The sequence below is a fragment of the Paenibacillus sp. ALE2 genome (assembly GCF_054113385.1).
This window is the reverse complement of the sequence record NZ_CM134213.1, coordinates 5,301,200-5,531,885: the sequence shown is the minus strand read 5'-3', so window position 1 is coordinate 5,531,885 and position 230,686 is coordinate 5,301,200. Positions and strand designations below refer to the sequence as shown.

The 230,686-nt window shown below is 44.4% G+C and carries 226 protein-coding genes, 4 tRNA genes, 1 other RNA gene and 4 pseudogenes (2 of these 235 cut by a window edge); 172 read left to right on the top strand and 63 right to left on the bottom strand.

Going from position 1 to position 230,686, the window contains the following annotated elements; translation table 11 throughout:
• From ACXHJ1_RS23920 to ACXHJ1_RS23900, 5 genes are all read left to right on the top strand, one after another.
• A protein-coding gene (locus ACXHJ1_RS23920; protein WP_230681843.1) for a hypothetical protein crosses the window boundary here: on the top strand, nt 1-697 show its 3' portion. It extends 83 nt beyond the left edge of the window; only the last 697 of its 780 coding nucleotides appear in the window; the start codon falls outside the window, past its left edge; the stop codon is at nt 695-697.
• Nucleotides 698-826: 129 nt separating this feature from the next.
• Nucleotides 827-952 carry a hypothetical protein gene (locus tag ACXHJ1_RS23915; protein ID WP_016820444.1) on the top strand — a complete coding sequence of 42 codons (126 nt, stop codon included), beginning with the start codon at nt 827-829 and terminating at the stop codon, nt 950-952.
• 641 nt (nt 953-1,593) lie between these two features.
• Nucleotides 1,594-2,142, top strand: coding sequence for an RNA 2'-phosphotransferase (locus tag ACXHJ1_RS23910; RefSeq protein ID WP_457905326.1), 549 nt, complete (start codon nt 1,594-1,596; stop codon nt 2,140-2,142).
• Between the two features lie 817 nt (nt 2,143-2,959).
• Nucleotides 2,960-3,274 (top strand): hypothetical protein, encoded by a 315-nt coding sequence (locus ACXHJ1_RS23905; RefSeq protein ID WP_243208126.1) that lies wholly within the window; start codon nt 2,960-2,962, stop codon nt 3,272-3,274.
• 946 nt (nt 3,275-4,220) lie between these two features.
• Complete coding sequence (locus ACXHJ1_RS23900) at nt 4,221-4,727, top strand: PdaC/SigV domain-containing protein (RefSeq protein ID WP_107735299.1); 507 nt, start codon at nt 4,221-4,223, stop codon at nt 4,725-4,727.
• Nucleotides 4,728-5,545: 818 nt separating this feature from the next.
• Here ACXHJ1_RS23900 and ACXHJ1_RS23895 read toward each other — a convergent pair.
• From ACXHJ1_RS23895 to ACXHJ1_RS23885, 3 genes are all read right to left on the bottom strand, one after another.
• Nucleotides 5,546-5,863 carry a hypothetical protein gene (locus ACXHJ1_RS23895; protein WP_107735297.1) on the bottom strand — a complete coding sequence of 106 codons (318 nt, stop codon included), beginning with the start codon at nt 5,861-5,863 and terminating at the stop codon, nt 5,546-5,548.
• A 294-nt stretch (nt 5,864-6,157) separates the two neighbouring features.
• Nucleotides 6,158-6,517 carry a hypothetical protein gene (locus tag ACXHJ1_RS23890; protein ID WP_254628512.1) on the bottom strand — a complete coding sequence of 120 codons (360 nt, stop codon included), beginning with the start codon at nt 6,515-6,517 and terminating at the stop codon, nt 6,158-6,160.
• A gap of 17 nt (nt 6,518-6,534) precedes the next feature.
• Entirely contained in the window at nt 6,535-6,882 is a 348-nt protein-coding gene (locus ACXHJ1_RS23885) for a hypothetical protein (RefSeq protein ID WP_243208128.1), read from the bottom strand.
• 275 nt (nt 6,883-7,157) lie between these two features.
• Between ACXHJ1_RS23885 and ACXHJ1_RS23880 the strand changes: the two are divergent.
• The 9 genes and pseudogenes from ACXHJ1_RS23880 to ACXHJ1_RS23840 all read left to right on the top strand — a co-directional run bounded on the left by ACXHJ1_RS23880 (nt 7,158) and on the right by ACXHJ1_RS23840 (nt 16,227).
• Nucleotides 7,158-7,822, top strand: a pseudogene (locus ACXHJ1_RS23880) (restriction endonuclease).
• Between the two features lie 63 nt (nt 7,823-7,885).
• On the top strand, nt 7,886-9,157 hold the full coding sequence (locus ACXHJ1_RS23875) for a flagellin N-terminal helical domain-containing protein (RefSeq protein ID WP_181955911.1): 1,272 nt from the start codon (nt 7,886-7,888) through the stop codon (nt 9,155-9,157).
• A gap of 171 nt (nt 9,158-9,328) precedes the next feature.
• Entirely contained in the window at nt 9,329-9,625 is a 297-nt protein-coding gene (locus ACXHJ1_RS23870; protein WP_243208129.1) for a recombinase family protein, read from the top strand.
• 681 nt (nt 9,626-10,306) lie between these two features.
• Nucleotides 10,307-11,668 (top strand): helix-turn-helix transcriptional regulator, encoded by a 1,362-nt coding sequence (locus ACXHJ1_RS23865; RefSeq protein WP_107735295.1) that lies wholly within the window; start codon nt 10,307-10,309, stop codon nt 11,666-11,668.
• Nucleotides 11,669-12,008: 340 nt separating this feature from the next.
• Complete coding sequence (locus ACXHJ1_RS23860; RefSeq protein WP_107735294.1) at nt 12,009-13,151, top strand: hypothetical protein; 1,143 nt, start codon at nt 12,009-12,011, stop codon at nt 13,149-13,151.
• Nucleotides 13,152-13,252: 101 nt separating this feature from the next.
• Nucleotides 13,253-13,807, top strand: coding sequence for a hypothetical protein (locus tag ACXHJ1_RS23855; protein ID WP_017426704.1), 555 nt, complete (start codon nt 13,253-13,255; stop codon nt 13,805-13,807).
• A gap of 322 nt (nt 13,808-14,129) precedes the next feature.
• The gene (locus ACXHJ1_RS23850; protein ID WP_167438187.1) at nt 14,130-14,384 is read left to right on the top strand and encodes a DUF1871 family protein; all 255 of its coding nucleotides are present in this window, start codon (nt 14,130-14,132) and stop codon (nt 14,382-14,384) included.
• A gap of 507 nt (nt 14,385-14,891) precedes the next feature.
• Nucleotides 14,892-15,437 carry a hypothetical protein gene (locus ACXHJ1_RS23845; protein WP_457905325.1) on the top strand — a complete coding sequence of 182 codons (546 nt, stop codon included), beginning with the start codon at nt 14,892-14,894 and terminating at the stop codon, nt 15,435-15,437.
• A 161-nt stretch (nt 15,438-15,598) separates the two neighbouring features.
• A pseudogene (locus ACXHJ1_RS23840) lies at nt 15,599-16,227 on the top strand (restriction endonuclease).
• Nucleotides 16,228-16,264: 37 nt separating this feature from the next.
• On the opposite strand, the gene ACXHJ1_RS23835 reads toward ACXHJ1_RS23840, so the two are convergent.
• Nucleotides 16,265-16,735, bottom strand: coding sequence for a hypothetical protein (locus ACXHJ1_RS23835; RefSeq protein WP_107734386.1), 471 nt, complete (start codon nt 16,733-16,735; stop codon nt 16,265-16,267).
• 401 nt (nt 16,736-17,136) lie between these two features.
• Here ACXHJ1_RS23835 and ACXHJ1_RS23830 point away from each other — a divergent pair, with 401 nt between their 5' ends.
• From ACXHJ1_RS23830 to ACXHJ1_RS23790, 9 genes and pseudogenes are all read left to right on the top strand, one after another.
• Nucleotides 17,137-17,187, top strand: a complete 51-nt coding sequence (locus ACXHJ1_RS23830) for a hypothetical protein (RefSeq protein ID WP_308810692.1) — start codon at nt 17,137-17,139, stop codon at nt 17,185-17,187.
• Nucleotides 17,188-17,202: 15 nt separating this feature from the next.
• Nucleotides 17,203-17,334, top strand: a complete 132-nt coding sequence (locus tag ACXHJ1_RS23825) for a hypothetical protein (RefSeq protein WP_258196279.1) — start codon at nt 17,203-17,205, stop codon at nt 17,332-17,334.
• 652 nt (nt 17,335-17,986) lie between these two features.
• Complete coding sequence (locus ACXHJ1_RS23820) at nt 17,987-18,322, top strand: hypothetical protein (protein WP_457905324.1); 336 nt, start codon at nt 17,987-17,989, stop codon at nt 18,320-18,322.
• A gap of 98 nt (nt 18,323-18,420) precedes the next feature.
• Nucleotides 18,421-19,222: pseudogene (locus ACXHJ1_RS23815) on the top strand (WXG100 family type VII secretion target); the annotation flags it as partial.
• Between the two features lie 26 nt (nt 19,223-19,248).
• Nucleotides 19,249-19,524, top strand: coding sequence for a hypothetical protein (locus ACXHJ1_RS23810; protein ID WP_243208141.1), 276 nt, complete (start codon nt 19,249-19,251; stop codon nt 19,522-19,524).
• A 283-nt stretch (nt 19,525-19,807) separates the two neighbouring features.
• Entirely contained in the window at nt 19,808-20,356 is a 549-nt protein-coding gene (locus ACXHJ1_RS23805) for an RNA 2'-phosphotransferase (RefSeq protein ID WP_457905323.1), read from the top strand.
• 195 nt (nt 20,357-20,551) lie between these two features.
• Nucleotides 20,552-20,667 (top strand): annotated as a pseudogene (locus tag ACXHJ1_RS23800) (DUF1805 domain-containing protein); the annotation flags it as partial.
• Nucleotides 20,668-21,553: 886 nt separating this feature from the next.
• Nucleotides 21,554-22,390, top strand: coding sequence for a beta-1,6-N-acetylglucosaminyltransferase (locus tag ACXHJ1_RS23795; protein ID WP_107734382.1), 837 nt, complete (start codon nt 21,554-21,556; stop codon nt 22,388-22,390).
• Between the two features lie 437 nt (nt 22,391-22,827).
• Nucleotides 22,828-23,130, top strand: a complete 303-nt coding sequence (locus tag ACXHJ1_RS23790; protein ID WP_017425931.1) for a YunC family protein — start codon at nt 22,828-22,830, stop codon at nt 23,128-23,130.
• Nucleotides 23,131-23,277: 147 nt separating this feature from the next.
• On the opposite strand, the gene mtnA is transcribed toward ACXHJ1_RS23790, so the two are convergent.
• The gene (mtnA, locus tag ACXHJ1_RS23785) at nt 23,278-24,387 is read right to left on the bottom strand and encodes an S-methyl-5-thioribose-1-phosphate isomerase (RefSeq protein ID WP_457905322.1); all 1,110 of its coding nucleotides are present in this window, start codon (nt 24,385-24,387) and stop codon (nt 23,278-23,280) included.
• Nucleotides 24,384-25,616: an S-methyl-5-thioribose kinase gene (mtnK, locus tag ACXHJ1_RS23780; RefSeq protein ID WP_016819586.1), complete on the bottom strand. Its 1,233-nt coding sequence runs from the start codon at nt 25,614-25,616 to the stop codon at nt 24,384-24,386. Before mtnK ends, mtnA begins: the two co-directional genes overlap by 4 nt.
• 310 nt (nt 25,617-25,926) lie before the next feature.
• Here mtnK and ACXHJ1_RS23775 point away from each other — a divergent pair, with 310 nt between their 5' ends.
• From ACXHJ1_RS23775 to ACXHJ1_RS23745, 7 genes are all read left to right on the top strand, one after another.
• Nucleotides 25,927-26,397, top strand: coding sequence for a Dps family protein (locus ACXHJ1_RS23775; protein WP_013309551.1), 471 nt, complete (start codon nt 25,927-25,929; stop codon nt 26,395-26,397).
• A 392-nt stretch (nt 26,398-26,789) separates the two neighbouring features.
• Nucleotides 26,790-27,572: a Fe-S cluster assembly ATPase SufC gene (gene sufC, locus ACXHJ1_RS23770; protein WP_017425928.1), complete on the top strand. Its 783-nt coding sequence runs from the start codon at nt 26,790-26,792 to the stop codon at nt 27,570-27,572.
• 23 nt (nt 27,573-27,595) lie between these two features.
• Entirely contained in the window at nt 27,596-28,900 is a 1,305-nt protein-coding gene (gene sufD, locus ACXHJ1_RS23765) for a Fe-S cluster assembly protein SufD (protein ID WP_107734381.1), read from the top strand.
• Nucleotides 28,897-30,120 (top strand): cysteine desulfurase, encoded by a 1,224-nt coding sequence (locus ACXHJ1_RS23760; RefSeq protein WP_107734380.1) that lies wholly within the window; start codon nt 28,897-28,899, stop codon nt 30,118-30,120. The genes sufD and ACXHJ1_RS23760 overlap by 4 nt, the downstream gene beginning before the upstream one ends.
• A complete protein-coding gene (gene sufU / locus ACXHJ1_RS23755; protein ID WP_013309555.1) occupies nt 30,110-30,532 on the top strand; it encodes a Fe-S cluster assembly sulfur transfer protein SufU in 423 nt (140 codons plus the stop codon). Before ACXHJ1_RS23760 ends, sufU begins: the two co-directional genes overlap by 11 nt.
• 30 nt (nt 30,533-30,562) lie before the next feature.
• Entirely contained in the window at nt 30,563-31,960 is a 1,398-nt protein-coding gene (gene sufB, locus ACXHJ1_RS23750) for a Fe-S cluster assembly protein SufB (protein WP_016819590.1), read from the top strand.
• A gap of 257 nt (nt 31,961-32,217) precedes the next feature.
• Entirely contained in the window at nt 32,218-32,580 is a 363-nt protein-coding gene (locus ACXHJ1_RS23745) for a YmaF family protein (protein WP_016819591.1), read from the top strand.
• 212 nt (nt 32,581-32,792) lie between these two features.
• On the opposite strand, the gene ACXHJ1_RS23740 is transcribed toward ACXHJ1_RS23745, so the two are convergent.
• Nucleotides 32,793-33,632, bottom strand: a complete 840-nt coding sequence (locus tag ACXHJ1_RS23740) for a manganese catalase (RefSeq protein WP_016819592.1) — start codon at nt 33,630-33,632, stop codon at nt 32,793-32,795.
• A gap of 227 nt (nt 33,633-33,859) precedes the next feature.
• Here ACXHJ1_RS23740 and ACXHJ1_RS23735 point away from each other — a divergent pair, with 227 nt between their 5' ends.
• Nucleotides 33,860-34,714, top strand: a complete 855-nt coding sequence (locus ACXHJ1_RS23735; protein ID WP_457905321.1) for a manganese catalase family protein — start codon at nt 33,860-33,862, stop codon at nt 34,712-34,714.
• A gap of 143 nt (nt 34,715-34,857) precedes the next feature.
• On the opposite strand, the gene ACXHJ1_RS23730 is transcribed toward ACXHJ1_RS23735, so the two are convergent.
• Nucleotides 34,858-35,922, bottom strand: a complete 1,065-nt coding sequence (locus ACXHJ1_RS23730) for an HD-GYP domain-containing protein (protein WP_019686830.1) — start codon at nt 35,920-35,922, stop codon at nt 34,858-34,860.
• Between the two features lie 273 nt (nt 35,923-36,195).
• Between ACXHJ1_RS23730 and ACXHJ1_RS23725 the strand changes: the two genes are divergently transcribed.
• The 7 genes from ACXHJ1_RS23725 to ACXHJ1_RS23695 all read left to right on the top strand — a co-directional run bounded on the left by ACXHJ1_RS23725 (nt 36,196) and on the right by ACXHJ1_RS23695 (nt 43,069).
• Nucleotides 36,196-37,650: a bifunctional metallophosphatase/5'-nucleotidase gene (locus ACXHJ1_RS23725; RefSeq protein ID WP_107734377.1), complete on the top strand. Its 1,455-nt coding sequence runs from the start codon at nt 36,196-36,198 to the stop codon at nt 37,648-37,650.
• Nucleotides 37,604-38,764 (top strand): HD-GYP domain-containing protein, encoded by a 1,161-nt coding sequence (locus ACXHJ1_RS23720; RefSeq protein ID WP_019686832.1) that lies wholly within the window; start codon nt 37,604-37,606, stop codon nt 38,762-38,764. The genes ACXHJ1_RS23725 and ACXHJ1_RS23720 overlap by 47 nt, the downstream gene beginning before the upstream one ends.
• Before the next feature lie 97 nt (nt 38,765-38,861).
• A complete protein-coding gene (yfkAB, locus tag ACXHJ1_RS23715; protein WP_107734376.1) occupies nt 38,862-39,992 on the top strand; it encodes a radical SAM/CxCxxxxC motif protein YfkAB in 1,131 nt (376 codons plus the stop codon).
• Nucleotides 39,993-40,098: 106 nt separating this feature from the next.
• Entirely contained in the window at nt 40,099-41,457 is a 1,359-nt protein-coding gene (locus ACXHJ1_RS23710; RefSeq protein WP_107734375.1) for a hemolysin family protein, read from the top strand.
• Nucleotides 41,458-41,750: 293 nt separating this feature from the next.
• A complete protein-coding gene (locus ACXHJ1_RS23705; RefSeq protein WP_016819599.1) occupies nt 41,751-41,975 on the top strand; it encodes a spore coat associated protein CotJA in 225 nt (74 codons plus the stop codon).
• Between the two features lies 1 nt (nt 41,976).
• Nucleotides 41,977-42,459, top strand: a complete 483-nt coding sequence (locus ACXHJ1_RS23700; RefSeq protein ID WP_107734374.1) for a spore coat protein CotJB — start codon at nt 41,977-41,979, stop codon at nt 42,457-42,459.
• A 40-nt stretch (nt 42,460-42,499) separates the two neighbouring features.
• Nucleotides 42,500-43,069, top strand: coding sequence for a manganese catalase family protein (locus ACXHJ1_RS23695; RefSeq protein ID WP_016819601.1), 570 nt, complete (start codon nt 42,500-42,502; stop codon nt 43,067-43,069).
• A gap of 161 nt (nt 43,070-43,230) precedes the next feature.
• On the opposite strand, the gene ACXHJ1_RS23690 is transcribed toward ACXHJ1_RS23695, so the two are convergent.
• On the bottom strand, nt 43,231-44,304 hold the full coding sequence (locus ACXHJ1_RS23690; protein ID WP_107734373.1) for a glycosyltransferase family 2 protein: 1,074 nt from the start codon (nt 44,302-44,304) through the stop codon (nt 43,231-43,233).
• Between the two features lie 394 nt (nt 44,305-44,698).
• Between ACXHJ1_RS23690 and ACXHJ1_RS23685 the strand changes: the two genes are divergently transcribed.
• The 3 genes from ACXHJ1_RS23685 to ACXHJ1_RS23675 all read left to right on the top strand — a co-directional run bounded on the left by ACXHJ1_RS23685 (nt 44,699) and on the right by ACXHJ1_RS23675 (nt 49,014).
• Nucleotides 44,699-47,542 (top strand): bifunctional glycosyltransferase/class I SAM-dependent methyltransferase, encoded by a 2,844-nt coding sequence (locus tag ACXHJ1_RS23685; RefSeq protein WP_107734372.1) that lies wholly within the window; start codon nt 44,699-44,701, stop codon nt 47,540-47,542.
• A gap of 24 nt (nt 47,543-47,566) precedes the next feature.
• Complete coding sequence (locus tag ACXHJ1_RS23680; protein ID WP_103042351.1) at nt 47,567-48,229, top strand: class I SAM-dependent methyltransferase; 663 nt, start codon at nt 47,567-47,569, stop codon at nt 48,227-48,229.
• An 83-nt stretch (nt 48,230-48,312) separates the two neighbouring features.
• Nucleotides 48,313-49,014 (top strand): HAD family hydrolase, encoded by a 702-nt coding sequence (locus tag ACXHJ1_RS23675; RefSeq protein WP_016819605.1) that lies wholly within the window; start codon nt 48,313-48,315, stop codon nt 49,012-49,014.
• A 101-nt stretch (nt 49,015-49,115) separates the two neighbouring features.
• On the opposite strand, the gene ACXHJ1_RS23670 is transcribed toward ACXHJ1_RS23675, so the two are convergent.
• The 6 genes from ACXHJ1_RS23670 to ACXHJ1_RS23645 are packed head-to-tail and all read right to left on the bottom strand — an operon-like array spanning nt 49,116 to nt 55,873.
• Nucleotides 49,116-50,294 (bottom strand): YheC/YheD family endospore coat-associated protein, encoded by a 1,179-nt coding sequence (locus ACXHJ1_RS23670; RefSeq protein WP_019686837.1) that lies wholly within the window; start codon nt 50,292-50,294, stop codon nt 49,116-49,118.
• On the bottom strand, nt 50,276-50,791 hold the full coding sequence (locus ACXHJ1_RS23665) for a GNAT family protein (protein ID WP_016819607.1): 516 nt from the start codon (nt 50,789-50,791) through the stop codon (nt 50,276-50,278). The genes ACXHJ1_RS23670 and ACXHJ1_RS23665 overlap by 19 nt, the downstream gene beginning before the upstream one ends.
• 18 nt (nt 50,792-50,809) lie before the next feature.
• Complete coding sequence (locus ACXHJ1_RS23660; RefSeq protein ID WP_107734371.1) at nt 50,810-51,916, bottom strand: YheC/YheD family endospore coat-associated protein; 1,107 nt, start codon at nt 51,914-51,916, stop codon at nt 50,810-50,812.
• Entirely contained in the window at nt 51,913-53,283 is a 1,371-nt protein-coding gene (locus ACXHJ1_RS23655) for a YheC/YheD family endospore coat-associated protein (RefSeq protein WP_016819609.1), read from the bottom strand. The genes ACXHJ1_RS23660 and ACXHJ1_RS23655 overlap by 4 nt, the downstream gene beginning before the upstream one ends.
• A 12-nt stretch (nt 53,284-53,295) precedes the next feature.
• Nucleotides 53,296-54,450: a YheC/YheD family endospore coat-associated protein gene (locus ACXHJ1_RS23650; RefSeq protein WP_016819610.1), complete on the bottom strand. Its 1,155-nt coding sequence runs from the start codon at nt 54,448-54,450 to the stop codon at nt 53,296-53,298.
• Nucleotides 54,451-54,493: 43 nt separating this feature from the next.
• Nucleotides 54,494-55,873: a YheC/YheD family endospore coat-associated protein gene (locus ACXHJ1_RS23645; protein ID WP_016819611.1), complete on the bottom strand. Its 1,380-nt coding sequence runs from the start codon at nt 55,871-55,873 to the stop codon at nt 54,494-54,496.
• 162 nt (nt 55,874-56,035) lie between these two features.
• Here ACXHJ1_RS23645 and ACXHJ1_RS23640 point away from each other — a divergent pair, with 162 nt between their 5' ends.
• The 3 genes from ACXHJ1_RS23640 (at nt 56,036) to ACXHJ1_RS23630 (ending at nt 58,227) form a co-directional block, all read left to right on the top strand.
• Nucleotides 56,036-56,380 (top strand): YlbF family regulator, encoded by a 345-nt coding sequence (locus tag ACXHJ1_RS23640; protein WP_016819612.1) that lies wholly within the window; start codon nt 56,036-56,038, stop codon nt 56,378-56,380.
• Between the two features lie 72 nt (nt 56,381-56,452).
• Nucleotides 56,453-56,737, top strand: coding sequence for a hypothetical protein (locus tag ACXHJ1_RS23635; RefSeq protein WP_113050469.1), 285 nt, complete (start codon nt 56,453-56,455; stop codon nt 56,735-56,737).
• A gap of 155 nt (nt 56,738-56,892) precedes the next feature.
• Nucleotides 56,893-58,227 (top strand): DRTGG domain-containing protein, encoded by a 1,335-nt coding sequence (locus tag ACXHJ1_RS23630; protein ID WP_013370334.1) that lies wholly within the window; start codon nt 56,893-56,895, stop codon nt 58,225-58,227.
• A gap of 44 nt (nt 58,228-58,271) precedes the next feature.
• Here ACXHJ1_RS23630 and ACXHJ1_RS23625 read toward each other — a convergent pair whose 3' ends face one another.
• Nucleotides 58,272-58,769, bottom strand: a complete 498-nt coding sequence (locus ACXHJ1_RS23625) for a hypothetical protein (RefSeq protein ID WP_016819615.1) — start codon at nt 58,767-58,769, stop codon at nt 58,272-58,274.
• 12 nt (nt 58,770-58,781) lie between these two features.
• Nucleotides 58,782-59,111, bottom strand: coding sequence for a YtrH family sporulation protein (locus ACXHJ1_RS23620; protein ID WP_013309582.1), 330 nt, complete (start codon nt 59,109-59,111; stop codon nt 58,782-58,784).
• Between the two features lie 137 nt (nt 59,112-59,248).
• Between ACXHJ1_RS23620 and ACXHJ1_RS23615 the strand changes: the two genes are divergently transcribed.
• The 6 genes from ACXHJ1_RS23615 to pyk all read left to right on the top strand — a co-directional run bounded on the left by ACXHJ1_RS23615 (nt 59,249) and on the right by pyk (nt 67,463).
• Complete coding sequence (locus ACXHJ1_RS23615; RefSeq protein ID WP_457905320.1) at nt 59,249-62,842, top strand: DNA polymerase III subunit alpha; 3,594 nt, start codon at nt 59,249-59,251, stop codon at nt 62,840-62,842.
• A gap of 167 nt (nt 62,843-63,009) precedes the next feature.
• A complete protein-coding gene (locus ACXHJ1_RS23610) occupies nt 63,010-63,507 on the top strand; it encodes a phosphatidylglycerophosphatase A family protein (RefSeq protein ID WP_025364511.1) in 498 nt (165 codons plus the stop codon).
• A gap of 153 nt (nt 63,508-63,660) precedes the next feature.
• On the top strand, nt 63,661-63,849 hold the full coding sequence (locus ACXHJ1_RS23605; RefSeq protein ID WP_007429680.1) for a hypothetical protein: 189 nt from the start codon (nt 63,661-63,663) through the stop codon (nt 63,847-63,849).
• A gap of 180 nt (nt 63,850-64,029) precedes the next feature.
• The gene (gene accD, locus ACXHJ1_RS23600) at nt 64,030-64,923 is read left to right on the top strand and encodes an acetyl-CoA carboxylase, carboxyltransferase subunit beta (protein ID WP_016819618.1); all 894 of its coding nucleotides are present in this window, start codon (nt 64,030-64,032) and stop codon (nt 64,921-64,923) included.
• Nucleotides 64,924-65,907: an acetyl-CoA carboxylase carboxyltransferase subunit alpha gene (locus ACXHJ1_RS23595; RefSeq protein ID WP_016819619.1), complete on the top strand. Its 984-nt coding sequence runs from the start codon at nt 64,924-64,926 to the stop codon at nt 65,905-65,907.
• A gap of 125 nt (nt 65,908-66,032) precedes the next feature.
• Nucleotides 66,033-67,463, top strand: a complete 1,431-nt coding sequence (gene pyk / locus ACXHJ1_RS23590; protein ID WP_016819620.1) for a pyruvate kinase — start codon at nt 66,033-66,035, stop codon at nt 67,461-67,463.
• A 95-nt stretch (nt 67,464-67,558) separates the two neighbouring features.
• On the opposite strand, the gene ACXHJ1_RS23585 is transcribed toward pyk, so the two are convergent.
• A complete protein-coding gene (locus ACXHJ1_RS23585; protein ID WP_457905319.1) occupies nt 67,559-68,446 on the bottom strand; it encodes a LysR family transcriptional regulator in 888 nt (295 codons plus the stop codon).
• A gap of 206 nt (nt 68,447-68,652) precedes the next feature.
• On the opposite strand from ACXHJ1_RS23585, the gene ACXHJ1_RS23580 reads away from it, so the two are divergent.
• From ACXHJ1_RS23580 to ACXHJ1_RS23550, 7 genes are all read left to right on the top strand, one after another.
• Entirely contained in the window at nt 68,653-69,576 is a 924-nt protein-coding gene (locus ACXHJ1_RS23580; protein ID WP_457905318.1) for a phosphate ABC transporter substrate-binding protein PstS family protein, read from the top strand.
• Between the two features lie 105 nt (nt 69,577-69,681).
• Nucleotides 69,682-70,614 (top strand): phosphate ABC transporter permease subunit PstC, encoded by a 933-nt coding sequence (pstC, locus tag ACXHJ1_RS23575; protein ID WP_013370343.1) that lies wholly within the window; start codon nt 69,682-69,684, stop codon nt 70,612-70,614.
• Nucleotides 70,614-71,510 carry a phosphate ABC transporter permease PstA gene (pstA, locus tag ACXHJ1_RS23570; RefSeq protein WP_016819623.1) on the top strand — a complete coding sequence of 299 codons (897 nt, stop codon included), beginning with the start codon at nt 70,614-70,616 and terminating at the stop codon, nt 71,508-71,510. The genes pstC and pstA overlap by 1 nt, the downstream gene beginning before the upstream one ends.
• Nucleotides 71,511-71,526: 16 nt before the next feature.
• Nucleotides 71,527-72,369: a phosphate ABC transporter ATP-binding protein PstB gene (pstB, locus tag ACXHJ1_RS23565; RefSeq protein ID WP_457905317.1), complete on the top strand. Its 843-nt coding sequence runs from the start codon at nt 71,527-71,529 to the stop codon at nt 72,367-72,369.
• Nucleotides 72,370-72,575: 206 nt separating this feature from the next.
• On the top strand, nt 72,576-73,784 hold the full coding sequence (gene pelA, locus ACXHJ1_RS23560) for a pectate lyase (RefSeq protein WP_016819625.1): 1,209 nt from the start codon (nt 72,576-72,578) through the stop codon (nt 73,782-73,784).
• Nucleotides 73,785-73,919: 135 nt separating this feature from the next.
• Nucleotides 73,920-74,447: an acyl-CoA thioesterase gene (locus ACXHJ1_RS23555; RefSeq protein WP_457905316.1), complete on the top strand. Its 528-nt coding sequence runs from the start codon at nt 73,920-73,922 to the stop codon at nt 74,445-74,447.
• Complete coding sequence (locus tag ACXHJ1_RS23550; protein ID WP_013370347.1) at nt 74,434-74,832, top strand: FxsA family protein; 399 nt, start codon at nt 74,434-74,436, stop codon at nt 74,830-74,832. The genes ACXHJ1_RS23555 and ACXHJ1_RS23550 overlap by 14 nt, the downstream gene beginning before the upstream one ends.
• 29 nt (nt 74,833-74,861) lie before the next feature.
• On the opposite strand, the gene ytvI is transcribed toward ACXHJ1_RS23550, so the two are convergent.
• Nucleotides 74,862-75,980, bottom strand: coding sequence for a sporulation integral membrane protein YtvI (gene ytvI, locus ACXHJ1_RS23545; protein WP_016819627.1), 1,119 nt, complete (start codon nt 75,978-75,980; stop codon nt 74,862-74,864).
• A gap of 344 nt (nt 75,981-76,324) precedes the next feature.
• Here ytvI and citZ point away from each other — a divergent pair, with 344 nt between their 5' ends.
• From citZ to ACXHJ1_RS23470, 15 genes are all read left to right on the top strand, one after another.
• Nucleotides 76,325-77,437 carry a citrate synthase gene (gene citZ / locus ACXHJ1_RS23540; RefSeq protein WP_016819628.1) on the top strand — a complete coding sequence of 371 codons (1,113 nt, stop codon included), beginning with the start codon at nt 76,325-76,327 and terminating at the stop codon, nt 77,435-77,437.
• Between the two features lie 147 nt (nt 77,438-77,584).
• Nucleotides 77,585-78,880, top strand: a complete 1,296-nt coding sequence (icd, locus tag ACXHJ1_RS23535; RefSeq protein WP_457905315.1) for an NADP-dependent isocitrate dehydrogenase — start codon at nt 77,585-77,587, stop codon at nt 78,878-78,880.
• A 16-nt stretch (nt 78,881-78,896) separates the two neighbouring features.
• On the top strand, nt 78,897-79,838 hold the full coding sequence (mdh, locus tag ACXHJ1_RS23530) for a malate dehydrogenase (protein WP_016819630.1): 942 nt from the start codon (nt 78,897-78,899) through the stop codon (nt 79,836-79,838).
• A gap of 387 nt (nt 79,839-80,225) precedes the next feature.
• Nucleotides 80,226-80,642 (top strand): hypothetical protein, encoded by a 417-nt coding sequence (locus ACXHJ1_RS23525; protein ID WP_017425909.1) that lies wholly within the window; start codon nt 80,226-80,228, stop codon nt 80,640-80,642.
• 216 nt (nt 80,643-80,858) lie between these two features.
• A complete protein-coding gene (locus ACXHJ1_RS23520) occupies nt 80,859-81,728 on the top strand; it encodes an SDR family oxidoreductase (RefSeq protein ID WP_025364514.1) in 870 nt (289 codons plus the stop codon).
• Nucleotides 81,729-81,848: 120 nt separating this feature from the next.
• Nucleotides 81,849-83,651: a two-component system histidine kinase PnpS gene (pnpS, locus tag ACXHJ1_RS23515; RefSeq protein ID WP_457905314.1), complete on the top strand. Its 1,803-nt coding sequence runs from the start codon at nt 81,849-81,851 to the stop codon at nt 83,649-83,651.
• A 124-nt stretch (nt 83,652-83,775) separates the two neighbouring features.
• Nucleotides 83,776-84,507, top strand: a complete 732-nt coding sequence (locus ACXHJ1_RS23510) for a response regulator transcription factor (RefSeq protein ID WP_013370356.1) — start codon at nt 83,776-83,778, stop codon at nt 84,505-84,507.
• A 157-nt stretch (nt 84,508-84,664) separates the two neighbouring features.
• On the top strand, nt 84,665-85,789 hold the full coding sequence (locus ACXHJ1_RS23505; RefSeq protein WP_107734367.1) for a methyl-accepting chemotaxis protein: 1,125 nt from the start codon (nt 84,665-84,667) through the stop codon (nt 85,787-85,789).
• A 127-nt stretch (nt 85,790-85,916) separates the two neighbouring features.
• On the top strand, nt 85,917-86,675 hold the full coding sequence (gene pstB / locus ACXHJ1_RS23500; protein ID WP_016819635.1) for a phosphate ABC transporter ATP-binding protein PstB: 759 nt from the start codon (nt 85,917-85,919) through the stop codon (nt 86,673-86,675).
• 40 nt (nt 86,676-86,715) lie between these two features.
• Nucleotides 86,716-87,375: a phosphate signaling complex protein PhoU gene (gene phoU, locus ACXHJ1_RS23495; RefSeq protein WP_016819636.1), complete on the top strand. Its 660-nt coding sequence runs from the start codon at nt 86,716-86,718 to the stop codon at nt 87,373-87,375.
• 175 nt (nt 87,376-87,550) lie between these two features.
• A complete protein-coding gene (polA, locus tag ACXHJ1_RS23490) occupies nt 87,551-90,205 on the top strand; it encodes a DNA polymerase I (RefSeq protein ID WP_107734366.1) in 2,655 nt (884 codons plus the stop codon).
• 71 nt (nt 90,206-90,276) lie between these two features.
• Nucleotides 90,277-91,107, top strand: a complete 831-nt coding sequence (mutM, locus tag ACXHJ1_RS23485) for a DNA-formamidopyrimidine glycosylase (RefSeq protein WP_016819638.1) — start codon at nt 90,277-90,279, stop codon at nt 91,105-91,107.
• A gap of 111 nt (nt 91,108-91,218) precedes the next feature.
• Nucleotides 91,219-92,022: an MntP/YtaF family protein gene (locus tag ACXHJ1_RS23480; RefSeq protein ID WP_457905313.1), complete on the top strand. Its 804-nt coding sequence runs from the start codon at nt 91,219-91,221 to the stop codon at nt 92,020-92,022.
• A gap of 10 nt (nt 92,023-92,032) precedes the next feature.
• A complete protein-coding gene (coaE, locus tag ACXHJ1_RS23475; protein WP_107734365.1) occupies nt 92,033-92,629 on the top strand; it encodes a dephospho-CoA kinase in 597 nt (198 codons plus the stop codon).
• Entirely contained in the window at nt 92,626-93,189 is a 564-nt protein-coding gene (locus ACXHJ1_RS23470) for a lytic transglycosylase domain-containing protein (RefSeq protein ID WP_016819641.1), read from the top strand. Before coaE ends, ACXHJ1_RS23470 begins: the two co-directional genes overlap by 4 nt.
• 119 nt (nt 93,190-93,308) lie before the next feature.
• Here the strand turns inward: ACXHJ1_RS23470 and ACXHJ1_RS23465 are convergent, their stop codons facing one another.
• Nucleotides 93,309-93,533, bottom strand: coding sequence for an alpha/beta-type small acid-soluble spore protein (locus tag ACXHJ1_RS23465; protein WP_013309613.1), 225 nt, complete (start codon nt 93,531-93,533; stop codon nt 93,309-93,311).
• Nucleotides 93,534-93,638: 105 nt separating this feature from the next.
• On the opposite strand from ACXHJ1_RS23465, the gene nrdR reads away from it, so the two are divergent.
• From nrdR to ACXHJ1_RS23450, 3 genes are all read left to right on the top strand, one after another.
• Complete coding sequence (nrdR, locus tag ACXHJ1_RS23460; protein WP_013370366.1) at nt 93,639-94,106, top strand: transcriptional regulator NrdR; 468 nt, start codon at nt 93,639-93,641, stop codon at nt 94,104-94,106.
• 130 nt (nt 94,107-94,236) lie between these two features.
• A tRNA-Ala gene (locus tag ACXHJ1_RS23455) sits at nt 94,237-94,312 on the top strand.
• Between the two features lie 11 nt (nt 94,313-94,323).
• Nucleotides 94,324-94,396 (top strand) — tRNA-Lys (locus tag ACXHJ1_RS23450).
• Nucleotides 94,397-94,481: 85 nt separating this feature from the next.
• On the opposite strand, the gene ACXHJ1_RS23445 is transcribed toward ACXHJ1_RS23450, so the two are convergent.
• From ACXHJ1_RS23445 to ACXHJ1_RS23435, 3 genes are read right to left on the bottom strand one after another with little or no spacing between them, the layout of a single operon-like run.
• Entirely contained in the window at nt 94,482-95,486 is a 1,005-nt protein-coding gene (locus ACXHJ1_RS23445; RefSeq protein ID WP_107734364.1) for an alpha/beta hydrolase family protein, read from the bottom strand.
• Nucleotides 95,470-96,135 carry a GNAT family N-acetyltransferase gene (locus ACXHJ1_RS23440; RefSeq protein WP_153795033.1) on the bottom strand — a complete coding sequence of 222 codons (666 nt, stop codon included), beginning with the start codon at nt 96,133-96,135 and terminating at the stop codon, nt 95,470-95,472. Before ACXHJ1_RS23440 ends, ACXHJ1_RS23445 begins: the two co-directional genes overlap by 17 nt.
• Nucleotides 96,132-96,911 (bottom strand): helix-turn-helix domain-containing protein, encoded by a 780-nt coding sequence (locus ACXHJ1_RS23435; protein ID WP_457905312.1) that lies wholly within the window; start codon nt 96,909-96,911, stop codon nt 96,132-96,134. The genes ACXHJ1_RS23440 and ACXHJ1_RS23435 overlap by 4 nt, the downstream gene beginning before the upstream one ends.
• A 176-nt stretch (nt 96,912-97,087) precedes the next feature.
• Between ACXHJ1_RS23435 and ACXHJ1_RS23430 the strand changes: the two genes are divergently transcribed.
• The 4 genes from ACXHJ1_RS23430 to ACXHJ1_RS23415 all read left to right on the top strand — a co-directional run bounded on the left by ACXHJ1_RS23430 (nt 97,088) and on the right by ACXHJ1_RS23415 (nt 100,050).
• Nucleotides 97,088-97,966, top strand: coding sequence for a radical SAM/SPASM domain-containing protein (locus tag ACXHJ1_RS23430; RefSeq protein WP_016819646.1), 879 nt, complete (start codon nt 97,088-97,090; stop codon nt 97,964-97,966).
• 101 nt (nt 97,967-98,067) lie between these two features.
• The gene (locus tag ACXHJ1_RS23425; protein ID WP_457905311.1) at nt 98,068-98,484 is read left to right on the top strand and encodes a hypothetical protein; all 417 of its coding nucleotides are present in this window, start codon (nt 98,068-98,070) and stop codon (nt 98,482-98,484) included.
• A gap of 66 nt (nt 98,485-98,550) precedes the next feature.
• The gene (locus ACXHJ1_RS23420) at nt 98,551-99,828 is read left to right on the top strand and encodes an AraC family transcriptional regulator (protein ID WP_457905310.1); all 1,278 of its coding nucleotides are present in this window, start codon (nt 98,551-98,553) and stop codon (nt 99,826-99,828) included.
• A gap of 3 nt (nt 99,829-99,831) precedes the next feature.
• A complete protein-coding gene (locus ACXHJ1_RS23415; RefSeq protein WP_457905309.1) occupies nt 99,832-100,050 on the top strand; it encodes a hypothetical protein in 219 nt (72 codons plus the stop codon).
• Nucleotides 100,051-100,174: 124 nt separating this feature from the next.
• Here the strand turns inward: ACXHJ1_RS23415 and ACXHJ1_RS23410 are convergent, their stop codons facing one another.
• The 4 genes from ACXHJ1_RS23410 to ACXHJ1_RS23395 all read right to left on the bottom strand — a co-directional run bounded on the left by ACXHJ1_RS23410 (nt 100,175) and on the right by ACXHJ1_RS23395 (nt 103,465).
• A complete protein-coding gene (locus ACXHJ1_RS23410) occupies nt 100,175-101,311 on the bottom strand; it encodes a hypothetical protein (RefSeq protein ID WP_107734360.1) in 1,137 nt (378 codons plus the stop codon).
• 91 nt (nt 101,312-101,402) lie between these two features.
• Nucleotides 101,403-101,813, bottom strand: coding sequence for a DUF4183 domain-containing protein (locus ACXHJ1_RS23405; protein ID WP_044785449.1), 411 nt, complete (start codon nt 101,811-101,813; stop codon nt 101,403-101,405).
• A gap of 89 nt (nt 101,814-101,902) precedes the next feature.
• Complete coding sequence (locus tag ACXHJ1_RS23400; RefSeq protein WP_044785451.1) at nt 101,903-102,715, bottom strand: DNA alkylation repair protein; 813 nt, start codon at nt 102,713-102,715, stop codon at nt 101,903-101,905.
• A gap of 75 nt (nt 102,716-102,790) precedes the next feature.
• Nucleotides 102,791-103,465, bottom strand: a complete 675-nt coding sequence (locus ACXHJ1_RS23395) for a Crp/Fnr family transcriptional regulator (RefSeq protein WP_457905308.1) — start codon at nt 103,463-103,465, stop codon at nt 102,791-102,793.
• Between the two features lie 198 nt (nt 103,466-103,663).
• Here ACXHJ1_RS23395 and ACXHJ1_RS23390 point away from each other — a divergent pair, with 198 nt between their 5' ends.
• From ACXHJ1_RS23390 to ACXHJ1_RS23375, 4 genes are all read left to right on the top strand, one after another.
• Nucleotides 103,664-104,746 (top strand): ankyrin repeat domain-containing protein, encoded by a 1,083-nt coding sequence (locus ACXHJ1_RS23390; RefSeq protein ID WP_457905307.1) that lies wholly within the window; start codon nt 103,664-103,666, stop codon nt 104,744-104,746.
• Nucleotides 104,747-105,163: 417 nt separating this feature from the next.
• Nucleotides 105,164-105,910, top strand: coding sequence for a DeoR/GlpR family DNA-binding transcription regulator (locus tag ACXHJ1_RS23385; protein WP_016819655.1), 747 nt, complete (start codon nt 105,164-105,166; stop codon nt 105,908-105,910).
• Between the two features lie 2 nt (nt 105,911-105,912).
• Complete coding sequence (gene pfkB / locus ACXHJ1_RS23380) at nt 105,913-106,824, top strand: 1-phosphofructokinase (RefSeq protein ID WP_044785455.1); 912 nt, start codon at nt 105,913-105,915, stop codon at nt 106,822-106,824.
• Between the two features lie 67 nt (nt 106,825-106,891).
• On the top strand, nt 106,892-108,802 hold the full coding sequence (locus tag ACXHJ1_RS23375; RefSeq protein WP_457905306.1) for a PTS fructose transporter subunit IIABC: 1,911 nt from the start codon (nt 106,892-106,894) through the stop codon (nt 108,800-108,802).
• Between the two features lie 124 nt (nt 108,803-108,926).
• Here ACXHJ1_RS23375 and ACXHJ1_RS23370 read toward each other — a convergent pair whose 3' ends face one another.
• Nucleotides 108,927-109,817 (bottom strand): LysR family transcriptional regulator, encoded by an 891-nt coding sequence (locus ACXHJ1_RS23370; RefSeq protein WP_457905305.1) that lies wholly within the window; start codon nt 109,815-109,817, stop codon nt 108,927-108,929.
• 112 nt (nt 109,818-109,929) lie between these two features.
• On the opposite strand from ACXHJ1_RS23370, the gene ACXHJ1_RS23365 reads away from it, so the two are divergent.
• From ACXHJ1_RS23365 to ACXHJ1_RS23330, 8 genes are all read left to right on the top strand, one after another.
• Nucleotides 109,930-110,316 carry a tautomerase family protein gene (locus ACXHJ1_RS23365; RefSeq protein ID WP_457905304.1) on the top strand — a complete coding sequence of 129 codons (387 nt, stop codon included), beginning with the start codon at nt 109,930-109,932 and terminating at the stop codon, nt 110,314-110,316.
• Nucleotides 110,313-110,648, top strand: a complete 336-nt coding sequence (locus tag ACXHJ1_RS23360; RefSeq protein WP_457905303.1) for a carboxymuconolactone decarboxylase family protein — start codon at nt 110,313-110,315, stop codon at nt 110,646-110,648. The genes ACXHJ1_RS23365 and ACXHJ1_RS23360 overlap by 4 nt, the downstream gene beginning before the upstream one ends.
• 244 nt (nt 110,649-110,892) lie before the next feature.
• Nucleotides 110,893-111,750 carry a BglG family transcription antiterminator LicT gene (licT, locus tag ACXHJ1_RS23355; protein ID WP_019686863.1) on the top strand — a complete coding sequence of 286 codons (858 nt, stop codon included), beginning with the start codon at nt 110,893-110,895 and terminating at the stop codon, nt 111,748-111,750.
• Between the two features lie 183 nt (nt 111,751-111,933).
• Nucleotides 111,934-113,814, top strand: coding sequence for a beta-glucoside-specific PTS transporter subunit IIABC (locus ACXHJ1_RS23350; RefSeq protein ID WP_457905302.1), 1,881 nt, complete (start codon nt 111,934-111,936; stop codon nt 113,812-113,814).
• A 74-nt stretch (nt 113,815-113,888) separates the two neighbouring features.
• The gene (locus tag ACXHJ1_RS23345; RefSeq protein WP_045243929.1) at nt 113,889-115,298 is read left to right on the top strand and encodes a glycoside hydrolase family 1 protein; all 1,410 of its coding nucleotides are present in this window, start codon (nt 113,889-113,891) and stop codon (nt 115,296-115,298) included.
• Between the two features lie 136 nt (nt 115,299-115,434).
• Nucleotides 115,435-116,337 (top strand): LysR family transcriptional regulator, encoded by a 903-nt coding sequence (locus ACXHJ1_RS23340; protein ID WP_457905301.1) that lies wholly within the window; start codon nt 115,435-115,437, stop codon nt 116,335-116,337.
• 124 nt (nt 116,338-116,461) lie between these two features.
• On the top strand, nt 116,462-117,601 hold the full coding sequence (locus ACXHJ1_RS23335; protein WP_457905300.1) for a 5-methyltetrahydropteroyltriglutamate--homocysteine S-methyltransferase: 1,140 nt from the start codon (nt 116,462-116,464) through the stop codon (nt 117,599-117,601).
• Between the two features lie 213 nt (nt 117,602-117,814).
• Nucleotides 117,815-118,069, top strand: a complete 255-nt coding sequence (locus tag ACXHJ1_RS23330) for a YciI family protein (protein WP_107734351.1) — start codon at nt 117,815-117,817, stop codon at nt 118,067-118,069.
• A gap of 166 nt (nt 118,070-118,235) precedes the next feature.
• Here the strand turns inward: ACXHJ1_RS23330 and ACXHJ1_RS23325 are convergent, their stop codons facing one another.
• A complete protein-coding gene (locus ACXHJ1_RS23325) occupies nt 118,236-118,574 on the bottom strand; it encodes a helix-turn-helix domain-containing protein (protein ID WP_058712638.1) in 339 nt (112 codons plus the stop codon).
• Between the two features lie 354 nt (nt 118,575-118,928).
• Between ACXHJ1_RS23325 and ACXHJ1_RS23320 the strand changes: the two genes are divergently transcribed.
• The 3 genes from ACXHJ1_RS23320 to ACXHJ1_RS23310 all read left to right on the top strand — a co-directional run bounded on the left by ACXHJ1_RS23320 (nt 118,929) and on the right by ACXHJ1_RS23310 (nt 120,072).
• On the top strand, nt 118,929-119,198 hold the full coding sequence (locus ACXHJ1_RS23320) for a hypothetical protein (protein ID WP_225683746.1): 270 nt from the start codon (nt 118,929-118,931) through the stop codon (nt 119,196-119,198).
• Nucleotides 119,199-119,297: 99 nt separating this feature from the next.
• Nucleotides 119,298-119,396 (top strand): hypothetical protein, encoded by a 99-nt coding sequence (locus ACXHJ1_RS23315; RefSeq protein WP_014599622.1) that lies wholly within the window; start codon nt 119,298-119,300, stop codon nt 119,394-119,396.
• Between the two features lie 226 nt (nt 119,397-119,622).
• On the top strand, nt 119,623-120,072 hold the full coding sequence (locus ACXHJ1_RS23310; protein WP_102997801.1) for a DUF6386 family protein: 450 nt from the start codon (nt 119,623-119,625) through the stop codon (nt 120,070-120,072).
• Between the two features lie 129 nt (nt 120,073-120,201).
• Here ACXHJ1_RS23310 and ACXHJ1_RS23305 read toward each other — a convergent pair whose 3' ends face one another.
• Nucleotides 120,202-121,335: a phosphodiester glycosidase family protein gene (locus tag ACXHJ1_RS23305; RefSeq protein ID WP_457905299.1), complete on the bottom strand. Its 1,134-nt coding sequence runs from the start codon at nt 121,333-121,335 to the stop codon at nt 120,202-120,204.
• Between the two features lie 132 nt (nt 121,336-121,467).
• Between ACXHJ1_RS23305 and ACXHJ1_RS23300 the strand changes: the two genes are divergently transcribed.
• The 7 genes from ACXHJ1_RS23300 to nspC all read left to right on the top strand — a co-directional run bounded on the left by ACXHJ1_RS23300 (nt 121,468) and on the right by nspC (nt 129,232).
• Nucleotides 121,468-121,941, top strand: a complete 474-nt coding sequence (locus ACXHJ1_RS23300) for a hypothetical protein (protein WP_249507374.1) — start codon at nt 121,468-121,470, stop codon at nt 121,939-121,941.
• Nucleotides 121,942-121,996: 55 nt separating this feature from the next.
• The gene (locus ACXHJ1_RS23295) at nt 121,997-123,310 is read left to right on the top strand and encodes a hypothetical protein (protein WP_457905298.1); all 1,314 of its coding nucleotides are present in this window, start codon (nt 121,997-121,999) and stop codon (nt 123,308-123,310) included.
• Between the two features lie 156 nt (nt 123,311-123,466).
• Entirely contained in the window at nt 123,467-124,090 is a 624-nt protein-coding gene (locus ACXHJ1_RS23290) for an SMI1/KNR4 family protein (protein ID WP_457905297.1), read from the top strand.
• 181 nt (nt 124,091-124,271) lie between these two features.
• Nucleotides 124,272-126,152: a molecular chaperone HtpG gene (gene htpG / locus ACXHJ1_RS23285; RefSeq protein ID WP_107734345.1), complete on the top strand. Its 1,881-nt coding sequence runs from the start codon at nt 124,272-124,274 to the stop codon at nt 126,150-126,152.
• A gap of 155 nt (nt 126,153-126,307) precedes the next feature.
• Nucleotides 126,308-126,568, top strand: coding sequence for a bacteriocin immunity protein (locus ACXHJ1_RS23280; RefSeq protein ID WP_107734344.1), 261 nt, complete (start codon nt 126,308-126,310; stop codon nt 126,566-126,568).
• 316 nt (nt 126,569-126,884) lie between these two features.
• Nucleotides 126,885-128,084 carry a saccharopine dehydrogenase family protein gene (locus tag ACXHJ1_RS23275; protein WP_016819676.1) on the top strand — a complete coding sequence of 400 codons (1,200 nt, stop codon included), beginning with the start codon at nt 126,885-126,887 and terminating at the stop codon, nt 128,082-128,084.
• A gap of 8 nt (nt 128,085-128,092) precedes the next feature.
• Entirely contained in the window at nt 128,093-129,232 is a 1,140-nt protein-coding gene (gene nspC, locus ACXHJ1_RS23270) for a carboxynorspermidine decarboxylase (RefSeq protein ID WP_457905296.1), read from the top strand.
• Nucleotides 129,233-129,322: 90 nt separating this feature from the next.
• On the opposite strand, the gene ACXHJ1_RS23265 is transcribed toward nspC, so the two are convergent.
• Entirely contained in the window at nt 129,323-129,817 is a 495-nt protein-coding gene (locus tag ACXHJ1_RS23265) for a hypothetical protein (RefSeq protein ID WP_107734343.1), read from the bottom strand.
• Between the two features lie 343 nt (nt 129,818-130,160).
• Nucleotides 130,161-130,664, bottom strand: a complete 504-nt coding sequence (locus ACXHJ1_RS23260) for a hypothetical protein (RefSeq protein WP_107734342.1) — start codon at nt 130,662-130,664, stop codon at nt 130,161-130,163.
• Between the two features lie 297 nt (nt 130,665-130,961).
• Here ACXHJ1_RS23260 and ACXHJ1_RS23255 point away from each other — a divergent pair, with 297 nt between their 5' ends.
• Together ACXHJ1_RS23255 and ACXHJ1_RS23250 are read left to right on the top strand one after the other, a co-directional pair.
• Entirely contained in the window at nt 130,962-131,477 is a 516-nt protein-coding gene (locus ACXHJ1_RS23255) for a hypothetical protein (RefSeq protein ID WP_457905295.1), read from the top strand.
• Between the two features lie 72 nt (nt 131,478-131,549).
• Nucleotides 131,550-132,059, top strand: a complete 510-nt coding sequence (locus ACXHJ1_RS23250; protein WP_290404348.1) for a GNAT family N-acetyltransferase — start codon at nt 131,550-131,552, stop codon at nt 132,057-132,059.
• A 101-nt stretch (nt 132,060-132,160) separates the two neighbouring features.
• Here ACXHJ1_RS23250 and ACXHJ1_RS23245 read toward each other — a convergent pair whose 3' ends face one another.
• Nucleotides 132,161-132,601, bottom strand: a complete 441-nt coding sequence (locus ACXHJ1_RS23245; RefSeq protein WP_457905294.1) for an N-acetyltransferase — start codon at nt 132,599-132,601, stop codon at nt 132,161-132,163.
• Nucleotides 132,602-132,978: 377 nt separating this feature from the next.
• Here ACXHJ1_RS23245 and ACXHJ1_RS23240 point away from each other — a divergent pair.
• A tRNA-Leu gene (locus ACXHJ1_RS23240) sits at nt 132,979-133,063 on the top strand.
• 92 nt (nt 133,064-133,155) lie between these two features.
• On the opposite strand, the gene ACXHJ1_RS23235 is transcribed toward ACXHJ1_RS23240, so the two are convergent.
• Nucleotides 133,156-133,686 (bottom strand): NAD(P)H-dependent oxidoreductase, encoded by a 531-nt coding sequence (locus ACXHJ1_RS23235; protein WP_045243914.1) that lies wholly within the window; start codon nt 133,684-133,686, stop codon nt 133,156-133,158.
• Nucleotides 133,687-133,883: 197 nt separating this feature from the next.
• Here ACXHJ1_RS23235 and ACXHJ1_RS23230 point away from each other — a divergent pair, with 197 nt between their 5' ends.
• Both ACXHJ1_RS23230 and fabV read left to right on the top strand, forming a co-directional pair.
• Nucleotides 133,884-134,240 (top strand): winged helix-turn-helix transcriptional regulator, encoded by a 357-nt coding sequence (locus tag ACXHJ1_RS23230; protein ID WP_017425873.1) that lies wholly within the window; start codon nt 133,884-133,886, stop codon nt 134,238-134,240.
• A gap of 215 nt (nt 134,241-134,455) precedes the next feature.
• Nucleotides 134,456-135,634 carry an enoyl-ACP reductase FabV gene (fabV, locus tag ACXHJ1_RS23225; protein WP_457905293.1) on the top strand — a complete coding sequence of 393 codons (1,179 nt, stop codon included), beginning with the start codon at nt 134,456-134,458 and terminating at the stop codon, nt 135,632-135,634.
• A gap of 108 nt (nt 135,635-135,742) precedes the next feature.
• On the opposite strand, the gene ACXHJ1_RS23220 is transcribed toward fabV, so the two are convergent.
• Nucleotides 135,743-135,946 carry a hypothetical protein gene (locus ACXHJ1_RS23220; RefSeq protein ID WP_016819686.1) on the bottom strand — a complete coding sequence of 68 codons (204 nt, stop codon included), beginning with the start codon at nt 135,944-135,946 and terminating at the stop codon, nt 135,743-135,745.
• Between the two features lie 167 nt (nt 135,947-136,113).
• On the opposite strand from ACXHJ1_RS23220, the gene ACXHJ1_RS23215 reads away from it, so the two are divergent.
• The 3 genes from ACXHJ1_RS23215 to ACXHJ1_RS23205 all read left to right on the top strand — a co-directional run bounded on the left by ACXHJ1_RS23215 (nt 136,114) and on the right by ACXHJ1_RS23205 (nt 139,055).
• A complete protein-coding gene (locus ACXHJ1_RS23215) occupies nt 136,114-137,265 on the top strand; it encodes a sn-glycerol-1-phosphate dehydrogenase (protein WP_457905292.1) in 1,152 nt (383 codons plus the stop codon).
• 193 nt (nt 137,266-137,458) lie between these two features.
• Entirely contained in the window at nt 137,459-138,544 is a 1,086-nt protein-coding gene (locus tag ACXHJ1_RS23210; RefSeq protein ID WP_457905291.1) for a substrate-binding domain-containing protein, read from the top strand.
• A gap of 214 nt (nt 138,545-138,758) precedes the next feature.
• Nucleotides 138,759-139,055 (top strand): hypothetical protein, encoded by a 297-nt coding sequence (locus ACXHJ1_RS23205; protein ID WP_243208136.1) that lies wholly within the window; start codon nt 138,759-138,761, stop codon nt 139,053-139,055.
• 199 nt (nt 139,056-139,254) lie between these two features.
• Here ACXHJ1_RS23205 and ACXHJ1_RS23200 read toward each other — a convergent pair whose 3' ends face one another.
• A complete protein-coding gene (locus ACXHJ1_RS23200; RefSeq protein ID WP_013370447.1) occupies nt 139,255-139,839 on the bottom strand; it encodes a helix-turn-helix domain-containing protein in 585 nt (194 codons plus the stop codon).
• Between the two features lie 297 nt (nt 139,840-140,136).
• Between ACXHJ1_RS23200 and ACXHJ1_RS23195 the strand changes: the two genes are divergently transcribed.
• The 15 genes from ACXHJ1_RS23195 to ACXHJ1_RS23125 all read left to right on the top strand — a co-directional run bounded on the left by ACXHJ1_RS23195 (nt 140,137) and on the right by ACXHJ1_RS23125 (nt 157,486).
• The gene (locus ACXHJ1_RS23195) at nt 140,137-143,385 is read left to right on the top strand and encodes a hypothetical protein (protein ID WP_107734335.1); all 3,249 of its coding nucleotides are present in this window, start codon (nt 140,137-140,139) and stop codon (nt 143,383-143,385) included.
• A 72-nt stretch (nt 143,386-143,457) separates the two neighbouring features.
• On the top strand, nt 143,458-148,851 hold the full coding sequence (locus ACXHJ1_RS23190) for a polymorphic toxin-type HINT domain-containing protein (protein WP_457905290.1): 5,394 nt from the start codon (nt 143,458-143,460) through the stop codon (nt 148,849-148,851).
• A gap of 8 nt (nt 148,852-148,859) precedes the next feature.
• Nucleotides 148,860-149,201 carry a hypothetical protein gene (locus ACXHJ1_RS23185; RefSeq protein WP_016819693.1) on the top strand — a complete coding sequence of 114 codons (342 nt, stop codon included), beginning with the start codon at nt 148,860-148,862 and terminating at the stop codon, nt 149,199-149,201.
• 567 nt (nt 149,202-149,768) lie between these two features.
• Nucleotides 149,769-150,905, top strand: a complete 1,137-nt coding sequence (locus ACXHJ1_RS23180) for a polysaccharide deacetylase family protein (protein WP_457906198.1) — start codon at nt 149,769-149,771, stop codon at nt 150,903-150,905.
• Between the two features lie 332 nt (nt 150,906-151,237).
• Nucleotides 151,238-151,663 (top strand): phage holin family protein, encoded by a 426-nt coding sequence (locus ACXHJ1_RS23175; RefSeq protein WP_016819695.1) that lies wholly within the window; start codon nt 151,238-151,240, stop codon nt 151,661-151,663.
• Between the two features lie 81 nt (nt 151,664-151,744).
• Nucleotides 151,745-152,032, top strand: a complete 288-nt coding sequence (locus ACXHJ1_RS23170; RefSeq protein ID WP_017425864.1) for a Dabb family protein — start codon at nt 151,745-151,747, stop codon at nt 152,030-152,032.
• A 24-nt stretch (nt 152,033-152,056) separates the two neighbouring features.
• Nucleotides 152,057-152,497, top strand: coding sequence for a DUF86 domain-containing protein (locus tag ACXHJ1_RS23165; RefSeq protein ID WP_016819696.1), 441 nt, complete (start codon nt 152,057-152,059; stop codon nt 152,495-152,497).
• Between the two features lie 8 nt (nt 152,498-152,505).
• The gene (locus tag ACXHJ1_RS23160) at nt 152,506-153,153 is read left to right on the top strand and encodes a helix-turn-helix transcriptional regulator (RefSeq protein WP_457905289.1); all 648 of its coding nucleotides are present in this window, start codon (nt 152,506-152,508) and stop codon (nt 153,151-153,153) included.
• Between the two features lie 96 nt (nt 153,154-153,249).
• Nucleotides 153,250-153,573 (top strand): YtxH domain-containing protein, encoded by a 324-nt coding sequence (locus ACXHJ1_RS23155; protein ID WP_457905288.1) that lies wholly within the window; start codon nt 153,250-153,252, stop codon nt 153,571-153,573.
• 209 nt (nt 153,574-153,782) lie between these two features.
• Nucleotides 153,783-154,592 carry a glutamate racemase gene (gene racE / locus ACXHJ1_RS23150; protein WP_430207626.1) on the top strand — a complete coding sequence of 270 codons (810 nt, stop codon included), beginning with the start codon at nt 153,783-153,785 and terminating at the stop codon, nt 154,590-154,592.
• A 119-nt stretch (nt 154,593-154,711) separates the two neighbouring features.
• Nucleotides 154,712-155,965, top strand: coding sequence for a M14 family metallopeptidase (locus ACXHJ1_RS23145; RefSeq protein ID WP_107734329.1), 1,254 nt, complete (start codon nt 154,712-154,714; stop codon nt 155,963-155,965).
• Nucleotides 155,966-156,101: 136 nt separating this feature from the next.
• Entirely contained in the window at nt 156,102-156,368 is a 267-nt protein-coding gene (locus ACXHJ1_RS23140; RefSeq protein WP_017425861.1) for a hypothetical protein, read from the top strand.
• 207 nt (nt 156,369-156,575) lie between these two features.
• On the top strand, nt 156,576-156,878 hold the full coding sequence (locus tag ACXHJ1_RS23135; RefSeq protein WP_013370462.1) for an iron-sulfur cluster assembly accessory protein: 303 nt from the start codon (nt 156,576-156,578) through the stop codon (nt 156,876-156,878).
• A 23-nt stretch (nt 156,879-156,901) separates the two neighbouring features.
• A complete protein-coding gene (locus tag ACXHJ1_RS23130) occupies nt 156,902-157,123 on the top strand; it encodes a YuzB family protein (RefSeq protein WP_013370463.1) in 222 nt (73 codons plus the stop codon).
• A gap of 93 nt (nt 157,124-157,216) precedes the next feature.
• Nucleotides 157,217-157,486 carry a hypothetical protein gene (locus tag ACXHJ1_RS23125; RefSeq protein WP_013370464.1) on the top strand — a complete coding sequence of 90 codons (270 nt, stop codon included), beginning with the start codon at nt 157,217-157,219 and terminating at the stop codon, nt 157,484-157,486.
• Nucleotides 157,487-157,578: 92 nt separating this feature from the next.
• On the opposite strand, the gene ACXHJ1_RS23120 is transcribed toward ACXHJ1_RS23125, so the two are convergent.
• Both ACXHJ1_RS23120 and ACXHJ1_RS23115 read right to left on the bottom strand, forming a co-directional pair.
• Complete coding sequence (locus tag ACXHJ1_RS23120; protein ID WP_019686893.1) at nt 157,579-159,561, bottom strand: LTA synthase family protein; 1,983 nt, start codon at nt 159,559-159,561, stop codon at nt 157,579-157,581.
• Between the two features lie 186 nt (nt 159,562-159,747).
• Nucleotides 159,748-160,908, bottom strand: a complete 1,161-nt coding sequence (locus ACXHJ1_RS23115; protein WP_013370466.1) for a THUMP domain-containing class I SAM-dependent RNA methyltransferase — start codon at nt 160,906-160,908, stop codon at nt 159,748-159,750.
• 156 nt (nt 160,909-161,064) lie between these two features.
• Here ACXHJ1_RS23115 and ACXHJ1_RS23110 point away from each other — a divergent pair, with 156 nt between their 5' ends.
• Nucleotides 161,065-161,709: an O-methyltransferase gene (locus tag ACXHJ1_RS23110; RefSeq protein WP_290404078.1), complete on the top strand. Its 645-nt coding sequence runs from the start codon at nt 161,065-161,067 to the stop codon at nt 161,707-161,709.
• A 106-nt stretch (nt 161,710-161,815) separates the two neighbouring features.
• Here ACXHJ1_RS23110 and ACXHJ1_RS23105 read toward each other — a convergent pair whose 3' ends face one another.
• On the bottom strand, nt 161,816-163,036 hold the full coding sequence (locus tag ACXHJ1_RS23105) for an MFS transporter (RefSeq protein ID WP_457905287.1): 1,221 nt from the start codon (nt 163,034-163,036) through the stop codon (nt 161,816-161,818).
• Between the two features lie 231 nt (nt 163,037-163,267).
• Here ACXHJ1_RS23105 and hemE point away from each other — a divergent pair, with 231 nt between their 5' ends.
• The 9 genes from hemE to ACXHJ1_RS23060 all read left to right on the top strand — a co-directional run bounded on the left by hemE (nt 163,268) and on the right by ACXHJ1_RS23060 (nt 173,458).
• Nucleotides 163,268-164,314, top strand: coding sequence for a uroporphyrinogen decarboxylase (gene hemE / locus ACXHJ1_RS23100; RefSeq protein ID WP_017425856.1), 1,047 nt, complete (start codon nt 163,268-163,270; stop codon nt 164,312-164,314).
• 32 nt (nt 164,315-164,346) lie between these two features.
• The gene (gene hemH, locus ACXHJ1_RS23095; RefSeq protein ID WP_164965300.1) at nt 164,347-165,288 is read left to right on the top strand and encodes a ferrochelatase; all 942 of its coding nucleotides are present in this window, start codon (nt 164,347-164,349) and stop codon (nt 165,286-165,288) included.
• 7 nt (nt 165,289-165,295) lie between these two features.
• Nucleotides 165,296-166,741 carry a protoporphyrinogen oxidase gene (gene hemY / locus ACXHJ1_RS23090; RefSeq protein ID WP_457905286.1) on the top strand — a complete coding sequence of 482 codons (1,446 nt, stop codon included), beginning with the start codon at nt 165,296-165,298 and terminating at the stop codon, nt 166,739-166,741.
• A 137-nt stretch (nt 166,742-166,878) separates the two neighbouring features.
• Nucleotides 166,879-168,249 carry a CapA family protein gene (locus ACXHJ1_RS23085; RefSeq protein WP_457905285.1) on the top strand — a complete coding sequence of 457 codons (1,371 nt, stop codon included), beginning with the start codon at nt 166,879-166,881 and terminating at the stop codon, nt 168,247-168,249.
• Nucleotides 168,250-168,330: 81 nt separating this feature from the next.
• A complete protein-coding gene (locus ACXHJ1_RS23080; RefSeq protein WP_457905284.1) occupies nt 168,331-169,101 on the top strand; it encodes a glycerophosphodiester phosphodiesterase in 771 nt (256 codons plus the stop codon).
• A gap of 39 nt (nt 169,102-169,140) precedes the next feature.
• Entirely contained in the window at nt 169,141-169,764 is a 624-nt protein-coding gene (locus ACXHJ1_RS23075) for a fumarylacetoacetate hydrolase family protein (protein ID WP_457905283.1), read from the top strand.
• Between the two features lie 172 nt (nt 169,765-169,936).
• Nucleotides 169,937-170,743 (top strand): DUF92 domain-containing protein, encoded by an 807-nt coding sequence (locus ACXHJ1_RS23070; RefSeq protein WP_107734324.1) that lies wholly within the window; start codon nt 169,937-169,939, stop codon nt 170,741-170,743.
• 65 nt (nt 170,744-170,808) lie between these two features.
• The gene (locus ACXHJ1_RS23065) at nt 170,809-171,387 is read left to right on the top strand and encodes a TetR/AcrR family transcriptional regulator (RefSeq protein ID WP_016819715.1); all 579 of its coding nucleotides are present in this window, start codon (nt 170,809-170,811) and stop codon (nt 171,385-171,387) included.
• Nucleotides 171,388-171,508: 121 nt separating this feature from the next.
• A complete protein-coding gene (locus ACXHJ1_RS23060; RefSeq protein ID WP_457905282.1) occupies nt 171,509-173,458 on the top strand; it encodes an ABC-F family ATP-binding cassette domain-containing protein in 1,950 nt (649 codons plus the stop codon).
• Between the two features lie 89 nt (nt 173,459-173,547).
• Here the strand turns inward: ACXHJ1_RS23060 and ACXHJ1_RS23055 are convergent, their stop codons facing one another.
• From ACXHJ1_RS23055 to ACXHJ1_RS23035, 5 genes are all read right to left on the bottom strand, one after another.
• Nucleotides 173,548-174,585: a M42 family metallopeptidase gene (locus tag ACXHJ1_RS23055; RefSeq protein WP_017425848.1), complete on the bottom strand. Its 1,038-nt coding sequence runs from the start codon at nt 174,583-174,585 to the stop codon at nt 173,548-173,550.
• A gap of 13 nt (nt 174,586-174,598) precedes the next feature.
• Nucleotides 174,599-175,021, bottom strand: a complete 423-nt coding sequence (locus tag ACXHJ1_RS23050; RefSeq protein ID WP_016819718.1) for a LapA family protein — start codon at nt 175,019-175,021, stop codon at nt 174,599-174,601.
• Between the two features lie 56 nt (nt 175,022-175,077).
• Nucleotides 175,078-176,874, bottom strand: coding sequence for an oligoendopeptidase F (gene pepF, locus ACXHJ1_RS23045; protein WP_017425846.1), 1,797 nt, complete (start codon nt 176,872-176,874; stop codon nt 175,078-175,080).
• Between the two features lie 199 nt (nt 176,875-177,073).
• Nucleotides 177,074-177,262: a hypothetical protein gene (locus ACXHJ1_RS23040; RefSeq protein WP_016819720.1), complete on the bottom strand. Its 189-nt coding sequence runs from the start codon at nt 177,260-177,262 to the stop codon at nt 177,074-177,076.
• Nucleotides 177,263-177,269: 7 nt separating this feature from the next.
• On the bottom strand, nt 177,270-177,503 hold the full coding sequence (locus ACXHJ1_RS23035; protein WP_014599632.1) for a hypothetical protein: 234 nt from the start codon (nt 177,501-177,503) through the stop codon (nt 177,270-177,272).
• Between the two features lie 173 nt (nt 177,504-177,676).
• Here ACXHJ1_RS23035 and ACXHJ1_RS23030 point away from each other — a divergent pair, with 173 nt between their 5' ends.
• From ACXHJ1_RS23030 to ACXHJ1_RS23010, 5 genes are all read left to right on the top strand, one after another.
• A complete protein-coding gene (locus tag ACXHJ1_RS23030; RefSeq protein WP_016819721.1) occupies nt 177,677-177,874 on the top strand; it encodes a cold shock domain-containing protein in 198 nt (65 codons plus the stop codon).
• 208 nt (nt 177,875-178,082) lie between these two features.
• Nucleotides 178,083-179,498, top strand: a complete 1,416-nt coding sequence (locus ACXHJ1_RS23025) for an MATE family efflux transporter (protein WP_457905281.1) — start codon at nt 178,083-178,085, stop codon at nt 179,496-179,498.
• Nucleotides 179,499-179,735: 237 nt separating this feature from the next.
• Nucleotides 179,736-180,815, top strand: coding sequence for a tetraprenyl-beta-curcumene synthase family protein (locus ACXHJ1_RS23020; protein ID WP_016819723.1), 1,080 nt, complete (start codon nt 179,736-179,738; stop codon nt 180,813-180,815).
• 23 nt (nt 180,816-180,838) lie between these two features.
• A complete protein-coding gene (gene pfkA, locus ACXHJ1_RS23015; RefSeq protein ID WP_016819724.1) occupies nt 180,839-181,810 on the top strand; it encodes a 6-phosphofructokinase in 972 nt (323 codons plus the stop codon).
• A gap of 117 nt (nt 181,811-181,927) precedes the next feature.
• Nucleotides 181,928-182,137, top strand: coding sequence for a DUF3906 family protein (locus tag ACXHJ1_RS23010; protein WP_017425844.1), 210 nt, complete (start codon nt 181,928-181,930; stop codon nt 182,135-182,137).
• Here the strand turns inward: ACXHJ1_RS23010 and ACXHJ1_RS23005 are convergent.
• The 4 genes from ACXHJ1_RS23005 to ACXHJ1_RS22990 all read right to left on the bottom strand — a co-directional run bounded on the left by ACXHJ1_RS23005 (nt 182,134) and on the right by ACXHJ1_RS22990 (nt 186,276).
• Nucleotides 182,134-183,504, bottom strand: a complete 1,371-nt coding sequence (locus ACXHJ1_RS23005) for an MATE family efflux transporter (RefSeq protein ID WP_457905280.1) — start codon at nt 183,502-183,504, stop codon at nt 182,134-182,136. The genes ACXHJ1_RS23010 and ACXHJ1_RS23005 overlap by 4 nt on opposite strands.
• 193 nt (nt 183,505-183,697) lie before the next feature.
• Nucleotides 183,698-184,876: a putative glycoside hydrolase gene (locus ACXHJ1_RS23000; protein ID WP_457905279.1), complete on the bottom strand. Its 1,179-nt coding sequence runs from the start codon at nt 184,874-184,876 to the stop codon at nt 183,698-183,700.
• A 217-nt stretch (nt 184,877-185,093) separates the two neighbouring features.
• A complete protein-coding gene (locus ACXHJ1_RS22995) occupies nt 185,094-185,282 on the bottom strand; it encodes a hypothetical protein (RefSeq protein WP_014599634.1) in 189 nt (62 codons plus the stop codon).
• 172 nt (nt 185,283-185,454) lie between these two features.
• Nucleotides 185,455-186,276 (bottom strand): YitT family protein, encoded by an 822-nt coding sequence (locus tag ACXHJ1_RS22990; RefSeq protein WP_016819728.1) that lies wholly within the window; start codon nt 186,274-186,276, stop codon nt 185,455-185,457.
• Between the two features lie 326 nt (nt 186,277-186,602).
• Between ACXHJ1_RS22990 and ACXHJ1_RS22985 the strand changes: the two genes are divergently transcribed.
• The 4 genes from ACXHJ1_RS22985 (at nt 186,603) to ACXHJ1_RS22970 (ending at nt 190,019) form a co-directional block, all read left to right on the top strand.
• On the top strand, nt 186,603-188,180 hold the full coding sequence (locus ACXHJ1_RS22985) for a DEAD/DEAH box helicase (RefSeq protein ID WP_013370492.1): 1,578 nt from the start codon (nt 186,603-186,605) through the stop codon (nt 188,178-188,180).
• Nucleotides 188,181-188,396: 216 nt separating this feature from the next.
• Nucleotides 188,397-189,158: a YesL family protein gene (locus ACXHJ1_RS22980; protein WP_016819729.1), complete on the top strand. Its 762-nt coding sequence runs from the start codon at nt 188,397-188,399 to the stop codon at nt 189,156-189,158.
• Nucleotides 189,159-189,216: 58 nt separating this feature from the next.
• Nucleotides 189,217-189,411, top strand: a non-coding RNA gene (ssrS, locus tag ACXHJ1_RS22975) — 6S RNA.
• A 215-nt stretch (nt 189,412-189,626) separates the two neighbouring features.
• On the top strand, nt 189,627-190,019 hold the full coding sequence (locus tag ACXHJ1_RS22970) for a DUF1499 domain-containing protein (protein WP_016819730.1): 393 nt from the start codon (nt 189,627-189,629) through the stop codon (nt 190,017-190,019).
• A 93-nt stretch (nt 190,020-190,112) separates the two neighbouring features.
• Here ACXHJ1_RS22970 and tpx read toward each other — a convergent pair whose 3' ends face one another.
• Nucleotides 190,113-190,631 (bottom strand): thiol peroxidase, encoded by a 519-nt coding sequence (gene tpx, locus ACXHJ1_RS22965; RefSeq protein WP_457905278.1) that lies wholly within the window; start codon nt 190,629-190,631, stop codon nt 190,113-190,115.
• 121 nt (nt 190,632-190,752) lie between these two features.
• Here tpx and ACXHJ1_RS22960 point away from each other — a divergent pair, with 121 nt between their 5' ends.
• Together ACXHJ1_RS22960 and ACXHJ1_RS22955 are read left to right on the top strand one after the other, a co-directional pair.
• Nucleotides 190,753-191,376, top strand: coding sequence for a rhomboid family intramembrane serine protease (locus ACXHJ1_RS22960; protein ID WP_016819731.1), 624 nt, complete (start codon nt 190,753-190,755; stop codon nt 191,374-191,376).
• A 98-nt stretch (nt 191,377-191,474) separates the two neighbouring features.
• The gene (locus ACXHJ1_RS22955) at nt 191,475-192,404 is read left to right on the top strand and encodes a LysR family transcriptional regulator (RefSeq protein ID WP_025364562.1); all 930 of its coding nucleotides are present in this window, start codon (nt 191,475-191,477) and stop codon (nt 192,402-192,404) included.
• Nucleotides 192,405-192,501: 97 nt separating this feature from the next.
• Here the strand turns inward: ACXHJ1_RS22955 and ACXHJ1_RS22950 are convergent, their stop codons facing one another.
• Complete coding sequence (locus tag ACXHJ1_RS22950) at nt 192,502-193,173, bottom strand: zinc metallopeptidase (RefSeq protein ID WP_016819733.1); 672 nt, start codon at nt 193,171-193,173, stop codon at nt 192,502-192,504.
• A gap of 42 nt (nt 193,174-193,215) precedes the next feature.
• Nucleotides 193,216-193,647 carry a MerR family transcriptional regulator gene (locus ACXHJ1_RS22945; protein WP_023988024.1) on the bottom strand — a complete coding sequence of 144 codons (432 nt, stop codon included), beginning with the start codon at nt 193,645-193,647 and terminating at the stop codon, nt 193,216-193,218.
• Nucleotides 193,648-193,940: 293 nt separating this feature from the next.
• Between ACXHJ1_RS22945 and ACXHJ1_RS22940 the strand changes: the two genes are divergently transcribed.
• From ACXHJ1_RS22940 to ACXHJ1_RS22925, 4 genes are all read left to right on the top strand, one after another.
• Complete coding sequence (locus ACXHJ1_RS22940) at nt 193,941-195,344, top strand: ammonium transporter (protein ID WP_457905277.1); 1,404 nt, start codon at nt 193,941-193,943, stop codon at nt 195,342-195,344.
• 48 nt (nt 195,345-195,392) lie between these two features.
• Entirely contained in the window at nt 195,393-196,475 is a 1,083-nt protein-coding gene (locus ACXHJ1_RS22935; protein WP_457905276.1) for a DUF294 nucleotidyltransferase-like domain-containing protein, read from the top strand.
• Complete coding sequence (locus ACXHJ1_RS22930; RefSeq protein ID WP_457905275.1) at nt 196,472-197,209, top strand: exonuclease domain-containing protein; 738 nt, start codon at nt 196,472-196,474, stop codon at nt 197,207-197,209. Before ACXHJ1_RS22935 ends, ACXHJ1_RS22930 begins: the two co-directional genes overlap by 4 nt.
• A gap of 173 nt (nt 197,210-197,382) precedes the next feature.
• Nucleotides 197,383-198,012: a TlpA family protein disulfide reductase gene (locus tag ACXHJ1_RS22925; protein ID WP_285695185.1), complete on the top strand. Its 630-nt coding sequence runs from the start codon at nt 197,383-197,385 to the stop codon at nt 198,010-198,012.
• 56 nt (nt 198,013-198,068) lie between these two features.
• Here the strand turns inward: ACXHJ1_RS22925 and cimA are convergent, their stop codons facing one another.
• A complete protein-coding gene (gene cimA / locus ACXHJ1_RS22920; protein WP_457905274.1) occupies nt 198,069-199,685 on the bottom strand; it encodes a citramalate synthase in 1,617 nt (538 codons plus the stop codon).
• 292 nt (nt 199,686-199,977) lie between these two features.
• Between cimA and ACXHJ1_RS22915 the strand changes: the two genes are divergently transcribed.
• From ACXHJ1_RS22915 to ACXHJ1_RS22905, 3 genes are all read left to right on the top strand, one after another.
• The gene (locus tag ACXHJ1_RS22915) at nt 199,978-201,258 is read left to right on the top strand and encodes a DNA polymerase IV (RefSeq protein WP_016819741.1); all 1,281 of its coding nucleotides are present in this window, start codon (nt 199,978-199,980) and stop codon (nt 201,256-201,258) included.
• A 160-nt stretch (nt 201,259-201,418) separates the two neighbouring features.
• A complete protein-coding gene (locus ACXHJ1_RS22910) occupies nt 201,419-201,661 on the top strand; it encodes a ferredoxin (protein WP_013309730.1) in 243 nt (80 codons plus the stop codon).
• Between the two features lie 157 nt (nt 201,662-201,818).
• Nucleotides 201,819-203,243 carry a L,D-transpeptidase gene (locus tag ACXHJ1_RS22905; RefSeq protein WP_025364569.1) on the top strand — a complete coding sequence of 475 codons (1,425 nt, stop codon included), beginning with the start codon at nt 201,819-201,821 and terminating at the stop codon, nt 203,241-203,243.
• Between the two features lie 27 nt (nt 203,244-203,270).
• Here the strand turns inward: ACXHJ1_RS22905 and ACXHJ1_RS22900 are convergent, their stop codons facing one another.
• Complete coding sequence (locus ACXHJ1_RS22900; protein ID WP_016819743.1) at nt 203,271-203,417, bottom strand: hypothetical protein; 147 nt, start codon at nt 203,415-203,417, stop codon at nt 203,271-203,273.
• 217 nt (nt 203,418-203,634) lie between these two features.
• Between ACXHJ1_RS22900 and ACXHJ1_RS22895 the strand changes: the two genes are divergently transcribed.
• The 3 genes from ACXHJ1_RS22895 to ACXHJ1_RS22885 are packed head-to-tail and all read left to right on the top strand — an operon-like array spanning nt 203,635 to nt 206,146.
• Entirely contained in the window at nt 203,635-204,729 is a 1,095-nt protein-coding gene (locus ACXHJ1_RS22895; protein ID WP_025364570.1) for a quinone-dependent dihydroorotate dehydrogenase, read from the top strand.
• A gap of 34 nt (nt 204,730-204,763) precedes the next feature.
• A complete protein-coding gene (locus ACXHJ1_RS22890) occupies nt 204,764-205,576 on the top strand; it encodes a GTP pyrophosphokinase (RefSeq protein WP_016819745.1) in 813 nt (270 codons plus the stop codon).
• Nucleotides 205,577-206,146, top strand: coding sequence for a DUF309 domain-containing protein (locus ACXHJ1_RS22885; protein ID WP_457905273.1), 570 nt, complete (start codon nt 205,577-205,579; stop codon nt 206,144-206,146).
• A gap of 85 nt (nt 206,147-206,231) precedes the next feature.
• On the opposite strand, the gene ACXHJ1_RS22880 is transcribed toward ACXHJ1_RS22885, so the two are convergent.
• Entirely contained in the window at nt 206,232-206,759 is a 528-nt protein-coding gene (locus tag ACXHJ1_RS22880) for a thioredoxin family protein (RefSeq protein WP_016819747.1), read from the bottom strand.
• A gap of 163 nt (nt 206,760-206,922) precedes the next feature.
• Between ACXHJ1_RS22880 and ACXHJ1_RS22875 the strand changes: the two genes are divergently transcribed.
• Nucleotides 206,923-208,590: an RsmB/NOP family class I SAM-dependent RNA methyltransferase gene (locus tag ACXHJ1_RS22875; RefSeq protein ID WP_457905272.1), complete on the top strand. Its 1,668-nt coding sequence runs from the start codon at nt 206,923-206,925 to the stop codon at nt 208,588-208,590.
• On the top strand, nt 208,587-209,369 hold the full coding sequence (locus ACXHJ1_RS22870; protein ID WP_019686917.1) for a pseudouridine synthase: 783 nt from the start codon (nt 208,587-208,589) through the stop codon (nt 209,367-209,369). Before ACXHJ1_RS22875 ends, ACXHJ1_RS22870 begins: the two co-directional genes overlap by 4 nt.
• A 125-nt stretch (nt 209,370-209,494) precedes the next feature.
• On the opposite strand, the gene ACXHJ1_RS22865 is transcribed toward ACXHJ1_RS22870, so the two are convergent.
• Nucleotides 209,495-210,676, bottom strand: coding sequence for a GGDEF domain-containing protein (locus ACXHJ1_RS22865; protein WP_457905271.1), 1,182 nt, complete (start codon nt 210,674-210,676; stop codon nt 209,495-209,497).
• A gap of 205 nt (nt 210,677-210,881) precedes the next feature.
• On the opposite strand from ACXHJ1_RS22865, the gene ACXHJ1_RS22860 reads away from it, so the two are divergent.
• On the top strand, nt 210,882-212,006 hold the full coding sequence (locus tag ACXHJ1_RS22860; RefSeq protein WP_031463252.1) for a glycosyltransferase family 4 protein: 1,125 nt from the start codon (nt 210,882-210,884) through the stop codon (nt 212,004-212,006).
• Here ACXHJ1_RS22860 and ACXHJ1_RS22855 read toward each other — a convergent pair.
• On the bottom strand, nt 212,003-213,109 hold the full coding sequence (locus tag ACXHJ1_RS22855; protein WP_016819752.1) for a YkvI family membrane protein: 1,107 nt from the start codon (nt 213,107-213,109) through the stop codon (nt 212,003-212,005). The two genes, ACXHJ1_RS22860 and ACXHJ1_RS22855, sit on opposite strands and share 4 nt — an antisense overlap.
• A 141-nt stretch (nt 213,110-213,250) precedes the next feature.
• Between ACXHJ1_RS22855 and ACXHJ1_RS22850 the strand changes: the two genes are divergently transcribed.
• From ACXHJ1_RS22850 to ACXHJ1_RS22830, 5 genes are all read left to right on the top strand, one after another.
• On the top strand, nt 213,251-213,856 hold the full coding sequence (locus ACXHJ1_RS22850) for a DedA family protein (protein ID WP_016819753.1): 606 nt from the start codon (nt 213,251-213,253) through the stop codon (nt 213,854-213,856).
• A gap of 85 nt (nt 213,857-213,941) precedes the next feature.
• Nucleotides 213,942-214,514: a xanthine phosphoribosyltransferase gene (locus ACXHJ1_RS22845; RefSeq protein WP_016819754.1), complete on the top strand. Its 573-nt coding sequence runs from the start codon at nt 213,942-213,944 to the stop codon at nt 214,512-214,514.
• A 101-nt stretch (nt 214,515-214,615) separates the two neighbouring features.
• Complete coding sequence (locus ACXHJ1_RS22840; protein ID WP_013370520.1) at nt 214,616-214,960, top strand: hypothetical protein; 345 nt, start codon at nt 214,616-214,618, stop codon at nt 214,958-214,960.
• A 140-nt stretch (nt 214,961-215,100) separates the two neighbouring features.
• Entirely contained in the window at nt 215,101-215,322 is a 222-nt protein-coding gene (locus ACXHJ1_RS22835; protein WP_016819755.1) for a hypothetical protein, read from the top strand.
• 115 nt (nt 215,323-215,437) lie between these two features.
• Complete coding sequence (locus ACXHJ1_RS22830) at nt 215,438-215,767, top strand: carboxymuconolactone decarboxylase family protein (RefSeq protein ID WP_016819756.1); 330 nt, start codon at nt 215,438-215,440, stop codon at nt 215,765-215,767.
• A 135-nt stretch (nt 215,768-215,902) separates the two neighbouring features.
• Here the strand turns inward: ACXHJ1_RS22830 and ACXHJ1_RS22825 are convergent, their stop codons facing one another.
• A complete protein-coding gene (locus ACXHJ1_RS22825; RefSeq protein ID WP_019686921.1) occupies nt 215,903-216,439 on the bottom strand; it encodes a hypothetical protein in 537 nt (178 codons plus the stop codon).
• A gap of 222 nt (nt 216,440-216,661) precedes the next feature.
• Between ACXHJ1_RS22825 and ACXHJ1_RS22820 the strand changes: the two genes are divergently transcribed.
• The 3 genes from ACXHJ1_RS22820 to ACXHJ1_RS22810 all read left to right on the top strand — a co-directional run bounded on the left by ACXHJ1_RS22820 (nt 216,662) and on the right by ACXHJ1_RS22810 (nt 218,533).
• Nucleotides 216,662-216,746 (top strand) — tRNA-Leu (locus ACXHJ1_RS22820).
• Nucleotides 216,747-216,956: 210 nt separating this feature from the next.
• Nucleotides 216,957-217,469: a peptide-methionine (S)-S-oxide reductase MsrA gene (msrA, locus tag ACXHJ1_RS22815; RefSeq protein ID WP_457905270.1), complete on the top strand. Its 513-nt coding sequence runs from the start codon at nt 216,957-216,959 to the stop codon at nt 217,467-217,469.
• Between the two features lie 128 nt (nt 217,470-217,597).
• A complete protein-coding gene (locus ACXHJ1_RS22810; RefSeq protein ID WP_017425825.1) occupies nt 217,598-218,533 on the top strand; it encodes a divergent polysaccharide deacetylase family protein in 936 nt (311 codons plus the stop codon).
• On the opposite strand, the gene ACXHJ1_RS22805 is transcribed toward ACXHJ1_RS22810, so the two are convergent.
• Complete coding sequence (locus ACXHJ1_RS22805) at nt 218,508-219,263, bottom strand: N-acetylmuramoyl-L-alanine amidase (protein WP_025364579.1); 756 nt, start codon at nt 219,261-219,263, stop codon at nt 218,508-218,510. The genes ACXHJ1_RS22810 and ACXHJ1_RS22805 overlap by 26 nt on opposite strands.
• Before the next feature lie 285 nt (nt 219,264-219,548).
• Between ACXHJ1_RS22805 and ACXHJ1_RS22800 the strand changes: the two genes are divergently transcribed.
• The gene (locus tag ACXHJ1_RS22800; protein WP_025364580.1) at nt 219,549-219,740 is read left to right on the top strand and encodes a YqzE family protein; all 192 of its coding nucleotides are present in this window, start codon (nt 219,549-219,551) and stop codon (nt 219,738-219,740) included.
• Between the two features lie 102 nt (nt 219,741-219,842).
• Here the strand turns inward: ACXHJ1_RS22800 and ACXHJ1_RS22795 are convergent, their stop codons facing one another.
• From ACXHJ1_RS22795 to ACXHJ1_RS22780, 4 genes are all read right to left on the bottom strand, one after another.
• A complete protein-coding gene (locus ACXHJ1_RS22795) occupies nt 219,843-220,904 on the bottom strand; it encodes a hypothetical protein (RefSeq protein ID WP_457905269.1) in 1,062 nt (353 codons plus the stop codon).
• A 258-nt stretch (nt 220,905-221,162) separates the two neighbouring features.
• On the bottom strand, nt 221,163-222,113 hold the full coding sequence (locus ACXHJ1_RS22790; protein ID WP_457905268.1) for a YqhG family protein: 951 nt from the start codon (nt 222,111-222,113) through the stop codon (nt 221,163-221,165).
• A gap of 2 nt (nt 222,114-222,115) precedes the next feature.
• On the bottom strand, nt 222,116-224,008 hold the full coding sequence (locus ACXHJ1_RS22785) for a DEAD/DEAH box helicase (RefSeq protein WP_457905267.1): 1,893 nt from the start codon (nt 224,006-224,008) through the stop codon (nt 222,116-222,118).
• A gap of 135 nt (nt 224,009-224,143) precedes the next feature.
• On the bottom strand, nt 224,144-224,983 hold the full coding sequence (locus ACXHJ1_RS22780; protein WP_457905266.1) for a helix-turn-helix transcriptional regulator: 840 nt from the start codon (nt 224,981-224,983) through the stop codon (nt 224,144-224,146).
• A gap of 164 nt (nt 224,984-225,147) precedes the next feature.
• On the opposite strand from ACXHJ1_RS22780, the gene fabF reads away from it, so the two are divergent.
• The 4 genes from fabF to ACXHJ1_RS22760 all read left to right on the top strand — a co-directional run bounded on the left by fabF (nt 225,148) and on the right by ACXHJ1_RS22760 (nt 228,851).
• On the top strand, nt 225,148-226,386 hold the full coding sequence (fabF, locus tag ACXHJ1_RS22775; protein WP_457905265.1) for a beta-ketoacyl-ACP synthase II: 1,239 nt from the start codon (nt 225,148-225,150) through the stop codon (nt 226,384-226,386).
• 207 nt (nt 226,387-226,593) lie between these two features.
• Nucleotides 226,594-227,028 carry a GNAT family N-acetyltransferase gene (locus ACXHJ1_RS22770; protein ID WP_457905264.1) on the top strand — a complete coding sequence of 145 codons (435 nt, stop codon included), beginning with the start codon at nt 226,594-226,596 and terminating at the stop codon, nt 227,026-227,028.
• A 21-nt stretch (nt 227,029-227,049) separates the two neighbouring features.
• Nucleotides 227,050-228,003 (top strand): helix-turn-helix transcriptional regulator, encoded by a 954-nt coding sequence (locus ACXHJ1_RS22765; protein WP_457906197.1) that lies wholly within the window; start codon nt 227,050-227,052, stop codon nt 228,001-228,003.
• Between the two features lie 107 nt (nt 228,004-228,110).
• Nucleotides 228,111-228,851 (top strand): zinc ribbon domain-containing protein, encoded by a 741-nt coding sequence (locus ACXHJ1_RS22760; RefSeq protein WP_457905263.1) that lies wholly within the window; start codon nt 228,111-228,113, stop codon nt 228,849-228,851.
• 85 nt (nt 228,852-228,936) lie between these two features.
• On the opposite strand, the gene ACXHJ1_RS22755 is transcribed toward ACXHJ1_RS22760, so the two are convergent.
• Nucleotides 228,937-230,172 carry an MFS transporter gene (locus ACXHJ1_RS22755; protein ID WP_457905262.1) on the bottom strand — a complete coding sequence of 412 codons (1,236 nt, stop codon included), beginning with the start codon at nt 230,170-230,172 and terminating at the stop codon, nt 228,937-228,939.
• A gap of 195 nt (nt 230,173-230,367) precedes the next feature.
• Between ACXHJ1_RS22755 and ACXHJ1_RS22750 the strand changes: the two genes are divergently transcribed.
• Nucleotides 230,368-230,686: the 5' portion of a TetR/AcrR family transcriptional regulator gene (locus ACXHJ1_RS22750; RefSeq protein ID WP_017425814.1), read on the top strand. It continues 269 nt past the right edge of the window; the window shows 319 of its 588 coding nt (coding positions 1-319); the start codon lies at nt 230,368-230,370; its stop codon lies beyond the right edge, outside the window.

Genomic DNA, 230,686 nt, shown 5'->3' with positions numbered 1-230,686 from the left:
AAAAGGAGGGGTAGGACACATGCGAGAAGAACAGGAAATATTCGTGGGCAAAGGATATAATAGGTCGTACGCAATTGCTACGGGTCTACCGATTTTAAATATTAGGGGTAGCTTATCGCGTGAAAGTAACGGCCAACTACCGTTTCCGTGGGTGACAACGGGCATCAAGATTGATAAAGAACAGATGTTGGAAACCGTTATGAAGCAGAAGACACTCGAGTATTTGTTCAAGATGCAATTCAGTAAGGAGGAAATGACCGACCGCAATTTGGTTGTAGGCTGTTATGAATATAAGAATCCGAATGACAAGGAACAAATAACGCTATATGCGCTGGTTTCGTTGAAGGAATTTCTCGCGAGATACGGCGATGAACGGGCATCAGAGATTCTGATGCGAGTTGGCTGCGCATACGAGAAGATTATGGAAGAATGCGATGAAGCCATTGAAGAACACTATGCAGTGTTGCGCCGGGCACTTCATTTGAAGAATCTGAGGGACAAATATGACGTCGTTTACGAGTGGGTTGAAGAGGAAGGGCAAAAGACGTACATAAACAGATACACCAAATCGAGTTATACGAAGATTAAAGCTGAATCATTCGTAGAGTTGACCAAACTCTATGATGAACAACGGAAGAAGGATGCAAAGAAGACGTTCTCGACTCTGGAGCCGTTAGAAGCATTCATGCAAGCATAAGAAAACCGCCCCTTTACGGGGCGGTTATTCAACGTTTCATCGAACGAAGATTCGAGGAATATCCAGCGATAGAGAGGATTCTCGACAGTCGCATCGGAAAGTGCTGACCCGTACGCCAGATATGGTCGAATGGAACTGATGGAAGACGTTGATCCAGCCAATTATTTCGGCAAAACCATAGAGGTGGAACGATTTAAGGCGATTGGAAGCCTAGCGATTCAGGGAGAATTTATCGACCTCGGTGTTTCTTACTGACGGCAAGCCGATCGGTAGCACCGAAACGGTTGTAGATATCAACGGGGGTGGCATGTTCTCGCTCCCTAGTGGCAAGTCCTTCGAGGCGTGGCAGCGCGACTAGCTGGATCGGTACGGCGGATGACAAGAACCTCATCTTGTATCAAATAAAATTTATCAAAACAGCCAGTCTTATCGCATGAAATAATTTTACACCACTTGTTACGCTAACAGAGAACGTTAGTTCAATAAACCAGCGGCAGTCTAGGACTTTATTTTCAGGTCCTTGACTGCCGCTGGTTTTATATTTGGGTCAGTCTAAAACTTATTATTCCAAGTCTGGCGATTTAGCAATTCAGAGTCAGCTTAGGAGCAACAAATCCAGTCTAAATCTTTATTTTCATCGGACAACTATTAGAGAGAGGAGGGATTTAAGAATCGGAAATTTTTTATCATGGATTTGATAAGAGGTATTTTCAGTTATTTTCATTGTGGGCTGGGATTTGCAAAAATATTGGAGGCTTATAACAGATACAGTCTAAGAGGTTTTTTAATTGGAGCTACATCTTTCCTTATCGGAGGTTTGGGGCTTTACTCAAGGCGCTATGTATCATTGGATAGGTTATTATAGATAGACAAATATTTTATTAAAGGAGTATACAATGCTAACATCAAAACAAGAAGAGAGCCTTAGTAAATTTATGAGTAAGATTCTGAGGCATACACCAGAACAGTTTGGTCTTGAGCTAGACCATGAGGGTTATTGTGACATTCAAGACCTAATTCAAGGAATACGATCAGAGAACAGATGGTCTGCGGTCAGTGAGTCGGATATCGAGCAAGTAGTAAGCCATTGTCCAAAACAAAGATATGAGATGGTTAATGGGTACATAAGAGCTAATTACGGGCACAGTGCAGGCAGATTGAATTATAAGGAAGCTATTCCACCAACGATCCTCTATCATGGTACAAACACAAAGGTAATTCATAACATTTTCGCTGAAGGAATTAAGCCAATGGGGAGAAAGTATGTACATCTGTCTGAATCCCTTGAGTTTGCAATTTTAGCAGGCAAAAGACGTGGGGAACTGGTGATTCTCGAAGTAGACACAGCAAAGGCATTAGCTAATCAAGTGAAGTTTTATAAAGCCAACCATGGTGTTTGGCTTGCCGATTTGGTGCCACCACAGTATTTAAAGAAGCTTGAATAAAGCATAACTCCAGAACATTAACGATGATCATAGAGACTAGATGGAATGATTTTGTCTAGTCTTTTTGATATTGCCTGTTTTGCTGTACATACATGATCCGTCCTAAAATTTTGAATGTATCTACGGGTGTCCACACCCGCCTGCAAATGCCGCATAAAATAACCCGGGTGAACAAAGAGGAGGTGCATGTAATAACCGTGATACACATGGAACCCATTCAAGTGGGTGAGCATACATACATTTATCGGAGTCGAGGTCAAACTGCCTAAAACAACGCTGTTGACGACTCCAACTCCCGTGGTTACATCATGTGTGGTGCGTCTAAGATGTACCGAATTTGGGATAGTAAAATTTTTCGCTGTTTAAGCCATAATGTCAAACGGGACAAGCCTTCATAGCAATTTTCAATTTACTGATCTGTACTGATTCATTCTATTAAAATCTTATAAATGACTGAATTTTGTGACCGCATTTGTGACCTCTTGGGGGGGCAAGCATGTAACTGTGCATCATACTCCTGTGAGGTCTGCTCAAAGGAGATTGTTAACCAACGTAGGTGAAAGTTCCGGGGGCTTTGAGACTTTCATATTCATAACCCGAATAACAACCTTAAAGCAAGTGTGAAAGCGTACAAAGGACAACATATGTTCATTCCAAGTTCATGCGAAGTATCAATTTAACACATGATATATTTTAAATTTAACGAGCTGTTCACATTATATTCGCCGTTATTAACATTTATTTCAATATATTGTTTACTTATGGTAAAAAAATCACTATGATAAACGTGTATCCCAAATATGAGAGGATGATAGAGATGAAAAAGAAACTTTTAGTTGGCCTGTTGACTGTTGTAGCGTGTTTCACTCTTGGATCAACATCTTTTGCTGCAACAGCAGTAACATCAAATTCGAGCAATGTATTAACAGAAAGTGCAGTAGCTCCTGCTGCTACTAAATATATTACTTGGCAAATAGTTTTACCAAAATCTCAGTTCCCTACCCTTGGAGACATTCCAACAACCGCTAGTTATAACGTAGATCCATATCGTGGAACATTAACGCTGAGTTCAGTCGATGGACAAACAGGTTACACTTGGACAGTCACTTATGCAGGATGGGTTACTTATTAATATTTAAAACTGTATAAAGCCTCCTTGTGAGGAGGTTTTAATCGTACATATTTGTTGAACTTGTTACTCACTAAAAATCTTTATTTTGCTGGATTATTTCTTCTTCAAATAAAGTTGAATTATTCTACATTATCTTCAGTACTCCATATAAAACATCAATTTTACCATCCAGTTGCCCCTATATGACGGTGGCTGGATTTTTTGTATCCAAATGTGTCATTGAGAAGATTCTACGAAAATTTCGTGGAACCTTATTGGTGCCTTAACTGTTGCCATTACTAATACTTAAATAATTTCAGTATTAGGCTACTAACTTAAATGAGGAGAATACAAAATTGGACTGCCTATATAGTTGTAAAGGATGTGGAAAGCTTTCCACGTTCGGGGAATCCCGAAGCAAGTTTACATACATTCTTCACAGCCAACTTTGCGTTCTGAAAATAGCGTGACACCGTGTAACGCTATAGTTGGACTCGTGTCCATTGTGGACATGCGTTGCCAATCCAGACATGGTGAATTTCCATATCGTAATTCTAACCTTCTGAATCGAAAGGATGAAAGCTAAACTCAATTATCGTGAAACGCGATATTCGAAATCCTTTGCATATGGAACTAAATTTCGTTCCCCCTTGTTACATAGTGAGATTAACAACGATACATCTTGTACCTGTCCCTCAAATTTCAGGGATAGCTAATAGGTAAATCGCCATTGAGTTGTTATCTGTAAGGGTACCGCCAATTTTGGCGTGACTGCGAAATAGCCGACACAATATAATTTCACAAATACACAAACAAAGAGAATTCCTAAATAGGAAGTCCTTTTTTAATCTACCTGATCAATGCGATGTAGAGTTGCTTTATTTAATATGACTGTTCAAAGCATTAAACGTAACGATATAATAATACACGTCTTAAAATAATGTATTAGTGTGAATGGAGAGATAAGATGAAAAGGTTTGTTGGGATATTGACTTTAATCATTTTGATTGTTTATACCCTAAGCCCTGTTACGAGCATTCAAGCAGCTTCAAGTAAGGCTAAAATTGAACAAGCTGTATACAAAGGTCAGCCTTATATAAGAATAAGTGGGATTAATCAAACAGTAGCTAACAAGATAAATCAAGCATTGAAACAATATGCTGTCAATGCTGCTGCTTCATCCGTTACAATTAAAAAGACCAGTAAAGAGGGTTGGTACAGAACAAGTGTTAAAACTGCTTATAATAGTAACGGCAAACTCTCTGGCGTGTTTGAATATAGTAAATACTATGGTGGTGCACATGACGTGCAAGGCATCGATACATTCAATTATGATTTAAGTACAGGTAATAGACTCTATCTTAAAGATGTCATTAACAATAAAACGAAATTAATAAATACACGGACATACATCTCATATGTACTGTCTGAAAAACAAAGAAAAAATTTGTTATCTGTAAATGAAGTTAGTTAGTATTACTAACTATCCCTTTGATCCAGTAAAAACTGGCTTTTACTTTAGTGATAAAGGGATAGTTGTAAGATTTGATCCTTATCAAGTTGGTTCATTGCTGATGGCATCGTAGACATCCCGGTTCCATATACAATAATCAACTATATCGTACCCACATGTAATTCAGTCGAAGATAGATGATGATTTCAAAGGACTTGACGATGGAAATATTTATGAATTGGCGAATGGACAGATATGGAAACAGGAATATTACCATTACCATTATGCATATTCTTATATGCCTGATGTATTAATTTATAAAAATGGTGGCTCTTATTACATGAAAGTAGAAGGGAAGGATCAAGCGGTTATGGTGTTACGATTGAAATATAGAACAGGATTTACAACAAACAAGCCTAGATGATTACTGTCTAGGCTCTTTACAATGTCTATGTGGTTAAATTTAGTGGAATGTAGTTTTATTCTCCTGTCTCTTCTAATATATCGAAACTCCCCTAAACCGGTACCTAAATAACCACAAATATTAGCCATCATTGAAGTAGAATGACGAGAGCCATCGGCAGATCTCAATGAATTGTTGAGCGAAGAGGATGCAGTCATGACTTCTTAAAAGCTAAAGGAAAAAATTTCACCTAAGCAAATAAGGCTTAAGCAGACATTGCACATGAATTAGGCATCACCAAACAGCATCAATATAACTATATAAAGCTTTCAACGGTCATCCCTAAGCTACGAGACATGGTAGAAGATAAGGATTTAAGGAAATGAAAATACAGCTTTCTGATTCAACAAAAACCTGAAAGGTGTATTTCCTTCAATTAATTAGAAATAAATCCTCCATAGGTGACTGTCCAAGTGTAGCCTGTTTGACGATCCATTGAAAGTAACTGCAAAACACCAAAATATTCGTTTTCTGCGTAATTCAAAGTAGTAGGAATATCCCCGAGAGTAGGGTATTGAGATTTAGGTAAAATTTGTTGTACTGTAACATATTTCGAAGCATAGGGAACTGCTTGTACACTTTCCGTTGAGTTATTATTTGAGGTTGGTGTAGTAGTACTAGCTGCAAAAGATGTAGAACCAAGGGTGAAGCACGCAACGACAGTTAACAGACCAATTATAAGCTTCTTTTTCACCTTACATCATCCTTTCTTATTTGGAATACAACTCTATAATATAGAATATTTATCCAAATGCAAACAATGTATGGAATAAAAAGTTTTTTATTGGATGAATATTATGTGAACTAACTATTAATTTTTAAATTGCTATAGATCAAGGAGAAAGGAAAACCATTATTCCTCAAAGGAGGAAAACCAAAATAATTTGGGTTAGGTAAAAGCAAGACTATCCAATAATTTGACTATTTTGCAGAATGTGAAGAGGGTTGCATGATCACTGACCCCTTTCTAGGGATAACCTCCTTTGAATTAATTGATAGGGGCGGTTTTAACGGTTAAGATACCGTCAGTACGACCACTAACCTCTCTTGCGATGTATATCTCAGTGTATTTATTTGTTCTCACTGAACCATTCAATGAATAATATTCTTTCAAATAACCGAAAGATTTATGCATAATAGGCGTAAATTCAGCCCAACTCATATAATTAGGTCTTATAGTAGTGGTTGTTGTATCAGAAAAAGTAGTGTTTTTAGACCAGCCACCTCCTAAAGTTCCCGTAACAGCATTTTTGTGCTCATATGAAAGACTAATATTTGCTTGCCATGTGTTGACTTGTAGAAGAGGAAATTGCTCTTGTAGCATTATCTTGAGTACGGTTATATACATATGGGGAAACACGTTTTCTAAGAGAAACCATAGGTACAGCAGAGATTTGAATGTAGATTGTTCGTATCGTATTCGTTAATTGCATTTGGTGTAATAGGGCCGTTATTTTGTGAATTTTTTTGGCTAGAATCTTTATCTAATTCTAATTGTGCGCTCTTGTTTGCCTCTTCTTCCTGAGCTTTATAAGCTTGCAATTCATCTTGGCTGAGTTCAACTAACCCATTGTCAGTTACACGGTAGGCCTGTACAATCTCACCCTTCGACGGCTGGTTTTGCTGATACGGAATCATCATTACTAGAATCCAACCAGAAGTAGACTTGAGAATTTTTTGGCTAATTTCTTCACTCTCTTCCTCCTTTTTCAAGATATAGATAGTATACTTATTTTATATATCCATAGTTAACCTAAAAAGAGAATAACAGTCCATTTATACTATATTTCTAATGCGAAAGTATTGGAAATTAAATACCAAGAATAGATATAGAAAAATAATTAATCTTCCTTATTGCTTTATGATGGAAATAATATATATTCCTATGAATCCGACTTTACCTCCCTAAAAATTATGGGATATTGTCCCTTTTTGTTGTATTATAGGCAAGTGTGAAAAGGATTTCGAGTGGCTAAGGAGGAACATTGTTGTCTATATTTGTGATAGTATGTGTCATTGTTGTATTGATTGCTTTGGTATTGCTACGCTTATTTAAAAAGCCTAGAGTTCAGGAATCGTATAAAGTAACACAGGATATTAATCTGTATAAAATTGGAATTAACGAAATAGATCGTATGGAAGATGGCAAAGACTTTGAAATGTATCTGTTCAGGTTGTTCCTGTGTTTAGGCTATGATGATGCGTATAAAACACAAGATAGTAGAGATTTTGGAACAGATTTGGTATTTACGGATAGAGAAGGATACCGCAATGTCATTCAGGCTAAACGGTATGCATTAAGCATGCCTGTGGGTTTGAGTGCAGTCCAGGAAGTGTATAGCTCTATGCGATTTTATAGAGCTAAGAAATCTATTGTTATTACTTCGAGCAAATACACAACTTCGTGTGAACAGTTAGCCAGTTATAATGGAGTAAAGCTACTGGATCGCAACGATTTAATTAAATGATTGAGCTATTCAAAGAACAACAGCACAGCAAGGTAAAAGATATTATTGAAGCAGAGCCTTACTTGAGTTTGGATTCATGGGATGATTACAGGAATAACAGTAAAGTGATTAAAAAGGATCGCAAGGCTGAAAAGTTTATTGCTTCAGGTAACAAGATACTGGAGACTCCTGTAGTAAAACGATGATTTTACTGAAAGAATATAATGTACTTAAAAATCTTATGAAGACAGAGAATTACGGGAGAACATATGATTATCAATACGAACATTGTGGCGACAGTTGCAAGTAACAACTTAAAAAAGCGTACAGGTTTTGTCAATAAAACGATGAAGAAGTTATCATCAGGACTACGTATTAATCGTGCGTCTGACGATGCGGCTGGTTTAGCAATATCAGAGAGCATGAGAGCGCAGATTCGTGGATTACATCAATCTTCACGTAATGCTCAAGATGGTATCTCTCTCCTACAAACAGCAGATGGAGCCTTGGCAAGTGTTAATGATTCTTTGCATAGAATCAGTGAACTAATTATTCAGAAGCAAAATGGGATACTACAAAATAGTGATAAAGAGAATATCCTTAATGAGATGGTTGAATTGCTTGATCATATTGATGGTATAACCAGCAATACTGAGTTCAATGGGATTAATTTGTTTGATGGCTCGTTCTCTAGGAATGTATACGCTGATGATAATATTCCAATTACAATAAATAACATGGATCTCGGCTTATACTATAAAGAAAACTTTGACGATCATAATAAGTTCTCACAATGGTTTCCTGATGCTGGGCGGTGGAGTGTCAAGAATGGAGGACTTAGACAAGGAACATTAGGCATAGGAGACAAAACAATATTGTCTCAAGTAATTAAGGATAATGAAATGACGATAACTGTAGATGCAGAATTTACATCTGCTGATAAAGACGGTAATGTAGGAATTATTATAAAGGGTGAGGACTTTAACAATCAGGTGTTTGGTTGGTATAGTCAGTATGGTGGGATATACTTAGGCGAAAGAGTGAATGGAGTATACAGAAATATCGGACTAGTAGGGGCAGAAGCAGCGAATGTAGGAAAGACTTATAAGCTTTCCGCTTCAGTTGTTGGAGACTATTATACCTTCTCGGTTGAAGGGATAGGTGACATAAAAGGTTACTCTGTTAACTCAAGTATGGTTGAAGGATATACAGGAGTGTTTACAGCTTTTTCAGAGGGTTCATTCGATAACTACAAAGTGATCCCTTCAATTACTGTAGAAGATATTGATAAGGCTACTAATAGAGTATTATCAGAACGTTCTAAATTAGGAGCCTACCAAAATCGCTTGGAGCATGCAATTAACAATATCAACAACTATACGGAGAATCTTATTTCTGCGGAATCTCGCATTCGTGATGCCGACATTGCTAAACAAATGACTCAATTGGCTAAAAATCAGATTATGCTTCAGACATCACAGGCAATTCTATCACAGGCTAATATAAAGCCAGAGAGTATGTTGCAAATGCTCAAGTCTTAAATTGTTAGTTATAATGATTTTATGCTATGTTGCATGTTTCCCACGATTGGAGGTGACGAATGATAAATGAATCAAAACCAGCTTCACACAATGACCTACACGTTAAACAGCGGTATTAAGGGAAACATCACCCAGTAAAATGTTTGAAATGCTCTCTTTGCCTGAATCACTGTGCTTAGAAAAGGCGACATTCTGTTCATCAAGGAACTAGACAGACTTGGACGGAATGCAGAGGAAATCAATCGTGAATGGCAAGAAATAACGCATGAGATAGGCGCACACATCGTAATTCTTGATATGCCAATTCTTGACACTAGACAATATCATAATGGCTTGGAGAAAGTTATATCAGGTACCGTGCTTGAATTACTCAGCTACATGGCAGAACGTGAACGTGAGAAGATAGACGGTAGACAATCTGAAGGTATAGCAGCAGCAAGAAATAATGGTGTGGTAAACAGGCAATAAGTGATGACTTCATTGCAGTATATGAGGAATGGAAGGCAGCATAACAGCAGTTGAAGCAATGAAGCGTACAGAAATGAAGCCTAACGCATTTTATCGTAGGGTAAAGGAATATGAGCTACAGAAACAAGTAGGATAAAATGTGTACACTAGTACACACTGCGGCTTAGTTGATTTATGTCTAGGCTTTTCAGTGATTTAATAACCATATTTGGTATGTGATTTGAATAAGGGGGATAGTTTACACCCAAAACGCCTATTAAATTTCCAAATAATGCAGCAGCACATCCTGCCCCACACTGTAGTTATATGAGCGAACGAATCAAGCCTTGAGCAGTTTGGAAACATGGCGACGTCGGCAACTATCCCAGTTGGTAAAATGTTCGAAATGTTATCTCTTTCTGAATCAATTGATACCGATACGCAAAATTTTGTGGAAGGGGATGGTTAAAATCAAATGACCATTCAATTCCTACAAATAATTCTGTAGACAGTATCCTTAATCATGAAATCATCGTAACTATCCCAAAAGGTATCTTGAGTACTATGTGAAATATATATGATTTTATACCAAAAGATGTTAAAATCAAGATCGCTAGAACATTTTACTACTTGTTTCACAACTACATAATAAATTTAACTATGCATCGTATTGTAAGTCTGTGTTGAAAGGGTGGTTTACCAATGAAAATTACACCCACGATTAGAGCAGAATTGGAACAATTTCTACAACAAGAAGGCTTAACATTATCGAAATTTGGACAAATCGCAGGGATGAATAGAGGAATAATAAGTAGCATTGTAACAGGTAATAAATCTATGTCTATTAATCAGCTTGATCGAATTACTGAAGCTATGGGCTTACCAGAAGGTCGCTTTTATGATCTATTTATAGAAAATTACATTATTGACCATCCTCCTAATATGAGGCGAATTGAACCGTTTTTATATCGCTGTGCGGAGTTGGAAAAGTTGGATGCGATCCGTCGAGTGGTGGGAGCCATCATGGACAATCTACTCTATTCGCCCAAGCTATTCGAAATTGCAGAAGGATTATTGGCACAGGGACGGCATGGGGCTGCATTGATATTATATGAGGGAGTAGCTGAAGCGGAGAAATATCAACATTCTGAGCGTCTAGCCATCTGTCAATATCGCATATTTAAGATTCAGATTGGAAATGACCAAGAAAAGAATTTTCAATCAGCGCTTCAATTTGAGCCATTTGTCAAACGTCTTGATGCTATAGACCAGTTAGATGCCTTTGTAGATTTGGCTAATGTATACCGATCTTTGCGTAAATGGGAACGGGTTGAGGAAGTTGCTAAAGACTTAAGAGCTTTAGGCAAAGCGCAATATTCTATAGCACAGTCTCTTAAAAGAGAACAAGTTAAGAAGCCTTTGCGACCGTTATTTTTTTATATAGCATTCAGTAGTTCACTTATTGGTGGGGCTAACTATGAGCAAGGAAACTATGAGTTAGCACTGCAAGCAGCCTATGAATCTGTTGATTTAGAATGGGTGAAAGAAACTGATAAAGAAACAAAACACTGGAAAAACTTATTTCAGGAGTGGGGTGAGACTAATGTGTGCCTGAGCAAGCTCATGGCTGGAAATAGAAAGGTACTTCCTGCATATGCTGATCTCATTACAAGAACGAAAGATGAGATTCTCCCGGGTCTATGGAACATTATGATCGCAGCCAATCGCTATAGCATGGACGTAGATGATATTCTGAATCGTTTTGAGTGTGAAATTTCAAACTTACATGATCATACAAGAATACAAACCAATGATCAGCAAAATATTAATAATCAGCTTGTTGGCGTATTGAGTGAATTGGCTGAATATTGTCTATCCAGAGGCCAGTACGAAAAGGGAGTTCGGTTCTTATTAGATGGTATGAGGAAATCAATTATAATTAATGATGAACGCTCAATCCTTCGTTACAGGATAATTGTCGAACGTTATCAGAAATTTGTCCTAACTGAAGCCAAGACGGAGTATCATAATTTAGAAAGCTATGCACGACGACTTTCTTATTAGTATTAGTCATAAGTACACAATCAACGAGTAGTCAAGTTACAACTATACCGTCGGCAGCTCAAAGTGGTTGGTTTCAAGTTTAGAGCTGGCACATTGGTAGTTAGTACATTTGTATAAATAGTTCGGAGCGTTTGTTCATATGCATTAAACCATGAAAATTAAGTGAAGGTTAGACGGGCTATCCGTCTAACCTTTTTATTTTGTAAATGTGACAATGAATTGTTCGCATTTTTTTAAAAATTATTATAAAAAATCCTTTTTTTATGAAAAAAATATTGTAAATCAATATACAACATTGTATATTATATCCTGTGTCTATCAAACATTGGGAGGATTTTAGATGAAAAAGCATTTAGCAATTGCGGGGTTGGCCTTAATTATAGGTATGGCTCCTCTCACCTCAGTAAAAGCAGAAGGTAGTGCTGTACCATTGGATAAGGAGATCATCAAACAACAAATTGACAAGGATCGTATTGATCAAGTGAATTACCATCTTAATGAACTTGCACACCTGAACAAGACAGATCAGAATGACTACTTAAGCGAGTTTGGTATTAAAGTGAATAAAAAAAGTATTTCTGCATCTGAGTCTACATACAATAATGAATCATTAAAAGATGAGTTTGAAAACATATTGGATAATGCCTATATTTATACAATGGATGATAATGGATTTGTGTATGACAAAAATGGGGAAGTTGTTAATGAAATTGATTTAAATAAAAAGGAAGAGGGTGTAGAAAACAATATTGCTCTACAAAGAGCAACTATCGATCCCAATATTTTAGGCTCTAATAGTGGAGCTTTTGCTAGACAAGTAACGGCTACTGGATATAAAGGTATTAGAACAACGTTTACTTTACCTTCCTATCCTGCAATTAATGCACCTAATGGAAGTGTAGCTGGATATTTATATAATGGTATAGATGTGCTTTCTTCTTCTTATTTGAGTGGGTTTAAGCTTGAAGCTGGGTTACAGTATAGTCAAGCACAAAACAGCTATACTGCGGTTATTCATCCGCAGGGTACGCTACAGAATCCTATTCCAGATGGTTCCACTAGTGTTCCTCCTAGATACAAAGCAGGTACTAATGTTATAAGCAATGTTTTTTATGATACTACTACTTCGCGTTTTAAGTACTTTGTGAACGGAACTAATGTTAATGGTACAAATCAGTACCTTCTCTTTACTTATTCAAAACCACTGAGTAGCTCTGAGGTTTCTAATTTAGTTGTTAAAAGAGTTACAGCTTTAGCTAAAGAGAATTATTCTGGTGGTGACATTGGTAAAGTAACGGTTAATTATTCTGGTACTGAGGTTACGAGAATAGATGGATCAACAACTGATTTGACACAAGGCATTTTAAGTAGTCACACGTATAATGGAAAAACGTTTGGTACGTGTGATACGCCTAGTGGAGCAATAAGTAAATCTGGTAGTGTACCTTACCAAACAGTAACAGTTAATACTGTAGGTTTCTAAGTATATTGTAGTGTTAGGTCGGTGCCTGTATATGTTTTGAAATAGGTATTGACCTAACTAAAGTTATCAGCTACTTAATGAAAAGGTTTGGAGGGATATTTATGAGAAAAATAACATTCTTTTTATTATCTTTTTCTTTGTTTTTTGTTTTTGGAGCAAGCATACAAGCAGCAGGTGTTAGTGATTCAATAGCTAAAAAAGCAGACCATGCGTACAACTCAAACCTTAAAAACACTGCTTTAACAATCTCATATAAGCAAAAAGGGAAACAATTTAATTATAAGTCCCGATATATACCTATAAAAGATTTATTTGGTGGTTATGTCGATTCAGTTTCATGGGATGCTAAGAAGAAGGTAGCGCTTGTAGGAAATCAAGGGAAAGTGTTTGTATTGAATGTCTCGGGGAAAGAAATAACTCCTTTAAGTAACCAAATAGTTGCACCGACAGAATGGACACGTATTTCAAAGGGGAGCGTTGAAATAAAAGCATCAGTTATCGCTTATGTTTTTGATAGATACGGTAACACTTATAAAGATAAAGAAAGAGAAGCTTGGAGAGAAAAACTTGATTTTTTAGATATAAAAGAAACGGATGGTTTACCTGGTATAAGAGATGGCTATCTTCATGTTTCTCTAACATACAATGACAAATGATATTTAATTAGGTGTAGTCAACTTAATGACTACACCTTTTTTGATATTTGTGAAATATTTTTTCTTCCAGTTATATACTACATAATTCCTCTAATCATACTTTAGAAAGAATGCAAGAGCGAGGCGTAACCAAAGAAATGGCAGATTCTTGAGTGGAGAATGGGAAGGCCCTTTCCCAGAATAATGGTAGTAAGCATTTGTTTTTTTCAAAAGAAGGTGCTGCTGTAGTTGCTAACGACGGGACACTTGTTACAGTTATTCCTAAGAGTATGCATAAAAAACACTATCTAAATCGTTATTTGGAGAGTAGGAGTGTATAGAAATGAACGATGATATTGTACAAATGATTAATGAATGGAATCCCGTCGAAATATATCCTCTATTAGAAGATGAATATTATTCAGAAATACGTAGAATCCATGAAAAAAGTAAGGAAACAAACTCTGTTGAAGAATTAGCAAAGCAGATTCATTCGGTATTCGCTCAATCTTTTAAAAAGAAATTCGACAAAAGTATTGAAGAATGTCGGTCAATTGCTGAAAAGATAATTAATTGTTACAAAATAATTTATTTTTGAGCTTGCTCCCTTAACAATAAATAGGAGTAAGCTTTCTCCATTTGAGCTTGCTACAAGCAACTCCTATAACGGATAGAACGCACAAATTAAAATAGGAAGAAAGTATTTGGGTACTGACGGGAATTTGTATAGGAGCAATCAGCAAAATATTACCCATATACCAGTGGATCTTGGAATTAAAGATAGTAGATGTATATTCTTTAGTTGTTGTTAATTGAACTTAAAAAGTAGCTATAACTTGATGGAAGAATCTTTAAACAAAGATTTGGATGAAGATAAGGGAAATCATCGAGGAAACTATAAATGAAATTGGTGAAGAGAGTTCAGAGCTACGTTCCAAATGCTTGAAAAAGTATTTAATGAATTTTGTTTATTATTTGTTTTGCATTTCTACTGTAATCATTCTAACGCTTCTTTAAAAATATCATGATAATAAAATAAGATATATTGTCTATTCCCTTCATTTCCCTTATGATAATTGTACTATTACCAGACAAGGGGATACATATGAAGAAAGCTATTTTATTAATACTCATGTTTATTGTTTTAATTCCATCACAAGTATTGGCGGCAACATCTACAAAAGCAATGTCAACAAGTGAAATCGAAAGAATATATTTTGAGAATTACAAAGATCGTGTAAAAGAAATTAAAGCTGCAGAAAAAAAGCTTAATGCTGTCCTGGGGGCAGAAGTTCGTGAGTTAACTCAGAGATTAAACCAAGCAACTGCGCGGTATAAAAACGAAGTGAAAAATAAGTCTAGTAAAGTGGTAATAGCTCAAGCCAAGGCTGATTGCGATAAATTAAAGAAGCAGCTCAGCGTGGCAAAGGTGGAACTAAGTAAAAGTATTAAAAATTACAAGCGAGAAAGTGACCAAGTTTTAAAGGATATTGCAAAACAAAAAGCAGACCTTATAAAATTCATTAAGAATCATACGGCAGGAAAAGATAAACTTACGGAGTCTGAATTTAGCAAGCAAGTTAATGGATATATTATGTCGATCGACAATTCATTTACTGGAGCTTTAAAAACATTAAGGGAAGCTGAATAATAGGAAGTGAGGCAGCAGGTATTACCTGTTGCCTTTTTATTTAGACTCATTTTTGTTTCTAATCTACTATATTTCTCTGAATTTTAATGGTAAATTGTACCTATTATTTGTATTATAAGAAGGTGTATAGAAAATAATTGAATATCTAAGGAGGAGCAGAGTTGTACATATTTATAGTTGTTGGTGTCATTGCTGTATTACTTGCTTTGGCTCTGTTACGTTTTCTTAAAAGGCCTAAAGTCCAAGAGCGATATAAAGTAACGCAGGATATTGATCCTTACAAAATCGGCATAAGCGAGATTGGTCGTATGGAAGATGGCAAGGATTTTGAAATTTATTTGTGCAAGCTGTTCAATTGCTTGGGTTATAGTGATGTGTATAAGACACAAGACAGTAGAGATTTTGGAGCAGATTTGGTATTTACGGATCGTGAGGGATACCGTAATGTCCTTCAGGCCAAACGGTATGCAGTCACTAATCCTGTTGGGTTCAAGAAGTGTATAGCTGTATGCGATTTTACAGAGCTAAGAAATCTATTGTGATTACTTCAAGTAAATACACAACCTCGTGTGAACAGTTAGCCAGTTATAATGAAGTGAAGCTGCTGGATCGCAATGATTTAATTCGAATGATTGAGCTATTCAAAGAACAGCAGCACAGCAAAGTAAAAGATATCATCGAAGGAGATCCTTTTTTGAGTCTAGATTCATGGGATGATTATAGGAATAACAGTAAAGTGATTAAAAAGGATCGTAAGACTGAAAAATACCAGAAACAAACTGTGTTGTGACGAAGGAAAACGGGACCGGAACGGATAGGGAACCCCCTTACCGGTCCAGTTTTCGCTTTATCAGCAGTAAGTCCCCGTCAGCTTCTTTCCAAAATTCACCCAAAACGATATAGGGCTTCTCTTTTATATCTATTTTTCGTAATGATTCCAATTCTGAACGTGTACCTTCAATTGAAATATTCTCAACTACTCCAAAATGCTTTTTTACATCGCTTGGCAGTTGAAAATCTAATGACGCTTCTACCTGTTCAATTTTATGTAAAGATGCGCCGCCATCCAAAACATCCGAATTACTGTAAACGTTTCTAAGCGAAGTCGCAAACTTTGGATATGTCTGGAATACTTGTGGTATCTTTTTGTTAAGATGGTCAAGTTGAATTTTATCCTGCTCTTTTTGAATCTTGCAAAAGGCTTTGAATTCAGCTCCATAGTGTTGTTGGTATAGAGCGGAATTCGAATGGAATGTTTCTCGCCGAAAGATATTCGACGGCTCTCTTTTGGCTGGCAAGGATAGGCACCCATCGAAAGTCGTGCTTGATGGTTTTTGAGTTTAAGAAAAACGCCACGGGATAATTGTTTTCCAATTGAACTTTATTTTCTTCCCACCATGCTTGCCGCTCTTCTGGAGACAGCTCGCATTGAGCTAATTGAACGAATGTCTTTTCAAATTTTTCTACCAATTCACAACCCTCCAAAAAACATCAAGTTATTGTTTTTATTCTTATGGTAGTCTGTTTTCTGGAAAAAGGGAACTAAAGGGTGTGATAACAAAACCGCACAAGAATTACTTGATAGTTATTCTGGAGAAGGTGATATGTTTAAAGCCGGACGAGAAAGGATTGATTTCGGAAAATCTACTAGGAAATACTATAATAGAAATACTGGTAGCTCGAGGAAACAACAAAAGGAATTATTCATTACAATAGAGATGGCGCACATATTGTACCAGCAGCGCCCTAAACCAAGGAGGAATATATGGGATATGATTCTTTAATTAAAGCTATTATTTCAGTACCAAAAGAAGAACTAACAATTCATTGGGGAAATGGATTAAAGATTATTGGTACTAGGGACACCATCTATGAAACAAACAATAATTTAGGATGAAGATGATAATGGGTTCCTTGAATATGATGCTGCGGTTATTGACGTTAAATAAATAGTATCTAAGCCAAATAACGATGAAGGAAGTATATATAAATGGTTATAAAAGGGAAAAAGTTCCTTTATTTAAATTTCTCTCCATGACGCCCCCCCTAGCATGATCACATCTTCTGAAGGGTCTCTTATTTGGAAAAATGAATAAGTTAGATCATCCTTCTCAATTGAGTATTTTCCACTGAGTTGAGGATGATCTTTCCCTTACGAAACTTTAAGGGCATTGATTTGTATATTTATGTTGGGTACATCAATAGTGTGGAACCATTTGTCGTAGTACTGAATGATAATGTTATACAACGATAAACCTGAAAGTGAACCAGCTAATTTTTATTTAAGGTATTACTTAAAAAACACTTTGTAGTTAGGTTAAGCGAAGTAGTAAAAGAAGAAAGCAAACTCTTAAATTTCAACTGGAAAAGCACGACAAGCTATAAGCTATATATCAATTAAAGGAGAGGATTCCATGAAAAAAGGCATAAAAATTAGCGGAGCAGTTTTTGCTACTAAAGGTAACATTGATCACGAAAATTTATTGATAAGTTTATAGAGTTGTTGAACCTAATGGCTGGGAATTTGGTGATGGAGGGTGAGGAAAGAAGTGAAGGTTAAATTAAAATTTTTGGGGTTGGCTGTCCTTACTGTTACGTTTGCTGTAGTTATTAGTAATAATGTTTTTGCTAGTGATGATACTTCAGAAGAAGAAATGGAGAGTGTTACAAAAGCAGTAGTCCCTGATAGTGTATTAGAAGGACTTAATCATCCTGATAAAATTTATACTAAAGATGCATTATTTATAAAAAAACCGCAATCTCTCCATGATGAAGATAAATTCAATCAAGATGAAATAGTCTACGACGTTTCAAAGACTACGGATAAAACAAAAGCCATCATTCAATATGACGCTACTTATATCAAGGAAGAAGACAGTAAATAGATTTGTGTAACTAAAGCATTTGAAGAGTTAAGTTGAATAATTAGAATATCTAGGGCGACTTCGGTTGCCCTTTTTATTATGTTCAATTTATCCAAGTCTTTTCCAACACTATGTCATATGGTATTCCAAAAGGAATGTATCAAGGGTACATGGAACGGGCAGATAAACAAAACGATTCATGGAATGACATGCTCAATTTCGGTACATTTGGAATAACGGGTATGATTCAGGGAGCAATTAATTCTACCAATAACACTGGGCTAATATGATCGGTACAGCAGGATTGTTTAGAGGAGTTAGTTCAGTTATTAAGCCTAAAATTGGGTTATCAGGGTCTATAAAATATACTCCATTAAAAGATGGAACTACCCGATAATAGAAGAGGCGGACAATGCAAGAAAAATTATTGATACTAATGGCCTGCGTAATGAAGTGCCTTTAACTGTAGCACAAATTGAAGGTTTAACTCAGTATGCAAAAAAATTAGGGATGCCACAAGAAAATATCCGTGTAGCGGGGCCTAATGACACATCTCCTACTGGATTATTATTTGATACGATTCTCAATACAAATAATGATGTATTACCTTCTAATGCGACAGGTAAATTAGCAGCTAATAGCCGGATTACTGGTCATGGAACAATAGCGCATGAAGTTGTCGGACATTATGAAGTAGGACTAACAAGGAAATACTTCCAGGTTATGTATGATGAATTTAACGTTATAACTAGGAACTTTGCACTTGACGAAGCCCAAGCAAGTATCCGAGCTGCACAATTTGCTCCTGATTTTACCCAATTAGAAAGAATCATGCTATTAAGAGATGGAATTACTAGATTAAAAAACGAAGGCATCAAAATTAGGGAAGTTAAAGATATACTGTTCATACATGAACGTTAGAATGGAGAGGTTCTCTTTTGGGGATTATGAAGTTAGACGATATTATTAAAACACCCAATAAAAAAATCATTTTAATTGGAACAAATCTTGGTTTAGATAAGCAGGATCATACCAATTTGAAAGGTTTGATAGGTTCAAAAATACAAGTAGATAAGATAGATGGAACGAAATGCGAACTGGACGTATTGGATATAAGCATTTCTTTCTCCATTGCTAACCATCCGCTAATTGGAATTAATGTAAAGGATTCAGGAGACATTGAAGATATAAAAAAGGGAACACAGATAGTACGATTTTTGTAAAATAAATTAAGCGAATATTATGTTGATGAAGACTGGTATGGGGAAAATTCATGTGAGAATCTAACTATTTTAATATAATAAAGTACATTATTAGAGAGGAGGGGGGATTTATGAATCGGAAATTTTTTATCATGGCTTTAATCAAAGGTGTTTTCGGGTATTTCCTTGTGGATTGGGGCTACATTTCCCTTATCGGAGGTTTGGTGCTTTACTTCACAAGGCGTTATGAATCATCGGATAGGTTATTATAGATAGACAAATATTTTATTAGAAGGAGTATATCATGTTAACACCAAAACAAGAAGAGAGCCTCAGTAAATTTATGAGTAAGATTCTTAGGCATACACCAGAACAGTTTGGTCTTGAGCTAGACCATGAAGGTTATTGTGACATTCAAGACCTGATTCAAGGGATAAAATCAGAGAACAGATGGTCTGAGGTCAGTGAGTCGGATATCAAGCAAGTAGTAAGCCATTGTCCAAAGCAGAGATATAAGATGGTTAATGGGTACATAAGAGCTAATTACGGGCACAGTGCTGGCAGATTAAATTATGAGGAAGCTACTCCACCAACGATTCTCTATCACGGTACAAACACAAAGGTAATCCATAACATTTTCACCGAAGGAATTAAGCCGATGGGGAGAAAGTATGTACATATGTCTGAATCGCTTGAGTTTGCAATTTTAGCAGGCAAAAGACGTGGAGAACTCGTGATCCTCGAAGTCGACACAGCAAAGGCATTAGCTAATCAAGTGAAGTTTTATAAAGCCAACCATGGTGTTTGGCTTGCCGATTTGGTGCCACCACAGTATTTAAAGAAGCTTGAATAAAGCATAACTCCAGAACATTAACGACGATCATAGAGACTAGATGGAACGATTCGTCTAGTCTTTTTAATATCGCCTGTTTTGCTGTACATACATCATCCTCCTAAAATTTTGAATGTATCCACGGGTGTCCACACCCACCTGCAAATGCCGCATAAAATATTCCGGATGAACAAAGAGGAGGTGCATGTAATAACCATGATACACATGGAACCCATTCAAGTGGGTGAGCATACATTTATCGGAGTCGAGGTCAAATTGCCTAAAACAACGCTGTTGACGACTCCAACTCCCGTGGTTACATCATGTGTGGTGTGTCTAAGATGTACCGAATTTGGGATAGTGAAATTTTTCGCTTTTTAAGCCGTAAAGTCAAACGGGACAAGCTTTCATAGCAATTTTCATTTACTGATCTGTACTGATTCATTCTATTAAAATCTTATAAATGACTGAATTTTGTGACCGCTTTTCTGACTTTTGGAGGAGGGAGAAGCATGTGACTGTGCATCTCACTCCTGTGAGGTCTGCCTAAATGGTTGTTTGAGTTAATTCAAGGTATGGGGGGAGGTATAAATGATTCTCGAAGAATGATAGATTTATTGAACTTAAAGGTCGGCCTTAAAACGAAGATGAGGGCATATAAGGATTATATCATTGTAAAATGATTGGGATTAAAAAATTATATTCGAATAAGCGTGTTGTTATATGGTATATTACTCCTATTATTAAAAGTTTATTCTATAGGAAAGAGTGATGTATATGAAGGACAAGATGACAGTTTTAGTTTTTGGTGTGCAATAGGAATTTTATGTTCACAGTTGGGACAATAATGGCAGCTAACTATAAAAGCATTGATCTGGAAGTAAAGTTTTAGCAGATTTTTTTAGATGGGAATAACCCTATATAGGCTAAAACTCGTTACAGATAAATACTTTCATATGGTACCATCCCTACCTTTTTCGTGCATATGAGATTGTAATTGGAAATATGACAGTAGAGCAGGACATACGGCAATATGGGAGTGGTACAATTTAGATATGAAAACAGGTAAAGTTACATCTATGTTGGTAACTTCAACGAATTAAATAATATTGAAGGAAAAATACAAATTTACTGTACAATGAGTGAATTGATTCCTAATAACAATGGCAATAGCCCAAAAAAATGACTGTTTCATAAAAGGAAAGAGAGTGAAGTTTAATGATTGCTTATTTTATATTGGCGCATCAACAACCAACAATGTTTCAGCGTATGCTCTCAGCTATCTATGATTCTAATAATTTATACTTGATACATGTTGATTCGAAAAATAGTGATATGATTAGTCTGGTACATCAAATATCAAATAAGTTTAATAACCTCCGAGTTATGCCTTCTAGATATTTAACTTTCGCAGGGTGGTCTTTAGTCCAAATTGAATTAGAAGCAATTAAAGAATTATTAAACTGGAGCTCTGACTGGTCGCACTTTATTAATTTAAGTGGTCAAGACATGCCGTTAGTAACCCAAGAACAGATAAGTGATTTTCTAAAAGAAAACTCGAATAAAAATTTTATTAACTATCAAATTGCTTCTGAAGCAGATCGAAGAATACATTTCAATAGTTATTTTGTTGAAGATTTCGGACAACTTAAACGATTAGGAGAAAGGAATCCCTTTGAAGAATATTTTCAGGATAACATTAAAGCTTATAGAGGATCTCAATGGAAAATCATAACACGTAAACTCGCAGAATATTCAGTTACTTCTTCGTTTTCTTATGAATTACAGGACTATTTTAAATATGTATTAATTCCAGATGAAACATTTTTTCCAACCTTAATTTTAAATTCTCCTGAATCTACAGAAACGATTATTAACAATAATTTAAGATATATTACATACGTAAGAAAGGAGAATGGCTTTGCGGGTGCAAGTATTATAACAATGAGTGATTTGCTGCATATTTTTAATTCAGATTCTTTGTTTGCTAGGAAGTTTGATGATCAAATTGACTCAACAATAATTTCATTAATAGAAAGCACTCTAAAGAAATAGTTTTTTGTATACAAGACATTTTTAGTAATAGACACTGAGAAAAGTTTGTATAAAACTTTGCCATCCAGTTGCCATCTATATTGACGGTTGCTGGATTTTTTGTATCTAAATACGACGAATCGAAGCATTGCAACCTGTCGATTAACTTTAAGAAATATGACATGATTGTTTAAATCCCTCCAATACCAAAATAAATATTCAAATAAAGAAACGGATAGAGATTAGGAAGCGTTTCGAAGCTACTCGCATATGATGAAGCGCTCAAACAGCATGAAATATGAAGTCAGGGAGATGCCGAATTGCCTGATTTGCTGTAAGGCTGTTTTTCAACATAAAAAGAATTCCTTAATACACAAATTTACACGGGTGTCCACACCCACCTGCAAATGCCGCATAAAATATCCCGGATGAACAAAGAGGAGGTGCATGTAATAACCATGATACACATGGAACCCATTCAAGTGGGTGAGCATACATTTATCGGAGTCGAGGTCAAACTGCCTAAAACAACGCTGTTGACGATCTCCAACTCCCGTGGTTACATCATGTGTGGTGCGCTGGATGTCGGATTGCTCAATGAACGACTGGCGGATCGGAAAATTCTGGCCGCACGTGCTGTAGGGGTAAAAACACTAAAGGAACTGTTGGAAGCACCAATGGAGTCAGTGACGACGGAAGCTGAGCAACTTGGAATTAAGCCAGGGATGCCAGGCTATGAAGCATTATTGAAACTGGTGTAAGAAGACTAGTAATAGTTGTTGGATAAAAGCAAAAAAGAAAAAGTTAAAAAACCGGGCGCTACGGCTCCGGTTTTTTCTGTGAAATTTTTCATTCTATCGAGTGGAACTATTTGAATTATATACGAAGTGTATAACCTGCAAGAACAATTAATCGGCAAACAAAGCGGTAAGGTTCTCGCTAAAGGGGGCTTGGACAATTCCTTTTTCGGTAATGATGGCGGTAATGTACTCATGTGGTGTAACGTCGAAAGCCGGGTTGTAGACTTTGATACCTTGTGGGGCAGTTCTTTTGCCAAAGCTCTCGGTAACTTCCTCCGCAGAACGCTCCTCAATCGGAATATCTGCGCCTGTAGCGGTCTGTAAATCAATGGTAGATAGTGGCGAAGCAACGTAAAAAGGTATACCATGCGCCTTCGCCAACACTGCCAGGCTATAGGTGCCGATTTTGTTGGCCACATCCCCATTAGCGGCGACTCTGTCTGTACCGACAATGACAGCTTGCACCCATCCTTTAGACATCACCATGCCTGCCATATTGTCACAGAGCAGGGTGACATCTATGCCTGCCTGCTGAAGCTCAAAGGCGGTCAGACGCGCACCCTGCAATACGGGGCGGGTTTCGTCAGCAAATACTTTCAGGTGGATACCGTTCTCCTGAGCCAAATACATAGGCGCGAGCGCTGTTCCGTATTTCGCTGTTGCCAAGCCGCCTGCGTTGCAATGAGTGAGTACGCCCATCCCATTCTCGAACAGAGGTAAAGCATGGATGCCGATTAGGCGACAAACTTCTTCATCCTCTGCCTGAATGGCTATAGCTTCACGCTCCAGCCCTGCATTCCAGTCTTCGATCTGGCCCACCTCAGCCTCTGTGACGAGTTCGCCGGCTCGCTTCTTCATGCGGTCCAGAGCCCAGAACAGATTTACGGCAGTCGGCCGTGAGGTAGCCAAATGTCCGCACACTACGTGTACATGCTCCAGCCACCCAGCAGCGTCATTGCCTCGATAGGAGGCAGCACCCAGTACAACACCATAGGCTGCGGCCATCCCGATGGCGGGGGCACCCCGTACCTTCATGGCATGGATGCCATCCCACACTTCTTCGGTGGTGAATAAATCCAGCATGACTATCTTTTCGGGCAGTAGACGCTGATCCAGCATGGACAAGTGGTTTCCCTTCCATACCAGTGAAGAGAGAGCCTGTTCAGACACAGTTGCTTCATGGGAGGATGCGGGGAGAGATTCTTTATTTTCACTCATATGCGTGATGCTCCTTTAGTCTGGGTCGCTGTTGCTGTCCGAACAATATCTTCTAGTTCCCGGATCGAATGAAGCTCGCGATTGCGGAGAACCAAGGCTTTTCCGATCGATAACGCGAGACGTTCCGCAGCTTCCTTGATATCAGGATCGGCAATGGTATCGATATCCGCCACATGCGACAGGCTGATGATCCGGCGGATCACTTTGCACCCTGCAAAGCCAATCGTATCTTGCAGTACTTTCTGGAGGTATAAGTCCTGATATCCGGGTGTACGTGCCAAATGATCGGTGACGTGCTCGTTCCACAGTGTACGAAATCTGCTCTCAAACTGCTCCCATACTTGAATGACGGTCTCCAGGAGCCAGTCACGTCGTTCCTTTAGCGCCGTCTCGCTAGAAGTCCATCCGGGCTGTGCTGCGTAGTTCAACAGCAGATTGGCGATGACCGCTCCGATATCAAACCCCATGGGGCCGTAATAGGCAAATTCAGGATCAATGACTTTAGTCGATTCAGCTGTTACAAAAATACTACCTGTATGGAGGTCGCCGTGTAGCAGTGCTTCTGTTCGTGTCATAAACTTTTCTCGCAGCAAAGCTACTTCCAGATGAAGGATCTGATCTGTACGGAGTGCCTCTGCTTCGTCTTCAATGTACATACCATAGTTGTTATTATCTGAAAATCGGTAGGGTTCATCCAAAATCAGATCCTCAGTTATTTTGCAGAGTTCAGGGTTAATAAAGCGTTTAACCAGCTCTTTTTTAGCCTGCTGATTCATGCCCAAATCTGAGGTGAAAAAGAGCGTGCGTGCCAGAAATTCCCCAATATGATTAGTAAAAAGAGGGTATGTGTTGCCTTCAATTAGTCCCTTGCGCATGATTGTGTGTGAGCTAAGATCCTCCATCACGGTTAACGCAAGCTCATCGTCATAGCCTAGTACCGCAGGAACCAATTCGGGGCAAAGCTGGTGCTCCTGCTGAAGTGCCTCGCGTTCAATACGGGCGCGATCCAGCGACAACGGCCAGGATTCACCCACAATTTTTACATAGGGAAGTGCCTGCTTGGCAATGATACTCTTGTTAGATTTGGAATCTGTAATATGAAAAACCAGATTTAAGTTGCCATCGCCGATTTCTCGGCATTCCAGATGAGCTTCCTGGCTAAAAAATCCGGGAATGTTCTTCACGAATTCGATTGCTTCTTCGGTCGTTAAGGGATGGTATTTGGACAATGAGGTCACCTCCGTAAATTGCGCACATGTAAATGGTAAGAAAAAAACATCACAATATTAAACCAAGTATTTTGATAGGATAGAGAAAGTATAACGAAAATCACTGAATTTTTGTACATTTTTTTTATGATGGATTGGAAGAGGTGGGCTTCTTCTTTTTGTTTCGTCTCTGTATAGAAAGGGTAAATATGAAACAGACGTCCGGCAGGTGATATTCAAATGCCCGCTGGCGTCTTACCGTCAGCAGGGACGGTGATGAATACGTAAACGCTTCTGAAAGTCAATTTGATGAAAAAGGAAGGGATTTATGATGGCTAAAACAACAAGTAACTCGAAAAATACGCAAACCAAATCGGTGGAGGAACTTTTAAACCGTCAAGTCGCTAACCTCAATGTGTTATATGTAAAAATTCATAACTATCACTGGTACGTAAAAGGCTCCAGCTTTTATACACTCCATGTTAAATTCGAAGAATTATACAATGAAGTGACATTGAAAATGGATGAGATTGCCGAGCGCTTGCTTGCCTTGAAAGGTTCTCCTTCCGCAACATTGAAGGAATACCTGGAGCTGTCCTCAATTCAAGAGGCTACCGGTAATGAAGATGCTCCAAAAATGGTGCAAACCCTGATTGAGGATTTTGCGACGGTATGTGAGGAGTTTCAGGAAGGTATCGAATTGGCGGAAAGTAATTCCGACCAGCCTACTGCAGATTTGTTGATCGGCTACAAAGCAGATTTGGAGAAACACATGTGGATGCTTCGCTCTTATTTGGGCTAACTCATCAGGCTTTCGCACTAAAATAACCCCTTTACATGTAAAACGCTACTGACGTCAAGCTGTCAGTAGCGTTTTTATGGCTAAAAAAGAGATTATGTATCCCATGGTTTTTGTACTACACTATAACTATGTAATCATTCGAAGGATGTATTTTGCCATTTGTGTGATTGGTAGGATGAACATTTTATGAAGAAAGGTGGATAACGTGCGTCTGTTGGTTGCACCCTTAAAGATATTTATTATAAAATAACTTGAGAATCATTGAGAATCAGTTTAGAATGATTATAAATAAATTTTTAATTATTACATTTGCTTGAAATCAGGGGGCTCCCCTGTTTAAATATCTTTCTGATTTCGACACCACACTACATTTTTTGGAGGGTATTGCGAATATGGCTACAAACTTTAAGATTGAAGGTCTCAAAGCGACCATTGAAGGTAAAGAAATTTTGAAGGGGATTAACCTCGAAATGAAGGGCGGAGAAATCCACGCCATCATGGGTCCTAACGGAACGGGTAAAAGTACGCTCGCATCTGCTTTGATGGGTCATCCTAAATATGAAGTCACAGATGGCAAAGTAACTTTGGATGGAGAAGACGTGCTGGATATGGAAGTGGATGAGCGTGCACGTGCAGGATTGTTCCTGGCGATGCAGTATCCAAGTGAAATTGCAGGGGTAACAAACTCCGACTTTTTGCGTAGTGCTATCAACGCGCGCCGTGAAGAAGGACAAGAGATTTCCCTGATTAAGTTTATCCGCCAAATGGAAGGCAAAATGAAAGAGCTTGAAATGAATCCTGAGTTTGCTCACCGTTACCTGAACGAAGGTTTTTCCGGTGGTGAGAAAAAACGGAATGAAATTCTGCAAATGATGATGCTTGATCCCAAAATTGTCGTTCTGGACGAAATTGACTCCGGTCTGGATATCGATGCTTTGAGAATCGTAGCTAACGGCGTAAACGCTATGCGTTCTGAAGACCGTGGCTTCCTTGTGATTACTCACTACCAACGTCTGTTGAACTATATTAAACCAGATTATGTACACGTAATGATGCAAGGACGTATCGTTAAATCCGGTGGTCCTGAGCTTGCTGAGCGTCTGGAAGCGGACGGTTACGACTGGATCAAGGAAGAGCTGGGTATCGTTGATGAAACTGTAGGACAAGAGGCGTAAGCCGGAAGCGAGGAGGAAAACTGATGACAACACAAACAATCCTTCCGGTAGATTCCGAGCAACTGCGTGTTCTGTCCGAACGTAATGGCGAGCCATCTTGGCTGGCCGAAGACAGACAAAAAGCACTTGAGCTTGCAGGCCAACTGGAGCTTCCGGTATTTGAAAAAACAAAAATCGAACGTTGGAATTTAAATGATTACGGTCAACATAAATTGAGCGAGGTCATTGCATCTGTAGGCGAGGTTCCTGCAGCCATTGCTGATCTGGTTAAAGAACAGCAGGAGGGCGGTCTGATCATCCAGCGCAACTCTGGTGCGGTATATGTGAAGCTGAGCGAGGAATTGGCGGCGCAAGGCGTCATTTTCACGGATTTGCAAACGGCGGTCAAAGAGCATGCTGATTTGGTCAAAGCTCATCTGAACACTGTTATTAAGGCTGAAGAAAATTCATTGTCGGCATTGCATGCAGCACTCTGGAACGGTGGAGTATTTGCTTATGTGCCTAAAAATGTAGAACTGAACGTACCGCTTCAAGCTGTGTTCCTCACGGATGATGCGACTGCAACTTTTGCGCCGCATGTACTGCTCATAGCTGAAAACCATAGTTCCGTGACGTACGTAGACAACTATGTATCTGCAGATTTGGCGGCACCTGTTCTTCATAACGGTGCGGTAGAAGTGGTTGCGAATGCAGGCGCTAAAGTACGCTATGCGACAGTGCATCAGTTTGGAGAGCAAGTAACGGATATTTCCATTCGTCGTGCCACGCTCGGAAATGACGCTGCTATCGAATGGATTGTAGGCGAAATGAACAACGGCAATACAGCGAGCAATACCATGTCTGTGCTCAAAGGCAATGGCTCCAACTCGGATGCCAAGGTTATTGCTGTAGGTTCTGGTTCACAAAAGCTGAACTATACGACACAAGCACAGCATTTTGGTAAAAATTCTGCTAGTCAGATGATTACACGCGCAGTTATGCGTGAAGAAGCATCTTCCATCATTAACGGAATTACGAAAATTGAAAAAGGCGCTACCAAAGCAGACGGTCAGCAAACGGAGCGTGTACTGATGCTCAGCCCGAAAGCACGTGGTGACGCTAACCCGATCCTGTTGATTGATGAAGATGATGTAACGGCTGGACACGCAGCCTCGGTTGGTCAGGTTAACCGTGAGCAAGTGTATTACTTGATGTCCCGCGGAATTAGCCGTGCAGAAGCTGAACGACTGATTATTTATGGCTTCCTGGCACCTGTCGTATCTGAAATTCCGCTCGAAGGACTTCAACATCAGCTGCAAAGCCTTGTTGAAAGGAAGTTAGGCCAATGAACACTGCATTGATCCGTGAACAATTCCCGATTTTACATCAGGAGATTAACGGTCATCCGCTGGTTTATTTGGATAATGCGGCCACTTCGCAAAAGCCGCTAGCGGTCATCGAGGCGATCAAGCACTATTACGAGTTTGATAATTCGAATGTACACCGTGGTGTGCATACCTTGGGTAGCCGTGCTACGGATGCTTATGAAGGTGCGAGGGAGAAGGTAGCCCGTTTTCTGAATGCCAAGCGCAGTCAGGAAATCATTTTTACACGCGGGACAACAACCGCGCTGAATCTGGTGGCTTCTTCTTACGGTAGAGCTAACTGTAAGGAGGGTGATGAAATTGTCATCACTCCGATGGAACATCACAGTAATCTGATTCCGTGGCAACAGGTAGCCAAAGCCACTGGTGCGACTTTAAAATATATTCCGCTTCAAGAGGACGGTAGCGTTGATCTTGCAGACGTGGAGAAAACCGTCACAGAACACACAAAAATTGTTGCGATTGCGCATGTCTCCAATGTGCTTGGCGTTGTGAATCCGGTCAAAGAGATTGCTGCTATTGCACATCGCAAAGGTGCAGTTATCGTTGTCGACGGTGCACAAAGTACGCCACATATGAAAGTAGACGTGCAAGACATAGATGCTGATTTTTATGCTTTCTCTGGTCACAAAATGTGTGCTCCTACAGGAATTGGTGCACTCTACGGCAAGAAGGCGTTGCTGGAAAACATGGAGCCCGTTGAGTTTGGCGGTGAAATGATCGACGATGTGGGATTGTATGAATCCACATGGAAGGAGCTACCTTGGAAATTCGAAGGTGGCACCCCGATTATTGCTGGGGCAGTTGGATTGGGAGCTGCCATTGATTTTCTGGAAAGCATCGGACTAGACGCCATTGCACAGCATGAGAGCCGTCTATCGAATTATGCACTCAAACGTCTCCGTGAAGTGGAGGGTTTGACGATCTACGGACCTGCTGAACGTCATGTCGGGCTTGTAACATTCAACTTGGATGATGTGCATCCGCATGATGTAGCTACTGTACTGGATAGCAAAGGGGTGGCCATACGTGCGGGCCATCATTGCTGCCAGCCATTGATGCGCTGGTTGAAAGCCAGTGCAACTGCACGTGCCAGCTTTTACCTCTATAACACGGAAGACGATATCGACGCTCTGGTCAGCGCCTTAATCCAAACGAAGGAGTATTTTGGCGATGCAACTTGATGACTTGTACCGACGCGTGATTATGGATCATTATAAAAATCCGCGCAATCGCGGACGTTTTGAGGACGATGCTGTTACGGTGGATTTGAATAATCCTACGTGTGGTGACCGGATATCCCTTCAACTCAAAACGAAAGACGGCGTAGTCGAGGATGCCCGTTTTACAGGTGAAGGCTGCTCGATTAGTATGTCCTCGGCTTCGATGATGACAGAAGCGGTCAAAGGAAAAACGATTGATCAGGCCTTGGATATGGCGAGTCGCTTCTCCTCTCTGATGAAGGGCGAAGCGGTCGAATTTGATGATTATGAAGAATTGGAAGCTTTGTCAGGGGTCAATAAGTTCCCGGCTCGCATTAAATGTGCGACATTGGCTTGGAACGCGCTGCGCAAAGGGATTGACGAAGATAAATAATTTAAATAGAACAGAGGAGGTTTGAGAAACATGGCCAAGAAAGCACCGGAAATGGAAGAGTATAAGTATGGCTTTCGTGACGAGCACAAGTCCATTTTCCAAACAGGTAAGGGTCTCACTCCGGAAATTGTAAAGGAAATCTCCAAAATTAAGGGTGAACCGGATTGGATGTTGGAGTTCCGTCTGAAAGCATTGAAGCAATTTGAAAAAATGCCAATGCCAAAATGGGGCGGAGACATGGATGAACTGGATTTCGATGATATCCAGTACTATGTAAGACCTTCCGAGAAGCAAGGGAAAACGTGGGAAGAGGTTCCTACAGAAATTAAGGAAACCTTTGATAAACTAGGGATTCCTGAAGCGGAACAAAAGTTTTTGGCTGGTGTATCCGCACAGTATGAATCCGAGGTTGTCTACCACAGCATGCAAAAGGACCTGGAAGAGCAGGGTGTCATTTTCATGGATACCGATACAGCGTTGCGTGAGCATCCTGAGATTCTGAAAGAGTATTTTGCCACAGTCGTACCTCCTGCGGACAATAAGTTTGCGGCCCTGAACAGTGCGGTATGGTCAGGCGGTAGCTTTATCTACGTGCCTAAAGGTGTGAAATGTGAAGTTCCATTGCAGGCTTACTTTCGTATCAACTCGGAAAACATGGGTCAATTTGAGCGTACGCTCATTATTGCTGACGAAGACAGCTTTGTGCATTATGTAGAAGGCTGTACAGCTCCAATTTACAGCACGAACTCGCTGCATAGTGCTGTGGTTGAAATTATTTGTAAGAAAAACGCACGCGTTCGTTACACAACGATTCAGAACTGGGCACCAAACATTTACAACCTGGTAACTAAACGTGCGGTTGCTGAAGAAAATGCAACGATGGAATGGGTTGATGGCAACATCGGTTCCAAGCTGACAATGAAGTATCCTGCCGTTGTATTGAAAGGTCGTGGAGCGAAAGGGATGGTCTTGTCCATCGCTGTTGCAGGCAAAGGCCAGCATCAGGATGCAGGTGCGAAAATGATCCACTTGGCACCAGATACTACATCCACCATTGTATCCAAATCGATCAGTAAGCACGGTGGTAAAGTAACGTATCGCGGATTAGCTTCCTTTGGTCGTCAGGCTCAAGGTGCAAAATCGAATATTAAGTGTGATACGTTGATTTTGGATAATCAGTCAACTTCAGATACTATTCCTTATAATGAGATCATGAATGACGATATTACACTTGAGCACGAAGCAACGGTGTCCAAAGTATCGGAAGATCAACTCTTCTATCTGATGAGCCGTGGTCTGACCGAAGCTGAGGCAACACAAATGATCGTTATGGGCTTCATTGAGCCGTTCACCAAAGAACTACCGATGGAATATGCGGTAGAAATGAACCGCTTGATCAAGTTCGAAATGGAAGGTAGTATCGGTTAAAACGCGGTAACCCTTGGTGAGACAAGGTACTTGAGGTAATTAAAGCTGTTTAATCCGAGTCGTGCCGATTTTGTGCCGACTCGAATTTCCTTTTAAATGTAGAAGGCGAACTTTTTAAGTTCGTCTTCTTCTTTTTTTCTAATGCCATGTGAAACCAAAAATTTATTGTTAGGACTGCAGATAATCGCCTAGCACGTAACTATGTTTGCTTAATAGGATACTGTAAAAACTGCAAAACATAAGGAGGCAGGCAACGGATGCAGAAGAATAAACCTGTAGTCAAGAAGAAAACAATCTCAGCTAAACAGACACAGAGGCATGTACATGAATTTGAAGGTAGTACCAAACTGGCTGAAGCAGGCGCAGACCGACATAACCACCGCTTTGCAGGTGTTACTGGGCAAGCGATTCGAGTTGGAAGAAGTCATGTCCACGAAATTGATCTTACGAAAACTGATTTTGTGAACCATTTTCATAATCTGAGAAGGATTAGAACAGGACCAGCTATTCCAGTCGGAAATGGAAAACACGTACATTTCGTTACGGGCCAGACTACATTAAATGATGGTCATGTACACCAGTTTAATTTCGCAACATTGATTGAGGAACCTCTTGTTTAATGAACGATGGTTTGACTGAAGCAGAGGCCGATTGTGTACCGACTCGGATCTCCTGCTAGTATAGAAGGCGAACTTTTTAAGTTCGTCTTTCTTCTATTTTTTTTGGTTACGTGTAAATACGTGTTTACGTTTGAAGTGGGTTTACAGATCCTTAATAGGTCGACAAAAAGCCAAAGCCGCCCCAAAAGTTGGGACAGCTCGCTTCTACATATTTATTTATCTGAAGTTTTATGGTCTAAGTCATGATGCAACTCGGTTGCTGGTATTTTGGCATTATAGATCTGTCCTTTGGCAATGGGGTTAGAGATGTATACATAGCTTCCGGTTCCATCCGGCGCACTTCCTGTTGCCCACAGACCTTCACTAGATTCTTCGCCTTCTGACAAGTTCCAAAACTCATATGCTTCAGGCTGAGATTCTTGCTCTGCTTCAGGAGGGAAGGAAGCCGGTACCACAACACCATTTTTTTCTTCTAATTCTTGAATTGCCGCCATCCATTGATATTGATGATAGCGGTCGCGTGCTAGCATTTTCCGTAATGTAGCCCTAACGCTTTCGTCTTGCGTCATATGATATAGTCTTGCTACCTGCAATCGACCTTGGCTCTCTGCATGCAGGTTGGACCGCATATCTGCCAAAAGATTGCCACTAGCCACAATGTAAGAACCATTCCATGGAACTCCATTGGAATTAGTAGGCAATCCACCAAGACCGCTGACCAGCAGGTGCTGCGGGTTAATTCCTCCCATAATGGCAGCTGTAACAGGGTCTTTGGCAGCTTGCTCCTGATCTTCTGGTTTAGCCCCATCAAGTAATTGACTAATTAAAGCACACAGCATCTCCACATGTCCTATTTCTTCTGTTCCAATATCCATTAACATATCTTTATATTTTTCATCACCGCGACAGTTAAACCCTTGAAACAAATATTGCATCATCACGGTCATTTCTCCAAATTGGCCTCCCAAAACTTCTTGTACCTGTCGGGCAAATAGAGGGTCAGGTCGTTCTACTTTCACTTCGAACTGCAACTCTTTTTGATGTCTAAACATAATTAGTCCTCCTATAGGTTAAAAGCAGTTTAGTGAATCCATGCTATATTAACCCATTCAATGCGCAACAAAACGAGGATCTGCCTAACCATAAAATCCCCTAATACTGCTAGAATGATAGAATCCTTCATGAAAATAACTTTTCTGGTTCTTTGACTTGTATAAAAATGATAAAAAAGGGTAGCATATGTTTCACTTCAAAATAAAACTCTAAGGGGGTTTTGGTATTGTATTTTTATAAAGAAGATTTAATTAACATAATAGTACCTGATAAACCCGACCCAGCTGCTGCAAAAGTGATTCAGGAGGTATTGGGTGGTCGATTTGGAGAAATGCGTACCATGATGCAGTTTTTCTTTCAAAGTAATAATTTTCGTGGTAATGCTGTTCAATATAGGGATTTGATTCGAGGAGTTTTTCTAGAGGAGCTTAGTCATGTTGAACTGGTCCAACATACCATAAATCAACTTCTGACTGGCTCAGGTGAAGACCAAGCCGGCGATGCTGGAGTTGATCATGCTCCTTTGGATGAAGCGATAAAACATGCCAATCCTCATCATTTTATTATGGGAGCTCAAAGTTCCTTACCCGTTGATGCAAGTGGAAATCCTTGGTTAGGCAGTTATGTCTATTCCCACGGCAATCTGATTAGTGATTTGCTTGATAATCTCGTACTCGAATCTACAGGGGTTCTGCAAAAATCTCGAATTTACGAAATGAGCTCGAACAAAACATTCCGGGAAACATTGGCTTTTTTGATTGTACGGGATAATGCTCATCAAAATGCATTTGCCAAAGCATTAGAGACACTTGGAGTGGATTGGGGAAAATTGTTCCCGGTTCCAAACTACGATATTAACAAATATCCAGAATGCCGGAAGTATGTTGAAATGGGCTTTCACAATGCACAGTTTAATTTTCGATTGGATTCTACCCGTATTGAAGAAATATTCAATGGGCAAACTCCAAGCAGAAACGGTGGGGATTTGAATGTCATTGACCCTCCAGAAGGCTTTCCTCTTCCGTATATGCCTGAATTGCCTAATGAACATAGCCCAGGTCTACAAGATCTTAATTCCTAGGATTAAATATATAAATACAGATAGTAACTAGGCTTATGTCCGTAACACAAAAAGAGGCTGTCCTTTGTAGGGAAAACCTACGGATTAAGGACAGTCTCTTTTCATTCCATACAAACAAAGTAACGCTGGGTGGCAGTGGCAGATCAGGATTCCAGATAAATCTCATCAATGGATACATGGCGTTCCCTGGATAAATCTATATATTCATCATCGTTAATTCTTACTAACGGTCTGAAGTAATCCACAGGATTGTTCAAGATAATGGTTCCTGTCTGGCCTGTAGTCAATAGAACTTGCTTATTAATAAAATTCGGTAGCATATGTCTGATGAACACTTGGGTAGTTTCTGGATTTAGATGTCCAAAACTCATACTGTGCAGCTCGCGTAATACAGTCAGCAACTCCTGCTTCGTCTGATACACACGATTGGAAATCATCGCGCTGTATACGTCGGCAACAGCTGTTATGCTGGCAAAAGGATGAATTTCTTCCTTGAACAGTCCATGGGGGTACCCACTTCCGTCTTCGCGCTCGTGATGCTGCAAGGCGACGATTGCTGAAATCTCATCGCTGGTTGAATTGCGAATAATATCATAGCCATACAGAGAATGTTTCTTCATCTCATGAAATTCTTCAGGTGTCAGTTTACCCGGTTTGTTCAAAATCTCATCCGGTATCATGGACTTGCCTATATCATGTAAATATCCAGCTTTACCAGCGGCATATGCCTCTTCCTCTGTATATCCTAGCCAAGTGGCAATGTAATATGACAGTATACCTACTTGGAGAGAATGATTATAAGTATAGTGATCTCCCCGTTCCATAATTAACAGCAGAGATACGACATCTTTTTGACGAGCCAGTTCTGAAACGAGAGGACCGAACAGCTCATCAACTCGATATTCATCAAATTTTCCAGTTGAGGAAGCTTCGAGGAACATGCTTTCAAAGCCGCTGATCGTCTGCTCTATGAGGGGAACGGCGCGTTTGAGGGACTCGGGGGAAGCTGGAACATCGGGGGCAAAGCCAGCCGGAATGCTCGCAGAACCAGCATCAATGTCAATATAATCGACACCGTGCATAATGAGCTTGGAAATATCGTCATGCTGAAGCTCGGTGCCCTGTATCATGACAGGCACACCATGCCCATTGTATGTATCGGATTTGAGGCGATCGCCCGGCTTGGCATCGGTAACGTGAACTCTCATGCGCTAACCTCCTTATTGTCGTAAATTTGTCGAAAATACGAAACAAACTTAATATATCAAGAATTATATGGGATGACAACGACTAATTTACTATTATTCCAAGCTGTAAAATAGGTCCCAAGGACCCGTCTCCTTTAAGTTACAAATAGAAGGCAATGTCAATGATTTTCACTATCTATGTCCACCTCATATGTACCATATTGCTAAATAACATGGTATGCTTAAACATTAGAAGCTCCAAAGTCGATATATAAAATATAGAGGAGGGCGGTTATGGAGATGACGACTCGGCAAACGTTGACCATTTTGCATACCAATGATATCCATAGTCATTTTGGCAGTATGCCTTCGATAGCCGCGATGATCAATGAACGAAGAGCTGCATCAGGGGATGCGCTTCTTGTGCTGGACATAGGAGACCACATGGATCGGATGGCCCCCGAAACGGAAGGAACGCTCGGTGGGGCAAATGTGGATGTGATTAATCTGACAGGATACGATGCAATTACGATCGGTAATAATGAGGGACTGACTTTTACCTCGGATATGATTGAACAGGCATATGCAGGCATTCATTGTCCAGTTGTATGTGGAAATCTGACAGAGCGTGCTACGGGGAGGAGTCCTTCGTGGATGAAGGACTCCGTTATTTTGAACAAAGCAGGAATCAAGATCGGTTTACTAGGTGTGACGGCTCCTTTTACAGAGTTCTATCAATTGTTGGGCTGGGATGTGCTTGATCCGTTTGAGGTGCTGGGGAAGCAGATTGCGGCACTCAGAAAGCAGGTGGATGTGGTGGTCGTGATGTCTCATCTGGGTTTACCCTCTGATGAGAAATTAGCGTCCCAGTTTCCTGAGATTGACGTTATCCTTGGTGGTCACACCCACCATGTGCTGGAGGAACCGCTTCAGATTGGGAACACCGTTCTATGTGGGGCCGGGAAGTTCGGAACGTTGCTCGGTGAAGTGACACTAACCCGTAACCATAGTCTTGAACCGTTTCGAGTTACCTCAGGCGGCGTAGTTCCGGTGGATCAAGCGCTGCTGGACGAAAAAGTGGCATCGGCCATTGTGTTGCATCGCAGACAAGCAGAACGCGCCATGGAGAGCACGGTGGCAGTAACGGATCGGGAATTGGAGATCGCCTATAATGAGGAGTCCCCTTTCGGGAATTTGCTGGCACAATCGGTATCCCATTTTACAGGCACCGAAATTGCCCTCGTCAATGCAGGTCAACTGCTTGGTCCGTTGCCTCAAGGAGATATTAGCAAAGGAATACTACATTCCTTATGCCCATCGCCGATTAATCCCTGTGTTATGAAATTGCGGGGAAGAGACATTCGGTTGGCACTGGAGCAGTCGCTGCTGCCTGAATTTACAGACAAGCCCATGACCGGCTTTGGCTTTAGAGGCAAAGTACTTGGCACCATGTGTGTGGAAGGGTTGACCATTCAGTATGATCCGGACCGTGCTCCTTATGAAAAAGTGACGGACATTCGTGTAGCGGGTCAAACCTTGGAAGAAGATGAGGAATACACAGTGGGCACGTTGGATATGTTCACTTTCAAAGCAGGCTATAAGGTGCTTGCGAACGGAACAGATCTCCAATTTATGCTTCCAGAATTTTTACGGGATTTGATTGAAATGGAGTTGAAGCGTCCGGGCGCGATGGAAGAATGTTTTGCAGCTAGGTGGCTTCAGGTATCAAAACAATCGGGAGAGGATTAAGCTGCGACTGGTACCTGTTACATTATTGAGAGCCGGCATGAAGCTGGGCAAAAAAATATACAATGAAAATGGAATGGTGCTGCTCTCGGAAGGTGTTGAGCTTACTTCGCGATTGATTGAACGTCTAGGCCAAGTCGGAATTGGATATGTATACATTGAGGATGCAGTGACAGAAGATATCGTCATACCCGAGATGATCCATGAACAGACAAGGGCGGCGGCGCTACAGGAAATCAAAAAGCAGTTTCAGGGTTTGTCATCCTACTCCGTAGATCATAAGCACAAATATTTTGGCAAGTCTTTTTATAAGGTAATGGAATCCATTCTGGACGATATTGGAGGCCGCCAGGATGCCATCATAATGTTGATGGATATCGGGGCTGCGGATCAGGATTTGTATCATCATTCTTTGAATGTATGCTTGTATTCACTAGTCCTGGGGATATCCAATGGCTACGATAATAACCAGCTCATGGAGCTAGGGATAGGTTCATTACTGCACGATATCGGTAAAATGAAGATTTCACCTCAAGTGCTCTATAAGCCGGGTAAATTGACGGACGAGGAATATGAGCACATGAAAACACATACAGTGATCGGCTATAAGCTACTTAAAGACGAACCTGGGATTCCCTTGTTGTCAGCTCATTGTGCATTACAGCATCATGAGCGTATTGACGGCAGTGGATACCCACATGGTTGGAAAAAGGACCAAATCCACGAATATGCGAAATGGATCGGTCTGGCGGACTCGTATGACGCGATGACGGCAAGTCGAATATACAAGCAGGCTTTGCTGCCTTATGAAGCGATGGAGGTGCTATACGCCGGGGCAGGAACGCTGTATGAGCAGCGGATGCTGGAAGCCTTTCGTGACTGTGTAGCTATTTATCCTCTGGGGCTCTCTGTGGTGCTCAACACAGGGGAAGAGGGAGTCGTAGTGCGTATACACCCCAAAATCCCGCAAAGGCCTGTCATTCGTATTGTAAGAGACCAGGATGGACAGGAACTGAAGGCGCCTTATGATGTGGATTTGTCCGTATCCCTTTCGGTTATGATTACAAACACATTGGGTGCAGCTACCGGTCCTTTCGGAGGAGTTCACGTAGATTAGCAGAGGATGTGGAAGAAAGCATGCAGACACTTTACACATCATGATATGATAATTATACGTCTTTTGAGGTTAATAACAGAAATAAGGTGAAAACATAATGACAGTTCTACAAGATAACACGCTACCCCAAATATCGCCAACGTATGATCCGTGGGACCCGATTGTATCACTGCGTACGCATGGTCGTCATTTGCTTACAAGTGTGGAAATGACCGTAACACATTTATGTAATATGCGCTGTGAGCATTGTGCCGTCGGTGACATGCTGGTTATGAAGGAGGCCCCTTTTCTTCCTTTAGATCTGATGCTGAAGCGCCTGGATGAAGTTGAGCATCTGGAGACAATAAGTATTACAGGCGGAGAACCTGCTTTGCTTGATAAAACAGTGGACGATGTGATCGTTCCGCTGTTGAAGTATGCTAAAGAGCGCGGTATTCGTTCGCAAATCAACTCCAACCTGACATTGGATATCCGAAGATATGAGAAGATGCTTCCGTATCTGGATGTCATGCATATATCGTTTAATTATTTAAATGCTGACGATTTCTATGAAGTGGGATTTGCAAATACCGGACGTCCGACTCCACGAGCGGGTGCTGTGCGCCTGTATGAAAAAATGATAGAGAATGCACGCAAATTGAGCGAAATGGGAATGTTCATTTCAGCTGAGTCCATGATTAATTATCGGACACACACGAAGCTAGGAGGCATTCATCAGTTGATCAACGAAATGGGATGCCGCCGGCATGAGGTTCACCCGATGTACGCGTCGAATTTTGCTTCTGCCTTGCCTGTACTGTCCCTTGACGATATGCGAAATTCGATTGATAAACTGCTGGATGTACGAAATCAGGACATGTGGATGTTATTTGGTACACTACCGTTCTTTGCTTGTTCAGAGCGGGAGGAAGACCGTAAATTGCTTCGCCGTTTGCGACAAGAACCGAATATTACGGTGCGTAATGATCCAGACGGAAGAAACCGTGTAAATGTGAATATGTTCACGGGTAGCGTATATGTGACGGATTTTGCAGACATTCCAGCTTTCGGAAACATTCAGGAAAACAGTCTAGATAATATTTTCGGTGAATGGCTGAATGAGCATCCGCTGAATCAGACCGTGAACTGTCATTGTGATGCGGCTGCGTGTTGCGGACCGAATCTACTCGTAGCAGATATGTATTACAAGGGTGTAGACTTTAAATCAAGAAAAGCTTTGCAATTATAAGCATTTTTACATGATTCCAATTACAGTTTCCGATCATAAATACTGAATTGAATAACTTACAAGTCGAATGGTGCAAAATGCTAATTAAAGAAATGGGGAGTTCGTATTGGATGGTCATACCGAGTTTCATTGGGGATTGCTAGGGGTGAATCTCTTCTTGGTACTGCTGCTTGTCTTTCTAAACGGTGTTTTTGTGGCCGCAGAGTTTTCGCTGGTCAAAATGCGCCAATCCCGATTGACGCAGCTCCAAAGTGAGGGTCATCGCCTGGCAGGCTATGCGCTGAAGGTGAACCAAAAGTTGGATGCTTATCTGTCTGCCACCCAATTGGGCATTACGCTGGCTTCATTGGGGCTAGGCTGGATTGGTGAGCCAGCAATATCCGGCTACCTGATAGAGCCACTCATGCACAAACTCGGTGTAACTGACGGTACACTGATTACAACGGTATCCGTTGTCGTCGGATTTTGCGTCATTACTTTTTTGCATATTGTATTGGGCGAACTGGCTCCCAAGTCTTTGGCGATTCAAAAGACTGAAGGTGTGGCGTTGTTTTTATCGGCGCCCTTGCTGCTTTTTTATAAGGTTTTTCTACCTGTAATCTGGGTGTTAAATGCTGCCGCAAACATGTTGTTACGGGCATTCGGCATTCAGCCGGCGAGTGAAGCCGAAGCGGCACATTCTGAGGAAGAGATCCGCATATTGATGAATCAGAGCGCCAAGAGCGGTGTAATCGATAAGGATGAAATCAAGCTGATGGATAATATCTTTGATTTTTCCGACTTGCTTGCTCGTGAAATCATGTTGCCGCGTACTGATATGGATTGCTTGTACACGAATTTGTCGTTTAAGGAAAATTTGAAGATTATCAGTGAGACCAAGCATTCCCGTTACCCGGTAGCGGTCGAGGATAAAGATCAGATTATCGGTTTTGTCCATATTACAGATCTTCTGTTAGCCGAGCAGGGTGAGCAACTGGATCTGACCTCGGTGGTGCGTCCTATTCTGAATGTGCCTGAGTCCATGGAAGTAAGTCATGTGCTACGCCTTATGCAGAAAAAGCATTCCCAAATGACTCTCGTGGTGGATGAATACGGTGGAACCGCCGGTCTGCTGACAGCGGAGGAAATTCTGGAGGAAATCGTCGGGGATCTCTATGATGAGTTTGAGGATGAACGTCCAAGCGTGGAAATGAAGGAAGACTTTATCTCTGTGGACGGTCGTATGCTCATTGAGGATGTGAATGATTTAACTGGAGTGAACATTGAAGACGACGAAGTGGATTCCATCGGAGGCTGGCTGTTCAAGGAATTGGAAGGCAGTCCGGTGAAAGGGAAGAAAATAGAGTTTTATAATCTGACCTTTGAAGTGGAGGAAGCAACAAGGCTTCGCATTATGAGAGTGAAAATTCACCGTAAAACTGAGCCTGTCATTGAAGATGAGCTTTCTAACGATGAGGAATCCTAATCCACAGAGATAGCCATGATTAGTTCAGATATGTAGTTATATAGAGTGCTGAAAGAAAGAGCCTTTAAATCCACGTTACCGTGGTTTTAAAGGCTCTTTTTGAGTTAGTTACTACCACAATTCAATCGAAATATAGATAGCGGGGAGGATGCCATAATCAGTTTGAGCAGCAGTTCTATAGTTTATTTCTTTGAACAAAAATTTGTATCCGTTATTTTTTTGTTCGAGACTTGGGCGATGCGGCATATGTTGAATAGTAAAGCAGATGGATCAATTAAAGGAGGTCCCGGCCCGTGAAATTTCCACAGCAAGGTCAGTATGCCCCGTTTGTCGGCCCGTTCGATCCGTGTCCGCCCGTTCTGTGCAAGACTTATGTGCTCCCGCCAAACTTGTTTATACAATTTCAGCCCCCTGGTCTGCCACAATTCAGTCCAGAGGAAGCACTGACGAAAGGAACGCTATGGCCATTGCTTTACAGTCCTTATGAGCCTAGGAGAAACCAGGGGGGAGGCGAATAAAATGGAGAATCCAAATCAGGGTCAGTCCCCAAATCAATTCCAACAGCCAAATCAGCCTGAGGGTGGACATCAACAGCCGAATCAGTCTCAAAGCCCTTATTCAAATTCATATCAATACCAGAACCAATATCAATATCAGAACGAGTATCAAAATCAAGCCCAGGACTATAGTCAACCCAGAGAACCGATCCAAGGTTATACGCCCCAAGCCTATGCGCCTCAAACCAAGCCGGGTGATGCCCAGTTTTATGCGCTATTGGAGAAGCTCCAAGCGGTGGATTTTGTGCTGGTGGAACTGAATTTGTATCTGGATACACACCCGGATGATTTGCAGGCCATCGAACAGTTCAACAAGCTGACACAGGAAAGAACGGCGATTGCTAACGAGTATCAACTCCTATATGGACCCTTACAGAATTTTGGTCGTGCCTATTCCAAGTATCCTTGGGAGTGGAGCCAATCACCTTGGCCGTGGCAGGTATAGGTAGGGAATCGACAACCTTTTGTATAAAGGAGGAACATAAATGTGGGTATATGAGAAAAAACTGCAATATCCCGTACGTGTCAGCAAATGTGATCCTCATATGGCTAAACTGCTGATGGAGCAGTATGGCGGAGCGGATGGCGAGCTGGCAGCGGCATTGCGCTATCTGAATCAGCGGTATACGATTCCCGATAAAGTGATCGGTGTACTCAATGACATCGGCACGGAGGAATTTGCGCACCTCGAGATGATTGCGACTATGATTTACAAGCTAACCAAGGATGCGAGTGTGGAGCAAATGGAGGCAGCCGGTCTAGGCGAATATTATGCGGCACACGACCATGCGTTATTTTACCAAAACGCTTCCGGAGTGCCTTTTACAGCGGCCTATATCCAAGCTAAAGGTGACCCGATTGCTGATCTGTATGAGGATATTGCGGCAGAGGAAAAGGCGCGAGCTACATATCAGTGGCTGATTGATTTGACAGACGATGTGGATTTGCAGGATAGTTTGAAGTTTCTGCGTGAACGTGAGGTGATTCATTCGTTGCGTTTCCGTGAGTCAGTAGAAATTTTGAAGGGAGAAAGAGATCGGAAAAAGGTGTTCTGAGGAGTCTTGTATGACGAATAGGAAAGGCCATCTGCAAGCATCACGTGCAGGTGGCCTTTCCTATCTATAAAACTAGTAACTTGTAAACAAAGCAGATTGTAGCTAATAAAGTCGATTTTCTACAAAAGAAATCGACTTTTTCAATGGCGCTCAACAGAATATTATTTTTGGTCTAGCTGTGCAAAATACTGCTCGTTATATAAAACACTTGGATGAGTAGGATGGTGCAACTGGGCTATGCGATGATGCGATTTTGCTTTTTCGATGTCACCGATTCGGTCATAACAGAGACATAATTGCAAGTGTGGAAACCAGGTATAGTACGACGAATTGGTTAAGGCCATCACATTTTGCGGGGGCTCAATCAGCGTCGCCTGACGAAACCAATAAATGGCTTGAGCATACTGCTCATCTTCAATGAACAAATTGCCGAAAGCACAGCAGAATTGGGTGCGTGGTACATCGAGGGTAAGTGTGCGGAGCAGTGCCATCCGCTGCTCCTGTTTTTGTGCTTGACGACCGTAGCAATCCGCAAGCTTAAAGCAAGCAGCAATCCGATCTTCTATCCATCCTTGATTTAGCCCTAGATAATGTTCGTACTGCTGAATGGCTTCTAGTGTGCGTCCGTTATCATATAATTCATTGGCGAAGTAGTAGTGATCTCGTTCAGAAAATACGGTGCCCTGCTCCCGATGCTTGAGATATATGTGCAAATTACGAGCAGTATAAGCGCGTGTTTTGTTATGAGTCACCGCCATATTACTATGAAAGATGCTGCCTGTTACATTCAGGAACTCGTGAACAAATCCGGTCCATCTGAATCTGCGATCACGCCGTACAATTCGGTTTCTTTTGAGCTTATACAACGGCTGTCCTTGTTCATCTACGGATAGCACATAATCCATTGTAATGCTGTCATAAGAGAGGGTGGCTTGTTTTTTCCAGTTGAGAAAGGATAGTCGATCTTTTTCTTCCAGTATGTCATCGGCATCCAGCCAAAATTGATATTCTTGCGTGGCCTGATCAAACGCATAATTACGGGCAGCGGAGAAATCATCGCACCACTCAAAGTTGTATATCCGAGCGTTGAATGATGCAGCGACCTCTTGGGTTCTATCGGTAGATCCAGTATCAACGATAATGATTTCATCCACCAGGTCATGGACTGATTTCAGACAGGTATGAAGGGCTTCTTCTTCGTTTTTGACAATCATACATAAGCTGACAGTCACCATGCTCTCTGTCCCTCCCAAAAAACTTGGTATAATTTCCATTTTATTAGGATAGCTTGCTCATTATGTAGTAATTCGGCTTGAACATGTAAAGGGGATATGATGATCATAAATTCAGTTCTGCTCTAATAAATTAGAAAATCAAAGCTGGATGTTTGGGGGAAGGGTATGGATTGAAGATGTGGGTGACGTTCCGGGTTAGGATGTGCGACAGGATGGGTTTTATCGTTGAGTGGGGAGATTGTATTTTGTATTGATGTCGTTTTCATTGATATTTCCAGGTGTAAGTCCATTCATACCAAGCTCACTCCCATATCGCTTGGTCGCAATTATGGTATGCGTTAGGACATGGAGGGGGAATGGTTATGAGGCTTCCGCCTGATGGAGGCGTTGACACATGCGTATACTAATCGGCAGCCCGGTGCACCAGAAGCCGGAAATTTTGTCTTTGTTCCTTCAAGCATTGGAGCGTCTGGAGGCACCTGACGTGCTACCAGATTATTTGTTTGTCGATGATAATGACAATCCGATTTCAAGCCAGTGGCTAGTTGACTTTTCCAATCGACTTCCGGGACGGGTTTTACCCTTGTTAACAGGCTCGCAGCAAGTGGAGAACCGAAGTGATGAGCACACTCATTATTGGCCGCCTGCTCTTGTCTGGAAAGTGGCTGGCTTTAAAAATCGTCTTATTGATTATGCACTTCAGCACAATTATGACGCGTTGTTTCTGGTCGATTCAGACCTGGTTCTCCATTCCCGTACCTTGTGCAGGCTGGTGGAGACGGAGAAGGATATTGTATCAGAGATTTTCTGGACACGCTGGCAACCGGAAGGACCGCTATTGCCTCAAGTGTGGGTTAGTGATGAATATAACTTGTTCCATCGTGAAGATGGCGAAGTGTTGTCCGCAGAGGAGCGAGCGCAACGTGAGTTGCATTTTATACATCAGTTGCATGTTCCAGGTTTGTATGAGGTGGGTGGTCTAGGGGCGTGTACCTTAATCCGCAGACGGGCGCTGGAAGCAGGGATTCATTTTGGTAAAATCAAAAACGTTTCTTATTGGGGAGAAGATCGACATTTTTGTATTCGAGCGGCTGCATTTGGATTTCCACTTTTTGTAGACACACACTATCCGGCAATGCATCTATATCGGGAAGCCGATCGAATGAAGGCAGAACAGCTATTATTCACCCTAAAGTACTTTACATCGAACCGCCCAGAGCATGTAACACATGCGGAACACTCCGATATTTCTCCAAGCTCTCCAGCCTTCAATCGTCCAGCATCGTCAAGAACCCCTAAATTCAATGAACCTCCAGTTATACCCGATGATCTCCGCGAAACTGCTGTCTTTGCCAAGTACACGGCAGATTCGTTTGTTGTACCCCCGGCGTTCACTGGTCCACGACAAAGTGAGCTTTATACACCGCCTGTCTCTAATCCTAAATTAACGCTGACCATGACGGTATGCAATGAGGCAGATCGCAAGCTTACAGACGTGCTGCTGAGTCACCGGGAATACATTGATGAAGCAGTCATTATTGATGATGGTAGTCATGACGATAGCGGAGCGTTGTGCCGGGAAATCTTACAAGGAATCCCTCTGCGTCTGATCCGCAATGAAACACCCTCTTTTATCAATGAAGTCGAACTTCGAAAGCAGCAGTGGAGAGAGACATTGGCTTCTTCTCCCGAATGGATATTAAGCATGGATGCTGACGAAATGTTCGAATCCCGCTTTGCCCAAGGGGTACATTCTTTGTTAGCGGGAACGAAAGCGGATACGATTTGTTTCAGGTTGTTTGATATGTGGTCTTCGACGCATTACCGTGATGATGAGTATTGGCAGGCTCATCGGTATTACCGTCCTTTTTTAATTCGCTATAAAGAGGGGTTCCCTTATAAATGGAAGGAGCAGTCCTTGCACTGTGGGAGATTACCCGAAAATGTACTTGACCTTCCCACTGAGATCAGCAACTACCGTATTCAGCATTGGGGATGGTATACACCTGCTATTCGCATGGCCAAATTTGAGCGATATCAGCTGCTTGACCCAAGTGCTCGTTATGGCTGGAAAGAGCAATATGAATCCATTTTGGACCCGAATCCACGACTTACACTCTGGGTCGATCAGGACAACAAAAACACAGAAAAAGAACCTACACCAGAATATGAACCTGCGCAGCAGGCAAACGACTTGGATGTCGCCAAGGTGGCCAGTGTGCAGGTCATGAACAAACCCGATCTCCAAATTAAAGGTGAAGCCAAGGTTATTTCTTATGGTAAGGAGAAGGGGAGAGGAGCAGAACAGAGCGTAAAATGCAAATTGTGTGGCTCAGCCGACACGATAGTATTTCACAATTATGAACACTTTACCTTGATGGGATGCGGCTTCTGTGGATTGGTTTTTCGTAAGGATGTGGATCATATTCAGTCTGAGAAAATGATAGCAGAGATTTATAATGCCAATTGGGTTGCTATGCGGGATAGTGCAGCGGCGTCTACCTATGGGGATCATGCGCTTTTTGGACTTATGCTGCTCGATATGTTCAGTCCCAAAAAAGGAAAGCTGCTTGAGATTGGTTCAGGGACTGGAGAATTTATCCATGCTGCCCTTCAAGCTGGCTGGAATGCAGTGGGCATTGAGCCGTCCAGTGAATCGCGTGCCTATGCCAAATGCAAATATGAGGTGGAATTATTACCGGGTTATTGGAATGGTGAAACAGAGCTAGATGCTCAAATTCAACAATCTCTAGAAATTAACCAAGATTATAAAGATCAGGAAGCGATTGAGACTGAAAGTTTAGAGGAAGAAGCGGACTTACCTCTGGAGCACCAATACGAAGCCATAGCATGCTGGCATGTGCTGGAGCATATCGCGGACCCGGTCGCATTTTTGACGGATTTGCGTGAACAGCTTCAACCTGACGGAACGTTATATATTACGGTGCCCAATAAAAATTCGTTTACCAACGAGGCTTATGGCGTTCACTCACCTTTATTTACGGAGGAAGATCATTTGTACCATTATTCGGATCATACACTGACGCTCTTGCTGGAAAAGTCCGGCTTGCGCCCGGTGGCTTTGTTCACCCGCCAGCTTCCTGCTGGTTTGGATGCCTTGCTGCAAGCACATCCTTTGTACGGTGAGCTTGCCTTTACAGAGCAAATGGGATTGTTGGCTAAGCTTCAAGGTGAGAAACGGGGCCATGAATTATGCTGTGTAGCAAGAGTAATCTAAACATCTCCAAAGGAGGCTACATTCATGAATATGGCTGACCCGTATCTGTCTCGCTTTTTTGTATATTCTGATCCCAATTCGTCCAATATGATTTACAGACTCCCTCAAAGCTGGTGGAGTCGTCCCTATGAGTATGAGTGGTGTCTTCAATTTATGTCTGGGCAAGATACAGTATTGGACGCGGCATGTGGAATCCCTCATCCATTCAAATTTGAGCTGGCCCGCCGTTGCGCTCAGGTTTATGCCTGCGATTTGGATATACGCATCGTTTCTGTAGATGCCATCTTGGCTGAGGTGCGGCGGGATATTGGGGAGGAGGCTGCTGAGCGCATTCAGGAGATTTTACCGGTTCGGCTCCACTCCGCACATGCCAATTTAACTGCTCTGCCCTATGAGGATGCCAGTTTTGACAAAATTGTATGTATATCAGTGTTGGAGCACTTAACCCCCGATGAATCTTTGGCAGCCTTGCGTGAATTTCACCGAACTTTACGGGATGACGGCATGCTTCTGTTGACATTTGATTATCCTACAGTGGATCTTTCAACGATGGAACAATGGATAGAAGAAGCGGGGTTTTCGTATTGGAGTGGTGTGGATCTCAAGCTTCCACGGGGGGCTCTACACACAGATATGTGGGGCGGTTTACATTGTTTTAGGACTGTTCTAAAAAAATATAAGAGTTAACGGTATGCGCAATGAGGTTTACACAGACCTCTCTTATTGCTTATCATGAGAGGGGTTGGAGTGTAAACTTACATAGGAAAGGAATGACTGATAACTACATGAACAATGCACCTGTGTTGAAGAAACCTGAGGCTATGGTATTTGATATGGATGGTACACTTTTCCAGACGGAGACGCTGCTGCTTCCTGCGTACCACAAGCTGTTTGATACGCTGCGCGCCGAAGGGCTTTATGAAGGAGAGACTCCTCCCGAGGAGCTTATTTTGAATAGTTTGGGTATGCTGCTGGATGAAATCTGGAGAAGAGTGATGCCAGAAGCCAGTGAAGCAGCTCACAGAAGAGCGGACGAGTTGTTGCTTCAGCTGGAGCTGGAGGGATTGAAGAATGGAAGTCATGCTCTGTATCCACATGTAAAAGAAACACTTCAGGCACTTCATGAGCAAGGTGTCCGATTATTCGTAGCCAGTAACGGGCTGGAGGATTATGTAAAGGGGATCGCTGCAGCGTATGAAATGGTTCCTATTTTTGAAGGACTGTACAGCGCTGGGGAATACAGTACGCTTTCCAAAGTGAATTTGCTAGAAATTCTGTTGAGCAAGCACGATATTTCGAATGTATGGATGGTAGGAGATCGTTCCTCAGATGTGGAAGCTGGCAAAAAGAACGGACAGACGGTGATCGGCTGTGCTTATGCTGGATTTGGTGTGAATGATGAGTTGGAAGGGTCCGATGCGATTATTACAGACTTTACGCAGTTGCTTACGCTTTATAAAAACGCCGAGTAACGGTGAAAACGCAGATAAGGTTATAAATCGCTGTGGCGTACCATATAAATAATACATGCAAACGATGTTAAGCAGATAACAAAACAAAGGAAGGCAGCCACTTAGGCGGAGCCTTCCTTTGCTTTACTTTCTGTCTTATCTTCTGTTTGTTCTTCTGCTTTTTGTTCCGTCTGCGGCTTCGGATTAATCTGAGTGTGGTAGACCCATAGGGCATATTCCATAGGTTTGGTGATGGCACGACGATAGGTTTCTTTTTCGCCAATGCGTGAAAATACCTCGCGAGCCGGCTTCGGGTTGACCTCAAGCACGTAGATATGACCGTCCTTATTAATTGCCAAATCGAGCGCAAGCTCACATAATGCCCCATAGCTTTCTTCCAGATATGCAGCAATGTCCAGTCCGAGCTTTTCCCCTTGCTTGATGATTTTCTCTCTGTGGCCTTCATCACGAATCCATTGCGTCAGCAATTGCTTCATCGGTACTGCCTTGCCTCCGCCATGCAGGTTGGAAGTGACACTCCGATGTGCCCCGATGCGCCCGGCACATCCCGTTAGCTCCCATACTCCCTGGCTATTTTTCTGTACCAGCATACGGTAATCATGGACCCTGCCATTCGGCAACTGCACAGGAATGCCTTCCTGAACAATATAGTTATCCATGTTCCAGCTGCTCAGACGCGGCTCCAGACGATCCAGACGTACCCGTTGCTGGGGAATAATATGGCGCTTGCGATTGCGTCCCTCAATCAGATACAGGCCACTCTGCTTGTTAACAGGCTCAATGCGTAAAATGCCGCGGCCTCCTGTGCCGTTAATTGGCTTGAGGTATACTAGTGAATTCTGTTTGAGCATTCGCTTTACACTATGAAATCCATCGAACGGCTCTGTTGCAGGCAGATGGGGGCGAAAGGCAGCCTTTCTCGCAAGCTGCTGATGAATGGCCCATTTATTGCTCAGCGGTCGGTTTAAATAAACAAGGTCTGTATACTGCAATCGGAATTTCTTTAATTGACGATACCGCTCACTGCGCTGCACTCGGCAGCGGTCGAAAATCATATCCGGAAATTCCCGCCATTTTCGAGTCCATTTACCGCTATGTGGATCATAAATTTGGGCAAGAAGCAGTCTGCGATCCTTATGGACATCCGCAGGAGTGAATACATACATATCCAGCCCCAGCCTTTTGCCTTCTGCGATCATGCGTTCATATATGTCACGTTCTTCCAGTTGCTTCTTACTGTTCAAATACAAAGTCATGATGCCTAGGACAGGTTTTGGCACAGCATTCCACCTTCCTCTGCCGTCTGCTCATCTTCGGACAACTCCCCACAAAATATCAGCGTGGGCTTTCCCGTCGGTCCAGTCGTCATTTCATGCGCAATAAGTCCAGCGCCGAAACAGGTTTTGAGACTGGCCATATTGTCGGTGGCTACGCTGCACGTCAGACGGCGCAGCTGTTGGAGCTGGGCGGACAGCAGTCTAGCGCCCAGTCTGCGGCCCCGGTAAAGCGGACGAACAATCACGATGCAAGCATCTTTCCCATAATTCAGAGCGAGGGAAAATCCCGCAATCCGTAGCCCCTTCTCCGTGCGCACATATGCGCACAGGAGGGAGGAGCCAGGGGTGTTCAATTGCTCCGGCGTTAAAACAGCCAACTGCCGCAGAGCATTGCGAGTAATGCGCATGCCGCCCGAACTGCGAGCCAGAAACAGCAACTGTCGTCGTCTTAGTACCCAACTCCGGGCAGGCAAATGTTGAACATCGCTAATTTGCGGCATGATTCCACTTCCTTGAGATTATTTCATTCGTTCGGCCAAAAAGGAGCTGTATTGAAATATACGTCTAAGTGATTTTTGACGGATTTCGGGCTCGTCGAATTTCATCGGTTTGGCATTGGCTTCAAAAAACCAGAGGGTCCCGAGTGTGTCTACGCCCAAATCCATAGACATTTCACCGTGAGAAAGACCGGATGCGCGTTCAATTTGACGTGCAATCTGAATGGCCGTACTTTTAACCTTATCCAGCAAATCTGTGCTGTCCTCAGATCCAAAGATTGAGGATAGCAGCTTGAACGGATCCTCCACACTTCCCCCACGCGGAACATGTGTTGTAATACTTCCCTTACCCGCTAGTCTGGCGCCTACTCCGGTAATGCTCCATGCGCCACGGGCATTTTTTTGCACCAGAAGCCGCAAATCGAAGGGCTTTTTCTGATAGGTTGCCAGATCGATACCCTGCTGAATGATATAAGGCGAGTTGCCTGTTTCTCGGCGAATACGTCCCCATAACCGAGACAAGGATACAGATCGGTAGGTTATGCTTTTTTTGTCATGTTGAATGGTCAACCTGTATGCCATCAGATGCTCAGGGTTGAATCTGAGAATCATAATTCCCTTTCCGGCTTTACCGTTTTCCGGTTTGAGATACAGGTATGGATATGCAGACAGCATTTTTCCTAAGGAAGACAGGTTGCTCAACCGTTTGGTAATTGGAACAAGCTGACGAGTGGATTCCGAGGTACGGAGCCATTTGAACAGTTCCCATTTGTTAAAAAAGCCCGGATTGTACAGCTCAACGCCTGAGGCATGTGAAATTTCATCCAGCTTTGCGCGCACAGAAGTTTTAAGTTCATAATTACGGTTGGGGATACGATTATAAATGACCTGTGGAGATGGGAAATCTTGTTCCTCCCATATTTGTGAGTTTTTGTTGTAGATGTAGCCCTTCACTGTTTCATCTGCCAGCTTCAAGTCCCTGACAGTAACAATGTACACCTGATACCCCATGCGCGTTCCCGTTTCTAGAATATCCCTGAAGTTTCGCTGATTTCCTTTGAAAAATTGTTCATCGTCGTGCACTGTCAATACAGCAACAACTGGTTTTTGCTCCGCCCGGGTATTCATAGTTCCTCTTTTCTGCGGAATTTACTGAGGTAAAGACAGTGGTCCAAAATATGCTCCACGGATGCTTTACCCTCCGCACGCAACGATGGATGCTGAAAAATGGATCGACCTGGCTTAGAATTGGCTTCAAACATCCATACCTTTTCATCCTGATCAATTCCCAGGTCGAATCCGATTTCACCCAGTAGATGCTGGTGGTGATATTCAATGGCTTCTGCTAGCGTAACTGCTACATTCTTGGCACGTTGAAGCACTTCACCCGCTCGGTCTCCGAATACCCGACCGAGCGCTTGCTCGGGTGTCATCAGGGAACCGCCGTTTTTGATATGAGTCGTGACACTGCCACGTCCGGCTTTTTTGGCTCCAATGCCAACGACGACCCATTGGTTATTGCCGTCTTTGTGCATATGAAACCGGAAATCAATCGGGCAATTATCAATCTCGATTAGTTGAATGCCCTGCTGAATGACGTAGCCTTTTAGCGTCTGTCCCTTATTGGAGTGAAGCATCCGCAGCATGGAGTTAAAAGTGGTAAACCGCAGCAGTACATTGCTATTTTTCTTCCGATACCTCACATAGTATCCTTGTTTGGGGACATAGGACAGACGATAGATTCCTTTGCCCAGACTGCCGCTACTTGGCTTATAATAAGCAAATTGATGCCGCTCCAGCATACCTCGGATACGTTCAGAGCTGGGATTCATATAGGATTCAGGGACATAACGGTTAACCTCTGGATTATTTTCCAGCAGATGATAGATATCGGATTTATTGAAAAAGCTCCAGTTAAAGAAAGGAATTCGTTTGCGGGAAAAGCGTTCGCGTAGTTGATTAATCGCTGGGGAAAAATCTGAGCGGCGGCTCGGCAAACGATTATAAATTACGTCCGGCAGAGGTACGAGTTTACGTGTAAACTCCCCGCTGGATGACAGAAAATAGCCGTTAATCGTATCATTTTGCCAGTTGATATCCCGTGGGGTGAAGGCAAAAATATAAGATTTTTTGCTGCCTTCCTTCAAAAGTTGCTTAATAAAGCCTGTGCGTGATCCGAAAGGGCGGGTGGTGGAGTTAGTGGCATCAGACAATACTCCAATCAACGGTCCAAGCTGAACATCTCCGTCCAGATTCCGCAAATAAATAGACCCGCTTTTGGGAACACGGATTGCGTTGCGCAAGCCGGAGGTCAAGTATAGATGACGTCCCGCCTTCTGAATGGGTTTTACTGTTGCGGGAATCTGATCCTTGCCAAGTCGCAGACGAATGGACTTGGCTCCAGATAACTTAAGGCTTTTCAACAAGGCAGTGGATATATACGCCACCTTGTCGGGCTGCTGTGAGAAATGCACATTGCAATGCGTTAAACTCATCTGTTTATCCTCCTATACCGTATGTTCAAGGGAGGCGCCCGCGCCCTTTGGCCCTGTCGCTTTGGAATGGGTCATTAAATATCGAGCATATTCGAGCGGGCGGTTGACCGACCGAAAAGCGCACTCTGGCTGACGAGTCTGAAAAAAGGAGGCTCGGCCAGGGCGGGAATTAACCTCCAACAGCCAGATATTCCCGCTCCGGTCAATACCATAATCAATTCCCAACTCGCCAAGGCGGCCATAGCGTTCCTCCAACGCCCCGGCAATGGTCAAGGACAGCTCTATCATCTGTCCGATGATGAGACGTGTGCTGTCCACACCAAATTGTTCACGAAGGTAAGGCTCTGCCGGATGGGCTTCGCCCCCACCGTGCAGATTGGAAGTCAGAGTTCCTTTTCTGCCTTCCCTCACGGCAAAGCCCGTCAGGCGCCAACAGCCGTTGCCGTCCTTTTGCATGAGCGCGCGAACATCAAAGGGATGATTGCTTTGGCTTGTTAATTTCAAATAAGGCTGCACGATATAGGCGCGTTTGTGTGCAATACCGTCAATCCATGACAATCCTGCATCCAATTCAGTAAACAAGCGACGGAACGGGCGGTTTTGGGAGTTCCTGCCTTGTACGTACAGTCCCTGACCTCCTTCCGCCAGCCGGAGATACAGCGTGCCCTTGCCATGTGTTCCGGACTGTGGTTTCATAAATAGCTCCGAATGGCGTTGCAGCCACTCCACAAGCTGGGTCGTATCCCGGTATGGGGCCGTAGGCGGTACAAAGGGCCGTACTTTATCTACCGTATGCAGAGCGCGATACACCTGCCATTTGCCAGGCAAGTTACGCGACCAGTAGATAAGCTTGCGCGACTTTTGCTCCGCTATGTCTCCCAGTGTGCGCTTGACATTCTGGCTCTCATGGATATGGAGACAGCGGTTATAAACAATATCCGGCAAGGGAAAGCGGCCAAATGTCCATACTCCAGCACGATAAACATAACCCCGTATGGAATGATCTTCAGGTGAAACTCCTTCGGCGGTAAACGCCATTACGCTAATACCAGAGCGCTTGCCCAACAAGCTTAGCCTGCGACAGAAATCGGCTTCGGTAATAGGGGGAGTAGCGTCCTGCTTTCGGCTAACAAGCACGCCCAGCATGCCTGGCATAACAAGAGACACCGACAACAGCTCCTTTGGCAGCCGGACTCAGGAAGAGATGGATTCATTTGAATCCGGCTGAATAACAGCAGTATTCAATCATTTTTTTTACGGACGGGCGGGTTTTCTGATCATTTAACGGCGTATTGTCATTTTTTGATGGTTTGGAATTGACCTCCAGCAACCAGATACGCCCCGTGCTGTCAATCGCCAAATCAATACCAAATTCCGCGAAATGGGCGGGAATTGCCTTTTCTACTCCGCTTGCGATATCCAGTGCTGCTGTTTTGAGAGAGGTAAGACCATTCGATTTAACAGTTGCGGGCAGCGTGGTTTTGGCCAGTGCTTCCTTGACTGTACTGAGCGTACCGCCTCTTGCCAGATTGGATACAAAGTGGCTGCCTCCGGCGATCCGAGCGACAATGGATGTTACGGTCCAGGTTCCAGACGCATTTTTTTGTACAAGCGCGCGAAAATCGACCGGACGTTTACCGTGATCAATCAAGGTAAGGCCCTGTTGCAGCTGAAAGCGTGTCGATTTCATTTTTCCCGCTAAGCTTTTGTACAGTTTATCGACGTTGGCGTACGTTTGCTTTCGGGGTGTGCCCGCTGTTGTGGATAGCACCGAAAAGGTACCATCGGTTTGCTTGTTAATGCGCATAATGCCTTTACCAAGGCTTCCGCGCACGGGTTTGAGAAAAACAGAGGGATACTGGGTGCACATTTTTTTGAAAACGGCAAAGGTTTGCAGCAAGTGGGACTCGGGTAAATACTTGCGTAGGGAAGAATTCGATTTGAGTGCATCAAACACTTCATTCTTATCCAAAAACTTTTCATTAAAAAAGGCCGTGCCGTACTGCGATTTTACTTCTTTCATGAAATGCTGTACGCTAGTTCTGTTCTCGAGTTTACGGGAGGTAAGCCGGTTATTGACGACATCGCCGGCAGGCATGACCGTCTTTTTCCAGCCTCCGTCATACACCCATCCCTGAACTCGCCCGGGCTGACTTCCGATATGCTCCGGGGTGAAGAAATACACATATGCTCCTTGTCTGCGGCATTCCCCGACTAGTTCACGGCAGAACAGGGTGATCGACCCGAAAGGCTTGTCGGGTTGTTCGGGATAGTCCCGACTAACCAGCACGCTAATAAGTGGGCCCACTCGAAGTGTCCGGCGGCCTCGGCTGTAGGTTACTCGCAGATTACAACTGTCATGACTGGCATGAAGCCCCATTTTTCGGGCCAGTACGCTTCCCACGCGTAGACCGCTGTATCGGGGTACCGATATGACGGTAACCTCTTGGCGGAACGAACCGAAGGCGAGCTGAACGGGGTGGCCTGCGGATATTTTCCATTTGCGAAGCAGGGACTCGCCGACCATGAGTACGTCATCCTGCAAGATGCCCGATCCGATGATTTGAATCGTTGTTTTTTTGATGGACATCGTGGATCTCCTTCCGGGCAGCAACTTGATGTCTTGAAAGTAACGGGAAACGTGAATGGGCTGTAATAGCACTGATTCATCATATGAGGACATATATACCTTGGTGATTGACGGACAATGTGAAATGTTGACACAAAACTTGTAATGGAGGAATGAACAATCATGAATATCTATGACAAAGCCCATGATTTAGCAAAAGCATTGAAAGAAAGCAAAGAGGTAGAGGAAATTACGTCAGCGATGAAGCTGATTGAAACGGATCCAGAAGCCAAGAAAATGCTCGACGATTTCCGTGAACGCCAAATGGAAGTGCAACAGCGGATGATGAGCGGCGATATGCCAGCACAGGAAGAGATGGAAAAGATGGAAAAAATGTTCGAGGTACTCAGCTTGAACCTCAACATCCGTCGTCTGTTCGACGCTGAACGTCGCTTGAGCGTGATTATTGAGGACGTAAATAAGATTATTGCGGACAGTCTTCAACATTTGTACGGTTCATCTCTGTAAGTTTGTCTCATATTCCTTCCTGTCCTCTCATAGACTAGATACATAGAGTCACAGGGAGAGGAAGGGATACGATTGGGTTCATTTAAAAAATGGAAACACGGTTTGTACACACTGATTGCATTGGCTATGGTATTGGTCGCATTACCACGCATCTCGTTGGCAGGTGGTTTGAATTGGGTCAACGGTTTTGGGATAGTATGGGTACTTTTTGCGTTGCTTGTCATCGGAGCGAACCTGCATTTTTTGCTGGGTGTAGATGAGGAAAAGCGTAAAACGCTGGAGCGTGTGCGACGGGCCAAAATGCAGCAGTGGCAGATGAAATGGGATAACAAAGCTGACAAAGGCAAAATGCTGTAAGTGTTTCTAGTACGAAGCGGTCTCTTGTAACATGGGACCGCTTTTTTGTTATTTTCAAAGCAAAGATATCCTAATAACAAGGGTCTAAAACAAAGGGGTTTTGTGGTATAATAGATACAGAATGATACAGATTGAACGTTGGGGGTGTAACAGAGTTGGACGGGCTAGATGAAACAGTTACGAAGCATGAGCAGCTATTGCGTCATATCGAGCAGTTAAAAATAGGCTCCAAAATTTCTGTACGCAGGTTGGCTAAAGAAATGAGTGTTAGCGAAGGCACGGCTTATCGGGCTGTGAAAGAAGCAGAGAATTTGGGAATTGTCATTACCAAGGAACGGATCGGAACAGTACGAGTGGAGAAGCGTCCACGAGGCTTATCTGAGCAGCTGACGTTTGCGGATGTCGTGAATATTGTAGAGGGACATGTGCTGGGCGGAAGCGAGGGGCTCGAGAAGCCGCTGCACAAGTATGTGATCGGGGCGATGCGTGAGGAAGCCATGGCTCGTTATATTGACGCAGGCAGTTTGCTGATCGTAGGTAACCGAGAGGATGCGCATTCGCTTGCATTAGAGCAAGGAGCGGGTGTGCTGATTACAGGGGGGTTCGGTACGAGTCGGGAGGTTAAGCAGCTTGCAGACCAGATCAGCCTGCCGATTATTTCCTCGCGTCATGATACATTTACCGTGGCTTCTATGATTAATAGAGCGATATTTGACCGTTTGATCAAAAAGAAAATTATGTTGATTGAAGACATTGCCGCCAGCAAACCGAAGACGCTGACCTTGAAAATCAACAGCACGCTGACCGAATTTGAAGAGCTATCAGCGACCACGGGATATCATCATTTTGCCATAGTGGATGAATGGAATCGTTTAATTGGTATCGTCAGCCGTAAAGATGTGGAAGGACTTCAACCTGAGCATACGATGGATAAATGTATGATCCGTAACCCAATTACGGTCACTTACCAGACCTCGCTGGCTTCTGCTGCTCAAATGATGGCATGGGAAGGTGTAGATTACTTGCCGGTCGTGGACCGCAACCGTAAGCTGCTCGGGTCCGTTACACGGCGTGAGGTGCTGGAGGCGCTGCGTAACGCCCAAAAGCAGCCACAACTTGGCGAGACGTTCGACCAGTTGATCTGGAACGGTTTTGCTGAGGAGCGTAATGAGGACGGATCATTATTTTTTCGCGGCTTTATCATTCCACAGATGGCTACCAATTTAGGGACGATCTCGGAAGGCGTACTGGTCAACGTGATGACACAAGCGGGCTACCGGGCAGCTAGAGATATGAGCGGCAAGGATTATGTGCTGGATAATTTGACAACTTATTTTATTCGACCAGTACAGATTGAGGATGCTGTCGTTCTTCGTCCGTTGCTGCTTGAGATGAGTCGCCGCACCTGCAAGCTAGAAATTGCGATTTCTAGGGAAAATCATTTGGTGTGCAAGGCAGTGATGACGCTTCAATCCATTGAACATGGTTAATCCACCTTTGGATTGGAGCTGAAGATGGAGTTAAATAGATCGAGTTAGTGGCTTTGAGGCAGTCTTTCTTTGGCCTCCAGCCAGATTTGCAGCACACCTTCCATTACAAGCATCGTTTTGACCTGGATTGTATACTCCTTGTCACGAACGGTGTATTTTTTTTGGTGCAGCAACATACGTACCAGCTTGCTGTCAGAGTCAATCTCAAACATATCTCTGCCGCGCAGCACCTCCAGATCACGACTGACGCGGCGAAGAAGCTCTTTCAGATTAATAGAGTCAATTTTTTCAGCCGTGGCTTCCTCCGCAATCAGCTTGATTTCTTTGATGACGGTTTGGCGCTTGCTGTATTTACGTAATGTTTTGTTGTCCTCTTCAGCTTGCTGGAGCTGGAATTGAAGGTCCTGGTTGTTCATCCACAGCTGATTGAAACTCGCATGCCAGATGGCATTGTAGATCAATCCTCCCGTAATCATACCGAGTACAAAAACGGAGGATAATTGCATAAAAGGGCGCAGGCGCTCAAAGGGAGGGACTCTCATAGTCGTTTCACCTCACGGCCGTCCGTTGCCGCATACCCACTTGACCAGCTCTGCACCCATATGAGCGCCTAAAAAGGCGAAAATCAAATACAATATCTGCTTAATGGCAGGTGACAAATTACCATCCAACATATTGCTCTCAATGACCCGGATCGGGTCCATCGTTCCTCCCACAGCGGCGGCAAGCGCCCATATTTTAATCCTTCCTGCAACCTCCAGCATCGTCTGGGTAGGCGGCTGAAGCGATACTACAGCTCCCATTCCGCCGAGCATGGCTCCTCCGAGCACGATGCCGAAGGCAATGAAGAAGTCGAGAATCGCTTTGGATATAAAAGTGCTCATGCTCTTTTCCTCCTTGGGTATACGAATCAGGACCGCGCTTGTCCGCCCGGGTCTGTACTTTTATTCTATGGGCGCTACTAACGTGGATATGATAAAATAGTTTGAAGAAAATCAAGCGGTGAAGGGAAGAGAAGCGCATGAGTTCATTTGTGCATTTGCATGTTCACAGCGAGTACAGCCTGCTGGACGGCGCGGCTCGTACCGCGGAATTGGTCAAACAGGCATCAGCTTATGGAATGAAGGCGCTGGCTCTTACAGATCATGGGGTCATGTACGGTGCCATTCCTTTTTATAGAGCATGTGTAGAGAACGGCATTAAGCCGATTATCGGGTGTGAGGCTTATATGACGGCAGGATCGCGCAAGGAGCGTGGCAGCCGGAAGGATCAGCCCATATATCATTTAATTTTGCTCGCCAAAAATAAAACAGGCTATCAAAATTTGATTAAGTTGTGCTCCATTGGCCATTTGGAGGGTTTTCACTATAAGCCGCGCATCGATATGGATGCTTTGGCTGCCCATCATGAAGGCATCATATGCTTGAGCGCTTGCTTGGGCGGTGAAGTGCCGCAGCATTTGCTGCATGGTCGGGAAGCCGAAGCACGACGTGCGGCCGAACGATACCGTAGCATTTTTGGCGAAGATTTTTATCTGGAGCTTCAGGATCATGGTCTGTCGGAGCAAAAACGCGTAAATCCTCAATTGATCGCATTGGCGAAGGAACTGGATATTCCGCTAGTGGCGACGAATGACGTGCATTACTTAACCGAGCCGGATGCTGATGTCCAGGACGTTCTGATTTGTATCGGGACAGGGAAGACAGTTGACGATGAGGAGCGCTTGCGTATACCAACACGTCAGTTGTATCTGAAAAGTCAGGAGGACATGGCTCGTTTATTTCCACATGTAGCAGAAGCCATCGCTAATACGGTGCGTATTGCTGAAAAATGCGAGCTGGAGCTGGAATTCGGCCAATCGATTTTGCCTGAATATCGCCCGCTGCCAGAGGACATGACGTCTTCGTCCTATTTGCGTAGTCTGTGCATGCAAGGGCTAGAGCGTCGCTACGGAGGCGATCCTGTATGGGAGCAGCCGGAGGAGCGGGAAAGACTGGACCAGCGGCTAAACTACGAATTAAATACGATTGACAGTATGGGCTTCAGCGATTATTTCTTGATTGTATGGGATTTTATTGCTTTTGCTCATAAGCATAAGATTGCAACCGGTCCGGGACGGGGTTCCTCCGCCGGTAGTTTGGTGGCCTATGTGCTTAATATCACGAATGTCGATCCGATAAAATACAATCTGCTCTTTGAACGGTTTCTGAACCCTGAACGGATCAGCATGCCAGATATAGATATTGATTTTAGCGATGAACGCCGTGACGAGGTTATCGACTATGTAGTACAGAAGTACGGAAATGAGCATGTTGCGCAAATTATTACCTTTGGGACATTAGCGGCAAGAGCCGCAGTCCGTGACGTCGGCCGTGTATTGAACGTGCCGTATGGCGAGGTGGACAAGGCGGCCAAGTTGATCCCGGCGCAGCTCGGCATTAATATCCGGCATGCGTTGGAGATCACCCCCGAGCTGAAGGCTCTGTATGAAACGAAGCCCAAGACACGTGAACTGCTGGATATGGCGATCAAAGTAGAAGGAATGCCTCGCCATGCTTCGACACATGCGGCGGGTGTTGTCATCTCGCGGACTCCATTGACCGATGCGGTTCCGCTGCAAGAGGGGAGCGAAGGGGTTCCTTTAACGCAGTACTCAATGGAAAATCTGGAGCGCATCGGTTTGTTGAAAATGGATTTTCTTGGACTACGTACGCTCTCCATTATTGAACGGTGCATGCGCTGGGTTGCGGAGCAGCATGGAGAAACACCTGACTTTAGCCGTGTTCCCGACGATGACCCGCATACCTATGACTTGCTGGGCAAAGGAGATACAGGAGGCGTGTTCCAGCTGGAGTCGGCCGGTATACGCCGGGTACTCAAGGATTTGAAACCGAGTGTTTTCGAGGATATCATTTCTGTCCTGGCTTTGTATCGTCCGGGCCCGATGGGTTTTATTCCCAACTTTATACAGGCTAAGCACGGACAGATTGAGGTTTCTTATCCGCATCCTGATCTTGAACCGATCTTAAAGGATACGTACGGTATTATTGTGTATCAGGAACAAATCATGCAGATTGCATCGCGCATGGCTGGCTTTTCCTTGGGAGAGGCCGATCTGCTGCGCCGCGCGGTGTCTAAGAAAAAACGCGAGGTGCTGGATCTGGAGCGTGGTCATTTTGTCGAAGGCAGTATTAAACAGGGGTACACAGAGGAGGAAGCCGGCAGGGTTTACGATATGATCGTCCGTTTTGCTGACTACGGTTTTCCGCGTGCCCATGCAGCTGCTTATGGTGTGCTAGCATTCCAGACGGCTTATCTTAAGGCCCATTATCCAGTACAATTCATGGCTTCCATGCTGACGGCCGTCATGGGAAGTCATCGAAAAGTGGCTGAATATGTCGTCGAATGCCGTCGTATGGATATCGCAGTGTTGCCGCCTGATGTGAATGAGAGTGGGGTGCTGTTTACCCCATTACAGCAGGGTGATATCCGCTTTGGACTGGCTGCCATTAAAAATGTCGGCACACAAGCAATGGAAAGCATTCTTGCTGTTCGTAAGGAACGCCCTTTCGACAGCTTGCTCGATTTTTGTCGACGCGTTGATTTGAGGGTGTGTAATAAGAGAGTGATTGAATCGCTCATTCAGGCAGGGGCATTTGATTCATTGACAGGCCATCGGGCACAGTTGCTTGCCATGCTGGATGAAACGGTGGATGCAGCTGCCAAATGGCGCAAGGAACGTGACGATTTGCAAATTGATATGTTTGGCTTTGTAGAAATGCCTAATTGGGATATTGAATACCCCAATGTACCTCCATTTAGTACCAGCCAGCAATTAGAGCTGGAACGCGAACTGCTGGGACTGTATTTGTCTGGGCATCCGCTAGATGATTTTGAGTCGCTGCTGGAAAGCAGCCAAGCGGATCGTCTGATGGAGCTGAGCGAAGTGCCAGATGAAACAGTTATTGTAACCGCAGGCATGGTGGTGTCACTCAAGACGATTACGACCAAGCAGGGAAAGGCCATGGCCTTCATTGAGCTGGAGGATCAGATTGAGCGCTGTGAGGTTGTGCTGTTTCCTGAGGTATGGAAGCGAAGCCAGCAGTGGATTGAAAAGGGTGCCTTGCTTGCACTACGTGCCAAGATGCAGCAGCAGGACGAGCACTTCAAGCTCCTTGCGGATGAGGCAGCCCCGCTGGCGGAAGACGCGTTGGCAAGGCTTCTTCAGCGCCGGCGTACCGGCGCACGTTCGTCCGCAGCAGCCGCTCCATCAGCGTCGCCGCAGCAGAAGGCGGCTCGTCCCGTAGCGGCCCCCTCACAACGCGGAGGCGAAGCGGCTCACGGTGAGCAGGTGCCTTCCCCGCGCGGCTCGGAAGCCTCCGCCCGTCAGCGGGTGTTTGTCAAAATCACCCGCCAGGCCGAGGCGGACGCCAGCTTGCTGGTCAGCCTCAAGGCGTTGCTACAGGAGCATCCCGGTGCTGTGCCTACCGTACTCTTTTACGAGAGCAACCAGCGTCTGCTGGCGTTGAGTGATGCTTACAGCATTAAGCCTTCTCCTCAGCTTTTTGATCGAATGGAGTCGATGCTAGGTGAAGGTACCGTGAAAGTCAAATGACAGGCACACAGCAACACGCCCTTATTGTAACGGTTTAATGAACATTTTCCTTCCCTTTCGCATACACTTGGAAAACTGGCGGAACAGGAGATTCAACACGTGTCCTGCACCATAAGGTCCCGCACGGTGGAAGAATAGAACTGCATGGTGAAAGCGGGAGGGAAATTATGTCCTATGAATATGCAGAAACCTTGTTAAATCGCAGAGGCATTCGGATCGAGTCCATTGCGGACATTGTTTTTCAGCTTCAGCTAAAATATTATCCTCATTTGACTATGGAAGAATGTGTAGAAAGTGTCAAAGCGGTTTTGCAAAAGCGAGAGGTACAATATACACTGCTGACAGGCATTGCACTCGATGAGCTGGCCGAAAAAAAACTTCTTCCCCAGCCACTTCAAGCCATTATGGAGGCAGACGAACCGCTGTATGGAGTGGACGAGACAATGGCTCTTGGCATTACGAGCGTGTACGGCATGATTGGCTTGACCAGTTTTGGCTATCTGGATAAAGAAAAGATTGGAATTATCGATAAGCTGAACCAAAAAGGCAGTGGCATTCATGTGTTTTTAGACGATCTTGTCGCCGGATTGGCTGCCGCCGCTTCTTCGCGTATTGCCCATCGGAGCCTTCATGCCAAGCATTATCCTGCATCATTGGATGTTTAATTGGCCTGAATAAACAGAATTAATGATTATCTAGGCCCTCCGACGGAACTTGAATGATCAGGAGGGCTTTTGTTGCGGGAAAAAAGTAAGGTATGTTATCATGAGTCTATTATATGGGCTCAAAACTTGAGGCTTAGGGGGTAGAAACAAGGCATGTGGACGGTGATATATATTGCACCGACGGCCAGACTGGCTGACATGATTAAGCTCAAACTGTCTGAAGAAGGTTTTATGGTGCAGACCCGGGCCATCAGTGCATCCAAGCAACAGTTTGAGATACTTGTGCCTTCGGGTGAAGTCGAAGAAATACAGGAAGTGCTTAATTCGATTTTGCGCCCTTGAGTCCGGAACGGCGGAAGTGATACAGCAGCATGAATGGAACAAAGGATGCACGATCGGCGGTAATGTTGTATTAACAGGCGTTGACGTGTGTATGAACATAATGCTTAGAGGTGCCGCATCGACGGCAGAGGACCTTGTATCGGTTACGGCTGACAAATAAACGGCTGGAGAGGTGTAGTTGTGTTTAAAGATTTATTCCAAAAGAAGCGTAAATACGCGACCATCCCTTCGGAACGGGCGCTGAGCGGCGATCAAGCGGACATGCCGGATCGTCCCAAACGGGAAATTCCCGAAGGTCTTATGACCAAATGTGGCAAGTGTGGAAGTATTCAATACAGCAAAGAGTTGGAGAAAAATTTGAAAGTGTGTCCGGTGTGCGGATACCATATGCGTTTGAATGCAATGGATCGCATTCGCATGGTGCTCGACGAAGACACGTTTACGGAATATGATGCCGATATGATTTCGGTTGATCCGCTGGACTTTCCGGGATATGCAAGTAAGTTGGAGCAACAGACCCTGAAATCTGGCCTGCGCGAGGCTGTCGTTACGGGCGACGGCCTTATTCATGGGCATCCTGTTGTCGTAGCGGTGATGAGCTTTGACTTTTTTACAGGCAGTATGGGCTCGGTCGTAGGAGAGAAAATTACGCGTGCCATTGAGCAGGCGATTGACAAGCGCTTGCCGCTTATCATCTTCTCCACATCCGGTGGGGCACGTATGCAGGAAAGTATTCTGAGTCTGATGCAGATGGCCAAAACAAGCGCTGCTCTCGCTCGTCTGGACGAGCAGGGATTGCTCTATATTTCTGTGATCACTGATCCGACTACAGGTGGAGTCTCCGCCAGCTTTGCTATGCTTGGAGATATTATTATTGCAGAGCCAGGTGCTGTATTTGGTTTTGCAGGTCGTATTGTAATTGAGCAAACGATCAGACAGAAGCTGCCGGATGATTTCCAAACTTCCGAATTTAATTTGCAGCACGGACAATTGGATATGGTTGTACATCGCAAGGAACTGCGTGATACCCTTGGGCAATTGCTTGATCTGCACAGTGTGAAAGGGGAGGAATAAATGGCTGGCGAATTGCCTTATGAAAAGCCCCTGGTCGAGATGCGACAGAAGATCGAAGAACTTAAGCAATTCGGACAGGACAAGCAAATTGATTTTACAGATGAAATTAACCGTCTGGAAGAACGTTATCTCCAGATGGAAGAAGAAATATACACGAACATTACAGCATCGCAAAAGATGCATCTGGCTCGTCATCATCAAAGACCAACGTCCCTTGATTTGATCGAGCAGGTGTTTACAGATTTTATTGAATTGCATGGCGACCGCTTGTTCGGAGACGATCTGGCGGTTGTGGGCGGGATTGCCAAGCTAAATGGTATTCCGGTGACCGTCATTGGTCAGCAACGTGGTAAGGATACGAAAGATAACATTGCACGCTTTTTTGGTAGTGCCCATCCGGAAGGATTCCGTAAAGGCTTGCGGCTGATGCAGCAGGCTGAAAAATTTAAGCGTCCTATTATTACATTTATTGATACGAAGGGCGCTTATCCGGGTAATACAGCAGAGGAGAGAGGTCAATCGGAAGCGATTGCCCGCAATTTGCGGGAGATGGCAAAGCTTTCGGTGCCTGTTATTTGTGTGGTCATCGGCGAGGGTGGAAGCGGCGGTGCGCTTGCGTTTGCAGTGGGTAACCGTGTGCTGATGCTGGAACACGCCATTTATTCGGCCATTTCTCCGAACGGCGCAGCCTCGATTCTATGGAAAGATGCTTCTAAGGCAGATCAGGCAGCTGAAGCGATGAAGATCACCGCTAATGACCTCCTGCGCATGGAGATTATCGAGGATATCGTGCCAGAGCCGAAAGGGGGCGCACATCGTAACTATGAAGTGACTGCTGCCGCAATCAAGGAGTTATTAGAACGTCATTTGGCAGACCTTACGAATATGAGCTGCGATGAATTGAGAGAAGACAGGTATCAAAAATTCCGGAAAATAGGACAATATACTTTCTTAAAACCTTCGGAATCTGAACCTATGTTGTAATACGCTGGAAACGGGTAACAATAAATATGACGAACTTCCTATACAAATAGGAAAAAGTGTAGTAGATTTAATTGTTGGAAAAAGATATAAAGAGTAGCACCTTTGAAAACGGAGGAAAAACCCAAATGCGCAAAACTAAGATTGTATGTACCATCGGTCCTTCCAGTGAATCATTGGAAAATGTGAAGAAACTGATTATGGCTGGTATGAACGTAGCCCGCCTGAATTTCTCTCACGGTGATTTCGAGGAGCATGGCAACCGGATTAAAAACATCCGTCAAGCTTGTAAGGAGCTTAACAAAAATGTTGCTATTTTGCTCGATACGAAGGGGCCGGAAATCCGGACAGGAAAGCTCGAAGTTGAACCTATTGAGCTTGTTCAGGACGAGTTCATTACGCTGACAACGGAAGAAATTCTCGGTACGCAAGATCGTATCTCCATTACGTACAAGGATCTTCCCTCGGACGTGGAGCCCGGCTCCACCATTCTGATCGACGATGGTCTGATCGGACTCACCGTTATTGAAGTATCAGGCACTGAAATCAAATGCCGCATTGTCAATGGCGGAACGATCAAAAGCAAGAAGGGCGTTAACGTTCCAGGCGTTGCTATCTCATTGCCTGGTATTACGGAGAAAGATGCGAATGATATCATTTTTGGTATTGAGCAGGACATTGATTTCATCGCGGCTTCTTTTGTTCGTAAAGCAAGTGATGTACAGGAAATTCGTGAATTGCTGGCGAAGCACAACGCAAGCCACATTCAAATCATCTCCAAAATAGAAAATCAGCAAGGTGTTGACAACCTGGATGAAATTTTGGAAGCTTCGGATGGTCTGATGGTTGCCCGTGGTGACCTCGGTGTGGAAATTCCTGCTGAAGAAGTGCCTCTGGCGCAAAAATTGATGATTAACAAATGTAATGTAGCTGGCAAGCCTGTTATTACAGCAACACAAATGCTGGATTCCATGCAACGTAACCCGCGTCCGACTCGTGCGGAAGCAAGTGACGTAGCCAATGCTATTTTTGACGGAACAGATGCAATTATGCTGTCCGGCGAAACAGCTGCGGGTAAATATCCGGTAGAATCTGTATTGACCATGTCACGTATTGCCGAAAAAGCTGAGTCTTCTCTGAACTACCGCGATTTGTTCAAAAAACAAAGAACGGCTCAAGAAATTAGTATTACAGAAGCAATCAGCCAATCCGTTTCTATTTCTGCACTTGACCTGCATGCCAAAGCAATTCTGACGTCCACGCAAAGCGGAACAACGGCGCGTATGATCTCTAAATACCGTCCTGAAGCTCCGATTGTCGCTGTGACAACACAGGAAAGAACAGTTCGCCGTTTGGCTCTGATCTGGGGCGTACACGCAGTACAAGGCAGACCCATCGTTGACACAACAGACAGCCTGTTTGACAATGCGCTGGAAGGTGGCCGCAAATCTGGCCTCGTTAAAGAGGGCGATTTGGTTGTGATTACAGCGGGCGTACCTCTTGGTGATTCCGGTTCCACGAACCTGATCAAAATTAGCTGCGTACCAGCACAAGCGTAATTGTAGTCCCCGCAAAGTAATACAGGGATGGCATTTACTCGTTACAATAAGTAAAGGAGCATTCAGGTCCATAAGACCTGAATGCTCTTTTTTTGTTAACTAGTTCTTATTCCTTCTCGTCGTATAAAATCAAGGAATGCCTGTTGCATCATGTTCCTATGTGTATCTTGTTGATACACGATCTTTATTTGATAATAGCTCTTTTTTTTGTCAGCTTCGGGAAAAGGAAGCCATTCCACCGAGGGGACAGTATGATCCTCGCTACGAACTCCGCAGGCAGGAAAGAAGGCAAGCGCGTCACCGCCACTTACCACTTGCTTTACTGCTTCCCAAGAGTTGATTTCCAGATGGGATTTAATTAGCGAAGAATAGGAATCTACAACGGATGCCCCGCTATATTTTACCCATATGTGCTTATCCAGCGTATCGAGCCCATTGATGTCCAGTGACTTGGATGTCTCAGCCGATGCTGAGCGGATAATCCCCACCTGATCTGAAGCCACTGGTTCTGCCACCGTATTTTCCAGAAGAGATTCTCCATCGTCGAGAAAAGCAAAATCAATATCCCCCTCTTTCAGTAGCTGCTTGATTACATCCGGAGATTGAATCTCTAACTGAATACGCCATTCTGGATATTGTTGTGCAAATTCAGCCATGATAGTTGGGAGAAGATACATGCCTGAAATCGACTCTGCGCCCAGATGTAAGAGGTTCTGAGATTCTTCTGTCTGTTCATCTACAGCTTGTCGGGCCTCTTGCTCAAGAGAGAGAATTTGCTTTGCGTAAGGCAACATTTTTTTACCAGCCTCGGTTAGCATAATTCTACCTTGTTGGAGAGAGAACAGAGTCGCACCCATTTCCTTTTCCAGACTTTTCATATGAAAGCTGACGGTGGGCTGTTTGATTTGTAAAGTTTCGGCCACCTCCGTCGCTTTATGGTATTTATCGATCAGCACTAAGATGCGCAATTTTAAAATATTCATAGAATCGAACAACTCTCCTTACTTAATATTTATGCCTGAATTTAAACTATAGATTAATTATATACCGAAAAATAATTTATCTATCAATATTTTATATTTGTTTTACAAAACCTAGTCGTTCGTCTAACATTCCGGGCCTACAATGTAAAAGTGTTGATGGTCATAAATAAAAAACCGTCACTTAACTAAGGGGAGGACAATAAAAAATGTTGAAAAAATGGCCGTTCATTCTGATGACTCTCACCATGATATTTGCACTTGCAGCTTGCGGATCCGGTAACAATGCTGCACCACAAGGAGACGCTGCTGCAGGAACAGACAATAAAGCAGCTGCTGAACTGACAGGTAACATTCTGGCTGTTGGCTCCACTGCACTTCAACCATTGGTAGAGCAAGCGGGACAAAAATTTATGGCTGTCGATAAATATAAAGGCATTGCGGTTCAAGTGCAGGGTGGCGGTAGCGGTACTGGCTTGACCCAAGTTTCCGGTGGACAAGCGGATATCGGTAACTCTGACGTATTTGCAAAGGAAAAACTGGAGAGCGGCGCAGAAGAGCTGGTCGATCACCAAGTAGCTGTTGTAGCTATGTCAGCGGTAGCGAATCCTAAAGTAGGCGTAACAGACCTGAAAAAAGATCAACTGGTACAAATCTTCACAGGTAAAATTACGAACTGGAAAGAAGTTGGTGGTGCAGATCAAAAAATCGTGATCGTGAACCGTCCAAGTAGCTCCGGTACTCGTGCAACCTTTGAAAAATACGCGCTGGGACAAAAAACAGAAGATCTGCCAGGCTCCATTCAGGAAGATTCCTCTGGTACTGTGAAAAAGCTGATTGCTGAAACACCTGGTGCGATTGGTTACCTGGCTCTGTCCTACATCGACAACACAGTTACTGCTTTGAAGTATGACGGTGTGGAAGCTAACGTTGAAAATGTAGAACAAGGTAAATATCCAGTGTGGGCATATGAGCATATGTACACTAAAGGTGAGCCAAAAGAACATGTAAAAGCATTTCTGGACTATATTCTGTCTGATGAAATCCAAAAAGCAGACGTTGTAGACCTGGGATACATCCCGGTATCAGGTATGCAAGTGAAACGTGATGCTGACGGTAATATCACGAAATAAGGAGAGCGATCTCCTGTTCGGATGAACGCAGCTAACGCGAGTATATTCACGAAGAAGAGGCGGACTAACGTCCGGCCTCTATTCTTCGCTTAAAGGAGTTACAGTATGGAACCAATTGAAGGGAAGGCATACATGGAACAGAATAAACGATCCCGAGTTATGAAAGAAAGACATTACTGGGAAGAATGGACCGGCCGCATCTATACGTCGGTTTGTGTCGTTTTTTTAGTTGCAGTCATTGTCTCCATCGTATATTTTGTTGCCTCCAAAGGTGTAGCTACATTTGCGGTGAATGGAGTCAGTCTGCGAGAATTTTTCTTTGGAACCAAATGGAGCCCGGATGGCGAGCCCAAGTCCTTCGGCGCGCTTCCGTTCATTACGGGTTCTTTTGCCGTAACCATACTAGCGGCCTTAATTGCCAGTCCGCTTAGCTTGTGCGCAGCTTTGTTTATGACGGAAATCGTGCCGAAATCGGGTAAACGTATCCTTCAGCCTGCCATTGAATTGTTATCCGGCATTCCGTCGGTTGTCTATGGCTTTGTCGGCTTGACCGTAATCGTCCCATTGCTGCGAAACGTGTTCGGGGGACAAGGCATCGGTATTCTCGCAGGTTGCCTTGTGTTGTCGGTTATGATTTTACCGACGATTACGAGTATTATGGCGGATGCGTTGTCTTCCCTGCCGGGGGGACTGCGAGAATCCTCTTATGCATTGGGGGCTACCCGCTGGCAGACAATTGCCCGTGTTATTATCCCGACGCTGCTGCCTGCTCTTTTAACAGGAATTATTCTCGGGATGGCTCGTGCCTTCGGAGAAGCGTTGGCTGTACAGATGGTCATCGGGAATGCTCCGCACATACCGCATTCCTTGCTGGAATCCGCTTCGACCTTGACCAGCGTCATTACTCTTAGCATGGGCAACACAGCGATGGGCTCCGTTCATAACAATGCACTCTGGAGTATGGCGCTTGTCCTTCTGCTCATGACATTTATTTTCGTGCTGCTGGTAAGGCTGCTTGAAAGGAGAAACCGGGTTTGATGAAAGCTAAAACGACCGACAAGATCGCTACATTTGTAATCTGTTTCTTCGCCTTGTTCATTGTTGCACTTTTGGTGGGATTGCTGGGCTTCATTTTGGCTCGTGGAGTCAGTCATATTTCTTTTGACTTTCTAACCAGTGCTCCGCAAACTTTACGTGCAGGTGGCGGCATTGGTCCGCAACTGTTTAATTCTGTATTTTTGCTAATCTTAACTTTGATTATCACCATTCCAATTGGCTGGGGCGCCGGCATTTACATGGCGCAATATGCAAAGCCGGGAAAAATTACGGACTTCATACGACTTGTCGTCGAAGTATTGTCCTCGTTCCCGTCGATCGTCATTGGATTGTTTGGACTATTACTCATCGTCAATACATTTAATTTTGGCTTTTCCCTCTTGTCAGGGGCGCTGGCTCTAGCCGTATTCAATCTGCCGCTGATGGTTCGCACAACTGAGCAGGCTTTCCGTGCTGTACCGAAGGAGCAAAAGGAAGCCGGACTTGCGCTCGGATTGTCCAAGTGGAAAATCATTACCTCCATTTTGTTGCCAGCAGCGCTGCCAAGCTTGATTACGGGTACCATCTTGGCCGCAGGCCGTATTTTTGGGGAAGCCGCCGCATTGCTGTTTACAGCAGGGATGAGTACACCGCCGCTTGATTTTACCGATTGGAATCCATTGCATGCCAGATCGCCCATTAATCCGATGCGACCTGCCGAAACATTGGCTGTTCATATTTGGAAGGTCAACAGTGAAGGCATTGCTCCTGACTCCAAAGATATCGCCGCAGGCGCTTCTGCGGTATTGGTGCTGCTCGTTCTGGTCTTCAACTTGAGTGCAAGATGGTTCGGAAGAGTCGTTTACCGTCGGTTGACAGCTGCCAAACGAATGGATTAGAAAGGGGATGGAGACAATGGAACATGTGATTACACGAACGGCAAAAACCGCCACACCAGCAACATCCGTTCAGTCTACGCGTTCAGAACAACTTGCGGGGCAAGCGCCACATCCGTTCAGTACTGAGGATTTGAGTATTTATTACGGAAGCTTTGAGGCCGTGAAAAAAGTAAACTTAGCTTTTCCAGAGCAGACCGTGACCGCCCTGATTGGGCCTTCCGGCTGTGGTAAATCGACTTTTTTGCGTTCCCTTAACCGAATGAATGATGAGATTGCGTCTTCATCGACAACGGGACATATTTGGATGGACGGACAGGATTTAACGGCACCTGAGACGGACGTGATCAAGCTGCGTCAGCAAATAGGCATGGTGTGGCAACGGCCTAACCCTTTTTACAAATCGATTTATAATAACATTGCGTTCGGTCCTAAATACCGGGGAGTGCGCAAAAAGAAGCAGCTCGATGAAATCGTCGAAAGCAGCCTGCGTAAGGCGGCATTATGGGATGAGGTCAAGGATCGTCTTCACGATTCGGCTCTTGCTCTGTCTGGCGGGCAACAGCAGCGGCTTTGTATTGCACGTGCACTTTCCGTTCAACCGAAAATTCTGTTGCTTGACGAGCCAGCTTCCGCGCTGGACCCTGTGTCTACAGGCAAGGTGGAAGAGCTTATTAGCGAATTGAAAAAAGAACTGCGCATCGTTATTGTGACGCACAATATGCAGCAGGCTGCACGAATTTCCGATTATACTGCCTATTTTTATGTTGGAAGTTTGGTGGAACATGGGAAAACAAACGATATATTCACCAATCCTGAAAACGAGTTGACTCAAGAGTATATCATGGGTCGCTTTGGATAAGCCGTCCAGATTGACGACTTGTTATAGATATAAAACATGATAAACATCTTACTAATCTAGTATTGGTAAGATGTTTTTTTATTAGTTTAGTAAACTCTTATATTTGTATATAATAAAATATATTGATTATTTGGTTATATTTTCATATAATACATGTGTTTAATAGTTCTTGAAATACCACAATCCAATTAAAGGAGAGGTTTGCAATGAAGTTTAACGTTAAAAAATCTGTCAAATGGATTGCTTTTTCTGGAATGGCTATTACCCTAACAACTGGACTTGTTAGCCCTTCATGGGCAGCAGCTGAGCAGAATGTGACTGATGCAGGTGCGAGTGTTACCCAAGCTGTATACAATGATGCAAACGTTTACAAAAATGCTGTTGTTCCACTGGCTAGTGTGAATGTGAGTAGTTTGCTGGACAAGTATCGTGATTTTAGTAAATTTTCTACAGGAAATACATCCAAGGACACTACGCTTGCTTTGAATATTGTATCGTGGCAATTGCCGCATGGTGGATTCTTCAAAGCGATGGAAAAGAATTATAAATCCAAATGGGATGGCAAGGCAGCACGTTCTACATGGAAGAGCAAGGATGGTGTTGAACTCGGAACGTTTGATAACGAGGCCACGACAACCGAGATCCGCTTTTTAGCGGATGTATACAAAAAAACTAAAAACAAAGACATTAAAAACAGTGTACAAAAAGCAGTTGATTTCGTACTAACCTCTCAATATTCCTCTGGCGCTTGGCCGCAGGTATACCCTAAACGTGGTAATTATTCTGATGCCGCAACCTACAACGATGATGCTATGGTTAGAGTGATGGTACTGGCAGATGACATTGTAAACAAAAGACAGCCGTTTGATAGCGATATTCTTGACAATACATATCGCTCCAGACTTCAGCAGGCTCTGAATAAAGGCGTACAGTATACACTAAAAGCTCAAATTGTAAACAATGGCACACCAACGATCTGGGGAGCACAGCATGATCCGATTACTTATGAATCTGTGCCTGCGCGAGCATTCGAGCTTGCTTCCAAAACAACGACGGAATCGGTAGGCATTACCGCATTCTTAATGTCTCAACCGCAGACGACTGAGGTGAAAAAAGCAGCTCAGAGTGCCTTGAAATGGTTTGACACGAATCGGATCGACGGTATGAAATACAATCGTCAAGGTCCGGAGTTTTTCCAAAAGGATGCATCAAGCGTGATGTGGTATCGTTTCTACAACGTGGAGGACAATAAGTATTTCTTCTCAGACCGAGATGGCAAAAAGTATACGGACATCATGAAAATTAGTGAAGAAAGACGACTTGGTTACGCCTGGGCGGGAAGTCAGGCGAAGAGCTTATTGAAACTGGCTTCGGAAAGTGGATATTATAAACTGTCCAAGCCGTTGCCACAATAATAAAGCCATTGTTGTAAATGCTTTGAGAGGGAGAGCCGTATGGTTCGGCCCTCTTTTTGTTCCCAGGCGGTAAATATGGTTTAATGGAGAGAGGGCAAAATAGAGATAAAGATGCACAAAGATAGGAGAGCTTGTATGACTCAAGAGGAGAAACAAACGCAACTACGATGGTATGGCGCACCTCTACGTGTCCGTTATCAGGAAAGCGACCAGATGGGGGTCGTGTATCATGCGAATTATTTAAACTGGTTTGAGATCGGGCGTACGGAAATGATTCGGCAGGCAGGCTTTAACTACCGGAGCATGGAGGATCGAGGAGTTTTGCTGCCAGTTATTGAAATCAATGCGAAATATGCGAGCCCTGCTCGATATGATGATTTAGTTACTATCTATACCGCTATTACGGACTTCTCCAGACTACGTCTGAACTATACTTATGAGGTTCGACGGGTAACGGATGAGGAGCACCAAAACAATGTGGGAAAGGTATGGACAGAGGCTGACACGCTGCCGGGAGAACTGCTGGTCACAGGATCGACACGACATGTGTGGTTGAATACCGACTGGAAGCCCGTTCGGCTCGATCAGGCACTGCCTGAGTTGTACACTGCGTTAAGGTTTGCTTTTACAGGCGGGAGGGACAGAAGTCATGATGATGCGTAAACGTCTGTGGCTGTTGCTGCTGCTTATTCCTTTGGCGGAGCTGTACGGGTTTATATGGGTAAGTCACTGGATTGGAGCGGGGAAAACTATTCTGCTCATTATTCTGACGACCCTGATTGGCGCTGCCATGATGCAATTTGAAGGTCGAAAGGTGATTGCCGATGCCAAAAATGAAATGAACCGGGGCCAAATGCCTGGCCGTAAAATGCTGGATGGATTATGTGTGTTTTTCGGCGGGAGCTTGCTGCTTATCCCTGGATTTATAACGGATATTATTGGTTTTACGTTGGTGTTTCCTTTAACACGAGTATTGTACCGACGTTTTTTATTAAAGTGGCTGGAGAAAAAAATGAAAAACGGCAGTATTACGTTTCGGCGGTTTTGACTGAGCTGCCGTTGTCCCCTCTCTATAACCTAGCGGACTCTTCCAGCAAGAATGTAGTTGCGCAAGTCCTGAATGACATTTGCACGATTCAGTGCATCAAGAACGATGAGTGATACAGGTCCGATAATGAGTCCTAAAACGCCAAACAGCTTGAGCCCGATGAACATACCGATGAGGGTGGGAAGCGGGTTCAATCCCACGCTGCTGGCCAGCACCTTAGGCTCCACGATCTGCCGTCCAATCAACAGGATGGCATAGAGGATCGACAATCCAACCCCTAGTGCCAAATTCCCTGACATATACGCATACAGTGTCCACGGAATCATCACAATGCCAACCCCTAAATAAGGTAACAAATCCACCAGCCCGATCATCAAACCGATGGTAAAGGCCGATTCCACACGCAAGATGAACAGCCCAATGATAACCGTTAATGCCGTAATGGAAATGATAATAAACTGTGCACGCAAATAGCCGTACAATGCTTTACGCAGATCGTGCCAAATATCTGACAATGGTTTGCGGATCGTATCAGGAACCGTATTCGAAAGTATTCGACTATGTCGATCCCAATCCTTACTAATAAAAAAGGCCGCTAATACAATAACCATTAGCACAGCTCCCATATTAGGCAGAGAGGTTAGCAAATTTAAAACCCCATTAAAAAATTGACCGACTAGCGTAGTAACAGCAGAACTGACGGTTTGAGTCGTTTTATCAATATTGCTGTTAATGGTGTGTTGGTAATCGGGATTATCCCGAATAAAATGGTTGATTTCAATAATTATATTTTGGATTAAATCGCTTTGCGTCCAATCAATAAACAGGCTTTTAAAACGCTCGATATGCCCGTCAAAAGTCATGGCCAGCTTAATCATTTCTCGAACCATTCGGGTGATTGCAGCAGACAGGATGATTGCGATTCCGCCTAAATATACAAATAAGGAGACCGTGACAGCCGCCCAACGTGGCATACGAGCCTTGTTACGCAAAAAAACGACCAATGGGTTCATAGCATAGGCCACAAGCCAGGCGAATAGGAAAGGATAAACGAGAGGGAACAGCATATATATGCCCAGCAACAGAGCTACAATCACGATTACGACCCATAGAGCACGAAATATGCGATTCAAGATTAACCGACTCAAGCTCTCACGACTCCTTTCTTTTCGATGGCACTCCTTAAAGGAAGTGCTCTACTATACTTATGCGGGAGGAGGGTAAGACAAGACCTATGTAAAAAAGTGCAAATGAACGCATATATTTTGTAAGGGGTTTCAAAAATTTCTTTATAGATGCGATAAAACATTTGAATGTGTTGGAATAGCCCTCAATGTTCACATAAACGACAAAATCCAGTATAGTGAAAGAAGGTTTAAATATTGACATATGGCGTTAACATTACTCAGCTAAATAAAAGACATATCTTACTTTTGAAAATGTTTACATTGCAAGTCCGTTCACAATGTTTTTACAAAGGAGAGATGTAACGATGACAGCGACTAAAGGTCTGGAAGGGATCGTAGCGACCACTTCCTCCATAAGCTCTATCGTAGATGGCGTTCTCACGTACCGGGGTTATAACATTGATGATTTGGCTGTTAACGCCGATTTTGAAGAGGTAGCTTATTTGTTGTGGTTTGGAAAATTACCTGACCAAGAGCAATTGCAAGAGCTTCGCAGCCAGTTAAGCGAATATGCTGCTATTCCGGATGAAATTATTACTCAATTAAAGTTATACCCGAAAGAATTGAGTACGATGGCTGCCTTGAGGTCAGCTGTATCGTCTCTTGCTTTGTATGACCCAGAGGCGGATGATATGTCAAGAGAGTCCAATGTGACCAAAACCGTCAAGCTTCAGGCGCAATTGCCCACAATTGTGGCAGCCATAGCGCGTATACGCGAAGGCTTGGAACCAATTGCGCCTAAAAAAGGTGTTTCCATTGCTGAAAACTTTTTGTATCAGCTGACTGGCAAGGATCCGGAGGAGACGGCTATTAAGGCGTTCAATCAGGCCCTCGTGCTGCATGCCGATCATGAATTGAATGCTTCGACCTTTGCTGCGCGTGTAACGGTAGCCACTTTATCAGATATTTATTCCGGGATCACGTCTGCCATTGGGGCCTTAAAAGGACCGTTACATGGTGGGGCCAATGAGGCTGTTGCTAAAACACTGGAGGAGATTGGCGGATTGGATCAGGTGGACTCCTATATTCAGGCCAAACTGGATAACCGCGAAAAAATTATGGGCTTTGGGCATCGTGTCTATAAAAACGGTGATCCGCGTGCCAAGCATTTGCACAAAATGTCCCGCGAGCTGGGAGAAATGAACGGCGACACTACGTTGTTTGATATGTCAGTTCGAATTGAGAGTATTGTAACAGGGCAAAAAGGCTTGAAGCCGAATGTGGATTTTTATTCTGCCTCCGTATATACCCAGTTGGGTATCAAGAGGGACCTGTTTACTCCTATCTTTGCTGTAAGCCGTGTATCGGGGTGGACTGCACACATTTTGGAGCAGTATGAAAATAACCGCTTGATTCGTCCGCGTGCGGAATACACAGGTCCGATGGATCAAAAATATGTGTCCCCAGAGTTGCGCTAACCTTTGGAGGAAGATTGAGGTTGTATACCCTGAATTTAAAAAATAAGGTACAATAGAAGGGTCGGCGAGAGATATACGTTTTTGTCTGTGATAAAGATCATGTCTTTCGTCCTGTACCCATTCATATCTGAGGAGGAAAAGGAACTTATGGCGAAATTTGAAAAGTTTGAGCTCCCAACTGAAGGCGAAAAAATTACAATTGATAACGGTCAACTGCAGGTTCCAAATCATCCGGTAATTCCGTTTATCGAGGGTGACGGCACAGGTCGCGACATCTGGAAAGCTTCCAAGCGCGTACTGGACGCGGCTGTAGAAAAAGCATATAACGGCACGAAAAAGATTGCCTGGTATGAAGTATTCGCTGGTGAGAAAGCTTTCAATACATACGGCGAGTGGCTCCCTAACGATACTTTGGAAGCCATCCGTGAGTATATTGTAGCCATTAAAGGTCCACTTACGACACCTATTGGCGGTGGTATCCGTTCATTGAATGTGGCATTGCGCCAAGAACTGGACTTATACGTATGCCTGCGTCCTGTTCGCTACTTTAACGGTGTCCCATCTCCAGTAAAACGTCCTGAGTTGGTAGACATGGTCATTTTCCGTGAGAATACAGAAGATATTTACGCAGGGATCGAATATGCCGAAGGGTCTGAAGACGTGAAAAAGGTAATTCAGTTCCTTCAGCATGAGCTGGGCGTGAATAAAATCCGTTTCCCTGAAACCTCAGGAATTGGGATTAAGCCAGTTTCCTCCGAGGGTTCAAAGCGTCTGGTACGGGCAGCTATTCAGTATGCCGTTGACCATGGGCGCAAGAGTGTAACGCTCGTACACAAAGGTAACATTATGAAATTTACCGAAGGTGCCTTCAAAAACTGGGGTTATGAAGTAGCTGAGCAAGAGTTTGCAGATAAAGTATTTACTTGGGCTCAGTATGATGTCATCAAGGAAAAAGAAGGTGAGGATGCGGCAAATGCAGCTCAAAAAGCAGCTGAAGATGCAGGCAAAATCATTATTAAGGATGCGATTGCTGATATTGCACTTCAACAAGTGCTGACTCGTCCTTCTGAATTTGATGTCATTGCTACGCTGAACCTGAACGGGGACTATCTGTCCGATGCTTTGGCTGCTCAAGTTGGTGGAATTGGGATCGCGCCAGGTGCAAACATTAACTATGTAACCGGGCATGCTATCTTTGAAGCTACGCATGGTACAGCTCCAAAATATGCAGACAAAGACGTAGTGAATCCTGGTTCCGTAATTCTGTCCGGCGTTATGCTGCTTGAACATTTGGGCTGGAAAGAAGCAGCTGACCTGATTTACAAGGGGCTGGAGACGTCCATTAATAAAAAGATTGTAACTTATGACTTTGCCCGTCTGATGGACGGTGCTACACAGGTGAAATGCTCCGAGTTCGCGGACACTATTATTAGTAACCTGTAAGGAAGGGGAATACTACTTGACCATTCAACGCAAAAAAATATCCATTGTTGGCGCCGGTTTTACCGGTGCCACTACCGCATTGCTGCTGGCTCAGAAGGAGTTAGGTGATATCGTACTCATTGATATTCCGCAACTAGAGAATCCGACTAAAGGCAAAGCGCTTGATATTTTGGAAGCTGGTCCAGTGCAGGGATTTGACACCCAGATCATGGGCACTTCTAATTATGAGGATGCAGCCAACTCGGATATCGTCATTATTACAGCCGGGATCGCGCGCAAGCCGGGGATGAGCCGTGATGATTTGGTCAACACGAACGCAGGAATTATAAAATCCGTATGTGAGAATGTGAAGAAGTACGCGCCCAATGCTATCGTCATTATTCTGAGTAATCCGGTCGATGCTATGACCTATACGGCGTACCAAACGCTTGGCTTCCCGAAAAATCGGGTTATTGGCCAATCAGGTGTGTTGGATACGGCTCGGTATTGTACCTTTATTGCACAGGAACTGAATGTTTCGGTTGAAGACGTGCGCGGTTTCGTTATGGGAGGGCATGGTGATGATATGGTGCCGCTCGTACGCTATTCCAGCGTAGGAGGTATACCTATCGATAACCTGATTTCTCAGGAACGTATCGAAGCGATTGTACAACGTACACGAGTGGGTGGCGGAGAAATCGTTAACCTATTGGGTAATGGCAGCGCATATTATGCTCCGGCAGCTTCGCTTGCGCAAATGACAGAAGCGATTGTAAAAGATAAAAAGCGGATTATACCAGTCATTGCTTACCTGGAAGGAGAGTATGGCTATCAGGACCTGTTCCTCGGTGTACCTACACTTCTTGGCGGTAACGGCATCGAAAAAGTGTTCGAGTTGGAATTGACAGCTGCAGAAAAAGCAGCGCTCGATCAATCTGCCGAAGCGGTTCGTAATGTGACTAAAATAGTCAACGTATAAATACGATTTGCTACTAAAACGGTATACTTTTTTACTTAAAGAGGTGTCCACAAGTCATAGTTATGGCTGTCGGCCACCTCTTTTATTTTTAAATAGTCTATTGTTTTCTTCCTTTTCTTTTAATATTGAAAGTTTCAGTTAGGATTTGCTGGCACCAGCGGAGCGAACGGAATGATTGCGGACAAGCATCCACCCGAGTTGAAACTTTCCCCCTCATACTCCTTTGCTTTGACCCACTTCCCCGGTATAATAGAGTTCATATGCATTAATAGTTACATAGAAAAGCATGTCCCAAAACATTGCAAAGATGCTAGTCATTCGTTGGAATATGATCGTTCTATGGAAAAATCAGTTTGTAAGAAAACAAAGAATTGGAGGTTATAAAGAATGTTTTTTATTCACATTATTGGATCACTGGCAATGGGCTTTTATTTATTGCTTCCCTTCGTCGTGGGCAAAATCGACAAATTGGCTCCAAGCGCGCAGGAGGGAACGATATCGGCTGTGCAGCTATTGAACCGTTTGGCGCAATTTGCACTAATCCTTGTGCTTATTAGCGGCATCTATATGATTTTTGCTTGGAAGTCTTATTCGGTAGCATGGATCGTGGTCGTGTTGTTGTTGTTTCTTGCTATTTCTGGTATCGCAGGTGCTATGGGTAAGCCATTACGATTGTCACTGGAAGCGGTTCGCAACCAACAGCCAATTACGCAATACGCTGGTAAAGTGCGAATGTTCAGTACACTGTTGGCCGTTTTCATGATCTTAATTACGTTTTTAATGGTATACAGCCATATTATTTAATGAATCATTTTATGAGCGGTTGGAATTGAATAATGACAACGGCTAACGTTGAAAAAACGGTCTGTGCAGAATAAGCATAGGTCGTTTTTTTGTGTGCTCACATAGCTGGATTTTTCTTTTTTCGTTTAACGGATAAGTTTGTGTGGTAAATCAGGAGTAGAGTGGATGCAAATGTTGCATCCTAAAAAATATCTGATTTTGAAGGGAGAATGTACAATGGCTAAAAGCAACCAACCTCAGCAAACCTTGCCCCCGCAGCACCAGGAACAGCAACCGGGGATTGAGTCCAAAATGACGCCTGCACCGCAATTTGAAAAACCAACTTACAAAGCGGCTGGCAAGCTAACAGGCAAAGTTGCACTGATTACTGGTGGAGACAGTGGAATTGGGCGGGCTGTAGCTGTCACGTACGCCAAAGAAGGTGCGGATGTAGCTATCGTCTACTTGAATGAGCATAAGGATGCGGAAGAAACCAAACGTCAGGTCGAACAGGAAGGACGCAAATGCGTGTTGATTCCTGGCGATATCGGAGATGACCAATTTGCCAAAAAAGCAGTGCAACAGACGGTGAACGAATTGGGCAAGCTCGATATCGTCGTGAACAATGCGGCCGAGCAGCATCCACAGCAAAAGCTGGAAGATATCACCAAGGAACAGCTGGAGCGCACTTTCCGCACGAATATCTTCGGTATGTTCTTCCTAACACAAGCGGCATTGCCACATTTGAAGAAAGGGAGCGCGATCGTCAACACAACGTCGATTACCGCATACGCTGGGAATAAGACACTCATTGATTATTCCTCCACCAAAGGGGCAATCACATCATTCACTCGTTCCCTATCACTCAATTTGGCGGATCAAGGTATTCGAGTGAACGCTGTAGCCCCAGGGCCGATCTGGACACCGTTAATCCCGTCTACCTTTGATGCCAAGACGGTCAGCGAATTTGGAGGAGCACAGCCCATGAAGCGACCGGGTCAGCCGGAAGAACTGGCGCCAGCTTATGTGTACCTTGCTTCAGACGATTCGTCTTATGTAAGCGGGCAGGTTATTCATATCAATGGCGGTGAAGTTGTAAACGGATAAGAGGATAAAGAAAAGGTTGGGGCAGTCTTTTGCTCCGGCCTTTTTTCTTTTCACAGTGGAACATAATGCAGGTAGCTTGTAGAATGAGATTAACTTACATAAAAGGATGGGCAAATTTCTATGAAATCGTTTCGTTTCAGGCTTACCCTGATCATGCTGATTTTGATTGGCGTATCTGTCCTTGCTGCTGGAATCACTATGGGACAAATTTTCAAAAATTCGAATATGAAGGTGCTAGAGGAGAACATGGGCCGCGAGATTGACTTGCTTCGCGCTACTTTCCCATTTGTTAATGCTAATGCCCTATCCAGCACAGATTACGTCTCCTATTATTCTGAGAAGGCGAAGGAAATTGCCCATCTGACCGATTCGCGAGTGACCTTCATTCGTAAGGACGGGACGGTGGTGGGTGATTCGTTAAGCGATCCGCGCAAAATGGAAAACCATGCATCCCGTGAAGAAATACGACAAGCTACGTCAGAGGGAATCGGACGGACGATACGTTACAGTGAAACTTTGCAACGAAACATGCTATATGTCGCTGAGCCTGTTGTATCGGAGAAGGGCTTTGACGGATATATCCGTTTGTCCATGAGTCTGAAAGCGGTGGAAGAGGGAATGCAGCGCGGCTGGACGGCCATCGGGATTGGTCTTGTGTTGCTGTTTATTGCTGCTGGACTGATGAGCTATCGTATTGCTCGCAGCCTCACCTCGCCCATTGAACATATTACAGGGGTAGCCAACCGTATTTCAGGACTGGATTATGACGCAAGGGTCGGCGTACAGCGCCGGGATGAGGTAGGACAACTGGGTGAAGCCATTAATCGTATGGCTGACAGCCTCCAAAACCAAATGAAAACGATTCGTGACAATGAGGATCTGCTGCAAAGCGTCATGAGTAATATGACAGGCGGGATTCTGATGATCGATGCTAATGAACGCATTGCGCTTGTCAACCGTGAGTCTGAGCGTATGCTCGGTGTCGCGGGTAAGCGGGTGACAGACAAGCCGTATCATGAGCTGAAGAAGCACTATGAGCTCACAAAGCTAATTGAGGGCAGTATACAAAGCCGAGAAAGGCTACATGGTGAGGTGCATTTGTACAATCCCGAAGAACGACTCGTTTTGCTAGATGGTGTCCCTATGTATGAGGATGAAGGGGGATACCGGGGGATGCTGTTCCTTTTGCAGGATATTACAGCTATTCGACGGTTAGAAAATATGCGAAGCGAATTTGTGGCAAACGTCTCTCATGAGCTAAAAACACCGATTGCCGCAGTCAAGGGTTTTGCCGAGACATTGCTTGGTGGCGGGGTCAAAGATGAGGAAACAGCCCGTTCCTTTTTACAAATTATATATGACGAAAGCGAACGACTGAATCGACTGATCGGCGATATTCTGGAGCTTTCCAAAATCGAGTCCAAGCGCTCTCCGCTGGATTGCTCTCCAATTCATATCTCTTCTTTCATAGAATCATTGCTGGAGAAACTGAACAATGTAGCAGCGAAGAAAAGGATTACACTGCACATGGATATCCCGGATGAATTGTTTATGGAGGCAGATGAAGATAAGCTTCAGCAGATTTTCCTGAACCTTTTGTCTAATGGCATTAACTATACACTTGATGGCGGCAAGGTAAAAATCAAGGTTATAACGCTACAGCGAGACCATGACACGGAAAAGGTCGTATTTACAGTCAGTGATACGGGTATTGGGATACCGAAAAAGGACCTGCCACGTATCTTTGAGCGCTTTTATCGGGTGGACAAAGGTCGCTCACGCAACTCGGGCGGAACGGGGTTGGGATTATCTATCGTCAAGCACCTGGTTGATCTGCATCATGGTACACTTTCGGTTGAAAGCGAGCTTGGTTTGGGTACGACGTTTACCGTTGAATTACCGTTATTGCAACAGGAAGAATGAACTATAACATTTTTTACATTGTGTTAACAATGCCGTGATAAAATAAACGGGTGTCGCATGAGTATGGAGAAGATTTCGAGATTTTGACTAATGCGCCTTTAACAGGTAAACAGGAGATGAAGTAATGGGACAACGTTTGCTGGTTATTGAGGATGAACCAACGCTTGCCAGATTGCTATCCTACAATTTGATACAAGAAGGTTTCGAAGTGGACACGGAGGATCATGGCAGTGCTGGGTTTGAAAGAGCGTCCAGAGAATCCTACGATTTGATCCTGCTGGATTTGATGCTGCCGGGAATGAATGGACTGGACATTCTGAGCAGACTTCGCCATCAGGGGCTGACGACACCTATCATTATTCTCACCGCTAAAAACGGGGAGGCTGAGGTGGTCCAAGGACTGAAGTCGGGTGCTGATGACTACATCACAAAGCCTTTTGGCGTTTCTGAGCTGTTGGCCCGTGTAACGGCTGTGCTGCGAAGAACATCCGGAGGGGATGAGGGAGTGTTGTCTGAACAGAAGGATGGCTCCAAAATTCAACTGGGCGAGCTGGAAATCTACCCTGAAAAATATGAAGTCATTCTTGGAGGTCAATCCATCAGCTTAAGACCCAAGGAATTTGAGGTACTTCTCTATTTGTCCCGCAAGCCGGGTGTCGTCCTGACTCGAGATGATCTAATGAATGCCGTGTGGGGCTTTGACTACATCGGTGGTCAACGGACGGTGGATGTACACGTCAGCTCCTTACGTAAAAAGCTGGAGCTTGATCCCGACTCGGTTCATATTGATTCGATCCGCGGAGTGGGGTATAAGCTGGTTGTAAATAAAAAAAGAAGCGCTTCTCATTTGTTATAAATGAGGAGCGTTTTTCTCTTTCCAGGCCGTAGCAGCAACTTTTATGTCCATTTTGTGATTTTACATTTCGTTGACAAAACTAGCCATTAAAATCAACAAATGACCGATATGATGTTCCCGTCACTCCAAGTAAGTAAAAAAAGGGGACTTCAGAACGATGATAACGGAACCAAAGACCCAGCCGAGTTCCACTGCCGTGATTGAACGTGAAACGTTCAAGCCGATTACTACCTATGTGCCATGCCGGGAGGTTCCGATCATTGGCACGGATATGTCTTGCAAAGAACTGTTAGCACTTATGAAAGCACAGGAAGATATCCCCTGTGTCATCGTCGTGGATAAAAATGACCTTCCATTGGGCATTATCATGAGAGATGCATACAATCGTCATTTTACGGGCAGGTTCGCTGCGGCGTTGTTCTATGATAAACCGGCTTCCCTATTTGCCGATCCGAATACATTAATTGTGGATTTGAAAAGTCCGGCAGCGGAAATTGTAGAACAGGCGATGATGCGTGAAGATCAGCGTTTTTACGATTGTTTATTGATAAAGGAAGGGACAAGATTACTCGGTGTACTCACAATTCGTGATATCCTGTCTGTCGTTCAGCGAATGCAAAGAGAAGCAGACGAAGATCGGGGCGATGTGATTCGACATAGCTATGACGGAGTCCAGCGTATTCGGATGACTGTTTTGGATGCAGCGAAAGAGGCGGATGACAGTGTGCAGCTAACTCGCTCAATGAGTGAATTATCCCGCCGTGGTAAAGTGGAACTGGAGGATGTTCTGCTTTCTTATCATGCAGTAACGGAACAAATGAAGCGCCAGCATGAGCAGATGACAGCCTTAACCCAATCGCTGAATGATATTGCGGGCATGGCCTCATCCATTCGTGCATTGGCAGATCACAGCGGATTGCTGGCGATCAATGCGTCTATTGAAGCGGCCCATGCTGGCGAACACGGGCGTGGCTTTCAGATTGTGTCTCAAGAGGTTCGGAATATGTCACTCCAGACCAAAGCTTTTTCTGTACAGATTACCGGCTTACTCGCTCATATTGAGCAAATGCTGCGTGACACTGCTGAACTGACGGATACGAGTATGCAGCAGATTCATACAGGCTCTAAATTTATATCTGCCGGAACCCAAACGTTTTCCAAATTATTGCAGGCAGTCGATGAAATAGAGGCTAAAAATAGTGAAATGTCCCGTTCCGCAGAAGAAGCTGCCTTGAATGCAGCTGGAATAGCACAGGAGCTTGAGCTCATGCTGAGTTCTTGATCATTTTACATACCGTTAACAAATCCACCACACTGAATTTACACACAGCTTATATAATCTTCATATTGTGCAAATCAGGTGCAATGCTTGAGGACCATAACTGCAACACGAAGGAGATCATAAATCCATGAATGATTCCGTAATCCGGATTGATAAGCTGAACTTGTATTATGAAAAATTCCACGCGCTGAAACATATAAACCTGGATATTCCTGAAAAAACGGTAACAGCCTTCATCGGCCCATCCGGCTGTGGAAAATCAACCTTGCTGCGTACGCTAAACCGGATGAATGACATGATACCGGGAACGCGTATTGAAGGGACCGTGAGCATCGCAGGGCAGGATATATACGGCGATACTATGGAAGTAGAAACGCTGCGTAAACAGGTGGGAATGGTTTTTCAACAGCCTAACCCGTTTCCCAAATCCATTTATGATAACGTGGCCTATGGTCCGCGGTTGCATGGAATCCGGCAAAAGGACAAGTTAGATGAACTGGTAGAGCAAAGCCTACGGCAGGCAGCACTTTGGGAAGAGGTTAAAAATTTTCTCAAGCGTTCTGCTCTGAGCTTGTCCGGCGGACAGCAACAACGGCTATGTATTGCCCGGGCGCTTGCTGTACAGCCAGATATTTTACTTATGGATGAGGCTACATCTGCGCTGGACCCGATCTCGACGATGAAAATTGAAGAGCTGGTTCAAGAATTAAGAGACACGTATACCATCGTCATGGTGACGCATAACATGCATCAGGCAGCGCGTGTGTCTGGTCGAACTGCGTTCTTTTTGAATGGGGTTGTAGTAGAGGCAGCGGATACAGAGGCGATGTTTTCCACGCCACAGGATTCACGTACGGAAGATTATATTTCCGGGCGTTTTGGCTAAAGCCAAATTTGATGATTATGCGAGAAGGGGTGACTTCGAAATGATACGTAGAAAAGGTTTTGATGAAGGATTAGAAGAACTGAGAGCCGTACTGCGCGAAATGGGTGCACACGTTTCGAAGGCGCTCGATCAGGCTATTGAATGTTTGCAGACCAAAAATACAGAAATGGCCCAACAGGTAGTCAAAAATGATGCATCCCTTAATACAATGGAAGAAAATATTCTGGATATGGGCTCCAAGCTCATTATTACCCAGCAGCCAGTAGCGAAGGATTTACGCCGGATCATTGTTGCATTTAAAATTTCCAGTGATTTGGAACGTATGGGTGATTTGGCACTTGATATTGCCAAGGTCACACTTCGCTTGGAAGGACAGCAGGCGATGAAGCCGTTGGTGGATATTCCACACATGGCTTCCATTGTTAAAGAAATGATCGACAATGCGATCAAATCCTATTTGGATGAAAATACAGATCTGGCCTACAAAATGGCTAAAGAGGATGATCGGGTGGATTCCTTGTACAGCCACATGATCAGCGATCTATACGCTTTTATGGTAGAAAAGCCAGCAGAGGCTTCACAAGCCATGCTGCAACTGCTCGTAGGACGTTACATTGAACGCATTGGCGACCATGCTACGAATATCGGTGAAAGCACTGTATATCTCGTGACAGGAGAGCGGCCAGATTTGAACCAGTAAGGCTTTTAGTATATAGCGGTTGTTTCTAATCCAGATTTGTCTTTGAGCAAAAGGCAAATTTGGCTAGGAAACAGCCGTTTTTTTCTGAAAAAGAGTCTTGTATGTTAAGATAGGAAGAGGAATGCGTAATACGTAAGAACGTTACGAATGCATTGATGAACTTGCGAGGTGCGAAATGGATAAACTCATGCTTATAGATGGTAACAGTATCATATACCGGGCGTTTTTTGCTATGCCGCCGTTGACGAATTCAAGCGGACAGCAGACGAATGCGGTGTACGGATTTACGACAATGTTATTGCGGCTTTTGGAGGAGCACAAACCAACACATATTTTGGTTGCGTTTGATGCTGGTAAAATTACGTTTCGCCATAAAGGGTACGAGGATTACAAAGGTGGACGGGAGAAAACTCCGCCGGAGCTGTCCCAGCAATTTCCGCTGCTGAAAGAGCTATTGACCGCCTTCGGCATTGCCCAATTTGAACTGGATGGCTATGAGGCAGACGATATTATAGGCACCCTGTCCAAAACAGCGGACGAAGCGGGTTTTAATGTGCTGGTTGTGACCGGCGACAAGGATATGCTTCAATTGGCTTCAGACCATGTCACAGTCGGCTTGACCCGCAAAGGGGTTACCGAGGTGGAAACGTATGGACCTGAGCAGATTCAGGAACGTTACGGCTTAAAGCCGCTGCAAATCATAGACCTTAAGGGCCTAATGGGCGATACGTCGGATAACATTCCTGGTATTCCGGGCGTGGGTGAGAAAACCGCGCTCAAGCTGCTGCATCAATATGGTTCAGTTGAAGAGGTGCTGGCGCATACGGATGAGCTGAAGGGTAAAATGAAAGAACGCGTGGAGACTCATGCTGACGATGCGCGAATGAGCAAGGATTTGGCGACCATTTATCGGGATGTAACGTTGGACAAGCAACTGGAAGATGTGGTTTTCAGCGGGCTACAGGCAGAGACGGCTGGACCAGCTTTGGCGAAGCTGGAGTTCAAGTCCCTGCTGGAGCGTTTATCCTTTTCGGGCGAGGTCGGCAGTGCTGGAGTCGGCGTAGAGGAAGCCGTAGCAGACGTGACTGTGCTGGATGAACAGCGGATCAGCGAATTGGTAGAAGTGCTGAATAACGTAGATGTGCTGCATGTTGAGACGCATGGTGATAATCCGCATCATGCTGAGATTGTAGGATTGATATTTGCCGCAACAGGGCGTCAGTTTTTTATGACACTGGAAGTTCTACAAAGTGATGCAGCTACCCCTATTCGGGAGTGGCTTGCCGACCCTGAACGCAAAAAACGCGGTCATGATCTGCATCGTACGGACTTGGCTTTACACTGGCATGGAATTGAGTTTGCTGGAGCTGAGTTTGATGTGCAGCTGGCCGGATACTTGCTAGATCCGACAGACGCCAATCAGACATTGAGTGGGCTGGCAGCCAAGTATGGCTTGTCATCAATTCGTCCAGACGACGAAGTGTTTGGTAAAGGAGCTAAATATAAAGTTCCTGACGTGGATGTACTATCCGATCATGTGGCGCGTAAGGCAGCGGTGATCGAAGCGTTGGTACCTGTGCAGCAGGTGGAGCTGGAAAAAACGGAAATGCACAAGCTGTTCCATGAGCTTGAGATGCCGTTATCCCGCATTCTGGCGGATATGGAGAAGCAGGGTATTTTGGTGAATGTAGAGGAACTGCGCGCTTTGGGAAAAGAATTTGAAGCCCAGATTACAACGTTGGTGGGTGAGATCTACAGCATTGCAGGGGTAGAGTTCAATCTTAATTCGCCTAAGCAGTTGGGTGAGATTTTGTTTGATAAGCTGGGTCTGCCCGTTATTAAAAAGACAAAAACCGGGTACTCGACCGATGCAGAGGTGCTGGAAAAGCTTGCGCCATATCATGATATTGTGCAAAACATTTTGCAATATCGCACCATTGCCAAACTTCAATCGACGTATGTCGAAGGATTGCTTAAAGAAATTTCGGAGAAGACAGGTAAAGTGCACACGTATTTCCGGCAGACGGTTGCAGCAACCGGACGCTTGAGCAGTCAATTTCCGAATTTGCAAAACATTCCGATCCGTCTCGAAGAAGGACGCAAAATTCGCAAAGTATTTGTGCCATCGGAGCCCGGCTGGTCGATTTTGGCGGCAGACTATTCACAAATCGAGCTGCGGGTGCTGGCTGATATTTCGGATGATGAGCGTTTGAAAGAGGCTTTTGTCCACGATATGGATATCCATACCAAGACCGCATCCGATGTGTTCGGTGTCCCTGCAGAAGCTGTAGACTCCGATATGCGACGTTCCGCAAAGGCAGTCAACTTTGGGATTGTTTACGGGATTAGCGACTATGGTTTGTCGCAAAATTTGAATATTACGCGGAAGGAAGCGGCTCGCTTTATCGACCAGTATTTTGACGTGTTCCAGGGTGTTCGCCGTTACATGGATGATATTGTGAAGGATGCGAAGAGGGATGGATACGTAAAAACGTTGTTGGAACGCAGACGATATTTGCCAGAGATTAACGCCAGCAATTTCAACCAGCGTTCGTTCGCCGAGCGTACAGCGATGAATACGCCGATTCAAGGTACCGCAGCCGATATTATCAAGCTGGCGATGGTGCAGATGGACGCAGCGCTGCGTGAGCGCAATCTTCGCAGCCGTATGCTGTTACAAGTACATGATGAGCTTGTATTCGAGGTTCCGCCTGAGGAAATGGAAACGATGAAAGAGCTTGTTCCCGCTACCATGGAAGCTGCATTAAAGCTGGCTGTGCCGCTTAAAGCGGAAGTAAGCTATGGCAGCAATTGGTATGAGGCCAAGTAAGATATTTCAATGAGTAGATAGTCCCAATTTAACGTTGCTTCCGTTATAATATAGGGTGAGGTGAAGACATCATGCCGGAATTACCGGAAGTAGAAACCATTAAACGAACACTAAACGAGCTAATCGTCGATAAACATATAGATCATGTAACCGTAAATTTGCCGCGTATTATCCAACGTCCCGATGATATCCACGCATTTGCGATGGAATTGGCTGACCACCGGATTATTGGGGTGGAAAGACGCGGTAAGTTTCTGCGGATTTTGCTGGACGGGCTAGTGCTTGTCTCCCATCTTCGAATGGAAGGACGCTATGGATTGTATTCACAAGATGATCCTGTGGAAAAGCATACCCATGTCATCTTTCATTTTAAAGATGGTACAGAGCTGCGTTATCAGGATGTACGCCAATTTGGTACAATGCACTTATTTCCGGCAGGACAGGATTTGCTGGAAAAGCCGCTGAATAAACTCGGTTTGGAACCGATGGACGAGGCTTTTACACCTGAAATGCTGCGTGCCGCTGTTGGAACTCGTTCGACTTCGATCAAGGCAGCGCTGTTAAACCAGTCATATGTGGTAGGCATCGGGAATATTTATGTAGATGAATCGTTATTTAAGGCAGGGATTCATCCGGCACAGCCAGCCAAAAGCCTAACGGATAGCCAATTTCGCGTACTGCATGAAGCTATTGTCTCCACGCTGGGCGCGTCGATTCAGGTTGGTGGCTCGTCCATCAAATCATTCGTTAACGGACAGGGCAAAACGGGTGATTTTCAGCATCAGTTGCAAATCTATGGACGCAACGCGAAGCCTTGTATTAACTGTGGTACATTGATCGAAAAATCCGTCGTAGCTGGACGTGGCACACATCATTGCCCGGTCTGCCAGCCTTTGCGCTAAACAGGCGCAGTCACCCCAAGCCCATCCCTCTCATATATTGTTCCAAGTACCAATACTGCGAAGGGAGTCGGTTGCTGTAAGGCCCAGCCTTCGCAATGGGAGGGAATTGGAGTGGCTAATCATTGGGGAGCCCTGCTGTTACTGGCATTTGCGCTAAGTTTGGACAGTTTCGGAGTCGGTGTTACATATGGTCTGCGCAAAATGAAAATTCCATTGTTGTCGATTGCTATCATCTCCGTATGTTCAGGTTTGGTGATTGGCATATCCATGCAGCTCGGCGCATTACTATCCCGTGTCCTGTCTCCTGTATATACGACGGTTTTCGGTGCTGTCATTCTGATCTGTATCGGCTGTTACTCTTTGATTCAGGCTCTGCAACGCAAGGAAGATTTGACGGAAGAAACAGCGGAAGTCCCTCGGGATCTGCACTTTACGGAACAGGTTGATTCAGATTCAGGGCATATATCAGCTCTTGCAGAGAAAAAAAGTGCTGAGAATGCCAATACAGAGTCTCTAACCAGCTCAGGAAGAGATCTATCGACAGAGACTTCTTTGGAGCTACAGCAGGAGGAGCGAACGTTATTTTCGCTGGAGTTCCGCAAATGGGGGCTTGTTATTCGGATTCTTCGAAGCCCGTCTGCTGCGGATATGGACCGTTCCGGCAGTATATCTGCTACCGAAGCGGTTTGGTTAGGTATTGCATTATCGGTCGATGCGTTCGGAGCGGGCTTAGGTGCAGCCATGCTTGGTTTTCAGCCCCTGTCTACTGCGCTGGCTATTACGTTATTCAGCGGTGTATTTTTGATTGCTGGTATGAAGGCAGGGTTCTTCCTGTCAGCATTTCGATTTATGAAGGCGCTCGGCGTATTGCCGGCATTATTACTGATTATGATGGGTATATTGAAGCTGTTATGAGGTGAAGAGCATGAATATCGGATTAACCGGAGGGATCGCTACCGGAAAAAGCACCGTGTCGGCTCTTTTGGTCGCCAAGGGTGCGCTGCTGATCGACGCAGATGCCATTGCCCGGGAAGTTATGCTTCCGGGGCATCCGGTGCTGGCGGCGGTCATACAGCATTTTGGACAAGCTATAGTAAACACTGACGGAACCCTGCACCGCAAAAGACTGGGAGAGATTGTATTCAGAGATCCTGTACAGCGACAGGCACTTAACGATATTACGCATCCTGCTATTCGTGAGGAAATGCGTCTGCGCATGGAAGCTTATGAACGGGAGCAGCCGGACAAGCTTGTTTTGGCAGATATCCCGTTAATGTATGAGTCTGGGCTGGAGAGCCTGTACGAGGAAATTATGGTTGTATATGTACCACGTGATGTTCAGCTCCGACGTCTGATGCTCAGAGACGGTCTGACAGAAGAGCAAGCCGAGCTTCGTTTGTCCGCACAAATGGATATCGAGCAGAAAAAAAATTTAGCTGATATTGTTATTGATAATAGCGGAACACAGTCTGAGACGCAGATGCAAATTGATCAGTTTTGGCAGCGAAAGGGACTTGCATGAACATTTTACGTAAGAAAAGAGTCCTGCTCATTTTGTTTGTCGGATTTGTCCTGATTCTGTTCCTCAACTCGAATTGGATGTCCTGGTTTTACCCGATTCAATATAAGGATGAGATTCGGCAGTATTCACAGACCTATGAAGTGGACCCATTTTTGGTGGCGTCTATTATCCGTGTGGAAACAAATTTTAAAACCAGCAAGCAGTCACACAAGGGGGCGCTGGGGCTTATGCAGATTATGCCGAACACAGCCAATTGGATTATGGAGAGTGCCCAGATTCAGAAGGTCCCGCTGGATAGTGTCAAGCACGAGCCTGGCACCAATATTGAGCTGGGGACCTGGTATCTGCATAACCTGTCTATGAAGTTTCAGGATAATCCTGTGGTCATCGTAGCGGCTTATAATGCTGGTCCAGGTAAAGTTCAGGAATGGCTAGATCAGGGGGTGTGGGATGGCAAAGAAGAGTCCATTAAGCAAATCCCTTTTGGTGAGACACGGCATTATGTACAGCGAGTCATCTATTACTACAGGCAATATACAAAAATTTATAATGAGTTTTAAGGGACAGGTTAATGACAACATGAGCCTTTTCGCTTTAAAATGAAAAAAAGCGCAGGACAGGCTGTTTTTAGCAGCCTATCCCTACACTTTTTCGTATTACTTCTTCATTATTACCGAGATTATTGGTATTGTCCTGCCAATTGTTGTTCGGCGATCGTTACGAGGCGTTTTGTGATGTAGCCCCCGATCGAACCGTTCTCATAGGAAGTCATGTTACCTTGGTATCCATCTTGAGGAATGCTGATACCCAGCTCTTGAGCGATTTCATATTTCATTTGCTCCAGAGCACCGGAGGATCTGCTGACTACCAGGTTGTTGGAGTTGCCATTGTTTCCTTGTGCCATTGTTGTTCACCTCCTCGCGACGTGGTAAACATATTATGATCCGTTTCGACAAAATTATTACTAAAAAGCTTCGGGAATTTATTGGAAAAAGGAAGTGATGAGATTATGAAGTGCCCGTATTGCGCTTACAACGGCACGAAAGTGTTGGATTCGCGACCAGCGAATGATAATAAGTCCATCCGACGCCGCCGCGAATGCGAACAGTGTGCCAGGCGTTTTACCACCTTTGAAATGGTGGAAGAGACCCCACTGATGGTCATCAAAAAAGATGGCAGCCGTGAAGAGTTTAGCCGTGATAAAATGCTGCGCGGTCTCATTCGAGCCTGTGAGAAGCGTCCAGTATCAGTCGAGCAGCTCGATCTGATTGTATCTCAGGTGGAGAACGCCATTCGCAACACTGCAGCCACAGAGGTGGATAGCCAGCAGATTGGTGAGCTGGTCATGGAACAGCTCTATCCTGTGGATGAAGTGGCCTACGTACGCTTTGCGTCCGTCTATCGGCAGTTCAAAGACATCAATATGTTTATGAAGGAACTGAAAACACTGTTATCCAAAGATACAGACAGCGACTGATCGCTGACTGTATCTTTTTAGGGCCGTGGCGGGAAGATGTTAATATTTTTTTTATAAAAGTATTGACACAGGGTCGAATATTTTATATGATATAGAAGTCGCTTGAAACGTTAATTAACTTACATGAGACGGGGCCTTAGCTCAGCTGGGAGAGCGCATCGCTGGCAGCGATGAGGTCAGGGGTTCGATCCCCCTAGGCTCCACCATAATTTTATATGGACTCTTAGCTCAGTTGGTAGAGCAGTTGACTCTTAATCAATTGGTCCAGGGTTCGAGTCCCTGAGAGTCCATCCTTTAAAAAAACGGCAGAAATGCCGTTTTTTTGCTGTTTATATATCTATTCCCGGTCTAATAGAGTATACAGCAGTTCCAAGCTTAATGCTGACTAACAAAATCGGCGAGAATTTGTAGATAATCATCACTCACCAATTGTCTGGGGGCAAATACGGCGGTTAAGAAGGTTAGGGACTTGGAATGCGTGATGTACTCATTCATCATGGAATGGTCAACTTTTGGCAAATGAATGACAGACAGCAGCTCTGGAGATATCTTTTGGCGATATACTCGCTCGGTGTCTTTTACATCTACGTTCATATCTTTCCCAGCCAGAACCAAGAGTACAGGAGATTTAAAGTAGCTTAATTCTTCCGTAGAATCAGAACGAAAATTTTTGCCTATAAAGCTCCATCTTTCTTTGGAAATGATATCGTTAGGACTGGCTATGCTTAGGTATTCTTCATAGGAAGCATGATTTTTCAGTAATTGTAGAACCTTATGGTCGTAGTCCAGTCTCTTTTTAATTTGCTGCGGGCTAGCTCCTTCTTGTTCCAACTCTTTTTTTGTGTTAAATCGCCCTTGTGTAATCCAATTCACAGCCGGCGATACAAGGATGCTGAATGCAATATCATGCTCCTCTTTAACGATTTTCGGAATGACCCAGCCTGCTTGACTGGCTCCCCAAAGGCCGATTTTGTGCTTATCAATCATCGGTAAGGTTTTGGCCCAGTCAACTGCATATCGAATCTCCTGTGCCCGGTCCTCCATACTTTGCTCCAGCCAATCGCCTGGAGCGCGGTTAATACCGGGCTTATTCAGGGATAAGGAAGCATACCCCTTAGAAGCAAACCTTTCCCACAGTGGTTTGTATCCATCATCATAGGTGTCATTGATTGGACCATCTCCATGGACAAAAACAACCAATCCAACCTTTCCCGAGTAGTTTTTAGGCAAAGCCAGTGTACCTGTTAATACTCCTTTGGGAGTTGCAATTTGTATTTTTTCTTCCGTCATCTTGTAGGAATTTTGATATAAAACAATCAATATCAAGGCAACAGCCAGACCTGCCGCAATACCAAGGGTAAGTTTATATGTTTTTTTCAATGCTGTTCTCTCCTCGAATGCAGTTTTGTTCTTTCCAGCTCATTAGATGCCATACAGGCTCCTTGAACCAAAAATGCCGCCAACCATTATATCGGGACTGCTCTATTTCAAACGCTAGATTGCGGTACAAGCGGATAGCCTGCCGATTCTGATGTGCTACATAAAGTGTCAACGTATGGAACCCGGATTCAACCGTAAACCGCTGTGCGAAAGCTAGAAAATGTCGCCCGATCCCTTGATTGCGATGACTTGAGCGAATCGCCAAATGATCAATGTAACACTCATCTATGGCAGGTTTATAGTCCAGCGCATACATGCCTGTCAAAAATTTAAATACATTGAAGCAGCCAAACTGTATTATAAGCGAAGCCAAAGAAGTGAGATTTGTTTTAGGAAGTGAAGAGGAGGAAGTCTTCCATTTGAGCGAAAGGACACCAACAACATCTTCGTTCTCTTTAACCACAAATTGCTTCCCAGATGTAGAATCAGGATGTTGAACCCAAACCTGCATTAATAAACGCTGTATATCTTGATCCTCCAAAGTAACAAGAGCTTGAAATTTTGCCTTAAACGATTCCACTAAGAGCTTACATACGGCTTCATGGTCTTGCTCTTGATAAGCAACAATGTCATAGGATTGTGGACTCATGTAACGTCCTCCTGCACATCAGAAATTTTTACTTGAATCTCATATTGCAGCTCGTTGCTGTCGAATATGGATAGATAGGATTTTTCCACCACAATGACCTTGCTTAGGCATTCATATTGGTGCTGGGTCGCATAATGCTCCAGTTGTTGGACTTGGTGTTCGATCTCAGCGTCTTCAGTGGCAGAGAAGTGCTTATAAAGATAGCTGCCTTCTTCCAGAATATAGTCAGCTGCTCCTGATGTCGTTTCATAATATAGTTTCACCTGTCCAGAATCAGATAGATAATGTAGATCATTTTCAAATAATTGTGGTGGTGAAGGCCGCTGCTCAAATAGATTCCTGGCCGTGAGTTCTTGATCACTCTCCAATGCAAACCACAGCTTTAAATGTCGAGTGCCCTGCAGCTTGAGTCGATACTCATTGTTTTGCTGGGTAAGGGTATGATGTTCTTTTAGCACTTTGTGAATAAACTGTTCGAGCAACTTTAAGTTAGCGATTTCATCCTGTACCTTCTGTAACGAATGTTCTAAAAGCTGGTTGTAATCATCGGCAGTGTAGGAAGTCATACATTCTTCAATTTGACCGACAGGGATGTTTAGTTTACGTAGCATTAAAATATGGGAAAGTTGATAAATTTCATGAAGTCCGTACATTCGATATTGATTTTCATCTGTATATAACGGATAAAGGATCCCCTTTTCCTCAAAATACCGCAGCTGATGTACAGATACATTCATGAGCTGAGCAAGCTGGCTGATCGTTATGTGTTTTTTCAATGATAGGTCTCCTTACTCATAATTGATAATTGAATAACTTCACTATAAACCTTAGGTCAGACCTAAGGTCAATAGAAAATATCCGCAGAGTTTACCTCTCGTTCATAACCCGTTATAATCATAAGATTAGTGAGCATAAACCAAATGTTCAGGATGAAGGTTAGAATGGGGAAATTATGTTGAAGACATTTAAGAAGGTATACATTGAGATAACAAGCATTTGCAATCTTGCATGCAGTTTTTGCCCTCAGACACAACGTGTCAAAAAATTTATTGATCCAGAAGTCTTTCGGAATGTGCTTGATCAGGTCAAGCCGCATACGGATTACATTTATCTGCATGTCAAAGGAGAGCCTTTGCTCCATCCCAAAATTGATCTTTTGCTGGAGAGTGCGCATGAGAAAGGCTTAAAGGTCAACATTACCACCAATGGTACCTTGCTGCCGAAGACCGGACATAAGCTGCTTGGTCAGCCGGCATTACGGCAGATGAACTTTTCTCTTCATAGTTTTGACGGGCATGAAGGTTCTGTGGATCGAGAAGGTTATTTGGGTCATATTTTCACGTTTGTCAGAGAAGCTGTGAAGCACAATGTCATTATTTCATTCCGTCTCTGGAACCTGACTCAAGATAATTTGACTAATGTGCAGCGTCAGCGCAACCGCGAGACACTGGAGCAATTGGAGCAAGAGTTTGGGCTGGACTATCGGATTGAAGAAAAAGTAATGCCGGGCAGTGGGGTCAAAATCGCCCCCAATGTATATTTGAATCAAGACTACGAATTTGAATGGCCTAGCCTGAGTGCACCAGAAGATGACGGAAAAGGCTTTTGTCATGCGCTTCGCAGTCAAGCGGCGGTTTTGGTGGATGGAACAGTGGTCCCTTGCTGTCTTGATGGGGAGGGCGTCATTAATTTAGGAAATGTGCATGAGCAAACTTTTTCCGAGATCGTGGAAGGTGAGCGTGCAAACCGTCTGTACTTTGGATTCTCCAAGAGAGAAGCAGTGGAAGAGTTGTGCCGAAAATGTGGTTATCGCAAACGATTTGGAACCTAATCATATCGGTGGAAATCCAAGCGACAATTGAATGGTTTACAAAAAAAGATAGCCCTTTACAGGGCTTTTTCTTATATTTGGATGGGGGGTGAGCGGTAGTAATGAAGTTGAACGAACACATTTTATTGTGGAATCATGTGTTTATACAAGTGATGGATGTTCGCCATAAGAAAATGGATAAAGGGGAAGAATTGCGAAACTACAGACTTCCGGTCAGTGCGTTTTTATATACTGTACGCGGAAGTGCGCGGGTATGGTTAGATGACAGTGTTCATAGGGTGGATCGTTTTCATGTCCTGCATGGGGGAAAAGGAATGTGCCTGAGCGTCATGACGGAGGATGTGCTTGAATATTACATCATTCTGTACAAGGCAACTTTGGCCCTACCTGGTCGGAAGGAGATCGCACAATTGCTGGAAAAGGGAAATCCTTTTCAGAATCAGTATGCTTTCGCACCTCATTACCCGCTGCCCCTGTATGATAAAGTGAAGCTGTTGGAGCAAGAATGGCATAAGTGATCGGGACTTGGTAAACTGCACGTCAAAGCTTTATTTCATCATTTTGTCTTCGAATTGTTACATCAATTGGATCGACAAGGCATTCAGCCCCTTAAGCCTGACTTGGTAGCGCAAGCTGTAACTTATATTTGTGAGCATTTTAGTCGGTCTATAACACTAGAGTCCATTGCGGAGGAGCTAGAGTGCAGTACCGGACATTTATCAAGGCTGTTCAAAAGTAAAATGCATACCAGTCCAATTCATTACTTGGGCCAGATACGGGCAAATCGAGCGGCAGAGCTGCTAATGCAGACGGATGCCACTTTGCAGGAGATCGCAGAGCGTGTGGGATATCCAGATGCTCATTCATTAAGTCGCAGCTTCAAGAAATATAAGGGACTATCTCCTGTACGATTCAAAAAAGAACGGCAGCAGCATATCCAGGCGCAAGATCAGGATATGCCCCAAACGAAGCTTAAATATGCCCTTCAGCGGACAGCTTTCACCCGTGATACTGATATTGATTATCAATATCAGTATCATGCGGAAGGGGATTTATTCATGCACGGAAGAGGCAAAATTACAGCAATGATGATCATGTTGTGCTTATCATTGATGCTGGGAGCCTGCTCAGCTCCGACGAATACAAATGGAAGCTCGCAAACGAAAGCTAATCATACAGCGACATCATCCAACAGCGATGGACAAGCGGCAGTACAAGCACAGACCAGAACGGTTAAGACACTAAAAGGCGATGTGGAAGTACCTGCTAACCCGAAACGAGTAGCATCGGATCAGTATATGGGTCATCTTTTAAAACTGGGGATTATACCTGTAGGGGTCAGAAGCTTTATGTTGAATGAGGCTTGGATTGATCAATCGGGATATCCCAAAGAGAAGTTAGCCGGAATCAAAGATCTCGGGGATTTTCCTATGGATTTGGAGGAACTGACCGTACTGCAACCGGATTTAATTATCGGCTCAATTGAAAAGAACATCGACAGCTACCAGAAGGTAGGAACGACTGTGTTCCTGCCGTATTGGGAGGGTGAATCTACAGCGGGACCACTGGATAAATTCCGCAGAATCAGTGAAATATTTGGTAAGCAGAAAGAAGCCGAGCAGTGGATTGCTGAATATGAGAAGAAAGTTGCAGAGGCTAGAACTAAAATTGACGGTATTATTAAAGATGGAGAGACGGTTTCGATCGTACAAGTCGCCAATAAATCAATCTATGTTTTAGCGGCGAAAGGCGGTAACTACGGAAGTCCAACCATATATCAAATGCTACAGCTGCCACCCACTAAGAAAGCATTGAATATGAAAGAAGGATTTGAAAATATTTCGCTTGAGGTTTTACCCTAGTATATGGGAGATCACATCTTTGTATATGGCTCAGAAGATGAAGGGGCCAATCAGATTCTACATAGTGAGCTATGGAAGGGTCTTCCGGCTGTAAAAAAAGGACAGGTGTACATGTACGGTTCATTCAGCGATAAAGGGGATGAGTTTGTGATGGAAGATCCCTATTCGCTGGAGCTTCAACTGGATACTATAGTTAATCTCTTATTAGCCCACAAAAGATAAGAATTAAGGTGATATAGTTCCATTTTAATATGGAGAAGTTTTTAGGATTTCAAGCTGTGATAGTCACATAGAAAAAATCCGCTTTACACAAAGATTTCTAAGTGTTTGGCGGATTTTGTCATGTCTATATTTCTTCTTCTCTATATGTTTTGGTGTATCTTTGAAATTCAGATTTTTGATTATCGTAATAATCAGCTCTCGTCCAAAAAATAATTTGAGAGAAAGAATCGGTATGCTCCAAATAAGTGATTAAATATACAACTTTCACTTTATCGTTCTCTGTCCATACTTCGTATTGCAAGCCTTGATTCCCGTTAATATTGACCTTTATTGGTCCCGTCAATATTATCCCTTTTCCAGACCTTTTAAGTACTAATTGAGCTGAAAACTCAGCGTATTCTTTTAATGTGATCATTGAGGATTTCTCATAAGGTAGTTCAGATTTCCAATCCTTGATGACCACCATGTACGCATCGTTTTTCTCATACCAGGCTTGAATTAACGCATCTGGATTAAGAATTAAACCAGCCTTCCATATATAAGGGAGACGGATTCGTTGCTGGGCATCTTCGCTTTTAAAAGTTTTTAAAATAGTTGTTGAACGAAGATCAGGCTCCACTTGTGAGTCGCTTAATATTTTTAAGGAGCTGGCTATTGTCGCAAATTCGTGATGTTTTTCTATAGCTGAGCCTCCCCTTGAATAGATCAATACTTGAAGATAATGCTGTTTGCTCTCAAACATGGCACTGAAGTAATAGACCTGTTGGCCCTGAAAATTCCCACTATAATCGGCTGTTCTAGCGGTTGTGGAATCAATCTGGATTGGGGTAGTATCCACAGCCTTAAAGTTTTCTAGGCCCAGTGCGGAGATTTCTTCACGTTGCTGTACGAATTCGTCGAGCGTCATATTATTTGCAAAAGCTGACTTGGGGACACGGAAAACCAGACCTACGTTCTTTTTTTCTTTGTCACAAACACTAAGCACTGAATCCAGTTGTCCTTGTTTAAATTTACGCCAGCCAGCGGGAATGGTGAGAGCCACAAGATCCTTATCCGAGGTAACGGCATGAGCTGACGACTCTGTGACGTGTGGGACAGGTTGACTTTCTTTGTCCACAACGGCTGTATTATGAGTCGTATTGTCTACATTAGAATTCATTTGGACTGTAGTTACAGCATTTTTGGAATTGCAACTGGTAAGAATGAATAGTGCTATAAGTGCAATAATATAAAATCGAAAATAGGCAAAACTAAATCGCATGGAAATAACTCCCTCTGTTTCATATTTATAAAGGGAATTTTACCCTTTTATTAAATTATAAAAAAGAGGCGTTTGTCCTGTTTTACGTAGCTCAGTCGCTTATTGTGGTCGTTACGGTGACGTTGTTGACAGATGTTGAGGAAGCGCTGGTGTTGAAATTGATCACCTCAATAACTACGGTAGCGCCAACTAACAAGCCAGTATTTATGATTAGATTAGTAGGAGAAAGTGTCGTTAATCCGCCTCGCTGCAACGTTCCATTCACGAATACATTGTAGTAACCGTTACTGGTCGGAACCACCAGACTGTTTGCCGCAACTGAAGTCCCACTATCATTCGTAAAATTTTGTGCCGGGATGGTGGTCACTCCCCCTAGGATGTTGCCGAGCACAACAACGGCTGTGTACCGATTGACAATTGGAGTGACATTTATATTCGTGGTGATGGCAGTGTCTCCAGATACAACACTGTCTGCTTCCAGATAGATTCGGATAATAGACATAGGAATTCCTCCATTCCTAATATTCCAGATGTATCTCATAGTTTATGTAAATATTCTAGCTATGGATTGGATGGGGAGGAGTCTCCAGATTATTCCATTTTGTTCAAGCTTCTTTGTGCCCGAGTTACTATTCGCTTCGTTTCCTTTGTATCTGAAGCCAACAGCCATGTATCACATACCTGAATTACCCATTCCGGGTTAGTTTTGCTGGCATCATTCAGCCAATTGCCCACCGAGTCTTGAACATATTTGACAGGGTCAGATTGAACCACTTCCAAAAGTGGAAGGGCTAACTCGGGATGTTCTTTTAGTTCAGGGATGTGTTTGGCCCAAACGCCTTGTGGCCGGGTTAATTCTATAGCAAAACGACGTATGTTAGCATCCTTGTTTCGCATCCAGCTGTTTAACAGCACAAGCGCCTCATCCAGTTGCAAGGATATAGGTTCTCTCATTGCCATCCAGGCAATTTCACGTACTCCGAAATGGGAATCTGCTGCAAATGGTCGAATATCAGCTAATTTTTCTTCTAGACTTAAACGGGAATCTACCCCGATGATGTAGGCAGCCCAGCAGCGAATGCTATCTGAAAGATGAGAGGCCATCGCGTCAAAGATACGAGTACGCTCTTCTAACGTTTGTTGCTCAAACACATGAAGCCATGCTTGTGCTATTGCGGGTATTATTTTCATGATCTTTTTTTCCTTCAGATGATCCAATTCAGTCAAGAAGACATTGAATGATCGCTGCAATCCAAACTCATCAAGAGCGTTCCGCAGAAGTACAATATGATCTACAGCCAGCCATTCGGTAAGATTCACAGTCTCAAGTTGTCCCTGTTGTAGCAATTGAAGTACATCAGTAGGGATATCTGTTCTTTTGCGAGCCCCTTTGCGGTGTAGCATTTCATCACTCCATATCGTATATTTGCTGGTAGGTATACGATAATTCTTTTGTCAGGAGGAAAGATGTAATGTAGCTTACAACTTCACTAGCTTTTGGCGATGGATGTAAATTGTCTTAAAGCCGGTCTTAATGACCCTTTCTTTGACGAGCTCCTGTAGAGCGGTTGTTACAGCCTCACGGGTGGCTCCAACCAAATGTGCTATTTCCTGGTGAGAAAGCGGGAAATCAATTTTGTAATACTCATCATGACTTTGAAGGGCAAATTGATCGCATAATTTTAAAAGAACATATAAAATTTTATCCTGTAAATTTCCCAAGGCTAAATGCTGGGCCAGACTACTCATTCCTGAGATTCGGTCACTTAGCACCTTGATCATGTTCATCATAAACCGGGGATGTTGTATTAAAAAATGCTCAAAGCGGTCTTTGTCCATCCGGCAGATATCGCATTCTTCTATCGTTTCTATATACATATCCCTTGTCCCTAATGAAATCATATCCATTTCACCAAATACATTCCCCTCATTGAGGATATCCAAAGTAAATTGCTTCCCGTCAGCATTTAGCTTATATAGACGTACTTTTCCCTTCTTCACAAAATAAAGCCCTTCGGAAAAGGTATCTGGGGTTTGAATAAATGTATTTTTTGGTAGAGTCGTAATGGAGGTCATTTGATCCATTTCAATCAAATCTTCTCGTGAGAGACTATGCAGCAAATTGAATTGGGATAAGTATTGAAGGCTATTCATATGTTCTCCTTTTCGTTACATCGAGTATAAAGAATCAACTACAATTATAGCTTCTATAAGGCATATTCACCTATACTCTCAATTGTTTGCATGAGAGTGAGCAAATAAACTGGGGAAGCAGGCGTATTTAAGTAAATGAAAGATTGGTATAGAATAGTTGTACATGAATAGCAGATACATAAAGAGTGAGGGTATACGATGATCCAATTAAAAGATATCGGCAAATTTGACGGTCTTCCAAAAATCGCAATACATATTGTAGAAGGCAATATGTCGGCTTTACGCCAAGCGTTGACCGAAGGCTGGGATATCGAACAAGAAATTAAACTCAGCAAATATACGACGTTAAGTCCATTAGACCTTGCGCTCATCTGCGAGCAATTGGATGTGTTGAAGCTGTTGGTGGAGCAAGGTGTTCAACTTAATGCAAAAGATCGTCCCGCATTTTTAACAGCTGTTCGTTATTGTTCAGAAGAAATTGTCCGCTATGTGGTGGCCCATGGTGCCAAGCTGGACGGAAAAAATCAGGTCAAAGCCGGTGCCTATGAGCAAGCCTACTATGGCAATAAAAAGAATATCTTGCTGATTCACGAACTTGGCCTCGATGTAAAGCAGCACGGTGGGGCAACGCTGCGCAACGCAGTTAGTAAACATGATCTGAACACAGTGGCACTACTGTTGGAGCATGGTGCGGATATTAATTACAATGCCCCTAATATGGTATATCCCTATAAAGCGACTCCTTTAACTGTGGCAGCACGAAATAATGATTTTGCGATGGTTAAGTACCTGGTAGAGTATGGAGCTGATGTGACACTGGCAGAAAAGGATGGAGATCGGGCATATACGATTGCTGTTAGCAATAAGAACGTGGAAATGGCCGAATATCTAAAGTCTGTGGAACCACCAGCGTTTCATAATCTGGAGAATAAACGACATACCTTAAAAAGCTACAAGCTTCCTAAGGATCTTGTAGCCTTTCTGATGGGAGATCAGCTCCGTGTGGATCTTCCAGAAAATGATTTTGGTATCCAATTTGTTGAGTTCTTCTCTTTCATAGATACGGTTGAGATGAAGGTGGGACGGCAAAAGCTGTTGCGTTTGTCTCTAAACGTAGATAACTATTCGGATATCCTTTTGGTGTGGAATCCGAAGCACAAGTGTCTTGGTTATTATGACGAGGAGCATCAAGAATATGCGGATGTATGCAGCTTTGCTGAGTTTCTTGCGCAGCCGGAAGATTATCTAGAGAAGATGATTGAGGGTGAATATTTATCCTAATGAGGTGAGCCATGAATGCGGTATGCATGCAATCATGGCTCTTGTTGAGTTAATCCAAGCTTGCAGTACTGATCCTCGCGTCCAGGGCATAAGAAGTTTTATGATTTGCTGGCTGAAGAATCGAGAATTACAGCTACAGCAAATCCAGACCGTAGGGAGCAAGGGATATGATGGGGCATATTAAAGTGTCAGAACGTTTTTGAACGTTTACTGCTGAATTCCTATGTAAGAAGAATGAATTTACATAAAAGTAGCTGAATTTTCTTTAAAATGTAAACGCAATCATGCTTATTGGAGCAGGAATTCACCATTTTGTAAAAAAATGAAGTTGGAATGAATTTTTTTGAATCTTTTTGGAGAAAAATGATTGTTTTTTGCTAGGTTTGTGGTACGATAAGAACAGTTGGGGGAATGAAGATGCTGACGGAAGAAAGATACAAGTTAATAATACAGCGCTTACAAGAGCGTGGTGTTGTAAAATTGCAGGAATTGGCTGATCTCTTGGGAGCTTCTGAGTCAACGATTCGGCGTGATTTGATAGATCTTGAAGGCCGTCAGTTGTTAAAGCGGATTCATGGCGGGGCAACCTTGCTGAATCAGAAAAGTCAGGAACCTGGCATGGAAGAAAAAACATTCAAAAACGTTCAACAAAAAAACGCAGTCGCTCGTATGGCAGCCAAAGAAATTTTGGATGGTGAATGTATCTATCTGGATGCGGGAACAACAACGATGGCGATGATTCCTTACATTGAAGCTAAAGACGTGACGGTCGTGACGAATGGTCTCTCCCACGTAGAAGCACTGGTAAGCAAACGAATTAGAAGCTATCTACTGGGAGGGATGATGAAAATTCATACCAAAGCCGTAATCGGGAGTATTGCCCTACAGAATTTGGACAATTTCCGATTCGACAAGTGCTTTCTGGGAACGAACGGGGTAGACGTGGAGATGGGGTATACCACTCCTGATCCTGAAGAGGCGCTGATCAAGCGGCGTGCCCACCAGCTGTCCGGCAAAACATATGTGTTGGCCGATTCCAGCAAAATTGGAGAAGTAACCTTCGCCAAATTGTTCGAACTCAAGGAAGCTATCCTTATTACTGAATCGGTGCCGGAACGTTCACGCCGATCCATCGCACAGAAAACTAAGATAATCGAGGGATAACGATGATATATACAGTAACGCTGAACCCTTCCATTGATTATATCGTGGAAGTTGACGATTTGAAGCTTGGTGATTTGAACCGGATGAAACGTGATTTAAAACTGCCAGGTGGCAAGGGAATTAATGTATCACGTGTACTAAACCAGTTGGGGGCAGACAGCACGGCGATTGGTTTTCTCGGAGGGTTCACAGGCAGGTTTATCGACGATACATTGCGGGAAGAATCCATTAAAACTGATTTTGTAATGATCGAAGATGATACACGGATCAATATTAAGCTCAAGCATGGTGATGAAACGGAAATTAACGGTTTGGGGCCTGCGATTCGTGAGCAAGAAGCCGATGCATTGGTGCAAAAGCTGGCGAGTCTCCAGAAAAATGACATTGTCGTCTTGTCGGGAAGCATCCCGCCATCCCTTGGAGGGGACTTCTACGAGCGACTGATTCGCGTATGTCAGCACACCGGGGCTGAATTCGTTATCGACACCACAGGTGAGGCGCTGATGAAGGCCTTGGTTCATAAACCGCTGCTCATCAAGCCGAATCATCATGAGCTGGCTGAGTTGTTTGGCGTAACTATTCATTCTGAGGAGGAGATCGTCACTTACGGTCGTAAACTACTGGAAGCAGGTGCAAAAAATGTACTCATTTCCATGGCAGGAGAAGGGGCTTTGTTCATTACGGCAGATGAAGTGTATCACGCAAATGTACCGGCAGGAACGGTGAAAAATTCTGTAGGCGCAGGTGATTCTATGATTGCTGGATTCGTGGGTACGCTGGCTCTACATGGCGATCCGATCGAAGCCTTCCGTGCAGGAGTGGCATCCGGAAGCGCAACCGCGTTCTCCGATGATCTGGCTACGAGAGAGAAAATTGAACAATTACGGCCGCAAGTCACGATTTCAAAACGGTAATCTGGCTACAGCATGAGCTTATTATGCGTGTGTCTACACGCTGATCGAACTTAGGAGAGTGTGAACAATGAGAATAACAGACCTGATGATTAAAGAAACGATGATCATGGACCTGCAGGCAACGACAAAGGACGGGGCGATTGAGGAACTCATCACCAGTCTCGAAGCAAGTGGACGTATTAATGACCGGGCCTTGTTCAAAGAAATGATATACAAACGCGAAGCTGAATCCAGCACTGGAATCGGCGGTGGTATTGCGATGCCGCATGCCAAGACGAAAGCCGTGAATGAAGCGACCGTCGTTTTTGCCAAAAGCAGTAAAGGCGTAGAATTCGAATCGCTGGACGGTGAACCCGCGAAGGTATTCTTTATGATTGCAGCTCCAGAGGGAGCAGCAAACACACATCTTCGCACACTGGCTGCCCTTTCTCGGTTGCTCATTGATACTGATTTCATCGACAAGCTGATGAATACACAAACACCGGATGAAGTAACCGAGCTATTTGATACTAAGCAGGCGGAAGAAGAAGCTGCCAAGAAAGAGGCAGCCAAAGCACAGCAAACGCCGGACGTTATCGTTGGCAACCCGGATTCTGATGAGTTTGTAGTTGCGGTGACCGCTTGTCCTACAGGCATTGCGCACACGTTCATGGCTGAAGACGCTCTCATTAAGAAAGCGAAAGAAATGGGAGTCAATATCCGGGTAGAAACGAACGGCTCGGAAGGCGCACAAAACGTACTGACAGCAGATGAAATCCGTCGTGCCAAAGGCGTCATTGTTGCAGCTGACAAGAAGGTTGAAATGGCCAGATTTGACGGTAAACCTGTATTGCAAAGACCGGTAAGTGACGGTATCCGTAAATCTGAAGAACTGATTCGCAAAGCGCTGAACGGCGAAGCACCAATTTACCGTAGTGAAGGTAAAGGCAACGCTGAAGAGTCAAAAGCCGAGAAGACCAGCGTAGGCAGTAAAATTTACAAGGATTTAATGAACGGGATTTCTCATATGTTGCCATTCGTTGTCGGCGGGGGGATCTTGTTAGCGATTTCCTTCTTGATCGAACAAGTGGCTGGAGAAGATAATGTACTATTCCAACTGCTGCAAACGATTGGCGGAGGAACAGGTGCGTTTCACTTCCTGATTCCGATACTGGCCGGATTTATCGCAATGAGCATTGGAGACCGCCCAGCACTGATGCCAGGTATGGTCGGTGGTCTGATGGCTGTAAACTCCAATGCAGGGTTCCTTGGCGGTCTGGCAGCTGGTTTCATGGCCGGTTATGTAGTTATCTTCCTGCGTAAAGCTTTTGCAGGTCTGCCGAAAGCTCTGGATGGTTTAAAACCAATCTTGTTATACCCTGTATTTGGACTCCTAATTTCAGGCGCGATTATGTTCTACCTGTTCGATCCAATTTTTGGTGGTATTAATACTTGGCTTGTCAATGTTCTGAACAATTTGGGAACTGGTAATGCGGTTATTTTGGGTCTGATTCTGGGCGGAATGATGTCGATCGACATGGGCGGACCTTTCAACAAAGCAGCATACGCATTTTCGATCGGTGTCTTTACTTCCAGCGGTAACACAAACGGGGCTATGATGGCAGCTGTTATGGCAGGCGGTATGGTGCCTCCACTGGCGATCGCACTAGCTTCGACGTTCTTCAAAAATAAATTTACCGAGCAAGAACGCAAGTCTGGCTTGACAAACTATGTACTCGGATTGTCCTTCATTACGGAAGGTGCCATTCCATTTGCGGCTGCTGACCCTCTGCGAGTCCTGACCTCTTGTATTGTAGGCTCGGCGATCGCTGGCGGTCTGACGCAATTCTGGCAAATCAATCTTCCAGCTCCGCATGGCGGAATTTTTGTAGCAGCTCTTGCCAACCATGCGTTGCTATTCTTGCTTGCAGTGGCGATCGGCTCCGTGATTTCCGCGCTCATTCTGGGACTGTGGAAAAAACCAGTTGAAACGAAATAACGAGTATCACAAGAGTATAGAAATTAAAAGAGGAGCCGAACTCCTCTTGGTCTTATCATAGGAAAACCGCTAAACACTCGTATATCGAGGTGTTTAGCGGTTTTTTTATGGGCTCATAATATTTTCAGCTCCAACGGGTGTCATTCCCCACTGTTTTTTTAACCAGCTGCATAAACAGCCTTTGGGCCGAAGTCAGGTATTGTGGGTGCTGATTGTTTTGTAATAGTCCGATGGGGATATTGGGGTCTGTTAACTGGAGAGGGATGGTGACCAGGTCCTTCTGCAAAGGCATTGACGACAGAACCACCCCAACCGAAGAAATCGTATGTACGAATGAAGGTATAGATGAGATTTGACTAACGGTATAAAAAAACGGCATCGCCGGGAAGCGCGAAAGCTCCTTCTCCAGTCGTATATGGTACAAGCAGTTCTTACCTCCGACGATAAGCGGATACTCATACAGATCTTCGAGCTGAAGCTCATTTCTTGCCGCGAAGGGATGACTACGGGACACGATAAAAGCAATTTGTTCTTGATACAGAGGTTCGAAATGTAGGGAAGGAATGGAGTGAGGTTCGCCGGAGATTGCAAAATCCAATGTACCGTCCAACAAAGCTTTGGAGAGTGCATCTGTGTTTCCCACTGTAAAATGGCATGTGATTTTCGGTTTATGCTCACGAAACTGTCGTAGAATCAAAGGCAGTGCAGTAGTAGCTACCGTTTCAAGCACACCGATATGGAGCGTGCCAATCTCTTCTTTTTTCAGCGATTTCGCCTGGTCCGTTACAAAATTCCAATGCCGTATAAGTCCGTCAACCTCTTCGGCATATATTTTTCCTGAGGAGGTTAATTCCGCATCCCAGCCTCTTTTAAAAAGCTGAAATCCCAGCTCTTTCTCTAGCCTTTGGATTTGGTTCGTGACTGTAGATTGTGCGTAGTTTAATTTGGCGGCAGCTTTCGAGAAGGTTCCTTCTTCAATAATAGTACGAAACGTAGTTAACTCTTTCAGATCCATACAAACTCATCTCCATCGATAAAGTTGAATATATTTATGATTATTTTCAATTATACAGATGAAGATAAGAAGAGTACAATCATCTTATCCCAACGGATAGGAGAGAATGCATATGCCCTTTGTACGAGTAGGCTATATGGAGCAACAATACACAGAGCAGGACCTGTCTGGCATTAGCCGCTGCATCATGAATGCTTTGATTGAACATTTTCAGGTCCCGCCCAAGGATTATTTTCAGGTTTTTCATGCTCATAAGCAAAGCGAATTTTATTATAGTTCCGATTATTTGAATGTACCCAGAACAGACAAGCTGTTGTACATCCAAATTACGATGGGATCGGGTAGAACTACGGAACAAAAAAAGAGTTTTTACCAAAGGTTAGCCGCACTCATATCTATTGAATGTAAGACTAGACCAGAAGATGTATTTGTGACACTGCTGGAGACTGAATTAGAGGATTGGTCCTTTGGCAACGGACTTGCCCAGATGATTTTATGAAGCATAAATTAATTAGACCGAGTGTTCGGGAAACAATAGGTGATTTTGCACCCGCTTTTGTAAGCTATACGGAGGAAGTTCTTTTTGGAGATGTATGGAGAAGAAGTGAGCTATCTCTTAGGGAACGGAGTCTCATTACAGTTGCTACTCTGGTAGCAGGTGAGCATGTGAATCAACTTCCTTATCATCTGAACCTGGCCAAAGAGAACGGAATTTCGGAGGAAGAATTGATTGAGGTTATTACACAACTAGCCTTTTACGTAGGATGGCCGCGAGCAGCCTCAGCTGTTCAGGTAGCCAAAGATGTATTTTGCAAAGAAAAAGAACGTTAAGCATGAACTTAAATTACCGCTAAGCACAAGGATTTCGAGTGTTTGGCGGTTTTTTGGCATGATTGTATTGTTATTCTGCTTTGAAAGCGGTATAGTAAGAGTAATTGAATGAGGGGCATTGTGCCCTTCGGGATTGTTACTGGTAAGCAGGCGATACCCAAATAATGACTAATGGACTTAGTCGTTATTTGGTTTTTTTTGTTATTACAAACTTTGTCATTACATCAATGAGGTGAGCAGCTAGATGATCATCCGGCAAATATTTAACAACAATGTCATTCGGGCCGAAAATCAGGTAGGTCATGAGTTTGTTGTCATAGGGAACGGTCTGGGTTTTAAAAAGAAAAATGGACAAAGGGTCGATGAAGAAAAGATAGAAAAAACTTTTGTATTAAAGTCCGATAAAATTCCGCAAAAATTAATTGATCTCATTGGGGAAACCTCTGTAGAGTATTTAAAGGTGGCGGATGAAATTGTAGGCAGCGCCAAAAAAGAAATGGGAGATATTTTTAGTGATAATATCTATATTTCGTTGATTGACCATATCCAATTTGCCATCTCTCGATATAGAAAATCCGTGGGACTTAAAAATTCACTGTTATGGCAAATCAAAAAATTTTACAAAAAAGAATTTATGATCGGTATGAATGCATTGGACATCATTCATGCTCAATTTGGCATTCAAATGGATGAGCATGAAGCAAGCTTTATTGCCATGCATTTTGTTAATGCAAGACAAGACGGACAGGGAATGAAACAAACAGTTGAGATTACAGAGGTCATTGATGATATTTTCAATATTGTAACCGATTACTATCAGATTACCCTAGATGAAACCTCATTTAATTATTCGCGATTTATTACACATTTGCAGTACTTTGCCCAACGCTTGCTGAGCAATGAACAAGAGCAATTAGCATCAGGGGATAACTTCTTGTATGACCAAGTCAAAGAGAAATACGAGAGGGCTTTTCAATGCACCCAATTAATTAATCAATACTTGGAATTGAAGCATGAAAGTGCGATGTCGATTGACGAGAAAGTGTATTTGACGATTCATATACAGCGTGTAACCTCCAGAAATGATTTGGCTGATGCTTAGAAAAAAAAGCTTGCAAACGATTTCGGAGTGTTTTATAGTAGGCTCACAACTTAAATTTAAGGATTGTTACTGATAAGCAGGCGATACCTAAATGAATGGCAGTGATCATTTTCTATGATCATGCAGGCCTTTCGTTTAGGTATTTTTTTGTTTTCAGGCAATCTGCCCAAGAGGAGAATGAACATGGACCATAAGAACATGGGCGAGGATATCGTACGTCTCGTTGGTGGAGAAGAAAATATCAATGGGCTAGTCCATTGTGCTACACGGCTCCGATTTGACCTGAAGGATTCACGAAAAGCCGAGAGAGAAGCGCTTGAGAAGCACGAGGGAGTCATTACTGTTGTTGAAAGTGGAGGACAATTTCAAGTCGTGATTGGCAGCCATGTTGCCTATGTATATACAGAGATTATGAAAAACAGAGATTTTGGATCAGACAGCTCAGCGACTAACGAATCCGGCGGAAAGAAGACATCGGTCATATCCACAATCTTTGAAGTCATTTCCGGCAGCTTCTCCCCGTTGATTCCGGCGATGGCAGGCTCGGGGATGCTGAAAGCTCTCTTGACGGTTTTGACCTTGCTAGGCTGGATGTCTGCAACAAGTGATACCTATCTGATCCTGTCTGCTGCCGGGAATGCTGTATTTTACTTCTTGCCGATTTTACTGGGAATTACGCTCGGTATAAAGCTGAAAGCGAATCCTTATGTAGCTGGTGTGATCGGTGCAGCTCTACTGGAACCCAACTTTACGGGACTGATGGACAAAGGCTCAGATGTATCGTTTTTGGGAATACCGGTGGTCATGATGAACTACTCAGCGAGTGTTTTTCCGATATTCATATCTATCAGCATCTATGCGTTGGTAGACAAGTTTTTGAAGAAGATCATTCTTAAGGATTTGCAGCTGTTTTTAGTTCCGATGTTGGCTTTAATGATTATGGTTCCTTTATCTGCAATAGCATTCGGACCGTTTGGTACAACAGTAGGAGATTGGATTTCTTCGGGTGTGACATGGTTAATCGGTGTAAGCGGCATTTTGTCAGGGATTGTGCTTGGCGGTTTTATGACCTTTATGGTCGTCTTCGGACTTCACTGGGGCTTTACCCCGATCACGATTCAAAATATTGGTGTTGGCGGTGATCCGATTGAGGCTATGGCGGCTGCGGCTGTATTTGCTCAAATTGGTGTCGCATTCGGTATCTTCCTGAAGGCGAAAAAAGATAAAACACTTAGAACCCTTGCGGGTTCCACGAGTATTACAGGCTTGCTGGCGGGTGTAACAGAGCCGATTGTGTATGGTCTGGTGCTTCGCTTTAAACGAGTCATTCCAATTGTCATTATCGCAGGGGCTATAGGCGGTGCCATCAATGGACATTTTGGAGTGAAAATGACGGCTTATGTGTTTCACAACATTTTTGCGATTCCAGTCTATACGCCGACCTTGGTTTACGTGATTGCCATTGCATGCTCGTTCGCGGTAGCCACGGTGCTGACTCTTATTTTTGGGTATGAAAGCAAAGTGAAGGGGGAGACGGCAGCAACTGTTGAGGCCGTTAAGACGGAAGAACCTCTACCAGCTGTTACAGCAACTAAGGCTGTTGACATCAAGAAAGAAACGATATATAGCCCGATCACAGGCAAGACTACACCACTGAGCCAAGTGAATGATTCGGCATTTTCAACAGGGGCAATGGGAAAAGGCTTAGCCATTGAACCATCTGTCGGTGAGGTCGTAGCGCCTATTGATGGAGTTGTAACCTCGCTGTTCCCTACAGGACACGCCATCGGCTTGACTTCCAAGGCGGGTACGGAGATATTAATTCATATCGGAATTAACACCGTCGCGCTGAAAGGAAAGCATTTTAATCCGGTCGTTCAAGAGGGAGATATCGTAAAACAAGGGGACTTGTTAATCCAATTTGACAGAGAGCAGATTATAGAAGCAGGGTACGAAATCGTAACCCCTGTCATTGTCACACTGACGAAAAACAAAGTGGGCGTATTTGAGACAAGTCAGGAGCAGATTCAAAAAAATGAAGTATTGCTAACTTTGGTGGTGTAATACAGGAAAGCTCATCCTCACGTACATGAATTGCGAAATCAGAAGGATATAACGATAACTGGAGGGACTATAGCATGAAACATAATCAATTGAAGGCATTTCCTGAAAACTTCTTCTGGGGAGGTTCAACTTCCGCCTATCAAGTAGAGGGTGCATGGGACGAAGATGGAAAAGGACCCTCTGTCATTGACATGGCTAACCACGTCGAAGGAGTCACTGATTTTAAGGTAACCAGTGATCATTACCATATGTTCAAAGAGGACGTAGCTCTGATGGCTGAAATGGGCTTTAAGGCGTACCGCTTCTCGATCGCTTGGACACGCATCTATCCACAAGGCGCGGGTGAAGTCAATCCGAAGGGAATTGCATTTTACAGCTCATTGATTGACGAATTAATTAAATATGGTATTGAGCCCATTGTTACTATGTATCACTTTGATCTGCCCTATGCGCTTGAACAACAAGGCGGATGGTCCAAAAGGGAAACGATTGATGCCTTCGAGCAGTATGCCAAAACGTTGTTTGAGAACTTTGGGGACAGAGTCAAATACTGGCTAACCATTAACGAACAAAACATGCTGATTCTCCATCCTGGTTCTATTGGTACATTGGATACAAGTCTGGAAAATCCACAAAAGGTACTGTATCAACAAAATCATCATATGTTAGTTGCGCAGGCGAAGGCAATGGTATTGTGCCATGACATGCTACCTAATGCGAAAATTGGACCAGCACCGAATATTGGGGTCATTTATCCAGCTAGTTCCAAACCGGAAGATACGCTGGCAGCTGACAACTATGCAGCTATTCGCAACTGGCTCTACCTGGATATGGCTGTATTTGGCCGCTACAACCACATTGCCTGGAGTTATTTGGTCGAGAAGGGCTATGAGCCTGTTATTGAAGAAGGGGATATGGATATATTAGCGAAAGGAAATCCAGATTTTATCGCCTTTAACTACTATACCTCTCAAACCGTAGGGGAAAGTTTGGATGATGGAAATGATTTTTCACATACAGGCGATCAGCATGAAATTGTGGGTGAACCCGGAGCATACCGGGGCTCTGTGAACCCCAACCTGCAAAAGACGGAGTTTGGTTGGGAGATTGATCCGGTCGGTTTTAGAAGTACATTACGTCAAATATATTCTCGCTACCACTTGCCTTTAATCGTGACAGAGAACGGCTTGGGTGCATTTGACAAGCTGGAAGAAGGGGATGTAGTAAACGATCCTTATCGTATTGACTTCTTCAAGAAACATATCGAGCAGATTCAATTGGCTATTACAGACGGCGTAGACGTATTCGGCTTCTGTCCGTGGTCTGCGATTGATCTTGTGAGTACCCACCAGGGTTCCAGTAAGCGTTACGGGTTTATCTATGTGGATCGTGAGGAATTTGATCTCAAAGATCTGCGCCGCATTCGTAAACAAAGCTTCTACTGGTATCAAAAGCTGATCGCTACAAATGGTGAAATCCGTTAATTAATACAACCGTGAAAAAGCACCTCCTTGAAATGGATGTTACCATTTTGAGGAGGTGTTTCTATTATCCCTTTGCCCAGAAGCGTGATTATGTATTATATAATAGAAGAAACACAAACGGAAAGGACATCATGCATTGACCTTACAACAATTAAAATATGTCATCGAGGTTACCAATCGTGGCTCCATGAATGAGGCGGCGAAGCGGTTGTTCATTTCCCAGCCCAGTCTGTCGAACGCGATTCGCGATCTGGAGGAAGAAATTCATATCACCATTTTTGAACGTACCAATAAAGGCATTTCTTTGTCCAAAGAAGGCGTGGAATTCCTCGGTTATGCACGTCAGGTTGTTGAGCAGGCGGAGTTGCTGGAAAATCGCTATCTGGATGCCAAGCCTTCACCACAGCATTTTGCTGTGTCCACGCAGCATTATGCTTTTGCAGTAAATGCATTCGTAAATCTGGTGAATCAATATGGACAGGATGAATATGAACTGGCTTTGCGGGAGACCAAAACCCATGAAATCATACAGGATGTCAAAAGCCTGCGCAGTGAGATCGGAATCCTGTATCTGAACGAATTTAACGCCAAGGTCATCAACAAGCTGCTAAAAGATGCAAATCTGCAATTCAACAGCCTGTTTACGGCCAAGCCGCACATCTTTATCAGTGCCAATAATCCGCTATCCCGGCAGTCTAGCGTGACCATTGACCAGCTTCATCCTTATCCATACCTGTCCTTTGAGCAAGGGGAGTACAATTCCTTTCACTTCTCCGAGGAAATTCTGAGTACGTTGTCGCATCCCAAAAGCATTCATGTTAATGACCGGGCGACCCTTTTTAATCTGCTTATTGGCTTGAACGGTTATACCATTTCTACTGGGGTAATTAGTGCGGATCTGAACGGTAACGAGATAATTTCCGTCCCTCTGGAGTGTGGTGAGTCTATTAATGTAGGATGGATTTGCCATAAAAACGTCGCGCTCTCCAAGCTGGCTACTGTCTATGTAGAAGCGTTGCATGAGGCGATAGGGGAATAAAAAAGTTTGATATAGCCTTAGGCTATAACTAGCTATAGTTTATTGGAGTTACCTTATAGCTGAAAATGTATGTTATCTTTCTTACAACAACTTCACTACTGAAGCGAAAAAGGAGATAACCCTAATGAGCAGCATCCTTGACAATGCATCCCAACGTAAAGTGACCCCTTTCAGACATGACATGGTCGGCAGCTTTTTGCGCCCGCAAGCGATCAAAGCCGCCAGAACTCAATTTCAAAATAATGAAATCTCTGCGGACGAGCTGAGAAAGATTGAAGATGAAGAAATTATCAAGCTGGTCGAAAAGCAAAAATCCGTAGGACTTCAAGCTGTGACGGATGGTGAATTCAGACGGTCCTGGTGGCATCTTGATTTTATGTGGGGACTGGACGGCGTGGAAAAGGTACAGCTTGCAAACGGCTACCAATTCCAAGGTGTGGAAACAAGAGCGGAAACCGCACGCTTGTCCGGTAAAATCGGACATTCTCATCATCCTTTCATTGAAGATTTCAAATTCCTGAAGCAAGTCGCAGGAGAGGATGCTATCGCCCGCCAAACGATTCCGGCACCTGCGCAGTTCCTGGCTGAGCTGCTGCGCGGAGAAAATAAAGAAACAACCGATACGTATTACAGCAATCTGGATGAACTGGTGACGGACATTGCCAAAGCCTACAAATCTGTGATCCAAGCGCTGTATAATGAAGGCTGCCGCAGCCTGCAACTGGATGATTGCACATGGGGCATGCTCTGTGATAAAAACTATTGGCAAGCTAGACAGCATGCGGGTGAAAATGTGGAAGATACCAAAAAGCTATTCGCTCGCGTGAATCAGGAAGCCGTGAAGGATCTTCCAGCCGATTTGGTCGTTACAACCCACGTATGCCGTGGTAACTACCATTCCACCTGGGCATCTTCAGGCGGCTATGAGCCTGTAGCCGAAACCCTGTTCGGCATCGATAACATCGATGGCTACTATCTCGAATTCGATACCGACCGTGCGGGTGATTTTACACCGCTTAAGCATCTGAAAGATGAAAAACAGGTCGTACTGGGTCTCGTTTCCTCCAAAATAGGTGAACTGGAAGACAAGCAGACGGTGATTAATCGCATTAAGGAAGCGACCCAATTCGTGGACATCAACCACATCTGCCTCAGCCCACAATGCGGCTTTGCTTCCACAGAAGAGGGCAATATTCTGACAGAAGAGCAGCAGTGGAAAAAGCTTGCTTTCATAAAAGAGATTGCGGACGAGATCTGGAAGTAAGGGTTTAGGGGAATTGAATTGGAGAGATTTGTGATTACTAAAACACGCCACTTGAGGGCGTGTTTTAGTTTGAGAATCCGCTAAAATTGACCAAATCCCCTTATAGTTGCATTTCATCTTTAAGGACTTTTATTACAATAGCTAACGCTGTAATATCTTCTTAAAGGAACGCCAGATATTTTTTATTACAAGGGAAATATGGAGGGGAAATCAATGAATTACTTTTTATTAATTACTACACGAACAAACAAGTTCAATACTGATGATATCGAAGGGCACTATGACCATCTGGAAAAGTTAAAGAAAGAGGGAGCTCTTGAAAAGTATGGTCCATTTAGCGATGGAACGGGAGGAGCCTATTTAATAAAAGCAGCGTCACTTGAGGAGGCGACAAAGATTGGGAATTTAGATCCGCTCATTCAAAATGGTTCTTCTGCATTGACAATAAAGGAATGGCTGTTGCGTTAAATTTCATCTGCAAAGAGTGATAATCCATCTAAGAAGGTCATGACAAATAACTAATGTGCCTTTTTGGTATTGAATAAAAAATGAGGACTATGATTTTCTGAAAATGAAAAGTATGGTCCTTTTTTTATTTCCCAAGAGATTGCTCTCACAATTTTTGAGAATCTTCTTAGTTGATAATCTCCCGTATCACATTTCTCGCCAAACGTACCTTTTCTGGACTCGATTTTTTGAGCATTGTAATAATTTCTATAATATCTTCATCAGACTCCACAATTTTGGGGTCCTCGCTTACATATGAAAACAACTGAACTAAGTTTACGTCTAGTGCTTTTGCGATTTTAGCTACATTTATCAAGGAAACATTCTTTTCTCCACGTTCGATCTGCCCAATGTATGTAAAATGAAATCCGCCTTTTTCCCCAAGTGCTTCTTGCGAGAGGCCTTTTTCTTTGCGTAAAACTCTTATTCTAGCCCCAACTAGCTTTAACACTTCTTTGTCCAGCATACATCTACACCCCTTCATACTAAAAAGTGTAGACAAGATTTTCTTTGGTAAACATGAGATTAAGAATCGTATATTCGTTATTAATTATATCTATAAGTATTATTTTGAGTTATAATAAGACTATTCTTGAAATTCTCTGGAGGAATAGATATGAAAGAAGCTCCTTCTACCTATATTCCAAGTCCCACTCAACCATCCAGACCCGTGCAACACCTAGATCATTCAATAACCGATTTCCACACCTTAGCCCAATACCATATGAAACTAGCTCAAATACTGTACAAGCATAACCAACTCCAATGCTGTATTATCCTCTGTGACTGGGCGCTAACCTCCATGTTAAAAGCTCTATATATGAAAGAAACTAATAGCATTTTCCCTCCGAAACTCTTGTCGATGGCGGATTTGTTGCACTTATTACATACCGAAACCAACCCGGGATTGGATGTTGTCGTATTTATAGGCACCACTCAATTCCTTTCATCCCAGCTAGAAACCCCGCTCCTTCAGAAGATGAAGCAGAAGGATGTGAGCAGGCTGCTGCGCAGAACAGACGACATTCTTTGCCAGTTGTCATCCCGAGTCATTACCGACCCATCCGAAACATACCAGTCCATTTTCTAAGAGGCCCCTTCACACAAATAAACTTACCGATTCGCCCGGTCGTTATCCGCTTTTCTACATACGATAAGAGTAAGCTTTAACGCAAGGAGGGATTTAGATATGGGTGAAGTAGGTTACGGTGGAGCATGGACATCCACAGGCGCGATTTTGGTATTGTTCATTTTGTTGGTGATTATCACCAAATCTTTTCTGATCTAACAGCAGGTTCAGATTTCCTAAAAATTCACAAAGCGGCCCTTTTTTCACGACAGCGTGAGGGAGGGCTTTTTTAATGCAGAATGGATGGTAGTGCTAGTATGTTGTCTGGCCCTGCAAGCATTGTTATACTTTACATACAGGGATAATTTCCCTCAAGTGTATAGCAATTTGGATAGCGGAAGACGTGAGAAAACGGAAATTCGCTGGCTATTATCAGGAGGATCGCATGATGAACATGGCAATCAATCCATTTCAATTTACGACAGACACGGCGACTCTTTGCCTATTTGATACGCAAGCTCTGAAGCATCGCTTGAACGATGAGCCTGATTGGTGGTCCATCGAAGAGGACGAGCTGGGGGAGTTGAATGCGGGAAACGCTGCTTTTTTGAATCTGGGAGCGGACGGGACGTATGAGGTTGTGATAGCAGATCATATCGAGCAGCCGACGGTGCGGCTGTTTTTGAAGGTACCCTCAGGAAACATATTTATTGGTGCAGGAGAGGAAGCCACAGGTGGTGAGTTGGAACCTGATTGTGTATGGGGAGGGTCATTCCTGTCTGTGCAACCCGGACTTTATGAATGCTTGGCTAGCAGAGAAAATAACCGTATATACCTTTCTTTAAAAAAAGGAAGCGAAGGCAGCAACAGCTTTACCAGTCTGATTCGATTGTAGGTTGCAGGATCAACCCGTAACGGATCAGACAAGCTACTCGAACAGGTGGAAGCCGATTAACCGAGACTGGGAAAAAGGAAAAGGCTATCCCCACGGCTTGCATATCCGTGAGAACAGCGCTTTATTCGTCTATTGATACTTTACAATAATGGCGTTACTGATTTGGCGGCCGGGTGTGGTGAGGTAAGAGCCGTTGTAGTACAGTCCGCTGGAAGCACCGCCGTCCAGATTCATAGCCTGATAAGCACCAGCCTGCTTCATCATTTGGGCGAGCTGTGGAATAGTCGCTCCGCTTGTGGTCAGGAGGATCAGCTTATGATCCCTAGTAATCCCAAGTGCGCTGCGGGCGCCGCCGCCTGTTAATATTTTAGGGTCCTTGAAGCCTTCGGCTTTGACATTCAGGGAAACCTGGCCGTTCGTGACCAGACGAGGTCCAGCTTGAAGAGCACCTTCGACGCTACCTTGGGTTGTTAACCGTTGTTCAAAGGCAGAGCCCGACACGAGCTCGGCTAAATGGTTAGCATCGTAGGTGAAGACGGTGCGTTGATCGCCGGAGCTTTTTTTTAACATCTTGCCGTGGCTGACCAAATAGCCGTAAGGCGTTTTGTAGGAGCTTTTGGTATAGGCGTCAAAAAATGTGCCATTAATGGCTACAACCGCTTGATTGCGTTTGGCGAGACTGCTTAAGTTCTCCACTTTACCAATGGTATCGCCCGCCAGTGCTACGTCTAAACTCACCTTGGGATGGAGCATGGAGATGGTGACCACCTTAGCGGAAAAGGTACGAGATCCAACCTTGAAGCTTTTATGAGCTGTCGTGATGGGGGTAGTGCTTCCGGGTAGCTTGCCGATAAGTACCGGAAGCGTAACAGACGTTGTACCTTGCGTAATACGCACAGCTGAGGTTTCTTTTTGCCATAAGACTTGCAGGTTTAGATGTTGGCTGATGAACTGTAAGGGTACATAGGTAGTGCCGTTATCGGTAAAAGGTGCATTTTGCATACGAACTGTTTGGTCATTTACTTTAGCAGCAGGTTGTCCCGTAAATAATGTAAGCCGGGTATTGCCTTGCGCAATTTCTATTTTTTTGTCTGCTGGGTTCAGGTTGAGTGTGATCCCTTCATAGCTGTTTAGGAGGCGAAGCGGGATGAAGGAGTGGTTACTCTGATCCACATAAACCAGCATAGGTGCTGGTGCAGCAGCGTAGATCGGGGTTACAAGTAAGAGCATAGACAGAATAATAAGTGCGGTGATTCTTTTCATGAATAGATCAATCTCCTTATGTAGTCTTAACTATTGACAAGGTGCTTGTACTTATATCGGGTTTTATGAGTTATAAATGTATGTTACGCGAATTTTGAGTGTTTGGATGATACAGAAACGGGGTGGCTGGAGATGAGCAGGTATGAGACAAGACTTGAGGATTACCGTCGCAGGGAGCGCCCTTCTTATTGTGTATTTGAAGGATTGCAGGAATTGGTGCGCAGCGTGGGGCAACTTCATAATAACTGGTTATATGTGAATGTGGATCAATGGGATCAGGACCCTGTTCAAACACCGATTTATTATTTGGATGAGCATTGGCTGGAGGAATGTGCAGAGGACGGTACAGCCGCAACCAACGAACAGGACGAGTATATTCCCCTATGGATATCAGATCGTCAGGTTCAAACTTGGTTTGAGCTGGCCACCTTTGAAAGTATTGTAGAAGTTCTTAAGGCTGCTAGACAGCCAGTGACGATTCAGATGGTGATTGTGGCGGTCAAATATTACGAAAAGTACGATGCCTACCTGGATTATGAGGAGGTAAAAGCAGTGACAGACCTGTGGTCTGTGTTGACGAAGGTGAGAAACCACCTAACAGAATGAATAAAGCCTGTAGAACAAACCGGGGATACATAGACGACTGGGATGGGGGAGCAGAATGAACTGGTTGAATCATGAATTGGCAGCACAGTGGCGACAGGAAGGCAAAAGGTATGCCGCAGATGTGAACGAATTTGTCAGAATCGGTATGGAAAGCCAGTGGCAGCAGGAGCAACCAGAGCCAAAGCAGAACGAACGCTCTAAGCTGGCCAAAGATATTTTTCGTATGATTCAGGAAGCGAATCAGGCAGGGGAAACAGAGCAGTTACGTCGGGAAATTCCGGTTGCATCCTGGCCGCTTACACCAGCGTTTGAAGAGGCCTTGCAAGCCGTTAGACCGATGGCATTTATGAATGGAAGCAATGAGGTTATTCTGCATGCAGGCAGTCCTCGGGAACGCGGAAAGATCTATGTGACGGGGAAAGATGGAATCAGGCAAATCCCTGGACTGCATCGTGTAGGTTGTTCGCCGGACGGGAGTTATTTTGCGCTGGTGGACGGACAAGGGATTCGGATTGTTCGACAACCGGATCGAAATTTACAAGGCGAAGAGACAGCGCATTTTCAATGGACGGATATACGTGTCCGCTTAAAAGCATCTATTCCTGACCTGGAATGCTTGGCGGATGAGGAACACCCTGAGGATATATTAGATGAAGTGATTCCGTTTGGCGATGGACAGCGCCTGTTGCTGGTTTGCGGTTACGGTGTTTATTTGCTGGCTGGTGATCAGGTGGATTTGATTCATCCCATGGCGTCTGAACGAAGGGAGTTGGGGCTGGAAGACACGATTGTGGCTATGGCGCATGGAGCTGTGTCGAAGGATGAACGCTGGATCGCTTATGGCAGCCAGATGAGTGAGCATTTGCTCATGGACTTAACCGATAAGACGGTGCATACATGGGAGCCGAGCTCCAGCTATCCGCATTATGCTCTATTTTCCAAAGATGATCTGGATGTCTGGTACAATGCCTGTCATTTCTACAACGGTGCCACCATTCAGGTGTTGATTGCCGAAGTGGAGCAGGGACTTGCTCAGAATACGGTAGAATGGCCGATAATAAATGAAGAAATGCGAGTATACGCTGCAGTAGCGCTGACGCAAGGAGCTATTCTAGGTGATGCCTACGGATATCTCCGTCTTATGGATAGAGAGGGACGTGAACTTTGGCGCTATTTTGTCGGAAGTACGATATCTGGACTGGCAGTTACATCTGATGAAGGCATGTTGGCGGTTGGGACGTATGGCGGTATGCTTCATTTAATTGATTTGCAGCATGGTACCAAGGATGAATATACCATTGGCACTGCTCCAATTCACGAGACAGAGCGTTGGTTCCTCTGGCGTAACTATGAGCCATTGCGCTGGTAATACTAATATTCCGCAAATGGTGAAAAAAGCAAGTTCTGATAAGCTGAACATAAAAAGTATAGTGGCATATGATTGCAATGCTATTCTCATATAGAGACGCATGAGGCATACATCTATGATGCAAAATGCGAGTAAAAAGGAAAGAGGTGTGAGGACATGGACAAGAAAGCGGATATTCGCACATCCATGAAGGAGTTATTTGCACAGATGGATGAAGCCTTTTTTATGGATGTGGAAGAAAATGTACCGTTCGAAATGCGTGATGGGAACGTCGATGAGGAGGGATGGATCAAGTGGAAGCCCCTTCCTTCACAGATTACAGAACAGGAAGTTCGGGAGATGGAAGAAAAATACCATTTTGAGCTGCCGCTTCTGCTGAGGAATTTTATCATGTCCTACCATTATGTATCTTTACAATTCGATAATGAATCTATCCCAGGAGTATACTGGAGCGATTGTACGTTTGTAGAGTTTCCACGTCTGCCAGCAGGTCAAGGCTTAAAGGCATTTTATGATTTGATCGATCAATGGTCACCTTTGCTGTCAGCAGGCTATATTCCATTTGCCATTGCAGAAGACGATCAGGGCCCTGTATGTTTAAATGTAGGCAGCAGACATAAGGACGGCGATTATCCTATTGTCTGGTTCTTTCACGAGGATCTCCGGCATTTGGATGAGGATGAGCTACAGATTAGGAGTAACCTGCTTCCCCATGTGCAGGGGCTGTTTCCATCCACTGTCGAAATGTTTAGCGTTATGTTTAAGCAAATCAGGCACTAACGATTCCCTGAAATGGAATTTTACTGTGCAGATTAACCAAGATATTGACATAAAAAATGAGGAATGTTATAAAAAAGGTAGGCTAGCACTCGAATGATGGGAGTGCTAACAAAGCTGAATCGTTTGCATAGCTCTTATCCGCTGGCCTTACATAGGTTTATATTTGAAAGGAGATATTCGAATGGAGAAAAAACAGTTTCAGGCTGAGTCCAAGCGTCTGCTCGAAATGATGATTAACTCGATTTACACTCAAAAGGAAATTTTCCTAAGAGAGCTGATCTCCAACGCAAGTGATGCGATTGACAAAATCTATTACAAAGCACTGACAGACGATCAATTAGTCTTTGACAAAGAGAATTATTATATTAAAGTAATTGCCGATAAGGATCATAGAACGCTAACTCTGCGTGATACCGGGATTGGGATGACCAAGGAAGAACTGGAAAATAACCTGGGCATCATTGCTAAAAGTGGCTCACTGGCATTCAAAAATGAAAATGAGTCCAAGGATGGTCATGACATTATCGGTCAATTCGGCGTCGGCTTCTATTCAGCTTTCATGGTAGCAGATGTAGTTACAGTAACGACCAAGGCTTTGGGAAGCGATACTGCTTATAAATGGGAATCTACAGGTGCTGACGGTTATACCATTGAGGTGGCTGAGAAGGACGAGGTCGGAACCGAGATTGTTCTGAAAATCAAGGAAAACACCGAGGATGAGTCCTACGACGAATATTTGGACGAGTACCGTTTAAAAGCGCTTATTAAAAAATACTCCGACTTTATCCGCTACCCGATTAAAATGGATGTTACAGGCAAGCGTCTGAAAGAAGGAAGCGATAACGAGTTTGAGGATTACAAAGAAGAACAGCGTATTAACAGCATGGTGCCCATCTGGAGAAAAAATAAAAGCGAGCTAACCGACGAGGATTATCAAAATTTCTACGCGGAAAAACGCTATGGCTACGACAAGCCGCTCCAGCATATCCATGTCAGCGCGGACGGCGCGGTAGTGTACCAAGCGATTTTGTTTATTCCTGAGAATATTCCGTTTGATTTTTACTCTAAGGAATATGAAAAAGGGCTGGAGTTGTATGCTAACGGTGTGCTAATCATGGAAAAATCTCCTGACCTGCTGCCGGATTATTTTAGCTTTGTAAAAGGTATGGTTGACTCCGAAAGCCTGTCACTCAACATTTCGAGAGAAATGCTGCAGCATGATCGTCAGTTGAAGCTGATTGCCAAAAATATTGAAAGCAAAATTAAAGGCCAGCTGTTGACTCTGCTCAAAAATGATCGGGAGAAATATGATCAATTCTACAAATCATTTGGAAGACAATTGAAATTTGGTGTGTACAACGATTACGGCAGACATAAAGAAGCCCTTCAGGATCTGCTTATGTTCTACTCTTCTACAGAGAAAAAGCAGGTTACTTTGGACGAATATGTATCTCGTATGCCAGAGGATCAAAAGTATATTTATTATGCTTCCGGGGAGTCCAATGAGCGTATTGAAAAGCTACCGCAGACCGAATTGGTGGCCGATAAAGGCTACGAAATTTTGTACTTCACTGATGATATTGATGAGTTCGCTATTAAAATGCTCTTAAGCTATAAAGAGAAAGAATTCAAATCCGTATCGAGTGGCGATCTGGGCATTGAGTCTGACGAAAATGAGAAAGAAACTGAAGCGGAACAAAACGACAACAAGGAGTTGTTCGAGTACATGAAGGGCTTGCTGGAAGGCAAAGTATCCAGTGTTAAAGCCTCCAAGCGCTTGAAGACACATCCGGTATGTCTGTCCGCTGACGGCGAAGTGACTATTGAGATGGAGAAAATTTTGAACGCCATGCCGAATAACGCTGATGTCAAAGCAAATAAAGTGCTGGAAATCAACGTGAACCATGCGGTGTTCAACTCTTTGAAAGAAGCCTTTGCCGAGGATAAGGAGAAAGTGAACCTCTATACGGCATTACTGTACAATCAAGCTTTGCTGATCGAGGGCTTGCCACTGCAAGATCCGGTTGAATTCACGAACGATATTTGCAAAATCATGGTTTAATACGCTTTATTACGATATAGAGCCGTTCCCACACCGGGGGCGGCTTTATTTATTATGACACTTCTTAAAGCTCCATAATAGGCCGTATAACGCTTATAGTAGAAGCATAAGGCCTTGCACTGTGCCGACTATTCAATACCTAGGAGGGCGATTGTATGAGTCTGGATCGAGATCCATTGACCCCCCAAAGTTTAAGCCGAAGTGAGCTTATACAGTTGGTGGAAAAAATCATCAGAGGCGAGGGAACAGAGGAGGAAATCGACAGCATGCTTACCGTAGTCATGCAAAATACACCTCATCCGGGGATTAGTAATTTGATCTACTGGGATGACCGTAATTTGAGTGCGGCAGAGATTGTAGATGAAGCATTACGCTATCAGCCCATTTTTGTACCGCCTCATGAATCTTCTTCATAGCATGCGGAGGGGTAGTCTTTTATTAAAAAATAAGATAATATAATTTTTTTAAAGGTTATGAGTATCATATTCAAGAAAACTTCCGTTAAAGGTGTGCTGGCTTCCCTGTAATGTATGGAGAAATGTTTGCTTTTTGCTCGCTTTACGGAGAATTTATGCCTAATTTTGGGGTTTGTAAAATTTTTGTGACATGCTTCTGTGAATTTTGACACAGCAAATTGTCGTTTTTCTTGATTATTTGGTGGGATGTCTTTATAATCATTTTGTTTGCAAGAATGAATAGCGATTAGCGTATGGAATAAGGAGGTTATTTATTTTGGGAAAAGCATTGATTATTGGCGCCGGTGGCGTGGCCAGCGTTGTGGTGCATAAATGTTGCCAAAACCCAGATGTATTTGAAGAAATTTGTATCGCAAGCAGAACTGTTGAGAAATGCGATGCGCTTAAAGAGAAGCTGGGTGGAGGTCGTACGAAGATCCAAACGGCTCAGCTTGATGCTGACAACACCGACATGGTCATTGACTTGATTCGAAGCTTTCAACCGGATGTAGTTATCAATGTGGCTCTCCCTTATCAGGATTTGACGATAATGGATGCTTGCCTTGAGACAGGTGTTCATTACGTTGATACGGCGAACTATGAACCGCCGGATACGCCGAAGTTTGAATACAGCTGGCAATGGGCCTACAAAGAAAGATTCGAAAAAGCAGGAATTACAGCTCTGCTGGGCAGCGGTTTTGATCCAGGCGTGACTGGAGTATTTACGGCTTATGCTCAAAAGCACTATTTTGATGAAATTCATACGATTGATATTGTGGATGCGAATGCAGGGGACCACGGATATCCTTTTGCAACTAATTTTAATCCGGAAATCAATATTCGTGAAATTACAGCGAAAGGCCGTTACTTTGAAAACGGAGAATGGATTGAAACTGAGCCGCTTTCTGAGAAAAAGGTATACGACCTGCCTGAAATTGGACCGAAAAATATATATCTTTTGTACCATGAAGAACTGGAATCTCTTGCAGTGAATATTAAAGGCGTGAAAAAAATCCGCTTCTGGATGACGTTCTCGGACAATTATCTGAATCATTTGAACGTACTTCAAAACGTGGGCATGACTTCGATCGAGCCTATTGATTATGAAGGGCAACAAATCATTCCACTGCAATTCCTGAAAGCTATTTTGCCGGACCCGGCTTCTCTGGGACCAAGAACAAAAGGCAAAACAAACATTGGCTGCATCATCCAAGGCGTGAAAGATGGAAAGCCAAAAACCTATTATGTTTACAACGTTTGTGATCATGAAGAATGTTATGCAGAGGTTGGCTCCCAAGCCATTTCTTACACAACAGGTGTTCCGGCTATGATCGGTGCAATGCTTATCATCAAAGGCCTCTGGAAAAAACCAGGTGTTTACAACGTTGAGGAATTCGATCCAGATCCATTCATGGAAGCACTAAATAAACACGGATTGCCATGGCAAGAGAACTTTACGCCAACGTTGCTTGATTGAGGTCTGCGATGAATATTGATATTACCAGACTCCCATCACCTTGTTATCTTGTTGACGAAAGACTTCTTGTCAAAAACCTTGAGGTTTTGAATTCTGTACAAGAGCGGACAGGTTGCAGTATTCTGCTCGCTCTTAAGGGGTTTTCGATGTTTTCGACCTTTCCTCTGGTTGGCAAATACTTAAAAGGCGTAACCTCCAGCTCGTTGTTCGAGGCAAGACTCGGTCGCGAGAAAATGGACAAGGAGGTTCACGTATACGCACCTGCTTATGTTGACAGTGAATTTGATGAGCTATTGGAGTATGTTGACCATATTGTTTTCAACTCCTTTGATCAACTGAAACGCTTCAAAAGCAGAGTGCAAGGCGTAACTTCCAAAAAAATCGACATCGGCATTCGAGTAAATCCGGAATATTCGGAAATCGAAACGCCGCTGTATGATCCTTGCTACAACAATTCCAGAATGGGTGTGACTCTGGCTAACTTTAGACCTGAGGATCTGGATGGCGTGGACGGTATTCATTTTCATACGATGTGTGAACAGAATTCAGATACGCTGGAGCGTACCATTAAAGTCGTGGATGAGAAATTTGGGCCATACATTAAGCAAATGAAATGGCTCAATTTCGGCGGCGGTCACCATATTACCAGAGAAGACTATGATCTGGACACACTGGTACGCTGTATCCAATATTTTCAGGATAAATACGGTGTGCAAGTTTATCTTGAGCCAGGCGAAGCTATCGCTCTGAACACCGGATATCTGGTTGCGACTGTACTGGATACGATGAAAAATGGAATGGATATTGCCATTCTGGATACTTCGGCTGAATGTCATATGCCTGATGTGCTGGCGATGCCTTACCGTCCGAATATCATTGGTGCAGGCAAGCCTGGTGAGTATGCACATACTTACAGACTTGGTGGACTTACGTGCTTGGCTGGAGATGTGATTGGTGACTATTCCTTTAAAGAGCCATTGAAGCCAGGAGACAAGCTTGTATTCTGCGACATGGCCCATTACACGATGGTCAAAAACCACATGTTCAACGGAGTCAACCTGCCAGCCATCGCCAGCTACAACGACGAAGAAGGCATCAAGGTAATCCGTCAGTTCTCTTACGAGGACTTTAGCTCACGTTTGTCGTAAGAAAAGGTTACTAATATACAGCAAACCAAAAAGCCTCGCCCCTAAAATTAGGAGTGAGGCTTTATTGTATAGGAAACTGAATTAGTATCTTTATTCCTCAATTTTGGCGGAAATCTTGTACCAGAACAATTGACCGATTTCGTAGCCTGGCACTCCCACTTCTAAGTAGTACTCTTTGCCAGCCTCAAGTTTTTTACCTAAAGTATTCTGTCCTTCTTCTGTTGTTTTAATCATATGACCATCGCTATCTGTTAGAGTCAAATTTAACCATGCATTAGGATACTTATCCCCTTCAATTTTAAAATCAACCCATTTGGTCTGAAAAGCCTTAAATTTATACATATCGTAAGTATCATAGTCTCTTCCTTCAATGAGTTCTCCTATGGTTCCGTATATATCACTACCTAGCCAAACTTCGCTGGCCTTATCATACCAATTGTTAGGCTCCCTGTCAGTTCCATTACCGAAGAGTTGGTTGGATTCCTTTGCAACTGGTACAGAATCTGCTTCTGAAGCTAAAGCGACACTGGCAGTAGTACTCAGCATAAGTGTAAGACCTAATGAAGCTAACAACGTTTTTTTCATGAATAATGATTCCTCTCTTTTTTAGGATTTATATTCATTTACATAAATATATTAGTGATTTAATTATGGGGTTATTATTCAATATCTTTCACTAGATATATGATATACAAAAAAAGGATTAGTTATTTTGAAGGTGTACATTAAAAATGTTGCAAGAGGGTGATTATCTAAGATGAAGAAGTACAAACGAGCCATAAGCACGAAGAAGATATGAACGTAAACCGTCAGTTCTTCTACGAGGATATAGCTACATTTGTCGTAAGACAATAGTCGTTCAAAGATGTAAAAGCGCAGACCCTGTAAAAAAGATTACGTTGTTGATATGCTCCATTGGCTGTTTAGTTTATTTAATCGTAGAAAAAACTCTATAGTCGAACAATTGACCAACCTCAGGATTGGCTACCTCTACTAACAAGTAATAATCTTGTCCGGCTTCAAGATTTATACCTAAACGGTATTGACGATCTGCTGCACTTCTTTTGATACTTCCATTGCTGTCAGCCACACTAAGCATCATCCATGAATTAGGATATATTTCCCCTTGAATGTTAAATTCATAAAATCCAGACCGAGGGGCTGTAAACTTATAATAATCTGCAAAGTCATAGCCTATATTGCCTTCAGAAATGAATTTTCCGAAGTTCCCATAGATATCGACGCCACTTCCTACTGTTATTCCAGTGGCTTGATCAAACCAGTTATTAGGCTCTACGTCGGTATACCAGGAAGATGAAAGCTGAATAGATTCCTTTTGTAATGCGGGTGCTGCTTCTTGAGCAGATGCAACAGCGGTGGATGTACTTAATAGAAGTGCTAGACCTAGTGTGGATATTATTGCCTTTTTCATTTAATAATCTCTTCCCTTCTTTTGTTTTGAGATTTATATGATATATATTGCTAATTACATCCATTATTATATAGTGTATTCCAATAAATTGGAATAAAAATGGAACAATAAACAAAAATATATATTTTTTTGTCACAATTATGTGTTTTTACAAATTTATTCACTAAACTTCAATTAGGAATTAGCCAACTTGCTGTATACTATAAAGTTCCATCTTAATATGCTTTTATGAAAAGGGGCATTCTATTTTAGGGGTAACAGAAGCTATGTTATACTCAATAATTGGAGGTGAAAAAAATGTTCGACCCGACCGTTTTTGATAATTTAAAAGTAGCTATGGAAAATGCGGTTTACGATCTGGATAATTTGGATTCACGTATTAACATTACGCAGCGGACTGATAGGTTGGAGATGTCGGTAATGTCGCGTGAATTTGGCGTACAGTTCAGTCTGAGAGAACAGCCGGGTGTGACGGCAGAACTTCAACTAAAAATGGATTTAAACAACCTGGCTGCAGAAATTTTGGAAATGGAAGACCAAACTCCGGGATGTAGCTTGTTGCTGTATTTTGATATGAAGATTCGAGAGATTGTGACACAATGCAGCCAGATTGAAAATATACTGACCGACATTTGGAAGCCCGAACTTCGACCAGTACAAACGTTAAGTCAGATTTACGGAGAGAAGACGTCTACATACCAAAACAGGATTGAACTCCGATTTTCCAGGCAAATTAACGAAGATCAGATGGAGGATATTTCAGAGTTGTTGGAACACGTGTTGCTGACGCTTATGGAATTAAACAAGGTCTAACCCCCTCTTTCTCTTAATGAAAGACAGGCTGTTGTCGTTGGGGGGATGTAGAGGTAAAGGAGCAAGGGATATATGATAAATGAACACGATTTTTCTGAAATATATGCGATTATGGAGTCTTCTTTTCCAGCATCAGAATGCAGGACGTTTGAGGCTCAAAAGGCTTTATTGAAGCATCCTAGCTATCGCATCATCACTGAAAAAAATGAGCAGGGTAACATAGTGGCTTTTTTGGCAGGCTGGAAATTCGCACATTTTCGGTTTGTAGAGCATATTGCGGTAGATTCCCGTATACGAGGTGGCGGATTAGGCCAAAAGCTTATGGGTAGATTTATCTCACAGTCTAACCAACCGGTAGTGCTGGAGGTTGAGCCGCCAGTGGATGAATGGTCACGGAGAAGAATTGGTTTTTACGAACGATTGGGATTCCATCTGAACCATTTTGAATATGTACAGCCCCCTCTAAGAGAAGGACAGACGGATCTGCGGCTTCAAATTATGAGCTATCCAGGTGCGCTGTCTGAACAGGAATTTACTCCGTTTAAAGAGATTTTATATACCGAGGTTTATGGGCTTAAATAAGAGACTAGACAGTAGTAGATAAAAGTAAAAGGCTCTGCTTGTTCCGTATGGGTACGGGAGCGGGGCCTTTGCTCTAAAAAGCTAGATGTGCTTCATTGTTGTTAATGTTTTGTCCATGTCCATACCATCACAAATTCCTTCTCACCAGTCTCGGCATCCACTGACTCTGCTTGAATGGTAAATCCATTTTTAGTATAAAAGTTAAATGCTTTGGTGTTTGATTGATACACCTTTAATTGAATTTCCTGATGCTGTTGCTTAACCCCATCTAATAGTAACTTGCCATAGCCTTTTCTTTGAGAGTCAACACGTATAAACAGAGCAGCCAAGTATCCGTCCATCATGGAAATGAAGCCGCCGATCGTATGGTCATCTTGTATGATAACGTAGTTTTGAGCGAGGGGAAGGTATTTGTTCTCCATCTCGGCAGCTTGAGATGTCCAATACTGCGGAGCAATAAAATGATGGGCTTCTATAGAAGCATCCAGCCAGATGGCTACCAGTTCCTTTAATTCTTCTACTTTCGCAGGTCTAATCGACATTGTAACGCCTCTTTTCACAATATGTAATCGTATCTATAGTAGAGTATGATGAAATAAAAAAGACCGTCCGTGGACGGTCTTTCTACCCGTGGCGCTTAATTAAAGCCTTGATCCGTATCCCGCGCCTCCGTCAACTCTGCAAATTAGAGAATAACGGACCGGGTAAGGGATACGCTCAACATATGATTATTGATGTTGACGCACCTCCTTTCCTGATGCGTTCATCTTACCATATCTGGTTGGTGATATCCAGTGATTTTCTTATATTTACTAGCATTATTCATAGAAAATATAATATAAATCTGCTTGCTTTTAAGCTCTATTCAAGATATAATCTTAATTATGGTGATTAAAGTATCGCCATCAATACATAGTATGCGGTCGTGGCGGAATTGGCAGACGCGCACGGTTCAGGTCCGTGTGGGCTAACCCCCCGTGGAGGTTCGAGTCCTCTCGACCGCATTATACCTAACAATTACAGGTTCTTGGATTGGCTGAATGCCTCCAAGAGCCTGTTTTTATATGGTTAAGATGCGTGCTATTATACAGCCATTTTATTTATGCTGGAATATATATTTAATATAATCTTTTGCACTCTGGTTAATGTCTTCATCACTTGCTTGAAACGAGGCTCCGAAGACAGCGAAATAGGGTAATGTTACGGCGCCCACATGTACTGCGCTTGCTTTAAAAGGGGCTATAACTTCATCTACCGTAAATGTAACGGAACCCGTAGATAAGTAGTTTTCTTTTTTATCGCCAATCGACATGGCGATCCCTAGCTTCTTTCCTTTTAACTTATCACCTTTTGAACCATAAGCCCATCCATGGGCAAAAACATCATCAAACCACTTTTTTAATAAAGGAGGGTAACTATACCAGTATAAAGGGAACTGAAATATGATATTGCTGTGTACTTCAAGTAACTTTTGTTCTTTCAAAACATCAATGTTCCAGTTGGGATACTCTTTATAAATTTCATGAATTGTCAAATCATTGGTATATTGAAGTAATTCTTGTTTCCATCTTTGATTTACTCTGGAATCTTCAATATTCGGATGTGCTAAAATCACCAGAGTCTTCATTATAAATCACCTTTCTTACATCGCATCATTTGCTTTTTGTGGATACGTATTATTATTCTGTAGGCTATAAAAAAAGTAAATACACACAATAAAGTAATATAGTTACTTGAAAGTGTGCGTGGTACTTAGAGTGAAGATATGTGATTATAAAATGAATTCGATAAACTTAGTTATTTTAGTCTTGAAGAGGTGGTCGTATGAAACAATATAATTTAGGCATAGAAGCAACACTGGAGATCATCGGAGGTAAGTGGAAATCCTTAATCATATGCTTATTAATGTCTGGTAGAAAGAGGACCAGTGAATTACAGCGTAGTATTGCAGGCATTTCTCAAAAGGTTCTTATACAGCAACTTCGTGAACTTGAGAAGGATGGGATCATAGGCAGACATGTGTATAATCAAATGCCTCCAAAAGTGGAGTACTATATAACGGAATATGGAATTACAGCAAATGAAATTATTGATTTAATGTGTACCTGGGGAAGGACTAATATCAAAATAAGACAAGAGAAAGGAGAAGATGTGATATTGCTAGAAAATAAGTCCAAATGAATATTGGAGTTAAAGAGCGCTGTAGACTATGATGTTTACGGCGATTTTCTTTTTGGCGTAGAGTCGCAGTTCGGGGATATCTGTGTCATAGTATTTGATCGTTTACCTTCAAGACCATGTTATATGTTGAGCCGCAAGCTGATTTGTAATATAGTTATGACTGGACAACCATTCCATCAATATTAAATGAATGCCAAAGTAGGGGGACCCTTGCAATGATTATTAAACCGAAAATTCGTGGTTTCATATGTACGACTGCGCATCCTGCAGGATGTGCGGCTCACGTTAATCGTCAAATCGACTACATCAAAGACAGCACGGGATTACAAGGAGCTAAAAAGGTACTTGTGATCGGAGCATCCACAGGTTATGGACTGGCTTCCCGCATTGCTGCGAGCTTCGGTATGGGATCTGACACCGTAGGAGTATCCTTTGAACGTCCTGCTTCAGAGGGGCGCACGGCTTCGGCAGGCTGGTACAATACAGTGGCCTTTGAAAGAGCAGCCAGAGCGGCTGGCTACATAGCGGAGAGCATTAATGGAGATGCTTTTTCCCATGAAATTAAGCAGGAGACGTTGAAGTTGGTCAAAGAAAAGCTGGGCAAGGTAGACCTGATTGTATATAGTGTCGCCTCACCGCGACGGACACATCCTGATACGGGAGAGACCTTCAATTCCGTTCTCAAGCCCATCGGACAGCCGTTTACGAATAAAACGGTGAATACGAACACAGGTGTCGTGTCGGAAATTACGCTTGAACCAGCAACGCAGGAGGAGATTGATAACACCATCACGGTCATGGGTGGCGAAGATTGGTCCCTGTGGTTAAAAGCGTTGGAAGAAGCCGACCTGCTGGCTGAAGGGGTAACCACACTGGCTTACTCGTATATTGGTCCTGAGATTACGGAGGCTATTTATCGTAAAGGAACCATTGGCCAAGCTAAAAATGATTTGGAAGCCACAGCACATACGTTAACAAAGCAACTGGAGCGTTATCGTGGGAAGGCCTACGTTTCAGTGAATAAAGCTTTGGTTACACAATCCAGTTCGGCTATACCTGTTGTGCCTCTGTATATTTCCTTACTGTTTAAGGTCATGAAAGAAAAGGGACTGCACGAGGGTTGTATTGAGCAGGCGCAACGTCTGTTCGAGGCATTATACAGTGGGTCCACTGTGGAAACAGACGATGAAGGACGCATTCGTCTGGACAACTGGGAAATGAGAGAGGATGTGCAGCAAGCTGTTAAAGCGGCTTGGTCTGAGATCACTACCGAAAACGTATCCGAACTGGGTGATCTTGAGCAATATCGTCTGGATTTCCTTCAATTGTTTGGATTCGGTTTTGATGAAATTGATTATGAATTGGACGTTGATCCAGAAGTTCACACAACTTAGGTGAAAATGTGCTAAACCAAAAACGGGTACTCTCAAGCTGCAAATGGCTTGTGAGGCCCGTTTTTTATGTATGTAGTCAAATTAAAATGGTCTGGCTTTCAACAGAATTCATTGAGAATTGGACGTAGAAAGCGACTTTCGGTGCAGCAAGCGAAAAACGGCAATGGTAATGATAATCCCTGCAATGCCAAAAACCGTGACAGAAGTCAGTGCACGATAAGCTTGCCAGCCGAACAAAAAAGCAACCCCACTGCCAAACGTTGTACCTGCCAGTAAACCGAGCGCACAGGCAATATCTGTTCCAAATTTCATAATCTTGTTCCTTTCGAATGGTTGAATTGAATCGTAACTTGTACGTTTTTTCTGGACTTGTACCCACACTTGTGCGTACAATTAAATAGTAATCGTTTTCAAACGGAATCTATTATTAGTATGGATCATTCTTGTACAAATTATTCCTTTTTCAGGAGGCTGATGAAATGAATATGAATGAGCAGATTAAGCTGTGGAACGAAGAGGCGCAAGCTAGTAACACTGATCATCCTCACCGAAAGGTTGAATTGTTTATCGAGGTACGGGATGGAGCACTTGAATCCATTGCTTCTTATTTGAATCAACAGAATTATAAGCATGTTACTCTAGTAGAGGATGAGCATACTTCAGCGGCAGCAGGGAAGAAAGTAGCTGAATTAATCCGTGAAGCAGATTTGACAGTTGATGTAGTTCGGCTGCCTCCGAATGTGGTAGGGGATGTTATTGCTGATGAAACTTATATCATGAAGGTTTTGCTGGGTGTGGCGGATCAAAGTCAGGCTGTGCTTGCTGTAGGGTCAGGTACGATTCATGATCTGGTTCGCTTTGTGTGCTATAAAATGAATCGTCCGTTCTTGTCAGTCCCAACGGCTGCATCTGTAGATGGTTTTACCTCAGCTGGGGCCCCATTAATTGTGGATGGCAGCAAGCAGACGTTCCAAGCCGTTCCGCCGGAGGCGATCTTCGCTGACTTGTCCGTACTGGCAAGTGCCCCTCAAGTGATGACTGCCGCAGGTTTTGGCGATATGCTCGGTAAGTTCACCTCATTAGCGGACTGGCATGTGTCCAGAGATTTGGGAAACGAGCCGTATTCACCTGTAGCTAATCGAATTACCGAGGAGGCTTTACGTGCTTGTGTAGAGCATGTCGATGAGATCGCGGCAGGCAGTAAGGCAGGGGTCGAGGTGTTGATGAATGCGCTGATTGCATCCGGTATTTCGATGTTGATGATTGATCATTCCCGTCCTGCCTCAGGGGGAGAGCATCATATTTCTCACCGAATTGAAATGGATTTTATTGCAGAGGGGCGCAAGCAAGTTTTGCATGGTGCCAAGGTGGGCGTTGCCTCCGCTTTGCTGTCTGACATGTATAGGGAATTGGCTGCCACTCAGGATGTGGAGGCTTTTGAAGTATATCGGACTTTGCCTACATCGGAACAGATGCGTGCATGGCTAGCTCAGGTGGGAGGTCCGTCTACTATTGCCGAGCTGGGGGTTACACAGGAACAACTTGCTCGTGCTTTGCGCACGGCACATACTTTGCGTGATCGCTATACCGGACTCAAGTATATGAATGAACACCAGTTACTTCGTTCGTAATGTGTGTTACACCTACACTAGAGTCCTTTAGATACTCAGTTTAAGCATGAGGAAGTGATTTGTGAGTGGGTTTACGCCTCCGGCAGCTATACAACGATAATATGCTTCTGTAACGCTTGTATGTACAAATGAATGCTATGCTATAATTGTGGAATACGAGTAGATACATGATATGTCAAGTACGGAGGAAATTATGGCGCCCAAATATATACAAGTTAAACAGGAAATTTTATCATGGATTCATTCATCCAAACTGGAGCCGCACTGCCAGCTTCCTTCTGAACATGAAATGTCTGAACAATTTGCAGTTAGTCGGCAAACGGTGCGTCAGGCGCTGGGTGAACTGGTACAGGAAGGTTGGCTGTTTCGCATACAGGGCAAGGGAACCTTTGTCGCAACACGGGATCTGAAGCAGCCCGAAGATCCACGGACGATTGGAGTTGTGACAACCTATATATCGGATTATATTTTTCCATCCATTGTACAGGGAATTGAATCCAAGCTAAGCCGGCAGGGCTACAAGCTACTGCTATCAAGCACAGGCAATGACCCAGAACAAGAACGTCAGTGCTTGGAAATGCTGCTGAGTCAACCACTGAGCGGAATTATTATTGAGCCGACCAAAAGCGGGGAACGTAATCCCAATTTGAACTATTATTTAACCGTGGAGAATCGCCAAATCCCTTATTTAATGATCAATGCGCGTTATGAGGAGATGGATGCACCTTGTTTGCGTTTGGATGATGAAAAGGGTGGTTTTTTGGCGGCAGAGCATTTGATCAAGCTGGGGCACCGGCGATTGGCCGGATTTTTCAAAACCGATGATATGCAAGGAATTCTGCGGATGAAGGGATTTGTAGCCGCTCACCGTAAATATGGAGTGACGTTACATCCAAACGCAGTAACGACGTACCGGACTGAAGAAAAAAATGAGCTTCCGTTACAACGCGCATCACAGCTGTTGGCGATGGAGACAAGGGAACGTCCGACCGGATGGGTGACCTATAATGATGAATTGGCGGTGCGGCTGCTGGATATTGTACGTTCGGCGGGCCTCAGTATTCCCCAGGATCTGTCACTGGTTGGGTTTGATGATTCATTTTTGGCGACAGCCACGGAAGTCAAACTTACAACCATTCGGCACCCCAAGGAAGAATTGGGGTTACGTGCCGCCGATACCATGCTATCGATGATTGAAGAAAAGGGATATCGTGAAGAAGAGCGTCAATGGATTATACCCCCAGAGTTAATTGTACGCGAATCCACGGGGCCAGCTTAGGAAATATTTAGTTAATTTTAAGTTGATGGTATGTTACTGGATACACGGAGCAGCCTGTTTTCTGGATTGCAGAAAAGGGGCTGTTTTTCTATACATTTTGAAAATGTGTACATAAATCTATCAAAAAGATATATATAAAAGGTTGATTTAGTTGTACGTACAAGTGTGCGGTGAGAGTGGTGCCAGAAATGAAAGTAAGAAGAGTGACCTATGTATGTTAGAAACATTAAATAAAGGACGTTTGGGAGGTCAACTGGCAGCCATGGCTATGGGAGCTGAAGTTGGGGCGGAGGATATGACAATCGCCGAAACAGCGCGTCATATGGCACGTATGCGTGATGAGAGCTTCAAGCCAATCCCTGAGAACGTGGACATCTATAATAAGCTCTATGAGGAATACAGCCGTCTTCACGACTACTTTGGATGTGGGGGTAACCCAGTTATGAAAAGGCTGAAGGCCATCAAGGCAGAAGCTGGACGTTCAACTGAAGCGGCAAGCACTCAATCCTAAGAAGTTACAAATTATAAGCAAGAAGCATTTTAATTTTGCTATCTAAAAAGCACAGTACGCCAGAATCGGCAGACTGTGCTTTTTTGCTTTTATATTCTGTAAATCACATGATGTGAAAGCCTTATGCATGAAAGATGGTAATGCGTTCCTTTCAAAGACTTTCATGAAAGTTTCAATCGTTTCGTTTTAAAGGACATTGTTACTTTTTCAGCATGGCATCAGCAAACAAAATGGATTTTGGAATACGGAAAAACTGTTCCGCCTGATCCTGGAAGGTTTGTGAAGGAACGGTACCCTGATGCAACCATTTCCGAAATGTACCCGGGTGAACGCCAATCCAATGACTGACATCGGTCACCGAAATATCATGTACCATGCACAAACCCGCCAAAATCCGGTTTTTAACTGGAGAACGAGTTACAGTCCGTTTCATGAAACGGGACGGTGATGGTTGACAAATGAGCGGTGAACGCCGGACAACCTCTTCGTTAAATAGAATATGGTGCGGATAACCAAGTGTATTACACGTCTTTTCCAGATTAGTGTTGCCGGGAATGCGACCTTCATATACCCACGCGCTGACGCTGCGAGAGGAGATGGAAAGCTCCTCGGCAAGTTGGGACAGTTTAATGTCATTAGCCATCAAAACGGCAAGCAAAACGCGATTGCGTACTTGACAGCGTGTTGGTTTGCGAAAACGTTTGACACGCACGCCTTTTCCCAAATATTTGCGATTGATCAGAGACCACGCCTGAATGGAATGTTTGTCTTGTTGTTTAGGCATATACCCTCCGATTTTTTTTAAACACATACTACTATACCCGAAGGGGGCTTTGCAAGTGACTCTTCTCCTGATTTTCTTTTAATCCCATGGGCTTAACCGGTTTATGGAAAATAAGGTCCATTTGGCCTATAAAAATGGAAGTTTAAGGTGTCGATATATTAAAATGTGACATTTTTTATGGAAATGGAGGTAATATGTTCTTCTCTTATGATTGTAAGGTTGTACAGAGAGAAAAGTGGGTTTTTACAGCCCAACATGCAATTTTTTTGACGAGAAAAAGGGAGGTTATACAGCTAGATGATTTGTAAAAAGGTAATGGTATGGTTTCTGACGGCACTTTTGGCAACGAACACTTTGCTGTGCTTGCCTAGTGTGGCAGGAGCGGAAAAACAAGATTTAAAGGACGGAATGCAACTAAATCATGCGGATCAAGCAGATTTGGTACAGAAGGAACAGGGGCTCACGAATGAAACAGTTTCTTTTGAGCCGCCAACTTCTGCGACAAACAGCGTGTATAATGCACTCATGATGAGTTTGGCAGCGGTGGAGTATACGTCAATCGTTATCGACCCTGGAGAAAGTTATGAATTTCAGAATACAGATACAGTTAGTAAATCTATATACAGCAACGCTTCTCAGTCAAAAGGTATTCTGTACGATAGTGTGAGCTACAAAGAGGACGGAGATATTAGCACTGTCCATATGGACTATGGCATAAGCCCCATTGGTGTTCCTGGGGGAGGTACAGCGTTTATTACGAATACAGGGACAGCAGCATTAACTGTAAAAGTAACAGACGTCTTCACCTACAGTACATCGGAGGACCCAGCATTAGAGCGAGTTACGCTCTCTAAGAATGAAAGCTACCGGATTGTGAATGAAGGATGGACAGCCCGTTCCATTCAGCATGATGGGTCAAATACAGACAATCGCCGTTTTGATTACGCAAAATACAAGGCAGACGGAACCTTATCCGCTTCCGCCCTTAATAGTATTGCTCATCCTACTTTGGGTGATGGAGAGGAACTGATTATTACAGGCTCCACTGCCAATGCGGTGACGTTCGGATTTCCATACGGCAAATACACTATAGAAAGCACCGGTGAGCCGGCTTATGCGCGGGTTACCTTAAATCAGGGGGAAAGCTACCAGTTTATCAATGTGGGAACACGATTGGATACGGTGGAAAGTGATGGTACATCTAAAGATAAACTTGACTATGTTGTTTATCTGGCAAACGGAACAGAGGCTTCACGCGGCAGTAGCACTACGGCGAAGCCGCAGATTGCTGTGGACAGATATGCGGTAATTACCCAGGTCACTGCAAATCCGGTTACATACGGGGCCCCTTATCGCAATTTCATTGCTCGCCCTGTGGGTGGTGATGCCATCAGCCGTGTAGAGCTTGAGGTGGGCAAGAGCTACATTTTCCATAATAACGGTACACTAATGAATCCGATCTACAATAACTCCAAAAAGGTAGGAAGCTTGTTCGACTATGCGATTTACAAGCCGGATGGAACGGTAAATTCCTCTGGTTTTAACAGCCAGTCAGGTCCTATGATCCCGCCATCGGGATATGCCATTGTGACTGTAATTGGCCCGAGTCCTATTACCTTTGACTATACAGATGATTTTTCTTGGGAAACCAGCAATGATCCTGCTTTTTTGCGCGTAACACTGTCCAAAGGCGAAAGTTATGCTTTCACTAATATTAGTGATCATTTGAGGAATCTGCACAACACAGCCAGTACCGTTAAAGGGAAATTTGATGTGGTCCTGTATAAAGCAGATGGTACAGAGCAATCCAGGCGCAGTACTGGGAAATCAACCTTTTTGGTGGGTGCAGGTAAAAAGGCCAGCGTGATGGTAACCAGTGATACGCCAATCACGTTTGGTGGAATCTATCGGAGCTTTAAGGCCAGCGGAGATGATGATGGTATCAGGCAAACGACTTTGGAGCCGGGAGATTCGTATATTTTCCGCAATCATGATAGCAAATCAAATTCATTACGGCATGACAAAAGTAATGGAAGTGCACGCTTTGATTCAGCAAGCTATCGGGGACTTCGTTTACTTACATCAGATCATTTCAACAATACAGTGGACCCAGAGATTGTTGCTGGCGGTGAAGCCATTGTCACCAATGTATCCGATCGGCCAATCACCTTTAGTTACAGCAGTAAGATAGAGGCTATGCTTAACGCACAGGCTGCCTTCCATCGAATTACACTAAAACGCAGTGAAAGCCAAAAATTTATAAACGTTAGCACTTTGGATAAGGCCCTGGACGTCATTTCAGTCAGCGGTATGAAATGGAATTACATTAACTATAAGGCAGATGGAACTGTGTACAGCCAAGCTAATGATACGACTCAATTACCATTAGTACAGGCTGGTGGCTACGCCATTGTAACGACGGTTTCTGATGTGCCAGTTACTTATGGAGCTGTATTAGGAATATTCGATGTTGAGGCTGCCGATGTGCCAACAGGCAATCAGGTTACCATCAAGCAGGGAGAAAGCTATGTATTCCATAATACTGGCTCACAGGCTTCCTCATTAACCACAGATGCTTTAGACACAAGCCGTCTCTATGACTATGCCATGTATGGAGAAGGTAGCGGTGTGAATTCCAAGGTGGATAGAGCAGGTATGAGTGTTTCTTTACCTGAAATCTCACTTGGCGCAGGAGGTACGCTTGTTGTAACCGTTACTTCACCGCAAGCTGTAACCATTCATTTCAACAATGACATTAAAGCAGATCCAAGCACAGAACCAGCGTTATTAAAAACATCTTTATCTGGTGGCAAGCAGGAAGTATGGATCAATCGCGGGAGCCAGGAAGCACCTGTCTTGACGAATGCAAAGGCAACGGGTGGAACATATCAGTTCACTGTTGCAGATCGTGCTGGAAAAGTGATTAGAGAGCATAAAGAGGCGACAGACAATCAGCAGCAAGTGCCAGCTAACGCAAATATTCATCTTGCCGTAGCAGCCGCTACTCCTGCTGTTAACTTTGGAGCACCTTATCGTGTATTTGCTGTAAAAAATAACGATGACAGCAAGCTAGATGAGCTCATTGAACTCATAGAAAAGGAAGCTGACTTTACAGCAGGTCAGCAAGGGAAATATCGTTTTACACCCAAAGAAGACGGGATTTACCGTTTCGCGGTGAAGGAGAAATCCAACTTTGCTGCGCAGCAGCCCATTGTAGCCTTGTTTACAGACCCTGATTTTAGTAGCCAGCTTGTCTCCTCAACAGAGCAAGCACAAATATATGGTTGGGATTACACGGTCTTAGAGTATGAGATGAAGGCAGGTCAAACGGTTTATGTGAAGCTGTCAGAAATTAATAGCGGTGCATTACAAGCCGTAATTGAGGCAGCCCATATGGCGCTTGGCAAGGACACTTCATATGAATACGGCAAAGGAAACCGACTGAATAAAGTTATTTTATTCACCGGTGACCAAATTCAATTGGATTATGATTTAAACGGAAACGTCATAAAACGGACGAAAAAGGTATTTCCTTTTACAGATTAAAAGGATGCTCTTGGCTTCGAAAAAATATAACAGATCATTAGATGTATAGGCATTATTAATAGGGGTGAGCGAGTGTTTAAACGTTATATTTGTAGTCTACTATGTGTGCTGATGTTGCTGGGTCCATGGAGCACATGGGCATATGGAGAAGAAGGGCAGAGGGAGGCAGCAGCTTCTCAGTCTTCTACGTCTTCTACTCCACAGATTATTACCAGAGCATGGCTTGCACAGCAAACAGGTAAGGATCAGGCGTGGGTCAATGCACAGTTATCCAAAGGCTATACTTTATATGATATTTATAAAGCATGGCAAAAAGATGGTGGAGGAAATTCATTGCCAGAACAAAGTCCAAGCTTGTGGGTACAGCAGAATGGACTGACATTGAGTACAAATGCAAAGGTGGAGCCGTCCGATGAGTCGGCTGCGCTGAAGGAGGGTGAAAAGCCCGCTCAGGTCACCCAGGATGAAAAGCTAACTCAACATCCACTAGATAAGGAAGAGGGTAAAGCGCCGGCTCCAGACACGACTGAGATGGATATCCCATCTATACCCCGAGTAAATGATTCCGTATATGCTCCGACTCCAGGAGAAAACGGACTAATCGGGCAGGATTTACTTAAACAGAGTTTGTTTCAGGTATCTGCTACAGCAGATGTGTATGCTCCTTTTGATCAGGCGGCGCTTGCACAAAGCAGGCTAAGTGATGATACGTCGCGTTATGGAATGGATTACGGTGACAACAGTGTGTCCACCGTTTCAGGACAGCTCGTTGTTCAAAATACGGACTTGGTGCTGCCGGGGTCATTGCCCTTTGCATTGACTCGTGTGTATAACAGTTCATTGGCAAATAATCAGATTGGTGTGCAGCAAAATGAAGGGTTGTATACAAACACAAGTGCCATCCGCGAGGAAGAAGCAGCTTCTGGCCTGGGGAGAGGCTGGAAATGGGATCTTCCTCATATACAGAAACAGGATGGTAAACGGTATTTGTATATTCCGGGAACAGGCTCCTATGAACTGAGAGATGATTTGCAGCTAGAAGGATATGCATACAAAGATCTGAAGATCAGTACAGATCAAAGCGTAAGTGTGCAGGGAGTAAGCAGTGCATACAAAATATCAGTACTGAATGGAAACGACTATTATCTCGATCAGGATGGTTATTTGATTTTGATCCAGGATGCGTATAAGAATCGAGTGGAATTTGATTATACAAGTTCTGGTGGAGCAAAGCTTATTCGTTCGATTCGAAACAGTGATGGTAGAGAGCTTGACTTCACTTACAATGCCGGGCAGCTTGTTGTTAAAGAGCAGGGCACAGACCATCAGTACACCTATCGCCAAAGTGGTGAGGGAAGCAGCAAGGTGCTGTCAGAAGTATTGGATTCTCTTTCCCGAAGCACAAGCTATGCTTATACATTCATGGATGCTCCTTTTAATGTGGTCATAGATGGTGAAGGAAAGACTGGAGCCCTAAAGCCCAATGAAACCGCGTTGCTTACACGAATTGTACGACCTACTTCATCGATTACAGACATTCGCTATGAAGCCTATAACAAGCAGATAGGCGTGTACGGTACACAAGGCGTGTTCAAGGTGGCTTCACGCGCTGATATGTACAGTACAACTGCCGGCGATCGTTTCTTAAATAAAATTGATTTCGCGTATTCCGGAGAAGATCTAGCCAGTTATGGAAAAAATGCTGAGTGGACGGTGGTTGCCAAAGGGACACGTACAACAGAAACCTTCCATTTTGGTAAAGTCTTTAGAGGAGATAACACACCAGACAAGCTTGTTCTTAACCGCTATGATCAAGAGGGTGATTCTACCGGCTATCATATAAACTACACCTATAATGAGGCCATGGATTGGAATTTGCCTGTGCAAATGCAAGAGTCCTATACGGAGGGAGGTTCTTCGTCAGAATCTGTAACCACCTCTTATGACTACAATGAATATGGTCTTCCACTAAAAGTATCCCAAAGTACCGGATTGGAGACTGTTCATACGTATAAAACCTCTAGTGAGCCTTTTTTCTGGGTTCAACCTTCCCAGACGGTCACTAAAATAAGTGAAGGAAAAACTGGAACGACAGTTCGAACTTATAAAGCAGAGGGCGCATTGTATGAACTAAAAAACTACGAAGGTACAGAGCAAGGGAAGCTTTTATCACATACCTATACTTTTTACAATGCAAAAGGGAATGTAAGCGGTCAGAAAGTTCTCATAGATGACAGAAACTATACAGATGTTTCTATTGATTATAAATCGCCATATGGTTCACAGCTCCCAACAAGGCAGCTTTTGCCTAAAGGTGTTGAGTATACGTATGACTACTATCCGACTGGAGAAATCAAGTCCCAAACAGATGCCAAGCGCAAAACAGAGTCCTATGTATATGACGCTTTGGGACGTGTAACGAAGGTTACTTATCCAGATGGAACTCAAACCGTCGTGGTGTACAAGGATGATGCGAATGATGTCACTGTCACAGGACCCGATGGTGTCAGCGTCGAAAGATTGTATAATCCGTTCGGGCAGATGCTTCAGCAGCAAGTGGGTGATGCAATCTATGGTTATGGTTATGATGAGCATGGAGATTTGATAGAAAGCACGGATGCCGAACAAGCAACCACTCGCTATGCCTATGATGCCTTTGGACGACCTGTGAAGACGACCTATGCGGATGGAACAACAGAAACTGTGACGTATAACGCGGCGGATCGTTCTGTCACTCAGACGGATGCGTCCGGTTATCGTGTGCGTGAAGTATCAGATGCTTTAGGTCGTGTGACTTCCACACAAGAAGCTAAAAATGGATCATTTCAGCCGCTGGAATCGTTAGCTTATAATTATGCGGGTATGGTTACTAGCCGGACAGACGGTAATGGTCAACGCACGCTCTATGATTACGATGCTCTGGGACAAATGACCTCGGTTACCGATCCATCCGGACAGCAGGTCAGCTATATGTATGATCTGGCCGGAAATTTGAAGACCGTTCAGTATCCTGATGGGCAAAAGAATGTGTATTCGTATGATGAGTTGGGCAGACGTACGTTACTTGAGAAATCAAGCGGAGGAACTACGTTAAATATTTACGATACGGATGGAACCGTCTCCCGTATGTTGACAGGAAAATCGGAGGCCATTACCTTTCAATATAACGCTGACGGATTAGTTACCGAAGCGGCAGGTCCTGATTTTAAAACCAATTACACCTATGACAGCGCAGGACGAAGAAAAAGCATGACAGATGGTCAGGGAACGACCACCTATACCTATGATCCAGCAGATGGGTCGTTGACTGGGCTGAAGTACCCTGATGGTACGCACATCAGCTATGAATACAACAAGCAGTCTCGTACAGGCTATGTGCTAACAGATGCTGCTGGCACGTCTATGCATGTTCAATCCAAGCTGGACAGTGTGGGCCGAGTTACTCAAATGGACATTAGCGCTGGGACCGGTGCGGCAAATGTACAGAGCTTGGGAGAAGCGAGTGCTGCTGCGGGCGGATCATTGGATCGTATGACATTTGAGTATGCTCCGAATGGGTTGCTGAAAAGTCAGTCTTCAAGCAGAGGATTGAATACGCGATTCAGCTACAACGGACTGGATTTGTCCGGGGTTACGGTAGAACAAGGCGGTACGGCGCTGCACCAATTTGGTTATGAGCGGGATGGGAATAAAAACATCATCGGACGTACACAAAACGGAACAACAGACCAGTTTGGATATGACCCGTCAAACCGTATTGCCAGCGAAGCCGCTGGTGAAAAGAATAAGACCTATGGCTACGATCCGAATGGAAACCGAAGTGCTGAAGGCAGTGGCAAAGTGTTCGGCATGAAAAATGCTGAATATACGTATGATTCTGCCAGCCGTCTGACAAAGGTGAGCGGTGAAGGCAAAGAGGTAGGTTACAGCTATAACGGAGACGGTCTACTGTACGAGCGTACAGAGGGCGGCAAAACGACTCGGTATTACTATGACGAAGAAGCGAAGCTGATTGCGGAGGCCGAAGTCCAAGGTGGAACAGCCAAGATCACCTACGCTTACGTATATGACTTGTCCGGTCAACTGTGGGCTAGACAGGACAAGGCAAGCGGACAGTTGCAATATTATCAGCTGAACGGTCACGGTGATGTGGTAGGCTTAAGTGATAGTTCGGGGAAGGAACTGAATAGCTACAGCTACGATATCTGGGGCGGCCCGGAGAAGGTCAAAGAGACCGTTCCGAATGTGCTGCGTTATGCTGGTGAGTATTGGGATGATACGACCGGGCTACAGTACCTACGGGCTCGCTGGTACGATCCGGGTACAGCCCGTTTTATGGGCGAGGATACGTATCAGGGCGAGATAAACGAACCGTTGAGTTTGAATGGATATACGTATGTGCATAATAATCCATTGACAAACAGTGACCCGACCGGGAACTGGTGCACAGCAACGGTTAGAGGGAAATATTATTCCCACCCTGGATATTGCAGTGGCTCAGGTAAAAATGCAGACTATATTCCAGATTCCATTTCTATTAATTTTGGTCGGTCTATTTACGCTGCCGGGGTGAAACAGGGGACATGGTATCCTAAAGGCGCGGCTCGTGTTAAATGGGATAAATCAGGTATATCTGATGCAGTAATGGGTTGCTACTATGATGTACAGTGTGCAAGTTTTGTAAGTGGTTCTCTTGTAGAAGGGCCTGCAATAGCTAAAGTAACTAAAGGCAAAAGCGCCAGTACGGGCAAAACAGTAAAAGATGTTATAAGTAAATGTAATTGCTTTACAGCAGGTACGAAGGTTCAAACAGACGAAGGGGAAAAACCGATTGAGGATATTAAAGTCGGGGATAAGGTCCTTGCCAAAAATGATGAAACAGGTGAGATGGCTTACAAAGAAGTTGAATGGCTCTTCCAACGTGATGTTGAAAAAACTTATAATATTACTGTTGGCGGCGAAGTCATTACAACCACTGATGAGCATCCATTTTGGATTGTTGGCAAAGGTTGGGTTAAATCCAAAGATGTACTGGTAGGCGATATTCTTACAACTTCGAATAGCAAGGAATTAGCTATTGAGAAAATAGAGATTAAGAAGAAGCATGCAACAGTATACAACTTTATGGTTAAGGATTACCATACGTACTTTGTATCGAATCTCGGAATTTGGACGCATAACTCATGTCTTCCCGATTCTCGTTGGATTCAACGAGATACCTATAAAGAGTTAAAAAGACTAGGGCTAAATGAACAATTTGACCGAGCAATGAAAAAGGGATTAGCTCTTACCCGTTCAAATGATAATGGTATAATTTTCTTATCAAAAAGTGAACAATTAATACAAAAAGGAAACTTATACACATTTAAGTTAAAGGTGGCGAAGGCTTCCAATCACGTGAGGGTATATGGCAGAATTGATGATAAAGGTAATTTATTGTTTGACTACATTACAAGTGGTAAGTAGGAGGTAAAATGAATTTATTAGATATTGAGAAAATTTTTAATGAAGCATATCTTTTTGAAGATATAAAAATTAAGTCGGTCAAATTACTAGAAAAAAAAATATTAAATAGTGATTCAAATTTTTTAAAGGAAGAAGAAGAAAAATTACCAAACGACATTAAATTAAAAGATTTTAGTATACGTTATAAGTGTACAGAGCTATTTCTTAATAACCATGATAGAATATATCCATTTTTTAGAGTTTGCCTTGAATTACTTCATCCAGAGACACAAATTCAACAATACTACTATGATGTTGAATATACAATTGACGGTGAGCTTTCGGATGAGTACTTTGGTATGTATAAATAAACATTTCTTATATCTTGATATTAGGCCTTGGGGCTATGTCCCTAAGGCCTTTCTTTTACCCACATCCTAGCTAAGTGGAAATGGAACTTAAAAAAAGACCCTCTTGTAGATCATTTGTTTTTTAATCAAACTATTACCTGAGACTTATGTAGGAGCAGAGTATTGATCAAGATCAAGATATTTAGCTAACAATAGATCAAATAATCGGCATTCAGCTCCCTAAACAAAACTAAGTATGAAATCCGAGTTTTCACGGAGTTTCTAATTCTCTTTGTATTCTTTTTAACTCAGTCGATTTATTCACAACTTTGTAACTTATTTGGTAAGATGGATTGCGAGATTGTTTTCAAATTGTTTTACTATATTTACCTACTATAGTCTGTTAATCTATTAATATGTATAGGGGGCCAAAAGACGTCCGGTTCAGTCGATTGAGATGCGTTTATGTTCTATATGTTGAGTGAATGTCTATATTGCCATGTCTATATCGTCATGTCTGTATAACTTCATAGACAAGCTAGAGATAGCTCCCGCACATTATAAAATACAGCACAGGATGGTGTAATGATGAAGCTTTTAAAAGTAAAATGGATGGCTGTATGCTTGATGGCAATCTGTTGTTTGGGGTTGCTCGGTATACATACGAATACAGCGAGTGCACAAGCGAAGGCTCCTTTGCTTGGGGTCAATGATGTGTTGCTAGATTCGAATACAATTAAGCCCGTAATGGAAAATGATAAGTTGTATGTTCCTATCGTGACACTGGGGCAAAAGATGGGCATTTCTACTTCGGCCAATGGAAATACATTGGTGCTGACTGGGCATAATCGCAGCTTTACGCTGGATTTGAACAAGGGTGATGTGTTTGAGCGTGGAGGACGTACGATGGTGCCAATCCGCACTTTGACCGATGCGTTTGGCTTCACTATTACGATTCCTACGAGTAATGTGTATCGAATTCAGAATGCAAACGCTAGTTTGTCTGATGCTCAGTTCTTGAATACATTTGCGGCAGAAATTAAACAGTATGCAGCTGTTAAGCCAGGCAAAACTAGCAATACAGGCAGCACGGGAAATGCCAAGCCTTCCAGCCGTACAATCTATTTGAGCTTTGATGATGGTCCAACGGCGCACACGTCGCAGTTGCTGGATATTCTGGACAAATATAATGCCAAGGCTACGTTCTTCATGCTAGGGCCTGAAATTCGCCAACATAGCGCAGTGATGAAGAGAATGGTAGACGCGGGGCATGGCTTGGGCCTGCATGGGATGACACACCAGGTGAAAAAGATCTATGCATCCCCGGCAGCGGCACTGGCAGAGATGAATCAGGATAATGAGATTTTATTTAAGGCCACAGGGGAACGCACTTCTTTGATTCGTACACCTTATGGCAGCAAACCCTATTTGAAGAAAGCATACCGTGATCAACTGACGGGTGCAGGCTATCATATTTGGGACTGGAACATAGATTCGAATGATTGGCGTTATACTAAAAATCCGGAGCATTTTGTACAGACGGTCCTCAGTGATATTAAGAGATTGAAAAAGCAAGGCAGAACACCAGTCGTTCTTATGCATGATAAGCCATCTACGATCAAGGTGCTTCCACAAATCATGGCGGCCTTGCAGAAAGAAGGATATTCGTTCGAGCCGTTGAATGATAACCTGACTCCGCTTAATTTTTGGAACGATCACCGTTAATAGAATAAACTTGAAAGGAAGCAGGCTGCCCTACTTCAATTTTTTGAGAGGGGGTAGCCTGTTTTTTTATATAAACGATAAGCAGAAACCAAGCGTCATGGATAAAGTAGATGCACAATTGTTATATTCCATCAAAAAATAAGTAAGGCACCTTTATCGCTCCTTTATAGGGGCTTTGAAGGTGCTTTTATTGTATTTGCTCGGAAATGGTGAATTTCACAGCTTGTTTTATATGAATCTATGAATTGATATCTATGCACAGGTCATATGACTTTACGGGTGACGACGTCGCTGCATATATTACAATAACCGCCCCGAGAGGAGGAGCAGGTATGAATATTAATCCGAGTATGTTTAGTATGATTTGTGCCACCGCAGGAGCCATTATTACGTTTGCCTTTGGCGGCTGGAATCAGCTTATGGTGCTATTCACGGTTGCCATGGCTGTTGATTATGTAACTGGAGTCGCTGCTGCCGTGAAGACTGGACAAGGGTTAAGCAGTAAAGCTGGCTTTTGGGGGTTGGCGAGAAAGGCTTTAATGCTCATGGTGATTTCTTTGGCGCATCATATGGATCTTCTGATGGGTACGGAAATCATGAAGGGGGCGGCAACGTATTTTTATTTATCCAACGAATTGATCTCGATTACGGAGAACTGTTCACGAATGGGGCTGCCGCTGCCACCGAAGCTTAAGAATTTTTTTGCCCTACTAAAGGACAAGGAGTCTGATGGTAAAAATGGTGGAAAAGATCGCTAAGATTACAAAGTTTCTTTCCGTATGTGGGGCGTTATGATAAAATTTTCAAGAGAACATTTTTAAGATAAGGAGCCTATACGCATGATTAAACATATTGTTTTGTTCAAATTGAAAGACCGCTCCCCTGAAAGCATTGAACATACGGCATCTATTTTGCGCAGCATGACTGGCAAGATCAAGGAGCTGCTGTCACTTGAAGTAGGTACGGATGTGATTCGTTCGGAACGTTCTTATGATATTTCCCTTACCGCTGTGGTAGAAACATTGGAAGACTTGCAAACGTATCAGGTACACCCTGTGCATCAGGAAATTATTGTACACATGAATGAAGTGAAGGATGTATCTATCGCAGTTGATTATGAAATCTAAAGCGGTTACTGGAGGTGCAGAACTTTGTATTATGTCAACCGGGAACAAATTGAGCTTCGACTAGGGGCTGTTCCCGACATTGTCGACGGCCTTCGCCAGACATCCGCCGCCTGGAAAGGCGATCTGTTGCAGGGGCTAGTGCAGGAGCGGTGTCTTCATCTGGCCATTGAGACGGTAACGGACGTAGGGAGCTATATCATCGACGGTTTTATTATGCGTGACGCCAGTAGCTATGAGGACATTATCGGTATCATTCATGAGGAAGGTGTATTGGATGATACCGTATTTCATTCACTATTAGAGCTGGTAGCCTTGCGCAAACCCTTAGTACAGGAGTATTTTTATTGGGACCGGACAAGCCTTCACCCACTCACACCTAAGCTGCCTGGGTTGCTGGAGCTTTTTGTATCTAGCGTGCACGATTATTTAAATAAGGAATTGGGTCCTCAGCCCGAGGGAGTGTAAAGGCAAAAGTGACGGATAAGTATATCGTACCCGAAATGCCCACTAGGCGCATGATCTTGACACTGTTGAAAACCCAGGGACCTGTGGGCGTCGGAAGCTTGGCAGCTCAATTGGGCATTACCGAAATGGGGGTGCGCAGGCATCTCAAATTAATGGAGCAGGATGGCCTGATTGTGGCTACGATCCTGAGACAGGCGATGGGACGCCCAACGTTTTTGTACAGCCTGAGCGATCAGGGAAGCGAGCAGTTTCCTCGTAATTATGATCATCTATTACTGGAACTGTTAGAGGAGCTGGATGAAGAGCAGGGAATGGAAGCTGTACACTCGTTATTTGATGGTAGAAAACGTAAAATGATGAAGCGCTACGCCCCTCACATCAAGAGTGAGTCTACACTAGCTTCACGTGTAGAAAAGCTTTCGGGCATCCAGAACGCTTCAGGCTATATGGCAGAGTGGCGTGAGGAAGAGGATGGCAGTTACTCTATTATGGAATACAATTGTCCGATCTCTCAGATCGCCAATCGTTACCGCAAGGCTTGTGAATGCGAACAGCAAATGTTTGAGGAACTGCTTGATGCCGAGGTTGTCCGTGAGGATTGTTTGGCGGATGGAGGTCGTTGCTGCTTGTATCGTATCCGCTCCAAAAATAAGTAGAAATTTTCTGGCTTGTTCTCTGTATCATGACAGGCTCTCCATGCTTATAATGCATTAACAGATGGGCATTCGCCCGGGCATAAGGGAGAGATGAATATGAAAGAGAACTGCAAAAGCTTTATCCGTGGCGCGTTGGTAGGCAGCATTGCTGGTTCGGTTGCTGCGTTGTTATTTGCTCCTAAGTCAGGTCGCGAGCTGCGTCAGGATATTACAGACCAGGCACGTCACGTGAGTGATAAGGGACAGGAGCTTGCGGGGAAAATTTCAGATACTTCCATCGAGTATACTGACAAAATTAAGGAGACAGCTTCAGCCGTCATTCATGATTTAGGTCGATGGCGTAAAAAGAGTGATATTGCTTCAAAGGTTGGCATTTCATCCGTGCCTGTTGAAGAGAATACGGAAGAAGATGCTTTGTAACTGTCTGTATATCGTAGGTGAAACAACTGGCTATAGCTTGAGTTTGTGGCTTCTCCCGTTGGGGTGAAGCCTTTTTGTTGATCGCTTCCTCGTTTTAGGGTAATCTTTTGGGGTACCTTTTACGCTAATACGACATAAGTTATGTAGCAGCAGAAAGATTTCCGAGATGAAACAACTCATATTTAAACAAAAAAGGAAGCGGTGTGTACGTGCAGCAAGCGATTGCAATATTGGATTCCGGTGTAGGAGGTTTGACGGTTGTTAAAGAAGTCATGCGTCAGCTTCCGCGGGAAAAAATCATTTATTTTGGAGACACTGCGCGCACCCCGTACGGTCCCCGACCATCGGAAGAGGTTAAAAAATTTACAGAGCAAATGGTTGATTTTCTGATTCAGTTTAATCCGAAAGTCATTATTATTGCTTGTAACACAGCAACGGCTGCGGCATTAGAGTATATAAGCCAAAAGGTATCCATTCCGGTGATCGGAGTTATCCACCCTGGGGCTCGTGCTGCGATCAGTGCGACCGCTACCGGGTATGTCGGGGTGATCGGAACTGTCGGTACGATTCGAAGCGGAGCATATACAACTGCGCTCAAGCAGTTGTCTCCCTATGTAGACGTGGTGAGCCACGCTTGCCCTGCACTTGTGCCTTTGGTGGAACAAGGGTTGTTCCGCTCCGAGACAACATCGCAGGTTGTGGAGGAATCATTGAGACCTATTCAAACGTATCCGATTGATTGTTTGATTCTTGGGTGTACGCATTATCCTTTTTTGAGGGAAACGATTCAGGAAGTCATGGGTCCTGCAGTGAAGCTCATTAGCTCGGCAGATGAAACAGCGCGAGAGACAAGTACCATTTTGTATAACAAGGGCAAATTGGAGGCCGGGGACGAAACGCCAGTGCATCAGCTTTTTTGTTCCGGCGATCCAGAGTTGTTCCAGCGCATTGCCGCACAGTGGCTTGGGGAGCAGATTCGGCAAACGCCTGTTGTCTGGCAAGTCACTCATCTGGATTAACGAGACAACCAACTTTTTTGTCATTGGACAAAAGAAGTTGGTTGTTTTGCTTTTCGCTACATCAAGACACGCAGCGTCTGCATAACATGCAGTAAGGCAGATGGAAGGGGCGTAGTAAGATGAGGGAATATATCGTTCAAAAAGGAGATACATTGCACCGGGTCGCCTCGGCTTTTAAACTATCGGCGGATACTTTGATCGCAGATAATCCGTGGGCCGCCACGCAACCCTATCTGATTTGTGGTCAATTGCTATATATTCGTCCGTCTACGGATCGTAAATACGTTATTCAGTCTGGGGAGAATGCAAGACAGATTGCCAAACAGTTCGGTGTAGAGCTTGATGAGCTGCGGCTCGCTAATTCGGGACTTGCGGAGCATAACTTCGTGGAAGGAAAGATAATTATCATTCCTGAAGACCATCGGGATCAGATTGTACGGTTACGTGGAGAGTATAGCTATGAAGATTTAATGGAAGACCTGAAGGCATTGGTCCACAGATTTCCGTTTATTGAAGTTGGCAGCATTGGCACCAGTGTCATGGGGAAGGATATCCCTTATATACGGATTGGGCAGGGAACGAGGAAAATTCATGCCAACGCTTCTGTACATGCTAACGAATGGTTGACGACACCTTGTTTGCTGCGTTTTATAGAACAATATGCACGAGGGATTGATGGGGCTGAAGGACGGGATGCTGAGCAACTTCACGATGAATGGGGGAAACCGACAGGAAATCCATGGGTGTATGGAGGCTCTCGGCAGGATTTAATGGAGCATACATCCTTGTGGGTGGTACCAATGGTCAATCCAGATGGAGTGGAGCTGGTGCAACAGGGTGTACTCCCAACTCATCCGCTGTATCATGAACTCAGAAAATGGAATGAAGGACGTGCTGATTTTCGTGGCTGGAAGGCCAATATTCGCGGTGTTGACCTCAACGATCAGTTTCCGGCGTATTGGGAGGAGGAGGTGCGCAGACGCGGTAAAACAGGTCCGTCTCGACGAGACTATGCAGGACCTGCACCTTTATCTGAGCCAGAGTCCAAGGCCCTTGCCGATCTAACGGAGCGCGAACAGTTCGACATGGTATTATCCATACACAGCCAGGGACAGGAAATCTATTGGAATTATCGGGATCTAGAGCCTAAGGAGAGCCGAGATTGGGCATTGCAGCTGGCTGCCGCAACAGGGTATCGGGCGGTAAAGCTGGGGGGAAGCGATGCAGGGTATAAGGATTGGTTTATACAACGGTTTGGTAAACCGGGATTTACCGTTGAAGTTGGTCTGGGCGTAAATCCGCTGCCTATGCGTGATTATGAGGATATTGCAGCAGAAGTTGGCATGTTAATGGCGACAGTGCTGTCATGGTAACAGATCGGACCTGCTGAAACGTATTGCATCATTTACACGTATTAAGAGGAGCACGTTTTTTACACGTGTTCCTCTTTACTTGTCCCTTCCATAGGGTATATATACTTAGGAGCATTGGAAATGGAGTGAACAACCTATGAAGTGGAAAAAACTACTATCTCTCCGTCAGTGGTCACATGTATTTCGTCGTATCCCCCGATTGATTACCTCTTCGAGGATTCCTTTGGGTGAAAAATTACTTTTTGCGGTGCCTGTATTGCTTTATTGGATACTGCCTGATGTCATGCCATTTATGCCCATCGACGACATTGGTGTGACGTTATTGCTTATGAATTGGTTCGTCACCCGTGCTGAACGAAAATATCCTGATGTGATTGAAAAACAGCACGTACGTGTTCGATAGATGTAAACTTATGATTTTCGTGATTGCGATTTTTTGCGATTTTCTTTACAATAGGAATATTGCCTTGTGCTATGCTGCACAACTTCTTTTCATCAAGGAGAGGGGCTAATTTTTGGAATTGTTGATTTTATCCGCTAGGTTGTGTGGTGTGGATATATTTCCATCGAACCACATTTCATTTAATGAATATGAAGGAGATGAAGTTTAATGAACTGCAAAATTACTCGTAATGCAGCTAAAGTATTGAAGCTTGAATTGGATAAGGAAGAGAACCAAGGGAAGAGCCTGCGCGTTGTTATTACTCATGCTCATGGAGATCATGCTCATTACGGGCTAGATTTGGACACGCCTAAGGAAACAGATACTGTTGTATCTACAGATAAAGGTATTGATGTAATTTTGGAAAGCGGTCAGCCGTTGCTGGATGGTGTGAAAATTGATTACTTGTACTTCCCCGAAGAAGGATTTGTTATTACTAACCCTTCCCAAGGTAATCACGGCGACCACTAAGCCGGAGCTCGGAGGGATGACAGATGGCCAATGATATTCGCGTATGTGATGAGTGCAATCATATCCGCTTAAAAACGATCTTGCCTAAGTTGAAAAAGATGGCACCCGATGCGGAGATCAAAATCGGTTGCAAGTCGTATTGCGGTCCTTGTGGAAAACGGGCGTTTGTGTATGTGAACGGACGTTATGTGAGTGCGGCCACAGAGGATGAAGTATTAGAGAAGGCTGCACGCTTTATAAAATAGTTCGAGTGCGCATCGTTGGCACCTTTTGAATAGTTCCCCTCCTTCTGATCCATGCTAATGAATGTAGACCATGCCCAGAAGGAGGAGTGACTCATGGCCCAATATGATTCCAATCTCGACAATCACAGTGTCGAAGCTCAAACACAAAACTCGGTGGACAAGCTCCATAATGCCGTGTCTCAGGCATTGTCACATCCGGCTGAACAGCTGATTGAGCAAGCGGAGCAATCTCGCACTCATGCGGAGCATGCTATACAGCAGGCAAAGGATAGCCTTGGTGACGATGCAGTAGAAGTTGCTGAGGAAATGCTTGGTGAAGAGGTACAACGTCTTGATCAGGCTAAAAAAACGTTGCGTTCCTGAGTATTTGTTAATGGTAACAGGCGCAGTCCAATGACTGTCAATACAAAAATCCCGATCCACAGCCCTAACAAGCTGATGGATCGGGATTTTTGTTATTTCTTGGCTTCAGTCTCCCATTCGCGAATAAGATCATATGTGATGACCTGATCGGATATGTTCAATCGATTGAGAGCCTCAGTATAGCCCGGCCCGCAGGCATTCACATCTGTAGGTTGTCCTGTACTCAGATTGTAACAGGTTCCCTTGGAGAATGTACCGTCCTCAGATGGAATGTAGTACACTCGTCCATCCGTGAAAGCGCCAGTACGCAGCACAACCATACGAGGTTTTCCACTAAACAGATCGTTACCCATAAAATGATATGGTTTTGTAGAAATCCCAAGTAGATGCATTACGGAAGGCGTCAGATCCAGCTGTCCTGCCGGTTCTGTATACGTGCCTGCCTGGCTTCCGTCAGGAAGATGCACAAGTAATGGCACCTGATTCATGATTTTCTGCATGTCCAGATCTGTAAGTGGCTTGCCTAAAAACTTTTCATATAGTGCTTTGTCTTTAATGGAATTGTCGTGATCCCCGTAGAACATCAGGATCGTATTATCCCACAATCCGTCTTTCTTCATCTGATCTACCAATTCACCCAAAGCCTCATCCACATAATGGACGGATTTCAGATAGTCTCCGAACATCGTACCTTCAAATTCACCAACATCCAAATCTACAGCGTCAGGTGACAGGTTGTACGGATGATGGCTCGAAATACCGACCATATAGGCGTAGAACGGCTGCTTCACTTCGGTTGTGAGATCGTTGAGCGTTTGTCTAAAAAAGGATTTGTCTCCCAGGGACCAGCCGAGGGGCTCATCTATTTTAAAATCCTTTTTACTGTAGAACTTGTCATAGTTCATCGCCTTATACATTGTGTAACGGTTCCAGAAGCTGCTGTCGTACACGTGAAACGCATTAGGACTATAACCTGTATCCTTCAAGATGGAAGGCAACGTATCGAATTTATGGTCCGCATAACGGATAAATACAGAACCCGTAGGGAGCGGATGCAGCGAAGCGTGGGTAGAGAAGTCTGCGTCCGATGTACGACCCTGTGCAGTTTGATGGAAATAATTATTGAAATACATACTTTCTTTCGTCAGTTTGTCAAAGTTAGGCGTAATTGCTTGACCGTTGATCTGTTTGCCGATAAAAAAGTTCATGAACGCTTCAGCTTGGATGACCATCACATTTTTGCCCTTATACTTGCCGTAGAGATCATTTTTTACCTGAAGTAATTTCTGGTGTTGATTGAACCATTCTTTATCTTTATCGGATTCCACCTGAGCCAATGTAGGCTGTGGCCCAAGATGGTCCTGACCGTAGCGGTAGATATCATATCCATGAAATCCGATCAATCCGGTTACGTTGTACAAGGCCATTGACCACCAGTTGCCGACAAATATGCCGGTTGCCCAAGTGGAGGTATATATTTTGATCGGTCCAAATGTCAAAACATAGCCAATCAGGAAAGCCAATGCCCCCTTGGAGAAGCGAAACAGAAATTTTTTTGTGAAAGAGCTTCGTGATGCTTCCAAGTAATGATCATTCGTTGTAAACCGACGCCGTAACGAAGCCACGAATATGACATACGGAATGAATAAAATCCAGTCTGCAAAAAAGAAAATATCCCACCAGTACATAAGGGATGCGATGCTTCCACCCAGAGAATCAACTTGTCCAGCTTGAAGCAAAACGGGAATCGTAATGAAATCCTGGAAATACCGATAATAAACCATGTCGGAATAAATGAGCGCGGTGAGCAATATATCGAGCACCACAAGAGCAATCAAACGTCCGCGACGTGGCAGCCACAAGGTCCAGAAGCTTACAAGCAACAGCGACCCAATAGCAATGACATAATCCAGCGGATTCATGTCGATATTTTGGGCATGCAGGTTATAGTGAATCAGTACAAGCTTGCCAATCATAAGTACAAAAAACAGAACTAAACCGAAATATTGAGACAGCAGCAGTCTGCTGAACATGTTACCAGTGCGTCTTGCACTGGTCGTGCGAATAACCAACACTTTACCCCCTCCGGCAGAAATGTTCGGCTAGTATAAACTACATATTAACGTAATGTTAAAACCGAAATGCCTTTAATTATTATAGCGCTCATCCTGCGCATTTCAATGATTAAGTAAAGAAACACGGCACAAATGAGGCCAGGACAACGAACAAAGGGTTCGTTTCCTGGCCTATATCTCGAACATTTAGGACTGCAACGGCGAAGTATCTTTGCGGCGCGGAGGCAGAGGGCCCAGATACTGATAGTATTGGCATTCAATTCGGCCGTTAAACAGCTTACGGCGCTTGTCGGCTTTGCGGCCCCAATAATGCTCAAATTGCTTGGTGGAGCTGATGGCAAAGAAGGACCAAGTCTTCATTTCGGCTGCCGTGCGTGCGAGTGTACGAATCAGCTTTTCCACCTCGGCTTGCTCGCTCAGTCTTTCGCCGTAAGGTGGATTTGTAATCATTACACCATACTGGCCCTCAAGCCTAACCTTGCTGGCAGGCAGCACCTTTAGTGAGATGTCTTTAGCAAAGCCTGCTGCTTTTACAGCTGCTTCAGCAACTTGTATAGCGCTAGGATCGATATCGCTACCTGCAATCTCAAAAGGAATATCATCACGAGTCAGATCCATCGCCTCGTCGCGAGCCTGATTCCATAATTCTCTACCAATAACAGGCCAGTCTTCCGAGTTAAAGGTACGTCTCAGGCCTGGAGCAATGTTCCAGGCTTGCATAGCAGCTTCGACCAATAAAGTACCGGAACCGCAGCATGGGTCATAGAAGGGTCGATCCGGGCTCCAGCGACTAAGCTGAATAAGAGCAGAAGCCATTGTTTCTTTGAGAGGCGCCTCTGTAACAAGCTTGCGGTAGCCTCGTTTGTGCAGTCCTGGACCAGTTGTGTCCAGCGTTATCAGTGCACGGTCATTCAATAGAATGACCTCAATGACGTAACGAGGACCATCTTCAGCAAACCAGTCTGTATGGTAGGTTTCCTTGAGCTTTTCTACAATCGCCTTCTTGACGATTCCTTGACTGGCTGGTACGCTACTAAGCTGTGATTTGTGTGAACGTCCCTCTACGGGAAATTCACCATCTACAGGAATCCAATCCTGCCAAGGCAATGCCTTAGTACCCTCGAACAGCTCGTCGAAGGTAGTAGCAGCAAATTCGCCCATTTTAATAAGAACGCGGTCAGATGTGCGAAGCCACAGGTTGCATCGGCATATATCCTTATAATCTCCGGAAAAAACGACGCGGCCATTCTCGACGGTCAGATCCGTGTACCCCAGTTCTCTGAGTTCTCGGGCCACAACGGCTTCCAGTCCCATCGGCGCAGTTGCAATTAGTTGCAGTTGAGTCATTAAACGTATTCACTCCGTCTCATAATCATGTAAGCTTGGTTCAATCCCTATAGTATAGGTCATTGTACTCGAAGAGACAAATCGTTAAGGCAAATAATTTACGAAGGACACCGCGTCCAACCTGCGTTATGATAAAGCAAGAAGGAGAGATGAAACGTGGAAATTACACCTAATATGACACCTGAACAATATGTAGACCAGCTGGTACAGGAGGATGAGGCGCTGCGCAGCATTAGGGAGGCTATTGTTAAGGAAGGGATGCCGGAGGTATCGGTTGCTCATCCTTATGGAAAGCTGTTGACCTTTCTCATTGAAGTCTCAGGCGCACAGCAGGTACTGGAGATCGGAGCATTAGGAGGGTACAGTGGATTATGCCTGGCCCGTGGGCTGGGAGAGAAAGGTCGCATCGTGTCCCTGGAGCTAAAAGAGGCGTATGCAGCGCTGGCTCATCAACATCTGAAAAACAATGGCTACGGTGATCGTGTCGAGTATCGTATTGGACCCGCAGTCGACAGCCTGAAGAAGCTTCAGGAAGAAGGAAAGACTTTTGATTTTTTCTTCATTGATGCGGATAAGGAAAATTACCCAGTGTATCTAGAGTATGCGATTGCACTGGCCAATCCAGGCGCTATAATTGCCGGAGATAACTGTTTTCTTCGGGGACGGACACTGAACACAGACAAGAACGGACCTGCCGTACAGGCCGTGAGACGTTTTAACGAAACGATAGCAACGGACCCACGGCTAGTCAGTACACTTTTGCCAGCTTATGATGGATTGGCATTGGCACGAGTGAAGTAACGGGCGTCCCTAAATGTAGCTATACCAAAAAGAACCTCCTTATCCACAGCAGCGTGGAGCGGAGGTTCTTGTCTGTTAAGGCAGGCTGTCCTACCTGAAGGTTGTCTTACCTGAAATGAGGCGTAACCTTACGATCAAAAAGCTTCATACGTACCCAGATGATATTGACGATCAGCAGCACACCAGACATAATGAACAGTCCTTCGATGCCGATAAATCCGGAAAGCACTCCGCCAATGACCGCACCCAGCATATTCCCGAGCGCCAGCGAACTGGTATTGAATCCGAAAGAGCGGCTTTCCATTCCTTCCGGTGTATAGGTGCGAATCAGCGCATTTACGCTTGGTAGCAGACCGCCCATAAACACACCCATGAAAAAACGGATAATGACAAGCTGCCATACTTCATTGACAAAAGCTTGCGGAATGAGCATAACTGCCGTTCCAAGCAGTGCGATTGTCAAGATCTTGTGTGCTCCTATTTTGTCACTTAATCGTCCAAGGAGCGGTGCGGCTACCATATTGGATACGCCTGTAATAGCGGTAACGAATCCGGCAACCAGTGCAATTCCTTCTGCCGAGCCATATAGCTTTTGCACATACAAAGGTAGCAGAGAAACGGTACTGATCATAGCAAACTGGAGTAAGAACGTTACGGTGAACAAAGCCGGAAGCTGGGGCGTATGGCTTAGCTCCTTTAATCCGGCAAGAACCGAAATTTGTGGAATTCGTGCGGCTTCCGCTTTGCTGAAATTTTCTTTAACCAAAAACATTGCCATTAGAGAGGCTAGGAAAATAAGAGCTCCTGTAATGTAAAAGATCGGTCTGAATCCCACCCAGTCAGCCAAAAATCCACCTAGCAAAGGGCCGAGAATCGTGCCAGCCATTTGACCGGATTGCATAATTCCCATAGCAAATCCGGTTCGCTCTTTGGGAGTGGTACCCGACACTAGGGAAATAGAAGCCGGGTTGAAACCCGAAATTGTACCGTTTAGCAGGCGTAGCGCCAGCAGTTGCCATGGGTGGGTGACCAAACCCATACACCCGATGACCAGAGCCATGCCAAAGCCTGAGCGAAGCAGCATGACTTTACGTCCATATCGGTCGGCCAGCTTGCCCCATAATGGCTGAAATATAAACGAGGTCAAAAAGTTAGCTGCAAAAATAACTCCTGCCCACAGACCTATATCGTGCTCGCCCTTCACATGGAGGTCTTGAGCCAAATACAGGGCAAGGAACGGAGTAATCATTGTAATTCCCGCATTGACCAGAAACTGACCGAACCAAAGCACAATGAGATTGATTTTCCATGTCTCCCACGTTTTCAATGTGCTTTCACTTCCTTTCTGCCATTCTCATCCTGTTGTAAAGGTGCTTATTCATGTATAACTTTCCCGGAGCTTTAAAAAAGCCATTTCTCTAGTATAGCACACTTCATTGAAACTTTATCCAAATGTCATGGGTTTGTCATGGTTTGTTTGAGAGCGGCGGTTGTTACGACTCTTGAAAAAGGGCATAATAAAATATAGTATTTATGATTCGAACTGGAGGCTGAAGTCATGACCTACAATGATACTTTTATCCGCGCTTGCCGCAAGCAAGCTGTGGATCATATTCCCGTATGGTACATGCGGCAGGCCGGAAGGTATGACCCTGAGTATCGCAAAATTAAGGAAAAATATACGCTGCTTGAAATTTGTCGCCAGCCCGAGTTGGCCGCAGAAGTGACGTTGATGCCCGTCCGCAAGCTTGGGGTGGACGCTGCAATTTTATATTCTGATATTATGAATCCGGTAGCCTCGCTAGGGGTTGATTTTGATATTGTCAAAAATATTGGCCCGGTTATTGATAATCCGATCCGGTCAGCTGCAGACGTAGACAACTTGCGTCCGATTGATGTAGAACGCGATTTGGGTCATATTTTGGAAACCATCCGTATTTTAGACCGTGAGTTGAACGTGCCATTGATCACGTTTGCTGGAGCGCCTTTTACTATTGCAAGCTATTTAATAGAAGGAAGACCCTCCAAGGGATATATTCGCACCAAAGCGATGATGTATGGAGAGCCTGAACTGTGGCGTCGTTTGATGGATAAGCTAGGGGATATGGTTATTACATACGTGCGGGCCCATATCGCTAACGGCGGTAAGGCTTTTCAATTGTTTGATAGCTGGGTAGGTGCACTCTCGCCTTATGATTTTCAAACTTTTGTGTTGCCGACCATTGTACGTATTTTCCATGAGTTATCTGATCTGAATGTGCCTAAAATTTATTTTCCAGGCGTAAGCTCCGGTGAATTGCTTCCGCATTTGAGCGGGGTAAAAGCCGATGTGATTGGACTGGACTGGCGGGTAAGTATACCTGAAGGCCGTCGCCGCTTGGGTAACAATTTTGGAGTACAGGGGAATTTGGACCCTTATGTACTTACTGCGCCGATGAATGTGATCAAGCAGTATGCAAAAACCATTGTAGATGAAGGCATCCTGGAGCCGGGCTACATTTTTAATCTTGGTCACGGCTTATTTCCTGAAGCCTCGCTAGATAAGCTAAGAGAGCTTACCGATTATGTACATGAGTATTCTCGCTCTGTTTTGTCAAAGAACTAAATACAACTAGAAAAGATAAGAGGGATCTGCCAATGAAAACTAAAGTGGGTGTACTGGTCATGTCCTACGGGACGCCGGAGAATCTGGACCAGGTTGAAGCGTATTATACACATATTCGCCGTGGTCATGCTCCCTCACCGGAGCAGTTGAAAGAATTAAAAGATCGCTACGAAGCCATTGTGGGCGGCGTGTTTCCGTTGCGTCAGAACACAGATCGACAGGTTCACAACCTGCAGGAAACCTTAAACCAGGAAAATCGCAACCCGGACATAGAATTTGTCTGTTATCAGGGGCTCAAACACGCCAAGCCGTTTATTGAGGACGGTGTCGAAGCGATGGTTCAAGATGGCATTCGTACGGCGGTGGGTGTCGTGCTGGCTCCGCATTATTCCGTTATGAGTGTAGGCTCTTATATCAAGCGTGCACAGGCTAAGGCACAGGAACTGGATCTGGCCATATCGTTTGTGGAGAGCTATTATCTTCATCCAAAGCTAATCAAGACGCTGACTGAGCGTGTGAATGCGAAACTGGCGCTTTTTGAAGAAGCGGGAGCCAAGCGGGACGAAGTTCGTGTTCTGTTCAGTGCGCACAGCTTGCCTGAGCGGATTTTGGCTATGGGTGATCCTTATGTGGAGCAATTAATGGCTACTTCGCAGGCTGTTGCGGATAAGGCGGGAATTACCAACTGGCAGTTTACGTGGCAAAGTGCCGGCCGTACAGCAGAACCATGGCTGGGACCAGATATTTTGGATACCATGCACAGTCTGAAGGAAGAGCAAGTGGAGTATGTGCTGGCTGCGCCAGTCGGCTTTGTTTCTGATCACTTAGAGGTGTTATACGACCTGGATATTGAAGCACAGGCTTTGGCAAAGGAACTGGATATGCGTTTTCAGCGTATTGATTCACTCAACAGTGACCCACTGTATATGGAGACGCTTAGTGATGTCATCATAGACCAATGGAAAAAGGGATGAGGACATAATGGAGCAAAAGGTACGTAATATTGTAATTGTAGGCGGAGGCTTGACCGGGCTTAGCACTGCTTTTTATACACGGAAAATGTACAAAGAAGCTGGCTACACACCTCGAATTACGCTGGTGGAGAAAGCTTCCGTGCTGGGCGGAAAAATTGAAACATTGCATAAAGATGGTTTTGTCATTGAAAAGGGGCCAGATTCCTTTCTGGCCCGGAAAACGGCTATGATAGATCTGGCAAAAGAGTTGGAGCTGGATCATGAGCTTGTAAGCACGAACCCTGAGGCTAAAAAGACATATATTTTGCATGAAGGTCGGCTTCATCCGATGCCTCCTGGGCTGGTGCTGGGCATTCCAACAGAGCTGAAACCCTTTTTACGCAGCGGCTTGATCTCTTTAGGTGGAAAAATGCGGGCTATGATGGATTTTGTCATTCCGCCTCGTCGTGAACCGGGAGATGAGGCGCTGGGTGATTTTATTGAACGCCGACTGGGCAAAGAAGTGCTGGAGAATGTAACCGAGCCACTGCTGGCGGGAATCTATGCTGCCAACATGAAGACGCTAAGTCTGCAGGCTACTTTTCCACAGTTTGCTGAGGTGGAGCAGCAATATGGAAGCCTCATTCACGGAATGATGACAGGTCGAAAACCTGCTGAAACGCATACAGGTACCAAGAAAAGCGCTTTTTTGACCTTCCGTCAAGGCTTGCAAAGTTTGGTGCATGCATTGCTGAATGATTTGTATGACTGTGATTTACGCACCGGAATTGCTGTTACCGAATTCACAAAGACGACTGAAAATGAAGGAAGTTCCTATCGCGTTATGTTGGACAATGGAGAGACGCTGGAGGCAGACGATATTTTTGTAACGACTCCTAACTTCGCTGCTGCGCCGCTACTGCGAGATCATGTAAATGTGACTGCACTGGAAGCTGTAAAATATGTATCCGTAGCGAACGTAGTCATGGCCTTTGATAAAACAGATATTGAAAACGTCTTTGACGGCTCCGGTTTCCTGGTTCCTCGCAAGGAAGGACGTAGCGTGACTGCATGTACGTGGACGTCCGCCAAATGGCTACATACCAGCCCAGACGATAAGGTACTGTTGCGTTGTTATGTAGGGCGAGCAGGTGCTGAAGAAACAGTAGAATTACCGGATAATGAGCTGATTGCGGTGGTACGCAAGGATTTGAAAGAGATGATGGGAGTTACAGCAACTCCGCTATTCACAGAAATTACGCGTCTTCGTCATTCCATGCCGCAATATCCGGTGGGGCACCCACAGGCTATAGATGATCTGCGGGAAGAGCTGCGCAGTGCGATGCCAGGGGTGTACGTTTTAGGCGCTGGCTATGATGCGATCGGTTTGCCGGACTGTATCCGTCAGGCCAAGGAATGGGCTTCCCATGCTGTTCAAGCGGCACAGCAGGAAGCCGTTAAGGTACAGGTATAAATGTTCGATTATGAACCCTTCGCGATCCAGGCGAGGGGTTCTATTTATATAGAAATTTGATATATAATGGAGAAGGTGTAAAATTCGCCAGCTAATAAGGAATTCATGCATATGTAGTAGCATAGAAGGAGTGAAGAATGTACCCTCCCAGGTCACAGAGAAATGAAGGTCGAAAGAAAGCAAGAAAACCAAAAATAGGCAAGGCTTGGATCATTACGAATCTAGTCTTGCTGCTAATGATCGTAGGTCTTTTCGGTTATTATTACATATTTGAACGCGATAGTAGTGATTCTCTTGCGGAAAACGCCCAGTATTCGCAAACTGAAAAGAACATCCCAACGGGGTCTGCTAATGATGATGAGTACCCTACTCCCTCAGGAAGTGAAGAAGTTAATGAAACGAAGGAATCTACCGTTCCAGGCACAAGCAGTTCTCCCGTGACAACGCCCGACACCAATGCCTCCGAAGGCAGCTCTTCAGGAGCAAAATCATCTTCGGAGAAAGACAGGCAAGCACAGGAGAATTCGCCAAAGAAGGATACAAACAATGATGATGGCAATTCTCCAGCAGTTACACTTCACTTCATAGGGGATGTGCAGTTCTCTGGTAAAGTTGAGCAGAGGTTGGAGCAGAATGGGTTTGATTTTCCATACCAATATCTCGGGAGCTTGTTCCATAAAGACGATCTAACGATTGCCAATCTGGAAACACCGGTGACCACTAATGGCGTTGGAGCGTTAAATAAAACGTATGTGTATAAATCTTCGCCCAAGGCGCTAACTGCAATGGTAGCGGCAGGGATCGATGCTGTAAATTTGGCCAACAATCATATTTTGGATCAGGGGACAAGCGGATTACTGGATACACTGAACTATTTGGATGAAAAGGGTATAGCCCATGCTGGAGCTGGACGCAATGCCAAAGAAGCGTATGCGCCGCATTATTTTGAACGTAACGGGATTAAAATTGCGTTGTTGGGGGCTACACGTGTCATGCCTGAAGCCAACTGGAATGCAGGTGCCCAGCAGCCCGGTGTAGCGGGGGCTTATGATTCGACCGCGATCGTAAAGTCCATTCGTGAGGCACGAAATCAGGCTGATTTGGTGATTGTGGTTGCCCATTGGGGCAAGGAGCGAGCCACTGCACTTGAGCCCCATCAAACTGAGTTATCTCACGCTTTTATTGACGCTGGGGCTGATCTTGTCGTTGGCGGTCATCCTCATGTGCTACAAGGGATGGAGCAATATAAAGGCAAATGGATTGCATACAGCACAGGCAATTTTATTTTTTCTAAATCAACGGTGCCAGCCACCTGGGATACAGCGATATTTCAGGCCACCTGTACCCGGAACGGGGACTGTAAGATGAAGCTGACCCCTTACCGAGCGGACCTGGGTCAACCGATTCCATTGAAGGATGCGGAGGCCAGCAAAATTTTGCAGAAAGTAGCGGCACTGTCACCAAGCAATGTCTCGATAGGTGTGGATGGTATGGTAAGCGTTCAGTAGCAGTAAGAAAGAAATTGTTAATATGGACATGGACGGAACGATCGTATGAGCGACTCCTTTGTGAATGGAGGTCATAACGGGATGAATCATATGTGCGTGGCTCACCGCGGCTTCTCGGGAATTGCTCCCGAGAACACGATGGCAGCCTTTAATCTTGCACTGGAACAGCCTTTTGTGCACTGGATTGAACTGGATGTACAGCTGTCAAAGGACGGTGTTCCGGTGGTCTTTCATGATTTTACGCTGGAGCGAACGACGAACGGTACGGGACGAGTAAAGGATGCAGACTGGAAAGACTTACAACGACTCGATGCAGGTAGCTGGAAAAATGCACAATATCACGGGGAACCTATTCCGTCCCTCGCCCAAGTGCTTGATCTGTGCCAGGGACGTGTGTCGCTCAATATTGAGCTCAAAACTGCTGGTGATATGTATCCGGGACTAGAGAAAGCCGTCCTTCGTGAAATTATAATGAGGGGGATGGAGGGTGAGGTGGTTTTAACCTCTTTTGAGCGTGCGGCCTTGCGCCGAGCAAAAGAACTGGCACCCGAAATCCGTACCGGGCTGATTATTGATGCGCGTCCAGACGATTTGGCAAAGCAATTAGAAAATTTACAATGTACATTTTTATCTATGGGTTATCCACGGTTGGACCGAAAGCTCTTGAAAGATTTGATCGGGCGGGGGATTACGGTCATGGCGTGGACGGTGGATGACCGGCGTATCATGCGGAGATTGTCCTCATTGCATCCTGAATTGATGATCTGTACCAACTGGCCGGATCGCTGGGAGCAGGTTTTTTTGCTTTCCAAGTCCCGGTTGTGGCACTATATACGTAAACTTATTCGTTAATCAATTGGACTACATACGCAGAAAGGGTGACGGATCGTAATGAATGTGGAAATTCGTAATGTTTATTGTGTCGGACGCAATTATAAGTTGCATGCGGAGGAACTGGGGAATGATGTTCCCTCAGAACCGATGATTTTCTTGAAACCATCTCATGCGGTTGTGCCATTGGATGGTGCTAAGCTGGAGCTTCCTCAGGGTAAGGGAGATATTCATTTTGAGACTGAACTGGTGGTGGCTGTAGGACGTAACTACGAACCAGGCATGACCGCAGATGCGTGTCTGAACGCTTTTGCGTTTGGCATTGATTTTACCCTGCGTGATGTACAAAGTACGCTCAAGAAAAAAGGTCATCCATGGACTGCTGCCAAAGGCTTTAAATCGTCTGCACCTGTGACACCGTTCTTGCCTTTAGAGAGCTTGGACATGCTGGAGAAGAAGGATTTTTCCTTGCTCAAAAATGGACAAGAGGTGCAGCGTGGGCATATCAAGGACATGATCTTTTCCATCCAGCACATCGTTGAATATATAGCGACTCAATATGGACTGGGTGAGGGTGACATTATTTTTACAGGCACTCCGGCGGGTGTAGGGCCTACAGCGAGCGGGGACCGCTTTGAGCTTTATTGGGGGAGTGACCGTCAGGGAAGCTTCATCATCGGCTAAATCTACAGACGGCATTAATGAAGATGATTTAAAAAGCCTTGTGAAGGCCGTGTCTTGTGCGAAAGCATGGGGCACGGCTTTTATATAAGCGTATAGCATTGTACAATGATATACAGAACCTACAGAACTAAAAGCGAAAAACAGAGATTCATCTCAAATGCGGGGGTATATCATGGACTGGATCATTGGGTTGCTTTCCGCTGCTGTAGTGGCGGGGGCTGCATTTTATAAAAAATCCTTAACCTTATCCGGCTTTGCTGCGGCTGTACTGATGGGAACTGTGTATTATGGGGCAGGCAACCTGTTTTGGTTCGGCACATTGCTCTTATTCTTTATCACGTCCACTCTATTGTCGAAGTTCAAAAAGGAGCGCAAGGCTGAGCTTGAAAAGTCATATGCCAAAACCGGTAACCGGGATGCAGGACAAGTGTGGGCCAATGGGGGCTTAGGCATGCTGCTATGCCTAGGTTATGCGATATGGCCTCATGTTGCCTGGCAACTAGCATTTGTCGGTGTTATGGCTACGGTCACAGCTGATACGTGGGCAACGGAATTTGGAAGCCTGAGTCGTAAGCCGCCTCGTTCGGTGCTTACCGGGAAGGTGCTGGCACCCGGAACCTCAGGAGGAGTATCTGTATTGGGAACGGCTGCGGCCTTGGCCGGTGGCATACTGATCGGTATAGGCGCATGGGGCTTTGGATACGCCGTAGGTATGCCGGAATTGCCAATATGGCTGTGGGCGCTGATCGGAGGGTTATCTGGCAGTGCTGGAGCCTTCGCTGATTCCTATCTTGGTGCTACAGTGCAGTTGATGCGTTTCTGCCCAGTTTGCAAACGGGAAGTAGAGGTAGACTCGCATTGTGGGCAAACGACAGTCTATCTACGAGGCTGGCATTGGATGAGCAATGATCGGGTGAATAGCATCAGCTCTATTTTCGGAGGATTGGTCGCTCTTGCAGGTATCTTCTTTATGCTATGAGCCAGGCTGGAGATCGTTCTAGAGAATAACTGCGTGCTTCAATCATTGTTTCAGGAGGTGCAAAGATGGGGGATATGCACGGAGATAAATATGAAGCTATTTTGGACGCCGCTTACACTGTCTTCGGCACCAAAGGCTTTTATGAAAGCAAAATTTCCGAAATTGCAGAACAAGCGGGTGTTGCTAAAGGCACGGTATACTTGTACTTTAAAAGTAAAGAGCAGTTATTTACAGCAGTCACACGTAGAGATTGCGAACAATATCTATCCGAAATGCAAGGTGCATTGGTCAATCGTACTTTGGGAGAGGGACTGCTGCGGATGGCGAATTTGCATCTCCACTATTATTACAAACGCAAGCAGCATACTAAATTATTTTTTATGACTCCTAATAGTGACCCTGATCTTATGGAGTTTATGCGGGGATTTATTCAGGACTATACCGATCTGGTAAAAAATAAACTGGCGTCAGAGGGTGTGCCGCAGCCCGAATTTCATGCCAAGGCATTCATTGGTATGATGGAACGCCTAAAAATGGATATTTTGTTGAACCAAAATTTCCGTGCATGTGACGTGGATCAGACGGCTGCATTGGCAGCTAATTTATTTATGCATGGCTGTGAGGCCGGAGTACAAAAATTCTGACATGTGGTCTTTTAAAACCGTACTGGCTTTGTTCAGCTAACGGTTTTTTTAATCATTGGCTGTGTCTGTGTTAAAATAAACAAGATGCATCACAAAATCGGGGAAGAGTAGGGAATCTGTAATGAATATTATGACCGTTGAACATATAACCAAAAGCTACGGCGAGAAAATGTTGTTCGAGGATGTTTCCTTTGGTATGGATGAGCGCGACAAAATAGGGGTTGTTGGTGTAAATGGTACTGGTAAATCAACGTTTTTACGTGTAATTTCCGGCCTAGAGCCGCCAGATGACGGTAATATTGCAGTGAACAACGATGTGCGAATTCAGTATCTGGCACAAAATCCGGAGTTTGATCCTGAAATGAAGGTACTCCAGCATATTTTTCATGGCAACCAGCCTGAAATGAAAGCAGTGCGTGAATATACAGAAACGATGGAATTACTGGAATTGAATCCGGGTAGCGAGGAGCTCCAAAACCGCCTGCTGCGAGCAAGTCAGCAAATGGATACGTTCCAAGCATGGCAGCTGGAGAGCGAGGCCAAAAATATACTTACCCGACTGGGAATCACTCAGTTTGAGTCTCGTATGGGAGTTCTCTCTGGTGGTCAGCGTAAACGGGTTGCTTTGGCTGCGGCTTTGATCCAACCTTGTGAGCTGCTCATTTTGGACGAGCCTACCAACCATATTGATAATGATTCCGTTGCGTGGTTGGAGCAATATTTGCAAAAGAGACGTGGTGCGTTGTTAATGATCACGCATGATCGCTATTTTCTGGATAGAGTTGCTAATGTCATGTTAGAGCTGGATCATGGTCGCCTTTTCCGTTATGAAGCTAACTATACCCGTTTTCTGGAGCTGAAGGAAGAACGCGAGGAGCGGGAAGCATCTTCGGAACAAAAAAGGAAGAACCTGCTGCGTAATGAGCTGGCCTGGATTCGTCGAGGTGCAAAGGCACGTTCGACCAAGCAGAAAGCGCGTATTGACCGATATGAGCAGCTTAGGGATCAGCAACCGGAAGCTCGTTCTGGATCTGTAGATATGTCCGTGGCCTCCACACGTCTGGGTAAAAAGATATTGGAGATAGAGCATTTGTCCAAATCGGTAGATTCCCGTAAGCTGATTCAGGATTTGAGTTACATTGCGGTTCCTGGTGATCGTGTGGGCATCCTGGGACCTAACGGGAGTGGAAAATCCACTCTGCTCCAAATGATTGCCCAGCGTGTAGAACCAGATTCCGGCAGTGTTGTATTGGGACCAACTGTGAAACTCGGTTATTTTACTCAAGAACATCAGGAAATGGACGAATCCTTGCGTGTCATTGAATATATTAAGGAAGAAGCGGAAGTGATTCGTACGGCAGACGGTTCGACGATTACAGCTGCGCAGATGCTGGAGCGTTTTCTGTTTGCACCAAGTGCGCAATGGACGGTTATTTCTCGTTTGTCCGGGGGCGAAAAACGTCGCTTGTATCTGCTGCGTGTCCTTATGTCCGCACCAAATGTACTATTGCTGGATGAACCGACAAATGATCTCGATATTCAGACTCTTTCCGTTTTGGAAGACTATCTGGATGAATTCCCAGGCGTAGTTTTTATCGTTTCCCATGATCGTTATTTCCTGGATCGGACCGTGGACAAAATACTGGCATTCGAAGGGAATGGACAGGTACGTGTACATGTAGGCGACTATAGCGAGTATGCAGAATGGATCAGTAAAAATGCACAGCTTTCTGCAAATACGTCTGTCTCGCCGGGTACAGCTTCCTCGAATCGGTCTTCTGCACCTAAGTCTGCGGGTCCTTCCGAATCAGTCAATGGGGCAAATAAACCCAAGCTTAAATTTACCTTTAAGGAACAGCGGGAATATGAGCAGATTGATGAGCTGATTGAACAAGCCGAACAGAAATTGGCCGACATTCAGCGACAGATGGAGGAATCTTTCAGCGATTCGGCACGGTTGCAGGAGCTGATGGCTGAGCAAGCGAAGGCTGAACAGCATCTAGAGTACCAAATGGAACGTTGGACCTATTTGAATGAGCTAGCCGAGCAAATTGAACAAAGTAAATCTTAAAAATAAAAGCAAGTCTCCATTTAGATGGAGGCTTGCTTTTTTGTAGAAGTAGAAGTATGTGCACCTGTTTTCCATGCAGCATAAAATGGTTAGGCTGTTACATAAGCCGCAAGCAGACGGGCAGTGTTTAATACGGCCTGCTTATGCGTGCGCTCCATTGCGTGAGAGGCGTGTACACCAGGTCCGATCAGTGCGGCACGAATGTTATTGCCTGCTTTAAGCGCAGCCGAAGCGTCTGAACCATAGTGCGGATAAATATCTACCGCATACGGAATATTCAGCTCCTTGGCCAGCTCAATCAGACGGGTCGTCATGTTATAGTCGTAAGGGCCTGAAGAGTCTTTGGCACAGATGGAAACGTCCGTTTCCTTGCAGCTCAGATCTTCACCTATGCAGCCCATGTCGACAGCAATCATCTCACTGATTCCTTCAGGTATGTAGGCCGCTCCGTGCCCCACTTCCTCATAGTTGGAAATGAGCAATTTAACAGTATGTCGAGGCTTCCAGCCTCCATGTACAGATGATTCTAATAAACCAAACAGTGCCGCTACGCTGGCTTTATCATCCAAGTGCCGCGACTTGATAAAGCCACTGGGCGTTACGACTGGGCGCGCTTCGAACGAAATAAAATCGCCCACCGAAATACCGAGCTGAAGCACGTCTTCTTTCGACTCGACAAGCTCGTCAATCCGTACCTCCATATGGCTCTCCTTGCGCTCAAAGCTTCGTGCATCATCATAGACGTGCACGGATGGGTGGCTGGATAGAATAGTGCCCGTATACGTTTGTCCGCTTCTGGTATGAATAAGGCAGTATTCGTTCTCAATGCTGTTCATCATGAAGCCACCCACAGATGTCAGGCGTAGGGTACCTTGCGCTGTAATCGAACGAACCATCGCCCCCAATGTATCCACATGCGCGCTAAGCGCCACTGTATGGTCCGTTTCTTCACCTTCCAGAGTCAGGATAGCACCACCTTTTGCATTCCATTCGATGGGTACCCCTAGCTTTTCGGCTTCCTTACGAATCAGCTCCATCACATGATGTGTATATCCGCTAGGACTGGGCGTGTTCAAAAGCTGATTTAAAAAGCTCATGATATAGTTTTCATTGAATTGAATTGTCATTTGTTGCTCCTCCTCATTTGGACAACCGATCAGGGTTAGAGGACGGTTGCTCTATACCTGGGTCGGATGTAGACACCGTGCTGGAAGAACCAGTCGTGTCATTGGACACATTCGCGTATGCTTCCACTGCCGATGTGTGCTCTTCTTGTAGTGTATGAAGCTGATTAGTCAGACGCTTGATCTCTCTCTGAAGCCTATATTGACGGAAGATTCCGAAAGAACCGACAATAAGTCCACCTAAAAGAGTGCAACCGAGAATAAGCAGAATCAAAGGAATGCTGACCCTGCTAAACAGAAGGTTCACTTGAACCGAATTGACATTAATAACAGCAAAAACAGCTGTTAACAAAGCTATAACAAGTGCTGCAATCAAAGACCATTGTGTTTTCAAAATGCCACCTCCTCCCGTTACATTATAAAATCCCTTGTCCTCCATGGACAAGGGATTTATCCGTGCATCTTTTTAATGCGGGATTCGAAGTGTGCACGGTTTTACTTTCCTTCAGTTAGCTTTTCCATTTCCGTAATGACTTCTTCAAATACGCTCATGGCTTCGCGAATCGGCTGCGGAGAGGACATGTCAACGCCAGCTTTCTTCAAAATATTGATTGAATAATCACTGCCACCGCTCTTTAGGAAGCCTAAGTAACGGTCAACGGCTGGCTGGCCTTCTTCCAGAATCTGTTTCGAAAAACTGGTTGCTGCCGAGAAGCCAGTAGCATATTTGTAGACATAGAAGCTGTTATAGAAATGAGGGATTCGTGCCCATTCCATTTCTATGTCTTTGTCTACCTTCATGCCAGGTCCGTGATATTTCACATTCAAATCATAGTAAATCTCCGACAAAAGCTGCGGTGTAAGGGATTCTCCCTGTTCAGCACGCTCATGTACAATCTTCTCAAATTCCGCAAACATCGTTTGACGGAATACTGTTGTACGGAATTGGTCCGCATAGTAGGTGAGAAGGTACATTTTCTCTTTTGGATCGGTAGACTTGTTCAGCAAATAATCCATCAGCAAGGCTTCATTAGTAGTGGAAGCCACTTCAGCCAGGAAAATGGTATACTGTGCATCCCGGTACTTCAATGCGTTGTCTGAATAGTACGAATGCAGCGCATGCCCCATTTCATGCGCAAGCGTGAACATGCTGTTCAGGTTATCTTTATGGTTCAGGAGCACATAAGGGTGGGTGCCATAAGCTCCCCAGCTATAGGCGCCTGTACGCTTATTTTCATTTTCGTATACGTCAATCCAGCGCTCATCATAGCCTTTTTGCAATGAAGCCAGATAGTCCTCGCCCAGAGGCTTAAGGCCTTCTTTGGTTTGCTTTTTGGCGTCTTCATACGTAATGTCCATCTTGTATTCGTCTACAAGCGGAGCGAATAAATCATACATATGAAGCTCATCCACACCTAACAGCTTCTTACGCAACTTGATATAACGGTGAAGCAGGGGCAAGCTTTCATGAATCGTATCAATAAGATTCGTATACACTTCTTTCGGAATATTATCACCGTATAGTGACATTTCCAGTACGGAAGGGTATTTGCGAACACGAGAATAAAAAATATTTTTGTTCACATTAGCACTCAATGTAGAGGCAATCGTATTTTTATTTTTGGCATATGTGTCATATACCGCTTTAAAAGCACGTTCACGTACTTCACGGTGTGGACTTTCGAGAAATTGAATGTAGCTGCCATGAGTCAGCTCGACCTCTTTGCCATGCTCATCCTTAATTTTCGGAAACTTCAGATCCGCATTGTTAAGCATCCCGAAAATTGTTTGCGGGGCTTGAGCCAGATTGCCAACCTGAGCGAGCAGTGCTTCTTCTGTTTTGCCCAAAATATGTGCTTTTTCCCGTTTCATTTCTTGAAGTGTAAACTTATAATCCGAAAGCTTCGGATCTTCAATGAAGGCATCAAGCTGATGATCGGGCAGCGCCAAAATTTCAGGTGTCACGAATGAAAGAGACTCGCTGACTTCCACGCCTAGTTTTTTAGCTTTTTGCGAAAGACCCTGATATGTAGGTTCAGCCGTATCTTCATCATGGTGAAGATGGGCATACACATATACACGCTCGGTTTTAAGTGACAGCTCATCTTCGAGTTTGAAGCAGTTGCCAATCGCTTCGGCTGAATTGAGCTTGCCTTGGAATTGAGCAGCCTTTTTGGCCAATTGTTTGACTTCTTCGTATTCTTGATCCCATGCCTTGCGGTTGGGGAACAGGTCTTCCAGTTTCCATGTATTTTCCACTGGCGCATCAGCGCGTTTTACAATTTCACTCATGGAGAGCCTCCTCTGATCGAACGTAATGTGGGATAGGGCTGCGGCGGTAAGGGACGGATGCCAAAACGAAGAAACCGCCACGCTTACCGTAAGCAGCAGGGCAAGAGGTTTTACAGGATGCATGTAACGGCATATCCTCCTTATACCATGGCTTGTTATGCCATAGTATGACCTTTTGCCCCTGAAAGTATAATTTTCCTTACTGTGGGTTGGAACCTATATTTAATAAGCTGTATACAATAAGATAAAAGGCAAGGCAAATCATGATTACGGCAGTGAGGGCCATCCACTTTTTGAGAGGAGTCGGTATCGTTTCACGCTTCATGATCAGCACTCCGCCCAGCGTGAAGGCCAGAATAATGAAGATGAGATAGCTGTTGGACACCATGAATAGGCTACACCTGTTTGAAAGCGTTCATGATCCGCTGCCACTCTTCCTCATTATCTTGAAAGGACTGCTTGGGGAAACGATTTTCAGCCCAATGCATCAGCGCCGGACGGCTCAAAAACGTGTGAGCTTCCTCGCCCCAATCATCAGATATTTCCCGCAGAACGATGTAACGGCCCTGCACCTCGACAGTCATCATATTCCACTTGTCTTTTTTGTATATTTCGTGTTTTTTCATCATATGCATGTCTCCGATTTTATAGATGTTTTGGTTCATGATACCGCAGTTTCTGCCGCAAAAGCAAATCATTCCAGACCGTAAAACCCGGAAAAACACCAATTGCAATGTGAAAAAGCATGAAGTATAATATGGATATTCGCCATAGATGGCGGTATTTTTAGGAGGTTGTTCACTTGAAAGGTACAGTTAAATGGTTTAACGCAGAAAAAGGTTATGGCTTCATCCAAGTGGATGGTGGCGAGGATGTATTTGTACATTTCTCCGCAATCCAAGGCGACGGTTTTAAAACTTTGGAAGAAGGTCAAGATGTTGAATTCGAAATTACTGAAGGCAACCGTGGACCACAAGCAGCTAACGTAATCAAACTGTAAGTGTAACTGAATTGTAAGAAATGTTCCGTTTTTACGGATGTCTTATATATTACGGTTAAACGATGAATTGAGAGCGCAGTTCCTTACATTTAAGGAGCTGCGCTTTTTTGCGTAAAAACGTTTATGATATGAGAAGGTTGGGCCGGAATAGGGTATTATACGTAATAAAACTAAGCGTGAGTTATCTTAAGTTGAGGGAGCTGAGAAAATGAGTGCAGCAGAGGCTAATCGTAATCCTTCCCTGATTGAAGGCCCTATTGCCAAAACACTGTTTATGTTCTCTTTGCCGATGCTGTTCGGAAACATTTTGCAATCCTTGAATGGAACGATTAATTCAATCTGGGTTGGGAAGTTTCTGGGAGAAGCCGCATTGACTGCCGCTTCGAATGGAAATATTATAATGTTCTTTCTGATCAGCTCGATTTTTGGAGTCACCATGGCGGCCACTATTCTGATTGGACAACATATCGGAGCGGGTGACATAGCAGAAACGAAACGTGTAGTAGGTACAAGCGCTGTCTTTTTCTTGGTGCTTGCTTTTGCTATAGGTATTATTGGGTTTTTGGGCTCACCTTGGATTCTTCATGTGCTCAATACGCCTGCCGAATCAGTCGATATGGCGATCACCTATACGCGCATTATTTTCGCGGGTATGCCCTTTTTGTACGGATATAACTACATCATGACCGTAATGAGAGGGGCTGGAGATTCCAAAACACCATTTTATTTTCTGCTCGTTTCCGTCATACTGGATGTTTTACTCAACCCACTACTCATATTCGGATGGGGGCCGATCCCTGCTATGGGCATCGGAGGCTCCGCCACAGCTACCCTGATTGCTCAAGGGATCAGCTTTGTATTGATTCTCATTTACCTATATCGTGTAAAATACTTTCTGCGCATTACATCTTCAGAGCTTCACTTACTTCAATTTGATTGGAAGATTATTTGGACTCTTATTCGTAAAGGAGTCCCGATGGGACTGCAGATGATTGCTGTCTCCACCAGTGCGATTGCTTTAATGAACCTGATCAACGGCTACGGGACAGTCGCAGCGGCAGCCTATACAGCAGCTAACAATTTGTCCAGCTATGTGCAGATGCCGGCCATGGCGTTAGGTGCAGCCGTATCTTCCTTCGCCGCTCAAAATATCGGAGCCGGACGCTGGGATCGAGTGCGCAGGACAACCTGGATTGGGATTGTGTATAATTTTGTATTGACTGGTGGGGCTGTAATATTCATTTACGTATTTAACCGTCAAGCCTTACTGATGTTTCTTCCTTCTACGGGAGGGGCATTGGAACTGGGTATGCAGATTAATCTGATCACCTTGTGGTCTTTTGTTATATTCGGTATTACCAATGTCATTACAGGGGTTGTTCGATCTACGGGCTCTGTAATGGTGCCGCTGTTCATTACCATTATTTCATTATGGGGCATTCGTATACCTTTGGCCTATGCATTTGTCGATGAGTATGGGCTGGATGCTGTATGGTGGAGCTTTCCTATTGGTTTTACGATCTCCGCCGTAGCAGTTATTTTCTATTACGTTTTCGGAAAATGGAAGCAGGCTAGCATGGGAGAGGGAAACCAAGGCATGAAGCTGGCCGAGGACAAGGGATAGATAGGACAATTCTACTATTTGCGATTAAAGTTTTATAAGGGTGGATCTAGTTTGACTGCTATTTTTGGCTAATTCAGTGGCACGGCTACAAAGCGTTTTTGTGAGAAGAGCTCATTTTTCTTGAATAGTAAAGAAAAAAGTGAGGTTGTTCATTTGTGCTAAAAGGTCGATCATATTATAATGAATATGGTTTGGATAGGTATAATTACGTAGACAACAATGTGGAGGCACCGTCATTTGAGTTATGTTGAGCAAGGACGTTATCAAGTACCGAGAGGCCCCATAGGTCTAATGAGCCGAATGTACAAGCACATTCTCCCTGAAACGAAACAAGAATTGAGTAACTGGAAGAGCAAGGCCGAACAAATTCCGGACCCTGAGCTGAGAAGTCAGGCGCTTGCGAGCATAGCAGAGAAGACGTTTCACTGCGTGGGGGGAGCGGTTTATGCTGCAGCCAATATGTCTGACCGGCAGACGCTAATTCCACTGATTGTGGCGTACCAGACGATTAGCGATTATCTGGACAACCTGTGTGATCGCAGTACGTCGATGGACCCGGATGATTTCAGGTTGCTGCATCAGTCGATGCTGGATGCGGTTAATCCGACGGCTAGGCCAGTGAATTATTATGAGTTGCGTCGTGAGCAGGAGGATGGCGGTTATTTGACCGGGCTGGTGACAACCTGTCAGTCTTGTGTAAGCAGGCTTCCGGGCTATGAGGCGGCAATGCCTTACGTTCAGGATTTGGCGCGATTATACACGGATTTGCAAGTATACAAGCATATTAAACCCGAGCTGCGGGAACAAGCGCTTTTGGACTGGTGGTCGATTCATAAAGATCGTACACCCGAGCTGCGCTGGAACGAGTTTGCTGCGGCTACTGGCTCAACCCTGGGGGTCTTTATGCTGTTTCTTGCTGCCAGCGACCGGCATCTCACAGATGCGGGGGCTGCCTCAATACATGCATCGTATTTTCCACATGTGTGCAGTCTTCATATTTTGCTGGATTATCTAATCGATCAAGACGAAGACCGGAAGGGCGGAGATCTTAACTTTTGCAATTATTATGAAGATACCGACATGATGCTGGACCGGATCGCCTACGTTGTGAATCGGGCGCGGGCTGATATTGCAGATGTCCCTGCCAGCTCCTTTCACCGGATGATTATCGAGGGATTGCTGGCTTTATATTTATCCGACCCCAAAGTTAGTGAGCAGCAGGATGTTCGCGCTGTTTCGAGACGTTTAATGAAAAATAGTCCGCTCATGCGTTTGTTTTTCTTATTAAACAGTCGATGGATAAGAAGGCTTATATGATTATTTTGAGGAGGTCATAAATCATGACAGCAGTTAAGAAAATTGCAGTATTAACAAGTGGTGGAGATTCACAAGGGATGAACGCGGCAGTTCGCGCCGTCGTGCGTAGCGGATTGTATTTTGGACTGGAAGTATTCGGGATTCAGCGTGGATATCAAGGCCTTTTGAACGATGATATTTTTCCAATGGACCTGAGAAGCGTCGGAGATATTATCCAACGTGGGGGTACTGTACTTCAATCTGCAAGATGTCTGGAATTTACGACTGAAGAAGGTCAGAAGCGTGGCGCTGAAATTTTGCGTAATCGTGGAATTGACGGCGTAGTCGTCATCGGTGGTGATGGTTCTTATCAAGGAGCTAACAAGCTGACCAAGCAAGGCATTAAAACCATGTGTCTTCCAGGAACAATTGACAATGATATTTCCTTCACAGACTACACTATTGGTTTTGATACGGCGGTTAGTATTGTAGTGGACGCAATCAACAAGCTGCGTGATACGATGTCTTCCCATGAACGTTCTTCCATCGTGGAGGTTATGGGACGCCATTGTGGAGATATTGCTCTCCATGCGGGTCTGGCTTCCGGTGCAGAAACGATCTTGGTACCTGAGGTAGAATTTGACCTGAATGAAGTATCCGATCGGATGAAACAAAACTTCAAACATGGCAAACGCCACAGTATCATTATCGTTGCTGAGGGTGTAGGCAAAGGCGAAACAGTAGCCAAAGTAATCCAAGAAAACTGTCCGGATTATGAGCCTCGTGTTACAGTGCTTGGACACATTCAACGTGGAGGTACACCAACCGCGTTTGACCGCAACCTGGCAAGCCGTTTGGGTGACTTTGCTGTTCGTCAATTGATTGAGGGTGTATCTGACAAAGCTTGCGGAACGATCGACGGTAAGCTGGTAGCTACAGATATTGGCAAGGTTGTAAGCACCAAAAAAGATTTCAACATGGAGCTTTATGAGTTGGCTCTGCGTTTGTCCCAATAATAAGAACCTTTACGTTTAGTAGATGGGCTCTGATATGGGGAAAATTAAAATTATGCGGATGACCTGAGTCATCCGCTATTTTTTTAGCTTTGAATAGGGGGCAGGAGGTAATCATGCATGTATTTATTCAAAATGGAAGTGGACAGCTCGGAAGGAGCACTGACCGTCATTCTTGCTGCTGAGAATGAGGAACAGGCATTTGAGGAAATGGACCAACATGTGGAGAGACACTTTTTATATCCCCCCGAGCTAAAGGAAGTGGCTATCGTAGAGAAGAAACGAATTACTGCTGGTGTAGCATATGTAATCGAAACACGCAAAGACTAAATAGCCTTTGCGTGTTGTTTTTGTTCGGCAAAACGATGTTGCACTCTTACCAAACGCCAGAGAAGTAAAATGGCGCCTACGGCCAGACCTGTAATCAAGCCAATCCAGTAGCCGTAAGGTCCCCACGTGGTCCAGCGTGCGAGTATATACCCTACAGGAAGCCCAATTACCCAATAGGACAGGAATGTGAGTAAAAAGGCCGGATTGACATCTTTATACCCGCGTAGCGCTCCTTGTGTTGGTGTAGCGACAGCATCAGAGATCTGAAAGAAAATCGCATAGATTAAAAAGTGCTGGGCCAATTGAATGACCTGCAGGTCAGTAGAGTAAAGTCGAGCGACCTGTTCACCCCAGATAAGCAGTATAATAGCTGTAATCAATGATAGGCCTACTGCGCTGCTAATGCCCATTACGCTATATGTTTTGGCATCTCGTGGACGGGAAGCTCCTGTTTCAAATCCGACCAAAATCGTAAGTGCCATGCAAATACTGAGTGGAATCATATACAGCGTAGATGCAAAGTTCATGGCTGCCTGATGAGCGGCTATGGTAGCTGTGTTATAGCTGCTCATGAAGAGCGTGACAGCTGAAAAGACGGCAGTCTCAAAAAATATAGCAAATCCAATAGGTACCCCGATTTTGATAAGCTCTTTTAAAGCACTGGCCGCAATCCCGTATATTTTGCTAAAGATTCGGTATTCGGCAAATATTTTTCCCCGATGCGCAGTAATACCAGCGACCAGCATAATAATCCAGTAGGTGGTAGCCGTTGCTACCCCGGAGCCTACACCCCCCAAACGGGGAAAACCCCAGTTACCATAAATAAGTAGATAGTTCAATAAAACATTGATGGGCAATGACATGAGCGTGATTAACATCGTAAAACGGGTTTGTCCTAATGCATCCATAAAGCTTCGGAGCACAGTGTAGGCAAATAGAGGGACAACACCAAAGGCCATCGCACAAAGATAGTACAGAGCCACATTATGAACTCTCAATTCCAGATTCATACCGTTTAATATAGGCTTTACCAAAATGATGCCAGCAATTAAAACGACGATGGATAGGGCGAGAGACAGCCAAAGAGCCTGAATGACATAGTAGGAGACTTTATCTTTTCGTTGTGCACCCACCAATTGGGATACAATGGGGGTAATAGCCATAAGTATGCCATTAAGGCCTGTTTGTACAGGGACCCATAGGCTTACCCCAATAGCTACTCCAGCTAGATCGGCAGGGGAAAAGTGTCCCGACATATTCGTGTCGAAAAAAGTCATGGCAGATAGTGCAAGCTGGGTAATTAGAATAGGGAGCAAAATGTAAAAAAGCTGCTTCCATTTCTGTCCCATGGTTAGAGTCAATTGCATTTTTGTTATCCTCATTTACTAGGGTTTGATTATTTGTACATATCATAACATGTAAATTTTATTGTAAGGGATACTACAACAATTGAACAGCCATAAAAAAGACTGCATCCGTTCGTCAAACAACGGGGCAGTCTTTAATAATAAAGATATAAGTTCTAAAATTCGTATAAAAAAAGAGGAGTCAGAAGGATAGTTATTTGTAGGTTACTCCGCTTGTATAGCGGTTAGTGGCATTCCAGAGTAAATATTCGTCCACCTTCATGTCCTTAAGCGCGCGAATTTGGTCCTCGACTTGTGTTTTCCCATACTTGGCATAATGTCCGCTTCCTAACCAACTTGCGGTAAAATCCTGAATCCACGGACGAATAATTGGCTTTAGCTTGCCTGTAGGATCGAGTTTTTTGTGTGTATCGGCCATGGAGCCTTTGATCGTCTGGTAGGGGTTTTTATCTGGGTCCTTTACACCAAACCAGCCTGTTGTATAGTGACTTGGATAAACCATCGGTGAAATGACATCCACATTTTCAGAAATTTTAGTGAAATCCTGTCCGATACCCTCGGCAGCAGGAACGGATGCGGCATATCCGAAAATATCTACCGATACTCTCACACCTAGTGGAGCAAGCTCTTTACGGGCATATTGTACGAATTCAGCGACCGTATCCGAGCGGGATTGATCGGATTTGGTATATTTTAGTTTGTCTGCTCTTTTTTCAAAACCTTCAGGGAAACGTACATAGTCAAATTGGATTTCCTTAAACCCGAGTTTTGCTGCTTCCTTGGCAATGGCGATATTATAATCCCATACTTTTTTATTATAGGGATTGACGAACCCATCTCCCTTGCCGTTTTTCCAAACAGAGCCGTCAGCATTGCGGAAGGACATCTCAGGATTTTTGTTGGCCAATACCGTATCCTTAAATACAACAATACGAGCAATCGGATAGACATTATGTTTTTTCAAACGGTCCATCAAACCGGAAATATCTTTAATGAATTTTTGCGGCTTGCCCAATTTCAGAAGCTCGGGGTTGGTCGTTGGATAAGTGATGTAACCTGCATCGTCCTTAATATCGATAACCATAGAATTGAGCTCTGTCTTGTCCAGTAATTCGAGTAGCTGAGTCATACGTGAACCGCCTGCGCTATAGGCTGTGACATAGATACCTTTAATAGCTGGCGTGGTCGGCTGTGAGTCAATTTTAACCGGCGGATTGGAGGCATCTACCTTTGTATTACTGTGTTGTGCCTGGATCATGGCACTGCTGATTGTCGTTGCCACCGTATCTTTTACATTTGGAGCGTTGGCTGACTGGCCCCCGTTTCCGCCTATTCCCATTGCCAATAGCATAATTGCCCAAATCATATTCATTTCCTAACTCTCTCCCTTATGTATAGCGCTTACCTGATTATACGTAAAGTTATGGATCGAAAAAACAACACGCTTGTAACCAATACTGGTATCATCAGGCATAGTCTTACATGATTAACCTAACTATCGCTCGATGAATCCGTAAATAGGCATAAATAATGCCGCTCTCTTCACGGTTGTGGATGCAACCGGAAGAAGCGGCACTTGGCAAAAAAATTTATTGAAGATAGTTATTGTCTTGGTGCTCACAAATACTGTACTGAATAATTTCAAGCGCATCCGTTGGCTTGAGTATGGACAACCCGTCTCGAAGCACAATCATCGAGTTTAGCTCATTCTTTTTGAGAGAAGGGAGCATTTCCGGGTACCATCTTAAGACAATGTCGGACAGTTTTACCGTTTCCATTTCCACAAAAATCACCCTTTCCTGCTCGGAATCATTCCAAAAGAATCATTCAATACGATTCGGAAAAGCAAAGTGCCTGTGAAATAGCAGGTAAAGCTGGTCTTTATATACTATGGGAACAGCGCACATATAGTGTACCACAAAAACAGTATTTTGACACTTGGGTTTGTGCTTATCTTCGGCGGAATGAACCCATTACTCCAACCGTTTCCACAATATTGACAAAAGCAGAAGGGTCTACTTCCTTAATGATGCGTTTTAATTCAACAAGCTCGTAGCGTGTCGTAACAGTCATCAGCATGTCCTTTTCGGTATGTGAAAATGCACCTTCAATTTTTATTTTGCTGACACCTCGTGGCGTGGTCAACATTCGGCTGAGTAGCTGGTCAGTATGCTCTGTAATGATGTAGACGGTGATCTTCGTATGACTTACATAGATTTGATCCAACACTTTACCAGTCACAAAAATGGATAACATAGAAGCCAGTGCAATATTCCAATCATCGTTCAAATATCCTGCTGCGAGAATGACCAGTCCATTCATGCCCACAAGTACAGTTCCGACGGGGAAGTCACGATATGTGGTAACGATGGAGCCGATAATGTCAAAACCGCCCGTAGACCCTCCTACCCGAAAGGAAATACCCGCCCCAACGCCGACCATTACCCCACCAAAGACAGAGGCCAGCAGGGGATCAGACACAACAGATTGTACGGGTACCCAGGCCAAAATCCACGTGGTAACGATAACCGATAGAATGCTCAGACTAATAAAACGCTTGCCTAAAATAAACCAGCCTGCAATAAGCATTGGGATATTGATGATAAAATACATGGTGCTGATATCGAATTTTGTGAAATAGCCAATTAGCATGGAAAGTCCGGCTACTCCCCCGCTCAGTAAGTGATGTGGGACGAGAAACAGATTAAAACCGCATGCTATGGCAGCGGCTCCAAGAATAACAGTTAAGCAGTTTAACACTATTTTTAACAACTTTTTTTCACCTCATTTTAATTATACAGAAAGCAACTTACTGGTATTCATGAATTGTTCTGTGCTATAATGCGATGTGGATATTCTTGAGTAGGGACCTATGTCCAGAGAAACACTTAAAATTTAAACTGTTTTAAAAAGGATAAATTCGTTTAAGATGTATCGGATAGGGTTCCCCGAATTCATTACAGAAAGATGCAGTTATAGAGTTAAATAAACTGTCACTGTATTGGGGAAAACTTATACAATAATATCGCTACTTAAGAATACAGACAACATTGTGGATTGTCCACCACATCCACCATTATGAAGGAGTTTGAATAAATTTGACGACATTTGCAGAATTTGATCTTGAACCGAAGGTAATTCAGGCGATTACGGAGCTGGGGTTTGAAGAAGCAACACCTATTCAATCCAAATCCATCCCGATTGCATTGCAAGGGAAAGACATGATTGGTCAAGCCCAAACAGGTACTGGTAAAACTGCTGCGTTTGGTATTCCGATGATCAATAAAATTTCTAAGAACGATGAAAAAATCAGAGCCCTGATTATGGCTCCAACACGCGAGCTTGCTATTCAAGTGGCTGAAGAAATCGAAAAACTCTCCCGCTTTAAAGGTCTTCGCACTTTGCCGATCTATGGTGGACAAGATATCGTACGCCAGATTCGCGCTTTGAAAAAGAAACCTCAAATTATTATCGGTACACCAGGACGTTTGCTTGATCATATTAATCGTAAAACCATTAAGCTAGAAGACGTAAACACCGTTGTTTTGGATGAAGCAGATGAAATGCTGGACATGGGCTTCATGGAAGATATTCAGTCCATTCTGAAGCAGGTTCCAGACGAGCGTCAAACGATGCTGTTCTCGGCTACAATGCCTCCTAACATTAAAAGATTGGCTGAGCAATTCCTTAAAGATCCTGAGCATGTATCCGTTATTCCTAAACAAGTTAGTGCTCCGCTGATTGATCAGGCCTATATTGAAGTTCCTGAGCGTCAAAAATTCGAAGCATTAAGCCGTTTGATCGACATGGAATCCCCAGAACTTGCTATCGTATTCGGTCGCACTAAGCGCCGGGTAGACGAGCTGGCTGAAGCTCTGCAAAAACGTGGTTATTCCGCAGACGGTTTGCATGGTGACTTGTCTCAAAACCAGCGTGATGCTGTTATGCGTAAATTCCGTGACGGAAGTATTGACGTACTCGTAGCGACTGACGTTGCTGCCCGTGGTTTGGACGTTTCTGGCGTAACTCACGTTGTGAACTTTGACCTTCCGCAAGATCCAGAGAGCTATGTTCACCGTATCGGACGTACGGGACGTGCAGGTAAAGAAGGGGAAGCTTGGTCATTCGTAACGCCTCGTGAAATTGACCATTTGCATTTCATTGAGCGTGTAACCCGTCACCGCATTCCACGTAAGCCTCTTCCAACGTTGGCAGAAGCTCTGGAAGGCAAACAACGTATCATCGCAGAACGCCTTCTAGAGGTTGTAGAAAAAGGCGAGCTGAATGAGTACAAAGGTTTGGCTATTCAAATGCTGGAGCAATATGATTCTGTACAACTACTCTCTGCTGCTCTGAAGCTGATGACTGGTGAGAAGAGAGAGGCATCTATTGAGCTGACTCCGGAAGATCCGATCCGTGCAAAACGTCGTAAACCAGACGTGCGTTCTGGCGGACGCAAGCCTTCCAACTATAGTGGACGCAGCAACGGTGGCTACAATTCCAACCGTGGCGGTAGCGGCAGTAAAGGTGGATACGGCGGTTACAACCGTGGCAAAGAAGGCGGTGGCTATAACCGTGATTCCGGAAGCCGCTATAGTGGAGATCGCAAACCACGCCCAAGCAGCAATGGCGAAACTCGCCGTCCTGCAAGACGTGAAGATTCCTCTTCTGAATAATAAGAAATAAATGATTAAAAAGTCGAAGCTAATGCTAGCTTCGGCTTTTTTGATCGGTAAGTATGAATTTTATGGGATTTACTTTAATGGATCACGTATGGATTTCACTAGCGCTTTAGGGATGAAATACGGTATGATATAGTCAAGAGCCGGAATTAACAGGCATAGCAACATAAGTCTTGGAACTGCCAAGGCTTGCGGAGGGAGAGACTAACATTGGAATTTAAAGGAGCTATGGGGGGGATTTACCGCCTAACCGAGTGGATTACCCGGCTGGCGGCTAGCAATTTGTTGTGGGTGTTATGTTCATCGCCTTTTGTATTCTGCCTCATACTGAAATTACTGGTTATGAATCAGAATTTGGCGAATGAATCGTTACAAATGAACTGGGCGATGGCTATTTTGGCACCGCTTACTTTATTTCCAGCAACATCGGCTTTGTTCTCAGTGGTTCGCAAATGGGTGATGGGCGATACTGATACAGGCGTGTTTCGTACCTTCTTTAAAGGATATAAAGAGAACTATAAGCAGAGTCTGATTGGGGGTATCTTTTACACGTTACTGTTTGTCGTCATGTATGTGGATTACACTGTATATATGACACAGCTCAGCAACTTGCAAATTGTGGGCGTTATCATGCTGATCCTCATCATTATTTTGCTTGTGTCTATGTTTAACTTCTTTTCGATGGTAGCTCATTATCATATGTCTACCGGACAAATTATTAAAAATGCGGTTTTATTGACGCTGATTCGACCATTCCGTGTATTTTCCACCATGCTCGGCAGCGCCGTTGTTATATACATTGGAGTTAAATATCCCGTGCTTTTCTTATTCTTCATCGGCAGTGTAGTTGCCTGGTTCGCTTTTTTTAATTTTTACGGAACCTTCCTCAAAATGCAGGATCAAATGGAGAAAATGAAACAGAAAGACGAAGAAAAGGCAACCATTGAAGACAAGAAAAGTGATAACCTCTAAAAATAAAACATATTTCTCCTAGCATTTACTTTCTGAGTGAGAAGCGCTATAATAAGGTCACATCCTGCGATGCACGTTACGGTCATTTGTTGTTTTGAACCAATGACAATGTCTAGGGAGATCTATACGAATGAATAGCTGAAAAGCCCTGTCAATTGCTGACAAGGGGACTTCAAAAGTTTATTCTGCGGTCACCCACCTGCTAAAGCAGGTTCAGAAGACGCTATGGTCGGACGGCATCGGCGGGTACTCCATAATGTAATGAACACACTCTGGTACTGCTTATGCAGAAACAGGGTGTTTTTTGTATGCAACAATGTTAAACTAAGACATGAGGTACTAAGGTCGCATACCACAGGCATGATCGGACTCAATTTCGGTTGTTTATCGTGTTTTATAAAGCGCTTGCAGCAGAGGAAGCCGATGTGTCGTATGATAGGTAGCGATTATCGTGAAGGAGGAAATGTCTTGTCGTTGAAGAGGACTCTGGTAGGGATTGTGCGCAGCCAAGAAGGTACAAGCGACCGGGTCAAGGACCCCCAAATGAAGACACGCTATTATAACTTATCTAGAGACAAGGCTTGGGAAGAAGTATCATCTATCTTGAAAAAGATTCCTGGCTACAAGGTACTCCATGAGGTAGCATCCGTAGGTGAGATTACGTTGGAGAAGCGAACGGCGTTCGGCAGAACCGTCGACATTACCGTTTCTATTTTATCTGTCTCGCCAGTTCGAAGTGCGGTGGATATTTATTCTGCTTCACGTGGATCGTTAGGGGACTTGGGTGCGAATTACCGCATTATTTTGCAACTGTTCGCTATGATCGACAAGAAGCTGTCTGCTTATAAGGTCGTACAGTAGTAGCAGGTTGTGGGAGCAGTGATGTGGTAGACAAACATCAAAAAAAGCGAGGAAGGCAATCCTTCACTCGCTTTTTTAATATTCGGTCCTGATTTAGACCAGTTTTTTTACGGCTGCAATCGCTTGATCATAGTCAGGATGCTCGGCCATTTCGCTCAAGTATTCTACGTAAGCGATTTTGTCATTTTGGTCAATGACAAAAATAGCTCTATGATCCAAATGGAATTCCTTAATGAATACACCATAAGCTTCACCAAAGGAATGATTTTTGTAGTCGGACAGTGTCAATACGCGATCAATACCAGCCGCACCGCACCAACGAGCTTGAGCGAAAGGCAAATCCACGCTGACCGTCAGTACCACAACTTGGTCCCCCAGGGAGTCTGCTTCCTGGTTGAAACGTCGCGTCTGTGCGTCACACACGCCTGTATCTAGAGAAGGGACAACGCTAATCAGTTTGACTTTGCCTGCAAAGTCTTGAAGTGTAGCTGCTTCCAATAAGTCTTTCTGTAATTTGAAATCAGGCGCCTGATCTCCAATTTTCAGTTCAGGACCTATGAGAGTCAAAGGATTGCCTTTAAAAGTAGCAACTCCTGTACGTTCTTGTGCCATATGTAATAGCCTCCTTTGGTTTTTGGCATTGGTTATCGTTGCCGAAATCTATTATAATCTTTTATAAAAGACATTGTCCAATTTGAATAAGGTGGAGACACCCCATGAAGGAAGGATTGCCTTGATTTTTTTACGTTATGAGAACTGGAAAAGTTATTTGCGGTTTTACCCGGTAACCTGTCTGATTTTGCTTATCAATATTGTGATGTTTATTGTACTGACCGTGCAAGGTGGATCGGAAAATAGTTTGACGCTGATCCGGTATGGGGCTTTGATTAATGAGGCGCCATTCACTGACCAGTTGTGGCGGTATGTGTCAGCTATGTTTTTACATGCAGGCTTTGATCATCTTCTGTTTAATTCCTTTGCAATACTTGTATTCGCTCCTCCGCTGGAGCGTTTGCTCGGGTCCTTACGATATGTGTTATTGTATCTAGTCACGGGCATTGTAGGGAATATACTGTCCATTGCACATTACAACATGCTGGCGGAAACGACAGTCTCTGTAGGAGCCTCAGGAGCGATTTATGGCATCTATGGGGCGTTTCTGTACGTTGCCTTATTCCAACGTTCCTTGATGGATGATGCTTCGCGCAAAACGCTGTACACGTTGCTTGGGTTTGGTATTCTGTTTTCTTTTGCTGTAGCGAACATTAACTGGACCGCTCACTTTGGGGGATTGCTCAGTGGGTTTTTCTTTTATGGATTACTGATTAGATTAACTGGCCAGCGCAAACGTCACTAAAGACAGCTTTATCGTAAGTTATCAGGGTAAGAAAGAGGATGATGTTCGATGGACATCTTCTTTCGGATGTTGAAAAACAGATTGGAGCGAATATCGGAGTGGAATTACGACAGTTGCAATACTTCATGAAAGTAGCGCAAAAAGAACATGTCACTCAGGCAGCCGAGGAGCTACATGTGGCGCAATCTGCGGTAAGTCGGCAAATTCATCAGCTTGAAGAAGAGCTGGGAGTTAATCTTTTTATGCAAAAGGGTCGCAATCTGCAGCTTACGCCAGTGGGACAGCTATTTTGCAAACGGGTGGAAACGATCATGAAAGACCTGGAGCGGGCTGTTTTGGAAGTGCATGAGTTTTTAGACCCTGAGGGGGGCGAAATCCGTATCGGTTTTCCGCACAGTTTGGGGATTCATCTTATTCCTACAGTGGTGGCTGAATTCCGTAAGCGGTATCCCAATGTTAAATTCAGATTTAAACAAGGAATGTACCCGAGTTTAATTCGTGATGTGTTAGCGGGTGAGGTGGATTTGGCTTTTGTATCTCCTTTTCCAGATCGACATGACCATGTCGAGGGGGATGTGGTGTTAACCGAGGAGTTATTTGCAGTTCTCCCGCCTAATCATCCTTTGGCTTCAGCCGAACACATCACATTGAGCCAGCTTAAGGGAGAAAAATTCATCTTGTTCAGAGATGGATATTCGTTACGCCCGATTGTCTGGCAGGCCTGTCTGGAGGCTGGATTTACACCGGATATTGCTTTTGAAGGCGAAGAGACTGATACGATTCGCGGATTAGTAGCTGCAGGTATGGGGGTTAGTCTTCTGCCTGAAATGGCGCTGTTTCAGACTAACCCGTTGCAACCTGCAAGGGTGTCGATTGTTGATCCAGAGGTGACAAGAACGATTGGCTTGATTCATCGCAGAGATGACAAGCTTCCATTAGTTGCTAAATCGTTCCGAACTTTTCTATTGCAATATTTTGGCCTTCATGGTAATGCTGCTACTTCGAACAAAACGGCAAAAGCAGATTGAGGGTACTAAGTATAGTTTATTGGCTTAAGATCAAGAAAAAAAGGTTGTTCCTCTACCGTCATTGGTGGAGGAACAACCTTTTTTGCAACACAAGTGATTAATCCCGGCTATTAAAGATGCCGATTAGGCGGATCAGTTCCAGCAAGGAAACGAGAGCTGCAGCCACATAGGTCAATGCAGCAGCATTTAAAACTTTAGCTATACCACGTTCTTCATCACTACGGATAAATCCTTCAGAAACCATGATTTCCCGTGCGCGATTAGAAGCATTAAACTCAACTGGCAATGTAATTAATTGAAAAGCAACAGTAGCCGAGAAGAAGATAATACCCAGACCGATCAGGTTCGTAAAGCTAAATAAGAAACCGGCAATCAGCAGAAATGGTGCAATCCCGGAAGCAAAGTTTACAATCGGAAAAATCCGGTGGCGAAGTGCCAGCATAGGATAATGCTCTTTATGTTGGATGGCATGACCGACTTCATGGCAAGCCACAGCAACCGCAGAAATGGATTTTTCGTAATAAACGGGCTCAGACAAGCGCACCACTCGTTGTATCGGATCATAATGGTCAGATAGCGCGCCAGGTACTGGCTCAATAGGCACATCGTGCAAGCCATTACGATCCAGCATGTGCCGAGCTGCATCATAACCAGTCAGTCCATTTTCGTTTGGAACATCAGACCATTTGTTAAACGTACCTTTTACACGAAATTGCGCCCATAAGGATAATCCGAACGCAAGAATAATCAATATATACATACCCATCATAAAGCAACCCTCCATTATTATTCATACTACTAGCTCGGGTATCTACATCATAGAACTATGCTCCAACAGATACTTCAAAGCCTCAATACAAGCAGCGCTTTGTGGCAAAAGACCGGTAAGCAGCTTGCGAGCTTGGACAGGCTTGAGCTGTCCGAGAAGAGGTTGTAGTTCATTGACTTCACGCTCTAGACGCTGCATGTGCATTTCTAGACTCGTTAGTTTGTCAGTAACGTGCTCTTCTCCTGCAACGGAGTTCCATTTAATCAGTGTCTGTCTGATTTCCTCGAGGCTATACTTCTCTTGTTTCATTTGGTTAATACGTTCAAGCCTGTTTAAGGTTTCATCATTATAAAGCCGATAATTTTTCAATGATCGTTCTTCAGGCGTGATCAAACCGAGTTTAGTGTAATAATCAATCGTTCGTTCGCTGACACCAGCCGCTTTGGCTAGTTCGCCAATTCGATATAGCTTCATATCCCCATCTGTCTTCACCTCGCGCTCTTCGTTCAATCTTCAATAATAACATCTTAAACCGAGAGTTTATAAAGGATATTTTACATGATCCTCAACCATACAGTCAAACGTTATGCTTTTGATGAACACAAACGAGCTATTTATATAGTCAGAAAATATGACATGAAAGATTTAAAGGCTTATTTTTTTAACATAATAAAAAAAATCTTGTCAATTTTCATGTATTCTGCTTATAATGACAATAAGAATTTCACGAAATGTAAAGAAACCTAACATTCGAGGGAGTGGTCTTCATGAGAAAAAAGTGGTTAGTTGTATTATTGGTCATGCTGACGGTTCTGGCTTTTCCTGTAGGTGCGTTCGCTGCTGACGGGCCCACAAATATCCAACTTCAAGCTGGACTAAACACGGCCTTTACGTTCTTGGCATTTATACTTGTATTTTTCATGCAAGCGGGATTTGCATTACTGGAGGCAGGCTCGACACGAATGAAGAACGCGGGTCATGTCGCTGGTAAAACGATTCTCACGACGGGTGTTGCGGCTTTGTCCTTCTGGGCTCTCGGATTTGGCTTCGGCTTCGGCAATGATGGTGGTAACGGATTTATGGGGCTGACGGGTTTCTTCATGAGCGGGACAGATGCTGCTGCATCGTTTGATACTCTTTCAGGTTTGGATGTTCCAATTACGATTATGTTTTTGTTTCACTTTGCTTTTGCTGCGGTATCTCTTTCGATCGCATGCGGGGGGATGGCAGAGCGTGCAAAATTAAGTGTATACATTATTTTCGGTATTTTGTTCTCCATCGTGATCTATCCAGTTGTAGCTCACTGGGTATGGGGCGGTGGCTGGCTTGGCAAGTTGGGAATGCAGGATTACGCTGGTTCAACAGTAGTCCATCTGACAGGTGCTACGGCAGCACTCGTCGCTACGCTGCTGCTCAAACCGCGTCTGGGCAAGTTTAATAAAGATGGCAAGCCGAACATTATCCCTGGTCATAATCAGGTGTACTCTATCTTGGGTGTTATTATTCTCTGGTTTGGCTGGTTTGGATTTAACCCAGGTAGTGCTGTTTCTGCGATGAATGACGGATTCTTTGGATATGTAGCCCTGACTACAAATATTGCTGCGGCGGCAGGCGGAGTTTTCGCATTGCTCGTATCTTGGATGGTATACGGAAAAGCAGATATTCCAGCTATGCTAAACGGTGTACTGGCAGCCTTGGTTGCCATCACAGGTTCTTGTGCCTTTGTAGCACCTTGGGCGGCATTGGTCATTGGCGCAGTTGCAGGGATCGTCACATTCTTCACAGCGCAATGGTTTGAGCGTGCGAGAGTAGATGACCCGGTATATGCTTTCTCCGTACATGGCGTTGCAGGGATGTGGGGCGCGGTATCCACAGGGTTTTTCGCTACTCCTGAGCTTGTAAAAATAACAGGTGTAGGTCAAGCGGGCCTGTTCTATGGTGGTGGTTTTACGCAATTAGGAGTACAGTTGCTTGGGCTAATTGGTACTTTGGCATTCGTATTCGTCATTTCCTTCATTATTCTGGGTGCGATGAAAGCAATTATGGGGATTCGCGTTACGGAAGAGGAAGAAACGATGGGACTTGATATCAGTGAACACGGTACGTACGGCTATCCAGAGCAAATGAAGTTAGTTACCGAAGCTGAAAAGCGTTCTGGAATTGTCAGCTAATATGTAAAATATAAAGAGCCAGTATGGGTGAGCGGAGGAGATGGAAGTATGGAACTGCAAAATATGGCCCCTTGGGTGAGTTCCGCCGAAGCGATTGATCATGCAGACACACCTGAGTCGTTAAGGCAGGCCAGGATCGATTCTCAGAAATGGCTGCTGGCTTCCCAAGCCTCCGCTCCGTTATCAGACTGGTTACGAACGGCGAATGAAATGCATGACCGCATCGCGGCCAGAGCTGTACAAATGTGCGAAAAAGGGATGGTTGAGGATGGCTTTGGGCCTCCTCCCGTCCCTTACGCATTTATAGCCTTCGGAAGCATGGGGCGCTCGGAATCGACGCTGTGGAGTGACCAGGATAACGGTATGATTATCAGTGACCTTGTGTCTGCTGACAAAGAATTGTATTTCAGCGAGTTTGGTCGCAGAGTGTCTGCGATGCTAGAGTATTTGGGATATCCCAAATGCGAGGGGAAAGTGATGTGTTCAGAGCCATTGTGGCGCCATACATTGTCTGGATGGCAAGAACAGCTATCCAAATGGTCGGAAGATTTTGCTTGGGAGCCGATTCGTTATCTTATTATCTCGTCTGATATGAGACATATCGCAGGCGATCAGCAATTGTCTGCAGAATGGAAGCGAAGTTTTTATAAGTTGTTCCGAAAACATCCCGATTTACCTTCAGCCGTACTTAGGAACACGGTAAGGCATAAAGCGACACTTAATATTTTAGGTCAGATCGTTACCGAGCGATTCGGTGAGCATGCAGGCGATTTTGATGTGAAATATGGGTTATACATTCCGTTGGTGAACGCCGTCCGTTTTTTGGCATTGCAACATGGTGTAGAGGAAACTTCTACCCTGAAAAGGCTCAGGCGTCTCGCATCACTTGAAGCGGCACCGTTGCCTTTACTTGATGCTTGCGAGCGAGCCTTTCGGGTCGCGCTTCAGCTTCGAATGGCTACTCCGGTAAAGGAGAAGGGTGGATTGCTTCTCAGTAATGGCTATTTGGCCGTCAAGCCGCTGAAGCAAGGGAAAGGCTGGCATGAGCTGCGCGAGGCTCTTTCGACAGTACGACGGCTGCATCGTGCGTTGCAAAGGCAGCTGCGATTTATGGAAGGGAGAAGGTCATGAAGGAACCGGCGCAGGGAGGTGGCTTCTGGAGTGCTCTCCGCAGAGGAGGAGTGCCGTCGGCAATCGCATCTGTAATGGGGGCTCCTACGGCTCAGCAGATGGCGTTTATTCGGTCCTTAACACGGGAACAACGGCGTTCTGAAGTATTGCGTACCCCGCTGGAGCGTTTGGAGACGGTAGTTTTTGATCTGGAGACAACGGGATTTTCGGCACAGCATGGAGATGAGATTTTATCGTTCGGAGCGATTCGGGTAGTCGGGGATGTGATTATGGAAAAAGAGCAGTTTTATACGCTTGTTAATCCGCGGGCTGATATTCCTAAACACATCACTGAGCTAACTGGGATTACCCGGGAAATGACGGATGAAGCTCCGCCGCTTATGAATGGACTACATGACTTTATGTCCTTTGTAGGTGGACGGGTGCTTGTAGCGCATGCTAGCGCTCATGATAAGGCCTTTTTAAATGCTGCGCTATGGAAAACATCTAAAGTTCAGTTAACTCACCGTGTACTAGACACAATGATGCTCGCCAAATGGCTGGAGCCACAGCAACACCAAACCTATAGTTTGGATGAATTGTTGGCCTATCAATCCATTCCGATTGAAGGGCGGCATCATGCGTTAGAGGATGCGAAGATGACCGCTAAGCTATGGGTGGCGTATGTTCAGGAAATGCTGAAGCGTAATGTGACCAATTTGGCAGATATCTACGCGCATTTAAGCCATGCCTGATCAGTACAAGGCATAACATCTGACCCCACATAATAACAGCAAGTTCGCGATTTTCGTGGGTTTGCTGTTTTTTTGTGTCCTGTTCAGATTGTAGAAGGTTAGAGGTGGGAGCAGTATGGGCATCCTATGGGGAAGGATAAAGGTCATTGTGATGAAAGGCAGGTGATAGTACTTTGAAAAGATTTCTTTTCATCAGAGCAATAATGGTATTGGTTATGGTTGGAGCTTCATGGGGAATTATTGCAAACACAGTCAATGCAGCAAGCCTGCCCGTGAGAAATGCACCATTGGAAGAAAAGTACAAAGGTGAAAAAGAGCTTGAAATTGAGAAGAATGTAGGGACTGAATCTGATGCGGCAGAGGTAATGAAAAGAATCAAACCTGGTCAACAGCTTCCTTCTATGATTTTAAAGGGATTAAACGGCAAGTCCTACGATGTAGGGGCTCCGCGAAATAAAGCGATGATCATTAGCTTTTGGGCTTCGTGGTGCGATCCGTGCCGATTAGAAGCGCCTATGCTGAATGAATTGTATAGTAAATACAAACATGCTGTAGATGTGTATGGCATCAATGTAACCCGCTATGATCGATTAGAGGATGTGCAGAAGTTTTCCCGTTCTTTGGCCCTCCGATTCCCCATTTTACTGGATGAACAAGGAGCATTTTTTGAACAATTTGGAGGAGCGGCTTTTCCAACTCATGTAATGATTGACCATCATGGACAGGTACGAGAAATCATAATCGGCATGCTCAGTGAACGGGAATTGGAGGGTAAAATAGAAGCTCTTCAAAAAATAAAGTGACTTTAGGGGCCGATTAGACCGCCAAAGTCACTCTATTAGCTCATGCTTGTATTTGATTAGTGGTTAACTAAACCGTGATGAGTAAGCTCTGTTTGTTCATTTTTTGGAGTTGGCGCTTCCAGCAATGCGTAACGGAAGCTGTCCAAGAGAGCTTCCCAGCTCGCTTCAATAACATTTTCAGATACACCTACGTTACTCCAGACGTCCTCGTAATTTTTGGACTCAATGAGCACGCGTACCTTGGCGGCAGTGGCGTCTTTTTCGTCAAGCACACGCACCTTATAGTCAGCCAAATGCATGTCCCGCAAGGCTGGGAAATATTGGGAAAGAGCCTTGCGGAGTGCGTTATCAAGTGCATTGACAGGACCATTCCCTTCAGCTGCGGTATAGACACTTGTCCCTGCAACATTCAGTTTTAAGAAGGCCTCGGAGACGACCGATCGGCCCGCTGTTTTTTCCACTAGCACTTTAAAGGATTCAAATGAGAACATTTCCTTTACTTCACCGCCAGCTTCACGAATAAGCAATTCCAGCGAAGCATCCGCGCCTTCAAACTGATATCCCTGATGCTCAAGCTCCTTGATACGACTAATGACGCCACGTGCCTCATCACTGGACGGATCAAGGGTGATGCCCAGTTCTTGCGCCTTGGACACAACGTTGCTTTGTCCGGCCAATTCGGAGACCAAGACCCGCTGCTTGTTCCCCACCAGTTCGGGAGCGATGTGCTCATAGGTTCGTGAGTCGCGCAGAATAGCTGACACGTGAATGCCCCCCTTATGGGCAAAAGCAGCATTGCCAACATAAGGCTGGTTTACAGGCAGATTGACGTTGGCGACTTCGCTCACAAAGCGAGCTGTATTGTGGAGTTGTTTTAGCTTCTCGGGATCTAGACAGTCGTAGCCCAGTTTGAGCTGCAAGTTCGGAATGACGGAGCAGAGGTTGGCGTTACCACATCGTTCACCGTAGCCGTTGATGGTGCCTTGGACCTGCCTTGCACCTGCTTGAACAGCACTTAGTGAGTTGGCTACTGCCAATTCGCAGTCATTGTGTGTATGAATGCCCAACTGTGACTTCGTTACCTGGCTTTGCAGCGTAGTAACAATTTCCTGTATTTCATGTGGCAGGGTACCGCCGTTGGTATCACACATCACGAGCCAATCCGCGCCTGCTTCCTCAGCTTTTTTCATAACGGCGAGTGCATACTCGGGGTTGTTTTTATATCCGTCAAAAAAATGCTCGGCATCAAAAATAACCTCCATGCCCCCTTGCTTTAAAAAGGCGATGGAGTCGTAAATCATAGACAGATTTTCCTCCAATGTTGTCTGTAAAGCAGCGTGTACATGAAAATCCCATGATTTACCGACTAGAGTAGCGGCCTGAGCTCCGGATTCCAGAATCCGTTGCAGATTGACATCTTGCGCTGCGATGCTATCTTTGCGGCGCGTGCTGCCGAAGGCGACAATTTTTGCCTGAAGCCCCAGCTCTTGTACCCGTTTGAAAAATTCGATATCCTTGCTGTTGCTCCCGGGAATCCCGCCTTCAATATAGTGAACACCGAGATCATCGAGTTTTTTTGCGATTTTCAATTTGTCATCAGCAGACAAGCTAATTCCTTCTCCTTGAGTGCCATCTCGCAGCGTTGTGTCAAAGATAGAAATAGCGGTGGACATGAGGGACTCCTCCTTCGCGGATTGCTCAGATTGGTGATGCTCTGCTTTTTTAAGCACATTAATTTAGTTGTTTAACGCTTAAAAACAGGAAAGCGTTAGTTTGTCGTGTTCGTATGATAGTCGATTATAACAACTAATGACTTCAAATGTAATATATAATTATCTTTTTTGAACACAAAACCTATATTTTTTATGTAAAATAGGAATAGCATTCAAGGGTAACCCGAGTATAAAATCAAAGGACGTATTCCTGATCTAACGAGTGAATTACAGTTAAAAAGAAGGGTTGAGCATGAAAGATGTCAGTGCTTATTATCCGGTTGGTGGACGAGTTATTCTGCATGTGGATATGAACGCATTTTATTGTTCCGTTCATGCAGCGGAGGAGCCGGAAAAATATAAAGGATTGCCTACCGCAGTGGCAGGCAGCAGTGAGCTGCGCAAGGGTGTAATTGTAACCTGCTCTTATGAAGCACGACGATTGGGCATTTCAACAGGGATGGTTGTTCAGCAGGCTCGCCGTATTTGTCCGCAGCTCATCGTAATACAGCCTGATTTTCATTTATACCGTCGTTATTCCAAAGCATTTATGAGTATTGCTTACTCGTATACGCCTATGCTGGAAGCAACTTCAATTGATGAATGTTATCTAGATATTTCCGGTTCCAAGCAGTTTGGAACACCTTTGGATATTGCCGAGGAAATCCAGCGTAGAGTAGAAGAAGAGCTAGGCTTGCCTTGTTCAATTGGGGTAGCGCCCAACAAACTACTGGCCAAAATGGCCTCTGATCTGAAAAAGCCACGCGGGATATCTGTTCTACGTTTGCGTGATGTACCCAACATTTTGTGGAACCTTCCATGTGGGCAGTTGTTTGGTGTGGGCCGAAAAACGGCAGACAAGCTTCTACAAATGAACATTCGTACCATTGGGCAACTGGCTAAGGCAGATGAACACATGCTGGTTAGCATATTTGGTGTAACGGGTTCTTGGTTAAAATTGGCGGCAAACGGAATTAATCATTCTCCAGTCAGCACTGAGCGGGAGCCAAACAAATCCATCGGGCACACCACCACCTTGCCTATGGATGTAGTAAAGCTCGAAGAAGCCCAAAGGGTACTGCTTAACATTAGTGATCAGGTAGCCCGGCGGCTTCGACGGCACGGTATGCTGGCAGGAGGTATTCAACTGACGATTCGGACCCCGGATATGAAGACCTTTACGCGTTCTCAAGTCAGGAGTACGCCTACGGAAAGTGCAGAAGACATATATAAGGAAGCTTGTGCATTGTATCGTCGCCATTGGGGAGAGGATAAGCCGGTGCGTTTGTTGGGGATTACGCTGCAACAGCTCATTCCTAAGGAGGAAGCGGCTGTTCAATTAGATCTATTTGAATACCAGGACCAGCCTAAAAAAGAAAGTCTACTGAAAACGATGGATGCGCTGCGCGATAAGTTTGGTGAAAATGCGATTTTGACTGCGGGGATGCTGGGAGATGATCCTTCGGTACTTCTTCGTAATTCCAAGTTGCGCGGAACTTCGCTGCAAAAAGACAATCTACCCACTCCAGAGTGAACTTCGGGGAGGGTTATTGTTGTATCAGTAACACACGCTATAAGCGTTTTTTGCATGAAGGATAAAGGAAAATAATTTGTAATAATATTGGGTTTGTATTAATATGTGAATAGAATGCAAAAGCTGGTTTGTTCGATTGTATAGGAGGAAGAGAAAAGTTATGGCTAAATACACTTGGGTAGAAAAAGATACATGCATTGCTTGCGGAGCCTGCGGCGCTACAGCACCAGACATCTATGATTATGATGATGAAGGTTTGGCTGAAGTGATCTTTGAAGGGGATGCAAACCAAGGCATCAAGGCGATCTCGGAAGACCTGTTTGATGATATGCAGGATGCTTGTGACGGTTGCCCTACAGATTCCATCAAAGTTGCAGACGAACCTTTTAATAAAGAAGGTTAAGTGTAAGTTTTTTGGACAGGCATAGCACCGCCAGTACCCTTCGCCGTATAACGGTGAAAGTATGCTGGCGGTGCTGTTTTTTTTATGTGCTGTCCATCAGACCTATTGTGACCGATATACATAATAGTAAGCAAGATTACACGATCAGGAGGATCCGATGGACCATTCGCCTCATCTTAAATCGTATGTAAAAAAGCACCCTGATAATAAAATGGCCTGGTATTTACTCGGTAAAGAGTATGAAAGCAGCGGCCAGGAGGGCAAAGCAAATTATTGCTTCAATCGTGCAGGGGAAGTGTTCGAAGCCTTTGAGCATAAACAGATTCCGGCAGACGTATGGATGGAATATCAGGATAAACTGGTTCAGATGTCCAAGGAGAAGGAGCGGAGAACCGCTCGAACACGCCACCTTCTAACTGCGTTAATGGTACTTCTGCTCATCTGGGTCCCTTCAGCCAATTCACCGAGCACTTTACCTGAGAGCGCATCCGTTCCATCCGGAACTGAGGACGCAGCGATTGATCATGCCGAAGTTGCAAAAGTGGCTACTGCAGATCCAAAGGAGAGGGCGCAGAACGGTGAGACTTATGTTGGTGGTGTGTTTACGGCTCAAGCCAGGCAAGGAAGTGGGGCTGGAACAGCGCTTACGGATATGTTGGCAAAGACGAGTCAAATGCCGTCCAAGACCACGGTGCTGGGCATGGAGCAGAGCGGGGCGTGGCTGATCTGGAGAGAAGGCATGAAGCCGTTACTTAGTGTACAGAACAAGGGAAACGGCGGATTAGCTGTTCAGTCTTACGACGCCGCTGCATGTGCTTGCAAGCCGTCAGATAGTGAAACTCTCCGCAAATCAGGTCTAAAATGGGCTGCCGGACAGGAAGAACTGGCTGTGCTGAATAGTGCCATGCGTGCATTTCGCTCGCAGCATCAACGTCTTCCCCAGAGTCTTGAGGAACTGACCCGAGATTTTCCCGATAACACGATGTACGGTACGACTGACGGGATGAAGAAGGCTTTTACACCTATGCGCAATTTACTTGCTTCTCCAGGACAGGGAACAGGGAAAGATCAGAACACTGGCGCAGCGGCTGAGAAAAGTCTATTGCTGGCATCGTCATTGCACGGGCGTCCTTTTCTGGGGCAACCGCTACGAATTGTGATAGACAAATCCAAGCACAGGCTAGCATTGGTGAGCGGCAATATACTTATTCGCAATTATCCCATCGGTTTGGGCGGAGAAAGAACACCGGAAGGGAAATTTGTGATTACCGATAAAGTCGTAAATCCGAACGGCAAATCCAACGGTGAGTTTGGTAGCCGTGGTATGCAACTGTCTGCAACGAATTATGCTATCCATGGTACGAACGAGCCAGACAGTATCGGCAAAAATGAGTCACTGGGTTGTGTCCGCATGGGGAAGGAAGACGTGGAGGAATTGTTTGCATTCGTACCTTCAGGTACGGAGGTGGTCATTGGTAACGGGGGACTGCCTGATCAAGTGCTTGTACCTGGTTCCCGATTTACGAGTGAGCCGCAGCACGACCAGACGAATCCCCGCAAAACCTATCACTGGCTAAATTAACGTTGTGGTGCCGCTGCTACTTGTTGATTAACGATTTCCTGCTTGTGCTAAAACAATGACCAGAACAATCACAATGATGAGTAGAACAAAGCTGATGGCGGTCCATACGATCGCTTTCTTGTTCACCTCATCCTTTTTCTTTTGCAGACTGGGCGGTTTACGCTTGGTCTTCATATCAGCATCCCTCTTTTCTTGCGGGCTAAGATCCTGTCTTACTATGTCCATTGTAAATGGTTTGATTATACATTTTCAATGACATCTCCATGACAACTGAATTGTTCTGATGTTGGACCTCGCAAATTACTTTCTTTTTGGTATGGAAAAAGCTAAACTATTTTGTAGAGATGTTTTTTTAGGATTGTGCAAGGGCATAGAACGGAGTGGATGAATCGTGTTGTATCGAAGGATCGCGAAACCTGTTTTTTTCAAAATGAGTCCAGAGAGGGCCCATCATGTAGTCATTGACGGCTTAAAACATGCTGGCTCACTTCCTGGTGGTGCGGCGACGTTGCGAGGGATGTATGGAGTCAAGGAAACGGAAGATCTTGCCGTTGACCTGTTTGGCATTCATTTTCCCAACCCGATTGGACTGGCTGCAGGACTGGATAAAAATGCTGAAGCGGTTGCCGGTTTTTCTTCCATCGGTTTTGGTTTTATGGAAGTAGGCACGGTGACACCTGTCGGACAGCCCGGCAATGATCAGCCCCGTTTGTTTCGACTGCCTCCCGATGAGGCATTAGTCAATCGGATGGGCTTTAACAATCTGGGTGCTGAGAGCATGGCCCAACGTTTGGCTACCCTTAAACATCGACCTGTACCGGTTGCTGTTAATATCGGCAAAAATAAAGTCACGCCAAATGAGGATGCTCATAAGGACTATGAAAAGTGTATTTCCGCACTGTATCCGTATGCGGACTTCTTTGTAGTGAACATTAGTTCACCCAATACTCCGGATTTACGAAAACTCCAGCATGGCAGTGAACTGAAGTCATTACTGGAAGCGGTTCGGGCAGAGATGGGAGTTCAGGCGACAAAGTATGGTAAAGCCAAGTCTGTACTGGTCAAAATTGCGCCGGATGTATCGGACGAGGAATTGGAATATATGACGGATGCGATTGCAGCTAGCGGAGTGGACGGCATTATTGCAACGAACACGACGATATCCAGAACTGGTCTGACGCATCGGAATGCAAGTGAAACCGGAGGATTGAGTGGTAAGCCGCTACGTGACCGTTCCACAGAGGTCATTGGACGGGTGTACCGCCAGACGGAAGGGAAGCTGCCTATTATTGGATCGGGCGGTATTTTTACCAGTCGTGATGCCTATGACAAAATTAAAGCAGGCGCTAGCCTGATTGAAATTTATACAGCATTGATCTATGAGGGGCCGGAAGTAAACCGGGCTATACATGCCGGTCTGCGTGAGTTGCTTCGAAAGGACGGCTTTAGACATATTACCGAGGCTGTTGGTGCAGCTCACAGATAAAAAAGTGTTGTCGGAAGAGACAGGAGGTACGGGGATGGACGGAAGAGACTGGGGAACATTTTTGCTGCCATACGATCAGGCGGTGGAAGAGCTTAAGGTCAAGTTCAAAACAATGCGTGCGGAGCTGAAAAAGCGCGAGGAATACGCTCCTATCGAATTCGTAACTGGACGGGTTAAAAAAATATCCAGCATCCTCGATAAGGCGAAGAGATTACAGGTTCCACCTGATCAGCTGGAGACGGGGATCGAGGATATCGCCGGCATTCGCATTATGTGTCAATTCGTAGAGGATATCCGGCGGGTAGCCGAATATATTCGAAGACGTAAGGATTTGACGGTATTGTATGAAAAGGACTATATCACCAATTATAAAGATAGCGGCTATCGCAGCTTTCATATGATTGTGGAGTACCCGGTTCAGACAGCAGTGGGGTTAAAGATCGTGCTAGCCGAAATTCAAATCCGTACGTTGGCTATGAATTTTTGGGCAACCATAGAGCATTCTCTTAGCTATAAGTATCGTGAGAGCTTACCGGATGATATGCGAGCCCGGTTGAAAAAAGCGGCTGAGGCAGCCTTTGTGCTGGATAATGAAATGTCTTCCATCCGCCTTGAAATATTGGAAGCACAGAAGAAGTTTGAGGATGAAGCCAATATCGTATCCAAAGTGCTAACAGGCATGCATCGTCTGTATTTCTACCATAAAATTAGTGAAACGATTGAGGCGCAGCGCAGATTTAATGAACTGTGGGAGCGGCACGATATGGAAGGAATCAAGCAGCTGCATGATGAGGTCAAGGAGATGCTGGAAGCTTCAACTAAGGAAGAAGACAGGGATGAGTTTTAAATGGTGACCCCTTCCTATGAACCGTTGTACGTGACTTATTTGGTATACTTCAATCGGGATCGGGATTACTTTGAATGTCATGAGGTACTGGAAGAGCTGTGGCTTAAGCTGGACCGAGACCCTGTATATAAAGGTTTGCTGCAAATTGCTGTAGGACTGTATCATTTTCGAAATGGTAACTATCGTGGTGGATACATGATGCTGGACAGTGCGGCACATAGGCTGGAACATGCTTCTTCGCACGCGCTGGGCATTAATATGGCGAAGCTGGTAGACGAGGCGCGCGCTTGCGCCCGGCAGCTTGCTGAAGCTGTTATGGAAGGTTCGGAAGAGCTTCAACGTCAACCGCCGGTTTATCGGGATTTGACGATTGAAATTGTCGAGCCCGGACTGCGTCAGGCCGTGGAGAAGGCATCATTGTCCGTTCCGGTCAACAACCCTCAGCAGAGAGGTCCTCGGCGTGGGGAAAAGCATGAGCAGCGTCAGCAGGCGCTGGAAGCTTCGATTAGGCGAAGACAGGCCGCTGGCAGCTTACGCTCAGCCCAGATGGAAACGAAGGATGCGCCTTGATGTTGTAGCGTATAATAAACGAGCAGCCCGATCCGTTTTATAGGGATCGGGCTGCTTTATCATTGTCAGACGTGAGGAGATTTATCTAAGAGGTCACGTTCTTTTTATATTTCTCAAAGAAGGCTTTGAAATCGTCGAGTGTGTATCCGTTGTCTGAAGGACTTTCCTTCAACCCACCTACCATACGTTCCTTTTCCACGCCTTTTTCGTAATAAACAAGCGTGGGAGTATACTCAATCTTGTACTTGTCCCAGCCAGCCTCATACTCACGCAGGTTAAATTCGTGCATCGTGATATTCTCCTGCTTGCTCAAAGGCATGAGCTTGGGAGTAGTGGCACGGCAGTGAACACAGTCGGAAGCGAAATGATAGACGAAAAAGCTTTCCTTTTTGTCAATTTTACTTTGTAAATCTTCTGGCTTAATAATTTGCTGATAGTTCGGATCATTTAGCAGTTCCTGGGTAGCAGGATTTAACGAGGCTGTGGAAACGCCGTACAGCTTGTTTTTAGTGCCCGAGTTTAAAGCGAGCAGCACTCCAAGCAAAATGACAAGCACAACAAAAAAGCCAATGACAGGGATAAGCTTTTTTTTGTTGGATTTTTGTGCGTTCAATGGAATCTCTCCTATCAAAATCTAAAATATGTAACTATGAACCTCATTATTATACAACATTACAGCTTGTAGTGAAAGTTTGTAAATCACACAGATATTGCCGGATAACAGGTTGATTATGGTACAATAAAATTTATTTTAACAGGACAGGATGATTACGATTATGGGTGTACAGCTCCCCACAGCATTTGTAAAGCGCATGGAACAACTGCTCGGTGATGAATTTGAGGCTTTTATGGCTGCCTATGACCACACGCCCCATGCCGGGATTCGCGTCAATACATTAAAAATTCCAGTAGAGGACTTTAAGGAACGTTCTCCGTTCGAACTGCGGCCGATTCCGTGGTGTCCCACAGGTTTTTACATTCCGCACGGCACTAAGCCTGGACTTCACTCTTACTATCATGCTGGGTTGTACTATGTACAGGAACCGAGTGCGATGTCTCCGGTTGAACTGCTCAATATAGCTCAGGGTGAAGCTGTTTTGGACTTGTGCGCTGCACCGGGGGGGAAATCAACCCAAATCGCAGCCAAACTGCAAGGAAGTGGCGTACTGGTGACCAATGATATTAGCGCCGATCGAACCAAGGCGCTGGCTAAAAATGTGGAACTGTACGGTGTGCGCAATGCCGTGGTATTGAATGAAAGCCCGGATCGTATCGCAGATGCTTTTCCTCATTTCTTCAACAAAATTTTAATTGACGCACCTTGTTCGGGAGAAGGTATGTTCCGTAAGGATGAAGATATGGCCAAACAATGGGAGACACACTCGGTAGAAAAATGTGTGGTCATGCAACGGGACATTTTGCGTGTAGCGGCCTCGATGCTGAGCGATGGGGGGAGAATTGTCTATTCGACCTGCACCTTTGCCCCGGAAGAAAATGAAGGAATGATTGCGGAATTTCTGGAGGCTCATCCCGATTTTAACGTAGTCCCTGTTCCTTCGGAAGCAGGTTTTGCACCAGGCCACCCGGAATGGATGAATGAAGAGATTGCATCGGCACATCCGGAACTGCGAGGTACAGCACGCCTATGGCCGCATCTTGTAGAGGGTGAAGGGCATTTTATCGCCATATTGCAGCATCAGGGTGGTGGTCGTGTCACTTCGACAGCAGATCACACTGAGTCAGGGGAACTGGCTCCATATACGAACAAGAATGAAAGAATATTAAAGATAGAAGCAGCATATTCGCACAAGAAGCAACATTTGCCCGTCAAGGAAGCGCTGCTCCCAAGTGTCCAAGGAAGGCGCACGACTGATGAGCCTAAACGAACCGGAAAAGGAATGGGCGGAAAGTCAGGCAAAGGAAAGACCACGCGCGGCTTTGATGGTAACAAGTCACGTATGGGCAAAGAAAATGCAAAATCTGCTGTACGCTCCCCGCATGATGTGTTGGAATCTTATCATCAATTTGTTCAGGAGCAGTTGGAGGTTTCATTTGCAGGCTACACGGTGGTCTACGGAGATCGAATTTATCAGTCGCCGCTGGCATCACATCGTTTGGACGGGCTTAAGGTGGTACGTCCGGGCTGGTTTATGGGAACCGATAGAAATGGTCGTTTCGTACCTTCACACCCACTGGCGGTGGCTTTGCGCTCTTTTGAGGCGGTTAGAAGCATCAACCTTTCCAGCTCGGATGCTGAAGCCATCCGGTATTTAAAAGGTGAAACCTTGTCCATCCCTGTTGAGAGAATGGAGCTTCGGAACGAAGTCCAACCCAAGGGCTATACTCTCGTGTGTATTGATGGTTATTCGGCCGGGTGGGGCAAATGGCAGGACGGCATGCTTAAAAATGAATATCCTACAGGCTGGAGGTGGACATCAGTATGAGTGGAAAAGGAAGACAAACTCAGCGTTTGGACAAAATTTTAACCCATATGGGCTATGGTTCCCGTAGTGATATCAAGAGACAGGTAAAGCAAGGTATGATCACAGTAAACGGACGGATCATCAAGGATAGCGGCTTACAGGTTCATCCATATCAAGATCAAATTGAAGTGAACGGCGAACTTGTTGTTTTTAGAGAGTATATTTACATCATGCTGCACAAGCCCCCAGGTGTTATATCTGCGACCGAAGATACGAGGGAACGAACGGTGCTGGATTTGCTGAGTGCGGAGGAACGACATTTCGAGCCTTTTCCAGTAGGGCGGCTAGATAAAGATACAGAAGGCCTATTGTTATTGACCAACGATGGCAAGCTGGCGCACGAACTACTATCTCCGAGGCGTCATGTCCCCAAAACGTATGAAGCTACGGTGTTGGGACTTGTCACGGAGGAGGATATTCTTCAATTTACAGCAGGAGTGGAACTGGACGATGGGTATGTCACCCTTCCCGCGCAGTTGACGATTCTTCGGCATGAACAGCCGCATCAGGCAGATGGGGAAGTCATTTCCTATATTTCGCTTGTAATCCATGAAGGTAAGTTTCACCAAGTGAAGCGCATGTTCGAGGCGGTTGGTAAAAAAGTGACCTACTTGAAAAGAACAGCCATGGGGCCATTGAAGCTGGATGATCAGCTTCCACTGGGCAGCTATCGAGAGCTGACTAGCGAAGAACTGGCATTGATCGGCCGTGATATAGTTTCCGCAACATCAGAAGCTTGATGGTAAGATTAAATATAAGTGACGCACAGACTCGTACGAGATTCCTGTGCGTCATTTTAGGATATAGACAATTAGACAGAGCAGTATTCATAGGCAGTCTTCGATAACGAATCGTAATTTGCGAATTATTGTGCGCGTGCTGCCCGATTTTGTTTCACTTCCGCTGCCTTATAAGCTGTAACCTTGTTTTTGCCTGTCGTTTTGGATATGTACATGGCTTGATCGGCCTGTTTGACGAGTTCATCCGGGTTTATTTCCTTCTTCACAGTACTGTGTCCGACACTGATAGTGACGATGCTTTCCTCAGCAACACGTTCGCGGATTCGTTCTGCGACCAGCGCCACCTTGGCCCGACGATCCACAACCATTGCGACCAGTTCCTCGCCACCGTATCGTCCGGTCAGCCCGATTTCATCCAGTTCGTCCTCCATAATCTGTGCCACCTGCTTGAGAACTTCATCCGCACGAGCATGGCCCTGCGTATCATTCAGCTTTTTGAAATTGTCAATATCGCAAAAAATGACCGACACGCGGATTCCCTGGTCCATATATCGTCGTAGTCGCCCCGAAAAATATTTACGGTTATACAGTCCTGTCAGGCCATCGGTAATGGAAGAACGATAAATCCTTTGGAGTAGCTCCACAATCCGTTCAAACAGGATGATAAATAACGTAGTGTAGTACAGCAATGGTAAAAATGACATCCACAGGATTGTGTTTGATCCGTCTGCTTCTCCAGGGATGTCATTTCGCAGCCAGAGAAAACCAAGCCAGAGCAGATAAGTGAATAGGCCTGCCATAAATTTCTTTGGCTGTCCGATTCGCGGGGTGATGAACAGAAGGCTTAATATAAGCACTAACACTCGATAAAACAAAGTGAATCCAACCAACTTCACTGGGCTAATCCAAGTGGGCAGCAAACCTAAAGTCCAAGCCATTACCGGCAGTATTAATAACGCAGCCAGCAACAGCAAGAGCCATTTTTCCATAAGCTTTAGCTTTCGGTAAAGCTGAAATACAGCGGCATTGATGAGCACGAAGGCAAACGCCTCCAAAGCATTTTTCCACACGAATCCCTGCAGTTGCATTTGGCCGCCGCCTGCCGAATAGAGATTCATCGCTTCATATGTCATAATAAAAATAGCGGCAACCGAAAAAAGGATATAGGTTTTTTTTCGTTGTCTGCTATATATGATCACGCACATTAGCGCCATCATGAGTATAATATACAAACCGCAGGCTGCACTTATGGCCCCGGCCAGAGATGGGGAGCCCAAGGTTCCCAATAAGGACAACAACGTCAACATCACCGACTCCATTTGTAAAATTAATCTATCTATTGAACGGACGATATCGTTCCGATACAATAGACAGGATTTATTCCAGTTAAAATGTTATAATTTTCTTTTGTGCCTAACATTTATTCTCAATATATCATCTTTCAGAAAATCCGGAAACCTATACATATATCCTGTGTTCCGGGCAGTTTAATGCTTGAAAGGGGAAGCACTCATGAAATTGCTACAGGCTCTCTTTTTCCCACCCGAGCAACCGGGAGGCGTTTCATCCATGATTCCATATTTGCAAGAGCGATTTACGTCCCCCCGTTGGGAAATGGAGTTATTTTCAATCCCTAAACGGATTCGTAACAAGGGTAGGGACGAAGTAATCTTTGATACCTTCGACTGGACGAGATATGAGCAATATCCTATCGTTCAAAAATATATTCAGACGTACCGTGATTATTTGTGGTGGACTCGGCTTCGTATTCAGAAGCCCTTTGACCTTATTCATGCTCATCATCCGATTGCCGGGCTAGCTATGAAAAACGTATTTCCTGATACCCCGCTCGTACAGACGATTCACTCTTCCTATGAGAAGGAGTTAATTCTGAACGGGAAAATAGAGGAGAACGGGCCTGAACACCAATTCTTAGTGTCACTGTACCGAGAAATGGAGCAGAAGGCGGATCGCCTGATAGCAGTATCGCAATCTTTTCAGCATTACTTAACACCTTATGTACAGCATCCGCAAGATGTTGTGGTTATTCCAAATGGATATGATGAGAAGCGATTTAAGCCCATTCCTCACGAAAATGAAGTGACACAGCTTATAACCGTTTGCCGACTTGTTCCCGCCAAAGGACTTGATATTCTATTACAGGCTTGCGCTGAGCTGAAAAAAAGAAATCAGGAATTTGTACTTCATATCATTGGTGATGGTCCGATTCGGCCTGAGATGGAAGAGATGGCGCGACAGCTAGATATATACCATGAGACGATTTTTTATGGATATACTCTTCACCCGGAAGAGTTTATGCCTTTCTTTGATGTATTTGTATTGCCTTCGCGGGCGGAGGCCTTTGGCTCCGTATTTGCAGAAGCGGCATTGAGCTGTCTGGCATTGGTAGGTACAGAAGTAGGGGGAATACCGGAGCAGATTGAAAATGGGGTAAATGGTCTGCTCGTGCCACCCGATAATCCGAAGGCACTGGCAGACGCATTAGAAAAGGTCATCGCTGACCCTGCCTATCGTTATGAACTGGCTAGATCCGCCTGCGACAAGGCTAAATCAAGCTATTCATTAAGTCGTGCTGTTAACGAACTGAAGAAAATGTATTTGAAATTTCCGCACTAACCATGACGGGTATCACCTGGTTTGGAATCAGAATGCCGAAAGCTGGAGCGAGGACGTGAGGAGCGGAAAGGTCTTCCGCGTCCTGCTAAGATCAGTTTACTGACCCACATCAGACTGAGCATTCCAAAAATAGGATAAAGCACAGATAACAGTGAGCTGAAGCCGAACTGACTGATTAAAAAACAGGTGAGCATAATGAATAATGTAATGAGCTTGGGCGAAATTTGGACATGCTGACGAATTTGTAGACTGACTCCATAAATGTCGGCCACAAAGGTACTGAAGATCTCCATGAAAATGAGTAGAATGTATATGATTTCAACAAGGGCGCCTAGACGGTAAGCAATGCTTCCCATAGGGATTTCAAATTGCTGAATGCCTGGCATTTGCGCTGACATGACAAAATGTGCAGCCATCAGCATAAAGCCAACACCAATTCCGCCCAAAACACCGCCCCAGCGGATCGTTTTACGGGAGAAAGTTTGGCTGCCTAGAGGGACAAGCACGGCCTGAGCCATAGCCAGATTGAAGGACGTGTACAGGAGCGGAGAGATCCATGTTCGTAGCACACTGTGGTCTGTCGTATTCGTAATAAAGCTTTGCGGATTGGGCATGGAAAGGGTACTGTGAACGAGCAAAAGAGATATAGTGATCATCAGCGGGACAACAATGGTGTTCATATGCAAAATCGCTTTAATACCTTTATTCAGCAGCAAGTAAGTTCCGATTAGTGTAATGAGCAGTCCAGTCTGGTAGTGCAGGTGAAGGTGCTCCACAAAAACAGAGCCGGCTCCTGCCAGCATGACGCTGTTCACGCCAATCAGCACAATAAGTGTGAATATGCTGATCCATTTTCCGGCATTGGCACCAAAAAGGTGCTTGTTCAGATCCTCGTAGGAGCGGGCTGAAATATCATGAGCGATCAGCATCATTTTCGTACCCAACCATACAAATATGAGTGTGGACAGCATAATCGTGATTGTAGCCCAACGTCCATATTGCGTAAAGAATTGCAATATTTCTTGTCCGGTAGCGAAGCCAGCACCGACGATTGTACCAATGTATGTAAAAGCAATCTGAAAAACATGAATATTACGTTTCATTCCCAGTCCCCCCTTGCCTGCTTGAATAACGCTGCAGCGAGCATATAATACAAACTATGTTCAACTGAAATAGGACATGACTGGATGAGACTGAAAATAATTATACTGCATTTAATGAATAGCTTGACGGGAGCGTAATTTATGGGTCAAATCCTTGCATGGATACTGGAATACGGATATTTGGCAATGTTCGGCTTGCTTGCCCTTGGAGTAGCTGGTATGCCGATACCCGACGAAGTGCTAATGATCGCCTTTGGCGGGCTCGTGTCTCAAGGACACTACAACTTTATTGCTGCGCTGGCAGTCACATTTTTCGGTAGTATGACAGGCATGATGCTTAGCTACACATTGGGTCGTCTGCTGGGCAAACCACTATTGCACCGATACGGTAAATGGGTGAGGCTTACGCCTTCCAGGATTGCCTCTTCCGAAAATTGGTTCGGGCGCTATGGTACCTGGGGAATTTTGTTCGGATATTTTGTCCCCGGCCTGAGACATGTGTCATCCTATCTGGCAGGTACAACCCGTCTAGGTGTTTTTCGCTATATCGGCTATGCATCAGCAGGAGCGTTGCTGTGGTGCGGTACATTTTTGGGGATCGGACATGCGGTGGGCATGCACTGGGAACAGGTGGCGAAGCTGATGGAGAAGGTGACGCACCGGGTAGGCCTGATCGTTATTCTTTTAATCGTTTTGGGAGGAATCACCGCATGGTTCTGGAACAAGCGTAAAAAAAATATCACATGAATGCATGGAAAGCAGGCTATAGCTTGAAAGCGACGGGTGAAGTATGGTACTTTTACCGCATAGGAATGCCGTGGGAGGTCATGGAATGGAAGTATTAAAGAAACGAATTTTAAATGAAGGTGTGATTGCGTCAGATCAGGTACTAAAGCTGGATGGATTGCTTAATCACCAGGTTGATCCAGAGCTGACAATGGAAATGGGACGAGAGTTCGCAGCCCGTTTCCGGGAAGAGAAGATCACCAGAGTAGTGACCGTGGAATCCTCAGGCATTGCCATCGGGTTTGCGACAGCGTTGGAGTTGGGTGTACCGTTGGTATTTGCTCGTCGTAAAAAGACTTTATTAGCTGATCCAGATGCGCTGTGTGAGCGTGTACCTTCGTTTACAAAAGGGATTGTCACAGATATTATGTTGTCTCGTCAATTTATTCATGAGCATGATCGTGTTTTGTTCATTGATGATATTATCGCTAATGGCGATGCGGCACGAGGCATGGTTAAAATTATTCAACGCTCCGGAGCGGAGTTGGTTGGATTCGGAGTTGCGGTTGAAAAAATGTTTCAGGCCGGAGCCAGAACCATTCGTGAGCAGGGCATTCGTGTAGAATCATTGGTTAAAATTTCGTCATTGGCTGACGGTAAGATAGAGTTTGCTGAATAGTAACAATTCGAAGCTTCGGATCCTTATTTCTAATAATAACCTTTGCATGAGCATCAATTTCGCTTATAATATATATAAGGTTTGGGAGAGGAGGCAGCAACATGGGGAATGAACAATTGACCGAACAGTTTTTTCTGGAAAAACTGGCAGCGGCTAAAGTGCATTTTGAACGCGCCTTGGATTGTAAGCATACGGAATTCGACGATTTGTATCCCTATATGATTGAACATCCTCAGTTTTTTTGGTATAAACGCTATGTGGCCTGGTCTGAGTTGCTGACATTGGTTAACCTATGCGAAGAATTGTCTTTCTCTTGGAAAGAAGAATTTACTGCTCACCAAGTGGAGTATGTAGAACAGCGAGTGTTGTCTGCACAAGTGCTGGACTTCTGGTACGAGAAGAACGATACAAAAGAACATGATCACAGTGTAAATCAGTCGGGATAATTTGTTGCTCTGTTGGCAATCCATATAAGTAGTAAGCGGAAAGAGACCTAAATGATTCGTTTAGGTCTCTTTTTAAACTTTTTCATGCATATAAAATTATGGCCGTTGTGTTGAAAAAAATGGATAAGGAGGGGACATGAATGATAATGGACGAAGAATTGGATGCTTATCGACTTTCTGGTGAAAAGGTACGCGTCGTACGCGATGGATTGGAGTCCAACGATGTGGTTGGCATTGTACTGGCATGGGATGATGAACAGGTGCTTATTCGCCGCCAGAATCGACGTGTGGTCAAGTTGGATCGCAGCTATACATATCAGCCGTTCAGCGAGCCGCGACACAATCCGATAGATCTGGATTAAGAAACGAGTTCCCAATGGGGATTGGCTAAAAAACGGGTGTTTCATTAGGCATACAGAAACTCTAAATCGGACACAGTAATAAAGGAAAACTCAACAGAGAGGGCGTGCTGTGTCAATGACGGTTATGGACGAAAAAGTACATGCATACAAGGATCAAATCAGCCATTTGGAAGATAAGTTGCCCGAGGTAGTTCATGCCTATCATCGCTTTACCGGAGAATGCTTTCAAGCCGGCAGTTTAGATGAAAAAACCAAGCAACTGATTGCGCTAGGTATTGGCTTATTTGCGAACAATGAGGTGTGTACGTTTTATCATGTGAATGAGGCGCGCTCCAAAGGAGCCAGTGATCAGGAGATTATGGAGACCGTTGCTGTAGCTGCTGCAGTTGGTGGAGGACATGCTCTAAGTCAAGGGGTTACCCGTGTACAGAAGGCGTTACATTAAAGCGAATCATTCATACAGATAATTTATAATCGTAATAGCGGACATAGATTGATCTCAACAAATGATGGTTATGAAAAGAAGCTTCCGAGCACAGTTAGTGCCTGCGGAAGCTTCTTTTTGCGTGTAGTGCGGGGATTATGCTCTTTTACTTGCAGCAAAAGCAGCAGGGCGAGGGGATTTATGCTTGTAGGCAGAAGAGGATGCAACCCAACTTCGCCCAACAACGCGTAGGGGTTTGGGGGTTGAGTTATTGGGTAATTCGGGGCGATATTTCTCTGGTAAAGGTAGAGCTGCCGTATGAGGCAAAGAGGTAGGGAGTCCCAAATAAGCTCGCATTCGTTCATACATTTCTTTGCGGAATGCGGACATAGGCATACGGAACTGTTCTTTGACGCCTTTATATATATAGGTGGCGTGAACGCCGGAGTGGTTTTGTTGGATGTCTAGAACACGAATGTGATACTTCTTAAATTCATGTTTGATTTCAGATAGCAGGATTCCGGTACGATCTATTCCTGCGTTAACCATTTCGACATAAAGATCAGGGGTTTTCAGCACGCCGCTTTCCTCAAGAATTAGGCTGTCACGCTCAAATACTTTTTGAATAAAGGTAAGGAGCAGATAACTTTTCACAAGAGAGCATGGATGCTGAGTAGTATCTGAAGAGATCATTACCATTCACCGCCTTAGGGAAATGTGATGATAATTCATAGTCATCGAAGTGAAAGAACATAAGTTCATAGGAACCTATGTTCTTATATTATCGTATTATTCCTTTTTTATCAAGAATAAATAAAGAAAAATAAAAGGTTTGACAACTTTATTTGAGCATGGTATGATCTATGTTGTCGCTAAGAAAGATTGATTCTTTTGAAATAGACGACAAATATATATGCGGTCGTGGCGGAATTGGCAGACGCGCACGGTTCAGGTCCGTGTGGGCTAACCCCCCGTGGAGGTTCGAGTCCTCTCGACCGCATCCATTTAATAAAGGTTTATAGAATTGCTCTCGTAGCAGTTTTATAAACCTTTTCTATGTTTCGGAGTTATTGCAGATTTCCCAGGAAGGACAATATAAGGACTTGAATTTTATTCAAGTCCTTGAGCAATTCTTTTATAAGTTCAATTTTTAAGATATGATAGAAAGTAACACGTTTTATGATGAAGCTATTGAAAGGTTGGATGGAAGATGGAGAAAGCAACTTTTGCAGGTGGGTGCTTCTGGTGTATGGTGACTCCGTTTGAGGAGCAGCCGGGGATTCATAGTATTGTCTCAGGCTATACTGGAGGGGCGATTTCCGATCCGACCTACGAACAGGTTAAAACAGGAACAACAGGGCACTATGAGGTGGTGCAGATTACGTTTGATCCTGAGCTGTTTCCTTATGAAAAGCTACTTGAATTGTATTGGCCGCAAACAGATCCTACCGACGGAGAAGGTCAATTTCAGGACCGAGGCACACAATATAAACCTGCCATTTTTTATCATACGGAGCAGCAACGTGAGCTTGCACAGCAATCCAAGGAACAATTGGTACAAAGCGGACGCTTTGATAAGCCAATTGTAACGGAGATTCTTCCGGCTTCGATTTTTTATCCGGCAGAGGATTATCATCAGGATTATCACAAGAAGAATGTGAAACATTATAAGGAAGATCGAGCCCAATCCGGTCGTGATGAATTTTTCGACAAAAACTGGTAATCAGCTTTAATATACGTTATTATGCGCACTTCAAGGCAGATCAGAGATTATATCTCAGATCTGCCTTGTACATATTTAAACGGTTTTACTCACACAATGAAGGGACAGAGAAGGAGGCTGACCCGCAAATGAGTACACGACGGAAACTGCACATGAGAAATATAATAAAAAAGGCTTTAAAAGCATCACGCAGCCGGAAGGATTCGTCTTATGCGCTTGCACACCATGCAAGATCTAGAATGCAAATAATTGTAGTGCTTTGTATTTCAGTCTGTATGTTATTTATGATCTGTAAAACTGCTGTTGCCGAAGCAATAGACCAGCAGAACCAGCAGCAAAAGAGGGTTGCTGTCATTATTGATGATCTAGGAAACAATATGAAAGGTACCGAGGAGATTCTAAATTTACCCGTCAAAATCACCGTTGCTGTCATGCCCTTCCTGCCAACAACCAAACAGGACGCTATGGAAGCGCATAAGCGTGGTCATGATGTTATCGTCCATCTTCCAATGGAGCCCAAGCAGGGCAAGCCTGAATGGCTTGGACCGGGAGCAATCAAGGCTAATATGACGGATGAAGAAGTACGCGCCAAGGTGACAGCAGCAATTAAGGATGTTCCTTATGCCATAGGAATGAACAACCATATGGGCTCCAAGGTCACCTCAGACAAGCGCATTATGTCCGTCGTTCTTGATGTTTGTAAGGAATATGGACTATTTTTTGTTGATAGCCGTACTAATTATTGGTCAGTGGTGCCTGAACTTGCTGCTAAAAAGGGAATGCCACCGGTGCGAAATGATGTTTTTTTGGATGATGTTCATACACTCGCTCATGTGAATCGGCAACTTAGTAAAGTGGTCGAATGGTTGGCAGAGCACGATACCTGTGTAACGATTGGACATGTCGGCGTGTCCGGCATGTATACCTCCTCAGGGCTTCATTCATCGGTCCCTAAATTAAAGGAGCATGCACAATTTGTCGGTATTAGCGATCTGGTGCGTGATGTATGGGGATGGACAGGAGACCCAGCCACGAATACTACCATGCCGTCAGATGCGCAATAATGCCTTCGGCAATAGCTTCAGCAATCCTTTTTTGACCGTGATCCCCGGAAAGCATGGCTCTGTCCTGCTCGTTGCTGATAAATCCGGTTTCCACTATTACAGCGGGATGTTGGATTTTATTCAGAAGATAAAAGGGTTTTCCATATATGGTTTGTCTATTCATGCAAAATAAGCGGTTTAATGAATGCTGAATCCGTTCAGCTAACAGATAGCTGCTGCCTTCATCCTGATACAGCACAATGGGGCCGCGTTTTTCGGCACGTTTGGTCCAATTGACATGCAGACTGACAACCAAAGAAGTAGGCAGTTGCTCTGTCAGGCTTTTACGTTGGGCGAGATCTTTAAGATGCCGCGATTTGGACTGCAACCAACGGTTATCATCACTCAGTGCGTAGTCCTTGTCCCGATTCAGGACAGCAGGGTAACCCTGGGAACGTAAGATCAAGTATAGTTTTTGAGCAATAGCAAGATTGATATCTTTTTCCAGAAGTCCTTTGTGACTTGTTCCACCATCCACACCACCATGACCTACATCTATCAGGACCACGGGTTTGGCAAAAGCGTGATAGGACCGGTTAAACGGGGGTTCTGTATGCTTGTTTATTTCGGTGCTTTTCTCTTCAGGCTGAGTAGTTGCATAAGCAAACGGGGTAAATACAGCACTACAAAGGAGGCAAAAACTTAACCCCAGCCCGGCCAGGCACATCTTCTTTAACTTTTTATTCAACACGTTCTATTCCTCCAATGGACGAATTGATTGTTTACTGAAAACCATGCATAACAGACGTCAAACCTAAAGTAGCGTAGCTGTCTTCAAATATAACAATAAGCCTTGAGGGAACTGTTATATTGAAGATAGTATGTTCCATTTAAGGGAAACCATGCATAGTTATCCCGCAAGGGTTAGAGCTGCTGAAAACTGTGCAAGCTAGTGGTATCTGAACCTAACGTGTAATTTGGTATACCAAGATACGGTGATCGGAAATGTTAGGTCAGATGAAGGAGGTCATGGAGGATGGCGAAGAGTGACGAACTGGTGACGTACATTACAGAGCGGATTGTGCGTTATATGGAAACGCCGCGCGATGTTCGACGCAGCCAAAAACAAGCCAAGGAGCCGTGGGTAAGTAAATGGTTTGGAATGTTGCCTCTCGCTCTGAAAATGTGGATAAAATCCACACGCAGAGGGCGAAGAGAGCAACGTTAAACACGCCAAAGAGACCACAAGAGGCATGGGGTATGCCATTTGAGGTCTCTTTTTATGTTGTTTAGGGATAATTTCGAATTATTTTTAATGGTCCTAAAACTACTAAGAACCCAAACGGTAAAATTCACCATGAGGCAACAGTTGTTTTAGGGGTACAAATCGGGAAAGTCCATCGTGGTAGGTCAATGCATATAAAATGGGTTCGGACGGATGATCAGGAGAAATCCAAGCTTGATACCCGCTAATGGATAAGGGGCCCCCAAAGGCAAAATTGATGCTTGTGGCTGAAAAAATCATACGCGGTGAATTACTTAGCGCGTCTATAAATTGGTCTGTGTCATGAATGGAAAGTTTTTGCTTAGGTTGAAGCCAGCCCAGATCCTCATAGGGATCGAAAGGATCAGACGAGACAGTAACTGCTTGGGCCTGAGTTTTCAAAAAAGGTATAGATGAAGAAATCGCGTTGTTCTGAAGCTTATGTTTCCAGCTCCCATCTGTTACTTCTGCAGGTAGCGGATCGCCAGTAACAGCATCAATACCTATTTGGCTACCCGTAGAGGAACGTACCTGCCAGTAGGCTAATAGAGGTTCCTCATACATAGGTGTAATTTGTAACTTGTCGATAGAAGTAAATTCGGTTTCTGTGAGCGACTTCAGGGATTGGTGAAGTATATCCATACTATAAGGTCCGCCTGGCCCATTCCCGTATTCGTTGAGTTGATAAGCGCCGTTTGAGTCTGATCCGATAATCAGGTAGCCAATGTATTCTCCAGCATGGTTCACTTGAACAAGCCAGCTATGGGTTCCAGGTCCGAGCGGATGGTAGCTGAGCTCGGCGTCTTTCCACGAAGCAAAAGGGGCTTGCGACGATAGAGATTGTACGGTATCACTCGCTGTCCGTTTCACGTCCTCAGGCACCCCTTGCTGCTGAGTAGGAGGCTTTGATGAAACGTCACCCGGGGATGTGGAAGAAGTAGAAGGGCTCCTGGATTCCATTGGAGGAACATGGGAGCTTTCGTTGTAGTTGGGTGCTGAGCTTACATTGCTTTCTTGAACGGCTGAGGGAGCCGCATGAATGGAAGCGAACGGACAGACTGCGGACAGGCCGATCAGCACAGCTGCGATCATACCTACGCTATAATGCCCGGAATGATTTTTTTTCAATGGAATCCACCTTTCTGTCGGATGGCTTGCCGACGGAGGCATTCTTTTTTAACTAGCATACAGCTTGTCCGATGAAAAGACTGCTGCACTCTGTCGGCGCAAATGTCGTATCCAGGTTCGCTTTTTGCTGTCGATACATAGGAGACAGGTTAGACTATGCTTGTGTTTGCAGCAGCAAAAACTGATGTAGGCTGAAGCAAGATGTTACAACTTGACGACATGTCTGCAACTAACCTGCGAAGGAGCGTGAGATATCAGTTACCGCAGATGAAATATGCCGCAGTTAATGGCGGATACGAGTACCTTTGGCTCATATTGCCATACCATTTCTTTACGACGTGCTTGATGCTGCTCTAATACGGATTCTTTTTTATCCTCTTCTTCTTTCTGTTCCTTGATTAGATCTTCGTAGTAGTGGTCAATAACCTCTAGTTCCTCGCGCAATCGTTCCTTCGCCTGCTCAGCCCAACCATAATCTTGTTGTCGGAGCTGTTCGGTGAGATAGCTTTCAAGCGAGGTGGAAGCTTCATGGACAGATAGCTGCGCTGGCTGTACATGCATATTGCCTGCCAGCAGCGGGCTGAGCTGCCGGGTTTCGAGCATAGCGCCAAAATTGGCTACAATAGTGCCACTTTTGAGTGAAATACCTAGCCACTGAAGTTCCTCACGCTTCAAATCGCAGGCAAACTCAATCTTGTAGCAGACGCTGAGCCAAGCTTCGTAGACTACAGGAGAACGGGCAGACAACTGACGGGCATCCGGCTGCTCGAACAAATAAACATATTTTCCTCCATCCCGAGCAGCTTCAAAAATTTGATGCAGCCGACGGCTTCCGTATCGGAGTTCCTCCTGCATAATGCGACCAGGCCCTAATTGCGGTAACGTCGGTACATGACCGAAGTAACGCCCCATGACCTGATCTTGTGCTGCGTTGCCAGCTACAGGAGCTGGTGGCGTCTGATCCGCTAAACGTTCCTGTTCTGTCCGATAGGCTTCCCCATCAAAGATGAATGTGAAGGACATGGTTTGCGCTGGAACGCCAGTACGCTCTACGTATCCCCAATAGTAGGGGCGATTTGTCAAGGCTTTATCTGCCTCTGGAGACAGCTTGACAGTTACATGGTGGGGAGACCTCTCAATGATGCTGCATCCAGTAGATTCCAGATAAGTGTGGACAAAACGCTGGACTTGCTGTGCATTCATAGTCAAGTCTAGCGACCCCCTTTCACACTGCGTCGAGCTTTGGTTGGAGGAACTGCATCACCTGCTAAGCCTAACAAATCCTCGGTAACACTTGAGCTTACTCCTGTTAGCCGTCCTTTAAGCTGTTTTGTTCCAGGTGACGTATCGGTTGCTACATTTGGAGAGACTGACGGGTCTGTGCGTATTTGTGCTATTTCTTGTTTGATGGAATCCAGCGAGTGGCCCAACTTTTGCATTTTTCTACGAATTTCATCATCACTACTGGACTCAAGCATGATTTTATATAAACTCTTTTCAATGGATTCTTTTTTCTCAAACTTTTCCAGAATAACGTCCAATCCGCCAATGACCATCTCAAACATATTAATCTTTTCATGCAGAAGGTGCAGGATATGCTCTTCAATCGTTCCGGTAGTGGATAGGTTGAAGATATTTACGTCATGCTTCTGTCCAAGTCGATGCACCCGTCCAATCCGCTGTTCCACGCGCATGGGATTCCACGGCAAATCGAAGTTAATCATGTGGTGACAAAATTGCAGATTAATGCCTTCACCGCCTGCTTCTGTAGCAATCATGACCTGAATGCGACCACGGAACAGATCCATCATCCAATCTTTGCGGCCCCGGTTCATACCGCCTCGGTAAGGAACGGCAGACAGTCCGCGATCCCGGAAATAGTTTAGTAAATACTCCTGTGTGGCCCGATATTCTGTAAAAATAATCACTTTTTCGTTCATCTTCCGGATGAGCTCCAGTGCTTTTTCTGCTTTGGAATTGGCCTTGATCGCTTTAATGTGTGCGACCAAGTCCCAGACACGATCGCGTAGGGGAGAGTCAGGAGCCATCTTTTTGGACAAATTGACCAGCGTGACGAACACAGCGTCCCGGCTACTGCACACCTCCCGTTGAAGGGTAACGAGAGACAGCATGCTGCTTAAATTTCCGCCATTCGCCTGATATTGTTCTTTGACAAAAGAGGTCACCCCATCGTACAGCGCTTGCTCTTCTGGCGAGAGTTCCAAGTGAATGTTGGAAACATTTCGTTTAGTGAATTGAACCGGACCTTCTCCACGACGATTGCGGATCATGACTTTAGACAGCTCATCCTTGAGCTGGTCTTCATTTTTGGGCAGACGTTTATCTACAACAAAGTTGGCTGAAAAATCGCCTTGTCTTCCCAATTGACCGGGCTTGAGTAACGTGATCAGATTAAACAGCTCAGATAGATCGTTTTGTACAGGTGTTGCTGTCAGGAGCAAACAATATTTTTTACGCAACTTCATAATGAACTGGTAGTTGGATGTTTTTTTATTCTTCAGCTTATGAGCCTCGTCAATAATGAGCAGGTCATAATCGGTATCTAGCAGGATGTTACTATGTGGCTCCCGTTTGGCCGTATCCATAGAGGCGACGACGACCTCGGAAGACCAGGAATACGCTTTTTTCTGGGCGACTGCGGGAATGCCGAATTTGCTATTCAGCTCACGCACCCATTGCAGGACCAGAGAAGCGGGTACAAGAATAAGCACTTTGGAAGCCAGCCCGCGAACCAGATATTCCTTAAGGATCATTCCGGCTTCAATCGTTTTGCCTAGGCCGACCTCATCGGCAAGAATGGCACGTCCAGACATCTCAAACAGTACCTTTCGAGCGGTATCGAGTTGATGGGGCAGTGGAGTGAGGTCTTGCAAATGCTGAAGACATTGAAGCTCATCAAAGCTCGGCACCAGCTTGGCCTTTTCCGCCTCGATTGCCAGCTGATACAGATCCCAATCTCCCCAAGGACCTCCCTTGTGCAGGCGTTGGTCCAGCTCGTCCTGCCAGCTGCGGTCAAATTGTATCGGAACAGGCAATGGTGCTTGGCTTTGTGTGTGCTGGGAACTTGTCGGTTTGGCTTTCATGGTGATTCCCTCCCTCCTAGTAGTAGCACCGTTGAAGCTCTTGGCTCTGTCACATATATGACATCTATTTTGCACAGATCGTAGATGTAGTATGGACGGAAAAAGATATCTTCATAACAGGAGGGATAAAATCCTTTAGCTGCCTTCCATTAACTTTTGGAGTTTACTTTCCGTAGAAGTTTGCGCATTGGGGGTGTATATGCTGCAACGGAGATCGACACTGCCTTGTACCTGAAGGGAAGTCAGGTCAAATAACATTTTGCCAGCCTTAGCATGACGAAATTCAATGAGCACTTCTGGAGCGGAGCTTACCTCACTCTGATTCCAAAGCTCGTTAAACTCTGGGTAGGCCTGACTCATGTTTTGTATAAATTGAGCATACCATGGGTCTGTCACGTATTGCCCGTAATAAGCGCGGAATATAGCAAGAAACCCCTTTACAAAGTGTTCCCAATTCACAGCCAGACTTTTAAACTCCTTTTTGGTAAATAGCAGTTCGATCATATTGCGCTGCTCATGTGGTAGTTCGGAAAAATCCATAAAAACATGAGCAGCAGCTTCATTCCAGCCGACAATATGGCAGCGCCGATCTGAAATAATAGCAGGACAGTAGTGCAACTCTTGTACGATCTTTTGCAAAGATGGAGAAATGATCGCTTGTTCTTCAGGAGCAGGAAGGTTATGAGACCCGGCTTCCAGCGCTAAATCGTACAAATATTTACGCTCATCCGTGTTCAACTGCAAGACAGCAGCAATAGCATCCAGCACGGAGGCAGAGACCTTAATATCCCGACCCTGCTCCAGCCAGGTGTACCAGGTTGTACTGACACCTGCTAGCTGAGCGACTTCTTCTCTGCGTAAACCTGGTGTTCTGCGACGTGATCCAGGGGGAAGACCAACCATATGCGGATGTAGGCGGGCCCTTTTTGTTTTCAGAAAAACAGATAGTGCTTCCAGACGTGCTTCCGTTTTCATTAGATATTTTCTCTCCATTCGATGAGTGTATCTGAAGTAATTAAATCAGGCGCTTACTATAGTAGTGTTCATTATACCAGGATAAACAAACACTTGTAATAGGATAAGACGAGGGTAAAATGAGGATTATAAGTAAGCCATCAAGCAGGAGGAATGAATAGCTTATGCAAAGAGTAGTGATAACAGGTAGGGGTGTCGTTTCGCCATTGGGCAATGAAGTAGGCACGCTGTGGAACAATTTGCTGGAAGGCAATTCAGGTATACGTAAAATAGATTCATTTGATGTGTCCGATTTAAAAGCACAAATTGCTGGACTGGTACAGGATTTTGATGCAGAAAAGCAGTGGGGCCGTAAGGATGCCAGACGAATGGATCGATTTACCCAGTTTGCATTATATGCGGCAGAGCAAGCGCTCAAGGATTCTGGTCTGGAACTGGTTCACACTGATCTGGAGCGTGTAGGTGTCTATGTGGGGTCAGGAGTCGGCGGTTTGGATACGTTGGTAGATAATGTGGACGTGCTGTTACATCGTGGTCCGGGTAGAGTTAGCCCAACGCTGGTACCTATGATGATCTCGAATATGGCTGCTGCACAAATAAGTATCGCGTTCGGAGCGATGGGTCCTACGCTTTCACCTGTAACGGCTTGTTCTATTGGGAACACTGCAATTGGAGAGGCGTTTCGGACCATTCGTACAGGAGATGCGGATGTCATTTTTGCCGGCGGAGCTGAAGCCGCAGTGTCCCGATTGGCCTTGGCAAGCTTCGCTAATGCAACTGCCTTGTCAACACGTAACGAGGAGCCTTCTACAGCAAGCCGACCGTTCGATCAGGATCGTGACGGCTTTGTCATGAGCGAAGGAGCGGGTATCCTGGTACTGGAGTCGCTGGAGCACGCTACCCGGCGTGGGGCGGAAATCTATGGTGAGGTCATCGGTTATGGAGCGAGTTCGGATGCCTATCATATGGTTGCACCGCATCCCGAAGGAACCGGAGCTTACCTAGCAATGAAAGCGGCCCTTCATTCGGCTCGCATCTCCCCTGAAGAAGTAGATGTGATCAGTGCCCATGCAACGAGTACGGCTGTAGGGGATATCGCTGAGACCCTGGCAATCCACAAGCTATTTGGTGAATATGCCTATCAGATTCCAGTTACCGCGAATAAGTCCATGCTAGGTCATATGCTAGGAGCTGCGGGCGGCGTCGAGGCGATTGCGCTTGTTCAAAGTCTTCGGGAAGGCATCATTCCGCCAACAATGCATCTAGACAATCCCGATCCTGCTTGCGATCTGGATTATGTACCTAACGAAGCACGCAAGGCTCCACTAAATATTGGGTTATCTAATTCTTTCGGCTTTGGGGGTCATAATGCGGTCATTGTGCTGAAACGCTATGAGTCATAATACGTAATGAGTTTTGAACCTCAGGTGCTCTATCCGACTGGATCTAGCATCTGAGGTTATTTTAATCTAGGCATGATAGATTCAATTTAAATAAGAGATAGAGTAAGATGGAGGAAAACATTTGGAGGGACGGGAAGCCATGATCATAATCAGGAACATAGAGCCAGCAGACGCTGAAATTGGAATTTAAGACTGGAAGCCTTAAAAATGAACCCCGAAGCTTTTGGAACCTCCTACGAGGAAGCTGTACAAGTTTCGTTATCTGATGTAGTGAAGCAAATACAAAATAAGAAAGACCATTACATACTTGGTGCATTTACAAAGGATCATCAGCTGGCTGGCATGACCGGATTTAGAAGAGAACACAAAATAAAGACACAGCATAAAGGAACGATTTGGGGAGTTTATGTACCACCGATTTACCGAGGTCAGGGGATCGCTAAGAAACTTTTATTGGAAGTTATCAGTCGAGGTAGAAAAGTGGAAGGATTAAAACAAATCAATCTGAGTGTGATGGCTGCCAATCAAGCAGCTGTTGAGCTTTATAGAAAATTGGAGTTTAAAACCTATGGTATTGAAAAGAACGCTTTGGAATATCAAGGTCAGGGATATGATGAGGAACTCATGGCTTATTTTTATTAAGGGTGAAAGGTTTTGAAAAACATGAAAATTGATCGATTGCTTTCTATCGTCATTTTGCTGCTGAAAAGAAATAGAATACAAGCAAAGGAACTCGCTGATTTGTATGAGGTTTCGATTCGGACGATTTATAGAGATATTGAAGCGATTAGTCTGGCTGGTATCCCAGTAGTAACTTTTCAGGGAGCAGGTGGAGGAATCGGCCTGATGGAAGGATATCGCCTGGATCGTAGTATGTTGACGGATCATGATATCAAGGACATTGTGATGGGCTTGCAGAGTTTGTCCTCGTCGTTGGGCGGTCCCAACGTATCCCGGTTACTTCATAAATTTGAAAGCATTATACCAGAGTCTGAAAAAGAGCAATTTAGTGTCCGTACCACACAGTTTATCGTCGATCATTCGGGATGGGGAAATCAGTCTGTCCAGGAAGCTAAATTAATCAAGATAAAAGAGGCAATGAGTCAAGCCCGTACGGTTGCTTTTACCTATCGAAATGCGGAAGGAGCCCGAACAGAACGGGATGTGGAACCGCATACGCTTGTGCTGAAAGGGCAACAATGGTTTGTGTATGCGTATTGTCCCGACAGGGGGCAATTTCGGTTGTTCAAGCTTTCCCGTATGAATGAGCCTGTGGTTACAGAGACGGCTTTCACTCGCAGGGATCTTTCTAATGAAGTGCTACCGTGGAATGAGGGGCGGATGACGGCATCCAGCGCTGTACAACCATTTACGCTACAATTTAACCGCACCTCAAGACATCTGGCGGAGGATTGGTTTGGTGTGGAAGCATTGAACGAGCAGGAGGAAGGGATTTACACGGTTTCAGTCCCGTTTCCTGAGGATGCGTGGGTGTACGGATTTATTTTAAGCCTCGGACCGGATGTGATTGTCAAAGAACCAGCCCATTTGCGAGATAAGATTTATCAGATGGCGTTGCGTATTGCGTCTAATTATGAAGAAGAACAGAAATTATAAAATAATTATTAGACTAAAGTAAAACGAACCTGACCCATAGTTGTCAGGTTTGTTTCGTTATACTGGTGGCATACCAGATACGAATTGGCGAAAGGGGATTTACGAGAATGGATAAAGCTTGTCAAAGTTGCGGGATGCCACTGGAGCATGAGGGTCAATATGGGACGGATGCACAACATCATAATACAGATGAGTATTGCAAGTATTGTTACAAGGAAGGTGCATTTGTACAGCCTGACTTGACGATGGAGGGAATGATCCAGCAGTGTGTGCCGATCATGGTAGAAGAGGGGATGCAGGCAGAAGAGGCGATTTCGATGCTGCGTAATTATCTACCAAACTTGAAGAGGTGGCGATCTTCAGAGGATGCAGAGCTTCAATTTGATGGCCCCATTCGGGAGGAGTACCGAGGTGAAATCCATTTAATTGGACTAAAAGCACATACAAATAATCAGAAGGAACAAACGTCCCAGGGGATCATTCCAAACATGTGGGAACGTTTTGTAGGTGAGGATGTGGCAGGCCGGATCAGAGGTCCTCATGGACTTGCTTCCGTCTATGGTTGCTATACTGACTATGAAAATGGAGCTTTGGGCGAGTATACATTTTTTATCGGAAAGGAAGCGGCTGAGGATTTCCAAGCTCCTGACGATCTTGAAGAACTTGTAATTCCGGCTGCACGCTACGCTATTTTTCAGGCAACCCATGAACCTTCTTCTGTCTTCCGTGTATGGCAGACAATTTGGGCATGGGCCGCGACGGGACAAGGGGAGCGGACCTACACAGGTGATTTTGAAGTGTATGGCAATCCAGATGAACCTGTTTTGATTTATATTGCAATCAAGTGATGATTTACAGTGATAGAAGAGAACCGTCTAGGCCGTTGTTGAGGCCCGGGCGGTTTTTGTTTGTTCAATCCATATGGATTTACCATCAAGTTGAACGTCGAGTCATCGCCCAAAAAATGAGAGCCAGAGAACTGACACCCGCCCCCAATAGGCAAACTCCGTTCCACCCAGCATAGGTATACATGTGAGTGGAGGTAATGGCTCCAGTGGCGCTACCGATGGAATAAAAGATCATGTAGCCTGCGGTAAGTCGGCTCCGTGCTTCAGGGCGAACGTTGAAAATCAAGCTCTGGTTAGTGACATGTACAGCCTGTACGGCCAAATCCAAAAGAATGACACCAAGAGTTAAAGCGAATAGAGAATGCTCGGTGTAGCGTATAGGTAGCCAGGACAGCAGTAATACAACTAGTGCGATACCTGTCGTTCGTTGTCCCAAGCCTTGATCAGCAAGTCGCCCTGCTTGGGCTGCTGCTAATGCTCCGGCGACTCCAGCCAGGCCGAAGGCCCCAATTGCAGTGTGTGAAAGAGACAATGGGGGAGCACTAAGAGGTAATACAAGCGAAGTCCACAATATGCTGAACGCTGTGAAAATAAGCAGCGCAAGGACAGCACGAATACGCAGAATTCGTTCTTGGACGAACAGTGCGATAACCGAGCGAAGCAACTGCCCATAGGAAAGTGTAGCGCTTGTGGGTTCGTTCTTTGGGAGTACTCGCAATAGAGCCACAGCCATAAACAGCGTAAGTATAGCAGAAATAAGGTAAACTGAACGCCAGCCTGCCAGATCAGTTAATACACCAGCAATGGTTCGTGCGAGTAAAATGCCGATAACGACTCCGCTGGTTACCAGTCCTACGACCTGCCCGCGTTCAGTCGGATGAGCCAAGGTCGAGGCGAATGCCACGAGTGTTTGAGTCACTACAGCCAGCAGCCCAACCATTGCCATGCCCATAAGCAGTATTGTACGGGTAGGGGCAAAGCTAACCAGGATTAATGCCAGCACAGATAGCAGCATCTGTCCTGTAATCAAGCGCCGCCTGTTCAAGAGATCGCCAAGCGGGACGAGTAGCAGCAGTCCTAACGCATAACAAATTTGCGTGACGGTAATAACGATACCGACCGATGAGTGTGTAATGCCAAACTCGTGCGCCAGCGCATCCAGTAATGGCTGTGCATAGTAAATGTTAGCGACAGCCAGCCCGCAGGCGATGGCAAACAAGAGCGCCACAGACCGGGATAGGACCGGAATGGGAGCTATTTCGGCAGTGCTGGCTACCGTTTGATGGGGGAGCAGTATCGCTTTTTCTTCTGACGTCTTCATTTTCACATACCACGTCGCTTTCTGTGATTTACATACCAATCAGTATAATATACTGATCGATATGTAATAATTTTAGGTCAATATAACTCTCGTAAATGAGATTTGTCAAGAGTTTAACCCGTACTTATTTGACAGCCGCTTCTGAAGATCATACAATCTTAATATACTGAACGATACAAAAAGAAGGGGTTAAATATGGTTCGACCACGAGAATTTGATGAAGATCAAGCGTTGGATGCAGCGATGCAAGTTTTTTGGGAAAAGGGATTCGAGGCCACGTCTTTAAGTGATTTGACCTCCCGTATGGGAATACAACGCCCCAGCATATATGCTGCCTTTGGGGATAAAAAGCAATTATTCGAAGCTGCGCTGCGTAAATATACGCAATCTCATGCAGCTTGTGTAAGGGCTAAACTGCAAAATAGTTCATCTGTAAAAGAAGCATTTTACAATTTTTTTGGGGGAGTGGTGGCGGAAGAGTACGAGAAGGAGTCTAACAAGGGATGTTTTTGCA

What these genes read in the sequence shown, in the direction of transcription:
- ACXHJ1_RS23550 (WP_013370347.1), top strand. Translation starts at nt 74,434, where the DNA reads ATGATGATGCGTAAACGTCTGTGGCTGTTGCTGCTGCTTATTCCTTTG.
- msrA (WP_457905270.1), top strand. Translation starts at nt 216,957, where the DNA reads ATGGAGAAAGCAACTTTTGCAGGTGGGTGCTTCTGGTGTATGGTGACT.
- pnpS (WP_457905314.1), top strand. Translation starts at nt 81,849, where the DNA reads ATGAAATCGTTTCGTTTCAGGCTTACCCTGATCATGCTGATTTTGATT.
- ACXHJ1_RS23315 (WP_014599622.1), top strand. Translation starts at nt 119,298, where the DNA reads ATGGGTGAAGTAGGTTACGGTGGAGCATGGACATCCACAGGCGCGATT.
- ACXHJ1_RS23080 (WP_457905284.1), top strand. Translation starts at nt 168,331, where the DNA reads ATGAATCATATGTGCGTGGCTCACCGCGGCTTCTCGGGAATTGCTCCC.
- ACXHJ1_RS23910 (WP_457905326.1), top strand. Translation starts at nt 1,594, where the DNA reads ATGCTAACATCAAAACAAGAAGAGAGCCTTAGTAAATTTATGAGTAAG.
- ACXHJ1_RS23375 (WP_457905306.1), top strand. Translation starts at nt 106,892, where the DNA reads ATGAGAATAACAGACCTGATGATTAAAGAAACGATGATCATGGACCTG.
- ACXHJ1_RS23215 (WP_457905292.1), top strand. Translation starts at nt 136,114, where the DNA reads ATGAATATGAATGAGCAGATTAAGCTGTGGAACGAAGAGGCGCAAGCT.
- ACXHJ1_RS22995 (WP_014599634.1), bottom strand. Translation starts at nt 185,282, where the DNA reads ATGGAAACGGTAAAACTGTCCGACATTGTCTTAAGATGGTACCCGGAA.
- ACXHJ1_RS23470 (WP_016819641.1), top strand. Translation starts at nt 92,626, where the DNA reads ATGAACATTTTACGTAAGAAAAGAGTCCTGCTCATTTTGTTTGTCGGA.
- ACXHJ1_RS23890 (WP_254628512.1), bottom strand. Translation starts at nt 6,517, where the DNA reads ATGTATATAACCGTACTCAAGATAATGCTACAAGAGCAATTTCCTCTT.
- ACXHJ1_RS23665 (WP_016819607.1), bottom strand. Translation starts at nt 50,791, where the DNA reads ATGCCGCAAATTAGCGATGTTCAACATTTGCCTGCCCGGAGTTGGGTA.
- ACXHJ1_RS23310 (WP_102997801.1), top strand. Translation starts at nt 119,623, where the DNA reads ATGATGAACATGGCAATCAATCCATTTCAATTTACGACAGACACGGCG.
- ACXHJ1_RS23365 (WP_457905304.1), top strand. Translation starts at nt 109,930, where the DNA reads ATGCCCTTTGTACGAGTAGGCTATATGGAGCAACAATACACAGAGCAG.
- ACXHJ1_RS23865 (WP_107735295.1), top strand. Translation starts at nt 10,307, where the DNA reads ATGAAAATTACACCCACGATTAGAGCAGAATTGGAACAATTTCTACAA.
- mutM (WP_016819638.1), top strand. Translation starts at nt 90,277, where the DNA reads ATGCCGGAATTACCGGAAGTAGAAACCATTAAACGAACACTAAACGAG.
- icd (WP_457905315.1), top strand. Translation starts at nt 77,585, where the DNA reads ATGGCGAAATTTGAAAAGTTTGAGCTCCCAACTGAAGGCGAAAAAATT.
- ACXHJ1_RS23140 (WP_017425861.1), top strand. Translation starts at nt 156,102, where the DNA reads ATGAAGTGGAAAAAACTACTATCTCTCCGTCAGTGGTCACATGTATTT.
- ACXHJ1_RS22800 (WP_025364580.1), top strand. Translation starts at nt 219,549, where the DNA reads ATGGCGAAGAGTGACGAACTGGTGACGTACATTACAGAGCGGATTGTG.
- ACXHJ1_RS23725 (WP_107734377.1), top strand. Translation starts at nt 36,196, where the DNA reads ATGGAGATGACGACTCGGCAAACGTTGACCATTTTGCATACCAATGAT.
- ACXHJ1_RS23875 (WP_181955911.1), top strand. Translation starts at nt 7,886, where the DNA reads ATGATTATCAATACGAACATTGTGGCGACAGTTGCAAGTAACAACTTA.
- ACXHJ1_RS23605 (WP_007429680.1), top strand. Translation starts at nt 63,661, where the DNA reads ATGTGGACGGTGATATATATTGCACCGACGGCCAGACTGGCTGACATG.
- pstA (WP_016819623.1), top strand. Translation starts at nt 70,614, where the DNA reads ATGAAAGCTAAAACGACCGACAAGATCGCTACATTTGTAATCTGTTTC.
- ACXHJ1_RS23360 (WP_457905303.1), top strand. Translation starts at nt 110,313, where the DNA reads ATGAAGCATAAATTAATTAGACCGAGTGTTCGGGAAACAATAGGTGAT.
- ACXHJ1_RS22765 (WP_457906197.1), top strand. Translation starts at nt 227,050, where the DNA reads ATGAAAATTGATCGATTGCTTTCTATCGTCATTTTGCTGCTGAAAAGA.
- ACXHJ1_RS23235 (WP_045243914.1), bottom strand. Translation starts at nt 133,686, where the DNA reads ATGAAGACTCTGGTGATTTTAGCACATCCGAATATTGAAGATTCCAGA.
- ACXHJ1_RS23825 (WP_258196279.1), top strand. Translation starts at nt 17,203, where the DNA reads ATGGGATATGATTCTTTAATTAAAGCTATTATTTCAGTACCAAAAGAA.
- nspC (WP_457905296.1), top strand. Translation starts at nt 128,093, where the DNA reads ATGAATATTGATATTACCAGACTCCCATCACCTTGTTATCTTGTTGAC.
- ACXHJ1_RS22825 (WP_019686921.1), bottom strand. Translation starts at nt 216,439, where the DNA reads ATGATCTCTTCAGATACTACTCAGCATCCATGCTCTCTTGTGAAAAGT.
- coaE (WP_107734365.1), top strand. Translation starts at nt 92,033, where the DNA reads ATGAATATCGGATTAACCGGAGGGATCGCTACCGGAAAAAGCACCGTG.
- ACXHJ1_RS23390 (WP_457905307.1), top strand. Translation starts at nt 103,664, where the DNA reads ATGATCCAATTAAAAGATATCGGCAAATTTGACGGTCTTCCAAAAATC.
- ACXHJ1_RS23645 (WP_016819611.1), bottom strand. Translation starts at nt 55,873, where the DNA reads ATGTCCATCAAAAAAACAACGATTCAAATCATCGGATCGGGCATCTTG.
- fabV (WP_457905293.1), top strand. Translation starts at nt 134,456, where the DNA reads ATGATTATTAAACCGAAAATTCGTGGTTTCATATGTACGACTGCGCAT.
- ACXHJ1_RS23295 (WP_457905298.1), top strand. Translation starts at nt 121,997, where the DNA reads ATGAACTGGTTGAATCATGAATTGGCAGCACAGTGGCGACAGGAAGGC.
- mtnA (WP_457905322.1), bottom strand. Translation starts at nt 24,387, where the DNA reads ATGAGTGAAAATAAAGAATCTCTCCCCGCATCCTCCCATGAAGCAACT.
- ACXHJ1_RS23185 (WP_016819693.1), top strand. Translation starts at nt 148,860, where the DNA reads ATGAATTTATTAGATATTGAGAAAATTTTTAATGAAGCATATCTTTTT.
- ACXHJ1_RS23580 (WP_457905318.1), top strand. Translation starts at nt 68,653, where the DNA reads ATGTTGAAAAAATGGCCGTTCATTCTGATGACTCTCACCATGATATTT.
- ACXHJ1_RS23330 (WP_107734351.1), top strand. Translation starts at nt 117,815, where the DNA reads ATGAATTACTTTTTATTAATTACTACACGAACAAACAAGTTCAATACT.
- yfkAB (WP_107734376.1), top strand. Translation starts at nt 38,862, where the DNA reads ATGACAGTTCTACAAGATAACACGCTACCCCAAATATCGCCAACGTAT.
- ACXHJ1_RS23790 (WP_017425931.1), top strand. Translation starts at nt 22,828, where the DNA reads ATGATACACATGGAACCCATTCAAGTGGGTGAGCATACATTTATCGGA.
- ACXHJ1_RS23320 (WP_225683746.1), top strand. Translation starts at nt 118,929, where the DNA reads ATGAAAGAAACTAATAGCATTTTCCCTCCGAAACTCTTGTCGATGGCG.
- pfkB (WP_044785455.1), top strand. Translation starts at nt 105,913, where the DNA reads ATGATATATACAGTAACGCTGAACCCTTCCATTGATTATATCGTGGAA.
- ACXHJ1_RS22760 (WP_457905263.1), top strand. Translation starts at nt 228,111, where the DNA reads ATGGATAAAGCTTGTCAAAGTTGCGGGATGCCACTGGAGCATGAGGGT.
- pfkA (WP_016819724.1), top strand. Translation starts at nt 180,839, where the DNA reads ATGACAGCAGTTAAGAAAATTGCAGTATTAACAAGTGGTGGAGATTCA.
- ACXHJ1_RS22770 (WP_457905264.1), top strand. Translation starts at nt 226,594, where the DNA reads ATGAACCCCGAAGCTTTTGGAACCTCCTACGAGGAAGCTGTACAAGTT.
- ACXHJ1_RS23010 (WP_017425844.1), top strand. Translation starts at nt 181,928, where the DNA reads ATGTATTTATTCAAAATGGAAGTGGACAGCTCGGAAGGAGCACTGACC.
- ACXHJ1_RS23555 (WP_457905316.1), top strand. Translation starts at nt 73,920, where the DNA reads ATGACTCAAGAGGAGAAACAAACGCAACTACGATGGTATGGCGCACCT.
- ACXHJ1_RS23745 (WP_016819591.1), top strand. Translation starts at nt 32,218, where the DNA reads ATGCAGAAGAATAAACCTGTAGTCAAGAAGAAAACAATCTCAGCTAAA.
- ACXHJ1_RS22945 (WP_023988024.1), bottom strand. Translation starts at nt 193,647, where the DNA reads ATGAAGCTATATCGAATTGGCGAACTAGCCAAAGCGGCTGGTGTCAGC.
- ACXHJ1_RS22785 (WP_457905267.1), bottom strand. Translation starts at nt 224,008, where the DNA reads ATGAAAGCCAAACCGACAAGTTCCCAGCACACACAAAGCCAAGCACCA.
- ACXHJ1_RS23415 (WP_457905309.1), top strand. Translation starts at nt 99,832, where the DNA reads ATGGGAGATCACATCTTTGTATATGGCTCAGAAGATGAAGGGGCCAAT.
- ACXHJ1_RS23040 (WP_016819720.1), bottom strand. Translation starts at nt 177,262, where the DNA reads ATGGTGTCCAACAGCTATCTCATCTTCATTATTCTGGCCTTCACGCTG.
- pyk (WP_016819620.1), top strand. Translation starts at nt 66,033, where the DNA reads ATGCGCAAAACTAAGATTGTATGTACCATCGGTCCTTCCAGTGAATCA.
- ACXHJ1_RS22835 (WP_016819755.1), top strand. Translation starts at nt 215,101, where the DNA reads ATGATAATGGACGAAGAATTGGATGCTTATCGACTTTCTGGTGAAAAG.
- ACXHJ1_RS23660 (WP_107734371.1), bottom strand. Translation starts at nt 51,916, where the DNA reads ATGAATACCCGGGCGGAGCAAAAACCAGTTGTTGCTGTATTGACAGTG.
- licT (WP_019686863.1), top strand. Translation starts at nt 110,893, where the DNA reads ATGATCATCCGGCAAATATTTAACAACAATGTCATTCGGGCCGAAAAT.
- ACXHJ1_RS23335 (WP_457905300.1), top strand. Translation starts at nt 116,462, where the DNA reads ATGAGCAGCATCCTTGACAATGCATCCCAACGTAAAGTGACCCCTTTC.
- pstB (WP_016819635.1), top strand. Translation starts at nt 85,917, where the DNA reads ATGAATGATTCCGTAATCCGGATTGATAAGCTGAACTTGTATTATGAA.
- ACXHJ1_RS23730 (WP_019686830.1), bottom strand. Translation starts at nt 35,922, where the DNA reads ATGAGAGTTCACGTTACCGATGCCAAGCCGGGCGATCGCCTCAAATCC.
- ACXHJ1_RS22905 (WP_025364569.1), top strand. Translation starts at nt 201,819, where the DNA reads ATGGACCATTCGCCTCATCTTAAATCGTATGTAAAAAAGCACCCTGAT.
- pstC (WP_013370343.1), top strand. Translation starts at nt 69,682, where the DNA reads ATGGAACCAATTGAAGGGAAGGCATACATGGAACAGAATAAACGATCC.
- ACXHJ1_RS23690 (WP_107734373.1), bottom strand. Translation starts at nt 44,304, where the DNA reads ATGGTGACTGTCAGCTTATGTATGATTGTCAAAAACGAAGAAGAAGCC.
- pepF (WP_017425846.1), bottom strand. Translation starts at nt 176,874, where the DNA reads ATGAGTGAAATTGTAAAACGCGCTGATGCGCCAGTGGAAAATACATGG.
- ACXHJ1_RS22910 (WP_013309730.1), top strand. Translation starts at nt 201,419, where the DNA reads ATGGCTAAATACACTTGGGTAGAAAAAGATACATGCATTGCTTGCGGA.
- ACXHJ1_RS23615 (WP_457905320.1), top strand. Translation starts at nt 59,249, where the DNA reads ATGAGTTCATTTGTGCATTTGCATGTTCACAGCGAGTACAGCCTGCTG.
- ACXHJ1_RS22940 (WP_457905277.1), top strand. Translation starts at nt 193,941, where the DNA reads ATGAGAAAAAAGTGGTTAGTTGTATTATTGGTCATGCTGACGGTTCTG.
- ACXHJ1_RS23175 (WP_016819695.1), top strand. Translation starts at nt 151,238, where the DNA reads ATGAATATTAATCCGAGTATGTTTAGTATGATTTGTGCCACCGCAGGA.
- ACXHJ1_RS23060 (WP_457905282.1), top strand. Translation starts at nt 171,509, where the DNA reads ATGAATATTATGACCGTTGAACATATAACCAAAAGCTACGGCGAGAAA.
- ACXHJ1_RS23280 (WP_107734344.1), top strand. Translation starts at nt 126,308, where the DNA reads ATGAGTCTGGATCGAGATCCATTGACCCCCCAAAGTTTAAGCCGAAGT.
- ACXHJ1_RS23425 (WP_457905311.1), top strand. Translation starts at nt 98,068, where the DNA reads ATGAAGTTGAACGAACACATTTTATTGTGGAATCATGTGTTTATACAA.
- ACXHJ1_RS22810 (WP_017425825.1), top strand. Translation starts at nt 217,598, where the DNA reads ATGAGTACACGACGGAAACTGCACATGAGAAATATAATAAAAAAGGCT.
- sufD (WP_107734381.1), top strand. Translation starts at nt 27,596, where the DNA reads ATGACAACACAAACAATCCTTCCGGTAGATTCCGAGCAACTGCGTGTT.
- ACXHJ1_RS23195 (WP_107734335.1), top strand. Translation starts at nt 140,137, where the DNA reads ATGATTTGTAAAAAGGTAATGGTATGGTTTCTGACGGCACTTTTGGCA.
- ACXHJ1_RS23155 (WP_457905288.1), top strand. Translation starts at nt 153,250, where the DNA reads ATGAAAGAGAACTGCAAAAGCTTTATCCGTGGCGCGTTGGTAGGCAGC.
- ACXHJ1_RS23440 (WP_153795033.1), bottom strand. Translation starts at nt 96,135, where the DNA reads ATGAGTCCACAATCCTATGACATTGTTGCTTATCAAGAGCAAGACCAT.
- ACXHJ1_RS23230 (WP_017425873.1), top strand. Translation starts at nt 133,884, where the DNA reads ATGAAACAATATAATTTAGGCATAGAAGCAACACTGGAGATCATCGGA.
- ACXHJ1_RS23860 (WP_107735294.1), top strand. Translation starts at nt 12,009, where the DNA reads ATGAAAAAGCATTTAGCAATTGCGGGGTTGGCCTTAATTATAGGTATG.
- ACXHJ1_RS23675 (WP_016819605.1), top strand. Translation starts at nt 48,313, where the DNA reads ATGACTGATAACTACATGAACAATGCACCTGTGTTGAAGAAACCTGAG.
- ACXHJ1_RS23850 (WP_167438187.1), top strand. Translation starts at nt 14,130, where the DNA reads ATGAACGATGATATTGTACAAATGATTAATGAATGGAATCCCGTCGAA.
- ACXHJ1_RS23350 (WP_457905302.1), top strand. Translation starts at nt 111,934, where the DNA reads ATGGACCATAAGAACATGGGCGAGGATATCGTACGTCTCGTTGGTGGA.
- ACXHJ1_RS23855 (WP_017426704.1), top strand. Translation starts at nt 13,253, where the DNA reads ATGAGAAAAATAACATTCTTTTTATTATCTTTTTCTTTGTTTTTTGTT.
- polA (WP_107734366.1), top strand. Translation starts at nt 87,551, where the DNA reads ATGGATAAACTCATGCTTATAGATGGTAACAGTATCATATACCGGGCG.
- ACXHJ1_RS22845 (WP_016819754.1), top strand. Translation starts at nt 213,942, where the DNA reads ATGGAAGTATTAAAGAAACGAATTTTAAATGAAGGTGTGATTGCGTCA.
- ACXHJ1_RS23245 (WP_457905294.1), bottom strand. Translation starts at nt 132,601, where the DNA reads ATGTCGATTAGACCTGCGAAAGTAGAAGAATTAAAGGAACTGGTAGCC.
- sufC (WP_017425928.1), top strand. Translation starts at nt 26,790, where the DNA reads ATGGCTACAAACTTTAAGATTGAAGGTCTCAAAGCGACCATTGAAGGT.
- ACXHJ1_RS23200 (WP_013370447.1), bottom strand. Translation starts at nt 139,839, where the DNA reads ATGCCTAAACAACAAGACAAACATTCCATTCAGGCGTGGTCTCTGATC.
- ACXHJ1_RS23220 (WP_016819686.1), bottom strand. Translation starts at nt 135,946, where the DNA reads ATGAAATTTGGAACAGATATTGCCTGTGCGCTCGGTTTACTGGCAGGT.
- ACXHJ1_RS22935 (WP_457905276.1), top strand. Translation starts at nt 195,393, where the DNA reads ATGGAACTGCAAAATATGGCCCCTTGGGTGAGTTCCGCCGAAGCGATT.
- ACXHJ1_RS23255 (WP_457905295.1), top strand. Translation starts at nt 130,962, where the DNA reads ATGTTCGACCCGACCGTTTTTGATAATTTAAAAGTAGCTATGGAAAAT.
- hemY (WP_457905286.1), top strand. Translation starts at nt 165,296, where the DNA reads ATGGAGCAAAAGGTACGTAATATTGTAATTGTAGGCGGAGGCTTGACC.
- ACXHJ1_RS23915 (WP_016820444.1), top strand. Translation starts at nt 827, where the DNA reads ATGGAACTGATGGAAGACGTTGATCCAGCCAATTATTTCGGCAAAACC.
- ACXHJ1_RS23250 (WP_290404348.1), top strand. Translation starts at nt 131,550, where the DNA reads ATGATAAATGAACACGATTTTTCTGAAATATATGCGATTATGGAGTCT.
- ACXHJ1_RS22840 (WP_013370520.1), top strand. Translation starts at nt 214,616, where the DNA reads ATGGGGAATGAACAATTGACCGAACAGTTTTTTCTGGAAAAACTGGCA.
- ACXHJ1_RS23180 (WP_457906198.1), top strand. Translation starts at nt 149,769, where the DNA reads ATGAAGCTTTTAAAAGTAAAATGGATGGCTGTATGCTTGATGGCAATC.
- ACXHJ1_RS23740 (WP_016819592.1), bottom strand. Translation starts at nt 33,632, where the DNA reads ATGTTTAGACATCAAAAAGAGTTGCAGTTCGAAGTGAAAGTAGAACGA.
- ACXHJ1_RS23000 (WP_457905279.1), bottom strand. Translation starts at nt 184,876, where the DNA reads ATGAATATGATTTGGGCAATTATGCTATTGGCAATGGGAATAGGCGGA.
- nrdR (WP_013370366.1), top strand. Translation starts at nt 93,639, where the DNA reads ATGAAGTGCCCGTATTGCGCTTACAACGGCACGAAAGTGTTGGATTCG.
- ACXHJ1_RS23130 (WP_013370463.1), top strand. Translation starts at nt 156,902, where the DNA reads ATGGCCAATGATATTCGCGTATGTGATGAGTGCAATCATATCCGCTTA.
- ACXHJ1_RS23680 (WP_103042351.1), top strand. Translation starts at nt 47,567, where the DNA reads ATGAATATGGCTGACCCGTATCTGTCTCGCTTTTTTGTATATTCTGAT.
- ACXHJ1_RS22950 (WP_016819733.1), bottom strand. Translation starts at nt 193,173, where the DNA reads ATGATGGGTATGTATATATTGATTATTCTTGCGTTCGGATTATCCTTA.
- ACXHJ1_RS23760 (WP_107734380.1), top strand. Translation starts at nt 28,897, where the DNA reads ATGAACACTGCATTGATCCGTGAACAATTCCCGATTTTACATCAGGAG.
- ACXHJ1_RS22885 (WP_457905273.1), top strand. Translation starts at nt 205,577, where the DNA reads ATGGTGACCCCTTCCTATGAACCGTTGTACGTGACTTATTTGGTATAC.
- ACXHJ1_RS22755 (WP_457905262.1), bottom strand. Translation starts at nt 230,172, where the DNA reads ATGAAGACGTCAGAAGAAAAAGCGATACTGCTCCCCCATCAAACGGTA.
- ACXHJ1_RS23135 (WP_013370462.1), top strand. Translation starts at nt 156,576, where the DNA reads ATGAACTGCAAAATTACTCGTAATGCAGCTAAAGTATTGAAGCTTGAA.
- ACXHJ1_RS23905 (WP_243208126.1), top strand. Translation starts at nt 2,960, where the DNA reads ATGAAAAAGAAACTTTTAGTTGGCCTGTTGACTGTTGTAGCGTGTTTC.
- ACXHJ1_RS23205 (WP_243208136.1), top strand. Translation starts at nt 138,759, where the DNA reads ATGTTAGAAACATTAAATAAAGGACGTTTGGGAGGTCAACTGGCAGCC.
- ACXHJ1_RS23065 (WP_016819715.1), top strand. Translation starts at nt 170,809, where the DNA reads ATGGGGGATATGCACGGAGATAAATATGAAGCTATTTTGGACGCCGCT.
- ACXHJ1_RS23385 (WP_016819655.1), top strand. Translation starts at nt 105,164, where the DNA reads ATGCTGACGGAAGAAAGATACAAGTTAATAATACAGCGCTTACAAGAG.
- ACXHJ1_RS23300 (WP_249507374.1), top strand. Translation starts at nt 121,468, where the DNA reads ATGAGCAGGTATGAGACAAGACTTGAGGATTACCGTCGCAGGGAGCGC.
- ACXHJ1_RS22850 (WP_016819753.1), top strand. Translation starts at nt 213,251, where the DNA reads ATGGGTCAAATCCTTGCATGGATACTGGAATACGGATATTTGGCAATG.
- ACXHJ1_RS23520 (WP_025364514.1), top strand. Translation starts at nt 80,859, where the DNA reads ATGGCTAAAAGCAACCAACCTCAGCAAACCTTGCCCCCGCAGCACCAG.
- ACXHJ1_RS23525 (WP_017425909.1), top strand. Translation starts at nt 80,226, where the DNA reads ATGTTTTTTATTCACATTATTGGATCACTGGCAATGGGCTTTTATTTA.
- ACXHJ1_RS23055 (WP_017425848.1), bottom strand. Translation starts at nt 174,585, where the DNA reads ATGACAATTCAATTCAATGAAAACTATATCATGAGCTTTTTAAATCAG.
- ACXHJ1_RS23640 (WP_016819612.1), top strand. Translation starts at nt 56,036, where the DNA reads ATGAATATCTATGACAAAGCCCATGATTTAGCAAAAGCATTGAAAGAA.
- ACXHJ1_RS23035 (WP_014599632.1), bottom strand. Translation starts at nt 177,503, where the DNA reads ATGATGAAAAAACACGAAATATACAAAAAAGACAAGTGGAATATGATG.
- ACXHJ1_RS23025 (WP_457905281.1), top strand. Translation starts at nt 178,083, where the DNA reads ATGAGTGCAGCAGAGGCTAATCGTAATCCTTCCCTGATTGAAGGCCCT.
- ACXHJ1_RS22860 (WP_031463252.1), top strand. Translation starts at nt 210,882, where the DNA reads ATGAAATTGCTACAGGCTCTCTTTTTCCCACCCGAGCAACCGGGAGGC.
- ACXHJ1_RS22865 (WP_457905271.1), bottom strand. Translation starts at nt 210,676, where the DNA reads ATGTTGACGTTGTTGTCCTTATTGGGAACCTTGGGCTCCCCATCTCTG.
- ACXHJ1_RS23625 (WP_016819615.1), bottom strand. Translation starts at nt 58,769, where the DNA reads ATGAGAGTCCCTCCCTTTGAGCGCCTGCGCCCTTTTATGCAATTATCC.
- ACXHJ1_RS23585 (WP_457905319.1), bottom strand. Translation starts at nt 68,446, where the DNA reads ATGAATATTTTAAAATTGCGCATCTTAGTGCTGATCGATAAATACCAT.
- ACXHJ1_RS23085 (WP_457905285.1), top strand. Translation starts at nt 166,879, where the DNA reads ATGTACCCTCCCAGGTCACAGAGAAATGAAGGTCGAAAGAAAGCAAGA.
- ACXHJ1_RS23505 (WP_107734367.1), top strand. Translation starts at nt 84,665, where the DNA reads ATGATAACGGAACCAAAGACCCAGCCGAGTTCCACTGCCGTGATTGAA.
- pstB (WP_457905317.1), top strand. Translation starts at nt 71,527, where the DNA reads ATGGAACATGTGATTACACGAACGGCAAAAACCGCCACACCAGCAACA.
- ACXHJ1_RS23620 (WP_013309582.1), bottom strand. Translation starts at nt 59,111, where the DNA reads ATGAGCACTTTTATATCCAAAGCGATTCTCGACTTCTTCATTGCCTTC.
- ACXHJ1_RS22875 (WP_457905272.1), top strand. Translation starts at nt 206,923, where the DNA reads ATGGGTGTACAGCTCCCCACAGCATTTGTAAAGCGCATGGAACAACTG.
- hemE (WP_017425856.1), top strand. Translation starts at nt 163,268, where the DNA reads ATGACCTACAATGATACTTTTATCCGCGCTTGCCGCAAGCAAGCTGTG.
- ACXHJ1_RS23695 (WP_016819601.1), top strand. Translation starts at nt 42,500, where the DNA reads ATGTGGGTATATGAGAAAAAACTGCAATATCCCGTACGTGTCAGCAAA.
- ACXHJ1_RS23810 (WP_243208141.1), top strand. Translation starts at nt 19,249, where the DNA reads ATGAAGTTAGACGATATTATTAAAACACCCAATAAAAAAATCATTTTA.
- ACXHJ1_RS23070 (WP_107734324.1), top strand. Translation starts at nt 169,937, where the DNA reads ATGGACTGGATCATTGGGTTGCTTTCCGCTGCTGTAGTGGCGGGGGCT.
- ACXHJ1_RS23795 (WP_107734382.1), top strand. Translation starts at nt 21,554, where the DNA reads ATGATTGCTTATTTTATATTGGCGCATCAACAACCAACAATGTTTCAG.
- ACXHJ1_RS23305 (WP_457905299.1), bottom strand. Translation starts at nt 121,335, where the DNA reads ATGAAAAGAATCACCGCACTTATTATTCTGTCTATGCTCTTACTTGTA.
- tpx (WP_457905278.1), bottom strand. Translation starts at nt 190,631, where the DNA reads ATGGCACAAGAACGTACAGGAGTTGCTACTTTTAAAGGCAATCCTTTG.
- hemH (WP_164965300.1), top strand. Translation starts at nt 164,347, where the DNA reads ATGAAAACTAAAGTGGGTGTACTGGTCATGTCCTACGGGACGCCGGAG.
- ACXHJ1_RS23260 (WP_107734342.1), bottom strand. Translation starts at nt 130,664, where the DNA reads ATGAAAAAGGCAATAATATCCACACTAGGTCTAGCACTTCTATTAAGT.
- ACXHJ1_RS23370 (WP_457905305.1), bottom strand. Translation starts at nt 109,817, where the DNA reads ATGGATCTGAAAGAGTTAACTACGTTTCGTACTATTATTGAAGAAGGA.
- cimA (WP_457905274.1), bottom strand. Translation starts at nt 199,685, where the DNA reads ATGTCCACCGCTATTTCTATCTTTGACACAACGCTGCGAGATGGCACT.
- ACXHJ1_RS23325 (WP_058712638.1), bottom strand. Translation starts at nt 118,574, where the DNA reads ATGCTGGACAAAGAAGTGTTAAAGCTAGTTGGGGCTAGAATAAGAGTT.
- ACXHJ1_RS23465 (WP_013309613.1), bottom strand. Translation starts at nt 93,533, where the DNA reads ATGGCACAAGGAAACAATGGCAACTCCAACAACCTGGTAGTCAGCAGA.
- ACXHJ1_RS22870 (WP_019686917.1), top strand. Translation starts at nt 208,587, where the DNA reads ATGAGTGGAAAAGGAAGACAAACTCAGCGTTTGGACAAAATTTTAACC.
- ACXHJ1_RS23125 (WP_013370464.1), top strand. Translation starts at nt 157,217, where the DNA reads ATGGCCCAATATGATTCCAATCTCGACAATCACAGTGTCGAAGCTCAA.
- ACXHJ1_RS23400 (WP_044785451.1), bottom strand. Translation starts at nt 102,715, where the DNA reads ATGCTACACCGCAAAGGGGCTCGCAAAAGAACAGATATCCCTACTGAT.
- sufU (WP_013309555.1), top strand. Translation starts at nt 30,110, where the DNA reads ATGCAACTTGATGACTTGTACCGACGCGTGATTATGGATCATTATAAA.
- ACXHJ1_RS23595 (WP_016819619.1), top strand. Translation starts at nt 64,924, where the DNA reads ATGGCTGGCGAATTGCCTTATGAAAAGCCCCTGGTCGAGATGCGACAG.
- ACXHJ1_RS23005 (WP_457905280.1), bottom strand. Translation starts at nt 183,504, where the DNA reads ATGCAATTGACTCTAACCATGGGACAGAAATGGAAGCAGCTTTTTTAC.
- ACXHJ1_RS23775 (WP_013309551.1), top strand. Translation starts at nt 25,927, where the DNA reads ATGGCTAAAACAACAAGTAACTCGAAAAATACGCAAACCAAATCGGTG.
- ACXHJ1_RS22830 (WP_016819756.1), top strand. Translation starts at nt 215,438, where the DNA reads ATGACGGTTATGGACGAAAAAGTACATGCATACAAGGATCAAATCAGC.
- ACXHJ1_RS23900 (WP_107735299.1), top strand. Translation starts at nt 4,221, where the DNA reads ATGAAAAGGTTTGTTGGGATATTGACTTTAATCATTTTGATTGTTTAT.
- ACXHJ1_RS23805 (WP_457905323.1), top strand. Translation starts at nt 19,808, where the DNA reads ATGTTAACACCAAAACAAGAAGAGAGCCTCAGTAAATTTATGAGTAAG.
- ACXHJ1_RS23265 (WP_107734343.1), bottom strand. Translation starts at nt 129,817, where the DNA reads ATGAAAAAAACGTTGTTAGCTTCATTAGGTCTTACACTTATGCTGAGT.
- ACXHJ1_RS22855 (WP_016819752.1), bottom strand. Translation starts at nt 213,109, where the DNA reads ATGAAACGTAATATTCATGTTTTTCAGATTGCTTTTACATACATTGGT.
- phoU (WP_016819636.1), top strand. Translation starts at nt 86,716, where the DNA reads ATGATACGTAGAAAAGGTTTTGATGAAGGATTAGAAGAACTGAGAGCC.
- ACXHJ1_RS22930 (WP_457905275.1), top strand. Translation starts at nt 196,472, where the DNA reads ATGAAGGAACCGGCGCAGGGAGGTGGCTTCTGGAGTGCTCTCCGCAGA.
- ACXHJ1_RS22915 (WP_016819741.1), top strand. Translation starts at nt 199,978, where the DNA reads ATGAAAGATGTCAGTGCTTATTATCCGGTTGGTGGACGAGTTATTCTG.
- ACXHJ1_RS23210 (WP_457905291.1), top strand. Translation starts at nt 137,459, where the DNA reads ATGGCGCCCAAATATATACAAGTTAAACAGGAAATTTTATCATGGATT.
- sufB (WP_016819590.1), top strand. Translation starts at nt 30,563, where the DNA reads ATGGCCAAGAAAGCACCGGAAATGGAAGAGTATAAGTATGGCTTTCGT.
- ACXHJ1_RS23845 (WP_457905325.1), top strand. Translation starts at nt 14,892, where the DNA reads ATGAAGAAAGCTATTTTATTAATACTCATGTTTATTGTTTTAATTCCA.
- ACXHJ1_RS23050 (WP_016819718.1), bottom strand. Translation starts at nt 175,021, where the DNA reads ATGGAGGACAAGGGATTTTATAATGTAACGGGAGGAGGTGGCATTTTG.
- ACXHJ1_RS23410 (WP_107734360.1), bottom strand. Translation starts at nt 101,311, where the DNA reads ATGCGATTTAGTTTTGCCTATTTTCGATTTTATATTATTGCACTTATA.
- fabF (WP_457905265.1), top strand. Translation starts at nt 225,148, where the DNA reads ATGCAAAGAGTAGTGATAACAGGTAGGGGTGTCGTTTCGCCATTGGGC.
- ACXHJ1_RS23170 (WP_017425864.1), top strand. Translation starts at nt 151,745, where the DNA reads ATGATTAAACATATTGTTTTGTTCAAATTGAAAGACCGCTCCCCTGAA.
- ACXHJ1_RS23115 (WP_013370466.1), bottom strand. Translation starts at nt 160,908, where the DNA reads ATGACTCAACTGCAACTAATTGCAACTGCGCCGATGGGACTGGAAGCC.
- ACXHJ1_RS23700 (WP_107734374.1), top strand. Translation starts at nt 41,977, where the DNA reads ATGGAGAATCCAAATCAGGGTCAGTCCCCAAATCAATTCCAACAGCCA.
- ACXHJ1_RS22900 (WP_016819743.1), bottom strand. Translation starts at nt 203,417, where the DNA reads ATGAAGACCAAGCGTAAACCGCCCAGTCTGCAAAAGAAAAAGGATGAG.
- ACXHJ1_RS23395 (WP_457905308.1), bottom strand. Translation starts at nt 103,465, where the DNA reads ATGAATAGCCTTCAATACTTATCCCAATTCAATTTGCTGCATAGTCTC.
- ACXHJ1_RS23345 (WP_045243929.1), top strand. Translation starts at nt 113,889, where the DNA reads ATGAAACATAATCAATTGAAGGCATTTCCTGAAAACTTCTTCTGGGGA.
- ACXHJ1_RS23290 (WP_457905297.1), top strand. Translation starts at nt 123,467, where the DNA reads ATGGACAAGAAAGCGGATATTCGCACATCCATGAAGGAGTTATTTGCA.
- ACXHJ1_RS23430 (WP_016819646.1), top strand. Translation starts at nt 97,088, where the DNA reads ATGTTGAAGACATTTAAGAAGGTATACATTGAGATAACAAGCATTTGC.
- ACXHJ1_RS23405 (WP_044785449.1), bottom strand. Translation starts at nt 101,813, where the DNA reads ATGTCTATTATCCGAATCTATCTGGAAGCAGACAGTGTTGTATCTGGA.
- ACXHJ1_RS23610 (WP_025364511.1), top strand. Translation starts at nt 63,010, where the DNA reads ATGTCCTATGAATATGCAGAAACCTTGTTAAATCGCAGAGGCATTCGG.
- pelA (WP_016819625.1), top strand. Translation starts at nt 72,576, where the DNA reads ATGAAGTTTAACGTTAAAAAATCTGTCAAATGGATTGCTTTTTCTGGA.
- ACXHJ1_RS23075 (WP_457905283.1), top strand. Translation starts at nt 169,141, where the DNA reads ATGAATGTGGAAATTCGTAATGTTTATTGTGTCGGACGCAATTATAAG.
- htpG (WP_107734345.1), top strand. Translation starts at nt 124,272, where the DNA reads ATGGAGAAAAAACAGTTTCAGGCTGAGTCCAAGCGTCTGCTCGAAATG.
- citZ (WP_016819628.1), top strand. Translation starts at nt 76,325, where the DNA reads ATGACAGCGACTAAAGGTCTGGAAGGGATCGTAGCGACCACTTCCTCC.
- ACXHJ1_RS23655 (WP_016819609.1), bottom strand. Translation starts at nt 53,283, where the DNA reads ATGAGTTTAACGCATTGCAATGTGCATTTCTCACAGCAGCCCGACAAG.
- ACXHJ1_RS23685 (WP_107734372.1), top strand. Translation starts at nt 44,699, where the DNA reads ATGCGTATACTAATCGGCAGCCCGGTGCACCAGAAGCCGGAAATTTTG.
- ACXHJ1_RS22780 (WP_457905266.1), bottom strand. Translation starts at nt 224,983, where the DNA reads ATGAAAACGGAAGCACGTCTGGAAGCACTATCTGTTTTTCTGAAAACA.
- ACXHJ1_RS23145 (WP_107734329.1), top strand. Translation starts at nt 154,712, where the DNA reads ATGAGGGAATATATCGTTCAAAAAGGAGATACATTGCACCGGGTCGCC.
- ACXHJ1_RS23510 (WP_013370356.1), top strand. Translation starts at nt 83,776, where the DNA reads ATGGGACAACGTTTGCTGGTTATTGAGGATGAACCAACGCTTGCCAGA.
- ACXHJ1_RS22890 (WP_016819745.1), top strand. Translation starts at nt 204,764, where the DNA reads ATGGACGGAAGAGACTGGGGAACATTTTTGCTGCCATACGATCAGGCG.